Source organism: Corynebacterium kalinowskii (assembly GCF_009734385.1).
In the GTDB taxonomy this organism is placed as follows: Bacteria; Actinomycetota; Actinomycetes; order Mycobacteriales; family Mycobacteriaceae; genus Corynebacterium; species Corynebacterium kalinowskii.
The window spans coordinates 2007323-2234483 of record NZ_CP046452.1 but is presented as its reverse complement, the minus strand read 5'-3'; the positions used below and the strand labels follow the sequence as shown (position 1 = coordinate 2234483).

Below are 227161 nucleotides of genomic sequence, written 5' to 3'. Positions count from 1 at the left end.
CGGGGAGGGCGCAACGCTTATCGACGCCGATCCCACTTCCGGTGGCCTCGATCTGCTGCTCGGTGCCGAGCACGCTTTGGGGGCGCGGTGGAACGACCTACATCTGACTGCTGGCGAGATCGACCCCGGCGACCTACTTTCCGCATTGCCCCTGGACAACGGGCTTGCGTTTCTGACCGTGCCCCGGGACCAAGGAGCGCTACTTCAGCTCACAGCAGCTGATGTGCGTGCGGCGATAACCACACTGCAGCACAAACCGCTGGTGGTGGATTTATCGATGCGGTTGTCAGACTGGCAGGAGGTCGTCTCGGCATTGTCCGCCGTGGTCGTCATTGTTCCGGCGGAAATTCGGGCTGTTTCAGCGGCGCGACCGTTGGTGGACTACCTGGCAGTCCACATGCAAGGGGCAGATGTTCTTCCCGTTGTGCGCCATCGTGCCTGGTCCGGCCTCAGTAAGGCAGAAGTCGAGCGGCTGGCAAATTGTGAGATTATCGCGGAAATTCCGCAAGCGAATTCGCTGGTCAAACAGGCGGAAATGCATGGTTTTACTTCGTGTCCGCGTCCGCTGCGCAGATCCGTGCAGGCAGTGCTGGGAGCGGGGTAAAAGATGGACTTGATCGGTAGGGTGCAGCTGCAGCTGGCAACAAAGTTTGGGGATCCCGCCACAGTTCCCGCTGCGGATATCGCCGAAGTAGTGCGCGCAGAGGCTGGAGTCATCAGCGACCTGGAGTTGCTCGACATTATGCGGCGGCTGCGCCAGGAATCCAGCGGAGCAGGCCCACTGGATAGGTTGCTCGCGATCCCCGGGGTGACGGATGTGCTGGTTAACGGGCCGGAAGATGTGTGGTTCGATCGCGGCAGGGGCCTCGAACGAGCCGACCTTGCATTCGATTCCGATGCCGCGGTGCGTCAGCTAGCAGTGCGGCTCGCGGTGGCGTGTGGGCGCAGGCTTGACGACGCCCAGCCCTATGCCGACGGTCGCCTCATGCGAGCAGACGGCTCCAGTATTCGCATTCACGCGATAATTCCGCCACTCTCAGACGCGGGCACTTGCATTTCACTGCGGGTCCTCCGCCAGGCGGCGATGACGCTGGATAGCCTCGTAGCCAGTGGCTGTGTCTCGCAAGAGGGGCGTGAGGTTCTCAGCTCGATTGTGAGTGAGCGGCATTCCTTCCTGATTGCGGGTGGCACAGGTTCGGGGAAGACCACGATGCTCTCGGCCATGCTGGCGGAAGTTCCGGAAGACCAACGGATCATCTGCATTGAGGACACAGCTGAGCTTCGTCCGCCGCATCCCCATGTGGTCTCGCTGGTGGCGCGTGGCCGCAACGTGGAAGGCGCGGGCGCGGTGACGATGGCAGACCTATTGAAACAGGCGCTGCGCATGCGGCCCGACCGAATCATCCTGGGGGAGATTCGTGGAGCCGAAGTGGTCGACCTTTTGGCAGCGCTGAATACCGGTCACGAGGGCGGGGCGGGCACGGTGCATGCCAACTCGGTGCACGAGGTGCCCGCCCGGTTGGAAGCTCTAGGGCAATTGGGCGGACTTCCCGCGTCGGCATTGCGCTCGCAGCTGGCGGCCGCGGTGCGCTACGTGGTGATGATGGGACGCACCCCGTCCGGTAGACAAGTACGCGAGATTGCGGCACTGACAAAATCTCTGGAACTAAAGACGGTATGGGCTAACAGTAATGGAGTAGACCCATGCTCGGCATAATTCCATTAATTTTCGTGTGTGTTGTCTGCTCGACCTCCGGCCCCGCTTCCCGGCTCAACTCCAGTCGGCTCTCAATGTTGGTTCTTCTTCCCATACCCGTCCTGATCGTTACTTTTGTAGTCATTCGTGGTCCAGGCCTGGCAATTGCGTTGGCAATGATTCTTACGCTCAGTGGATGGAAAATCGTTCGCTCTCGCAAAAACCGCGCCGGCACCGCGGCCGCCGAAGCGACATCGAAAATGCTCGGCAGCATCGTCGGAGACGTGCGCGCCGGGGCTACCCCTCACGAGGCCATCGTCCACCTGACGCACGATGCGCCCGTGGCTCTGGCAGAGCTGTGCACCCTCGCAGCCCATCGCTGCGCCTCTGGCGTAACACCCGCCGCAGCATTCGTTGACGCTCCGGAGCCCTACCGCGATCTACGTGCCGCAGCGCGGCTGTGGTTGATAGCGGATCAGCGGGGTATCGCCCTAGCCGGACTTCTCGAGCACATGCAGCACCGGATTGAGGCGCGCTTGCGACATGCCCGAGCGACCTCGGCCGCCCTGCAGGGAGCGCAAGCAACCGCGCTGATTCTGTCGGCGCTTCCGCTAGCTGGTCTGGCGATGGGCACTGCCATGGGTGCTCGCCCCTGGCAATTCCTTACCGGATCTATGCTCGGCCAGTCGATGCTGGTCATTGGGGTGTTTCTCGCCTGTTCGGGAGTTGTGTGGGTGGACTGGATCGTCGCCGGTGCTGCCAGGGAACGAGGCGCCAAATGATCAGTCTGAGCATCGCATCGCTAGCTCTGTGGCTTCATCCAAGCCCGCAGATAACCGGGAGAATTGAGGACCTCACAGAGCCTCACGTGCGGGCCCGCGACGGTCCGCACAGCTCACTGGACTGCGCGGCTGACATCGAACTCTACGCTGCTTGCTTGGCTTCGGGCGTGACCCCGGCGCTGGCAGCTAGCACCGCTGCCGAAGTCAGCGTCGTCGCACCCACACAGTGGTCAAGTGTCGCAGCCATGCTCACGCTTGGGTCGCCCGCTGCCACGGCGTGGAGTCCAATGGTGGGCCTTCCACATCTGGAAGAGCTCGCACGCGTTGCTAAGTTCTCGCAGTACACCGGCAGTTCCCTGGTCAGATCGTGCGAAGACATCGCCACCGACCTGCGCGCTCGCAGCGCCGAGGAAGCGACAGCCGCCGCCGAGCGTGCCGGGGTGTTCATCGCACTGCCGCTTGCCTTGTGTTTCTTGCCCGCGTTTCTTGTCCTGGGCCTTTTGCCCATCGTCATCAATCTTGCAACCCAACACTTCACTTAAGGAGAGACATGTTTCACCAGTTCACCGCACGCCTTCGTAACGACGAAGGTATGTCCACAATCGAATACGCCATGGGAAGTTTGGGTGCCGCCGCCCTCGCCGGTGCCCTGTACTTGGTGGTCAAAAGCCAACAGGTTTCCCAAGCGCTCCAGGGCATCTTGAGCAGTGCGCTGTCCAGCGTCCCTGCGTAACCGGCTGGCCAGCGACGACGGTTCCGTGACCATTGAGGCCGCCTTTGGCTTGGCAGGAATTGTCGTGGTCGCCGGAACCCTGCTGTCCGCCATGGTCGCGCTCGCCCTGTACATCTCGGCGGTCGACATGGCGGGCGCAGCCGCCCGCGCGCACGCCCTCGGGGAAACCTTCACCCCTGCGCGAGGCACCGCGCAGCTGACCGACGACGGCACCTGGGCCACTGCAACCGTGACCATTCCTTCGCCACTGATGGAGCTCACGGCCACGGCCACCTATCCACTGGAGATTGTCCATGCGCCAGCACTGCCTTAGCGACGATTCCGGCAACGTTACAATCACCGCCGCCGGCACCATCGCCGCGCTCATTTCCTTAGTGCTCCTGGTCGCTGTGCTGGCCAAAGGCATGATCCATACGCATAGGGCTCAAGTCGCGGCCGAGCTGTCGGCTGTGGCCGCGGCGCATGCGCTGTATCGCGGGGAGGACCCCTGCGCGGTGGCTGACCAGGTGGCCCGGCGCAATGCTGGCGAACGCGCGAGTTGTGATGTCGTTGATGAGGACGTATTGGTGGCAGTGCGCGTCGGAGGGAAGGAGGTTATTGCTCGGGCAGGCCCGCTAGGCTGACCAACGCGCCGAGTAGCTTGATGGCGCCGGCCTTGTCTAGGGGTTGGTTGCCGTTTCCGCACTTCGGGGACTGGATGCACGATGGGCAGCCGCTCTCGCAGGAGCAGCTGCGCACGGTATCGAAGGTGGCGGTGATCCACTCTCCGAAGCGGTGGAAACCACTGTCGGCAAATCCCGCCCCACCGGGGTGTCCGTCGTAGACGAAGACGGTAGGCAGGCCCGTGTCGGGGTGCTGGGCTGTCGATACGCCACCGATGTCCCACCTGTCGCAGGTGGCAAGCAACGGCAGCATGCCGATCGCCGCGTGCTCCGCTGCGTGAAGCGTGCCAGGGACATCGGCATCCGTGATTCCCATGGCGCGCAGTGCCAGCGGGTCAACGGTGTAGGCGACGGCGCGGGTGACCAACGACTGCTTGGGCATGTCCAGGGCGACAGAGTCGAGGACAGTGCCGTCGGCAAGCTTGGTGATGTACGAGGTGACCTGGGTGGTAACTTCCACGTCCACCGCGGCGACCCACACGCCGCCGCCAAGGTCTCGCAGCTGCTCAGAGCCGGGATCGCCGACAATCCGGATATCCGTGGTCGAACGGGAGAACGTAGTCCACTCCGGGGTTTCTGGGCGTGCCAGCGCTAGGCGATCTTCCAGATCGAGCTCCTCGATCACATAGGTTTCGCCTTGATGCATGTACAGCGCGCCGGGATGCACTTGGGAGGGGGCGCGCTCTGAGTCGATTGTGCCTAACAGTCGTCCGGTGGTGGACTCGACGATTACGATCTCCCGCTCCGAAGAGCCGCGCAGCCCAACGGCCTGATGCGCCGTGTCCGGCGTAAGTTGGCCAGCCTCAGGCGGTTCCACAGCGAACCAACCTTGCGGGCGCCGGCGCAAGAGTCCTTCGGCTACTAGCTGTTCCACCACGCGCTCTGCATCCCATTGGGCAACATCGGCAGGAGAAAGCGCCTTCTCCACCGCGGCGCAGTACAAGTGACCGCGCAGTACGAAGGGGTTGGTCGGGTCAAAGACGATCCGCTCGATGGGCTTGCGGAGCAACGCATCCGGGTGGTGCAGCAGGTAGTTATCCATGGGCTCGTCGCGCGCCACGAACACCACGAGCGAGCCTTGGCCACGGCGTCCTGCGCGACCGGCTTGCTGCCAAAAAGAGGCAATCGTTCCGGGAAAACCAGCGGTCACCACGGCATCCAGGCCACCGACATCAATGCCCAACTCCAGCGCATTGGTGGTGGCCACGCCGAGCAAGGAGCCGTCGTCAAGCATGCGCTCGAGCCTGCGGCGATCCTCGGGCAGATATCCCGCGCGGTAGGAGGCAACGCGGCGCGCGAAGTCCGGGCGCCCCATGAGCGTAAGTTCCTCGGCGGTGCGCAGTGCGACCACCTCCGCGCTCCGCCGTGAGCGTACAAAGGTCAGTGCGCGGGCACCTTCGCTGATAGCGCAGGCCATGATGCCCGCGGCCTCGGTGGTGGCGGCGCGGCGCACCGGAGCGCCGTGTTCGCCTTCGGCGCCCTCGATGAACCCGGGCTCCCACAGCATGACGGTGCGCGCGCCGGTAGGTGCGCCATCCTCAGTTACCGCGACTACGGGAACGCCGGTCAGTCGTTCGGCATGTTCCGCAGGGTCGGTGGCTGTGGCTGAGGCGAGGATAAACACCGGGTCGCTGCCGTAGTGGGCCGCTAGTCGACGCAACCGGCGGATCACTAGGGCCACGTGGGCACCGAAGACCCCGCGATACGTATGGCATTCATCGATGACCACGTATTTCAGGTGGCGGAGGAATCGGCCCCACCGGATGTGGTGTGCGAGAAGTGAGGCGTGAACCATGTCCGGGTTGCTGAAAATGAACCGGGATTCGTCGCGGATACTGGCGCGGGCGTCGGAGGGAGTATCGCCATCGTAAGGGGCGGGGCCGATCGACCTCAGCGCCGGGACTTCGCGGGTGAGCCGCAATACCGAGGAGAGTTGATCGCTACCCAGGGCTTTTGTCGGAGTCAGATACAAGGCGCAGGCAGTAGGGTCTTTCTGCAAAGTGCTGAGGATCGGCAGCAGATAGCCCAGCGATTTACCACTCGAGGTGCCGGTGGATACCACCACATTGCGATCGTTGACGGCGTGATTAGCCACCTCCCCTTGGTGCGAATACAGCTGCTTGATGCCGCTGTCCTGAAGATGAGCGCGCAACGGTGGGTAAACCCACTCGGGCCACGGGGCATACGTCGCGGGTTTAGGCGGGATCGTCTCCAGGTGGGTGCACGTGGATTGCGGGTATCGCTTTTGTACAAACTCTGCGATCTCAGTGCCGATCGTGGAAAGCGAGGGACTCGGCAACTTTGTCATGCTTCGACCATACAATTACGCTTAAGAATAAAAAATCTTTTACGCCCTGACCTGCGCTTTTAAAATATTTTCAGTTAGGGACTATCGCTTCAGGAGAATTCGTGACACACTAGGACTCGGTCGCAGCTTTTCCCAGTGCAGTGTTACATAGCGCTCGCAGAGGATTTTGTTTGATTGCGAGCGCTCGAGTCTTTTTACAAAGGCCGAGAGTTCCAAACGGCCCCGTACCTCCAGAAAATATTGGAAGTACTGCATTCGTTTCAAAAGAAATAAGGTTTTATTATGGCACAGGGTACTGTGAAGTGGTTCAACGCTGAAAAGGGCTTTGGTTTCATTGCTCCAGCTGACGGATCCGCAGATGTTTTCGTTCACTACTCCGAGATTCAGGGCAACGGCTTCCGCACCCTCGAAGAGAACCAGCAGGTTGAATTCGAGATCGGCGAAGGCGCCAAGGGCCCACAGGCACAGAACGTTCACGCTCTGTAAGTCTTCCTTAAAAGCCCGGTCGCTCCCTTTTTAAAGGGGTGGCCGGGTTTTTGCTTTTTCTAAGGCTTGAAAGTCTGGCTGCGTTAAAAACTGAAAAATAGCCCCGTTTTCGCGCATTCTGCCAAGAAAAACCGACATTAGTTGCCCCGGTGCGTAGTAGAGCCATATATAACTGTGTACGGTAGTCAATTAAACGCAAACCAGACATGACAGAAAGTTGGCGTAAGTGGCAGATTCGAGTGCTGGCGTGAAGCGATTGGTGATCGTGGAGTCCGCGACGAAGGCGAAGAAGATCCAGCCTTACCTGGGCAAGGATTACATCGTCGAAGCGTCTGTTGGACATATTCGTGATCTCCCACGCGGCGCTGCGGATGTTCCGGCCAAGTACAAGAAGGAGCCATGGGCTCGTCTTGGCGTGGATACTGACCACGGCTTTGCCCCGCTGTATGTGGTGAGCGCTGACAAGAAAAAGAAGGTCGCAGACCTCAAGGCGAAGCTCAAAGATGTTGATGAGCTGCTGCTCGCAACAGACCCCGACCGCGAGGGCGAGGCTATCGCCTGGCACCTGCTCGAGGTGCTCAAGCCGAAGGTGCCGGTCAAGCGCATGGTGTTCAACGAGATCACCAAGCCAGCCATCATCGCCGCAGCAGAAAACACCCGTGAGCTGGACGATAACCTCGTCGATGCGCAGGAAACCCGACGCATCCTCGACCGTCTCTACGGTTACGAGGTTTCTCCAGTGCTGTGGAAAAAGGTCATGCCACGCCTGTCTGCGGGCCGCGTCCAGTCTGTGGCTACCCGTGTGATCGTTGAGCGTGAGCGCGAACGCATGGCGTTCAAGTCCGCCAGCTACTGGGATCTCACGGCCGAGCTGTTGACGAACAAGCAGTCCACCCCTGAGAACCCGAATGAGTTTGTCGCACGGCTGGTGACCGTCGATAAGCAGCGTGTTGCGCAGGGTCGCGACTTTAACGACCGCGGCGAGCTCAAGGGCAAGGACGTTGTCGTCCTCGATGAGGCGCGCGCCAAGCAGCTTGCCGACGCCCTGACTGGGCAGGCAATGGCCGTCACCAATGTGGAAGAAAAGCCGTACACCCGCCGCCCGTACCCGCCGTTTATGACGTCGACGCTGCAGCAGGAAGCCGGTCGCAAGCTCCACTACACCTCCGAGCGCACCATGCGCATCGCGCAGCGACTGTACGAGAATGGCCACATCACCTATATGCGTACCGACTCGACCACGCTGTCGGCATCCGGCATTGAGGCCGCGCGCCAGCAGGCCCGCGAGCTTTATGGCGCGCAATTCGTCGCTGATCAGCCTCGCCAGTACACCCGCAAGGTGAAGAACTCGCAGGAAGCTCACGAAGCAATCCGTCCTGCCGGCGAGACCTTTGCGACCCCTGGGCAGCTGCACGCTCAGCTGGACGCCGAGGAATTCAAGCTGTACGAACTCATCTGGCAGCGCACCGTCGCCTCACAGATGGCCGACGCGCGTGGCACCTCTATGAAGGTCACCATCGCCGGTGAAGCGAAGACTGGCGAGCACACAGAGTTCGCTGCCACCGGCCGCACCATCACCTTCCCGGGCTTCCTGAAGGCCTATGTGGAGACCTCCCAGATGGAGGACGGACGCAACGTGGCCGACAACGCTGAAAAGCGCCTGCCAGTGCTCGCTGCGGGCGACGCGCTCAGCGCCAAGGACATCACCGCTGAGGGCCACGCCACGAATCCTCCAGCGCGCTACACAGAGGCGTCGCTGGTGAAGAAGATGGAAGACCTCGGCATTGGTCGTCCTTCCACCTACGCGTCGATCATCAAGACCATCCAGGATCGCGGTTACGTCTTCTCCCGCGGCAACGCTCTGGTCCCTTCCTGGGTCGCATTCGCCGTGGTCGGATTGCTGGAACAAAACTTCGCCTCTCTCGTCGACTATGACTTCACCTCCTCCATGGAGGACGAACTCGATGAGATTGCTGCGGGCAACGAAGATCGCACCCAGTGGCTGAATGGCTTCTACTTCGGCAACGCCGAGGCTCGCGACAACATGGCTGATTCTGTGGCCCGCCTCGGTGGTCTGAAATCGCTGGTCGGCGACAACCTTGAGCACATTGACGCTCGCGAGGTCAACTCCCTCAAGTTGTTTGTCGATTCCGAGGGCCGCGACATCGTCGTCCGCGTCGGCCGCTACGGCCCCTACCTCGAGCGCATCGTGGGCACGCTTGCCGACGGCACTCCCGAGTACCAACGCGCGAACCTGCCCGAATCCACCACGCCGGACGAACTTTCCCTCGAGGCGGCAGAGAAGCTCTTCGCCATCCCACAGGGTGGTCGTGAACTGGGAGTCAACCCGGCCAATGGCCGCATGATTGTGGCCAAGGACGGTCGCTACGGCCCGTACATCACCGAAATGGTGACCGAGGACGAGAAGTCCGCTGTGCAGTCTAAGGCGGAAGAAATCGTGGCGCAGGAGCGCGCCGCTGAAGACGAGCAGCGCAAAGCCGAAGGCAAGCGGGCCAAGAACTGGGATACCAAGACTGCCGCTAGCCAGAAAGAAAAGCGGATCGCGCAGATCATCGAGGAAACCCTCAAGCCGGGCACTGCCTCGCTGTTTTCCACGATGGAGCCATCCACCGTCACTCTGGATGACGCGCTGCGCTTGCTGTCCCTGCCACGCGAAGTGGGCATCGATCCGTCCGACGGTGTGATGATCACTGCGCAGAACGGTCGCTATGGCCCGTATCTGCGTAAGGGCGAGGATTCTCGCACTCTGGCGAATGAAGAGCAGATCTTCACCGTGACCTTGGACGAGGCACGTCGAATCTACTCCGAACCAAAGCGTCGCGGCCGGGCCGCCACCCCTGCGGCACCACTGAAGGTTCTCGGTGACAACGACGTTTCCGGTAAGCCAATGCAGGTCAAGGACGGCCGTTTCGGCCCATACGTCACTGACGGCGTCACCAACGCCTCGCTGCGCAAGGGCGATAGTCCGGAGACCATGACGGACACTCGTGCTAACGAGCTGCTGTCCGAGCGTCGTGCCAAGGAAGCAGCTAATCCTGCTCCGGCGAAGAAGACCACGCGTAAGGCTGGCGCGAAGAAGGCAACGAAGAAGGCCGTGAAGCAGACCACCAAGCGTGTGGTGAAAGCCGGGAGCCGGGCTAAGTAGCCGATCATAATGGCCACAAATGAACAAGGACTTTTAAAGACTGTGAGAACTTCAAGTCCTTAAAAGTCCTTGTGGCTATTGCCGCTTTAGTCCCACGCGATGGGGCGGGCTGGAGATGCCGTTTCGTTGCGGAACCAGGTAGATAGCGGCATGAACGGTATACGGAAGAATGCGCTGATAGCTGGCATAAGACCGTATTCGAAGGAGAGATTCGCGAATGCGATCTGGTAGTCCTTCTTAATTTCAGAGGACATGTGGAGTGTGCCGTCCCATTGTTCCGCCGCAGATACCGCAGGAGCAGTAGAAAACAGAGTCGCCGCAGTGATGGCAGCAACGAGTGCCTTACGCATGTGATGAGAGCCTTACTGCGGAAATGTAGGTTACTGGGCGAGCATCCGGGCAATGGTTCCGGAAATCGCGGTGATCCAGTGGTAAATGGAAATATAGAACCCTTGGACGCTCATGGGCATGCTGGCGGTCAGCCAACCAATAGGAGAATGATCTGCCATACCGTTTTCTTGCATCCACTGGACGCGTTCCGGGATGGAGGCGAAGCTCTCGGATGAGAAGGCAGCTGCTTCCGAAGAGTTCTGGGCTGAGATTCCGGCAGAGGCAGTGGGAGCGAGGATGAGGGAAAGTGCGATGGTGATTGCGCTAGCGAACTTCTTCATGAAGGTGGTTCCAATCGCTGGTGGACGTGGTGTGCATTTGTATCATCGCAGCGCACTTCGAGCGACGTTACCCGCTAGAGAGAGTCGTTATCACCTAGTAACTTAAGAGCGATCCGCCAAGGTAGGGCGAATTGGGCGGGCAAGCTGGGTCAATTCGCCACGTCCGCGCAGCTCAACCGACTTGAGCACAGTCCAACGCGCTTGCTCGGCTTCGTTAGCACCACGCAGGGTAGACACCGAGGTCAGCACCCGGCCAGGAGCGTCCTTGGCCAGTTCTGTCAGGCGAGCAGCCTGGTTCACAGCGTCGCCAATCACGGTGTATTCAAAACGATCGTGTCCGCCAATGTGACCTGCAACGACGTGGCCGGAAGCCACTCCGATTCCGCAGGCCAGTGGCATATCTTTGAGCTCCGTGCGTAGTTCGCGTGCTGCGGCGAGCGCGAGGCCAGGGGCGTCGGCAAGCGGCAGGGGAGCGCCGAAGATCGCAAGCGCAGCGTCGCCCTGGAACTTGTTGATCACGCCCTTGTTGTTGTGCACCACCGTGACCACCTTTTCAAAGAACTGGTTCAGCGCGGCGACGACTTCTTCCGGGGTGTGGTTCACGGCAAAGGTGGTGGAACCGATGACGTCGACAAAAAGCACAGCTACCATGCGGTCTTCGCCACCAAGCTCCGGTCGCTCCTCCATGGCGCGCCGGGCGACTTCGGTGCCGACGTAGCGGCCGAAGAGATCACGGACGCGCTGGCGCTCGCGCAGCCCGCGCATCATCTCATTGAATCCTGCTTGCAGGACGCCGATTTCGGAGCCGTCGTAGATGTCCACGGCGACGTCAGTCTCCCCGCGACGGACGCGATTGATAGCGTGCTGCAGCTCGTGGATTGGGTCAACCACGCTCATAATCACCAGGGTCTGGGCGGCAAAGCCTGCTAGTAGAGCAGTGACACCAAGGGCGAGGATGGCAGGGAAAAGGTCCACAGCGCTGTCGGTGAAGTACCCGTAGTGATGCCCCAACACTAGGAGGCAAATACCTAGCAAAGGTACTGCTGAGGTCACCAGCCACGTGGCGCGAAGTCGCAGGGTAACCGGGGGTTCCAGGGTCGAATCTTCGAAGCGTTTTGCCAGCGCCTCGGCAGCGGTCGGGCGCACGATTCGCTCCGCCTCGAGGTAGGTAAGCAGCACGATCACAGAGCCACCGAGTAGCGATACCAACCCCAGAACTAGGGCGAGCCGGGAATCGTGTGAAGCGGCCATCGACGTCACGATCACAATGCCAATGAGCCACAGTGTGGCGCACAGCAACGCCTGATACACCGGGATGCGCATCACCAAGTTTCGCACCATATTGGGATCGTGATCCTCCGGGCGATGCTGCCACGCGAGCACCGGCCGGAACAGGACAAACGTGAGGATCGCGCCTACGATCGAACCGACCACCAGGTATCCGATGCCCACCACTGGAAGCGGACCGCTGAAGTCCATGAACGCGTCTTTAGCTGGCATCGGGATCAACCAGTTGAAGAACAACATGGTGGCGATCGCGCCGAGCACGTTCGAAAGGAAAATGGTGGCAGCGTACAGTGGCCACGACGTATGCCATAGCCACTTCACGATCTGCGCAAAACGAGTCATAGTCATTACTTTAACCGCACGCAATATAGGGTGGGTGGGGTGAGCGAAAATTCTGTGTTTGATCGGCTAGCCGGAGCCGGACAACTGCGACGCACGCTTATCGACGCCGCGACCGCCGCGCGCCATATCGCCGCTGGGGCGGGTGCAGAAACCGGGGCAGAGGCCGCGGCTATGACTCACTCCTGGCTTTTTACCGGCCCTCCCGGGTCAGGTCGATCCAATGCGGCCGTCGCCTTCGCCGCAGCGCTCATGTGTACGGCGGAGACCGTGGGGTGCGGTGAGTGTGAGAACTGTAAAGCTGTCCTCGCTGGATCACACCCGGATCTCGTTCATGTGGTGCCCACAGAATTGTCCATCGGTGTGGATCTCATGCGTGACAAGGTCGTAGGTCCCGCGCTCGCGCTTCCCACGCACTCCGAATGGCGGGTGATCATCATCGAAGATGCCGATCGCCTCTCCGATGGTGCGGCGAATGCGTTGCTGAAGACCGTGGAGGAACCCTCACCTCGAACTGTGATCATGTTGTGTGCCCCGTCGACTGATCGCCGGGACATTTCCATCACCCTGCGTTCTCGCTGCCGCCACGTGTATGTGCCCACTCCTACGCTGGAGGAGACGACTCGGATTTTGATGGCAGAAGGCGAGGTTTCTGAGGACGTCGCAAAGCTTGCTGCTGCCGCAACCTCTGGACACATTGGCCGGGCGCGGCACCTTGCGCGCTCCGAGGCCGCTCAGAAGCGGCGTGCACAGGTGCTGCATCTGGCGGAGCTGATCTACCACAAGGAGGCGGCATTTCAGGAGGTCGCTACGCTGGTGAAAACCGTGGAGGACGAGGTTAAAGCGGAGTTTGCGCCGATCGAAGAAGCGGAAATTGATAAGCTGCGCAACACCTTCGGAGCGGGTGTGAAGGGTAAAGGTGCGGCTCGCATGACCAAGGGAATGGAAACCGAGGTCAAGGCTCTGGAAGCTGTGCACAAGAAGCGGCAAACCCGTGCGAAGCGCGACAGCTATGATCTTGCGCTGATTGATCTCGCGGGTCTGTATCGGGATGCATTGATCAAAGCATCGGGGTCAAAGGTCCAAGTCACGCATCCGGATTTTGAGGGGCTGTCGGAGGATTTGGCAGCTAAGAACGATGCTGCCGGGCTCACCGACTGCCTGGAAGCAATCAACAAATGTCGCGAATCCCTGGGGCATAATGTTCGTCCAGTGGTCGCGCTTTCCGGGTTGGTTGGTCGGCTTCGCAAGGCCTGTAAAGTCCAATAACCTGCGATTTCATTTTTCTTTTGCGGGTGCGGTAAGCTTTCCTACCGATGCTCTTATGCGCATCGTGCCGCCTTAGCTCAGTCGGTAGAGCATTTCACTCGTAATGAAAAGGTCAAGAGTTCGATTCTCTTAGGCGGCTCAAACGAATACAGCCCCGTAATCAGATCCATTGGTTGCGGGGCTTTGTGTTTGTGACCGGTGGTTTTTGAGATTTGAGGTGGCTTTGAAAAGCTGGCCAAAAGCGGTAGTGGCCACGATTAACTTATGTGTTGAACAATCCACCCGCAATAATCTAAAGTATCCATTAAGGGACTATTTACCGAAGACTAAGTCTTATATAACGGTTCTCAATATATTATCTATTATTGTAAGACTCATGGAGACCGCAAACGTGGTGCATGCACGTCGCCTCAATGGCAGCCTTCTGGCACTGGCAATCGCCTTCGACTTGCTCTGCGCTGCGATCTTGTGGTTCCTGGGCTTGTACGACCACTCGAAGTTCATTTTCTTCTTCGCCACAGTAGTGCCACTCATTTTGGTCACCCAGTTGAAAGCCACCACGACTCTCTCCGATAGTTCGGTAACGATCGCCGTCAAGTTGATGAGCAGCGAGGAAATCAGTTACTCCCGGATCACTGATGTCCGCGTGGGACCAAGAACTGGGGCTGTGCAAGGCGCGGGAGTACACCTTATTGACGGTGCCTTTGCCTATCTTGTTGGAGGTCGGACCCTTGAGATCCAAACTTTGGCGGGAAGCTATCTGGTTTCGGTAAAGGACCCTGAACGAGTTGCCGTGACGTTGCTGGAGCGGGTGGCGGCTTATCAAAAAGATCATGCACATCGCGCCGCAGAAAAGCCAGTTACGGCGTATCGCAAATCAGGTTTCTAGTCCTTAACCACTAAGGTGGAACCTATGCGTGCATTAGTTACCGGCGGTTCCGGCTTCATTGGTTCACACCTGACCGACTTGCTCATTGAGAAAGGGCACGAGGTCGTTGTCGTGGACAACCTCTCCCGTGGGCGAGTAGCGAACCTGGAACAAGCCCTGGCCACAGGCAAGTGCACCTTTGTTGAAGCGGATATCCTTGAGCTCGACTTCGATGCTTTTCTCGCTGAACACCGCCCTGAGGTGATTTTCCACCTCGCGGCGCAGATCGATGTGCGTCATTCCGTGGAGGATCCGATCCACGACGCCACCACGAACATCATTTCCACTATCCGGATTGCTGAGGCAGCCCGCAAGAACAGTGTCCGCAAGATTGTGTTCACCTCTTCCGGTGGCTCCATTTACGGCACACCGGAGACTTTCCCGGTTGATGAGTCTTTCCCGATTGACCCGCATTCGCCTTATGCTGCGTCCAAGAGTGCGGGCGAGCTGTATCTCAATACTTTCCGTCACCTATATGGCCTGGATTGTTCTCACATCGCGCCGGCGAACGTCTATGGTCCGCGTCAGGATCCGCACGGCGAGGCCGGGGTGGTTGCGATCTTCTCTCAGCGGTTATTGGCAGGGGAGCCAACGCGCGTATTTGGCGATGGTGGAAACACCCGAGACTATGTGTTTGTCGGTGATGTTGTCCGCGCGTTTTACCTGGCTTCGGGATCTGTTGGGGGCGGGATGCGCTTTAATATCGGTACCTCTGTGGAGACCTCGGATCGCCAGTTGCATAAATTGGTAGCGCAGGCTGCTGGTGCCAAGGATGATCCTGAGTTTGCTCCGGCACGGCTGGGTGATGTGCCGCGTTCGGCGCTGGCCTACCAGCGTGCGAAGGACGTGCTTGGGTGGCAGCCCGAAGTCACCATTGAAGAAGGCGTACGCCGCACCGTGGACTACTTCCGCGGATAGTTTCGCCGGAGTCTACGTCCGGCAGCTTTCTTGGCTGCCGGTGAGTTGTTTTCCGCCATTCCAGCGTGGTCTGACCAGCGACAACCTCGCTGGTCTTTTGCATGTGGGGACCGGATCGGTCATCGCGGTTCATTCTGTGGTGTTTGCGACACATAAGGGCGAGGTTGTCCAGGGCGGTGATTTTGCATTGTGACCACGGGATGACGTGGTGGCCTTCGCACTGACCGGCGGATACATCGCAGCCCGGGTACTGGCACACTAACTGCTCGGCGAGCAAAGCGATGCGCTGCTCAAAGGAAGCACTGCGCTGGCCGGTGATCAACTTCTTTACTGTGCCGGAGCGGGAATGGACGACAATGTAGTCGGTGATGTTGTCTCCCCCAAGTGCTGCAATCTCGAACCAGCTGAGGTGGAAACGGGTAGTGGTGGGGAAGCGGGTGGTCGGATCAAAATCATCGATTTCGGTGATGGACACCGCCAGTGATGCGTGACCGGTGCTGTTCACACGATTACTGCTTGCCCATTGGATCACTTCGGCGAAGGCATCGTGTTGGCGTTGGGTGACGGTGCGGTAATCCCCGTCTTCATTAGTGGTGGTGCTGAAGGCTTGATTCATCAGCGCCTCGAGCAGCGCCCCAGTTTCTGGAGTGGTGTAGCCCGAGAACTTGGCGCCACCGTGCTCGTCAGGTGCGCCGAGCGTGAAGCGTCGTTGCACACGAGCCTGCAGCGGATCAGTGGCCAAGCGTTGGTTTTCTTGCACAACGAGCTCGCGAGCGTACTTCCAGGTCTGCTCAGGTGAGGTGGGCCGGTTGTAGCCGAGAACTTCGGTAGCTGCCTGTTGGTAGATCTCTTCGCGGCGTTCGGAGGCTGGGGAAAGTTGGGTCAGGGCGCGAAGAATCTCATCCTGATGGTCGGCGGTAATGTCTTCTTCCCACTGCGCGTCGGCGCGCCTGAGTAGCGCGCGAACATGGCGGGGATTGAGGCCCGCGCGAGTGAGCGCCTGTAGATCCATGTGGCTGGCAAACTCTGTTTCGAGTCGAGCGAGGGTCTCGCGAATAGCATTCAGCTCGCTCATGGCGGCTTCCAATTCGAATGGTTTTGTGGTGTCGATTGTGACGCCTGCATAGGAAAGCCGGCTATGTATTTCGCGGAGTAGTTGCATGGTTCACCCCCTTGAACTGCTTTAATGCTTTTCTTGGCTTCACCATAGCAACAAGGGTGGACCTGAAACCTGCAAAACAGAACACATGTTCGAATAATGGTTTAAAGAAAACCCCAGCAACTACGCCAGGGGTACAAGAAAGTAAAACTACTGAACGGTAGCTGCCAGCTGTTCCGCGATAGCTGCCTCAAAGGTTTCCCACGGTTGTGCGCCGGAGAGGAACTTCGTGCCGATCAGGAACGCCGGGGTGCCGGAGATACCGATGCCGCTGCCATATTGCTGGGCTTGGGCGATTGCTCCGTCGTACTTGGTCGACTGCGAATCAGCCTTGAATTTCTCCATATCGGGTACTCCCGCGGAAGCCGCAAAGCGCTCGAAATCTGCTTGAACAAAACCAGGATGGCCGTTCTTGGTGGCGGCTTCTGCGAACAATGCAGTCTTGAACTCGTGGAACTTGCCTTGCTCTGCGGCTGCGCGTCCGGCCTTGGCACCGGCCATCGCGTTGGCACCGTTGATAGGGAGGTCGTTCCATTCGATGCGGACCAAGCCCTTGTCCACGTATTCCTTCATGATGGACGGCTCAGTTTGGGTATTGTACCGGGCGCAGAATGGGCATTCGAAGTCGGAGAATTCCGAGATCACCAGGGGAGCGTCGACGGCGCCGATGGCGAACGGGTCCTCGGGATTTCGGCGGTGAATCTTCTCGATATCTTCCTGGGACTTCAGCTCGCCCCTGGGGCCCTGGATCAAGGAATCGTAGGTGCCGTCAGGGCGGGCAGTAGCGGCACGCGCACCGGTGCCCGGCTTCACCTTGGCCAAGTTGGCCTTGATTGCGGTAGCAGAGGATGGGTTGTCAGCGATGAACTGATCCTCCGCCTTATTAAAGCCGATCATGTAGCCCGAGAGGCCAGAAATGGCCACAAGCAGGACAGCAATAACGGCGATCAAACCAATGCGGGAACGCGACACTTAACTCAACTCTTCTTCTGGCTTAACAGCATTTTTCAGTGCGATGGCGCGAGCTAGGCGTGCGTAACGCAGTTCTTGCTCACGGAAACGCACGTAGGACGACAGCGTTGTGAACATGAACGCGACCACCAGGGCGTAAAGCAGCAGATCGGTGCCACGATTGACACCCATCCAGTTGGCGACAACGGTCAGGTCGTCGGGACGCAGCACCGCCCAAATGCAGGCGATAACGAACACCATGAAGCCGAGCTTGACGCCAGCTTTGGCGCGGGCCTTGCGACGGTTTCCCAGGAAGTACACGACGAGGAACGCCGTCGCGAGCAGCAGGATGATCTGGATAACTGTGGTCATGGAAGCTTCCTCGCGAGTAGGCCGTCGGCGAGGATGTTCACGCCGTTAATCAGGGACTGGCCCTTGGACATGGAGTATTCGGTGTAAAGAATATCCACGGACTGCTCGGCTACGCGCCAACCCTTTTCGTCCATGATGGAGACAAATTCGGAGGCGTGGCTCATGCCGTTCATGCGGAGGTTCAAATCCATGGCGGCCTTCTTGTTGAAGACGCGTAGACCGTTGTGGGCGTCGGTAAGCCCGAGGCGGCGGGTGCGTGGGGAGAGCATAACCACGGTCTTGAGCACGATGCGCTTGATCAATGGCACCTGGTCGTCCTCTTTGCGAGGGCGGCCGAAGCGGGTGCCCACGATGATGTCGACCGGCTCGGTGCGCAGGCGCTCGAGCATCGCCACGACGTCTTTGACCTGGTGCTGGCCGTCGGCATCGAAGGTGACGAAGTATTCGGCGCCGGGCTGCATGCGGGCATATTCGACGCCGGTTTGGATGGCAGCGCCTTGGCCAAGGTTGACCGGGTGGTTCACCAAATGAGCCCCGGCGGCGTGGATGCGCTCGGCGGAGTCGTCTGCAGATCCGTCGTTGACGGCCACGATGTTCGGAAAGGTTTTGCGCGCGTTTTCGATGACGTCCTGGATCACGGAGCCCTCGTTATAGCACGGAATAACCAGCCAAGTGTCATTGTTTTCCATGATGGCTAGTAGCCTAACGCATCGTGCTACTGACGGTGGAACAACGCTCCGTAGGCCCGCTTCAACGCGGCAGCTGGGAGCACACGGTACGCAGTGCGCGCCCCCAGATTAAATAGCGCGCGCGGCTTGGAAATGAGCCCGTAAGACACCAGATTCCGCTGCATCTGCTTTTCCGCAGCGAACATGCCTTTGCCTGTGCGTCGCTCGAAAACGTCATCGCTGGAGCGGAAATACGTGAGCGGCTCCGGCAGATTATGGAAGCGCGACCCACCCGCCAGCATTCGCGCGTACAGGTCGTAGTCCTCCATATGGTGGACATTTCGGTACCCACCCGCGTCCTTCACCGCAGAGGTGCGCATCATCACGCTCGGGTTGTTGATCGGCGAGTTGATGAGCGCGTATTTTGCCAGCTCGGCGTGGGTTTCAGGAAGCACGCGCTTGCCGACGACCGTCTCCGGCGTACCGTGAAACTCCGCCAGCGCGGTCCCCAGTACATCGATCCCAGGGTTGGCCTCGAAGTACGCCAGCTGCTTTTCAAAACGCTCCGGGAACGCAATGTCATCGGCATCGAGTCGGGCGATGAAATCGGAGTCGATGGCCGTCAAACCTGCTTGGGAGGCAGGGCCGGAACCCATGTTCCGGGCCAACACTATGGTGCGGGCCTCCGGGGTGGCGGCGACGAAGGCGTCGATAAGCGCGCGTAGTTCGTCTCCGATGGGGCCGTCTTCGACGATGACGATGTCGTCCGCACGGCGAGTCTGAGCGAGCAGCGAATCGAGGGTTTGCTGCAGCTCATCGGGCACGATGCGGTGGTAGACGGTGACAAGTACGGAAAGCGTCGGCATGATTCGTATCCTAGTCACGCACTAGGGCCAGCACATGGACAACACTACCGGCCAGCGGGCCGAAGAGCAACGCCGCGCACACGTTTGTGGCCAGAGTAAACGGCAGCAGCAGCATTCCGAACGCCACCGCAGACGCCACCACCCAGCCAAGGACATAGGCGCGGTGCTGCTCGATAGCTAGCGTCGCGGTACCCGTGATCATGAGTGCGCCAGTGCAGGCACTCGCGATGGTGAGCAGCGCCAAGACCAGGCCAGGCACCGCGTAGTCGGAGCCCCACAGCGATTCCATGATCCATGGGCCGAGCAGCCACGCCAGGGCCGCGCCTACAACGCCCAGGCCGAACACCGCTGCGACTGGCTTCATCAAGGTCCCCAGGATCGCATTGCGGTTGGTCACGAAATTGACGATCAGTGCTGACTGAAAACGCTGCAACGGCACCAGGATGGGGGCGCGGGTGAGTGTTACCGCATACATGACGGCGGCCATGGTCACGCCGCCGACCGGGGTGGGATCCTGCGTTGCCTTGATGAAGGTGGGAAAACCCGTGATGAGCAGCGCCGTCGCACCCGTAGCGAGCATCGCAGAAAAGGTGTTTCGCCGGAAGACGTCTTGGGCACAGTCAGTGGCTGCCCGCAGCACGTCCTTGGCCATGAAAAGCACAAGCGACCAGCTCAGCGCGCCAATGACGGTGACCACCAGGAACGCCGGCAAACCCCATCCTGCCCACCATGCAACCAACACCAGCACCAGGCGAATGCCCGAATCCAGCGTCAGTAGCAGGGCAAAGGCCGGCCACTTCTCGGAGCCACTGAGCAGCCCAGACAGCAGAGCCTGGAATACATAGGACACCAAGCCGATGGCTAGCAGAGCAACCGCCAGCGACATGTGCTGGGTAAGCAGCATCGTCCATAGTGGCGAGGAAACTAGCGCGAGGGCGCCCAGAATAATTGCCAACCCGGAAGCGGTACGCCAAGGGTTGGCAGACTGCTCACGAGTTGGCCGTTGCCTAGCGGCAGATACCGACCTGGTGGTTTCTTGCATTAGGCCGTCGATAAGGCCAGTCACTGCGAAGAACAGCCCCCAAAACGCCATGAATTCCTCTACCTCGCCACGCGGCATCGCGTGTGGGGCAATGAAAATGATGGCAAAGCCCGCGAGAGCCGCGAAAATGGTGGCCAGGGAGAGGGATTTCATGTTGAGTTACCTTAGGCGAGAGGGAAGCTGCTACCCAGGAAATGGGGGCAGCTCGCGGGAATCAAGCCAACTGGTCCACAGCTGGTCCACTGCGTGTGCGTCGGCGCAGACGCGAAGTACCTCGCCTCGCAGGTCGTGGGGCTCGACCACGCTATGCCTGCCGAATTCGACATAGTGGTGCACCATGCCGAAGAAGGCGTCATCGCCGAGCAAGGTGCGCAGCGCATGCACCATCAGCGCGCCCCGCTTGTAGACGCGATCGTCGAACATGTCCTTGGGGCCGGGGTCGGCCAGCAGCAAATCTTGCGGCTTGTCCGCCAGAATCTTGTAGTGCTCCGCTGCGGAGGAAGCAGCTGGCCGTCCGGTTGAGTGCTCGAACCAAAGCCATTCTGCGTAGCAGGCAAAACCTTCGTTCAGCCAGATGTCATTCCACTGTGCGAGCCCCATCGAGTTGCCAAACCACTGGTGGGACAACTCGTGCGCGATGAGGCGTTCCCAGCGTGCTTCGCGGGCGTGGTTCGCTCCGAAGATGGAAAGCCCGGCCGCTTCGAGCGGAATCTCCAGGTCATCGGCGGTGACGACGACGGTATAGGAAGAAAACGGGTACTCGCCAAAGAGCTGAACGTAGAGCTCAAGCATCTCAACCTGGTCGCGGAAGGCATTCTCGAACGATGCCTTCACATTCGCAGGCACGTAGCCGATCACTGGAATCGGCCCATCGGAGAGGGTGACCTGGGTGTACTCGCCGATCATGACGGTGGCCAAATAAGTGGCCACCGGGTGTCCGGCATGCCAGTGGAACGTGGTGCGTGAGCCAGAGCGAGAAGTGCCGCGCAGCTCGCCGTTACAGACGGCGGTGAAGGGGTTATCGACGGTGACGTGGAAGTCGTAGGTGGCCTTTTCGTCTGGTGTGTCGTCGCAAGGGAACCAGCTCGGTGCGCCGCAGGGTTGTGAGGCAACCAGGGAGCCAGAGGAAGTCTCCTCCCAACCGATCTCGCCCCACGTAGATTTCAGGGGCTTCGGCGAGCCCGCATACCTAATAACCAGCGTGAATTCCGTGTCGGCGGGGACCTCTTTGGCAAAGGTCAGCCGCAGTTTGTTGCCTGACTGCTTGAAGCGCGCAATGTTAAGTTCGGCGCAGTTCACCTTTGCCACACGCATCGAGTCCACAAGGTCGAGCGTCATCCCGGTCAGTGGCGTGTAATTTTCGACGGCAATGGTCGCGACGGCTGAAAGCCGGTTCGGGATCACGCGATAGTCGAGATCAAGGTCGTAGTGGCTGATGTGGAAGCCGAGATTGAAGTCAACACCCGTGTAGCTATCACGAGTGCCGGGAATTGGGGTTGAGCGAAGGCGATGCGTTGTCATTGTGTTTTTAGATTACTCCACAGCCAGTTGTAGATGAGAGCCTCCACGAAGGCGGTCTGTTCGTTGTCGGCGGCGCCAGCATGTCCGCCCTCGATGTTTTCGTAATAGTCCACCGGCTGTCCCGCGTCCTCCAGGGCGGCGGCGAACAACCGCGCGTGGGCGGGGTGGACGCGGTCGTCTCTGGTGGAGGTAGTCACGAGACAAGGTGGGTAGGGCACGCGCTTATCGACGCCCTCCAGTGGCGACCACTCTTTGATCGAAGAGTCTTCTTCCGGGTTGCCATACTCGGCCATCCACGAGGCTCCGGCACTCATCGTGTGGTAGTTCAGCATGTCGGTGAGCGGAACTTGACTGACCACCGCTCCGAGTAAATGAGGGTATTGCACTAACGCCCCGGCTGTCAGGAGTCCGCCGTTGGATCCGCCACGGATGGCCAGGGATTCCTTGGTGGCGTAGCCCCTTAATACAATGTCCTCAATAACGGCCCTGTGGTCTTCCCACACCTTGTGTCGATTCCCCTTCACCACCTGTGAATGCCACTGCGGGCCGAACTCGCCGCCACCACGTAAATTCGCCTCAACGAACAGGCCGCCCTGTTCCAGCCAGCCGATCCCGCGGAGAGCCGAATAGTAGGGGCGGAGTGAGACTTCGAAACCGCCATAGGCATGCACCAGGCACGGTGCCGGCTGATCCGTGAAGCGGCCAGTGATGAAATAGGGAATCCGGGTGCCGTCGGCTGAGGTGGCCCAGTGCTGGCGCGTTGCCATGTCATCGCTTCGGAACAATTCGGGTGAGTGTTTCACTTCGTGGAGTAACTCGCCGATGTGCCCATGGAGGAGTGTGGTCGGTTGATCGAAGCTAGTGGTGGTCAGCCAGATTTCGTTATCCCGAAGCGGGCTGGTGCCGGTGACCGCGATGGAGGCCAGACCGTCTAGTACGGTGCTGTGCTCGGACCAGCGACCGAGCGGTACGCTGACGATCCGGCTAGCCACGTTGTCCAACAAACTCAGCACTGCGAAGTCCTTGGTAAACGCCAGGCCCTGCAACGACGTTGAATCAGTAGGCAAAAACACCGGTGTGACCGTACGTGAACCGGCCAGGAACTCCTCAAACCCTATGACACCCAGGCCACCAGCCGGGATCCCTGCGAATTCGGTGCGCGGGGCAAGGAACATCCACTCACGGAATGAGGAAAAACCGCAGTCTTCGGGGATATCAATCAGCTGCAGCCCATCCCTATCCAGGTAGGTCTGCGAGCGGTAGAAATCCAGAGAGCGGGTCACAAATGTGCGTTCAAAGCCAGGCATCGAGTCGTGCCAGCCACCGACTGCCACATCGCTGCGCTCGCCCTGAAAATATAAGCTCGCTTCTGCCAGCGACTCGCCACGTCGCCACATGTACACCTGCGCCGGATACCCCGATTCTGTCAGCGAACCCTCGCCCATGTCCGTACCGATCAGCAACGTGTCCCGATCCAGCCAGCTCACATCTGTCTTCGCCTCAGGAATGCGGAATCCACCAGGCACAAACTCGCCAGTGACCAGGTCGAACTCACGGATCTCAGTGGCATCCGCCCCGCCACGAGACAGCTTGATCAACGCGCGATCGTAGAACGGGGAGCGCACATGAGCGCCCTTCCACACCCAATTTTCCTGCTCTGAGGCTGCCAGGGAATCGACGTCGATAAGCGTGCGCCATTTCGTTTCGCCCAAGTAGCTCTCGAGCGTGGTGGTGCGCCACACGCCACGCGGGTGTTCGGCGTCGCGCCAGAAGTTAAACAGCAGCTCGCCACGGCGACGCGGGAGGGGAATGCGATCGTCGGTGTTCAGCGCCGCCAGCATGCGTTCTTGCAATGGCTTATCGACGAACCTTGCAACGGTTACCTCCGAGCGTTTCCGCGCCCAGTCGAGGGCGGCAGGGGATTGGATGCTGCGGAGGTAGTCGTGGGTGGCCATCATGCGCCTAGTCTACCGAGGGCCTAGTTGGCGCTCGGCTCTGGGCAACAGGTCCTACATGCCAAAGGCAACGCGGAAGGTTTCCCACGAGCCGCGCAGGTCTTCCTGCCAGTAGGGCCAAGAGTGGGTGCCTACCGGGCGGAATGCCCAGTCTGCGCCGATGCCTTCGCTATCTAGCTTGGCCTTGAGGTCGTGGGTGCATTTGTTGGTAACAGCTTCGATGCCGCCACCCTCCACTACCAGGATGCCGACGTTGGCGGAGTTGCCCTGGACGCGCTCGCCGGACCACAGGTCATCTTCGCCTGCAAGGCCGGTGGCAGTAGAGATGTACATCGGCGTACCGCGTAGCTTGGAGGCATTTTCGAGGGCGTCGTTGTAGTGCCAGGTTGGGCCACCAAGTGGGCCCCACATGTTTTCCATGAGGATCCCGGCCCGTGCCATGGTGGCGAAAACGCCGACGAATCCGGCATCCTTGCTGGTCTGAGCACAGCCAGAAAAGGAACCTACGGCGTCGTAGAAGCCCGGCTGGTGTTGGGCGTAATTGAGCACGGTGGTCGCGGACATGGACATGCCGAAGATAGCGCGCTGACCATTGGCTCCGAGGTGGGATTCGATGCCCTGTGGCAGTTCCTTGGTCACGAAGGTTTCCCACATTTGCTTGCCACCGAGTCGAGGCTCCTCGGCAACCCAATCAGAGTAGTAGGAGAATGCTCCGGCCATCGGGATGACCAGGTTGACATCTTTTTCGGCGTAGAAATCGAGAATGTCGGTTTGCCCAACCCAGTGGAGCCTGCCCTCGCCGCCGTCGCCACCATTGAGCGCGTAGACAGTAGGGCGGTTCGGGTTTTGCGCTGGGAGTACAACCAGCGGGACCCAGCGATCCATTGACGGCGAGTATGCCCACATTTCTTTGGCGCGTGGGTGTGCGTCAACGGCGGCACGCCAGCGCGGGATTGCCTCGCCCATCGGACCTTCGTGGATCTGGGCTGGGGTAATGCCTGCGGCTACTTCGGCAACAGGGGTGCCGGCTACGGCTGCCGGGGTCAACATGCAGGCAGCTGCACTAATGGTCAATGCAGCAAATAATTTGCGATAAGTCATATTGACTTACGTTAAACGAAAAGCCGCCCGCTACCAACAGGTAGGGGCGACTGATTTTAGATCAGGTGTTACATACCAAAAGCAACGCGGAAGGTCTCCCAAGAGCCACGCAGGTCTTCCTGCCAGTAAGCCCAAGAGTGGGTGCCTACCGGGCGGAATGCCCAGTCTGCGCCGATGCCGTCGCGGTCAAGCTTGGCCTTCAGATCGTGGGTGCACTTGTTGGTAGCGGCTTCGATAACGCCACCTTCAACGACCAGGACGCCGACGTTGGCGGAGTTGCCCTGTACGCGCTCGCCGGACCAGAGGTCGTTCTCGCCAGCCAGGCCGGAAGCGTTAGAGATGTACATGGCCGTGCCACGCAGCTTGGACGCGTTGATCAGGGCATCGTTGTAGTGCCAGTTGCCAGTGCCCAATGGGCCCCACATCTGCTCCTTGGTGACGCCGCCGCGCTGCAGGGTGAGATCGATTGCGGTCAGGCCGACGCCACCGGAAGTCTGGGCACAGCCGGAGAAGGAGCCGATGGCATCGTAGAAGCCTGGCTGGTGCTGGGCGTAGAGCAGGGTGGTGGTGGCGGTCATGGACATGCCGAAGATAGCGCGCTGGGAGTTAGCGCCCAGGTGGGATTCGATGCCCTGTGGCAATTCCTTGGTCATGAAGGTTTCCCACATCTGCTTGCCGCCGAGAGCAGGGGCTTCCTGCTGCCAGTCGGTGTAGTAGGAGAACTTACCTGCCATTGGGATGACCAGGTTGACGTCCTTGTCGGCGTAGAAATCAAGGATGTCGGTCTGCATGACCCAGTTCGCACGACCTTCGCCGCCGTCGCCACCATTAAGCGCGTAGACGGTAGGGCGATTCGGGTTGGACGCAGGCTTGACGACGAGCGGTACCCAGCGATCCATGGACGGGGAGTATGCCCACATTTCCTTGACGTTGCCACCGGAGGCTTCGACCACGGAGCGCCACTTAGGAATGGTGTCCCCCATCGGACCTTCCTGGATCTGAGCAGGCGCAACACCGGCTGCTACGTTAGCGACTGGGGTGCCGGCGATGGCTGCCGGTGCACCTGCCAAGAGGGTTGCGGTTGCGGCCACACAGGCGGCGATTCGACGGAGATTCTTCATTTATCCAGCTTTCCTTGTGACGGTGGGCAAATAAGGCTTCACGAAGTTTGTCGGAGGAACCTGCCCATTCGTTAACAAACGACTATCTTTCCCTGGAAGTTATCGATTTTCAATAGAAATGGGACGATTCCAACTTCGACTTTGAAAATACCAGGAAATGTGTGGCGAATGTTACTGAAGTGAACTATTGTTATAAATGTTGTTTGCGTGATGGCTGTGACCACTGTGTAACGCCCTCGAGCTTTGGCACGCTTACATTAAGTGAAACTGACAAATCTACTTCCTAAGGAACACAATGCAGATTTTCGAACAGATCATCCTTGCCTTCAACTACGCCGTCGGCCCACTGCTCCACGCCACCTCTTCCGGTTCCAGCCAGCTGTCCCTGACTCTCGGCTGGATCTAGTCAGTACCGGCCTAAGACGTCGAAAAGCGAAATTGCACGCTTTTCGACGTCTTTTTTGTCCCAACCCACGACATAAAAACTACGGCTAGGTATCCTTGAGGGCGTGACTGAACATTATGACGTAGTAGTTCTCGGCGCTGGCCCTGGTGGCTATGTGTCCGCCATCCGAGCAGCCCAGCTTGGCCTGAAGGTTGCTGTTATTGAGAAGCAGTACTGGGGTGGTGTCTGCCTCAACGTTGGCTGCATCCCTTCCAAGGCGCTGCTGAAGAATGCGGAAGTTGCGCATATCTTCAACCACGAAGCCAAGACCTTCGGCATTTCCGGCGACGTTTCCTTCGACTTCGGCATCGCGCACGCGCGTTCCCGCAAGGTATCTGAGGGCATCGTCAAGGGTGTGCACTACCTGATGAAGAAGAACTCCATCACGGAGATCGACGGCTGGGGCACCTTCAAGGATGCCAAGACCATCGAGGTCGACGGCAAGACCATCACCTTCGACAACTGCATCATCGCTACCGGTTCCGTCGTGCGCTCCCTGCCTGGCGTAGAAATCGGTGGCAACATCGTCTCCTACGAGGAACAGATCCTCGATTCCAACAAGCCAAACTCCATGGTCATCGTTGGTGCCGGCGCTATCGGCATGGAATTTGCTTACGTGCTCTCCAACTACGGCGTGGACATCACGATCGTTGAGTTCATGGACCGCGTCCTGCCAAACGAAGATGCTGACGTTTCCAAGGTCATCACCAAGGAATACAAGAAGCTCGGCGTTAAGCTCCTGACCGGCCACAAGACCACTGCCATCCGCGACCTCGGCGAGGGCAAGGGTGTTGAGGTTGACGTTGAGTCCAAGGATGGCTCGAAGTCCGAGACCATCAAGGCTGACCGCGTCATGGTCTCCATCGGCTTCGCACCACGTACTGAAGGCTTCGGCCTGGAGAACACCGGCGTTAAGCTCACCGAGCGTGGCGCTATCGACATCGACGATCACATGCGTACCAACGTCGATGGCATCTACGCCATCGGCGACGTCACTGCTAAGTTGCAGCTGGCACACGTTGCGGAAGCTCAGGGCGTTGTCGCAGCTGAGGTCATTGCTGGCGCTGAGACCATGGAGCTCGGCGACTACATGATGATGCCACGCGCAACCTTCTGTAACCCACAGGTTGCATCCTTCGGCTACACCGAAGAGCAGGCCAAGCAGAAGTTCGAAGGCCGCGAGATCAAGACCGCCATGTTCCCATTCTCCGCAAACGGCAAGGCCCAGGGCCTGGCTGAGACCGCTGGCTTCGTCAAGCTCGTGGCTGACGCTGAGTTTGGTGAACTCCTCGGCGCCCACATGGTTGGCGCTGGTGTTTCCGAGATGCTCCCAGAGCTCACCCTCGCGCAGAAGTTCGACCTCACCGCAGAGGAAATCGGACGCAACGTCCACACCCACCCAACCCTGTCTGAGGCAATGAAGGAAGCCGCAGAAGGTTTGATGGGTCACATGATTAACCTGTAGTTTCCCGGGCACGGGATGTGGCCCCTTCTTCGGACGAAAGCAAAGCAGAAGTCTGAAGGAGGGGCTTTTTCGTCACTCCACAAAGGGTGTAAACTATAGACATGATTAAGGATCGGGTTCCGAAACATCACAACCCCAACCCCAAGTGCCCGATCCGCTTCGGTGAACCCTGTACAGCTTGTCAGCCAGGCACCTCCGGCCCGAATGACTGTCAGTTGGTGCAGCTTGTTCGCGAGGATCCGGACCTCAAAGAACTCATGGTTGAAATGATCAAAGCTAAGAAAGGCTCCTGAATCAGTACGGCGCGATAGTTGACTCGTGGGCGTCGATGTGAATATTGCGGTGTACCGGCGGGAACGCGCGTTGTGCGCAATTGTCACGCGTACAAACTCGGCAACCCGCTCCAATTGGGGTGGCAGCAGACATGTCCTCGAGGTCAAGGCCCTCGGCGTAGACAGTGCGGTCTGCGTGGCGAGCCTCGCAGCCAAGTCCGATAGCGAAGAGTTTTCCTGGTTCGCCGTAGCGTCCGCGGTGGTGTCGCACCGTTCGGGAGATCCATAAGTAGTTGCGACCGTCAGGCATCTGGGCGAGTTGTCGCATGATGGTGCCGGGACTGGTGAACGTGTCGTACACGTTCCACAGTGGGCAGGTGCCGCCCGAGTGGGTGAAGTGAAATCCGGTAGCGGATTGGCGTTTGCTCATGTTGCCAGCGCGGTCGACTCGGACGAAAGTGAAGGGGATTCCGCGCAGGTTCGGGCGCTGAAGTGTGGAAAGTCGGTGGCAGGTAGTTTCGTAGCCGACACCGTACAGCTGGCAGAGGTACTCGATATCGTATCGGGATTTTTCCGCATCACTATGAAAGCTGCGGTACGGCAGCATGAGGGCGGCGGCGAAGTATTGCGCAACGCCACGAAGTGCGAGTTCGTAGGATTCTGGTGATGTGAAGTGACCGTCATCAACGTAGGAGCGGATCATCTCGGCAGCTTCCAACTGGCCGAGTTCGGAGGCCATGCGGAAAGCCCGCTGGCCAGGATCGAGCCTGGTGGAGAGGGTAAGTGCCCGGGTTTCGGGATTAAAGCGGTGGAGCAGGCCCTCAAATTCACCTTCAGGCAGGATCTCAACACCGTGCATGCTGGTGAGTCGACGTGCGATCGCGTCCTCCGTGGCGCGGATGTTGTTAGGTCCGATGCCGAGGTCGCTAGCAATTCGTTCTGCCTGGGTATCCACGCCGTCGAGGTAGTTTTGGCGCGCATAGAAGAAGTCACGCACTTCCTCGTGTGGCATGGATAACGCGGCCTGGGCGCCCGACGTCGGCGCGTCCGGTGTGGGGGAGTGGCGCGTATCGACGGCCAGGTTCAGCTTATCGCGCACGTTTCGGTAGCGACGGTGCATGTCCACCATCGTGCGGGCAAGCGTCGGATGGTTGTATACCATTTCCGAGATCTCTTGAAGTTCGATCGAGGTTGGGCAGATTTCCTTATCTAGGACCACATCTTGGACCTCGGCCAGTAATCGGGAGTCATCATCGCGGGAAAAGAAAGTTGCGTCAACGCCGAAAGTTTCAGTGATGCGAAGAAGGACCGGCACTGTAAGGGGGCGCACGTCGTGTTCGATCTGATTGACGTAGCTCGCCGAAAGGCCGAGGGTGGCGGCGAGGGACGCCTGGCTGAGGTCGCGCTCGCGACGCAATTGGCGAAGTCGTGAACCCACATATGTCTTTCCCATAGCGCCACTCTATCGTGATGGGGGTCACGTTTGCAGGAAAACTTCGCAAAGTTTTACAAAGCTAATTTTGCAATTCGCTAACATAACAAAGCTCCTGCTAGAAAAGGGAATTAGCGAGTGAAAATGTTGCAAAAATCGCACCCGCAGAACTCATCCTTTCGGTTGAGTTAGTTTGGGGGGTGGTTAATGTCCGAAACTGATCACTGTGACGAAGCGCACACTTTGAAATGTGTGTAATCCCAAAACTCCAGCATGGTTGCTGTTGTTACAGGTGAGAAAAGGTAAAAGTAGGCGCACATTCTGCTGTGGGTGCGGCGGTGGCGTCGAAAAGCGTTGTGCCGGAACTCACATAGCAACCTAATGAGTGGTTGTTTCATCTCTGGAAGCCTTAAAGTAGTAACGACACTGGAGGTGCCATGACTGTTAAATTTGATGACCGTGACGCAGTAGCTCACGGCAAGATTACTGAAAAGCCGCTGCGTGAGCGGCCAACTTTCCCATCCTGGGCGCTCAAGCTGACCATGGCGGTCACGGGCGTTATCTTCGGTCTTTTCGTGCTGGTCCATATGATCGGTAACTTGAAGATCTACCTGCCAGACGTGGACGGCAAGAAGGATCTTGACGTTTACGCGGCATTCCTGCGCGAGCTGCTCGTGCCATTGCTTCCACATGGCTGGTTCCTGTGGATCTTCCGCATTGTGCTGCTTATCTGCTTGGTGCTGCACGTCTACGGCGCTTTCGCGCTGGTCGGCCGAGCTCACCAATCCCGAGGCAAGTTCAAGCGCAAGGGCATGGTGGGAAGCCTCAATACTTTCACCGCCCGCTCGATGATCGTCACCGGCATCGTGCTGCTGTGCTTCATCATCTTCCACATCCTCGACCTGACCGCAGGCGTTACCCCAGCTGCCCCTGACACCTTCGCGCACGGTGCGGCCTACGCCAACGTTGTGGCATCGTTTAGCCGACCAGGCGTGGCAATCTTCTACGTCATTGCCATGGTTGTCCTGTTCCTGCACCTGTCCCACGGCCTGTGGACCGCAGTGAGTGATCTGGGTATCACCGGCAAGCGCTGGCGCGCCATCCTGCTTTTCGTGGCTTACCTCGTCCCAGCATTGGTGATGATCGGTAACAGCACGATTCCGTTGGGTGTCATGTTCGGCTTGATCGGTTAAGGGAAGGAAACGAAACTAATGAGCACTAATTCTCAAACTGCTATCAAGCCAGAGTTCAACGCACCTGCATCCATCGTTGCTGGCGTTTCCATCGGCTCCGTTCTGGAGTCCGCACTGCCAGAAGGCGTTTCCTACAAGGACGCTTGGGAGTACCAGAAGGATCACTACAACCTGGTTTCCCCGCTGAACCGTCGTAAGTTCCGCATTCTTGTTGTCGGCACCGGCCTGTCCGGTGGTGGCGCAGCTGCAGCTCTCGGCGAGCTGGGCTACGACGTCAAGGCATTCACCTACCACGATGCACCACGTCGCGCGCACTCCATTGCTGCGCAGGGTGGCGTTAACTCCGCTCGAGGCAAGAAGGTCGACAACGATGGCGCATACCGCCACGTTAAGGACACCGTCAAGGGTGGCGACTACCGCTCCCGCGAAGCTGACTGTTGGCGTCTGGCTGTCGAATCCGTTCGCGTCATCGACCACATGAACGCTATCGGCGCTCCTTTCGCTCGCGAGTACGGTGGCGCTCTGGCTACCCGTTCCTTCGGTGGTGTACAGGTTTCCCGCACCTACTACACGCGTGGCCAAACCGGCCAGCAGCTGCAGCTGTCTTGTGCCGCAGCTCTGCAGCGTCAGATCCACAAGAAGACCGTGGAAATCTTCACCCACAACGAGATGGTCGACCTGATCATCAACGAAGTTAATGGCGAGAAGATCTGCCAGGGTGTCATCATGCGTAACCTGATCACTGGCGAGCTCACGGCCCACACTGGCCACGCTGTGATCCTGGCTACCGGTGGCTACGGCAACGTGTACTACATGTCCACGCTGGCTAAGAACTCCAACGCTTCCGCCATTATGCGTGCGTACGAGCGCGGTGCTTACCTCGCTTCGCCTTCCTTCATTCAGTTCCACCCAACCGGCCTGCCGGTGAACGCTGAATGGCAGTCGAAGACGATTCTGATGTCTGAGTCCCTGCGTAACGACGGCCGCATCTGGTCCCCACTCAAGCCAAAGGACGACCGTCCAGGCAACGACATCCCTGAGGAAGAGCGCGACTACTTCCTGGAGCGTCGTTACCCTGCATTCGGTAACCTCGTGCCTCGCGACGTTGCTTCCCGCGGTATTTCCCAGCAGATCAACGCCGGTCTCGGTGTTGGCCCACTGCACAACTCCGTGTACCTGGACTTCCGTGACGCTATCCAGCGCCTCGGTGAGGACGTCATCCGCGAGCGTTACTCCAACCTCTTCGAAATGTACGAAGATGCCATTGGTGAGAACCCATACAAGGAGCCAATGCGTATCGCTCCTACTTGCCACTTCACCATGGGTGGCCTGTGGACCGACTTCGACGAGATGACCTCCATCCCTGGCCTGTTCGCAGCCGGCGAGTGCTCTTGGACCTACCACGGCGCAAACCGTCTGGGTGCAAACTCCCTGCTGTCCGCATCTGTCGATGGCTGGTTCACCTTGCCATTCTCCGTGCCTAACTACTTGGCTAAGCACCTCAACGAGCCACGTCTCGCCGAGGACAGCCCAGCAGCAGTTAAGGCTCTGCAGGAGGCTCAGGCTCGCATCGACAAGCTGATGAGCATCAATGGTGAGCACGGCCCAGAGTTCTTCCACCGCCAGCTCGGCGATATCCTCTACTTCTCCTGTGGCGTTTCTCGTAACGTCGAGGACCTGAAGAAGGGCATCGAAGACATTCGCAAGCTGCGCAAGGAATTCTGGTCCAACCTGCGCATCACCGGTAACCCAGCGGAGATGAACCAGGTTCTGGAGTACGCTAACCGCGTTGCTGACTACATCGACCTCGGTGAGCTCATGTGCGTCGACGCTCTCGATCGCGACGAGTCTTGTGGCGCTCACTTCCGTGATGACCACCTTTCTGAAGAAGGCGAAGCAGAGCGCGATGACGCCAACTGGTGCTTCGTTTCCGCTTGGGAACCAGCCGGCGAAGACAAGTTCGTTCGCCACGCTGAGCCGCTCTACTTCGAAGCCGTCCCGCTGATGACAAGGAATTACAAGTAATGAAACTGACTCTTGAAATTTGGCGTCAGGCTGGACCAAACACCGAAGGTCACTTCGAGACTGTCCAGGTCCCTGACGCAGTCGAGCAGATGTCCATCCTCGAGCTTCTTGACCACGTCAACGAAGGCATGATCGAGGCTGGCAAGGAGCCATTCGCGTTCGCTTCTGACTGCCGCGAAGGCATCTGTGGTACCTGTGGCCTGAACGTAAACGGTCGTCCACACGGTGCAGACAAGAACAAGCCTGCCTGCCAGCAGCGCATGTACAACTACAAGGATGGCGAAACCCTCAAGATCGAGCCACTGCGCTCTGCCGCCTTCCCTGTGATCAAGGACATGATCGTTGACCGTTCCGCTCTGGACCGCGTTATGCAGCAGGGTGGCTACGTCTCCGTCGATGCTGGTACTGCTCCAGATGCAGACACCCTGCACATGAACCACCAGACTGCAGAGCTGGCTCTTGACCACGCTGCTTGCATTGGTTGTGGCGCATGTGTCGCTGCCTGCCCTAACGGTGCGGCTCACCTGTTCACCGGCGCCAAGCTGGTTCACCTCTCCCTCATGCCAATGGGCAAGGATGAGCGTGGCAAGCGTGCTCGCCAGATGGTCGACCAGGTTGAAACCACCTTCGGTCCATGTTCCCTCTACGGTGAATGTGCCGATGTCTGCCCTGCAGGTATCCCACTGACCGCAGTTGCTGCGATCAACAAGGAGAGGGCTCGTGCTTTCTTCTCCGCAAAGGACAACTAAGCTGTAAGTAATTGCAGCTTGTATGAAAGGCGACTAGCACTAATGAACGACAGCAAAGAACTCCAGGACTTCCCTGTTTACGAGGGCACCATTGAGTCCACCTACGTGGACGGCTACATCCCAGTGAGCTACGAGGCACCGCACTCGTCGCTGCTGAAGTCATCCACCTGGATTGGTATGGGTATGGTCCTGGCTTCCTTGGCAGGCTTCGGTATCCTCATCTTCGCAATGGGTGCGAAGTCGGTCGGCTCTCAGGAGAACTGGGACATGTACGCCATCATCGGTGGCGTCGTCGGCACCATTTTCCTGCTTGGCGGCTTCGGTGCTATCGCTGCGGGTCGTAAGGACCTCAAGGCTTGGCGGGCACGTACCGGTCGCAACGACTAGTAACGCCTGATTTTCTGTAGCCCTGCTGTATTTGTCACAGTGGGGCTACAGTTGTTCCTATGAACAGTAGAAACCTAATTATCCTGCTCATCACCTTGATTACGTTGCTGTCGGTGTATCAAGTGGTGACTACATACGGCGGGTAGCGCGCCTGTGGGCGTCGATAAGCGATAATGGCTGTTATGTCTATGCCTAGTCCTATCGATGAGCAGGAGCGCCGCGTCGCCCTCAAGCGACACAAGTTCTTCGCCACAGCGCTGCTCGGTGTTGCGGCGGTCATCTTTCTCACCTGCCGCTATGTGGAGTCCACGCTGGGGCTTGACGACGCCTGGATCGGCTACGTACGCGCGGCCGCTGAAGCCGGAATGATTGGTGGTCTGGCTGACTGGTTCGCGGTGACCGCCTTGTTCAAGCATCCGATGGGGCTCAAGATTCCGCACACGGCGATCGTGAAGCGGAAGAAGGACCAGGTCGGCGTGGCCATGAGCGAGTTCATTAGCGAGAACTTCCTCAATGCGGAACTGATCACGCAGAAGGTGCGGGAATTTGGCATCCCGGAAAAATTGGCCAATTGGCTGGTCGAGCCGGAGAATGCCACGAAGGTGTCCGCAGAGACTGGTCGGCTGACCGCCAATGTGGTGCGTGCGATGGATCCCGCAGACGCGGAGCAATTGATTCAGCGCGCCTTAATCGATAGGGCGGCAGAGCCGGAGTGGGGTCCGCCGATTGGGCGCCTCCTCGAGCAACTCATCGCTGATGGCAAGACCGAGCCTCTTGTGGAAGAAGTGGCTCAGTGGATGCATCGGAAGGCTTTGGGCGCAGAGGCACTCGTGGTCGAAGTGATCGACGAGCGCATGCCTACCTGGGCGCCTCGCTTTGTACAAGACTTGGTGGGGGACAAGGTATACCGCGAGTTGGTCTCCTGGACTGCGTCGGTCGCAGCAACCCCCGACCACGAGGCCCGCAAGGCGATTCGTCGCTTCATCAAACAACTCGCAGATGACCTCCAGTATGACAAGGTACTCAAGGGCCGAGTGGAGGAGTGGAAGCAGGACTTGCTGGGCTCCGAGCCACTTCAGGCGGCACCGGCGACACTGTGGGCCGCTACGTCTAAAGGCATCATCGCCGCTGCCGAAGACCCAGATTCGTTGCTGCGCACCAAGGTGGCAGACCTAGCTGTGACCTGGGGCGGCAACCTGCGTGACGACTCCGAACTGCGCGACTCCCTGGACCATCGCATCACTGGAGCCACCCGGTTCTTGGCTGACAACTATGCTCCTGCCGTGGCAGAAATCATTTCCGAGACCGTCGAGCGTTGGGATGCGGATGAAGCTTCAGACAAGATTGAGCTCATGGTGGGCAAGGACTTGCAGTACATCCGTCTGAACGGCACGATTGTGGGTGCGTTGGCAGGCCTCGTCATTTACACGGTCTCCCAGGTGCTCTTTGGCAGCTAGCTGCTACCATGAGCTGTCAATAGCGTTTCTACACCTACACAGAAGGACAGTTTAACGATGGTTGTTACTCCGGAACTCGTTCTTGGCATCATCCGGGCAACGATCTATGTTCTCATCGCCATCTGTGGACTTGTCGGCGCGGCCCAAGTGGCCACCACTCGCGAGGACGCTTTCGAGGCCGCGGGCCGACAGCAAAAGTGGATGTGGTGTGCGATCTTGGCAGGCTCCGCCGCCGCCATCATGTTCCGTTTCCCGCTGCTTGACTGGATCGGCATCGTTGCCATCGGCGTCTACTTCTTCGACGTGCGTCCCCAGATCAAGGACATTCTGGCGGGCAATTACCGCTGGTAGTTACCCAGCTGGTAACTACACCAACACCACGGTGTGATTGCCGTGGATAAGCACGCGGTCTTCCAGATGGAAGCGCAGTCCGCGGGCAAGAACCTGTTGTTCGGCGTCGCGACCCTTGCGCTGCATGTCCGCTGGCGTGTCTTTGTGCGAGATACGGATGACGTCCTGCTCGATGATCGGGCCGTCATCGAGATCAGAGGTGGCGTAGTGACAGGTTGCGCCGATCAGCTTCACACCGCGCTGGTACGCCTGGTGATATGGCCGGGCACCCATGAACGACGGCAGGAAGCTGTGGTGGATATTGATCGCGCGGCCAGCCCACATTTCACACAGATCGGCGGGCAGAATCTGCATGAAGCGCGCCAGGACAATCGCATCTGGCTCGTGCGCGTTCACGAGCTCGGCGACCTCATCAAAAGACTTGCGCTTGCCCACTGCATCCTTCGGGAACGGAACATAGTGGTACTCGATGCCGTGCGCTTCGGCAATCGGACGCAGGTTCTCGTGGTTGCCGATCACCGCGACCACATCCATCGGGTAGTCATTCTGTGCCACACGACCGAGGAGGTCGTGCAAGCAGTGGCCTTCTTTCGACACCAGGATTACAGCCTTCTTGCGCAGCGAATTGTCGTACAACCGCCACTGCACGTTCGCGGCGATGGAATCCGCCACCTCCTCAAAACGTGCCTTGAATTCCGCAAAGGACACGCTTATCGACGACGCTCGCACCGCCTGCCGAGTGAAGAACCAACCAGACTGCGCATCGGTGAAGTAGTCGGCCTCAACGATCCAGCCACCCATCTCCTCAATGAACGCGGAGATGCGAGCCACAATGCCAGTGGTGTCCTGGCAACTGAGGGTCAGGATGTATTGGTGTTCGTCAGATTCAGGGAGCGCTACTGGGGTCATAGCGGAACATTATAGTGAAGGCATGACCCAGGAGATAACGTCCCTATTGGAATACGCGGTGCTGGACCCGTTGGCGGTGGCTGCGGACGTCGTAAAGCGGGCGCAAGAAGCTGAAGAACAGGGCGTCCCCGCGGTGTGCGTGGCTCCGCACTTGCTGGCCGCGCTGCCGGAAACGCAGCTGCGAGTGGGCAGTGTGTGTGGTTTCCCGCATGGCACGCACCACCCGCTGATCAAGGCGACGGAGGCGCGCTTTGCGGTGCAAAACGGAGCGGTGGAGATTGCGCTGGTGCCCAATCTCGGTGCGATCGCGAGCGGCGACATGAATGCGCTGCTGGGGGAGATCGTGGCGGTGCGGGAGGCAATCACGGAGCACATCAAGCTCACGGTGATCCTGGAGACCGCTGCTTTTGCTACCGGGCAGATTCAGGCTGCTGCGGAGACCGCGGCCCGGGCCGGAGCGGATTTCCTGCAAACCTCCACCGGGTTCCATCCGGCCGGAGGAACGACGGCGCAGGCAGTGCAGCAGCTGAAAGGCGTGCTACCGGTGAAAGCCACCGGCTCTGCGGATCAGGCGGCAGAATGTCTCGCGGCGGGCGCGAGCCGAATCGTCGTGCTTTAGTTGCGCGGGCGCTGTGGCTCGCCGGTGCCTTGCAACTCATTGAGAGGCACATTATCGCCGACAAGGCGGAGCGAAATCTTGGTGTCCTCCACCTGCAGTTGATCGACCTTGAGCAGGCCGGATAATTCTGTCGCCTGCTTTTCCATGGCGGTGGTGAGGGTGTCGGTGACCTGGGACGGCAGGTTCATACCCAGCAGGCTGGCATCCTCGGCCTTGAACTTCAGCGCGCCATTTTCCAGCGTCGGGCGGAGGGTGAGGGTGGCAGCGCCATCCGTAAATTCCACCTTGACGGCCTGCTCTGCAGCGAGGGCATCGACCTTGGTGATCTTCACTAGACCCCTAATCAACTGGGAAGCGAAGTCGCCGCCCTGCTGCTTTGCGGTTTGCGCCGCCATCGATGCCTGCGCCTGCGCGAGCAGGAAGTCCTCGGGCAACTCGGTATTTACTTCCAGGTGCCCTGCGGTCGGGTTGGCATTGTCCTTGATGTTGAGGTTATCGATGGAAATTTTGGTGGCAGGAGCGCCATCGACGCGGGGAGCGCCGTCCGACCCTTCAGAAATCTGGACCGTGGAGGGCGTTTCCACATCAACCTGCGGGATCATGCCCGTGATCTGGGAGAGCAGAATCGGGGTCGGCCCGAAGGAGATGCTTGGCTCGGCCGAAGTCGTGGTGCCTTGAGCTGCGAAGTCCTTCTTCATTTGGTCACTGATCATCCAACGCAGACCGAACTCGGCTGCAATGACGAGCAGGACGGCGACAAGCGCGAGGCTGATGAAGACTTTCCAGATTTTAGTAGTCACGGTTAACCAGTGTGGCAAAAGTAGCCGGGCTTTGCCAAGGTTTGCCTACACCACATACTCCCAGGGCACCGTAATTACGTTGTCCCGGATTCGCCGACGAATCGGTTCCATGGGCATATCCAGTAGCGAGCGGGCTTCCCGCCATCTGACCCGTGGCCCGTAGGTCGCCCACCCGGCGGCGCGTTCCCACGCATCGTCGAGGGAGCGCAGAAAAGAGTAGACCGGGGTGCCCGGCACGTTCTGGTGGATCAGCTTCTTGGGCAGGCGTTCTGCCAAGTCGCTGGGCTTTTCCACGTCGAAAGGGTCCCACGCGAGGGTCAGTGACATCGGGCCCAAGGGGGAAAGCAACACCCAGCAGGAGCGCCTGCCCAGTTCGTCGCAGGTTCCCTCGACAAACAACCCATTCGGCGCCAGCCTGGAGCACACCTCGGCCCAGGCGTCCTCCACTTGGGAGACGTCGTATTGGCGCAGCACATTGAACGCGCGGACGAGATGAGGGGTATAGCCGCCGAGCTCGAAGCCGCCAAGTTCGAAGGTGACGCCATCACGGGGCGGCAGGACGCGCTCGGGATTGATCTCGAGGCCTTTGACCTGGACTGACGGGTTTACTTGTCGCAGCCAGCCCGCCCATTCGACGGTGGTGGTGTGCGAGGCGCCGTAGCCCACATCCAGGGCGAGTGGCTCTGGCCCAGACAGCGCCGACCCAACGAGCGGGGTGTATCGCAGCCACCTGTCGCAGCGGCGCAGCCTATTTACGTTCGTGGTGCCGCGGGTAATAACGCCGATAGGCCGACCACGCGACGCGCTAAAGCGCAGGTTATGTGCGTGATCGGCCATGGAAAAGAGTAAAGCTTAGAGGTTTTCGGAGATCCACTTTTCGGTCAGGGCTGCCTCGTTGTTGAAGAAATCGCCCAAGAACTCGGCGATCTTTGGCTCGATGGCTGGGCCCATGAACGGGATGTTGACGGTGACTTCGTTGGCATAAGCCAGGGTGGTGGTGTCCTCACCGGTGATGGTGATGTCGCCCTTGAAATCGACCGGGGTGCCCTTAACATCAGCGTTGTAAGAGCCGCCGGTGGAGGACAGGGTGATGGTGCGCTTGACCTTCAGAGCCTGGGTGATCATGGCGCGGGCTGCCTCTGGCATGAGTTCCTGCGGGAGGACTTCGTAAAGGACAACCTCAACGCCGTCATCAGTCTTGGTGAACTGGTTTACTTCGCCTGGTTCGGTGGAGAAGTTCGCCACGTTGTACGCCCAGTAGTCGGCGTTGGAGTAGGCCTCGAGGACCTTTGCCGGTGGAAAATTGATTACTGCGGTGTTCTCGCTACGCTTAGCCATGGATACAGACTACCGTTAGAAGTGTGCATGACCTACTGCTGACCCAGAAAATCGCTGAGATTCGTCCAGAAATCGACAAAATCGCGGAGCTCGAGCTCGCAGATGTCCCGCTCAGCCAGCTCACCACGCTGCGTCTTGGCGGCCAGCCACTGCTCACTGCTCGCTGTATGTCGCAGGCCGCAGCAATCAAGCTCGTCACGCTTCTCGACGCCCATTCCGTCCCCCTCCTCGTCGTAGGAGGCGGGTCGAATCTTGTTGTCGCTGACGGCGATCTAGATATTGTGGCGGTCGTCCTCGACTTCGATGCCATTTCCATCAATCCGGGTACTGGTCTGCTGCGCGCGGAAGCCGGTGCCGAGTGGGATGACGTTGTGGCGCTCTCGCTGGATGCCGGTTTGGGCGGTATCGAGTGCTTGTCTGGCATTCCTGGTTCTGCCGGCGCAGTGCCCGTACAAAACGTTGGCGCATACGGCGCGGAAATCTCGAGCGTGCTCACGCAAGTCCGCATCCTCGACCGCGCCACCGGTGACGTGTCGTGGCAGCCAGCTACTTCTTTGGAGTTGGCTTACCGATACTCCAATCTGAAGTTCACTGCCCGCGCTGTCGTGCTCGCCATTGAGCTGCAGCTCACGCTAGATGGGCTTTCTGCTCCGCTGCGCTTTGGTGAGCTCGCCCGCAGGCTCGGCGCCACCGAGCCCGGCGAGCGTCGGCCTGCGGGCGAGGTCCGTGAAAAAGTCTTGGAGCTGCGTCGTGGCAAGGGCATGGTCCTGGATCCGGAGGACCACGATACTTGGTCAGCGGGCTCTTTCTTCACCAACCCGACCGTCGATAATCGCGTGGCCGACTACGTGCGGCGCGTAACCGGCGAGGACAACATGCCGTGCTACCCGGTCGCGGGCACCGACCAATCTAAGCTCTCCGCGGCGTGGCTCATCGAGCGCGCCGGGTTCCCGAAGGGCTACCCGGGTAAGGGACGCGCGACCTTGTCCACCAAGCACACCCTGGCGCTCACTAACCGTGGCGAGGCCACCACGGATGACTTGGTGGCCTTAGCTCGCGACGTCGTGGCCGGCGTGGACGACAAGTTCGGCGTGCAGCTCGTGCCGGAACCGGTATGGGTCGGGGTCGAGCTTTAGCTAGCTACTTCACGTACCGCTCGATCAGCTGCTCGCGAACTTCGCGACGGCGGATCTTACCCATCTGGTCCTGCGGCAGCGCCTCGAAGTGGTAGAAGGTGCGCGGGACCTTGTATCGGGTGAGCTGCTCGCGGCAGTAGGACTTGAGGCCCTCCGGATCCATGGCGGCGCCTTCGACGAGAGTGACAGCGGCGCAGACGTTTTCAGAGCCGTCGGGCCGTGGCAAGCCGACTACAGCGCACGCAAGCACGTCAGGGTGGCCCTTGAGCACATCCTCTACCTCGACCGGGTAGACGTTGAAGCCGCCCGTGATGATGACTTCCTTGATGCGGGCAACCAACTTGATGAAGCCATCCGGTTCCATGAAACCGACATCTCCGGTGCGGTACCAGCCGTCGTGGAAGGATTCCGCGGTGGCTGCTGGCTGGTTGAGGTAGCCCTGGAACACCTGTGGGCCTTTGAGCAGGACTTCGCCTTCTTTGCCGTCCGGCAGGGTCTCGTCCAGGTTGTCCGGGTTAGCAATGCGCACGATGGTGTCAGGGAACGGCAGGCCAATGTATCCGGGGCGACGTCCACCGTCCATCGGGTTACCGACCACGATCGGGGAGCACTCGGTCAGGCCGTAGCCTTCCACGAGACGGCCACCGGTGAGATTCTCCCAGCGCTCGACAATCGCAGCTGGGAGGGCAGAAGCGCCTGAGAAGGAGTTGCGCACGCCCGTAATGTCCACGTTGGCATCTTCAGCTGCCTCAGCGATCTTTTCGTACAGGGTCGGCACACCAGGCAGGAAGGTAGGGGTGTCCTTGCGCATGATCTTCATGATCAGCTTCATGTCCGGCGCAGGCAGCAGCATCAGTTCGGCGCCACAGGATATGCCGATGAGCACGTTGGTGGTCAGGCCGTAGGCGTGGAACATTGGCAAACAAGCGAGGAATCGTTCCTTGGAATCGCCAAGACCCGGGACCCAAGCCATAGATTGGGCGACGTTCGCCATGAGGTTTCCGTGGGAAAGCTGAGCGCCCTTCGGAGTACCTGTCGTGCCCGAGGTGTACAGGATCAGGGCGATGGAATCCTTTGTGGTCTCCTGTGGAGCGTCCAGGGTTGCGCCGCTGCCGCCGATGGCGTCGCCGATGAGCAGCTCCCATGGCACCGCGTTCGGGGCATCGCCGGAGAGCTTGTCGCGCATCTTTCGCAGCTGCGGAACAGGTAGGCGCAGGGCAAAGCGTTGTGCACTTGGCATCGCCTCGATCATGTTCACCGACACGATCGTCTCCAGCGACGTGGAGTTACGCAGCTTCTCCAGGGTTGGAGCAGCCTTGTCCCAGCAGATTGCGATGCGGGCACCGTGGTCGTGGAATGGGTGCTCGAGTTCATGGGAGGTGTACAGCGGGTTGTGCTCCACCACGGTCGCGCCGAGCTTCAAGACGGCAAAGAATGCGGCAACGTGTTGCGGGCAGTTCGGCAGCAGGATCGCGACCCGATCGCCAGGTCGGACACCGAACGCCTTGAGACCTGCGGCGGCCCGGCGAACCGTGCGATCAAGCTCCGCGTAAGTCTGGGTTCGGCCAAAGAAGTTCGTGGCGACGCGATCCGCGTGTTCCTTGACGGTCGCGTCGTAGGCGTCGAGAAGCGTGCCCTCACCGTACTCGAGGGTGTGCGGGGTCCAATCCGCGTAAAGGTCCAGCCAGGCCTTGGTTTCGTAAGCAGACACGGTGAGTCACCTTTCCGTTGCAGTTTCCTGCTAGAAAGTATAGTCTCACGAGCGGTAACGGGCGATGAGCTGCTCTTGCACTTCTCGACGCCGGATCTTGCCCAACTGGTCCGCTGGCAGCTCCTCGAAGTGATAAAAGGCCCGGGGAACCTTGTACCTGGTGAGCTGCTGACGGCAGTATTCCTTGAGTCCTTCTGGGTCCATGGCAGCGCCTTCTGCCAGCGTGATGGCGGCGCAGACCGTTTCGGAACCGTCGTCGCGTGGCATTCCCACCACGGCGCACTGTTCCACATCTGGGTGCTCGAGGAGGACCTCTTCGACCTCGCCGGGGTACACGTTAAAGCCACCTGTGATGATGATCTCTTTAATGCGGGCGACGAGGCGGACGAAGCCGTCTTCTTCCATCACTCCGACGTCTCCGGTGCGGTACCAGCCGTCGTGGAAGGACTCGGCGGTGGCTTCAGGTTGGTTGAGGTAACCGTGGAACACCTGCGGGCCCTTGACTAGGACTTCACCTTCCGTGCCGTCAGGCATCGTATCGTCGAGGTTGTCCGGGTTCGCGATCCGCACCAGCGTGTCCGGGAACGGGACGCCGATGTAGCCGGGGCGCCGATTGGCGGTCATCGGGTTGCCGGTGACGATGGGCGAGCATTCGGTGAGGCCGTAGCCTTCTACCAGTCGGCCACCGGTGAGCGTTTCCCACTTTTCCACCGTGCTGACCGGCAGGGAGGAGGCACCGGAAAAGGCAGCGCGGACGCAGGAGATATCCACATTGTGCTCGAGTGCTGCCTCGATGATCTTTTCGTAGAGCGTTGGTACCCCAGGAATCCACGTCGGCTGGTACTTCTTCATCACCTTCATGATCAGCTTCATGTCCGGTGACGGCAGCATCACGATCTCCGCGCCTACATACACGCCCTCGAGTACCAGGAAGGTCATGCCATAGGCATGGAAGAACGGCAGCGCAGCCAGGAAGACTTCCTTTTGCTCGCCGAGGTTCGGAACCCAATACTTGCCTTGGATCACGTTCGCCATCAGGTTGCCGTGCGAGAGCTGCGCGCCCTTCGGGGCGCCCGTGGTTCCGGACGTATAAAGAATGAGCGCGATCGACTCCGTGGTGATGTCTGCAGGAGAGACGATGTCGTTGCCGTCGCCACCGATGGCCGAACCGACCAGGGCCTCCCACGGCACCGTGTTAGGTGCTTCCGCCGTGATTTTGTTACGGAGCTTCCGCAGCTTTGGCACGGGCAGCTTGAGCGCCGCGCGCTGCACAGCGGGCATCGCCTGCGTCATATCCACCGAAATGATTGTCTCCAGCGGGGTCGAGGAACGTAGCTGCTCCAGCATGCCCGCGGCCTTGTCCCAGCAGATCGCGATCCGCGCGCCGTGATCTTGGAACGGGTGCTCCAGCTCGTGCGCGGTGTAGAGCGGATTGTGTTCCACCACGATCGCTCCGAGCTTGACCACTGCGTAGAAGGCGATCAGGTGTTGCGGGCAGTTCGGCAGCAGGATAGCTACCCGATCGCCCGGGCGGACACCGAATGCCTTAAGACCTGCCGCCGCTCGGCGTACCTGTCGATCCACCTCGGCATAGGTCTGGGTGCGTCCGAAAAAGTTCGTGGCGGTCTTGTCTGGGTTCTTTGCCAGGTTGTTGTCGTAGCAATCCAGGATCGTGGTGTCTGCATAATCCAGGCGGTGCGGTACCCACTCCGGGAAATACTTGAGCCAAGTTTCGGATTGGAGGGCAGACATGACAAGACCTTTCATCGGTTCGTAGGTTGGAGCCAGTATAGGTCTTTCCTGTCAGCCGGTAGACACCCGTGGATAATTCAGGAGGGAATATCCAGGGGGCGAAAATCTGCCTACACTATTTCCTATGCGCATTGCGATGATCTCCATGCACACCTCTCCGCTCCAGCAGCCAGGGCAAGGTGATGCCGGCGGAATGAACGTCTACATCTTGAACTCGGCCCGCGAGCTGGCCAAGCAGGGGATTGACGTGGACGTCTATACCCGTGCGACTCGCCCGAGCCAGGGCGAAGTCGTGCAGGTGGCCGAGCACCTTCGAGTAATCAATATTGTCGCTGGCCCTTATGAGGGACTTTCGAAGGAGGAACTGCCGACCCAACTCGCAGCTTTCGCCGGCGGAATCCTGGTTTTCACGCGCTGCCACGATCTCACTTATGACCTTGTGCATTCGCACTATTGGCTTTCGGGTCAAGTGGGCTGGCTGCTTCGCGACGTCTGGCGCGTTCCCCTCGTCCACACCTCCCACACGCTCGCCGCGGTGAAGAACGCGCACCGCACCGCTCACGACACAGTGGAGTCCGAGGCGCGTCGCATTTGCGAACAACAGATCGCTGACAACGCCGACTGTCTGGTGGTGAACACTCCCGAGGAGTCGAAGGATCTGGCGATGCACTATGACACCGAGGAAGACAAGGTTGCTGTGGTCGCGCCGGGCGTGGACATTGAACTTTTCAACCCCGGCAATGATCGCGCCACCGAGCGTTCCCGCCGCTACCTGGGCATTCCGCTGCACACCAAGGTCATCGCCTTCGTCGGACGCCTACAGGTATTTAAGGGACCCGACGTCCTGATTCAGGCCGTGGCTGAGCTCGTGCGCCGCGACCCGAACCGCGACTTTTCAGTCGTCATCTGTGGTGGCCCTTCCGGCAATGCGACTCACTCGACCACCTACCAGGATCTCGCCGCCGCACTCGGTGTTTCCCGCTTCATTCGCTTCCTCCCGCCGCGCCCGCCGGAGGAACTGGTCAGTGTCTACCGCGCGGCCGATGTCATCGCCATGCCGAGTTATAACGAATCCTTCGGCCTCGTCGCCATGGAAGCTCAGGCTACTGGCACCCCGGTCGTCGCCGCCCGCGTCGGCGGCCTGCCGATGGCTGTCGCGGAAGGGGAAACGGGCGTGCTTGTCGACGGCCACGACCCCGCCGACTGGGCCGACGCGCTCGCAGCACTTCTCGATGACGATGACACCCGCATCCGCATGGCCGAAGAAGCTGTGGAACACGCCTCGCAGTTTTCCTGGACCACCACTGCCGAACGCCTGGCCTCGGTGTATAACGACGTCCTTACCGAATCTGTGGGTGGTTGTTTTGATCGGCAGCCGGAGGGTCTTAGATAAGACTCAATTGGCCAAAGTGCCCAGGAACCTCCGCGTTCGACAGAACTCGGGTTGCGCTGAATCCCCATAGCAGTTTGCCGGCTACTTCACCGAGATGGCTGGTGTGCGTGCCCAGTTCGGTGACCTGCTCGTCCTCGTGAGCCACGAGAATTCTTGAGGTTTTGAGGTACGCGGATTTTTGACATCGCCCGAGATAGGCGTTGTGTGTTGCGCAGTCCGTCAAATTTTGCGGTGGCGGCAACGCATCGAATTCCGGATAGATGATCCATCCGAATGCGCACAAAAGTGTGTATTCGGGGCCTTTGTCCGTGAATCCTAGAATTTCCCCAGTTCCAGATTCTCGGTGGAAAGGTGCTGGCGATTCTGGATTAACGGGCGAGTGAGCAAGGCTCACTTTTGGTGGAATGAGGCTGTTGTGGTGCGGATCCATGTGGTCTAGCCACCTGCATGGATAGGTGAGAGCGACATCAGTGGGGAGTGTGTCGTAGAACGAAGGTCGGAAGACTCGTGTCAGCATAGGGGTGCTATCTAGATAGTGCAGGGAAGACTAATTTCGGCCGACACCCCTGCAAGAAGCAAAGTCCTAAACAATTTTCACTCCAATTGATATGCGGGTTACTCGCCGTAAAGTGTAGTGGGTTATGGCAACCGGCAACGTGAGATCCAAGCTTTCCAAATCCTGCTTTTCTCAGGTTGTTCCCCGATAGGGGCAATCCCCGGCGCGCTCACCCAAACACTGGCAAAATAGAACGTATGACTACTGGAAAGCTGATTTTGCTGCGTCACGGCCAGTCTGAGTGGAATGCCTCCAATCAGTTCACTGGCTGGGTTGACGTAAACCTGACCGAAAAGGGCGAGGCCGAGGCTAAGCGCGGTGGCCAGATGCTCAAGGAGCAGGGCATTCTCCCTGACGTGCTCTACACCTCTTTGCTGCGTCGTGCGATCCGCACCGCGAACATCGCTCTCAACGAGGCTGACCGCCACTGGATCCCAGTCGTGCGCGACTGGCGTCTCAACGAGCGTCACTACGGCGCTCTGCAGGGCCTGAACAAGGCTGAGACCAAGGACAAGTACGGCGAAGAGCAGTTCATGGCGTGGCGTCGTTCTTATGACACCCCACCACCGGAGCTTGCTGAGGATTCCGAGTACTCTCAGGCTGGCGATGTTCGTTACGCAAACCTGGATAAGGTTCCAAACACTGAGTGCCTGCTGGACGTCGTGAAGCGCTTTGTGCCTTACTTCGAGGAAGAGATCCTGCCTCGCGCGCTCAAGGGCGAGAACGTCATGATCGCAGCGCACGGCAACTCCCTGCGTGCGCTGGTCAAGCACCTCGACGGAATTTCTGACGAAGATATCGCTGGTCTGAACATCCCAACCGGTATTCCACTCGTTTACGAGATTGATGAAAACGGCAAGGTCCTCAACCCAGGTGGCACGTACCTCGATCCTGAGGCTGCTGCTGCCGGTGCTGCTGCTGTTGCAGCCCAGGGTGGCAAGTAACCCACCCTAGATGTCGGCCCTTCTCGGATTTATAGCGGGCGTAGCTGTTGCTGCGCTCGCTTTTCCGGCTGCCGACTTTCTGAAGAAGCGCTACCGGCGCGCCAAGGTGGCCAGCACGTTGTCCACCAACCAGGTGACCACGGTGAGTCAGGTGCTGCACCTAGCAGTGCAGGGCGCGCCCACCGGCATCGTGGTGGTGGACCGCACCGGCGATGTGATCTTGTCTAATGGCAAGGCCCACGACATGGGTATCGTGCACGAGCGCACCGTCAATGAGCAGGTGTGGTCGGTGACCCAGGAGGTCTTCGACGATCAGGAAACGCGCACGCTGGACTTACAGATCCCGAAGCGTCGGACCGGCTCGCGTGTGACCGCGGTGCAGGCGCTCATTCAGCCTCTTACCCTGGTTGACCTGCGCTACAACGTGATTTACTCCACGGACGAATCCGAAAACGTGCGTATGGAAGCCGCGCGTCGCGACTTCGTGGCCAACGTCTCCCATGAGCTGAAAACCCCGGTCGGCGGCATGGCCTTGCTCGCTGAGGCGCTCCTCGAATCCAGCGACGACCCCGAATCCGTCGAGTACTTCGGCACCCGCCTGCACAAAGAAGCGCACCGCATGGCGGATATGATCAATGAGCTCATTTCCTTGTCCAAGCTCCAAGGTGCGGAGGCGTTGCCGGACATGGAGCCTGTGCTTGTCGACGACGTGGTCACCGATGCCATCTCCCGCACGCAGCTAGCAGCCGACAACGCGAACATTCGGATCTCCTCAGGCCGACCGTCCGGTGTCTTCGTCAACGGTGATCACAGTCTGCTGGTGACCGCGGTAGCAAACCTCATTAGCAATGCAATTAACTACTCGCCGCAGTCGACGCCAGTGACCGTGTCCCAGAAAGTCACTGGTGACGGCACGATTCTCATTCGCGTGACCGACCGTGGCATCGGCATCAGCGCGGAGGATCAGGTGCGAGTGTTTGAGCGTTTCTTCCGCGTCGATAAGGCGCGCTCCCGAAGCACCGGCGGAACTGGCCTCGGACTAGCTATTGTCAAACATGTGGCTCACAACCACGGTGGCACAATTAAATTGTGGTCGCGGCCCGGCACCGGGTCCACGTTCACTCTTGAATTACCAATTTACGATCCTGATTCAGAGGCTCAGCAGGCCCCAGAATTGGCTCCAGAAATTACTGCTGCTCGGCGTAGTCGCGTACTTCCGCGACGAAAGGACGAAAGCTTAAATGACTAGCATTCTGATCGTTGAAGACGAAGAGTCTTTGGCTGACCCACTTGCGTTCTTGCTGCGCAAGGAAGGTTTTGAAACAACGTGGGCCCCAGATGGGCAGGCGGCGCTAGTTGAGTTTGAGCGCGGTGAATTCGATATCGTGCTCCTGGACCTCATGCTGCCTGGTATGTCAGGTACCGACGTGTGCAAGCAGATCCGAAATGTTTCTTCCGTTCCGATCATCATGGTCACGGCCCGCGATTCGGAGATCGACAAGGTGGTCGGGCTTGAGCTCGGAGCCGACGACTACGTCACCAAGCCGTACTCCTCCCGCGAACTCATCGCCCGGATCCGTGCTGTCCTGCGCCGAGGCGGCGAACCGGAATACATGGAAGACGTCGACGACCAGATTCTGGAAGGCGGCCGAGTCCGCATGGATGTCGAACGCCACATCGTCACCGTCGCCGGCGAGCAAGTCCCGATGCCACTGAAAGAGTTTGACCTGCTGGAATACCTGCTGCGCAACGCAGGTCGCGTCCTCACCCGTGGCCAACTCATCGACCGCGTCTGGGGAGCCGATTACGTCGGAGACACCAAGACCCTCGATGTCCACGTCAAGCGCCTACGCTCCAAGATCGAGGAAGAGCCATCCCGTCCGCGCTACCTAGTGACCGTTCGTGGGTTGGGCTACAAGTTCGAGGCTTAGCGCGCCCGAGTTGCGTTAGCGGCCACGGTTGCCGGATGCGGTGCTGCCACCACGCCGGCTTCGGCCCGGCGGGCGCAGTGCTCGGCGAGCTTAGCGTAGGCCTCTGCGCCGATCAGGGCGGTTAGTTCTGCGGCGTGGGATTTCCAGATTGGTTCCGATGCCGTGTGGCACCCAGGTGCGGTGGTGCAATACCAGTCGAAATCTTCGCCACCATTGCCCCAGCCCCGACGGTTGTATTCGGTGATCGTCGTGCGGAGGATCTCCACCCCGTCTGGCCGATCTTCGTAGGCCTCGAGTCGGCGCAATGGCAGCTGCCAGCACACCTCTGGTTTCACCACGGTGAGGTCTTCGCCGGTGGCTACCGCCCACTGGTGGAGGGCACAGCCGGCTCCGGTTCCCCAGCCCGGACGATTGGCAAAGATACAAGCACCGTCGACGATGACCGTCTTGAGGGTGGGCTCGGGATTGCCGTCTTCGTCGTCGAGTTCGTCCCATTCCAGCCACGGCTCCAGGTCGCCTTCGTCAAGTGATGCAGGTTTGAGCTGCCAGAACTTGTCGGGCATGCGGTGGACTGCGTCGACGAGTTGGGCGCGGTCGGTGTCGTCGACAAGGAATGCGCCGTGACCGCAACAACCCACGGCGGGGTTCTGTGCGTCGATGCCTTTGCAGGCGGAGGTGCCGAAACCGCAGTGCCAGTGGGATTCGACCCACGTGAGGTCGATGTTGATCTGATGCAAAGGGTCGGCGGGATTGCTGAATTCAAACCATTCCCGGTCGAAATCTGGGGGGAGCTCATCGCCACGATTTATCGACGCGGCTGCATACGAGTCCGACGGAAAACCAAGAAAGACTGGGGCATTCACACTTTGACAGGGTAGACCGTCTAATCTGGAGGGGTGCGATTAGGTGTATTAGATGTGGGAAGTAACACGGTCCATTTGGTGGCAGTTGATGCCCGCTCTGGCGGACACCCGACCCCAATGTCGGACTGGAAGACGACGATGAAGCTGGTCGAGCATCTCGACGCTGAAGGAAACATCGACGAAAAGGGCGTTCGTAAGCTGATCCGAGCCGTCGGTGAGGCCGTTGAACTGGCGGATACTCTGGGTTGCTCCGAGATGATCCCATTCGCTACCTCCGCGGTTCGCTCAGCCACCAACGGCGAAGAACTGCTGGATCTGGTGGAGAAGGAAACCGGCGTTCGCCTGGAAGTACTTTCCGGTGCTGACGAAGCCCGCTTGACCTTCCTCGCGGTACGCCGCTGGTACGGCTGGTCCGCTGGCCGCATTATCAACCTCGACATCGGCGGCGGTTCACTGGAACTGTCCACAGGTACCGACGAAGAGCCAGACGTGGCATTTTCCCTGGACCTCGGTGCAGGCCGACTGACCCACAACTGGTTCGACACGGACCCACCTGAGCGCAAGAAGGTCAACATTTTGCGCGACTACATCGACGCCGAGTTGGCTGAGCCGGCCCGTATTCTCCGCGCATCCGGAAGCGCCGACCTGGCAGTGGCAACTTCGAAGACGTTCCGCACCCTCGCACGCCTCACCGGCGCGGCTCCGTCTTCCGCTGGCCCTCGCGTCACCCGCACTCTAACTGCGCCTGGTCTGCGTCAGCTGATCGCGTTTATTTCTCGCATGACCGCTGCCGACCGTGCGGAACTCGAAGGCATCAGCTCCGATCGTTCACATCAGATCGTTGCCGGTGCGTTGGTCGCAGAAGCGAGCATGCGTGCGTTAGGTTTGGAACAGCTCCAGATTTGCCCCTGGGCCCTGCGAGAAGGCGTGATTCTGCGCCGCATTGACAAAGGTTTGGAATAAGGATCATGTCTGAGAAACAGCTCACCGTTGCCGAATTGATGGCGCGCGCGGCCGCAGAAGGTCGCTCTGACGCCCCGAAGCGCCGTCGTCGCCGTAGCCTCGAAGACGGTGGCGTCTCTGTTGCGGAACTGACCGGAAACCTGCCAAAAGTTGAAGCCAAGCCGGAGGAGCCACGGCACACCAGCGAGCCAATCGACGCGCCGGAGGAAGCCCCAGTTCAGGCCCCAGCGCCCGTTAAGGCACCTGCCCCAGCTAAGGCTCCAGTTGCAGAGCCAGTCAAGCAGGAACCGGTCAAGGTAGAAGCGCCGAAGCCTGTAGCGCCAAAGCCTGAGGCTCCTGCCAAGCCTGAATCTCCCAAGTCTGTAGCTCCTGCAAAGCAGGTCCCACTCGTGAGCGTGGTCCACGACGAAGACCCAATCAAGCTCACTACTGACTCTTTCCCAGCTCAAGCAGCTGCGACGAAGACTGAAAAACCAGCTGCACCTGCTCCAAAGCCAAAAACGCAGGATGCCGAGGAAACCAACGTCATCCCAGTTGTTACCGAGACGCCGGAACCGAAGGCTCCGGAGCTCGAGTCCGCCGAGGACACGGGCGAGATGCCTTTGGTCGTCGATAAGCCTGCAGAGCTTGAGACGGTGGAGGAAGACGGCGAGGAGACGGGCCGCGTGTCCGTCGCGAGCGTCTTGCTCATGGTGGTGGCTGGCGTCGCTATTGGCGCGGCTATTTTCCTTGGTTTCAAGGAACTGTGGTCGAACCTGGGCAACGTGCTGGTCGGTGTGCTGGCGGTCGCAATGACCCTGGGTATCGTGGGTATTGTGCACGCGCTGCGCACCGAGCGCGATGGCATGTCCATGGTGTTGGCTGCCGTGACCGGCCTGGCCCTGACTTTCGGCCCGCTGCTGATCGTCGGTCTGTAATCGCCTTAGCGAACCATTGGCGTTACAGTGGTTCGCATGACAAAAATTGCGGTAATTGGCGGCGGAAAGATCGGCGAGGCCCTGATTTCGGGACTCGTCGCGGGCGGTCACAGCCCGAAGGACATCCACGTTGCTAATCGACGCCCAGAGCGCGGCAAAGAGCTGGTAGAAACCTACGCGATCACCGACTACACCGACGTCAATCAGTGCATCGAAGACGTCGATGTTGTGTTCATGTGCGTGAAGCCCAAGGACACTCTTTCGATTCTGGCATCCATGTCCGACACCCTGGACAACAACGCCGAGGACACCACGGTGATCTCCATGGCTGCTGGTGTGACCTTGAAGTCTCTGGAGGAAGTGGTATCGGCAGGCACCCCGATCGTGCGTGTGATGCCCAATACCCCGATGCTGGTGCGTCGAGGCACCTCTGTGATGAGCCCAGGGCGTTTCGTGGGTGAAGAGCAGCTCGAACAGATTAAGGGGCTGCTTGGGACAGTCGGCGACGTCTTTGTGGTGGATGAATCCCACATGGACGCAGTAGTGGCAATGTCCGGATCTTCCCCCGCCTACTTCTTCCTATTTGTAGAGGCCATGATCGACGCTGGCATCAACCTCGGTTTGCCACGGGCAGTAGCGAAAGAACTGGCGGTGAGCTCCCTCGTAGGCTCCGGACACCTCATGCAGGAATCGTGCGAAGAACCAGCCGTGCTGCGGGCAAACGTGAGTTCTCCAGGAGGTACCACGATCCGCGCGATTCGGGAGCTGGAGCAGTCCGGTCTGCGGGGCATGGTCTACCGTGCCACCGAGAAGTGCGCACAGCGATCTAACGAACTGGGAGCAGTCAAGGCCTCCGCTGTCGAAGACGAGGCTGAATAACTTTCTGGCTGTGGAACATGTGACAATTTTTATATCCTGCGCACTAGCTGGGCAAATGGGTTAAAACCATGCGTGTAATTCAGAATCGTTAGAAGATTTTTAACACTCATGTCGCAATAGTCACATGCTTCACGGTAAGCTGACACAAGCACGTGCGTGACCGTACTGCGGGAGGGGAAGCCTGCAGCGCGCGACGTGTGTGAAGGGTTAATAAAATTATGGCTAATGAAGACAATGGCACGTTCCTGACAGTCGCCGAGGTCGCGGAGATCATGCGCGTATCTAAGATGACCGTTTACCGCCTGGTTCACTCCGGTGAGCTTCCTGCCGTTCGCGTGGGTCGTTCCTTCCGTGTGCACCAGAGTGCTGTTAACGAATACCTCGACTCCTCCTTCTACAACGCTGGCTAAGAGTTCGAGGCGCTCCTTACGAAGATTTCCACCTGCTCGTGACGTAGGTGGGTGTTCGTAAGGAGCGTTTTCGTTTTGGTGTAGGTGATTTTTAAACTTGCAACCCTGCGCGGTAGGATGAAACGCATTCGTGTCAGCGAGCCGGTTCGGTGTGCTCATTTCTATTCTTTGGAATCGGGCATTTCGACGGGCGAAGTGCACTCGGTCGTCGGCAATTTTAGTGTTAGCCGAATTGCACGCTGGCAGGTTTTGTACGTACAACTTCTACAAAAGCGAGGTAAACCCTATGGGTTCCGTTATCAAGAAGCGCCGCAAGCGCATGTCCAAGAAGAAGCACCGCAAGATGCTGCGCCGTACCCGCGTTCAGCGTCGTAAACTCGGCAAGTAAGCCTTCTTTAGTTGCGCGCCCCAGGATCTCCGTAATGGAGGTGCTGGGGCGTTTGGCTTTTGGACCAGTGTGGAGATGGGTAAACCTGACTGGAGTAACGAGGTTTACCCATCATTTGAGGGTTCCCGCCGTCGGATCGGTGGGTAAACGTGTGCTGAGGTCCGAGGTTTACACACGGAGGCTGCTTGGGCCATTGGGATGATGGGTAAACCTGTCCGGGGCCACTAGGTTTACCCATCGTTTGGACGCGTGAGTCACCGGATCGGTGGGTAAACCTCTCCAAGCCCACCAGGTTTACCCACAGCTTAACTAGACTGCCTGCTTACCCTTCCACCAGCGGAATAGTCCGAAGGCAGCAGTTGCTAGCGCTGGCAGGCCAAAGGTGCGTACGGCTTTACGGACTGAACGGTAGTCGCGGATTTCCCAGCTCTGTAACCGAGCTACCCGCAACAGGTCTCTGTCTGGATTGATGGCGACAGCGGTGCCGACCATGGAGAGCATGGGAACGTCATTAATGGAGTCGGAGTAAGCCGTGCAGCGGGCCAAATCGAGCCCCTCCACTGAAGCCAAGGCGGCTACGGCGTGCTTCTTGCCCGGGCCGTGCAGGATGTCGCCCACGAGGCGTCCTGTGAACTTGCCGTCCACGACTTCGGCAACGGTTCCCAAGGCACCGGTAAATCCGAAGCGCTGGGCGAGGATCTGGGCCAGCTGCACTGGCGTTGCCGAGACGAGCCAGACTTGTTGGCCGGCGTTAATGTGCATCTGAGCCAGGGCCTGGGTGCCGGGCCAGATCTTCTCCAGCATGTTGGTATCGACGATGTCTTCGCAAAGCTCAACCAGCTCCGCAACGGTGCGACCCTTGATAAATTCCAGCGCCTGCTGGCGGCCTTCGGCGACATCGGTGGCATTTTCGGATCCCGTGACGCGGAATTTGATTTGTTTCCAGGCCACGGGGGCGATGTCGCGCAGGGTGAAGTACTTGCGGCGGTACAGTCCAATGGCGAACATGATGATGGAAGCGCCTTGGATCAGGGTGTTGTCTACGTCGAAGAAGGCGGCGGCTCCGGTGTCCTGAGGGATGTCCGGGTCGGGAACAGTCACGATCCTCCCGCCAGCAGCCTCAAAGGCACCACCGACAGAATCCACGCCGGCGGTGAAATCGGAGAGATCGATGTCGTAGACGGAGCGCACAGCGGAGGCGACGGCGGCCTCGCCGGCCACCTTCTGGCTGGCTTCGTTGACGGGGGGTAGTGCGCGGTCTTCGAGGAAGCGGCGCAGGTTGCCACGTGATGCGCTCCAGCTGGCGAGGAACTCCTCGGGTGTGAGCGCGAATCCATCCATCAGTGAACCTTTCGAACGTGGCGTAAGTACGATAGTCAATCGTAAGCACAATGGGAGATACATACAATGCTTGTAGAACTAATGGTCCGCGCTACCTGTGGCTCGTGCAGTCGAGTACGGGAGCAGATCGAGCCAATCGTCCGCCAAGCGGGCGCCACCTTCGATGTCATCGACGTCGATGAAACAGGTATGGCCGCAGAGTTTGGGGATAGGGTGCCCGTAGTTGTTGTCGACGGGGAAGAATTCGCATGTTGGGAGGTCGACAGCGACGAACTGGGGGAGAGACTTGGCCTGCCGCCGGCATTAGGGCTACTCTGAAAGATCGAATATTGAGCCGGTTGGGGTCAATCAAAGGTTTGATGAGAAAGCGGTGAGTGTCGAGCGTGAGCGTACTGGTTGTCGGTATGTCCCACCGGTCCGCACCTGTGAAGGTGTTGGAACAAGTAAGCATGGACGACGCTGTCCGCGATGAGACCGCGATGGCGCTCGTCGATCAGCCCTCACTTTCGGAGGCGATGATCGTCTCCACCTGCAACAGGGTGGAGGTGTACGCCGTTACGAATAGCTTCCACTCCGGGGTCAACGAAGTGGTGGAGGTGCTGCACAAGCGCTCCGGCGTCGATATCGACACCCTCCGCGATCATCTCTATGTGCGCTACGCCGACGCTGCTGCCGAACACATGCTCGCCGTCACCTCTGGTCTGGATTCGATGGTGGTGGGCGAGCAGCAGATCATCGGCCAGGTCCGCACTGCTTATCAGCGCGCCGGGGAGATCGGAACCGTGGGTCAGGCGCTCCACGCTCTCACCCAGGTTGCCCTGCATACCGGCAAGCGTGTCCACTCCGAGACTGATATTGATGATGCCGGTGCCTCCATGGTCAGCCTCGCGACGTCCCGCGCCCTCCAACTCATGGGCCTGCCGGAAACCGAGAAGCCGCTGGAAGGCAAGCGTGCTCTGGTGCTCGGCGCTGGCGTGATGTCCTCGCTCGCTGCTTCTCACCTTGGTCGCTTGGGTATCTCCGAGCTGGTCTTTGCTAACCGCACTCGGTCCCGCGCGGAGGTGCTGGCGGAGCGCTCGCGCGACCTCGGCATCGAGTCCCACGCCGTGGACTTTGCCGAGCGGGCCAGCGCGATCGAGCACGTGGATTTGGTGGTTTCCGCCACCGGCGCCGACGTGTTCACCATCGAGCCACACCACATTCCGCGCACCGGTATGCCGCTGATGCTCGTTGACCTGTCCATGCCACGCGACATCGAAGATGAGGTTGCCGCGATCCCGGGCGTCCAGCTGGTCAACATCGAGCGCCTCCATGAGGAGCGCGATACCAACCCCAATTCGGTGCAGAAAGAGGCGCGCGCCATTGTCGACGCCGAGCTGCAGGATTACATCTCGGAGCAGCGCGTGCGCAACGTAGTCCCCGCCGTCGCTGCTTTGCGACGCCATGCCAACGACATCGTGACGGTCGAGCTCGAACGCCTGTTGACCCGCACCCCGACGATGGGGGATGAGGAACGCGTGGAGGTTGAGCGTGCGGTGCGAAGGGTCGTCGATAAGCTCTTGCACCAACCTACGGTCCGGGTGAAGGCACTCGCGGTGACTTCTGGCAGCGTCTCCTACGAGACTGCGCTGCAGGAGCTGTTTGGCCTGGAGCCGACCAGGTCTGCGCACGTTGATGCCAAGGACCTGCCCAAGGACAACATTCCAAAGTCCGCTACCACTGTGAACGAAACGCAAGGGGAAAAGTGATGCTGAAGATCGGTACTCGAGGTTCGAAGCTGGCCACCACCCAGGCCGGGCACATGCGTGACGCGCTGATCGCCGCTGGTTATCCGGCTGAACTGACCATCATCACCACCCCCGGTGATGTCAACATGTCTCCGGTCGAGCGGATCGGTGTGGGCGTGTTTACCCAGGCGCTGCGCGATGCCATGGAAGCTGGCGAATGTGACATTGCGGTGCACTCCTTTAAGGACCTGCCGACCGCGCCTGATGAGCGTTTCCACCTGGTGGTGCCGAAGCGCGCGGTAGCTTTCGACTGCCTAATCTCCCGCGACGGCCTCACGCTGCAGGAGCTGCCCGAAGGCGCAAAGGTCGGTACCTCGGCGCCTCGCCGCGTATCGCAGTTGCGACTGCAGCGCCCGGACCTGGACATTCAGCCGCTGCGCGGAAACATCGATACCCGCATGGGCAAAGTGACTTCCGGCGAACTTGACGCGGTGATTCTCGCAGCTGCGGGCCTTGATCGCATTGGTGTGCTCGAGCGCGCCTCGCAGGTGTTTGATGCCGACGTGCTGCTTCCCGCCCCTGCCCAGGGTGCCTTGGCCGTGGAATGTCGCGCCGTCGATGCTGACATCGTCGCCGCCATCAACACGCTGGCGGATCCACAGGCTGCCGCTGAGGCTGCCGCGGAACGCCAGGTGCTGCGCACCCTCGAGGCTGGTTGCACTGCACCGGTTGCTGCACACGCGACCGTGACCGATGGCCAGCTAGAGCTCATCGCAGGAGTGTTTGCCGTTGACGGTTCCGCTCATCTGCGCGAAACCCTGACTGGTCCCATGGACCAGGGGCGCGCCCTTGGTGAGCAGCTTGCCCAACGCTTGCTGGAGCAGGGCGCCGCAGCCCTCATGAGCAAATAAGGGTTTTCCTAAAACTCGCCCCATGCTTTAGGGTTGACCTAGCATACGGCGACCTGGTGCTTACGCACCGGGTCCGCTTTTAACAGGTTCTTGTCCGGTTGATTTACGACGCCAAAAGTTTAGAAAAGACATTCATGAGCAAGGCCCCACAGGCTGAAAAGCACAAAGAACTCGGCACCGTCATTTTTGTCGGTGCCGGTCCTGGCAACCCCGACCTGCTGACTGTCCGCGCCCGAGAGGTGCTCGGCGGCGCAAGTCTTGCCGTTGTCGATGCCGCTGTTTTGAACGGGGTGCGCGCAATCGTCGGCGCCGACCTCCCGGTTCCGGAAGCCAAGCAGAAAGCCTTCGACGAAGAGTACGAGCGCATCTGCGCTGAGGCGAAGGCGAATGGTGCGCGTCGCCGTCCGCCGAAGCCGCCGGGGCCGTCAGCAGCTGACATCGTTGAGGTTTGTGAAGGCAGTGCGACGGACGTCGCAACGCAGCTCGCCGATCTCGTCGCAGACGGCACCAACGTTGTGCGACTGGTCACCGGCAACCCGCTGTCCAGCAACGCCGTGCTCGCCGAGGTTAACGCCGTGGCTGCCGCAGGCCTTGAATTCAACGTGGTTCCAGGAATGTCCCTGCCAGCAACCGTCCCGACGTTTGCCGGTATCGCGCTGGGCTCCACCTACACGGAAACCGATGTTTCCCAGGACGAAGTCGATTGGGATTCCTTGGCTGTTGCGCCGCAGCCACTCGTGCTGCAGGCCGAGGCTGGAGACCTGCCGACCATTTCCGCCGAGCTCATGGAACGGGGCTTGCTCGCGGACCTGCCTGCGACCGTGACCGTCAATGGTACGACCCGCCTGCAGCGCACCTATGACACGACTCTGGGCACGCTCGGCAAGATTGATGGCGAGCTGCCAGGCCGCATTGTGGTGACCCTGGGTAAGGGCGTGGACAACCGCTCTAAGTACTCCTGGTGGGAAAACCGCAGCCTGTACGGCTGGCGCGTCCTCGTGCCACGCTCCAAGGAACAGGCCGGACCAATGTCCACCCGCCTGGCTTCTCATGGCGCGATTCCGCAAGAGGTTCCGACCATTTCGGTGGAGCCGCCACGCAACCCCGCGCAGATGGAACGCGCGATCAAGGGAATCGTGGAGGGCCGCTACCAGTGGATTGCCCTGACTAGCGTCAACGCCGTCAATGCGCTCTGGGAGAAAGTCACTGAATTCGGGCTTGATTCCCGTTCCTTCGCGGGTGTCCACATCGCCTGCGTTGGCCACAAGACCGCCGAGGCCGTCAGTGCTCTGGGCATTACCCCGGAGCTGCTGCCGAAGCCGACCGCGCAGAACGCGCAAGGCTTGGTCGATGTCTTCCCTGAGTACGACGAAGAGCTTGATCCGGTGGGGCGCGTGTTGTTGCCGCGCGCGGACATTGCCACGGACGTGCTTGTCGACGGCCTGATCGAACTCGGCTGGGAAGTCGATGACATCGTCGCCTATCGCACGGTTCGTGCTGCTCCGCCGTCGGCGGAGATCCGCGACATGATCAAATCCGGTGGCTTCGATGCCGTCTGTTTCACTTCGTCCTCCACGGTGGCGAATTTGGTGGGTATTGCGGGTAAGCCGCATCAACGCACCATCATTGCGTGCATTGGGCCGATGGCCGCCGCCACTGCAAAGGAACTTGGCCTTAGAGTGGATGTAGTTCCGGAGGTCGCTGGCGTCAACGAACTCGTCGACGCACTGGCCGAGCACGTTGCTGGTCTGCGCGCCGCAGGGCAGCTGCCACCGCCCCGGAAGAAGCGACGCGCGCGTCGAAAAGCTGCAGAATAGGAGAGCACATCATGTCACAGAACATCTCACGCCGTCCCCGTCGGCTTCGGACCACCCCGGCGATGCGAGCGTTCGTGGCGGAGACCTCCCTGCGTCCGGCGGATCTGATTCTGCCGATGTTCATCGCCGATGGCATCACCGAGCCGAACCCGATCGTCTCGATGCCTGGCGTCGTCCAGCACACCATGGACTCCCTGCTGGAAGCAGTAGCGGAGGCTCAGGAAGTGGGCATCAAGTGCATCGACCTGTTCGGTGTACCATTGGATGCCAATAAGGATGCTGAGGGCAGCCAGGCATGGTCAGCTGATGGCGTTCTGAACCGCGCGATTAAGGCGGTTCGCGAGCGCTTCGGCGATGACATCCTGGTTATGGCCGACACTTGCCTCGACGAATTTACTTCCCATGGTCACTGTGGCGTGCTAGCCACCGATGCCCATGGCAATACTGTGGTCGATAATGACCAGACCGTCGAGCGCTACCAGAAGATGGCTGTGTCCCAGGCCAAGGCCGGCGCGCACATCGTATCTCCGTCCGGCATGATGGACGGCCAGATCGACGCGATCCGCGAGGCTCTGGACGAAGCCGGCTACCAGGACGTGGCCATCATGGCCTACTCCGCCAAGTATGCGTCCGCGTTCTATGGCCCATTCCGCGACGCCGTCGGCTCCTCCCTCGAGGGCGATCGCCGCACCTACCAGCAGGATCCCGCGAACGTGCGCGAATCCCTGCTTGAGGTGGAACTCGACATCGCCGAAGGCGCGGACTTCGTGATGGTCAAGCCAGGCCTGCCATACCTGGACGTGCTGCGCGCCGTGGCCGAGCTGTCCCCGGTTCCAGTTGCTGCCTACCAGGTCTCCGGCGAGTACGCGATGATCAAAGCAGCTGCCGCCAACGGCTGGCTCGATGGCGACGCATGCATGATGGAGGCCCTGATCTCCCTCAAGCGCGCCGGTGCGAACCAGATCCTGACCTACTTCGCTGTTGAGGCTGCGCGGATTCTCCGCGCCCAGTACTAACCGTTGGGAGCTTTGATGACGGACGTGCGCGAGCGCCCAGAGACCGTGAGCCTGACTCTCACGTTGTGGCTGTGGGTGGTGGCCGGTGAGATGCTGCACCAGGTCTTCAACATCATCGGCGGCCTGCTCAATACAGGAGAGCTGCGGTCGGTGGCGCGGGAAACCATGAGCGAAGAGCAGCTAAAAATGCTCTCCGAGCAGCAGCTGACCATCATTGCGGGCGCCTCCGTGGTGTTCGCCGGATTCATCGCAATGGCCGTGATGGGCATCGTGGCCTGGACTGCCCGTTCCTTTTGGAAGGGACAAAAAGGCGCCGAGAATTCCCGCCGCTTCCTGACTTTCTTCGCCGCCTTCTTTGCCATGCGCGGCCTGTTCGTCTTCGAGCTCGCCACCACCGGCTCCGTGCCGCTCGCCCTCGCGCTTGTCGACGGCATCACGCAGCTACTCGTCGCCGTACTCGCAGTGCTCGCCGCCCTGTTCGGTGGTAAGAAAGAATCCGTTGAGTGGGCACGCACGACGCCTTCCGAATCACCCTAAAGGACGCCAGCCATGCCAAATATGTTTCCCACGATGTACCGCGGAGAAGGGCAGCGCCAACCCATCGGCGACCCGACCGTTGAACCCCAGGCGCTGAAAGTGGGCTATTGGTGGCTGGTGATTTCCGCCGCGATCACCATCTTCTTCGGTTTAGTAGTGGCGACCACCGGCTACACCGGAGATCCGAATGTTACTCCCGATTTGATCGCTGCAGTTGAGCTGAATCAGCAGGTTGTCGGTATTTACAACATTGTGGCCGGCTTTCTCATCGCCGTCCTCATGACGCAAGTGCGACGCGCCGTGAAATACGCCCGTCGCTGGGTTGTCGGCATCGTCATGTTGACGGTGATCGTTGACCTTATTGCGTTCACCGTGAAGGCTGCCGGTGCCGGTATCGCCATTATCCCGCTGCTGCTCGCTACCGGAGCTCTCATCATTTACCGTCCGGCGGTGAACACCTACGTCGCCTATCGAAACGACGAACTCTACTATGACTAGCCCGCAGGACACCCCAGCGCACCTGCGCTCCTCAGAAAAACAGATGGACGTGGCCATCGCCGAGGCTAAGAAAGCCGCGGTAGAAGCCGGCGTCCCCGCTTCCGTGGGATCCGACGAATCCGCCCACGTACGCCTAGCGCGTCGCCAGGCTTCGGCCCACACCTCTTTCGCGCTAGAACTCGAAGGACTCGAGTCCGCTCTTCACGTGGCCGACATCGAGGAACGGCTTGATCAGCACCGTGGTATTCGGGCCACCATCGTCTACGAATCCGCAACCGCGTGGATCACCGCCCCCGACGACGTTGCACCAGATGAAATCATCGCCATCTTCGCCGACTTCGGTGTCAAAGCCTCCCTCACCAACGCCTCCCTGCGTCGCCGCGCGGAGCGCCTCACCCAGGTCTCCCGCCGACATGTGCCAATGCGGAGCCGAAAGGCGAGCCTTGCCGTGCGCGCCGGGAGGTTGCAGCGGAAGCGGCGTCGAGTAGCAGAGCAGCAGAGCGATCTGGCCGCGCGCCGGGCGGGCAGGCTTCGCGACGTCCACGTCGTCCGCCACCACGACCAAGAACCTACCGAGGTCCTGTTCACCGCCAAGGAGCTGCTGACGCGCAGTCGCCTGATTCTCAGTGCGCTGCTCAGCCTCCCGATTTTCATTCTGTCCTATGTCCCTGAGCTGCAGTTCGATTACTGGCAGTGGCTCTGCCTGGCGGCCGCGACCCCTGTGGTGTCCTATGGCGCGTGGCCCTTCCACCGGGCAACTGCCGCAGGTCTGCGCCGAGGCATGTCCGCCCTGGATGCTGCGAGTTCTGCTGCCGTCATCTCTGCTTACCTATGGTCAGTATTCCTGCTGGTGTTCACCACCGCGGGCAACCCGGATTGGCGCTTCCAGCCACAGTGGATGGCGCAGAACTTCAACCGCGTGGCCCAAGGTGAGTTCTTCCTCGACGTGGCCTGCGGCGTGACAGTGTTCATGCTGCTCGGTAGCTTGTTGACCCGCCGCTCCCGACCAGACCTGATGGACGAGTACAACGCGAACTTGCGCGGCGAGCTTAAACAGGTCACAGTCGTGCGCAAGGACGCGGCGACCTCGAAGTCCGTGCACGTGGAGATTCCGTTGCAGGAAATCCGCGTGGGCGATGACATCATTGTCCCCGGTGGCGCCACCATTCCGGTGGATGGGCGCGTCATCGGTGGCGCTGCCGAAGTCCAACCGGGGATGTTCTCTGATTACACCGGCATCACCGAAAAGGTGAAGGTCAACTCTACAGTTCACGCTGGCGGGTTCCTGCTCAGCGGGCCGTTGAAGATACGCGTGCACAAGACCGGTTCCCAGACCCGTATCGCTGCGATTCACCGATGGGTCAAGGAAGCCTCCTACCAGCAGAACCGCTCCGCGCAGCTAGCAACTAAGACCGCGTCGTTGCTGGTGCCATGGGCGCTTGGCATAGCAGCCCTCGACTTCTTCATGTGGTGGCTGATCGGCGGCAATATTAATGCGGCCGTAGCCTCCGCCTTGGCTATTTTGGCTGGCGTGGCACCGGTAGCACTCGCGTTATCTACCAACCTGGCCATCAAGCTGGGCATCGAGCAATCCGCCCGACATGGCATTCTCGTGCGCAACGCCGAGACTATTCGTGAGCTCGATGAAATCACTGCCGTCATCTTTAACCGGGTGGGCACCCTGACTGAGCGAGAGATGTTCGTGGAGACCATTTCCGTGGCCGACGGGGAGAATCCCGAGCTCGTGCTGCGCGTGGCTGGCGCCCTTGCCATGGAGAGCGAGCATCCTGCTTCTAAGGCGCTCGTTCGCGCTGCCCGTGAAGCCCGTGATGCTGGTACCGGCGGCGAAGACATTCCACACTGGATCGAAGTCAGCCACCCGCAGGTCTTGGACAACGGCGGGCTGACCGGTGGCATCGAAATCCCGATGAAGAACTCTGATGGAGTGGTAGAGCTGCGCCAGGTGGAAGCGACTTTGGTGCGCCCGCTCGACCTATCGGGGCTGTCCGCGCGACTGTCCAACAAGGCGGTTTCTGGCGGCATCCCAATTGTGGTCAGCTGGAAGGGCCAAGCCCGTGGCGTGATCACGTTGCGCCAGGACAACAAGCCGGATGCGTTCGATGCCGTCGCTTCCCTGGAAGACATGGGCATCGAGACCGTCATGATCACCCGCGACATGTACCCAGTTGCTCGCCGATTCGCAGACAACCTCGGTATGAGTCGCGTCTTGGCCGGTATTGCGCTGAAGAAGAAAGTCCTCGCAGTGCGCAGCTTGCACACTCAAGGCGACCAAGTGGCCATGGTTGGTGACCTGGGCGTGCGCGAGTGTCTGAACGTGGCCGATGTGGGCATCCTGATGCAGGATCAGGTCAGCTTGGACGTTCCGGAGGCAGACGTGGTGTTGCTGCGTTCTGACGTCGGTGTGGTTCCCGAAGCGATGGGGCTGGCTCGCCGGATCTCTGCCCTAGTAGACCGGAATATCCTGCTCGCCTGGGGTTATAACGCTGTGGTTATGCTTCTCGCTGTTGCAGGCCTACTGCACCCGATGGCGGCCACTTTGTTGACAATTGCCGTGACCTTGGTTATTGAGGCGCGGTCGAATAACGTGCGTCGGTTCTAGGGGTTTGCTGTTGTGCATATGTAAAACACAATATTGCGAGCTCTAAGTGAACTACCTGGACTGTTTGGAGCCTAGTAGCACTAGTGATACTCGCTGTATTGTGTTTTATGTATAGGGAATTGTGGCTGGTCTAGCTCTATTGTTGCCTCTTGTTATTGAGGCATTGTCGAGCGGCGAGGGTTTCGCTATTTGCACCGGGATTTCCAGCTATGTGGAACCAGCTATTCGGCGCTTCACTTATGCTATTTCCGTCTCGGTGCCCAAAGTAGCAGAACCTCTACCCCCAATAGCTGGTTTCACATAGCTGATTTCCGAAAGGCACCCCACCGGGTTCCAGGTTTCCTGTCCAGGTAGGGCACAATGGAGATCATGACTGCCAAGAACGCCCCGCTTCTCGACGCCATTGCCGGCAAGACCCCTTCCCGTACCCCTGTCTGGTTCATGCGCCAAGCAGGACGATCTTTGCCGGAGTATCGCCAGGTTCGCGAGGGGATCCCGATGCTGGATTCCTGCTTCATGCCTGAGCTGCTTGCAGAGATCACGCTGCAGCCGGTTCGTCGCCATGACGTAGACGCTGCCATTTTGTTCTCTGACATCGTGGTTCCGCTGAAAGCAGCGGGCCTGGATATTGACATCGTCCCAGGCAAGGGGCCAGTTCTGGCTGATCCGATCCGCACGGCTGCCGACGTGGCAAACTTGCCAATCCTGGATCACGAGGTCACAGAGGTCCAAGAGGGCATCAAGATCATCAATGAAGAGCTGACCGACCAGCAGACGCTGATTGGTTTTGCGGGCGCGCCGTTTACCCTGGCCAGCTACTTGATTGAGGGCGGCCCCTCCAAGAACCACGAGAAGACCAAAGCCATGATGCACGGCGAGCCAGAGCTCTGGCACGCTTTGATGCAGCGTCTGACCCCGACGATCATCCACTGGCTCCGCGGCCAGATCAATGCTGGTATCGAGGCGATGCAGCTGTTCGATTCTTGGGCTGGCTACCTTACTGAGAAGGATTACCGCGAGTTCGTGCTGCCGTACTCCACGGAGATCCTCGAGTCCGTGAAGGACATCCCTCGCATCCACTTCGGCGTGGGTACGGGCGAGATTCTGGCCGCAATGGGATCTGCTGGCTCTGAGGTTATGGGCGTCGATTGGCGCGTGCCTCTCGACGTTGCTGCTGAGCGTATCCGCCGCGAAAACGGCGCGAAGGTGCTGCAGGGCAACCTCGATCCCGCGATCCTTTTCGCTGGGACTAAGGCGCTGACGAAGGAAATTCAGCGTATCAAGGACGAAGCTAACCGCGCGATTGCGGTCGGCGACGCGACCGGCCACATCTTCAATCTGGGCCACGGCGTCATGCCGAACACCGCCCCGGACGCTATCACTGAAGCAGTATCCATCATTCACTCTTAGGAGAATTCCCCATGAAGTACGCAATCATCGGCGCCGGTCTGGCCGGCCTCACCGCGGCCTACGAGCTGCGCCAGCTGCAGCCGGACGCCGAGATTGATGTATTCGAAGCCGACGAGCGCATCGGTGGCAAGCTCTACACCGTGCCATTCGAGTCGGGCCGTACCGACATGGGTGCCGAGGGCTTCCTCGCCTTTCGCAAGGATGCGACCGATTTCTTCGAGACCCTTGGACTCAAAGACACCATCGTCGCACCCTCCGGCCTGAAATCCCTCTTCTATTGCGGCGGTAACCTGCACGCCATTCCGATGGGCGGGGCGATGGGAATTCCAGCATCATCTAAGGGGTTGGAAGGTCTCATCTCGGAAGAGACTGCGTCGCGAATTGAGGCGGAAAAAGACCAGCCGGGCATCGATTGGCAGCCAGGCAAGGACATGTCGGTGGGTAAGCTCGTGCGCGAGCGCTACGGCGACGATGTGGTCGATCACGTCGTGTCTTCGTTGCTGGGTGGCGTGTACTCCTCTTCTGCGGATGACCTTGGTATTCGGGCGACCATTCCGCAGCTTGCTGCCGTGTTCGACAAGATGGTGGCGGAAGGGGAGAAGGTGACGCTGGCTGGGGCCGTCGAAAAGCTTGACGCGGCGCGGGCGAAGATGCGTGAGGCTGCGGGGGACGCGAAGCCGAAGCCGGTGTTCGGGGCGTTCAAGGATGGCTACGCGCAGCTGTACGAGGAGCTCGCTGAGCAGTCCGGCGCGCAGATTCACCTGGACAGCTTCATTTCTGGCATCAAGCGCGGTCCGGGCGGTTTCCGCTTGGAGAAGGCCGAGGGCGTGTTTGATCGCGTTCTGGTGACTACCCCAGCGCCGACCGCGGCTGCTCAGTTGCGCACTGTTTCGCCAGAGGCATCCGCTGCGCTGAAGAACGTGAAGCTCGCGTCCTCCGTGGTCGTGGGTCTGAAATTCGATTCCGCGGAGGGGCTGCCGGACAACTCCGGAATCCTGGTCGCAGCGGACGAACCAGGCGTGCGTGCCAAGGCCTTCACCCTGGCCTCCAAGAAGTGGCCGCACCTGGCTGAACGAGGCGGCGCGTTGGTGCGTGCCTCCTTCGGGCGCTTCGGCGACGATTCCCTCGTGCGCGCCAACGAGGACGACCTGGTGGACTACGCTTTGGATGACTTGCAGAAGATCACCGGTTTCGACGGTCGCGCTGCGGGACTTTCCGAGATCTTCGTGCAGCGCTGGTTCGGTGGTCTGCCGTGCTACAACGACACTCACCTGGAAACCGTGGCCGCGGTACGAGCTGCACTTGAGTCAGTCCCAGGCATTGACGTCGCCGGCGCCTGGGCCGATGGTGTTGGCATTCCGAATGTGATCGCTGGGGCCCGGGCAGCGGCGGCGCGGTTGGTTAAGTAGGCCGGACTCGTATTCGAGTCCGAATTCTCGAACCGAGGAAGTACGCATGATGCTCGGCCGTCGACAAGCCCCCGCGCGTTTGCCCGCGTCTACAACTTTTGGATAGGGTAGGGCTCGTTACGCTGCGCGAACTTTGAAGGACGTCATGCCCTGGCTCATTCTGATTCTCTCCGGCTGCTTCGAGGCAGTGTGGGCTGTGGCGTTGTCGCGTTCCGAGGGGTTTACGCGGTTGCTTCCGAGCATCGTGTTTGTGCTGGCCTGCACCATTTCGATGGGTGGGTTGGCATGGTCGATGAAGTATCTTCCGGTCGGCACTTCTTATGCGGTGTGGGTCGGAATGGGTGCCACGCTCACCGTCGTCTACGCCTTCGTTACCGGCGAGGAGACGGTGTCCGCGCTCAAGGTATTGTTTATTGCAATGATTCTCGGTGGCGTCATCGGGCTGAAATTTTCACATTAAGGAATAGATATGTCTGTGCCTACCTCTGCAAATACCGCCCAATCGGCCGCGTGGTTTGACCGCGCGCGCCTGCTCACCCCGGGTGGCGTGAACTCGCCGGTGCGTGCGTTCGGCTCAGTGGGGGGCCAGGCCCGCTTCATCAAGGAAGCAAAGGGCAGCACGCTTATCGACGTCGATGGCAACGAATACGTGGACCTCTTCTGTTCTTGGGGCCCGATGCTCATGGGCAACGCGCACCCTGAGATCGTGAAGGCCGTGCAAGATGCCGCTACGCGCGGCTTGTCTTATGGCGCCCCGACTACCGCAGAAGTCGAACTTGCGGACATGGTCGTTGAGCGCACCAGCGTGGAGGCAGTGCGTTTCGTCAACTCCGGTACCGAGGCCACGATGTCCGCGGTACGCCTGGCCCGCGGTTTTACGGGTCGCCCGAAGATCATCAAGTTCGATGGCTGCTACCACGGACACGTCGACGCGCTGCTCGCTTCCGCTGGCTCCGGCGTCGCCACCTTCGGCCTGCCGGATTCCCCAGGTGTCACCGGCGCTGCCGCTGGCGACACCATCGTGGTGGAGTACAACAACCTGGACGCCGTCCGCGAAGCTTTCGCGCAGCACCCGGGCGAAATCGCTGCCGTAATCACCGAGGCCGCCGCGGGCAACATGGGTACCGTCGCGCCGCTTCCTGGCTTCAACCAGGGTCTGAAGGACATTGCGCACGAAAACGGCGCACTGCTCATCATGGATGAGGTTATGACCGGTTTCCGCACCTCTTACTCCGGTTGGTATGGCGTCGAGGGTGTGGCGGGCGACCTCACCACCTTCGGCAAGGTCATCTCCGGTGGTCTGCCAGCCGCTGCTTTCGGTGGCCGCAAGGACATCATGGAATACCTCGCACCGAATGGACCGGTCTACCAGGCAGGCACACTCTCCGGAAACCCGGTGGCGATGGCTTCTGGCATGAAGTCCCTGGAGCTGGCGACCCCTGAGGTCTACGACACTGTGAACAAGAACGCCGACCTTTTGGCGCGCCTGTTCACCGAGGCTCTCACCAAGGAAGGCGTGGCGCACCACATCCAGCGCGCCTCCAACATGCTGTCCATCCGCTTCGCAGAAGGGGAAGGGCACAACTTCGCCGACATGAAGGCTGCGGACACTTTCCGATTCCCAGGCTTCTTCCACGCCCTGCTGGACAACGGCGTGTTTGGTTCTCCAAGTGCTTTCGAGACGTGGTTTGTCTCCTCCGCGCTGACGGCAAATGACTTTGAAAAGATTGAAGCCGCCCTTATTCCAGCAGCTCAGGCCGCTGCCGCAGCAAAGAAAGAAGCTTAGTATATGAGCACCACTATCGTGCACTTGCTGCGCCACGGCGAAGTTCACAACCCGGACAAGATCCTGTACGGTCGCCTGCCGGGCTATCACCTGAGCAACCGCGGCTACGCCATGGCGGATAAGGTCGCAGAGGTTCTGAAGGACCACGACATTACTTATCTGGCGGCCTCCCCGCTGCAGCGTGCCCAGGAAACCGCGCTGCCACTGGCGAAGGAACTCGGCCTGGATGTGGACATCGATCAAGGTCTGCTCGAAGCCGGAAACCGCTACGAAGGCTTGCGAGTTAAGTCCTGGAACTCGCAGTTGTGGAACCCAGTCCGCTGGCCGCTGATGTCGAACCCGTCCTTGCCGAGCTGGGGCGAGCACTACGATGTCATCGCTGCCCGCATGATGGACGCTGTCGAACGCGGTCGTGTGGCGGCAGAGGGCCACGAAGCCGTCCTGGTCACGCACCAGTTGCCGATTGTTATGGTGCAGCGCACCGTTCAAGGCAAGCCGCTGGCGCACAACCCTTCGATGCGCCAGTGCGAGCTTGCCTCCCTGACCTCTCTGGTGTTCCAGGACGATCAGATCACTGACATGTACTACTCCGAGCCGGCCCAAGGAATCTAATGCGTCGAGCCATTATCGCTGCCTGCGCAGCCCTCACCCTGGCTGCCTGCTCTGCTGAAGACACCGCAGGCCAGGACGCCGTCGCAACTGGCGGTACCTGGACCTTCGTGGCACCTGGTGGACAAACGGACATCACTTACCCGGCCTCGGAGCGAAAGCCAATCCGGGAGTTTTCCGGCGAATCGCTCCAAGGCGGCACCATCAACTTGTCGGACTACAAAGACCAGGTCGTGGTGATCAACGCTTGGGGTCAGTGGTGTGGTCCGTGTCGATCCGAGTCGGACGACATGCAGGAAGTCCACGAAAAGCTCCAAGAAACCGGCCACGGCACAGTTTTGGGCGTCAACGTGAAGGACTACCAAGCGGAGATTGCTCGCGACTTCGTGAAAGACAACGGCCTGACCTACCCGTCGCTCTACGATCCACCATTCAAGACGGCCGCGGCGATGGGCGGCCTCCCAGCCTCCGTCATTCCGACCACCATTGTCCTCGATCGTCAGCATCGCCCAGCAGCGGTTTTCCTGCGAGAAGTGACTGCCAAGGACATCCTTGAGGTGGCCATGCCACTGACCAACGAGGCGTAAATGGGGCATCAGATCGCCGAGATGGCCGCTAGTGGCCCTCTTCTACTAGGCATGCTCGCGGCTGCGCTCGCGGGACTGGTGAGCTTTGCTAGCCCGTGCGTCGTCCCGCTCGTGCCTGGCTATATGTCCTATCTCGCAGGTGTGGTGGGCTCTGAGGTGGAGATGAAGAACGGCGAGGTCGTTGCCACCAAACGCTGGCGGGTCGCCGGTGCCGCGTTGCTTTTCATCGCAGGCTTCACGGTGATCTTCATGTTGGCCACCGCTACGGTATTCGGCGCGATCTCTACTCTCACGCTCAACCAAGAGCTGCTACAGAAAATCGGTGGCGTGGTCACGATCATCATGGGGCTGGTTTTCATGGGATTGGTTCCGGCGCTTGATCGGGACACCCGCCTGCAGCCTCGTCGGCTCAGCACCTGGATCGGCGCGCCACTGCTCGGCGGCGTGTTCGCCCTCGGCTGGACCCCGTGTCTAGGCCCCACCCTCGCCGCGATCATCTCCGTGTCTGCGGGCACCGAGGGCATGACGGCGCTGCGTGGTGTCATCCTCATCGTCGCGTATTGTATCGGCCTCGGGCTGCCGTTCCTGGTGGTTGCCCTCGGGTCTGCGAAGGCGATGCGCGGCGTCGGTTTCCTACGTCGCCACTCCCGCACGATTCAGATCATCGGTGGCGTAGCCCTGATCCTCGTGGGCCTAGCCCTGGTGACGGGACAGTGGGCCCTGTTTATTAATGTGGTCCGTCAATGGACCGTGAACTACGGAACCACCCTTATTTAGGAGAAGAGACATGTTGAAACTTGCTTGGCGCTGGCTGACCAGCATGCGCACTGCCCTCATGCTGCTCTTCCTGCTCGCCTTGGGTGCGATCCCGGGCGCGCTCCTGCCGCAGCGCTCGCTCAACGAGTCCAAAGTGGACGAGTACATCAAGAACAATGGCGAACTCGCGCAGTGGTACGACAAGCTCCAGCTTTTCGACGTCTTCTCCTCCCACTGGTTCACCGCCATCTACGTTCTCCTTTTCGTCTCCCTTATCGGCTGTATTCTGCCGCGCTCCTGGGAGCACTACAAAGCGTGGAAGGCCGACCCGGTGAAGGCACCAAAGAACTTGGAACGCCTGCCACATCACGGTTCTGGGAGCGTCGATAAGCCGCTTGAGCAGGTAGAAGAGGAGGTGCGGGAGGCCCTGAAGGGTTGGCGCGTTGCCTCTTACACAGCCGAGGAGGACCGCGACGGCAAGCGTTCCTTCGCTGCAGAGCGCGGCTACTCCCGCGAGCTGTTCAACTTGATCTTCCACATCGGCCTTGTCGGCATCTTGGCAACCGTTGGTGCGGGAAAAATGGTGTACTACGAAGGCCAAGTCATCGTGGTCGCGGGCGCGGAGAACTCCGAGTTCTGCAATACGGCCGTGGCCAACTTCGACAGCTTCCGCGCGGGCTCGCTTGTCGACGGCACCAAACTCACGCCTTTCTGCGTCAACGTCAAGGACTTCTCCGCCGAATATCTTCCGAACGGGCAGGCCAAGATGTTCACCTCGAACGTGGACTACGCCACTGGCGAGACGATGTTCCTGCCTCATGAGGCGTGGGATAAGTACCAACTGAAGGTCAATCATCCGCTGCGCATCGAGGGCGACCGCATTTACCTTCAGGGGCATGGCTTTGCGCCGAAGTTCACTGTGAAGTGGCCGAACGGCGAGACCCGCACCCAGATGGTGCAGTTCCGTCCCGATGATCCGACGTTTTTTCTTTCTTCTGGCGTGATGCGTTTTGATCCGCCGGCTGGCATGTACCCGGATTTGCAAGAACGTCGCACCAAGGGCCTGGCGATCCAGGGACTGTTTGCCCCGACCGCACAGTGGACCGGTGAAACTGGTGCTCTGTTGCAGTCGGCCTACCCGGCGATGAAGGATCCGGCAGTCGCCATCGACATCTACCGCGGTGACGCAGGCCTTGACTCCGGTCGCGGCCAGTCGATCTTCTCGCTCGACCCGTCCCTGATGCACACAGGCGCCCTGCAAAAACTGGAGCGCGTGAACCTCACGGTGGGCGAGTCGATCACGCTTGACGACGGCACAGTCGTGACCTTCGATGGCGCTAACGAATTCGCTAACCTGCAGATTTCCCACGACCCGACTCAGTTCTGGGTCCTGGTGACGACCCTGATTTCACTTGGTGGTTTGGTGGGCTCGCTGTTTGTAAAGCGTCGCCGCGTGTGGGTGCGCCTGTCTGAGGTTCCAGGCGGCACTTTGATTGAGACCGCCGGCCTCGCCCGCACCGACCGTGCCGGCTGGGGCGAGGAATACGATGCGATCCACCGCACGCTGCTGGGGCTGCCGGAGCCGGAGGAGGATTAAGGCTCCTCAGTTTCTGTTGGCCATATTGAATAGCCCCCGACGAACTATGTCGGAAGTGGCCGCAATCAAAAGACCCATACCTAGTATGATCCCGATTGCTTTTCCGAAATCTGGATCGCCTTTGGGTGCCAAGACGACCGACAGAGAAAAAATCGCTCCTAGACCAAGTGCGCACAGGCTTGGGACATAATTCTTGGCTCCAACGCATGCCAAGATCGGTGCGATCAAAACCGCGAGAGCGGATGCAGGAATCAAGAAGAAGACCCAGAAATTGATGTCGGGCCGTTGTGAAAGCCCGATCAGGGAGCTGCCGAAGAGAACGACGAGTTCTGGTAGTGGGATCTTCCACCAATGTGAATCTTTATTGACTGGCATTGTGGCTGCGTGGGGTTAGTCTTTCAGTGCAAAGGGATTTATTCGGCAATTGTGGCATGTTTTCTACTGCTTCGCTCATTGACCCTGAGCATGTGCGGGAAATGGTTTAGAAATGCGGAACTGTTCGCCCTTGAAGAGAGGGGTGGAATTCCAACTTGAATCCCCAGGCCATGCCCCGCTAAGGTATCCGTATCCATCGAAAGTTTGATTTCGTCTCCAGGAAGGCGCCATGCCGGTCAATCACACGCTCTCCAACTACTCTGACCTCAGCTTCAAGACAGCTTTCGTTATCTATGTCCTCGGTCTGATCTTGTCGATCGTCTACTACGTCAAGCAGTCGCAGGTTCTCGCTGAACCGGCAAAGGAACTGGTAGGGGCGGGCGGGCCTGCGGTCGTCGAAAAGCCTGAGGCTACGGATAACAGCGAGAAGTGGGCGGGCATGACCCAGTCCATGATCTGGCTGGCCATCATCTTCCACGGGGTGTCCGTCGTGCTGCGTGGTATGTCCGCGTCGCGCTTCCCGTTCGGCAACCTTTATGAGTACGTCGCGATGGTGACACTCGTGGCGATGGCGATCGCAGCGTGGGTGATTCAGCGCCGCGAGCTGCGCGCTATGTGGCCATGGGTGCTCACCCCAGTGATCGTCCTGCTGTTTTACGGTGGCATGAAGCTGTACGCCGCGTCCGCGCCTGTCGTGCCGGCGCTGCAGTCCTTCTGGTTCCCGATCCACGTCTCCACCGTCTCCATCGGTGCTGGTGTTGGCATGATTTCCGGTATGGCATCGCTGCTCTACGTACTGCGCATGAACCAGCCGAAGGGCTCTGAGCACGGCATCATGGGCGCTATCCTACGCCCACTGCCTTCCGCCAAAACCCTCGATGGCCTCGCCTACAAGGCAGCGGTCTGGGCGCTCCCGATCTTCGGTATTGGTGTTGCTTTGGGAGCTATCTGGGCGGAATCCGCTTGGGGTCGCTTCTGGGGCTGGGACCCGAAGGAAACCATTTCGCTGGTCACCTGGGTTCTCTACGCCGCCTACCTGCACGCCCGCGCCACCTCCGGCTGGAAGAACACCGCCGCTGCGTGGATCAACATTGTTGCCTTCGGCATGATGGTCTTCAATCTCTTCTTCATCAACATGGTCGTATCTGGCCTGCACTCCTACGCAGGGCTCAACTAGCTGAATCAGCTCACCACACTTACTTCCGGCCCTCGAAATATTCGTTTCGGGGGCTGTTTCCGTGTTCCATGCACATAGCTACACTTGAACCCATGAAAATCCTGGTCACCGGCGGCGCCGGCTTCATCGGTTCGAACTTCGTGCACCGCACGCTGGAAACGCACCCGCAACACAACATCACGGTGCTAGATAGCTTCACCTACGCAGCAAACGAAGCCAATCTGCCCGCCGGGATCGAAGTCGTCCGCCAGGACATTTGCCAGCCGCTCACCGGCAGCTTCGACCTCATCGTCCACTTCGCCGCCGAGAGCCACAACGACAACTCCCTCCGCGACCCGCTGCGCTTCATCAAGACCAATATCGAGGGCACCGCGCAGCTGCTCGAGTATGCACGCCTTAACGACGCCCGGTTCCACCACATCTCCACGGACGAAGTCTTCGGGGACCTCGCCCTCGATGACCCAGCTCGCTTCACCCCTTCGACTCCGTATAATCCGAGCAGCCCGTACTCCGCCTCCAAAGCGGCGAGTGATCACCTGGTGCGCGCCTACGTGCGTTCCTTCGGCGTGCAGGCCACCATTTCGAACTGTTCCAATAACTATGGTCCGCGCCAGCACCCGGAGAAGTTCATCCCGCGTCAGATCATCAACCTGCTGCACGATGAAAAACCACGTTTGTATGGCGATGGCCTCAACGTGCGCGACTGGATCCATGTGGACGACCACAACGATGCCGTGTGGACCATCATCGAGCAAGGCGAAGTAGGGGAGACCTACCTCATCGGCGCGAACGGGGAACGCTCGAACAAGCAGGTGGTCGAGGGCCTGAATGTAGCTTTCGACCGCGATCCCAAGGACTTCGTGCACGTGACTGACCGCCCGGGCCATGACCGTCGATACGCCATCGATCCGTCCTCGACCGAGGCGCTTGGGTGGCGCCCGCAGTACACCTTTGCACGGGGGCTGAAGGAAACGATCGAGTGGTATCGTGCGAACCCGCAGTGGTGGGCTGATTCTCGAGAGGTGGCGGAGGAGACCTATTTGCAGGTCGAGAAAGAGCTCGGGTAGTGCCCGGAGGCGATTCCAGCTATGTAAATCCAGCTATTGGGAGTAGTAAACCGGATACTAGGTCGATAAGGGTCCATGTAGCACAAGTGAAGCTCCGAATAGCTGGTTCCAAGTAGCTGGATTTCGAACCGGTCAGCTGTTGCTCACCCCAAACACCATTAGACTGGACGGCATGCTGAAGCCCGTCGATGAAGTAGCAGGCGTTTTCCTAGCCGAGCCGAAGATCATCCCCGACAACCGGGGCGCGTTTAATGAGTGGTTTAAGGCCACCGAGTTTGAAAAAGCGGTCGGCTACCCATTTGACCTGCAACAATCGAACGTGTCTCTTTCCAAGAAGGGCGTGCTGCGCGGACTGCATTTCGCCGATGTGCCACCGGGCCAGGCCAAGTTTGTCACCTGCATGTCGGGTGCGATTTGGGATGTCGTGTTCGACTGTCGCGTGGGATCGCCTACCTACGGAAAGTGGTTTGCCGTCGAACTCAACCAAGAGAATCGCAAGAGCCTGTACCTCCCGATCGGCGTTGCGCACGGCTTCCTGGCGCTGGAAGATTCCACTGTCGCCTACCTCGTGTCTTCAGAGTATGAGCCAGCCCTTGAGCATGGCATTGACCCGTTCTGCGCAGGAATCGACTGGCCGGAAGCCGACTACATCCTGTCTGAAAAGGACAAGGAAGCGCCGAAAATCGACGACGTGCAGCTGCCCCTCTACGAGGACTGCGCCGGATTTGAGAAGATGCTGCGCGAAGGCTGGGCCGAGTGAAAGGCATCATCCTCGCAGGTGGCACGGGTTCGCGCCTGCGCCCCATCACCCTCGGCGTCTCCAAGCAGCTGGTTCCGGTCTATGACAAGCCGATGATCTACTACCCGCTGAGCACCCTCATGCTCGCGGGCATCACCGACATCCTCATCATCACCACCCCGGAGGATCGCGGTCAGTTTGAGCGACTGCTTGGCGACGGCTCCCAGTTCGGAATCTCGCTCACCTTCAAAACCCAAGACGCCCCGCGCGGCCTGGCAGAGGCGTTCATTCTCGGCGCCGAGCACATCGGGGAGGATTCAGTGGCGTTGGTGCTCGGTGACAACATCTTCTATGGTCCAGGCTTGGGCACGCAGCTACGCCGCTTCGAAAACATTGACGGTGGCGCCATCTTTGCCTACTGGGTGGCCGAGCCGTCCGCGTACGGTGTCGTCTCTTTCGACGACGACGGCAAAGCCACGGGCCTCGAAGAAAAACCCGCCAACCCGAAGTCGAACTATGCAGTTCCGGGCCTGTACTTCTACGACAATGACGTTGTGTCCATCGCACGTGGGCTAGAACCCAGCGCACGAGGCGAACTTGAAATCACGGACATCAACAACGCCTACCTAGAGCGCGGAAAACTCCAGGTAGAGGTGCTGCCCCGTGGAACCGCGTGGCTGGATACCGGTACCATCGACACCCTCATGGCCGCCGGCGACTACGTCCGCACGATCGAGCAGCGTCAGGGTCTAAAGATCGGTTCCCCGGAAGAAGTCGCTTGGCGGATGGGGTACATCAGCGCCGACGATCTCGCGCAGCGCGCCGAAGAACTCAAAGCGTCCGGGTACGGGGAATATCTGTTGCAGGTGCTTCGGCGGGGCTAGGCCTGCCCCTACTTAATAATGTCGGACGCGAGCGTCTCGATGCAGGTAAACAGCCGCTCGTTGACGGAGTAGTAGGCCCACTTGCCACGCTGCTCGCGCTTGACCAGGTTCATCGCGATGAGCTTCTTCATGTGGTGCGTGACGGTTGGCGCAGAAACGCCCAGAGCTTCAGCGAGTTCGAGTCCGCAGACATCCTCGCAACCCTTTTGTGCCACGAGGTGGAGCAGGCGCAGGCGGGTTGGGTCAGCAAGTGCTTTGAACACGCCGACGATGTGGTCGAAGTCGGGGTTGTCTGACACTGGTCGCCAAGGGCCGGGGTTTTGGGCCACGTCGAGTGGACTAGTAGTAGGTGCCAGTGAAGTCATAATTCGATAATACGCCGTGCGTCAAGTGGCGACGCAATGCTGCTATTCCTGCTCTTTTCGACGCTCCTCTTCGCGCCGTTTCTTAAACCGTTCCTTTTCCAGTTGCCAAAGAAAGTCTTCGTCGTCGTCAGGCCCCTTGATCATCGGTGGCTGCTGGCGCTGAGGGCGCGGAGCTCCGCCAAGCGATTGTGGGGCGAATGCCTTCCACAGCAGGACGATCGCCGCGATGATCAGCAGAAGTAGTAACAGTCGTCCCATCGGATAACTCCCTCGTGTGCCTCTAGTATGGTCAAGGTTGTGAATCAAGAACCGATCCTCGATAAGTCCCTGCGAAACAGGGCGTGGCGAGACATCGCACTTTACGGGCTTGCGCGACTCGCTATCTTTGTCGTGCTCACCATTATTATTCAGTCTGCTGCAATCCTCATCGGAGCGCCAGTTCCCCTGCTCATTTCCTCGCTTCTGGCACTGTTGGTCGCGTTCCCGCTATCGATGTTCCTGTTCAAGGGACTGCGACTGAAGGTGAACGAAGAGCTGGCCGAATGGGATGCTCAGCGCAAGGCTCACAAGGAATGGGTAAAGAAGGAACTAGCCGAACGCTAGCGCGCCAGCAGTAAGCACCGCCCACGCCAGCATCGCCCGACCGGTAAGACCCAGGACGGGGATCAACGCAGGTCCGACAGCGCCCGAGGTGATTGGTCGGGAAGCGGGGAGCAGCAACACGACTGCCAACAATCCCAGCAACGCCCATGGCGTGCAGAAAAAGGCCAGCAAGACAGACACGACGAGCGGCACGCTCGTCAAAAGCAGCCACAACGTGCGGGTCCCAGAGTCGCCCAACCGCACTGCCAGTGTGATCTTCCCAGCCTCAGTATCTGAGGGAATGTCGCGGAGATTATTCGCCAAGTTGACGGCAGCGGAGACGGACCCGACAGCGACGGCCGTCGCAAAGCCCGCCCAGGAAAACCTGCCGGTTTGGGTCAGCTCCGTGCCGCACACCGCGACCAAGCCAAAGAAGGTGAAGACAGCGACTTCGCCGAGCCCACGGTAGCCATAGGGGTTTGATCCGCCGGTGTAGAACCAGGCGGCCAGGATGCAGACGATGCCGACCAGGATCAGCCACCAGTAAGAGGCCAAAGACAGGGCGATGCCGAATACTCCAGCAACCCCGAAGGCAATGAACGCCGCGCGCTTCACAGCCGCAGGTGCCGCGAGCCCGGAGCCAGTCAAACGCAGCGGGCCGGTACGATCGGCGTCGGTGCCTTTGACGCCGTCAGAGTAATCGTTGGCGTAGTTCACGCCGATGATCAGCGCCCATGCCACTCCGGCTGCCAGGAGAGCACGCCACCAACTGAAGCCCGAATGGAACGCGGCAACGCCGGAACCAGCAATAACGGGAGCGAAGGCATTTGCCCAGGTGTGGGGGCGGGCTGCTTCCCACCAATCAGCGACAGTAGCTTGAGACATAGCTACTATTGTGCACTCTGGCCTCACGCCTCGCTCACAGGGGCGGTAGTGTGTGTAGAAATCCCTAAAACCTATGGAAGCGAGAGTGAACGTTAGCGATGATGTGGATCGGGTATGTCCTCGGGCAGATCGCCAGCTTCTTTCTCACCTGCTTTCGCATTATTCCGCTGTGGATCGCCAACCGGGTCTCCCGCACGGGTATCCCCGCTGACGGCGATGTGATCATCTCGCTGACCACGCATGGCCGTCGCCTGACCAAGGTGTACCTGACCCTCGAGTCCATCGCGCGTGGCTACGTGAAGGCGCCGATCGTGCTGTGGCTCGACGAGCCCGACTTCAACTCCGAGTACCCGGACACCCTCAAACGCCTCATCAAGCGCGGCCTGCAAGTGCGCTGCTCCGATGGCCGCTACGGCCCGCACACGAAATACTGGGGTCAATTCCGCGAGCTCGCGGGCACCAGCAAGCGTGTCGCCACCATCGATGATGACATGATCTACCCCGAGTGGTTCCTCCAGAACCTGCTGTTTATCGGCGATCTGCGTAGCGATGTCGTCATCGCATACCGCGCGCACCGAATCGAGCTTCGCGACGGCAAAATGCTCTCCTACGCCAAATGGACCGCCGCCGACACCTGCCAAGCTTCCTATTTGCACTTCGCCACCGGTGTCTCGGGTGTGCTGTATCCACCCGGATTCATCGAGTACGTGGTCTCCCAAGGCGACATCTTTATGCAGCTCACCCCACGCGCCGATGACGTGTGGCTCCATGCCTGTGCGCTACGTTCCCAGCATCCGATTCGTCAGGTGTACTCGCAGCCGCGCCACTTCGCCGTCATCCCATCGACGCAGGTCGGCGCCCTCGTTGTGGGCAATACCCTGATGGGTGGCAACGACGAGCAGATCCGCAAGGTGTATACGGAAGAGGATCTGCAGCTGTTGCTCGAGTCCTCCCGAGTTGAGGACTAGCGGCGTCCGGAGCTACCGGGATTTCAAGCAAAACCCCAGATAGCAGTGGTGCTTTTGGTTGAAAAGTTTCCAGCAATGTAAAAAAGCTACCGAGGGAGCCCGCACCCCTCTACTGAAATAGCTTCGAGACCTTCACCCGGTCCACTTTCCCTGGTCCAGTGAGTGGCAGCGCCTCCACGTGCCGCAGTTCCTTCGGCAGTTGCCAACGCGCGAGGTCGTCGAGTCCTTCAACGACCTCGCCTGGTGAAACTGACCCCGTATATGCTGCGACGATGCGCTGCCCCAGGCGAGGATCGGAAACACCGACCACGCATGCGCCCGTCACACCGGAAACATTCAGCAGCGCTTGTTCGACCACTTCGGGCTGGATTTTAAGCCCGCCAGTGATGATCACGTTGTCGAGCCGACCCCTCACCTGCAAGACCCCATCGGTCAACGATCCCGCGTCGGAGGTGGCAAACCAACCAGGCTCGGCAAACGCCTCATGATCAGGCATATTGCGATATCCAGCTGCAATCATCGGCCCGCCGAGGTGGATCCGCTCGCCAACAACCCGCACGCGCGCGCCGGGGATCGCCCGACCGTTGTAGACGCAACCACCAGCGGTTTCGGAGGAACCATAAGTAGTGACTACGTTGATCCCAAGTTCACGCGCGGCCCGTAGGGTGTCTCGCGTCAGGGGCGCGCCACCGACGAGGATGGCGTCGAAAAGCCGCAGTGCTTCGATGCCTTGGAGGGTTTCCATCGCCTTGATCAGCTGGTTGGGCACCAGGGAGGTGTAGGTGCGGTCGCCGGTGGTGGCGAGCTCCGTGGCGGCAGTGGCGAAGTCGGCCACGGAAAATCCGCCGCTCACGTCCTGGAAGGTCGGGTCGATTCCCGCGAGGAGGCTGCGCACCAGCACCTGGATTCCGGCAATGTGGTGCGCGGGCAGCGCGAGGTGCCATTGGCCAGGCCCGCCGAGGAATTGGTGCGTGGCATCCGCGGAACTGACGAGGTTGACGGGAGTGAGGAGCGCGCCTTTGGGTGTACCGGTGCTGCCGGAGGTTGCCATGACCAGTGCGGCGTCGCACGGTTCACCCACGCTTTGCGACGCCCGAAGGGTGGCCGCCCGGGACTGATCCTTTTCAGGCAGCGGGAGTAGCGATCGGGTGCCAGAGATGGCTGCCTCGAGGTCGTCGAGAATGCTGACGGGGTCGCCGGAGGGTACGACGAGTGGTTCGAGAATCAGGTTGCTCACGGCTTACCAGTGTAGTGTGCCCCGAATTGTCGGTCACTATTTGATAACAGTTCCGAAATTAACCTATAAGTGCATACGGATCGCAGGTTTGCAGCCCATGGTATTCCTTTCTATGTCGTAGGAAAGCCCAGGTGCGCGACCAAATCGTTACAAAGCAAAACTTATGAATAGCTTAATCTGGACTTACTTACAAGCAAAGGATTCGTTGTGTTAAAAAAGTCCATAAATATTGCTATGGCATTTGTCGGCGTCGTGGTCGGCGCCGGTTTCGCTTCGGGCCAGGAGGCTCTGCAGTTCTTTGTCGCTTTTGGTCCGTGGGGAATCTTGGGCGCTGCTCTGACTGGCATTACCTTTGGTATTACCGGCATGATTGTGCTTCGATTCGGGTCGTACTTCCTGGCCAACGAGCACACCGCTGTGTTCAACAAGGTCTCTCATCCGATCGTTGCCCGGGTCATTGACTACGGCATCATGGCAACGTTGTTTGCCGTTGGTTTTGTCATGTTTGCGGGTGCTGGTGCCAACTTGGAGCAGCAGTTCGGCTTGCCGACATGGATCGGTGCGCTCATCATGCTGGTCCTCGTGATCGCCACGGGTTTCCTCGACATAGATAAGGTCAGCACAGTGATCGGCGCGGCCACCCCAGTGATTGCTGTGTTCCTCATCATGGCGATGGTCATCGCGGTTCGCCAGGCGCCCTCGGACCTTGGCAACCTTCAGCCATACGCTGAGCAAGTGCAGACCGGCCTGCCGAACTGGTGGATCTCCAGCCTGAACTACCTGGGATTCAATGTGATCGTTGCGGCATCGATGAGTATCGTGATCGGCGGTTCGCACCACGACACCCGCGCCGCCGGTTGGGGCGGACTGATCGGCGGCATCCTTTTCGGATTCCTACTGGTGGGCCTGGTCGTTTCTCTGTGGGTGGCACTGCCGGTAGTGGGAGAGCAAGACATGCCGACTCTTGCACTGGTGAATGAGGCTAATCCTGTGCTCGGAAACTTGATGGCAGTGGTCATTTTCATGATGATCTACAACACCGCGATCGGTATGTTCTACTCGATGTCGCGCCGAATGACCGTCGACAAGCCCGCGCGCTTCCGCACCGTGTACGTGGCGATGTGCCTGGTTGGATTCGTCCTCAGCTTCGTCGGATTCAAGGCACTGGTGTCTGTGCTGTATCCGCTGCTCGGCTATGTCGGGCTGATTCTGATCGTCGCATTGCTCAGCGCATACGCCCGCGGTCGTTCGCGCATCACCGCCGAAATCGAACGCCGCGAGACCATTCGCGAGCTGCTCGTGCGCAAGTTGCACCCTAGGGCCGTGTTCACCAAGCGTCACGAGCGCAAACTGCGGGCAGAGGTGGCGGCTTCCCCGGCATCGGACACTCAGCTTGAGGAGTCCATCGCCAGCGAGGTCACGCAGGAGCTTATCGACGACGGGCACCTCGAACTCGAGCAGATCGAGCCCGCCGACCAGATCCCGCGCGACCTGGTCGGGAAGGGCTAGTAGTAATACGGGAATTCGGACCAGTCTGGGTCGCGCTTTTCCAGGAAGCTGTTCTTGCCTTCTACGGCCTCATCGGTCATGTAAGCCAAGCGGGTGGCTTCACCTGCGAACACTTGCTGGCCCATGAGGCCGTCGTCGGTCAGGTTGAAGGCGAACTTGAGCATGCGCTGGGCGGTTGGGGACTTGCCGTTGATCTCGCGGCCAACCTGGATCGCTTCATCTTCTAGGTCTGCGTGGTCGGCGACGATGTTCACCGCGCCCATGCGCTGCATGGTCTCCGCGTCGTAGGTGCGACCGAGGAAAAAGATCTCGCGGGCAAACTTTTGGCCCACCATCTTCGCCAGGTAAGCGGAGCCATAGCCGGCGTCGAAGGATCCGACATCGGCATCAGTTTGCTTGAACTTGGCGTACTCGCGGGATGCGATGGTGAGGTCGCAGACCACGTGCAGTGAGTGTCCGCCGCCGGCAGCCCAACCGTTCACTACGGCGATGACGACCTTCGGCATGGTGCGGATGAGGCGCTGGACCTCCAGGATGTGCAGGCGTCCGCCTTCCACCTTTTCACGGGCAGTGTCGACGGTTTCTGCAGTCTCGCCGTCTGCATATCGGTAACCTGAACGGCCACGGATACGCTGGTCGCCGCCCGAGCAGAATGCCCAGCCGCCGTCTTTCTCGGATGGACCGTTGCCGGTGAGTAGCACAGTGCCCACGTCTGGGGTGCGGCGCGCGTGATCGAGTGTTCGATAGAGTTCGTCTACCGTATGCGGGCGGAACGCGTTGCGTACTTCAGGGCGATCGAAGGCGATGCGCACGATGCCATCGGCTCGGGTTTCCCCAATGAGGCGGTGGTAGGTGATGTCGGTGAGGTCTTCGAAGCCGGGGACCGGCTGCCACAATTCTGGTTTAAAAGGATTCATGTGTTCCACTCTAGGGCCCTCCCCGTCCCTCGCCGCGGAAGCCTCATCACCCCCTGGAGGCTTCCGCGGCCGTCTGTGCTCCTACCTGCAGGGACGCCCCCTAAGCTTCCCCGTAGCTCGCCCACCGCCGGTAGAGCTGGCAACCTTTTCTTTCGGTGGCATCTTCCTTCCCCCTAGGCGTTGCCGTGATGCCCATAACAATTATGACCGCGGGGTCACGCGCACATTGATGGAGAATAGGAAATTCCATAAGTGTCATTCCTCTTATGGTTTACTTACTGGAATTTAAGTTATTGATTCTGGCTATTGTTCAACGTTTGTCGCTTGGGGCTCCCAACTTTGGGGCGTAAAGGCGCACTTGAGGGTTTCACCCCTAAACTTGATGACATGACACAGCACCCTGCGGATACCCACGACATCATCAAAGTTCGTGGCGCGCGAGTAAACAACCTGAAAAACGTGGATCTTGACATCCCCAAACGGCGTCTCAACGTGTTTACAGGTGTGTCCGGATCCGGCAAATCGAGCTTGGTTTTCGGAACTGTCGCTGCGGAATCGCGCAGGTTGATCGACGAGACTTACTCCACCTTCATTCAAGGTTTCATGCCCACCCTTCCTCGTCCTGAGGTGGAATCTTTAGAAAACCTCAGTCCGGCGATCATTATTGATCAAGAGCGGATGGGGGCTAACTCCCGCTCCACCGTCGGCACGGCTACTGATGCCCATGCCATCTTGCGCTTGCTGTTCTCCCGACTGAGCGAGCCTCATGTGGGCACCTCCAGCGCCTTTTCATTCAATCTTCCCGACGGGTGGTGCCCAACTTGTGAAGGTTCCGGCCAGGCAGCCACGCTGAACGAGAAGAAGATCATCGATGAAACCAAGTCTCTGAATGACGGTGCGATCACTGCGCCGGGCCACAACGTGGGGGAGTGGTACTGGAAGACCTACGGTGAAACCGGTCTCTTCGACCTAGGCAAGCCCATCAAGGACTTTTCCAAGCAGGACCGCGACATGCTCATGTACGCGGAGCCCCAAAAGATCAAGGTGGACGGCAAGAACACCTCGTACGAAGGTTTGATCACTCGCGTGCGACGACTCTGGATCGACCGGGCGGAGCCGCCGAAGGCGAAGCAGATTGTGAATTTCGTTGCTGACATTGCCACCACCAGCACGTGTCCGGACTGTCAGGGTGCCCGTTTGAAAGAAGCTGCACGTACCGCAACCGTCAACGGCAAAACGATCGGCGAGCTAGCTTCCATGCAGGTGGGTGACTTGGTGGGGTTCGTCGAAAAGCTCGGGGCTGATGTGGGGCCCGCGCGGGACAATCTGCTCGGCATTCTGACCTCCATGGTGGATATCGGACTCGGGTATCTCTCCCTCGACCGCGAGGCAGGCACACTTTCTGGCGGCGAGGCGCAGCGCGTGAAGATGATCCGACACCTGGGCAGTCCGCTGTCCGACGTCACCTATGTCTTCGACGAGCCCACCATTGGTCTGCATCCCCACGACATCGCGCGGATGAATTCGCTGCTCCATGACATTCGCGACAAAGGCAACACCGTTCTGGTAGTCGAACACAAGCCAGAAGTCATTCTGGCTGCCGACAACATCATCGACATCGGGCCCGGTTCTGGCAGTGACGGTGGCGAGGTCGTATTCATGGGTACCCCGGAGGAATTGAAGGGCGAGGACTCACTGACCGCGAAGTATCTGCACACCAAGTTGGAGCTGCGTGAACCGCGCACCCCAACCGGCGAGCTCACCATCGAAGGCGTCAGCCGCAACAATGTTTGCGATGTCACTGTGACATTCCCGCTGGGCGTACTCACCACAGTGACAGGTGTAGCTGGATCGGGCAAGTCATCACTGGTGGCGGCGGCCCTGGAAGATCGTGATGATGTCCTCGTGGTTGACCAAACCGCGATCCGTGGTTCTCGCCGGTCCAATCCGGCCACCTACACGGGTATCCTGGATAAGATCCGCAGTAAGTTTGCCAAGGAAAACGGGGTGAAGCCTGCCCTGTTTTCTTCCAATTCCGACGGTGCGTGCCCGACGTGTAAGGGGCTCGGCGTTGTCTACGTGGACCTCAGTTTCACGGCGGGAGTGGCCACCACCTGTGAGGAGTGTGGTGGCAAGCGCTTCAAGGATGAGGTGCTGCAATACAAGGTGGAGGGCAAGGACATTTCCGAAGTGCTCGACATGTCCGTCGGTCAGGCGGTGAAGGTATTTAAGACCGGTGAGATCAACAAGGTCTTGAAGCGCCTCATAAATGTGGGTCTGCCCTACATTAAGCTCGGTCAACCATTGACAACCCTGTCTGGTGGAGAACGTCAACGACTCAAACTCGCAGCTCGGATGACGGAAAAGGCTCCAATCATCGTCTTGGACGAGCCCACCTCTGGCCTGCACCTCGCAGACACTCAAACGCTCATCAATATGATGCACGACTTGGTGGACGACGGCCGAACCGTCATCGCCATCGAGCACAACCTGGCCGTCATGGCAGCGGCAGACCACATCATTGATATTGGCCCGAGCGCTGGCCACGATGGTGGTCGCATCGTCTTCGAAGGCGCACCAAAGGATATGGTGAACACAGACACAACCACCGCGACATACCTAAAGAAGGCCACCTAAATGCTCCCCAGCCTGGACGAACTCATTGAGCGCTCTCATGTGGTGGCACTTCCCATGCGGGTGCCCTTCCGGGGCATCACCACCAGGGAAGCCCTGCTCATCGAGGGGCCTGCGGGCTGGGGCGAATTCAGCCCCTTCAAAGAATATGGCGCTGCTGAAGCCGCTAACTGGTTGGCCTGCGGCCTGGAAATGGCCTACCAAGGCCCGCCCGAGCTGCAGCGAGACAAAGTAGAGGTCAACGGAACCATTCCGGCCATTCGGCCGGAACGCGTGCCGGAGCTGCTGGAACGCTATCCAGGCTGCATGACAGTGAAGGTAAAGGTGGCCGAAAAAGGCCACACCCTGGCACAAGACCGTACACGAGTGGAAGCCGTTCGCGTGGCCCGCCCGGGCGTGAAGATCCGCATCGACGCCAACATGGGGTGGACGATCGACCAAGCAGAGGAAGCCGCCAAGACCTTCGGCCCGCTCGACTACCTAGAACAACCGTGCGCCACCCTCGAGGAACTGAAGGAACTCCGGACACGCCTGCAACGCCAGGGTATCTTCCAGCGCGTTGCCGCTGATGAGTCCATCCGGAAGGCGGAGGACCCGTATCGGGTGGTGGAGATGAGGGCCGCGGATGTGGGCGTCGTTAAGGCGGCGCCGCTAGGCGGTGTCCGTAGGCTGCTGGCCGTCGCCAAGCACCTGCGCTCCCATGGCATGGACGTGACGGTCTCGAGCGCGCTGGACACCGCGGTGGGTTTGAACGCCGGGATTGCCGCGGTCGCCGCGCTACCCACGCACGATGACGACGAGCTTCTCGACGTCCCTCCCGCCCCTGCGGGTCTCGGCACGGGCAGCTTGTTCCTGGCAGACGTCGCAGAGCCGCGAGCTCTCGTCGAGGGGTTCCTGTCGGCAGCTCCGGTTACTCCGGATCCGGCGCGACTTGCCGAACTGAAGGCAGATGCCGCCACGACGCAGTGGTGGATCGACCGGCTGCGAGCCACGCATGAGGAGCTTGCCCGCCGCACCCACTAAGCTGGGGTGCCATGACTGCTGTGGATGTTGCTTCCGCCATCGTTGCCGAACTCGTAGCTGCCGGCGTGACCGACGTTGTTGGGTGCCCGGGTTCGCGTAACGCCCCGCTCCTCATGGAGCTTGCTCGCTCTGACTTGCGCCTACACATGCGTATCGACGAGCGCAGCGCCGCTTTCTTAGCCCTGGGAATCGCGCGCGTGCAGCGCCGGCCGGTGCCCGTGGTGATGACCTCCGGGACCGCTGTGGCCAACACGCTCCCCGCCGTTATTGAGGCCCGGCTATCCGGTGTCCCCCTGATGATCCTGTCGGCGGACCGGCCACGTCACTTTGTGGGCACCGGGGCAAGCCAGACCATTGAGCAGTTTGGTTTGTTCGAGCCGTACGCCACCACCTTCGGCATCGATGTGGGAACCCGCCCAGATGTTGCAGCGTCCACTGTGCGCCGCGCCTTGGCGTACTCACAATCGCATGTCAACGTGGCGTTCCGGAATCCGCTGGTGGGCGAGTCCAGCGACGTGGACTCGCAACATCGTGACATCAAGCTGCAGCGCACCGACTGGGGCGTGGCCGACGTAGACCTGTCCAAGAACACCCTGGTCATCGCAGGCGATGGCGCCTGGGAAGTGCCTGGTTTGGAAGATGTTCCCACGATTGCCGAGCCCACCGCGCCCGCGCCACACCATCCGATCCACCCGCTGGCCGCAGCGGTATTTCGCAAAACCCAGGTCTCTGGTGAGGGATACGTCGTGGAGACAAAACCCGAACAGCTCGTTATTGTCGGCCACCCGACCCTGCACCGCGACGTCCTCGCCCTGGCCCAGGATGCGAGCATCGATATCACGGTCCTGACCCGGACTGCGGATTACCACGACCCAACCGGGGTCGCGCGCCGGGTTGCCTCGAGCGTGCGGGTGACTGGCGAGCCGACGGGGCAGTGGCTCAAAATCGCGTCCGCAGCCTCGGAGCTGGCGGCCGATGCTGTGCGAGAAGGCTTGGATAAGGCCCAGGAATTCACCGGCCTGCATGTCGCAGCTGCTGTTGCGGACACCTTGGGCACGGGAGATACCGTCGTCATCGGAGCTTCCAATCCGATCCGTGATCTCTCCTGGATCGGAATGCCATTCGACGGCGTCAGCGCCTACGCCCCGCGCGGTGCCGCTGGCATCGACGGAACGGTGAGCCAAGCGATCGGCGTCGCCCTGGCCATCCAATCCCAGCACCCCACCGAGATTCGCGCACCCCGCACTGTGGCGCTGCTGGGAGACGTCACCTTCCTCCATGACATTGGCGGCCTGCTCATCGGGCTTGACGAACCTCGCCCAGAAAACCTCACCATCGTCGTCGCCAACGACAACGGCTGCGGCATCTTCGAAACCCTCGAGCAGGGCGCTGAGGAATACCGTGATCGATTCGAGCGCGTCTTCGGCACCCCGCACGACGCGAACATCGAAGATCTCTGCGCCGGTTACGCAGTGTCTTACTCGCGCGCGGACAACCTCGCCGACCTCGTCACGCAGCTTGTCGACGCCATCGACGGCCCTCCCGAATTCCGCGTCATTGAGGCCGTGACTGACCGTTCTACCAGGCGTGATGTGCACGCTGCTATCCAGCAAGCCGTGGCCTGGTAGGCACCGATGCTGAGATTCCATCGTCGACTCACCCAGCTGGTGCTGACCCTCTATGTGTGTGCAGTCGTGGGCAGCGCTGCGATGGTGATCGGTCCCGTGCTCAATGATCGAGAGATTAACCAGCACCAGGGCAGAGCACTGGCACGGGTTACCTCGGTTTCTGCATCCCGCACGACGATTGATTATCAGGATGAAGCCGGGCTGTACCATTCCCCGCGCTCGGGTGTGCTGTACCCAGGCGGTCTTGGTGAAGATCAGCGGGTATGGGTGGAGTATTCGAAGCAAAACCCAGAGTTGGTGAAGGTGGAGGGGCGCACCTGGAAGTTGGCCCTGCTCCCTGCCGCCAGTGTGTTTCTCGTCTCTTCTGCCGTGTTAGCGCTGCTCCTGGTGCTGCTAGGGTGGTGGCATCGACGTATTGAGCGTGGGATGGAGCTTGTCGGCGCGGGTTAAGGGCTAGGATTGCTCACCGAAAAGAGTCCAGAAGGTTTTCCCAAATGTTGCCTGGACTTAACCTGCCGACAAGGTGTTGGTGGTTTTCAAAGGAGAGTATGACTTCCATGCGTGTTGCCATTGTTGCTGAGTCATTCCTGCCGAATGTCAATGGAGTGACCAACTCCGTTCTGAGAGTCCTCGAGCACCTCCACGCGCAAGGGCATGAGGCCCTCGTGATTGCCCCGGGTGCCCGCGACTTCGAGGAAGAGATCCCCGACTACCTCGGGTTTGAAATCTTCCGAGTTCCGACCATCATGGTCCCACTCATTAACTCTCTGCCAGTTGGCGTGCCTATTCCTGCCGTCACCCAAGCGCTGCGCAACTTTAATCCGGACATTATTCACCTGGCTTCGCCTTATGTTCTCGGCGGTGCTGGCGCTCTGGCGGCGCGACAGCTGCGCATTCCGGCGATCGCGATCTACCAAACTGACGTTGCCGGTTTTGCCACGAAGTACAAGCTCACCCTGCTCGCGGCTGCTTCCTGGGAGTGGACCCGCACCTTGCACAACATGTGCCAGCGCACCCTTGCCCCATCATCGGTGACCATCGCCGAACTCGAGGCCCATGGCATCAACGAGATCTACCACTGGGGTCGCGGCGTAGACACCGTCCGATTCCACCCGTCAAAGCGCTCCGAGGAGCTGCGCACTGTCTGGGACCCGACCCGCTCCAAGCGCATCGTTGGTTTTGTGGGTCGTCTGGCTGCGGAGAAGGGCGTCGATAGGCTTGTTTCCCTCGCGCATCGCAATGACCTGCAGCTAGTTATTGTCGGCGATGGCCCGGAGCGCCAGCGCCTCGAGCGTCTGCTGCCCACCGCCGTGTTCATGGGCGCGCTCGGGGGCGAAGAGCTCTCCCGCGCATACGCCAGCTTGGATTTGTTCGTCCACACCGGCGAGTTCGAGACCTTCTGCCAGGCGATTCAGGAAGCACACGCGTCGGGCGTTCCGACCATCGGCCCGCGCGCCGGTGGCCCTATCGACCTCATTACCCCGGGCGTCGATGGTGACCTGCTTGACGTAGAGACGTTCTCCGAAGAACTGCCACACGCAGTGGATCAGATCCTCGATCCGCGCCGCTACGACCGCTACGCCGCAGCCTCCCGGAACACCGTGCGCACCAAGACGTGGCAAAGCCTGTGCGAGCAACTTCTCAAGCACTACGACGCCGTGATCGCCGAATCCAAGCGTGTGCCACTGACGATCTTTGGTCCACTTCCGGAATTGCCACTGTGGGCAGCCAAGGCACTCGGCGCGCGCGTGGACTAGTACGCTTAGGGCGTGGCTAACAAAGGTATTAAGGCAACGCTGGACAAGCAGCCCATCGACGTCGCTCGGATGTTTGACCAGGTAGGCAAGAAGTACGACATCACCAATACGGTGCTCACGCTCGGAATCGATGCCCACTGGCGTCGACGCACCCGCGAACGGTTGGCGCTAAAGCCCGGTGAATTAGTGCTTGACCTCGCCGCTGGCACCGCTGTCTCCACCACCGAGCTGGCCAAATCCGGCGCCACCTGCATCGCCTGCGATTTCTCGCTTGGCATGCTTGCCGCCGGAAAGCACAGAGACGTGCCCAAGGTCGCCGGCGATGGCATGCAACTGCCGTTCCCAGACAACACCTTTGACGCCGTGACGATCTCCTACGGACTGCGCAACATCCACGACCATGAATCCGCCATCCGCGAGCTCGCTCGCGTGACCAAGCCAGGCGGACGCCTCTGCATCGCAGAATTCTCCACACCAATCGTGCCGATCTTCGCGCAGGCCTATTCTTTGGTGTTGCGAGCGCTGCCCGCTATTGCCCGGGCCGTGAGCTCCAATCCTACTGCTTACGAGTACCTCGCCGATTCCATTCGTGCCTGGCCGGACCAGGAAGAACTAGCCCGACGCATCAATAGAAATGGCTGGGAGGGCGCCGGCTGGCAGAACCTCACCTTCGGTATCGTCGCTTTGCACTCGGCTGTTAAACCGTCCTAACGGCAGGACGCTAGGACCACAGTGGCGACTCGGACCTGGCTCCCACCATGAGCCGTCCGGCAGATTGCCACACGCGAGAGACCATATCGCGGTCCTCTTCGGTGACCAGGTTTCCCATCAGTCGCGCCGCGGAACGCATCAGGATGGGCACTCGCAAGCCAACTGGTCCGAACACCGGCAGGAACTGCGGATAGGTCAGAGCCCGGGCCAGAGTGCGGGCGAGCATGAATGCCTCGCCGTAGTGCTCCCGCAGGACAAAAGGCCAGACCAAGGTAAAGTCTTTGGACGCGGTGCACAGGTCAATGGCCAGCTCAGCTGTTTCCAGCGCGTAGTCAATTCCTTCACCGTTCAGTGGGTTGACGCAAGCAGCGGCGTCGCCGATGAGCATCCAATTTGGCCCCGCCACACCTGTGACAGCGCCACCCATCGGGAGCAAAGCCGAAGCTACCTCGGAAGGGGCTCCGAAGGACCACTCGACAGCCAACGAATCAGCGTAGTGGTGCAGCAGCTTCTTCGTGTTCACCCGCGCAGGTCGCTTGTCGGTGGACAGTGCGCCGCAGCCGACGTTGGCGAAGCCATTGCCGAGCGGAAAGATCCAGCCGTATCCGGGTTGGGCCACGCCATCCGGTGAGCGGAGCTCCAAGTGGGAATGGATCCAGGGTTCGTCGGAAAGCGGGGTGGCGCAATAGGACCGTGCGGCGATGCCGTACACCTCGCCGCGGTGCCACTCGCGCCCCAGCTGCTTGCCAAACGTGGATCGCACCCCATCTGCCACAATCACGTGCCGTGGCCGCACCTGCTTATCGACGCCCTCGTGCGTCACCACCACCTCCGCAACGCGGCCACCCTGCAAAGTCGGGGAGTGGACGGTAGCGCCGAGCCACGTCGTGACCTCAGGCTGCGCGCTGGCGTGCTGGACCAGCAGGTGGTCAAATTCGGTGCGCCTGCAGGCGGAGCCGACTTCTCCGAATGGGGAGTCGGGCCAAGGGGCAGTGACGGATCCGCCGAAGCCGTGGAGTTTGAGCCCGTTTGAGCGATAAGTGGCGGTGAGCTGCCCGGCCAGACCCATCTTTTCCAACATGCGCATGGCTCGCGGCGTGAGTCCGTCGCCGCACGTTTTGTCGCGCGGGAACTGCTCGGCGTCGACAAGCAAGGCGGAAAGACCCTGCTTGGAGGCGAAAAATGCGGCGGCGGCACCAGCTGGTCCCGCACCGACGATGAGAACATCAAAGTGGAAGGTTTGGCTCACACCTTCCATTGTGGCAAGGATTCGCGCGAAACACTTACCCGGGGTGTGTATGGAGGAATTGTTTAGGCTACCGTAGATACCTAACCAGTACATCCGTTTGACCCCTTGACATGCGAGGGGTTGCAGCAAAGATCGAGGGCAACGACGAATGAGCAACGGCCAGGCCGGTTTGCCGACCACTGGCGAGCAGCCAGCAGAGCTTGTCACCCAGGTGACCGCAGCAGAAGGAAACGCTCCGCAGTTTACTCTCGGCGACCCAGACCTCACCGACTCGATCAACAAGGGGTTAGCGCAGGTAGAAGAATACTTGCTCTCTGAGCTCTCCCGCGGTGAAAGCTTTGTTACGGACAAAGTGCTTCATCTGGCTCAGGCCGGTGGAAAGCGTTTCCGTCCGATGTTCGCGCTGATCGCTTCCCAGTATGGCTCCAAGCCGGGCTGCCAAGAAGTTATCGCTGCGGCCACCGTGGTGGAGATGACGCACCTGGCCACGCTGTACCACGACGATGTCATGGACGAGGCTGAAAAGCGTCGTGGCGTCGATTCTGCTAACGCTCGCTGGAACAACTCAGTGGCAATTCTTGCTGGCGACATCTTGCTTGCCAATGTGTCCCGAATTATGGCGGACCTCGGCGTCGAAACGGTTGCGCACTTTGCGGAGACTTTCCATGACCTGGTGACCGGGCAGATGCGGGAAACCGTGGGCGCTGAGGGGCGCGACGAGATCGCGCACTACATGGATGTGATCAAGGAGAAGACCGGCGTCCTCATTGCCTCTGCCGGCTACCTCGGCGCACTGCATTCGGGAGCCTCTCCTGAGGCCAGGGGAGCCTTGCGCAATTTCGGCTATGACATCGGCATGGTGTTCCAGATCGTGGATGACATCATCGACATCTTCTCTGACTACTCCCAGTCCGGAAAGAATCCGGGCACCGATCTGCGCGAAGGCGTCTTCACCCTCCCGGTGCTCTATGCTCTCGCCGAGGACACCCCTGTGGGCGCCCAGCTGCGCGACAAGCTCACTGGCCCTGTGGGGGATGACGACGCCCTCCTCGCCGAAGTTCTGGACCTCCTCGGGCGCTCCACCGGCCGTGAGCGCGCGCTTGCCGACGTCCATTCCCTCCTTGCCCAAGCCGAAGCTGAACTCGCCAAGCTGCCGTCCGGTCCAGCCACTGATGCGTTGATCACTTTGGCTCGACTGACGGTCTCCCGAGTAGGCTAATTTTGCCACTTGACCTGGCGATTTGCTTCGCCGTGGGTGGTTCGTAGTAGAGTGTTTAACGCACCTAGGTGCACGCCAGATTGCCCGAGCGGCCAAAGGGAGCGGATTGTAAATCCGTCGGCATTGCCTACGTTGGTTCGAATCCATCATCTGGCACAGCGCAGCCCGTCTTACTTCTTTAATGGAAGTGAGGCGGGTTTTTGTTTTGGTTGGGTTTGGTGTGGGTAAACCTGGTTGAAGTTCGCAGGTTTACCCAGAAATCGGTCATGAGTGATGTCGGATTGGTGTGTAAACCTTGCCGGATGAGACAGATTTACCTACGCCGTAGCCTTGAACCGCCCCAGGTGGTGCTGGTGTTGTTAGAAACCCGGCATAAACCTCGGTTTTGAGACCCTGGCCCGGGGCGCGGCAGATTGCTGACACGCTTTTGTTGCTTAAACCAGATACCGTGGCAGCGTCCCAGCTCGGCTACACCGCTAGCTTGTTCAAAACACTGCTTAAAAACGCGTCCTGACCACCTGATTTGTAAACATGTGCAAAGTACGGTTATTCTACTCAAGGCTTCAACAGAGCGGGCAGGTCTAACTTGCCAGGCGCACAAGAAGCTGTGCCCCCTTAGCTCAGTCGGCAGAGCGTTTCCATGGTAAGGAAAAGGTCGACAGTTCGATTCTGTCAGGGGGCTCTGTTCTTTTTCCGGTGTAAAAATCGGCAAAATGAACGTGGCGGTGTAGCTCAGTGGTAGAGCAAACGACTCATAATCGTTGTGTCGCGAGTTCAATTCTCGCCATCGCTACTGAAGCTAGCAAGATTGTCCCTGGTGCCTTAAGGCTTGGGGACTCTTTTTGCACAAGCTTCAAGCCAAAGTCACCTTGGTTGCTGTGCGTGTTTGTTTGAAATGCGGACGGTTTGTGGCTAAAGTGGTTCCGTACTGCTCAATTCTGGGTGGTTCATGAAGGGGCGTAGCTCAATTGGCAGAGCAACGGTCTCCAAAACCGTAGGTTGCAGGTTCGATTCCTGTCGCCCCTGCAAGGTAACCTTCATCAGTTGTAATCAAGGAGCTTTAGGTGTCTGAAGATCGTCAACCAGAAAACGCGGCGGCTGCTGCTCGCCCTGCTGGTAAGCGTCAGCTCACTGGAGCTTCTACCACTTCTGCTGCCCAACTTGAGGCAAAGAAGCAGGTCGCTCGTAACGCTGGTGAAGAGAAAGTCGGCGGCGGAGTCGCCGCGTTCCTGCCAGAAGTTGGCTCTGAGCTCAAGAAGGTTATTTGGCCAACGGCCAAGCAGATGGTTACGTACACCATCGTTGTGTTCATCTTCTTGATTCTGTTGACTGCCCTGGTGTCCGGTGTGGACTTCCTCGCAGGACTCGGAGTTGAAAAGATCTTCGTTCAATAACTAGTATTAAGCGCAAACATCCCGCCGAATGCCCCCAGGGTACGGCGGGATAATTTATTGCCCTGTTCCCCAAGGGTAGACTTAAGAACAAACCGGCTTCGAAAAGAAAGTACACAATGAGCGACGAATTCACGCCTGAAACTGATCTGGATACTGATCTGACTGACGCTGCCCAGGCAGCGGAGGCAAAGGAGCAGGCTAACGACGCTGAACTCGCGGAGGCTGCGGAAGCTCTCGGCGATACGGAGCTCAGCGCTGAGGATGCCGCTCTGGCAGAGTACAAGACGCGTCTGCGCGGCTACATTCGTGAGCTCAAGAAGCTCCCTGGTCAGTGGTACATCATCCAGTGCTACTCCGGCTACGAAAACAAGGTGAAGACCAACCTGGATATGCGTGCCCAGACCCTCGAGGTTGAGGACTCCATCTACGATGTTGTCGTTCCCATCGAGGAAGTAACCGAGATTCGCGATGGCAAGCGCAAGCTGGTCAAGCGTAAGCTGCTTCCGGGTTACGTCCTCGTCCGCATGGATGTCAATGATCGTTCTTGGTCTGTTGTGCGCGACACCCCAGGCGTGACGTCCTTCGTTGGTAACGAGGGCAACGCCACCCCGGTCAAGCACCGCGACGTTGCAAAGTTCCTGATGCCGCAGACCGCTCCAGCTGAGGGTGAGGCTGACTCCACCAACGCCGAGGGCGAGAAGCTGATTGCTCAGCCAATGACTGAGTCAAAGAAGGCTCCAAAGGTCGACTTCGAGGTCGGAGAGGCTGTCACCATCCTTACCGGTGCGTTGGCATCCGTGTCCGCCACGATTTCCGAGATCGATGTCGAGTCCGGAAAGCTCCAGGCGCTCGTATCCATCTTTGGTCGCGAAACCCCAGTCGAGCTCACGTTTGACCAGGTAGAGAAGATCTCCTAAATCAGTAAGCACAGCGCCCGTCGTCGAGAAGCCAGCGATTTGGTTCGACGGCGGGCGCTGGCGTAGGGTAGTACCTCGCGTGTCCATTCGGCGCGCTCATAATCATCCCCGGTGGCTCACTTGAACATGGGCATCCGGTCGTGCTTGCTGACAGTCATCGAAGGTCAGTGGGTGCGGTACCACGGAAAGTAGGTAAGTTCGATGGCTCCTAAGAAGAAGATCACCGGTCTCATCAAGCTCCAGATCCAGGCAGGCGCTGCTAACCCAGCTCCTCCAGTTGGCCCAGCACTCGGTGCTCACGGCGTCAACATCATGGAGTTCTGCAAGGCTTACAACGCTGCGACTGAATCCCAGCGCGGCAACGTTGTGCCAGTAGAAATCACCGTCTACGAAGACCGCTCCTTCACCTTCAAGCTGAAGACCCCTCCTGCTGCCAAGCTGCTGCTCAAGGCTGCTGGCCTGCAAAAGGGTTCTGGCGTTCCTCACACCCAGAAGGTCGGCAAGGTCACCATGGACCAGTGCCGTGAGATCGCTACCACCAAGAAGGAAGACCTCAACGCTAACGACGTCGAGGCAGGCGCAAAGATCATCGCCGGCACCGCTCGCTCCATGGGCATCACCGTCGAGGGCAACTAAGCTTTTCGACGCCCCTAGGGCATCAATCTGTACGTGGAAGGGCCGGCTCGGCCCGACACACCACAATTTTCGTAAAGGAAACCCCAAATGAGCAAGACTTCTAAGGCATTCCGCGCAGCCGCTGAACTGGTTGACGCTGGCCGCATCTACACTCCAATCGAGGCTGCAAAGCTCGTCAAGGAGACCTCCTCCAAGAACTACGACGCTTCCGTCGACGTTGCTATCCGCCTGGGCGTTGACCCACGTAAGGCTGACCAGCTCGTTCGCGGCACCGTTAACCTGCCACACGGCACCGGTAAGACCGTCCGCGTTGCAGTGTTCGCTGAAGGCGAGAAGGCTACCGAGGCTCAGGCTGCAGGCGCTGACGTCGTTGGCACCACTGAGCTGATCGAGCAGATCACCGCTGGCACCATCGACTTCGACGTTGCAATCGCTACCCCTGACCAGATGGCCAAGGTTGGCCGCGTTGCCCGCGTCCTCGGCCCACGTGGTCTCATGCCTAACCCTAAGACCGGTACCGTAACCAACGACGTTGCTAAGGCAATCGAAGAGGTTAAGGGCGGCAAGATCTCCTTCCGCGTGGACAAGGCTTCCAACCTGCACGCTCTGATCGGTAAGGCATCCTTCGATGCTGAGAAGCTGGCCGAGAACTACGGTGCGCTCATCGACGAGCTCATGCGTCTCAAGCCATCTTCCGCAAAGGGCATCTACCTGAAGAAGATCACCATGTCTTCCACCACGGGCCCAGGCCTGCCAGTAGATCCTTCCGTTCTGAAGAACTACGCTGGTTAATCTTTAGCTTTTCGAGATCCCGTTCACTTCGTGTGAGCGGGATTTTTCGTTATTCAACCTTGTTCTCTGCAAACCTGGATAGCGATCAGTTATGCGGAGTGGTCGCTTCCAGCCCAACTTAGACATTTGGGAACAAAAGTCGTTCCACTGGACTCCTATTACCGAAAGGAGCCCAATCATGTACCAACAGCCTCGCTACTTGCCCCCACAGCCTCAGTCCTGGCTGATCCCCAACATCCTGCTCACTATCTTTTGCTGCAATATTTTAGGTGTCTTCGGAATTATCTTCAGTGCGTTTTCCCGCAGTTCGTGGACGAGGGGAGACGTGCACGGCGCGCGCAACTGGGCGCGAGTGGCCGCACTCACCTTTTGGCTATGTCTGATAGCGACTGTCATCTTCATTGCAGCGACGATTGAATTCGAAGACGGCACGGTCAGTTGGGGATTTAACGTTGGTCAAACCGAGGAGGTCAGGCTCAAATAGTAGCTATCTAATTGATTTCAATTCCAAATTCTGCCGCTTTTCGCACTGCCCAATGCCCGGAAGATTGTTACGGTTGGGTGGTCTAATTATCGGAACAATACCTAAATAAGAGAGGTTAACCTTTTAATGACTACTCCTAGTAACCCATATGGCAACGACGGCCAGAATAACAACGACAACTTTGGACAAGGCAATAACGACAACTTTGGCCAGGGAAGCGCGTATCCATATGGTGGTGCCTCCGATAACACCGGCTTTGACGCGACGGCTGGTTCCAACGCTGGTGGTTACCCAGGCGGTGGCTACCCGGGTGGTATGAATGCCGGCATGCCAATGGGCGGCGAGCAGCCTAACAATCTGATGCCGTGGTCCATCATCAACACGATCTTGTCCATTTGCGCGTGCTGCCTCCCGATCGGCTTGATCGGTGTTTACTTCTCCTCCCAGGTAAAGAAGAAGTGGGAAATGGGCGATCAGGCAGGTGCTCTTCAGACTGCCAAGACCACTCGCACCACCAACATCGTCATTTCCTGCATTGTCGTCGCAATGTTCTTGCTCAGCATTCTTGGCCAAGTGATGGGTTGGGCCCCAGACTACGAGCAGCTCATGAATGAGTACCAGTAAAATTTCGCACCTGGTGGAGCATCCCGCTCTGCCGCTGATAGCAGGGGCAACCGCTTTGTGCGGTTGCTTTGCTGTTGCAGCGGCTGATCCCACGACGCCGGGTGGCATGATTCCCGAATGTCCTACCAAAGCAATCCTCGGTATTAACTGTCCCGGTTGTGGCACGGCCCGCATGATCTACTCAGTCATGAACCTCCACTTTCTCGATGCGATTCGCTATAACGTGGTAGCTCTGGTCCTCTTCGCCCTCGTAGGCTGGAGTTGGTTTGCGTGGCTGGCGCGAACGTTTGGCAAGCACGTCCCAGATTGGATGAACTGGCGCTATGCGGGAGAGTGGGTAGTGGGAGTTTTCATCGCCTGGTTCATTATTAGGCTCCTGCCGTTCGAACCGTTTGTTTCCCTGCAGGTGTAGGGCAGGGAAGTGGCGTCGATAAGCGTGCTGCCAGGCGATTTGGTTAATCGCCCGTATAAAGGTTAGGGTTAACCCCGAAGTTTGAAGCGTCGTTAAGACGCAACTCAAGTTTCACCGAAGACCGTCGGTCACTCCGTTTAAGGAGTTGAAAGAGTTCCACATCAGGAACCGGCCCACGCAGGAGTAACGCGAGTCCATCCTCACGGTATGTGAGTTTGTACCCCTGTGCTCTTGCACGGGGTTTTTTGTTTGCACAAAAGGCCTCGGCGGACAACGTACATATACATGAGGAAGGAGGCGAAGTAATGGCAAACGCAAAGAACACCGCTGCTCTGGCAGAGCTGAAGGAGAAGTTCGAGGCTGCTAACTCGATCGTATTGACCGAGTACCGCGGTCTGACCGTGGCGCAGACCACCGAACTGCGTCGTGCTCTGGGCTCTGAGGTCCAGTACTCCGTCGCCAAGAACACCATGATCAAGCTGGCAGCTAAGGATGCCGGCATTGAAGGTCTTGATGATCTCCTTACCGGTCCTACCGCTGTTGCCTTCATTCAGGGCGAAGCTGTAGATGCTGCTAAGGCACTGAAGAAGTTCAGTGGCGACAACAAGGCATTCGTGGTCAAGGGTGGCTACATGGATGGCAACGCCCTGAGCGCAGCTCAGGTTGATGCTATTGCCGAGCTGGACAACCGCGAGACCACTCTCGCAAAGCTGGCTGGTGCCATGAAGGGCAACTTGGCAAAGGCTGCAGGCCTGTTCAACGCTCCTGCTTCCCAGGTCGCACGCCTCGGCGCTGCACTCCAGGAAAAGAAGCAAGGCGAATAATTTCCCATCGCCGGGAAAACACACCATTTACTTCCCTGACTCGATTGAGTCAAACAAACGAAAGGACTTGCCATCATGGCTAAGCTCACCAAGGACGAGCTCATTGAAGCTTTCAAGGAAATGACCCTCATCGAGCTCTCTGAGTTCGTTAAGGAATTCGAAGAGGTCTTCGAAGTTACCGCTGCTGCTCCAGTTGCAGTTGCTGCTGCTGGCGGCGCTGCTGCAGGTGCTCCTGCTGAAGAAGAGAAGACTGAATTCGACGTCGTTCTCGAGGACGCAGGCGCTAAGAAGATCGGCGTTATTAAGGCTGTTCGCGAGATCGTTTCCGGTCTCGGCCTGAAGGAAGCTAAGGAGCTCGTTGAGTCCGCTCCTAAGGCTATCCTCGAGGGTGCTAACAAGGACGACGCTGAGGCTGCTAAGGCTAAGCTCGAAGAGGCTGGCGCAAAGGTTACCCTCAAGTAATCTCGCTTACTCTTGTAAACCCCGTGTGCTTCTTGCACGCGGGGTTTTCCTGTTGGTGGGACATTTGAGCTAGCAAGCCCCCTCGTTGCTGACCTTTTCGGCCACAACTTTGCCGAAGCCTCCGCCAAGGAGTGACACCGACTACAGGTAAAGTAAGTGCCATGCTTCCAAAGTCCCGCATCTTTTCTGCACTGATCATTGGCCTAGGCATCATGCTGTTGGCCTGGGGACTGCTCTCTCCCTATTTCCTGCACTTTGACGGCCGCATGCCGCTTGATCTGCGCAACACTACGTTCACGTTGACAGATGACAAGGCCAAGGCACGGATTCCGCAGCAGGACAAGGTGGTGACGGTTCCAGTTTCGCGCCAGTACCACGCGCAATTCATGGACCCTGTAGACACGAATTCAGTGACAGCCCGCATTGGCGTCACCACCATGCGCGTGAGCAACCAAGATGAACTTGATCGCCTTATCGATGCCACGGTCTGGAGCTACCGTCTGGATCGCTTCACAGGGCAGGCGCTGACTGAAGCGACGATGACTGACCAGCCGGCCAGTTCAGCGAAGCAAGTACCCATCGATGCGCTCTGGGTGAAGTTTCCGGTAAACGCGGCTCAGTCCACCTATCAGGTCTTTGATGTGACCCTGCGTAAGGCCGTTCCTGCGACGTTCCAGGAAGAGCTGGAGATTAATGGCCGGAAGGTCTATCGCTACCGTCAGGACATTGAACCGACGAACGTGGCGATGAGCTACGCGGGCCCATTCAATACGAAGAAGCTGGAGGGGGAGGAGACTGGCTACCTCTTCCATTCTGGAACGCGCGACTACTACGTTGATCAGAAATCGGGCCTCGTAGTCGACATTCACGAGCAAATCGATGACTTCTACGGCACCAAAACCGGCGAGAAGAAAGAACAGGCTTTGCTTTTCGACGGCCAATTGTCCGAAGAATCACGCTCTGACATGCTTACCCAAGCCGCCCAGATCGATGACGGTTCGCTGATACGTCAGCTCAATTGGGTTGCGATTGGACTCGGATCGCTGCTCACGATTGCCGGCCTGGCAGGTGTATTCGGGCTCTTCGCCCGCAAGCCCTAAGGCGTGTCGGCGGTGAGTCTGCTCATCCTGTGTTACAGTGCCCGCAAAGACAAAGACTGAAGTTCTTTACTTTGAGCAGAATTTGATATAGGCTGTTTCGTTGCACTGGAATCTGTACCCAGTTTTTTGAAAGACCTTGGCAGTTGGTTTGAAAAAACCGATTTGACAAGGTCATTCCGTGCTATTCGGACTAAGGTCCGAGTGGTGCAAGTGGGACAGATCCTAAAGCAGACCGAATGCTCAAAGTAAGTGAATGGCACCCTTTACCCACTTTTAGGGGTGTCAATCACGTGAGGTGCTGGAAGGACGCATCTTGGCAGTCTCCCGCCAGACCAAGTCTATGGCCGAAATCCCTGGAGCTCCGAAGCGATACTCGTTCGCTAAAGTTACGGAGCCAATCGAGGTCCCTGGTCTTTTGGACCTTCAGCTCGAATCTTTTGCTTGGCTGATCGGCACGCCTGAATGGCGTGAGCGTATGCAAGCAGAGGTCGGTGAAGGTCAACGTGTGACCAGCGGTCTCGAGGACATTCTGGATGAATTGTCCCCAATTCAGGACTACTCCGGAAATATGTCCCTGTCCCTGTCTGAGCCTCGCTTCGAAGAAGTGAAGCACACTATTGACGAGTCCAAAGACAAGGACATCAACTATTCTGCGCCGCTGTACGTCACCGCGGAATTCGTAAACAATGAGACCGGCGAAATCAAGTCGCAGACGGTCTTCATTGGCGATTTCCCAATGATGACGAACAAGGGCACGTTCATTGTCAACGGCACCGAGCGTGTCGTTGTCTCCCAGCTCGTGCGCTCCCCAGGTGTGTACTTCGATCAGTCGATCGATAAGTCCACCGAGCGTCCACTGCATGCCGTGAAGGTGATTCCTTCACGCGGTGCATGGCTGGAATTTGACGTCGATAAGCGCGACACCGTTGGTGTCCGCATCGACCGCAAGCGTCGCCAGCCGGTGACCGTCCTGCTGAAGGCTTTCGGCTGGACCACCGAGCAGATCAAGGAGCGCTTCGGCTTCTCCGAGATCATGATGTCCACCCTCGAGTCCGACGGTGTTGCAAACACTGACGAAGCACTCTTGGAGATCTACCGCAAGCAGCGTCCAGGCGAGCAGCCTACCCGCGACCTTGCTCAGTCTCTGCTGGACAATTCCTTCTTCAAGGCCAAGCGCTACGATCTGGCTAAGGTCGGCCGTTACAAGGTCAACCGCAAGCTGGGTCTTGGTGGCGATCACGAGGGTCTGATGACCCTGACCGAAGAAGACATCGCAACCACCATTGAGTACCTCGTTCGTCTGCACGCAGGTGAGACGTCGATGACCTCTCCTACCGGCGAGATCATCCCGGTTGGCGTTGACGATATCGACCACTTCGGTAACCGTCGTCTGCGTACTGTTGGCGAATTGATCCAGAACCAGGTTCGTGTTGGCCTGTCCCGTATGGAGCGCGTCGTTCGCGAGCGCATGACCACGCAGGACGCTGAGTCCATCACGCCTACCTCCCTGATCAACGTCCGTCCAGTTTCCGCTGCGATCCGCGAGTTCTTCGGTACCTCTCAGCTGTCCCAGTTCATGGACCAGAACAACTCCCTGTCCGGCCTGACGCACAAGCGTCGTCTGTCCGCACTGGGCCCAGGTGGTCTGTCCCGTGAACGCGCTGGCATCGAAGTCCGAGACGTGCACCCATCTCACTACGGCCGTATGTGCCCAATTGAGACTCCGGAAGGCCCGAACATTGGTCTGATCGGTTCCCTGTCTTCTTATGCCAAGGTCAACCCATTCGGCTTCATTGAGACCCCGTACCGCAAGGTAGAAAACGGTGTCATCACTGACCGCATCGAGTACCTGACCGCAGACGAAGAAGATCGTTTCGTCATCGCACAGGCTTCTATCGAACTTGATGAAAACGGCAAGATCGTTGAAGATCGCGTAGTGGTACGTCTGAAGAACGGCGACATCGAGGTCGTCGATTCCAAGAACATCGACTACATGGACGTTTCCCCTCGTCAGATGGTGTCCGTTGCAACCGCAATGATTCCATTCCTCGAGCACGACGATGCAAACCGTGCCCTCATGGGTGCGAACATGCAGCGTCAGGCCGTGCCTCTCGTACGTGCAGAAGCACCATACGTGGGCACCGGTATGGAAAAGCGCGCCGCTTACGACGCAGGTGACCTTGTCATCTCGAAGAAGGCCGGCATCGTAGAGAACATGGACGCCAACTTCATCACCATCATGGGTGATGATGGCATCCGCGACACCTACATGCTGCGCAAGTTCCAGCGCACCAACCAGGGCACCTCGTACAACCAGAAGCCGCTCGTTGACATGGGTCAGCGGGTGGAAGCTGGCCAGGTGCTTGCCGACGGTCCTGGTACCTCCAACGGAGAAATGGCTCTTGGACGTAACCTGCTCGTGGCATTCATGCCATGGGAAGGCCACAACTACGAGGACGCCATCATCCTGAACCAGCGCCTGGTTGAGGATGACATCCTGACCTCGATCCACATCGAGGAGCACGAAATCGATGCTCGCGACACCAAGCTTGGTGCTGAAGAGATCACTCGTGAAATCCCGAACGTTTCTGAAGATGTCCTCAAGGACCTCGACGAGCGCGGTATTGTCCGCATCGGTGCAGACGTTCGTGACGGCGACATCCTGGTCGGTAAGGTCACCCCTAAGGGCGAGACCGAGCTGACTCCGGAAGAGCGTCTCCTGCGCGCCATCTTCGGTGAAAAGGCTCGCGAAGTTCGCGACACCTCTATGAAGGTTCCGCACGGCGAGACCGGTAAGGTCATCGGCGTTCGTCGCTTCTCCCGCGAAGACGATGACGATCTGGCTCCTGGCGTTAACGAAATGATCCGCGTTTACGTGGCTCAGAAGCGCAAGATCCAGGACGGCGACAAGCTCGCCGGCCGCCACGGCAACAAGGGTGTTGTGGGCAAGATCCTGCCTCAGGAAGATATGCCATTCATGCCAGACGGCACCCCAGTGGACATCATCCTGAACACCCACGGTGTGCCTCGTCGTATGAACATCGGCCAGGTGCTCGAAGTTCACCTCGGCTGGCTTGCTGCCGCCGGTTGGCACGTTGACCCAGAAGACATCAAGAATGCCAAGCTGCTGGAGACCCTCCCTGAGGAGCTCTACGACGTTCCTGCTGGCTCGCTGACCGCCACCCCGGTATTCGACGGTGCTTCCAACGATGAACTCGCTGGTCTGCTGGCTAACTCTCTGCCAAACCGTGACGGAGACATCATGGTCAATGAGAACGGCAAGGCAACCTTGTTCGATGGTCGTTCCGGTGAACCATTCCCATTCCCAGTTGCAGTCGGCTACATGTACATCCTGAAGCTGCACCACCTGGTTGATGAGAAGATTCACGCTCGTTCCACCGGCCCTTACTCCATGATTACCCAGCAGCCACTCGGTGGTAAGGCCCAGTTCGGTGGCCAGCGCTTTGGTGAAATGGAAGTGTGGGCAATGCAGGCATACGGCGCTGCATACACCCTGCAGGAGCTCCTGACCATCAAGTCTGACGACGTGGTTGGTCGTGTGAAGGTCTACGAAGCCATCGTGAAGGGCGAAAACATCCCTGATCCTGGCATCCCAGAATCCTTCAAGGTTTTGCTCAAGGAACTGCAGTCCCTGTGCCTGAACGTGGAAGTTCTCTCCGCAGACGGCACCCCAATGGAACTGGGCACTACTGACGATGATGAGTTTGATCAGGCCGGTGCCTCCCTCGGCATCAACCTGTCCCGCGACGAACGCACCGACGACATCGCGTAGCTCACGGTCTTAGCCACTTATCGACGGCCATAAGTTTGGATACCTATGGCCGTCGACAAGGCGCAAGGCAGATACGAACAAGTTCTTTTAAAACCCAAGACATATAGGGAAAGGGAGTTACGTGCTCGACGTCAACTTCTTCGACGAGCTCCGCATTGGACTCGCAACCGCTGACGACATTCGTCGTTGGTCAAAGGGCGAGGTCAAAAAGCCTGAGACCATCAACTACCGTACTTTGAAGCCTGAGAAGGACGGCCTCTTCTGCGAGCGCATCTTCGGTCCAACTCGTGACTGGGAATGCCAGTGTGGCAAGTACAAGCGCGTCCGTTACAAGGGCATCATCTGTGAGCGCTGTGGCGTTGAGGTCACCAAGTCCAAGGTTCGCCGTGAGCGCATGGGTCACATTGAGCTGGCCGCGCCGGTAACCCACATTTGGTACTTCAAGGGCGTGCCATCTCGCCTGGGCTACCTGCTGGACCTGGCTCCAAAGGACCTGGAGCGCATCATTTACTTTGCTGCCAACATCATCACCACCGTTGATGACGAGGCACGCCACAATGACCTGACCACTCTGGAAGCAGAAATGCTGCTGGAGAAGAAGGACGTTGAGGCGGACATGGAATCTGAGATCGCTGATCGCGCTCAGAAGCTGGAAGAGGACCTTGCTGAACTCGAGGCTGCTGGCGCTAAGGCCGACGCCCAGAAGAAGGTTCGTTCCGCTGCCGAAAAGGAAATGCAGCACATCCGCGAACGCGCTGAGCGCGAGATCGACCGCTTGGAAGAGATCTGGCAGACCTTTGTCAAGCTCGCTCCAAAGCAGATGATCATCGACGAGACCATCTACACCGAGCTCGTTGACCGCTACGAGGATTACTTCACCGGCGGCATGGGTGCTGAAGCGATCCAAAGCCTCATTCGTGGTTTCGACCTCGACGCAGAGGCTGAGATTCTGCGCGACATCATCAACAACGGCAAGGGCCAGAAGAAGATGCGTGCCCTGAAGCGCCTGAAGGTCGTCGCGGCCTTCCAGCGCTCCGGCAACGATCCTGCTGGCATGGTTCTAGATTGCATTCCAGTGATCCCACCAGAGCTGCGCCCAATGGTGCAGCTCGACGGCGGTCGCTTTGCAACCTCCGACCTCAACGACCTCTACCGTCGTGTGATCAACCGCAACAACCGTTTGAAGCGCATGATCGACCTGGGTGCACCAGAGATCATCGTGAACAACGAAAAGCGCATGCTGCAGGAATCTGTGGACGCACTCTTCGATAACGGTCGTCGTGGCCGCCCGGTCACCGGACCAGGCAACCGCCCACTGAAGTCCCTGTCTGACTTGCTCAAGGGCAAGCAGGGTCGTTTCCGTCAGAACCTGCTCGGTAAGCGCGTGGACTACTCCGGTCGTTCCGTTATTATCGTTGGTCCTCAGCTGCGCCTGCACGAGTGTGGCCTGCCGAAGCTGATGGCTCTGGAGCTGTTCAAGCCATTCGTCATGAAGCGTCTGGTGGAAAACGACTACGCGCAGAACATTAAGTCCGCTAAGCGCATGGTTGAACGCCAGCGCCCAGAGGTGTGGGACGTTCTGGAAGAAGCCATTTCCGAGCACCCAGTGATGCTGAACCGTGCACCAACGCTGCACCGTCTCGGCATCCAGGCCTTCGAGCCTGTGCTGGTTGAAGGTAAGGCTATTCAGCTGCACCCACTGGCTTGTGAAGCATTCAACGCCGACTTCGACGGTGACCAGATGGCAGTTCACCTGCCACTGTCTGCCGAAGCGCAGGCAGAAGCACGCGTGCTGATGCTTGCTTCCAACAACATCCTGTCCCCAGCATCCGGTAAGCCACTGGCTATGCCACGTCTGGACATGGTGACCGGTCTGTACTTCCTGACCCTGGATAAGAAGGAAGACGAGTTCGGCGGTCAGGGCTGCTACAAGCCAGCCGACGATAATGGTCCGGCTCAGGGTGTCTACGCTTCGATGGCTGAAGCCATCATGGCGTACGACCGCGGCGTTCTTGGCCTCCAGGCCAAGATCAAGGTGCGTATCTCGCACCTGCGTCCACCTGCAGACCTCGAAGCAGAGCTGTTCCCAGAGGGCTGGAACAAGGGCGACACCTGGTTGGCTGACACCACCCTTGGTCGGATCATGTTCAATGAACTGCTGCCTTGGAACTACTCCTACCTCGAGGGCGTCATGGTCCGTAAGGGTGGCGGCAGCGACAAGATCATGCTCGGCGACGTCATTACTGACCTGTCCGCGCGCTACCCAATTATCACCGTCGCGCAGACCATGGACAAGATGAAGGATGCTGGTTTCTACTGGGCAACCCGCTCTGGCGTAACCATCACCATGTCTGACGTGCTAGTTCTGCCTAACAAGGACGAAATGCTTGATCGTTACGAAGCTGAGGCTCGTACGATCGAGACTAAGTTCCTGTTCGGTAAGCTCACCGCCCGCGAACGCTACGATCGCCTGGTCGAGCTGTGGAAGGACGCAACCGACGAGGTTGGTAAGGCTGTCGAGGATCTCTACCCAGATGACAACCCGATTCCAATGATCGTGAAGTCTGGTGCTGCAGGTAACATGCGTCAGATCTGGACCCTGGCCGGCATGAAGGGCATGGTTGTGAACTCGAAGGGTGACTACATCACCCGACCAATTAAGACTTCCTTCCGTGAAGGCCTAACGGTTCTCGAGTACTTCAACAACTCCCACGGTTCCCGTAAGGGTCTGGCCGATACCGCACTGCGTACCGCAGACTCTGGCTACCTGACCCGTCGTCTCGTCGACGTCGCACAGGATGTCATTGTTCGCGAAGAAGACTGTGGCACCCGCCAGGGTGTCCGTGTCCCAGTGACCGAGGCTTCCGGCGACAAGTTCGTCCGCCACTCCCTGGTCGAGACTTCCGTCTCCGGCCGCGTGTTGGCTGCCGATGCCGTCGATAAGGCAAGCAACGTTGTGCTCCCTGCGGGCACCGACCTGGGCGAGCTGGAGATCGACGCGCTCGTTAACGCTGGCGTCGAGCAGATCAAGGTTCGCTCCGTGCTGACCTGTCAGACCCCAACCGGCGTGTGCGCAAAGTGCTACGGCAAGTCCATGGCATCCGGCCACCAGGTTGATATCGGTGAGGCAGTCGGCATCGTTGCTGCACAGTCCATTGGTGAGCCTGGTACCCAGCTGACCATGCGTACTTTCCACCAGGGTGGTGTCGGTGGCGACATTACCGGTGGTCTGCCACGTGTTCAGGAGCTGTTCGAAGCCCGCGTTCCTAAGAACCGCGCTCCGATTGCTTCTGTCGCCGGCAAGGTGCACCTGGATGATGAGGGTAACTTCTACACCCTGACGATCGAGCCAGAAGACGGCTCGGACAACGTGGTGTACGAGAAGCTCTCGAAGCGTCAGGGCCTGGCAATGATCAAGGTTCCGATGGAATCCAACCCAGATGCCATGATTGAGCGCACGCTGCGTGAAGGCGACCGCGTTGAGGTGGGCGACCGCCTCCTGCGTGGACCAGCCGACCCACACGACGTGCTCGAGGTTTTGGGCCGACGTGGTGTTGAGCAGCACCTGATTGATGAAGTGCAGGCCGTGTACCGCGCCCAGGGTGTGGCAATTCACGACAAGCACATCGAAATCATCATTCGCCAGATGCTGCGCCGCGGTACCGTCATCGAATCCGGCACCACCGAATTCCTGCCGGGCACCCTGGTTGACCTGTCCGAAGCAAAGCGCGCCAACGCACAGGCAATTGCCGACGCGGGCCAGCCTGCAGAGCTTCGTTCCGAAATCATGGGTATCACCAAGGCTTCCCTGGCTACTGAATCCTGGCTCTCCGCGGCCTCCTTCCAGGAGACCACGCGTGTGCTTACCGACGCCGCCATCAACAAGCGCTCGGATAAGCTCATCGGCCTCAAGGAGAACGTGATCATCGGTAAGCTGATCCCAGCTGGTACGGGTATTTCGCGCTACCGCAACATCTCGGTCAAGCCAACCGAAGCAGCACGCAACGCCGCGTACTCGATCCCAACCTACGGTGATTCGATTTACGGCGACGACGGCTACGGTGAATTCACCGGCGCCTCCGTGCCTCTCGACGAGACCTTCTAGGTTTCATCTCGGTACTGCTTTAGATAGCTAAACCCCGCACTTGCGCCAACAACCTCCCAGTGGGTGGGAGGGGCGCATGGGCGGGGTTTTGCCATGCCAGGCTTGCGGCCTACCTACGGACGCGCTTGACGGTCACGCCACCCATCAGAACAAGCCCGGTCACACGGAGGGTAGGGGAGTTCTCCGGAAGATCATTGAGTACAATCGTTACTTCGCGATCGTCCTTAATCTCGAATGCGCCCATGACTGCGACGCCATCGCATTTAATGCGAATATCTTCGGGTACGAGAATGTCAATCCCGCCCATGAAAGCCCATGCGTTAATGGTCACGTCACGACCGGCAAAGGTGGCCTTGGTCAGATCGATAATGTTGCCACCCATGACTGTGATCGAGGTGTGGGCAGGGGCAATAGTCCACGCGCCCTTCTTCTCGGTGCCGCCCATCAGCGAAAAAGAAAACTCGTCACCGTGGGAGGAAGAAGAGATAGTTTGTGCGGATGTTGCAAGCTCTGAGTCTGGGCGGCGAACGATGTCAGTGCTAATGACTTTGTTGGGATCAGGGACTAGATCCCGCAATGGCACGAGCAAATCCTCTCGGTACTTTGCCTGCGTGACGGCCTGAGTTCTTTCATCAAACTCGGCAAAATCGAGCTGCCCATTGCTCATTGCTTGGCTTAGTACTGCCAGGACTTGGTTGCGTTCGTCATCAGTAGCACGGATCTGTGGCTGGTTCATAACTTCAACAGTACTGAGGGATTTGGGAAAGTGAAGGGTAGTGCGGTAGTATTCCTAGCAGTCCCACATTTGTATGGTGGGAGCCTTGTGAACGTCCAGCTCAACACAGAGTTCGGTGCGTCGCAATGGAAATGCACGGTAGCGGCCCCGGAAAAGAGCCCCTTTTTTCGTTTGTCTACCTACTTTTGCACGTCCAAGGCTAAAGCTAAAGCTCATCACAATAGAAAGAACTTCTATGCCAACTATTCAGCAGCTGGTCCGTAAGGGCCGCCATGATAAGAGCACGAAGGTCGCTACCGCCGCGCTGAAGGGTTCCCCTCAGCGTCGTGGCGTGTGCACCCGTGTTTACACCACCACTCCTAAGAAGCCTAACTCTGCACTGCGTAAGGTTGCCCGTGTGCGCCTGACCTCCGGTATCGAGGTTTCCGCTTACATTCCAGGTGAGGGCCACAACCTCCAGGAGCACTCCATGGTGCTCGTTCGTGGTGGTCGTGTGAAGGACCTCCCAGGTGTTCGCTACAAGATCGTGCGTGGCGCACTTGACACCCAGGGTGTCAAGGACCGCAAGCAGGCACGTTCCCGCTACGGCGCAAAGAAGGGATAATAGGAATGCGTAAGGGAAAAGCCCCAGTACGCCCGGTCGTTAAGGACCCGGTATACGGTTCTGAAGTTGTTACCCAGCTCGTAAACAAGGTTCTGCTGGACGGTAAGAAGTCCACCGCAGAGCGCATCGTTTACAGCGCACTCGAGGCTTGCCGTGAGAAGACCGGCACCGATCCAGTGCTCACCCTCGAGAAGGCTCTGGGCAACATCAAGCCAGACCTCGAAGTTCGTTCCCGCCGCGTTGGTGGCGCAACCTACCAGGTTCCTGTTGAGGTTCGCCCAAACCGTGCAAACACCCTCGCTCTGCGTTGGCTCGTGACTTTCACCCGCCAGCGTCGTGAGAACACCATGGTTGATCGTCTCGCTAATGAGATCCTCGATGCAGCCAACGGTCTTGGTGCTTCCGTGAAGCGCCGCGAAGACACCCACAAGATGGCAGAGGCCAACCGCGCCTTCGCTCACTACCGCTGGTAGTAACTGCGACAATATAAGGCCCCGTCGCCGACACACCCGATGCTTGGAAAGCACCGCGGCGACCTCGGTGCGGGGCTTTTTGCGTCCCAAAGTCCATTGTGTCCCGACAATCCTGAATCTAGGGCTGTAAAACGGGGCAATCAATGGCAGAATTGATCGAGTACCATATTCATCGGCGAAATGCGCCGTCGACGCGTGGGGAAACCATGGTCGTCGATAAGCGCAGTTTGCCCACAACGAACGAGTTGGGGAACCACTGTGGCACAAGAAGTGCTTAAGGACCTGAACAAGGTTCGCAATATCGGCATCATGGCACACATTGATGCTGGTAAGACGACGACCACTGAACGAATCCTTTTCTACACCGGCATCAACCGTAAGGTTGGCGAGACCCACGACGGTGGCGCTACGACTGACTGGATGGAGCAGGAAAAGGAACGCGGCATCACCATTACCTCCGCTGCTGTGACCTGTTTCTGGAACGAAAACCAGATCAACATCATTGACACCCCAGGTCACGTTGACTTCACCGTTGAGGTTGAGCGCTCCCTGCGCGTTCTCGACGGCGCTGTCGCAGTGTTCGACGGTAAGGAAGGCGTTGAGCCTCAGTCCGAGCAGGTGTGGCGTCAGGCTGCTAAGTACGACGTGCCACGTATCTGCTTCGTTAACAAGATGGATAAGCTCGGTGCAGACTTCTTCTTCACCGTTGGCACCATCATTGATCGTCTTGGCGCAAAGCCATTGGTTCTGCAGATCCCAATCGGTGCAGAAGATGACTTCGACGGCGTTGTTGACCTCGTCAACATGCAGGCGCTGACCTGGCGCGGCAAGGTCGAGGTCGGTACCGCAGCTACCGTGGAAGAGATCCCAGCTGACCTCGTTGACAAGGCTAACGAGTGGCGCGAAAAGCTCCTCGAGACCATTGCTGAGACTGACGAAGAGCTCATGGAGAAGTACTTCGGTGGCGAGGAACTGTCCGTCGAGGAAATCAAGGCTGCCATCCGCAAGCTGACGGTTAACTCCGAGATCTACCCAGTGCTTTGTGGTACCGCATACCGCAACAAGGGCGTCCAGCCACTGCTCGACGCTGTCATCGACTACCTCCCAACTCCGCTGGACATCGGTGAAGTTCACGGTCACAAGGTTGGCGACGAGACTGTTGACCTTATCCGTAAGCCTTCTGACGAAGAGCCATTCTCTGCTCTCGCATTCAAGATTGCTGCGCACCCATTCTTCGGCAAGCTGACCTTCGTCCGCGTGTACTCCGGCATGGTTGAGCCAGGTGCTCAGGTCATGAACTCCACCAAGGGCAAGAAGGAGCGCGTCGGCAAGCTGTTCCAGATGCACGCTAACAAGGAAAACCCTGTTGAAGCTGCACATGCTGGTAACATCTACGCGTTCATCGGCCTAAAGGACACCACGACCGGTGACACCCTGTGTGACGCCAACGACCAGATCATCCTGGAGTCCATGGACTTCCCGGATCCGGTTATCGAGGTTGCCATCGAGCCTAAGACCAAGGCTGACCAGGAGAAGCTGGGTACCGCTATCCAGAAGCTCGCTGAAGAAGACCCAACCTTCACCGTGAAGCTGGACGAAGAGACCGGCCAGACCGTCATCGGCGGCATGGGCGAGCTCCACCTCGACGTTCTGGTTGACCGCATGAAGCGCGAGTTCAAGGTTGAGGCAAACGTTGGTGCACCTCAGGTTGCCTACCGCGAGACCATTCGCAAGGCAGTCGAGAACCTCGACTACACCCACAAGAAGCAGACCGGTGGTTCTGGCCAGTTCGCAAAGGTCATTGTCTCCATCGAGCCTTACTCTCCATCCCCAGAAGAACTTGAAGAGGGCGAGTCCCCAATCTACAAGTTCGAGAACGCTGTCACCGGTGGTCGTGTTCCTCGTGAATACATCCCATCCGTTGACGCTGGTATCCAGGACGCCATGCAGTACGGCTTCCTCGCTGGCTACCCACTGGTCAACATCAAGGCAACCCTCATCGACGGTGCATACCACGATGTTGACTCCTCTGAAATGGCCTTCAAGATCGCTGGCGCACAGGTACTCAAGGCCGCCGTTGAGAAGGCAAAGCCAGTTCTCCTCGAGCCAATGATGGCTGTTGAAGTTATCACCCCTGAGGAGTACATGGGCGACGTCATCGGCGACATCAACTCTCGTCGTGGCCAGGTCAACGCCATGGAAGACCGTGCCGGTGCCAAGATCGTCAAGGCAAAGGTTCCACTTTCCCAGATGTTCGGTTACATCGGTGACCTGCGTTCCCGCACCGCCGGCCGTGCAAACTTCTCCATGATCTTCGACTCCTACGCAGAGGTTCCTGCGAACGTGGCAGCCGATATCATCGCTGAGCGCACGGGTAACAAGTAATACCTGCGTAAGTGTTCGTGGAGGGCTAGTTTTGTCAGTTGGACTAGCCCTCCTATAATGCGAATAAGCCAACCGGGTAGTGGCCTGCTGAGCGTCCTCAAAATAGGGGTGTTGAGCTGGCCATTACTCACGGCAACGCTAGGAATAGCTTGTGGTTTGTTTTCGAGCCCAAGTAACCCTAGTATCATGTAACTGGCAGAAATAATGCTGCGTCATCTTCCGTGCTCTTGGAGCAGGAAGCGGACGCGGGTACAAACCACCAATGTGGCTGCGAAGGTCGTAGCCACCATGAAGTCCAGGAGGACATACAGTGGCAAAGGCGAAATTCGAGCGTACGAAGCCTCACGTAAACATCGGCACCATCGGTCACGTTGACCACGGTAAGACCACCACCACCGCGGCTATCACCAAGGTTCTGGCTGACGCTTTCCCAGAGCTCAACCAGGCTTTCGCTTTCGACGCCATCGACAAGGCTCCGGAAGAGAAGGAGCGTGGCATCACGATCAACATCTCTCACGTTGAGTACCAGACCGAGAAGCGCCACTACGCACACGTTGACGCTCCAGGCCACGCCGACTACATCAAGAACATGATCACCGGTGCTGCTCAGATGGACGGCGCAATCCTCGTTGTTGCTGCTACCGACGGTCCAATGCCACAGACCCGTGAGCACGTTCTCCTCGCCCGCCAGGTTGGCGTTCCTTACATCCTCGTTGCTCTGAACAAGTGCGACATGGTTGACGATGAGGAAATCATCGAGCTCGTTGAGATGGAAGTTCGCGAGCTTCTCGCTGAGCAGGACTACGACGAAGATGCTCCAATCGTTCACATCTCCGCACTGGGCGCACTGAACGGTGAGCAGAAGTGGGTTGACTCCGTCCTCGAGCTCATGCAGGCTTGTGACGACAACATCCCTGACCCAGTTCGTGAGACCGAGAAGCCATTCCTCATGCCTGTCGAGGATATCTTCACCATTACCGGTCGTGGCACCGTTGTTACCGGCCGTGTTGAGCGTGGCTCCCTGAAGGTGAACGAAGAAGTCGAGATCATCGGCATCAAGGAGAAGGCAACCACCACCACGGTTACCGGTATCGAGATGTTCCGCAAGCTGCTCGACTACACCGAAGCTGGCGACAACTGTGGTCTGCTCCTCCGTGGTATCAAGCGCGAAGACGTAGAGCGCGGCCAGGTTATCGTTAAGCCAGGCGCTTACACCCCTCACACCGAGTTCGAGGGCTCTGTCTACGTTCTGTCCAAGGATGAAGGCGGCCGCCACACCCCATTCTTCGACAACTACCGCCCACAGTTCTACTTCCGCACCACCGACGTTACCGGTGTTGTGAAGCTTCCTGAGGGCACCGAGATGGTTATGCCTGGCGACAACGTCGACATGTCCGTCACCCTGATCCAGCCAGTTGCTATGGACGAGGGCCTGCGCTTCGCTATCCGCGAAGGTGGCCGCACCGTTGGCGCTGGTCGTGTTACCAAGATCATCAAGTAACCACTTGCTGATTTAGCACAAAAGAAAAGAGCTCAGCCGTTTGGCTGGGCTCTTTTTTCTATGCCTCTCAAGAGTGGGACAAGACCTTGCTAGTTGGCCAGCCTCTCGACTGGGGCCATGTGGAACTTAAACACGATGTCAATTTCGGCACCACTAATAGCGTCGTGAATGTCTTGTTCGACAACTCGGGCGTGATCAGTAAGTTGAGACAGTGCAACTGAAGCCTCGGAGTCAACCGAAATCGTCATCACCCGACGACCCCGATCAACCTGGACCACGGCACGAGAGCGAATCACCTTTGGCAGTTCAGTGAACGTTTGCGCTGCTGCTTGCGCAACCTCGTTGATGTCGAAGTCAATGGAGCCCAGTGGCGTGCTGGCATTCGAACTCAGGCGCCACACTCTGTGTCTGCGCAGATTCGCTACCAGGCCGAGAATGCCAAGAATAAGGGCAAGTACTCCTAATGCGCCCACGCTAAACAGGAACCACGGCGAGTAGGGGATGGTGTCCCATTCTCGCGGACGCAAAGAATCCACGAGTCGCTGAGCGAAAGCAACGTCAAAGTACAGCCCGACGCTTAGCGCCCCGGCGGCGAGCAGGCTCAGCCCAACCAAGAGAATGAAGGCACGGTTCAAGAAATCCGTCAGCTTAGTCATTATTCGCCCCCAAACTTGTTGTGGAACTTGACGCTGATTTTCCGTGGAGATTCCAGTTGTTCGACGATGGGGAGTATTGCTGCCTCTACTCGCTGGGCCAGATCATGGTGCTGGTCGCTCCCGGTGATGCTTACGATCACGTGCTTCGGCGAAGCGTAGGTAGAAGCACCAGCAACGCTTGGAACGCGCTCGGCTGTCGCAGTGCAGAGCCGGGCGATGTCTACATTGCGTACCCAGAAATTCGGCGACGCGGCCAGCTGTACATGAGTCATCGGTCGGGGCTTGAGCGCAACTGCTACCAGGTATATTCCCAAAATGACCACTGCAACCCCTAGGGGAAGCATCCATGGTTCGTACTTCGCCCTTGCGATCAAATCGAAGACGGGCTTGAGCCAACTCTTGAGTTCGGTCCCTGTGCGTTTCGTCCAAAGCTCTCGGGCAGCCGCAATCGCGAGACCGCATGACCCAATACTCAGCAGGACAGCTACCGCTCGAGAAGCAGGCTGGCCCTTTGGAATGTAACCTTTCATCGGCTCCTCCCAACGGTGATCGGAACGAGCTTCAGTGGCGGTGGCACCACCACGGGAGTGGGGGAGACCGGCGCGAGCTCTAGGTCCGCGGACGATACACGCTTTTTAGCTGGAACTACGGGGCCCACTACAACATTGCAGGTCAGCACCTCGATCCCGCAGAGGGTCTGGACGTGTTCCACAATTGTGCGACGCACTGTCTCGGCGATCTCAATGAGCGGTGCGGGCCATGTCACGGCGATGAAAGCTTCGACCGTGGCGGTGTCAGCATCGTGGTCGAGCTGCACGTCGAAGCGAGGATAGCCACGCCCGGTAAGTCTGCCTACGCCCGTCGAGAAGCCGGTGGTGCCCGGTACCGTTGCGGTGGCGGCGGCGACAATCTTAGTCACGGCGCGTTCAGAAATGATCACTGTCATTGCTACCCTCGCCGACCGCGGCCAACCGCGTCCCAAATTTGCCGAATGTCGATCAGCCCATCGAAGTGTGCCCCGATAAGTCCTCCGAGACCGCCGAGGAGAAGAGCAAGTACGAGACCCCACCAGCCGCCGAAGATGATAGCGAAGGCGAGGACGAGACCGAGTAGTACTCCGGTGCGTAGGTGCGGTGTCATGGGTATTCCTTATTCGATGTCGCCGATATACACGTCAACAGGCGCGTCGGTGTGGGACGAGGCTTGGGTGCGGATGGCGTCGGCAAGCTTGTGTAAGTCGCCGGCAGTGCGCTTTGCGACGACATGTACCTCCACCCCTTCATTGCTGCAGCGAATTCCCGGTACGCGCGAACCCGGAAACAGCAGTGCGATCTCGCCGAACTGTCCACGATGCATGCTTGCGACGCCATTGATGGCGAGGATGTCATTGACGAGCGACATGGCTTGCAATTGAGTAAATGACGTTGACATTTACTTCACGCGGGGTGGGGATACCGGCTCGTCCACAATGTCATCTTCCACTCCGAGGTGAATGTCGTGGACGGTGATGTTGACTTCAGTCACCTCCAGGCCGGTCATGCGCTCGATTGCCGCAATGACATTTCGGCGGATGGCCTCGGCGAGCTCGTGAATGGCTACGCCGTACTCCGCAACGATTGACACATCAACTGCAGCTTGAGTTTCCCCCACTTCCACCGATACGCCTTGGTGCATATTGGTGCGCGATCCTGGAATCGTTTCGCGCAAGGCTCCGACCATACGTGCGGTGCCGCCACCCAGCGCGTGGACACCGGAAACTTCACGGGCAGCCATGCCGGCAATTTTGGATACGACGGTGTCCTCGATATGGGTGTGGCCGCGTTCGATACCGGCGCTTGGGCTTTGAATCTCGCTCATGAAAACCACTTCCTGGGGCCTGAAAACTATCCTCTTGTCCTCGATTCTAGGTGTAATCGAGCGCACGAGTCGGACAGATTGTGGAGTCTCCAACAATCTCGGAAAAGGAGGCTTGTGTTTTAGGTGTCTACGTGGTTTACTAGTCGGGTTGCTTTAACAACTGGTGAACATTCAGCCGGATGGTGAAGCAAACATGAACTTCCTTCTAGGAGGTTGTCTGTGGCTCCTTAATAAGAGTCGCAGAGGACCGGTGCTTTAAGAAGGGGCATGGCAAATAAACAGCGGCAGTCGGCAAGGAACACGCTTATCGCGAGATAGGTTCCCTTCCACTTGACTTTAAAGCCACAAGCATGGCGTGCGTAACACGGTGCTTGGAGCTTTTCGATCAGGGTCTGACAGTGTTGGTGATTTAGGCGCCTGCGTCTTCCCAAGAATCGGATCCACATTTGATTGACAGTCAAGCAACTGGCGTTGTACGCCAAGCCCCATTCAATGGGCTCGGACAACGTTATAGAGCAAAATCTCCCACCGCTCAAGAATTGATGTGGGACAGTGAAGGAAGAGGATAAGCGTGGCGGGACAAAAGATCCGCATTAGGCTCAAGGCCTATGACCACGAGGCAATCGACGCTTCCGCTAAGAAGATCGTCGAGACGGTCACCCGTACCGGTGCCCGTGTTGTTGGCCCAGTGCCACTGCCTACTGAAAAGAACGTATACGCCGTTATTCGTTCTCCACACAAGTACAAGGACTCTCGTGAGCACTTCGAAATGCGTACTCACAAGCGTCTGATCGACATCCTCGACCCAACGCCAAAGACCGTTGACGCACTCATGCGCATCGATCTTCCGGCCAGCGTCGATGTGAATATTCAGTAATCGACCAGCAGATACTTGGCGGAGAATAAATAATGAGTGAAAACGAAGTAAAGGGCATTCTGGGCACCAAGCTCGGCATGACCCAGATCTTCGACGAGGAGAACCGCGTAATTCCGGTCACCGTCGTTGAAGCTGGTCCATGTGTCGTAACCCAGATTCGCACCGTTGAAAACGATGGCTACAACGCCATCCAGATCGCTTTCGGCGAAATCGATCCACGCAAGGCTAACAAGCCAGCAGCCGGCCAGTTCGCAAAGGCAGGCGTTACCCCACGTCGTCACGTAACCGAAATCCGTATGGATGATGTTTCCGGTTACGAGCTCGGCCAGGACGTCACCGTTGACATTTTCGAAGGCATCACCTTCGTTGACGTCACCGGCACCTCCAAGGGTAAGGGCTTCGCCGGCGCCATGAAGCGTCACGGCTTCGCAGGCCAGGGCGCATCCCACGGTAACCAGGCAGCACACCGCCGCGTCGGTGGTATTGGTGCTTGTGCTACCCCAGGTCGTGTCTTCAAGGGCACCCGCATGGCTGGTCGCATGGGTAATGACCGCGTCACCACCCAGAACCTCAAGGTTCAGAAGATTGACGCCGAGGCAAACCTGCTGATCATCAAGGGTGCAATCCCTGGTGTTCGCGGCGGCCTCGTAACCGTTAAGACCGCAGTGAAGGGCGGTGCACACGCATGACCAATCTAAAGCTTGACGTCCACACCGCTGATGGTAAGACGAACGGCACGGTCGAGCTGCCTGCAGAGATTTTCGACCGCGAAGCATCAGTTGCACTGATGCACCAGGTCGTTAACGCACAGCTTGCAGCTGCTCGCCAGGGCACCCACGCTACGAAGACTCGTGCGATGGTCTCCGGCGGCGGCAAGAAGCCATTCCGTCAGAAGGGAACCGGCCGCGCTCGTCAGGGCTCGATCCGTGCTCCTCACTTCGCCGGCGGCGGCGTCGCACACGGCCCACAGCCTCGTAACTACGAGCAGCGCACCCCTAAGAAGATGATCAAGGCTGCACTCTACGGTTCTCTTTCCGACCGTGCACGCAACGATCGTATTCACGTGGTGACTGAGCTTGTTGCGGGCCAGACCCCATCCACGAAGTCTGCACGCGCTTTCATCGAGCGTCTGACCGAGCGCCGCAATGTGCTCGTCGTCCTCGGCCGTGAAGACATCACCGCATGGAAGAGTGTTAACAACCTCCCAGGCGTTCACACCCTGGCAGCTGACCAGCTGAACACCTACGACGTCCTCAAGTCTGACGACGTTGTGTTCTCTGTTGAGGCTCTTAACACCTTCATCGACCGCGCAACTGGCGCGGCCAAGGAGGAGGCTAAGTAATGGCTACTATCGCAGATCCACGCGACATCATCCTCGCACCGGTCGTATCCGAGAAGTCCTACGGCCTTATGGAGCAGGGACAGTACACCTTCCTGGTAGCTCCTTCCTCCAACAAGACTGAGATCAAGATTGCTATCGAGCAGATCTTTGGCGTCAAGGTCGCTTCCGTTAACACCTTGAACCGTGAGGGCAAGCGCAAGCGCACCCGTTCCGGTTTTGGTCAGCGTAAGGCAACCAAGCGTGCCATTGTCACCCTGCGCGAGGGCAGCGATCCAATCGACATCTTCGGCGGTTCCGCCTCCTAGGCGGCGGAAAGTTAAGGACCAGAAAAACTATGGCTATTCGCAAGTACAAGCCGACAACCCCGGGTCGCCGCCAGAGCTCCGTTTCGATGTTCGAGGAGATCACTCGCTCGACTCCGGAGAAGACTCTGCTGCGCCCACTGTCCAAGTCGGGCGGCCGTAACGTTCACGGCCACATCACCACTCGTCACAAGGGTGGCGGACACAAGCGCCAGTACCGTGTCATCGACTTCCGTCGTGCTGACAAGGACGGCATCACCGCTAAGGTCGCTCACATCGAGTACGACCCGAACCGTACCGCTAACATTGCTCTCCTTCACTTCCGTGATGGCGAGAAGCGTTACATCATTGCTCCTAAGGGCCTGAAGCAGGGCGCTATCCTCGAGTCCGGCGCAAACGCCGACATCAAGGTTGGCAACAACCTGCCACTGCGTAACATCCCTGCCGGTGCCACCGTGCACTGTGTTGAGCTCAAGCCAGGTGGCGGCGCCAAGATGGCTCGCTCCGCTGGTGCTTCCATCCAGCTGCTGGGTAAGGAAGGCAAGTACGCAATCCTGCGTATGCCATCTTCCGAAATCCGCCGCGTGGACATTCGCTGCCGCGCAACCATCGGTGAGGTCGGCAACGCTGACCAGATCAACATCCGTTGGGGCAAGGCCGGCCGTATGCGCTGGAAGGGCGTTCGCCCAACCGTCCGTGGTGTCGTTATGAACCCGGTCGACCACCCACACGGTGGTGGTGAAGGTAAGACTTCCGGTGGTCGCCACCCAGTGTCCCCATGGGGCCAGAAGGAAGGCCGAACCCGCAAGCCAAACCGTCCGTCCGATCGTCTGATCGTTCGTCGCCGTCGCTCCAACAAGAACAAGAAGCGCTAAGAGGAGGTAGAAAATGCCACGCAGCCTTAAGAAGGGCCCGTTTGTCGATGAGCACCTCCTCAACAAGGTCGACGCTCAGAACGAAAAGGGCACCAAGCAGGTCATCAAGACCTGGTCTCGCCGCTCCACCATTCTCCCTGATTTCATCGGTCACACCTTTGCCGTCCACGACGGTCGCAAGCACGTGCCGGTTTTCATTGATGATTCCATGGTTGGCCACAAGCTCGGCGAGTTCGCACCAACCAAGACCTTTAAGGGTCACATCAAGGATGACAAGAAGGGACGTCGATAAGCGATGAGTGACCAAATCACCACCGCCCGCGCGACTGCGCGCTTCGTCCGGGTCACCCCGATGAAGGCACGCCGCGTCATCGATCTCGTTCGCGGCAAGACCGTGTCCGAGGCAATGGCGATCCTGAAGTACGCTCCGCAGGATGCTGCTGAGCCAGTAGCCAAGGTTGTTGCTTCTGCAGCAGCTAACGCTGAGAACAACTTCGGCATGGATCCACGCACCCTGGTTATCTCCGAGGCTTACGCCGACGAGGGACCAACCATGCGTCGTTTCCAGCCACGCGCACAGGGTCGCGCATTCATTATCCGTAAGCGCACCAGCCACATCACTGTGGTTGTCGAAAGCCAGAAGGAAGGGGCCAAGTAGTGGGCCAGAAAATCCATCCACACGGCCTACGCTTGGGCATCACTTCCGACTGGAAGTCCCACTGGTTCGCCGATAAGTCTTACTCCGACTACGTCGCAGAAGACATTCAGATCCGCCAGTTCCTCGCAAAGGGCCTTGACCGCGCCGGCGTTGCCGACGTTGTCATCGAGCGCACCCGCGACCGCGTCCGCGTCGACATTCACACCGCCCGTCCGGGCATCGTGATCGGTCGTCGTGGCTCCGAGGCTGACCGCATCCGCGGCCAGCTGGAGAAGCTGACCGGCAAGCAGGTTGCTCTCAACATCCTCGAGGTTAAGAACATCGACGCTAACGCTCAGCTGGTGGCTCAGTCCATCGCCGAGCAGCTCACCAACCGTGTGGCATTCCGTCGCGCAATGCGCAAGGCAATCCAGGGCGCAATGCGCCAGCCACAGGTCAAGGGCATCAAGGTTGTATGTTCCGGTCGTCTCGGCGGCGCCGAGATGTCTCGCACCGAGCGCTACCACGAGGGTCGCGTTCCGCTGCACACCCTTCGCGCCGAGATCGACTACGGCACCTGGGAGGCTCACACCACGTTCGGCCGCATTGGCGTCAAGGTGTGGATCTACAAGGGTGACGTCGTTGGTGGCCGTCGCGAGTCCGAACTCAACGCACCAGCTGAGCGTCGCGGTCGCGGTGGCGATCGTCGCGAGCGTCCACGTCGCGGTGGACAGCGTCGTCAGCGTGCTGAGCAGAAGCAGGAGGGCTAAGAATGCTTATCCCTAAGCGCGTCAAGTACCGTCGCCAGCACCGCCCACACCGCACCGGTGTGTCCAAGGGCGGCAACCGCGTCACTTTCGGTGATTACGGCATCCAGGCTCTCGAGCCTGCCTACATCACCAACCGTCAGATCGAGTCCGCTCGTATCGCCATCAACCGCCACGTCAAGCGTGGTGGCAAGGTGTGGATCAACATCTTCCCAGACCGTCCGCTGACCCAGAAGGCACTCGGTGTGCGTATGGGTTCCGGTAAGGGTGGCGTGGAGAAGTGGGTCGCCAACGTAAAGCCTGGCCGTATCCTCTTCGAAATGTCTTACCCAAGTGAGGAAGTTGCTTTTGAAGCTCTGCGTCGTGCAGGCCAGAAGCTGCCATGTAAGGTCCGCATCGTTCGTAAGGAGGACCAGTTCTAATGGCATCTGGTAACGCTGCACACGAGCTCCGCGAGCTCAGCGCTGAAGAGCTGACCACCCGTCTGAAGGAGGCCAAGGAAGAGCTGTTCAACCTGCGCTTCCAGATGGCTACCGGCCAGCTGACCAACAACCGCCGTCTGCGCGTGGTCAAGCAGGACATCGCCCGCATCTACACGGTCATCCGTGAGCGCGAGCTGGGCCTGTCCGTTGTCCCGGGAGCTGAGGCTTAATCATGAGTGAGGCAACTGTGAACAACACTGAAAAGAAGGAAAAGGGCGCCCGCAAGGTTCGTACCGGCTACGTCGTTTCCGACAAGATGAACAAGACCATTGTCGTCGAGTTGGAAGACCGTAAGCAGCACGCACTGTACGGCAAGACCATTCGTACCAACTCGAAGGTCAAGGCTCACGATGAGAACGAGATCGCTGGCATCGGCGACCTCGTGAAGATCGAGGAGACCCGCCCACTGTCTAAGGACAAGCACTACCGTCTCGTCGAGATCGTCGAGAAGGCTAAGTAAGCCCTAGCTAGACAGCGTAAAAGCCCCAGTCACTTTGGCTGGGGCTTTTTGCATGCTTATCGACGCGCCGAAGGCGGGTTTGTCATTGGTACATTCAGATGAAATTTGGCTGCCGAGTGCAAATTTCATTCCCAGTAGTTAGCTGAAGTCACGAAAAGTGACTGGTGGGAATGAAATCTTGCGATAGGGGTGAAATTTCATTCGGCAGGCATTAACCCGCCGAAGTCAGATCTACCAAAGACCGGAAGACAGTGCTGGCAGGCTGAACTGCGGTGCGTTGGGGGGGGCAGGAGCCGGCTGAATCTGTCCATCGGTAACCACTTTTTCGCCATCCCAGCGGTAAGTGACCTGGCCCGCGAACTGCTCAGGCCAGCCTGGAGCTTTCCAGTGGTAGTAGTTCACGGTCACGCTGGTGTCAGTTGCGCCGACGACTTCAGTGAATGCGTGGGCTTCCGGAGTGGCTGTTCCGAAGTACGCACCCTTGTGGAAGAACATGATGTGGCGCGGCGTGTTCGGATCTTTGGTGATAGCCTCGGCAACCACGTAGCTCAACGTGCGGCATGGATTGAAGTTGTGCTGAGCAGTAGCGCGCCAGCCGTGGAAGCTGCCGGGAATCTGGTCGGTGAACTGCTTAAAGTTATCTTCATAGCCAACACCGCATGCTGGGTTTTGGGAATAGTCGGTCTCGTTGAATGCGGCGAATGCTGGCTGAATGGATAGCGGAAGAGTGAGGGCTAGAGTGACAGCTCCGGCTGCAAAGCGGAAAGACATGAGTACTCCTGGTGTTGGCGAAGGGTTTCACTTTGGCTATCGAGCCGTCAGCAGTAGCGTTTCTTTGATCGACATCAAATCGAGGACATTTCGCTGGCGGCACGTGGGGTTATATGAAGTGAATTTAAGGTCGATAACGGGCCCGTAATACACTGAAGCTGCTATGAAGGATCCCACCAGAATTCCCCAACTCTTAGACGCACTCCAGGATCTCTGGGAGGCTTCGCCCGATCTTGAGCTTGCTGACATCTTGAGGCTGTTAGACAGTGAGGGGTTCGCCAATGTTGATGATGCAATGGCCGTCGACAAGCTGCGGGCGCTGGGCAAACGCTTTCCGCGCACGCTCGGTGAGGGTGTGCGGGTAGCTGCAGCGGGCGAGTGGTTCATCACCGCAGATGAGCACAGGCTGGCGGTCTGGGGGAGGGACCATCCGCCTGCGACATGGGAGTATGACCGGTTGGTGAGCGCGCAAGTGGGGTATCCGCTGCACGTGATCGATAAGCAGGGGGAGCATCGCAGGTTTGGGGTGATCGAGCGGATTTCTCCAGTACCAGCGCAAATGATGTCCCAACAGGAATTGCCGAACCTGCGACGCAGTACTATCGGAGATATGGTCTACCTCGTCATTTGCGAAGACGGCGGGAAATTCGTTATCGGGCGCAGCCTGCAGTGTTTCGAGGTTGGCCGACGCGAAACGACGCAGCAGGCGTGGAAATGGGTGTCAGTTTCGAGCGCACGGGTAGGTCAAGACTTTCACGCTGAACTCGCCGCGGGAGCAGGAGAGATCTCGAAAACGAACATCACTGCCATTTACCGGTTGCGCTAGACATGGTGAAACTATGCACCTTTATAGCGTGATCTCACTGACGGCACAGATGTGGCTGCTTCCGGCTCTCGTCTGTTTTGGACTGTTGTATCTCCTGGAACCACGAGTATGGGGCCGTCGCCAGCCACGTAGGTGGTGGTTTTACGTAGTGGCGCTACTCATTGGCGCCGCATTCACCGCGACGCTCCCATCACTGATCGAACGTCTCCATCTGGACGCACTCGGGGTCTGGCCGATGTTGACGGTCCCCGTTGCCGCACTCTGGCAGGTATTTTACAGCGCCAAGCGAAGCGTCGACCCCTTCTACTGCACGTTATGCGTGGTTTCCGGCTCATGTCTCTTCGTTGCTATCGATTCGCTTATGACTGGCCCCGGCGATGGCTCAGACACGTGGAGCGTTGGGCTCTTTTTCAGCTGGTGGTTCCTTGGGGTGCCCCTGGCGATCATTGCCTTTTTGCAAACGCTGGTCTGGGTTTTAGGGAAAATTCCTGGGTCGTGGACCAAGTAAAATAGCGCACTATGAACGTCTTCACCGACAACGTCGTCTGCTACGCCGCGCTCATTTACTGGTGGATCCCCTCTGCAGTGTTCGGGGCGTTGCCGTTGATCTTGGAGTTGTGCCGCCGGAAGAAGTTGCCACCGAACCGGATCAAGCCTGTGTGGTTCTACCTAGGTGTGATCGCTCTGGTGCCAGTGACCACATTGCCCACAATCGCGATCGCATTCCTGATCGATGGCGGTTGGCTTGTGCCCGTAATTCTCGGGCTGGTTATTGTAGTTCTCGCTGCGTGGATCATTCGCTACAGTCGCCCCCGCAGCTTCGATCCATTTCTCGGGGTCTGGGTGGCATGTAACACGATCTGCGTCATGATCTTCGCATTTAACGTGGCCAATCCACCCACTGACACGAGCTTCTTCGGGCTCGAGTATGTGTTGGTGTGGGCGTGGATCGGCCTTCCCCTCGTTGTGGTCGCCCTGATCTACGTAGTTACTTCGCGCCGGTGGCACTCTGAAGCTGCTCACGAAACTCCAGATAGCGTCCACGCACATCCAGCAGCGGAGCAGTAATTTCTGCCTGCGACATTTCGGCAACATCCCGGCGTAGTGCCCGCCTCATGCGGGAGCAGGACAGATCTCGAAAACGAACATCACTGCCATTTACCGGTTGCGCTAGCTAAAATTGGGCATACTAGAAAGGACAACCGATGATCGAGTTTGTCACGGTAGCGCTCAAGTATTGGCTCATTCCGGCTATCGCCATTGGCGCACTGCCCGCAGTGCTGCAAGCGACGAAACATAAGGGTCACGGGGCGTTTTACGTTGGGGCTACCTTGATCCCCGTTCTGGTCGCCCTCGCGGGCTACCTTCTGGCAATCGCTGATGTTATTTCGATCGTTGTGCTGATTTGCGCAGTGGTCCTCGTGGCGGCTGCTTGGATTATTGTTCGTAGTCGTCCCAGGACTTTCGACCCGTTTCTAGGCGTCTTGTGCACGGTGAATGGACTATGTGCACTATTGCTTGGGACCACGCTGTGGCAGCGACCCAGCCCAGACGAATACCAGTTTGCAGGAATCGAATACCTCATGGTGTGGAGCTGGGTCGGGCTACCGCTGGGTGTCATCGTGCTGCTATCTGTGCTCTTTAGCGGCCGGTGGCACTCTGAAGCTGCTCACGAAACTCCAGATAGCGCCCACGCACGTCCAGCAGCGGAGCAGTAATTTCCGCCTGCGACATTTCGGCAACTTCCCGGCGTAGTGCTCGCCTCGTGCGGGAGCGCACACCGGAGCTGATGAAACCACCGAAGACCGCGGTGAGCAGGCCAAGCAGAATACCGAGGAGCACTCCGCCCAGAATCAGCAAGGTCGGAATCGGCCAGCCCTCCACATCCGGAGTGAGGTCCTCGCCAAGCAGCGGAACTAGCGCGCCAGGGAGGAACGCCACCAGCAGGTACCAGATCACGCCGACCAGTGCTGCGAGCAGCGCGAGCCACTGGATAAAAGTGAACAGGCCCCAGGCCTTACTTGGCTGGGCAGGAAGGCGAGTGCCGGCGGCAGCGCGGTCCAGCTGCTCAGGCAGCTTCTCGACGACAGCTTCCGTCTCATCATGCAGCGCATCCGCCCACCGTGCTGGCAGGCCAGCTTCCAGCACAGCTGCGTAGTCACGCACGCCGCGATTGGCTACTGCCCGCCTGGAAGCGTCGAGTGCTGGCATGGAGGTGCGGTGCACTCCGACTTCGTCGGCGTCCTCGCGCAGTCCCAGGCGACGGAGCGGATCGGGGCGCAGGCGCAGCATCCAGGAAGTGAGGAGCCAGCCGGTGGCCTGGCCGAGGCGCTTGCGGTAGGCGGCTGCGGTGGCGCGGGAGATGTGGTCGGCGCCGGCGGCTTCGGCCAGGGCGTTATCAAGGTTCTTCTTTGCTGAATCCGGCACCTTGGATAGCTTTTCGGAGCCAAGCAGTGGGCCGGTGGCGGCCGCGATGTCGGCCTCTAGGCGCGCGCTCTGAGCCTTGTGATCGGAAGCGACCTTCGCGATGGCCGCGCGGATATCATCCACACCCGCACCTGTCTTGGCGCTGGTGGCAATGACCTTGATCTTCTTTAGACCATCTTCAACCAATAATTGTTCTAACGAATTCTTGACTGGACCCAGGTCTTCAGGGCGTAGCTTGTCGGACTTATTGAGTACCGCCAGTGTGACGGCGCTGTGCTCTGCGTGTGGCCGGATGAAGTGGTCGTGGATGATAGTGTCGGCGTACTTTTCCGGGTCGGTCACCCACACCAGAACATCCACCTGTCCAGCCAAACGGGTGGCGATCTCCCGGTGGATTGGTTCGACGGAGTCGAAGTCAGGCAGGTCCAGCAGGATCAACGGCCCAGCGTTCTTGGCAAAGTCCCCGGGCCGGTTGCGCCGGTCTTCCACTTCGAGCCAATCCAAGAGTTCCTCGGAACCTTCCGGGTGCCACACGGCGGCCAAAGGAGAGGATGTAGTAGGTCGGCGGGCAGCTGTCTTGCCCAGATCCTCGCCCACAACCGCATTGAACAGCGACGTCTTGCCGGAGCCAGTGGCACCGAAAAAACCCACCACAGTGTGTTCGGCAGACAGCGCGCGGCGCTCCGCAGCGCTGGCGATTACCTTGTCCAGGCGTTCCAGCTCCTCGGGAGTGTAGATGCCCTCAGCGAGTTCCGTGGCCCTCTCCAGAGCTTCGAGACGCTGAGTGAGAGTTGGCTTCGACTTAAACACGTTAGGCACCTGCCTTTACAGCTGCGCGCAGCTCATCGGCATCGGTTCCGGCATCGAGCACATCGGTGATCTCGCGATAGCGGTCGCGCTCGGTGAGGAAGAGATCCTCAATTCTTTCGTCCAGATCCTGACGAGCCTGTTTTGCCATCTTGCGGACGGCTTCCTCGCCGAAAATGGTCTCCAGCATCTTTTGCCCGAGCACCGCGGAACCACCAGCAATCGCGACCTCACCGCCGGTAAGTCCAGCGGTGGAAGCAAACACCACCAGCATCAATGCGACGGTTACCACGTTCAGTCCGAAGGACATCAGGCGCGCCTTCATGCGCTTGTCGCCGGCGCTGTCCTGAATCGAGTTCATCAAGCTGGCCTGCCAATCACGCACGAGCTGTGCAGTCTCGTCAGAGATGTTCGTGCTTGCATGTGCCAAAACGGGGCTTGCCGACGCCCGCAGCTCCGGAGCCACTGAGCCCAAGTGAGACCACGATCGAGCGGCTGCGGTTTCGGCGGCATCGACGATCACGGCATGCAAACCAGCCTCAATCTCCGTTTCCACTTCCCGAACCGGGGCAGGCTTGCCGGTGAAGAAGCTGCCGATGCGGTCCACAGCTACGGAATACCAGCGCTCGACGGTACGGAAAGCATCGGAGGTGCCCACGAAGTCTTGCCAGCGTTGCATCACTTCCTTGCGCAGCAGGTTGCCGTCCTGGGTTGCGGCGATGACTTCATCACGTCCGCGAAGGTAAACACCGTCGATGGCATCGTCCAACTGATCAGCAAAGTCCTCTTCTCGCTCCTTCGTAGCAGCAAGCTTCTCCACTTTGCCCGCAATCTGTGCCAGCACGCCGTCGACGGTCTTGAGCGCCATGTCGCGACGGGCAGCGGCATCGCCAGCCAGCACTTCGAGGTGCTGGGATAGCTCGGAAACGAGCTCAGGGGCGAGCAGGCCAGAGAGGTGCTCGATGTAAGGAACCGTGATGAGCTTGGCGCCACCGAGACCCGCATCGGACATCATGCGCTTGAGGTCTTCGGGAACCGTCTTCATGGCTTCTTCGTCCACGCGGTTGAGGACGACGATCACCTCGATGTCGCGGCTCGCGGCGTCGTGCAGGAAGTTCCACACCAGCTGGTCGGCGTAGCGCGCCGGGGTGGTGACGAATATCCACAAGTCCGCGGCGGCGAGAAGTTGGGAGGCCAGGGCGCGATTGCCATCGTCGATCGAATCGAAGTCAGGGGCGTCGAGAAGCGCCAGGCCCGGTTGGATGTGGTCGGTGGTGACGGTCCGCAGTGTCGTGGCGGTGGGATTCGCAGCGGCCTCGCCACGCTCGCGGGCAAGCCCAGGGAGGACCTCGCTGGAAGCGAACCACGCTTCATCCTGTGGATTGGTGACGAGCACCGGCTGACGCGTGGTTGGTCGGATCGCACCAGACAGGCTGACCTGCTGGCCGACGACCGCGTTAACCAGCGTGGACTTTCCACTGCCCGTGGAACCGCCGATCACTGCCAGGAGTGGGGCATCGACGTTGGCGAGGCGGGGCAGGACGTAGTCGTCGATTTGCCGTGCCAGGGCATCTGCAGTGTGCTGAGCTTCGGGATCCAGCGTGAATGAAGAATCATTCAGCAAGTCCCGAAGCTCGGTCACTGTGGCAATGGAGTGCTCGATCATTCCTCCATTGTTTCAGAACTTTCTTATTCCACGTTGGTGGAAGCCCCAGATTGCTGCAATTCTGTGATGGTGGCGGCGACTGATAGACCAATTGACAACCAGGCTGCCATTGAGCTGAACATCAAGGAGCCGATTACCAATACGATTCCCGAGGCGATCGACATCGGGCGAGCGATGGACTCGGTTTGGGCGCGCACGGCAAGCGCGATCTGAGCTACACCAATAGCGAATGGCAAGGTGATTGTGGCGAAGAACCAGCCGTCGCTGTATTCGTCGGATCCGAAGACATAATGCAGGTATGTCGCTGCCTGGAACGCTGCAATGATCAGCGCAAACACCCACGCCCACGTGTAGTGAGACTTCGATCTAGCCCACTTGGCCGGCATAAATCCGACAACCACGGCGCCAAATGTCAGCGCGTAGCCGACAATACACAGCAGGCCGGTGATGTTGATGACCGGGTCGCCCTGCTCGGATGTTAGGGCGACAAGGAGCCAGCTGGCCCAACCCACAGCGCCGGCAGCACTTCCCAGAAACGCGAACGTGCGGAACGCTGGTCGCTGTTTGGCGGTGACCGCTGCAACCACCACGAACCCGATGCCGAGTAATGAAGCAAGGCTCAGCGCGATCCAGCCGGCTTGCCAGCTCAGTGGAGTGTCGATTTTGATGCTTGCAAGGGCTAATGCCTGGATGGCAACGCCTACAGCCAGCAGCGTCCGGGTCATTACGCTTGTTTCTCCACCAGCGCAGTGACCTTAGCGATCTGTTCGCGAATCTCTGCAGCAGATGCCCCGGAACCGACAGAAAGCCCTACCAGGAAGGCAGACAGGGGAGCCGCCGGACGAATTGCATTATGCGCAATGTCGCGGGTGAGGTCCAGCAAGTCATCGCGCACCTCCCCAATCAGTGCTGGGTCGGTGCCAAGCTCCTCGGACACCTGCGCCAAAAACTCATCAAGCTTCATCGGTCTCAACCTCTCCGGAATAGACGTTCATTCTGTTTTCTCTAGTAAACCCGGTCAGTAGCAGCCCGGACTCCTTTGCCAGGTCCACTGCAAGCGAGGTCGCGGCGGATACCGCCACCAAGCCCGAGAAACCAGCCAGAATGGCTTTCTGTACTAGCTCAAACGAGGCTCGTGAACTCATCACCAGAAGTAGCTCACGCGCCGGGAGCTTATCTTCTTGCAGCAGAGCGCCGATCACCTTGTCCGCGGCGTTATGGCGGCCGACATCTTCTCGCACGACGAGAGGTTCACCGGTGAGGGTGAACGCGCCAGCCGCATGGATGCCTCCGGTGCGTCGAAAAGCGTGCTGATCTTGCTGCAACACGGCTGGCAGCGACATGAGCAAGCTTGCCGACGGCCGGACCGGCGAGATCTCGTAGCGCTGTCGCTTCATCAGCTGCTCGATCGAAGCCGTCCCGCAAATGCCGCACGCTGAGGTGGTGGTGACATTGCGGATGAACTCGATCGGCATGTGGCCCGCGCGGGTGGTCACGTCGATGACGTTGTAGGTGTTCTCGCCGTAGGGGCCGACCGATCCCGCGCAGTAGCGCATGGTCAGGATGTCGGACGCTTCAGCGATGAGGCCTTCGGCGTGCAAAAGCCCGGTGACTAGCTCGAAGTCGTGACCTGGGGTGCGCATCGTGGTGGTCAGTGATTGACCGTCGACGCGAATCTCCAGGGGTTCTTCCACGGCGAGAGCATCGGCGCGGGTATCAGGGGCAAGGCGCCCGTCGTCACGGACAATCCGAGTGACGCGGGCGCTGCGAGTAATTCTTCCCATTTAGACGTTGACGTCGACCTTCTCCACGTCTTCCGCGCGCTTGCCCAGAGGCTCGAGGCGAACAACGACAGACTTGGACACTGGGGTACGAGACTCATCGGCGAAGGAATCCACCGGTACGAGCACGTTGGCCTCCGGGAAGTATGCGGTCACGCAGTCCTTAGCGATGGAGTACTCAACCACGCGGAAGTTAGGGGCGCGACGCTCCTCGTTCTTCCACACGGACACGATGTCGACCAGGTCGCCATCCTTCAGGCCACGCTCGCGGCAGTCCTCAGGGTTGACGAAGACCACGCGGCGACCGCCCTTGATGCCACGGTAACGATCATGAAGACCGTAAATGGTGGAGTTGTACTGATCATGGGAACGCACCGTGTTGAGGAGCAGTTGACCCTCTTCCAGTACCAGTGGCTCCAGCTTGTTCACGGACAGGTGAGCCTTGCCATCAGGGAGATTGAAGACGCGCTCGCGTGGACCGTTCGGCAGCATGAATCCGCCAGGAATCTTGATACGGCGGTTGTAATCGGTAAAGCCTGGGATGGTTGCCTCGATGTGATCACGAATCACGTCGTAGTTGTCCTGCATTGGCTGCCAGAAGTCATCACCGAAGATGCGCTTGCCCAGCTCGGTAGTGATCCAGATTTCGGACTTGAGGCCCAGGTCAGCGTTTGCCTTGCGCTCACCGATGGAGGCATGCACGGAGGATGCGGAGTCTTCCACGGTCACGCACTGAGGGCCGGAGGCCTGCATATCGACGTCTGTCCTGGCCAATACCGGGAGGATCAGGGACTTCTTGCCTGGCCACAGGTGAGAGTTGTTGAGCTTGGTGTTCAGGTGGACGGTCATGTTGTGCTTTTCCATGCCGGCCTCTGCACGGGAAGTGTCGCTTACCACGCGGACGTAGTTGCCGCCCATGGACATGAAGAACTTGGAGCGGCCCTCCCACATGGCCAAGGTGGCGTCGACCGTGGAGTAGCCATGTTCACGCGGAACCTGGATACCGAAGCGGCTCTCGAGTGCTGCGGAGAACTTCTCTGCAGGTGCTTCGGTGATGCCCATGGTGCGGTCGCCCTGGACGTTGGAGTGGCCACGCAGTGGTGCAGTACCTGCGCCCGGCTTGCCAATGTTGCCGGTAAGCAGCAGGAAGTTGGTCATCTCGCGGATCGTTGCCACCGCGTTCTTGTGCTGGGTGACACCCAGGGTCCAAGAAACGATCGCAGTAGCGGATTCTTCCACCATGTCTGCGACCTTTAGGATCTCGGCCATAGTGAGACCACAAGACATCAGGGCGGCTTCTTCATCCACGTTCTTCAGATGCTCGATGGTCTCATCAACGTTGGAGCAGAACTTCTCCAGGAATACGTGGTCGATGGCATCGCGGCGAATGAGCTCGCGGTTGAGCAGCTGCATAAAAGCCATATCGCCGTTGAGTCGGATCTGCAGGTAGACGTCGGCAAGCTTTGCTGCCTTGCCCAGCAGGCCCTGTGGGGTCTGTGGGTCCTTGAAGCCCATCAATCCAGCCTCTGGCATTGGGTTCACGGCGATGATCTTGCCGCCGTTCTTCTTGCAGTTCTCCAGCGCCTTCAACATGCGAGGGTGGTTGGTGCCCGGGTTAGAACCCATCGAGATGATGAGGTCAGTGTTGTAGAAGTCTTCAATAACAACCGAACCCTTGCCCAGGCCGAGCGTGGTGCCCAGGGCCTTACCGGTGGAGTCGTGGCACATATTTGCGCAGTCCGGCAGGTTGTTGGTGCCCAGGCGGCGGGCGAGGAGCTGGTAAACGTAGGCAGACTCGTTGGAGGTGCGTCCGGAGGTGTAGAAGATGGCGTCGTCCGGATTCTCCAGCGTCTTCAGCTCTTCGGCGATGAGATCGAGAGCCTCATCCCAGGAGATCGGGCGGTAATGAGTATCGCCCTGTTCGCAATACATTGGGGTAGTAAGGCGACCCTGGCGACCCAGCCAGTAGTCGGTCTTATCGCGCAGTTCCATGATGGAGTGCTCTGCGAAAAACTCCGGAGTAACGCGACGGCCGGTGGTTTCTTCGGCAATTGCCTTGGCGCCGTTTTCGCAAAACTCGACCACGCCGTGATCTTGCTGTGCAGGGTCAGGCCAAGCACAACCCGGGCAGTCAACGCCACCAGGACGGTTCATCTTCAATAGGGGAGCAAGACCATGTTCTTGTACACCATAGGAAAGGCCCCACAGGGCGCCGGGTAGACCTACAGCGGAAGTCTCACGCTTACCCACCTTTGGGTGGTCAAAGCGATTGGCTTTCTCATTGACGGAGGAAACTTGGACGAAGGAGGAAGTCATGGCCCCTAGTCTATTGACTTCTATGAAAAAGAGAAGCTTGAGTGCAAAAGAGATGGAATTTTGTTGCCTTCAGCCTGCGTGTTAGGCTGTTGCAGTTGCAAAACCCGTGAGTTACATAACCCCAGCTCATTGCTGAGGAATGTGCCCGGTTCTTTTTCATGCTTTTACCTTTGCAACACCGACCGCGTGCGTTCGGGACGGAAATCCGGCGCACATCAAGATTCAACCAGGTCAGGAGACCCTAGTGATTCAGCAAGAATCGCGTCTGAAGGTTGCCGACAACACTGGTGCACGTGAAATCCTGTGCATCCGCGTTCTCGGTGGCTCTACTCGACGCTTTGCTGGCATTGGCGACGTCATCGTCGCTACTGTCAAGGAAGCCACCCCAGGCGGCAACGTCAAGTCTGGCGAAATCGTCAAGGCCGTAATCGTTCGTGCGAAGAAGGAAACCCGTCGTGCAGACGGCTCCTACATCCGTTTCGACGAAAACGCCGCCGTCATCATCAAGAACGACAACGAGCCGCGTGGTACCCGTATTTTCGGCCCAGTTGCTCGTGAGCTTCGTGACAAGAAGTTCATGAAGATCGTTTCTCTCGCACCGGAGGTGATCTAACTTATGAAGATCCATAAGGGCGACAACGTACTCGTCATCTCCGGCCCAGACAAGGGCGCTAAGGGCAAGGTCATTGAGGCTTTCCCTAAGACCAACAAGGTCATTGTCGAGGGCGTTAATCGCATCAAGAAGCACGTTGCCAACTCCGCACCTGAGCGTGGCGCTGAGTCCGGCGGCATCGTAACCCAGGAAGCTCCAATCAACGTTTCTAACGTGATGGTTCTGGACTCCGAGGGCAACCCAACTCGCGTTGGTTACCGTGTAGACGAGAACGGCAAGCGCGTCCGTATTTCTCGTAAGAACGGGAAGGACATCTAAAATGAGCGAAAACTACACCCCTCGCCTCAAGACCCGTTACCGCGAAGAGATCCGCACGAAGCTGAACGAAGAGTTCTCTTTCGACAACGTCATGCAGATCCCTGGCGTCGTCAAGGTTGTTGTCAACATGGGCGTCGGCGACGCTGCTCGTGACTCCAAGCTGATCAACGGCGCACTCGAGGACCTCACCGCAATCACCGGTCAGAAGCCAGAGCTTCGCCGTGCGAAGAAGTCCATCGCAAACTTCAAGCTCCGTGAAGGCATGCCAATCGGTGCCCGCGTTACCCTGCGTGGCGACCGTATGTGGGAATTCCTTGACCGTCTCCTGACTGTCGCTCTCCCACGTATTCGTGACTTCCGCGGCTTGTCCGACCAGCAGTTCGACGGCCACGGCAACTACACCTTCGGTCTGAACGAGCAGACCATGTTCTACGAAATCGACGTTGACAAGGTCGACCGCCCACGCGGTATGGACATCACCGTCGTTACCACGGCTACCAACAATGACGAAGGCCGTGCGCTCCTCCGCGAGCTCGGCTTCCCATTCAAGAAGCCTGGCCAGTCTGAGCACTAGTTTTTACTGGTAAAATTTAGCCCCTACTTAGGACGTTTCATTTGAGAATCGTCCCTGGTAGGGGCTATTTTTGTTGCGCAACTTGCTAAGGATGAGGGACTAGATACAAACCCTGATCAGGCGCAATCTCATATGTGATCGGAAGATGGCGGAACAAGTCGCCATCCGCATACACCGGCATATGCTTGATATCGATTCGAATCTTCTTGGCTCGGTATTGCGCGATTCCCGACTTCTCGGTCAGGCTCCCTGAATACAGCATCTTCATTTTGGTAAGCAACGACCGACGGGGCATGTATGGCACAACCGTGAGGTCGATGACACCGTCGTTATGCTGCGCCCGTGGGCAGATCTTCATGCCGCCACCGTAGGATTTGGTGTTTCCCACCGCGCACAGCACGACTGGATCAGTGAGGGTTTTGCTGTCATCCAGTGTGATTGTGCAGGGGATTGGCCGAAGATTCAGCAGTTCGATTCCAATGCTAAGTAGGTATCGAGCCGGACCTTTAGGCCATCGGATGGTATTGGTGCGTCTAGTTACTAGGGAATCAAAACCTTGTGTGGCAATTGTTCCAAAGTACCTTTCGTAGCCATCGTCAGTTGTCATTTTTATCAGGTCAGTGGTGGTGCAGAAGCCTTCAGCAATAACATCTGCCGCACGCTCTGGGTCGAGTGGGATGTGATACTCCCGGGCGTGGTCGTTTCCGGTGCCCGCCGGGATGATACCCAATGGCGTGCGGGAATTGGCTTGGGCCTGGAGCGCCAGATTGATCAGTCCATCCCCACCGCACACGACCAAGGCATCGACGCCTGGATTCTTCAAAGCCTCCCGAGCTAACGCTGCAGATGCCTCGGGTGAGCTGCCTTCGAGGCTGACAACATTAATGCCAAGATCGATGAATCGTTTGCGGGCGGCGATGCTTGCTTCTGCGGCGCGCCCTTTTCCTGCTTTCGGATTGGTGAGCACGGCTACATAGGAGATATCCCGCGACTCAACTTTCGGTTCAATATGCATGGGCGTTAGGCCTGCGAACTCACAAGCTTGCCAGGGTTCAAAATGCCTGCAGGATCGAGAGTGCTCTTTATCGCCTGCATGAGCTGAATACCGACCGCACCAATCTCATGTGGCATGGCGGACACATGATCTGTTCCGATGGCATGGTGGTGCGTGATCGTGCCGCCATTGTCCACGATTGCCTTCATTACGCGGACCTTGGCAATTTCCCACTGCTTACGAGGTTGATCGTTTTGGGTGGCAACGACTGTGAAGTACAGTGAGCAACCGTTGGCATAAACATGGGAAACATGACACAAAACCAGGCACATCGTGCCCGACTTCGTCAGCTCATCAGTCAGCGCAGCAGTGACCTGCTTCTTTAGCCGAGCAACGTTAGACCAGTCAGTAGCCGTCTCAAAGGTCTCGCACAGTGCGCCAACGTCCAAGAGCGAGTCGCGCAGGACTGGGGAGCCAAAACGGCCCTTTTCCCATTTGCGTACGGGGGCTTCGCCGATTGATTGGCCACCAAGAGAGAGCAGCAATTCACGAGTCTCCTTATGGCGCGACTCAACGTGATCCGGTGAGCCTTCGTACATAGTCAGGCAGAGGCAACCCTTGGGAGCCGCGCCCTCTTTGGTGCCGATGGAGTCCGTGGACGTCAAATTGGTGGCGGACTCAACTTCGTCGGAAAGCCGAATTACAGTAGGGCCAGTGCCGGTCTGTTCGACCATGCGTACGGCGTTGACACCGGCGTCGAAATTCGGGAAGACGAAGGCTTCGTAAGCTTTAGTCTCCGGGATTGGGTGAACGTTGCAACGAACTCGAGTGATGATGCCGAAGGTGCCTTCGGATCCTAGGAAAATCTCGCGCATGTCAGGTCCAGCGGCGGAGGAAGGAGCGGCGTGACCTGGCTCGATGATTCCTTGTGGGGTCACCACGGTCATGCTGCGAACCATCTCATCAAAGCGACCGTATCCTGCGGAGTTTTGACCGGAAGAACGGGTGGCCGCAAACCCGCCAATGGTGGCGTATGGGAAAGATTGCGGAAAATGCCCGAGCTGCAGGCCGTGCTTGGCCAGTTCAATTTCTGCATGCGGGCCGGACATTCCAGCGCCCAGAGTGGCCTCACCTGAGATCGGATCAACATCCTCTACAGCATCAAACCGGGCAAGATCCAGGCTGATGACCGCTCTCAAGCCACCGTCAAGTGGCGTGACGCCACCGACCACACTAGTTCCGCCACCGAATGGCACCACGGCAACCTTTTCCGCAGTGCACCATTGTAGGACCTTGAGCACTTCGTCCTCGGTGGCTGGAGTAACCACGGCGTCGGGGCAGGAAATGACATCAGCGAGACGAGTGTCCAAAAGGTCAAAGTAGGATTTGCCGAGCGCACGTGGGACGCGCTGCTCTCGGTCTGTGGACACATGTTGGGAACCGACAAGCTTCTTGAGGGCGTCGAGGTCGGTGTCGCTTAGGCGGACTTCGCTGAGCTTAAGATCTTCAAGCGCAGGAATTGGGCGCGGCTGCGCACTACCGAGGATTGAATTCAACATATTCTTGATGCTGTCCGAGAGAGGTTTGCGCTCTTCCATCGTTCCCCACAGGCCAAAAGCCATGGGCGGGGTAGGCATCGACATAGATGGTGTGTTCATGATCCTGACACTACCGCTGGCTTATCGACGTTCCTATAGGTTCCGCTTTACAGATTTGGAGAATCTGTCCAACTAACGGCGATCTTCCTGCACCAACGGTGTTTACAGTTTGTTGGCAAGTGTAATTGAGGGAACTGGTGGGGTTCTGGGTGTAAAGCGCCGGAACACCTTCTTGACCTGCTGGGATGTCGATTGTTTTCTGTAGTGACGAGCGAAGTGTAACTTGACACCCATTGCGCATCTGTAAAGAACGGTTTGATAATAGGGACGTGAGTGCAACGCGGGTACGTTCAAAGACGGACATTGATGCTGCCATTTTGGCGGCGGCTAAGGAAAGTGTGCTTACACACGGGATTTCCAAAACCACGATGTCCGGGATTGCCCGTTTAGCAGGAATTTCTCGCCCCTCACTTTATGCCAGGTATCGCAATGTCGACGGAATCATCACCAAGGTAGTAACTCGAGAACTGTTGCAACTCTTGAGGCAACCACGAGCGATCCCAACGACAGGCCTAGATCTGGTGACGTTCATTGTCGACTGTACGAAGGCAGCCAGTGAAAATCAGCTGCTGAAGATCTTCATCGAGCATGATCCCGGACTGATTCACACGTATCTTTTTCAGCGCTTTGGCGAATCTCAGATCCGAATCATCGGGATCGTTGAGAGATCGATCGAATACATCCAAAGCATTGATCCCACTATGACAAAACGCGGTCCCCGCGAGCTGGCGGTCACAGTTTTGCTCACAGCTCAGCAATTTGCACTGGCATCTCACATAGTGCAACCCATCTACGGAGAAGCTCACCCATGGGAAGCTGAGCTTTCCGCACTACTGAAAGGTTATTTGCTCTCATGACTACCCAACGATCCGAATTCGGTACTGCACTCAACGCTAGGCGACGAGCACAGGACATCGAATACCTACAGTCCGATCCTGAAGACATCGACATGATTGTCATTGGCGGTGGCATCACCGGCGTAGGAGTTGCGTTGGATGCTGTAACTCGAGGTTTGAATGTGGTGCTGCTAGAAAAGCACGATCTCGGTTTTGGTACCTCACGCTTTTCCTCCAAGCTGGCGCACGGCGGTTTGAGGTACCTTGCGAAATTGGAGGTAGGGATTGCCTACCACTCCGCCTGTGAGCGAGGCATCTTGATGGAAGTCAATGCGCCCCATCTAATCCACAAACTGCCACAGGTAACCATCCTCGGAGCAGACACGAACATCGTGCAAAAGGCACTCATTCGCATGGGGTACCTAGCGGGCGACATGCTGCGAATTGCTGCGAGGACTTCGAGTAAAACACTGCCGCGCTCTCGTTTCGCCAATAAACAACGCACTCTCGAGCTGGTCCCCACGGCATCTCGTGAGAAGCTGGTCGGATCTTGGGTCAACTTCGATGGGCAAATGGTGGACGATGCTCGAATTGTCACGGCAGTCGCGCGTACTGCCGCTGGTGAGGGCGCTCGAATACTGACCTACACGGCAGTGGACTCCGCCACTGGCGAGGTTGTCACCTTGACCGACACTCTCAGTGGTAAGAGCATGACGGTCAAGGCAAAGTGCGTGGTGAACGCAACCGGTGTGTGGGCGGGCGGTTTGGATAAGGATATTAAGATCCGGCCGTCGAGAGGCACGCATATTATTCTTGATTCCGAGCTGTTCGGTAACCCCACTGGCGCGCTGACCGTACCACTACCTGGCTCTTTCTCGCGGTACCTGTTCATTTTGCCAGAGCAATTGGGCCGTGTGTTTATCGGTTTGACTGATGAGGAAACCCCCGGTGAGATCCCGGATGTTCCACCGACGCCTGAAGAGGACATTCAGTTCATCATTGAGAATATTAATCGTGCCTTGGATAAGAAGATCAGCCGTAAGGATGTCATTGGTGCATTCACTGGTCTGCGTCCACTCATCGACCAAGGCGGGAATGCTGGGACCGCAGATGTGTCTCGCCGACACTCGACTATTGAAGCAGACAACGGCCTGATCTCCATCGTCGGCGGTAAATACACAGAGTTCCGATTGATGGCGGAAGAGATTGTGGATGAGGTGCTTTCTCGCCGAAATCTGCCGGCATCAGGATGTGTCACTAGAAACTTCCCTTATGTAGGAGCTCGTGCGCACCGTGAATTCCGGGACGTGCGGCCAGAACAGCTGCATGGGTTGCCACAGTCCCTGGTTGAACGTTATGGCTATGAAGCTCCGACCGTGGTTGAAGCGGCAACACTTTCGCAGCCGTTGGCAAAGGTTGCGGGTTTGGACATTACGCGCGCAGAGTTCGAGTATGCAGTAACTCATGAGGGGGCACTGACCGAAGGCGATATCCTAGACCGACGTACCCGCGTTGGGTTGGTAGAGAAAGACCGTGTGGCCGCGGCTCCTGTGGCCCGTGAAGTTCTGCAGTTACACAATCTGGGATAGGAAGCGCTGATGATTTTTCGAAGTGTAGTTAATCGGGCTGTCGCAAAGTTGCAGGTAGCGAGCCCAGTTCTCACTGGCCGGTTGATTCAAGCCGCAACATCTCGAGGTGGGGGCAAGTCTAAAGCCCCAACGTCGGGTGGGCGAGTGAGTGGTCTTGCTGCAGCAGCTGTTGCAGCAAGAATCGAACCAGATTGGAAACCGGAACGCACTGACGGTATTGCGACCGCGTCGAAGATTGCCGCAATTACTCCGGAAGGTGCTCGGGAACTAGCGGGCTCATAGAAGCAGTGCGGGGAGTTTCCAAAATGGAAACTCCCCGCACTGGCATTGTGAAGAATTAGTGGAACTGCTCTTCCTCGGTGGAGCCCTTCAGGGCTGCGGTGGAGGTGTTAGGGTCCACGGTGGTTGCGATCTGGTCGAAGTAGCCTGCGCCAACTTCACGCTGGTGCTTGACGGCGGTGAAGCCGCGCTCTTCGGCAGCCTTGAACTCGCGGTTCTGCAGGTCAACGAAGGAAGTCATGCCGTTGCGTGCGTAGCCGTGAGCCAGGTCGAACATGCCGTAGTTGAGGGCGTGGAAGCCGGCCAGGGTGATGAACTGGAACTTGAAGCCCATGGCGCCGAGTTCGCGCTGGAACTTAGCGATGGTGGCATCGTCGAGGTGCTTGGACCAGTTGAAGGATGGGGAGCAGTTGTAAGACAGGAGCTGGTCTGGGTACTCGGACTTGACGGCCTCAGCGAACTTCTTAGCTAGCTCGAGGTCTGGGGTACCGGTTTCCATCCAGATCATGTCTGCGTATGGTGCGTACGACTTCGCACGTGCGATACATGGCTCGATGCCGTTCTGAATCTTGTAGAAGCCTTCTGCGGTGCGCTCGCCGGTGATGAATGGGCGGTCGCGCTCGTCGACGTCAGAGGTGATGAGGGTAGCCGCCTCAGCGTCGGTGCGGGCGATGACGACGGTAGGGGTGTTAGCGACGTCAGCTGCCAGGCGCGCAGCGTTCAGGGTACGGATGTGCTGCTGGGTCGGGATCAGAACCTTGCCGCCGAGGTGGCCACACTTCTTTTCGGAAGCGAGCTGGTCTTCCCAGTGGGTGCCGGCGGCGCCAGCAGCGATCATTGCCTTCTGAAGTTCGTAGACGTTCAGCGCGCCGCCGAAGCCGGCCTCGCCGTCTGCAACGATTGGAACGAGCCAGTCTTCAACGGTGGTGTCGCCCTCAGCGCGGGCGATCTCGTCGGCACGCAGCAGTGCATTGTTGATGCGGCGAACAACGTTAGGGACGGAGTTGGCTGGGTACAGGGACTGGTCCGGGTAGGTGTGACCGGAGAGGTTGGCGTCACCTGCAACCTGCCAACCGGAGAGGTACACAGCCTGCAGACCAGCGCGAACCTGCTGGACAGCCTGGTTACCGGTCAGTGCGCCGAGTGCGTTGATGTAGGAGTCATCCTTGCGGCTAACCTTTTCCCACAGGATCTCTGCGCCGCGGCGTGCGAGGGTGTGCTCTTCGACGACGTTGCCCTGGAGTTCAGCGACCTGCTCGGCGGTGTAGTCGCGGGTGATGCCTTCCCAGCGTGGGTTGGTGTCCCAATCCTGCTGGATCTCGGCGGCGGTACGTGGCTTGCCAACGTTGCTCATTGTGGTGCTCCTTAGAGTGCGAATAATGGCGGTGAACGTTTGTCGCTTGGAGTAGCTGTGTTCTGCGACATGACTCACAGCATGTGTGATTTAGCTCTCGCCGTCAACGAGTTTGAGGGGTTAACCTTTGCTTGGGGGTGATGGCCCCTTTTGTTAATTTTGCAAATCTCTGTATTGACAAAGTTGATGTGATCCATGTCTCAGAAGTTCCGCTACCTGGATGGATTGAACACTGTTGAACAAACGGGCGGAAGGGGAAAACTGGTGAACTGGGACACATTTGCAGCTTTTGAGAGAATGTAGGCGGGGGTATTTTTCCTCAAGGCCTTAACTTTGTGATCGCCGTCACCTAGATTGGGCACTACCTCACTGAGACACTCTGCAACGCCCTGTGAAGCGGTTCGCAAAGTTTGTGATGAGCCAAACCGACCCGGAGGAGAGCCATGAGCGCACCACTGAACATCCAGTTCCAAGAACCACACACCGAGCGCGTCGAAGTCGGTGGCATGAATGTCGCCCGCGTGCTCTACGACTTTGTCAATGCTGAAATCCTGCCTTTCGTTGGCAAGGATGCCGACCACTTCTGGAGCGGCTTCGGCCGCATCGTGCGCGATTTCACTCCACGGAATAAGGAACTGCTTGCCCGTCGCGACGAGCTGCAGTCCAAGATGGACCAGTTCTACCGCGAGAACCCAGGCCAGCCTGATCCGAAGGCACACGAGCAGTTCCTCCGCGAAATCGGTTACTTGGTCGATCGTCCAGCGCCAATGCCTATCCGCACCGCGAATGTCGACGAAGAAATCGCTTCCATTGCAGGCCCGCAGCTCGTGGTTCCAGTCCTCAATGCTCGCTTTGCTATTAACGCTGCTAACGCGCGCTGGGGCTCGCTTTACGACGCTCTTTACGGCACCAACGCCATCTCTGACGAAGGGGGCGCAGAGAAGACTGCCGGCTACAACAAGGTTCGTGGCGACAAGGTAATCGCTTGGGGCCGTGATTTCCTGGACCGCGCGATTCCGCTTGAGGGCATTTCCCACAAGGATGTTGAGAAGTACAAGATCATGAGCGGCGAGTTCGTCGCAAAGGCTAACGGCGACGAATACCGCTTGCAGGATCCGAAGGCTTACCGCGGCTTCCGTGGCACACTCGATCACCCGGAAGAGATCCTGCTGCGCAATAACGGCCTGCACATCATCTTGGCGCTGGATCCAATGTCTCCGATTGGTTCCACTGACAAGGTGGGACTGAAGGATATCATCCTCGAGTCTGCTGTCACCACCATCATGGACTTCGAAGACTCCGTTGCTGCCGTTGATGCAGAAGATAAGGTTCAGGGCTACCGCAACTGGCTCGGTCTAAACACTGGTGAGCTTTCTGAAGAGGTCACCAAGGGTTCTGAGACCTTCCTGCGCACGATGCACAAAGACCGCATCTTCACTGGTCGCAATGGGGTGGAGATCCGCCTGCACGGTCGTTCCCTGAATCTGGTGCGCAACGTCGGCCACCTGATGACCAATCCAGCGATCCTCATCGATGGGGAAGAGATCTTCGAAGGCATCATGGATGCCATCATCACCTCCGCCGCTGCGATCCCTGGCATGGAAAAGCGCAATCAGTTCCGTAATTCCCGTACTGGTTCCATCTACATCGTGAAGCCAAAGCAGCACGGTCCAGACGAAGTTGCCTTCACCAATGAGCTCTTCGGTGCTGTTGAGCGCCTGCTTGACCTGCCAGAGTTCACGCTGAAGGTTGGCGTTATGGACGAAGAGCGTCGCACCTCCGTCAACCTCGACGCCTGTATTCAGGAAGTTGCGGACCGCCTCGTGTTCATCAACACTGGCTTCCTGGACCGCACCGGCGACGAGATTCACACCTCCATGCAGGCCGGAGCCATGGTTCGCAAGGCTGACCTGCAAAAGGCTGCTTGGAAGATGGCCTACGAAGACAACAATGTCGATGCCGGTATCGCCAACTCTCTGCCGGGTAAGGCCCAGATCGGCAAGGGTATGTGGGCAATGACCGAGCTCATGGCCGAGATGCTGGCGACCAAGGGTGGTCAGCCACGCGAGGGTGCCAACACCGCATGGGTCCCATCCCCAACCGGCGCCACCCTCCACGCCACCCACTACCACGAGGTTTTCGTCACTGACGTTCAGGAGCAGCTGGGTCGCGGCGGACGTCGCGAGAACTTCTCCGAGCTGCTGACTGTCCCAGTCGCCCCAGACACCAATTGGAGTGACGCGGAAAAGAAGGAAGAACTGGATAACAACTGCCAGTCCATCCTCGGCTACGTAGTTCGCTGGGTTGAGCAGGGTGTTGGTTGCTCCAAGGTGCCAGATATCCACGACATCGACCTCATGGAGGACCGCGCTACCCTGCGTATTTCCTCCCAGCTGCTCTGCAACTGGCTCGTTCACGGAATCGTGACTGAGGATCAGATCGTTGATTCCTTGCAACGCATGGCAGTGGTCGTCGATAAGCAAAATGCTGGCGATGTCACCTACCTGCCGATGGCTGCCGACTATGACGCGTCCATCGCGTTCCAGGCAGCTAAGGATCTGATCCTGTTGGGTGCGAAGAGCCCATCCGGCTACACCGAGCCGATCCTGCACCTGCGTCGCCGTCAGTTCAAGGCAAAGAACGCCTAAAGCTTCTCGACGCTCATCGACCACCTCTCCTTTATGGGGGCGGTGGTCCTTTTTTATGGCTCAGTTTGGGAAAACCTCATTAACCGCCCCTTAGGGGTAAACGATGTTCCCCATCACAGTTTCGCTTCCCTTGTGACTTGCATCTCCATATAGTGTGTTGCAAGACACATTCCCAGGTTAGGAGAACACCATGACGTACACCATTCCGCACTTCATCGGCGGCAAGAAGGTCGAAGGCTCCTCAGAGCGCACCGCAGACGTAATGAACCCATCCACCGGCCAGGTCCAGGGCTCCGTGCCACTGGCCACCACTGAAGAAGTCAATGATGTTATCGCCAATGCGGCGGAGGCTCAGAAGGGTTGGGCGAAGACCAACCCGCAGAAGCGCATTCGCATCATCATGAAGTGGATCGCGCTGATTAACGAGAACATCGACGAGATCGCTCGCACCCTTTCCCTCGAACACGGCAAGACTCACGAGGATGCCAAGGGTGACATCATGCGTGGCACCGACGTGCTCGAGTTCTCCCTGGGGGCGCCGCACCTGCTTAAGGGTGAGTACACCACCGCTGCCGGTACCGGCATCGATGTTTACTCCATGCGCCAGCCACTCGGTGTGGTCGCTGGCATCACCCCATTCAACTTCCCAGCGATGATCCCACTGTGGAAGGCTGGCCCAGCCCTGGCTTGTGGCAACGCCTTCGTGCTCAAGCCATCCGAGCGTGACCCATCTGTTCCAGTTCGCCTCGCAGAACTGTTCATCGAGGCCGGCGGTCCAGCTGGCGTCTTCAACGTGGTTCACGGCGACAAGACTGCCGTGGACGCCATCCTGGACTCCGACGTGATCCGCGCAGTCGGCTTCGTGGGATCCACCCCGATCGCGAAGTACATCTACGAGCGCTGCGCCGCAACCGGCAAGCGTGCGCAGTGCTTCGGTGGCGCTAAGAACCACGCACTGATTCTCCCAGATGCAGACATGGACCAAGTCGTGGACGCCCTCATCGGTGCCGCTTATGGCTCTGCTGGCGAGCGTTGCATGGCCATCTCCGTTGCTGTTCCAGTGGGCGAGGAGACCGCCAACGAGCTGCGCAAGAAGCTCGAAGAGCGCATCCCAGAGCTCAAGGTCGGACACTCACTTGACCCGAAGGCCTCCTATGGCCCAGTGGTAGCCCAGTCCGCTCTGGACCGCATCAACACGCTCATCGGCGAGGGCGCAGAATCCGGCGCTGAACTGGTCATCGACGGTCGCGGCAAGGGCGCTACCGACGCTGAATTCGACGGCGAGTCCCTTGAGGGTGGCTACTTCATCCAGCCAACCCTGTTCGACCACGTCACCCCGGAGATGTCCATCTACACCGAGGAAATCTTCGGCCCAGTGCTCACCATCGTCCGCGCCGAAACCTTCGAAGACGCCATCAAGCTGCCTAATGAGCACGTCTACGGCAATGGTGTCGCGATCTTCACCCGCAACGGCGCCGCAGCCCGCGAGTTCGCTGAGCGCGTTCAGGTCGGCATGGTCGGCATCAACGTCCCGATCCCAGTGCCAATCGCGTACCACACCTTTGGTGGCTGGAAGGCCTCTGGCTTCGGTGACCTGAACCAGCACGGACCAGATTCCTTCCGCTTCTACACCAAGACCAAGACCGTAACCTCCCGCTGGCCGTCCGGCGCTGCCACCGGCGCTGACTTCTCCATGCCACAGATGGACTAGGAAGGATTCAACATGACCACCATCGCATTTATCGGCCTCGGCAATATGGGTGGCCCAATGGCCGCCAACCTCGTCAAGGCTGGCCACACCGTCCGTGGCTTTGACGTTGTCCCGCAGGCGCAGGAAAAGGCGCGAGCGAACGGCATTGAGGTTCTCGAATCCGCAGCTCAAGCCGTAGCAGGCGCACAAGTTGTCATCACGATGCTCCCGAACGGCAAGCTCGTCGACGCCGTGTTGACCGAGGTCCTGCCGTCGGCAAGCAAGGGCACGCTCTTCATTGACAGCTCCACCATCGCAGTCGCCGACGCCCGCGCTGCCGCCGAGAAAGTACAGGCTGAGGGGCACCGCTTCCTCGACGCGCCGGTCTCTGGTGGTATCACCGGTGCCGATGCCGGCACTCTGGCCTTCATGGTCGGCGGCGACGAAGAAGTTTTCGGCGAGGCTCGCCCGCTTTTCGACGTCATGGGCCGCGTAGCTACCCGCTGTGGCGATGTCGGTGCAGGTCAGGCGGTAAAGATCTGTAACAACATGATCCTGGGTGTGCACCAGATCGCGATTGCAGAGGCCATGGTGCTCGGCGAGCGTCTCGGCCTCGATCCACAGGCATTCTTCGACGTAGTGTCCAACTCCACCGGCGCGAGCTGGGCACTCACCACGAACTGCCCAGTTCCGGGGCCGGTTCCGACCTCGCCTGCAAACAACGATTTCAAGCCAGGCTTTGCCTCAGCACTCATGAACAAAGACCTGAATCTGGCCAAGGCAGCTCTGGAAGAAACCGGCACCTCCGCGGTGCTCGGCCAGGCAGCCTGCGCGTTCTACCAGGAGACGGTGGATGCCGGCTTCGGGGACAAAGACTGCTCCTATGTTATTGAGCAGGTGCGTGACCGTTAAGAATCTGCTGGACTAGCTCGGCGTAGTAGTCCGCGAGTGCGTCGGGTGGGAACTCCTGAAAATCGGTGTCTCCCACCCGGCGCATGAGCGATAGTCCAGTGAGCAAAGCCATCGCAGCTTGTGCTCGCAGCTGTGGTTCGGGATCTGGAAACGGAGCTTCCTCCTGGATGCGCTGCTCAAGCACCGACAAAATGTCGCGCTTGACGGCCTCTCCGATCGCGCTCAGGGACGTATCTGACCCGTCGGTCACCGTCATCGTTCGGATGATCGAGTAGTGCGCGGTGGTCGGGGCGGACAGGGTTTCAGTAATCGATGTGCGCCCCAGCTCCTCAAATGGCCCTTTGAAAAGGGCAGCAGCGCTGGTGGAGAAATCCACGGTCTGCTTAAACAAATTCTCTTTGCTTTGGAAGTGCTTGATGATCAGCGGCGCGCTCACGCCAGCCGCTTCCGCGATCTCTTTCAAGGACACCTGGGCAAAAGTGCGCTCGCTGAATAGCTTGCGCGAGCACTCCAAAATTCGTGTCTTTGTCTCCGACGGCGGGTTCGCTGCCTGTCGACGCTCATTCGAAGTCACATTTCGCTGTTCGTTCATAACCACCCCTCATTCGTGGAATCGGAGCTTTTCATGGTTATCCCTATGATTGGCATCTTCTTGTCGCTCATCGTACTCATTGTCTTGGCATATCGGGGCCATTCTGTGGTGATCGCTGCACCCATCGCGGCGTTGTTGGCTACCGCTATGTCCGGTGCGCCACTGTTAGCTACGTACACGCAGATCTTTATGCCTGCGTTGGGCAAATTCATAACTAATTACTTCCCGCTGTTCTTGACCGGCGCGATCTTTGGCCGACTCATGACGGTTTCCGGCTTGGCCCATGACCTCGCGCAGGGAATCTCTAAGGCATTTGGGCCCAAGCGCGCGATGGCCTCCACTGTGCTGGCCACCGCTCTCCTTACTTATGGTGGTGTGAGTGCGTGGGTAGTGGCGTTCACCATCGTTCCTATTGCGACGGCGCTGTTCCAGGAAGCAGGCATTCCCAAGCGTCTCATGCCTGCGGCCATCGCCTTCGGCACCATTACCTTCGCCATCGCAGCGCTGCCCGGTAGCCCGCAGGTGCACAATGTGATTCCGACCAAGTACTTCGGCACTACTTCTTATGCTGCGCCGGTGCTGGGCTTGACCGGAGCCGCCATCATGCTCGTCTTGGGAATGCTGTGGCTGGAGTACCGAGTGAAGTCGCTGCATCGCGCCGGGGAATTCTATGATCCGTCCGGTGGTTCGGTTGATGCCGCTGCTGCACTGAAGGAGCTGGAAGACGCCGAAGGTGGCCATTCTGAGGTGCCAGTTCACCGCGGTCCGGGCAACGTGGCGGTGCGCGGTCTGTTGGGCTTCATCCCGATCGCAGTGGTGGTGGTTATGAACTACGCCTTTATCTACTTCATCTCCAAGCAACTCGATTTCTCTTACCTTGCAGACAAGAAATTCGGTGCGGTCAAGCTCGACTCAGTGCTAGGCACGTGGTCGGTGACGGTCGCGCTGGCCACTGCGATCCTCGTGATCTTCCTCATGCGCCCTGGACTGTTCGGCGTCTTCATTGAGGGACTCGGCGACGGCGCTAAGTCCGCCATCTTGCCAGTATTCACCACAGCCAGCGAGGTGGGTTACGGTGCGGTGATCGGCTCGCTGGCTGCGTTCGCAGTGCTTCGCGACGGCGTATTCTCCGTAGCGGACAACGCCCTCATCGTGGGCGTTGTCTCGACCGGCGTCATCGCTGGTATCACTGGATCTTCAGCTGGCGGCCTGTCCATGACACTGGAAACCTTTGGTGCGGATTTGGCGCGAATGGCAACCGAACAGGGCATCTCGATGGAATCGATGCACCGCATCATGGCAATGGCTTCGGTCAGCTTCGACTCTCTTCCACACAACGGAGCGGTGCTCACCATGCTTCTCGTCTGCGGTATGACCCACAAGCAGTCCTACAAGGACGTTGCCGTGGTGACCGTGGTGATTCCGATTATCACGGTGACGGCGCTGTTGGTCGGTGTGACAGCGATGGGCTAACTGCAAGCGTAAAGCCGGTGCTTGTGGGCGTCGACAAGCGCGTGTCTCACCCCGATAAGGGGATTTGGGAAACGTCCGTGCTATGCGGTAGTGTTGCGCGTTGGACTTAAATCGTTGCTCTTTGGCATGCCAAAACTAGACGATCTTCAAGTACCACAAGTACATTTCCCCTACTTTGTTGTAGGCCCCCCGCCCAATGCGTCCAACAAATTTCAAGGCAGCGAGCTCCCTAACTATTGAGCTAGGTGAGCGGCAGTGGCCGACTAGTTAGTTGATAACGCCGGGTGGGTAAGGGAACCGCAACGAGAAAGGTTCTAGGTCACCTATGACCATGACTGACCCTATTGCGGACATGCTGTCGCGCGTGCGCAACGCTAACCATGCGTACCACGACTCCGTGTCCATGCCGTCTTCCAAGCTGAAGGCAAACATTGCCGAGATCCTCAAGCAGGAAGGCTACATCTCCGATTACGCCGTTTCTGATGAGAAGGTCGGCAAGACCCTCAAGCTCGACCTCAAGTACGGTCCTGCCCGTGAGCGTTCCATCGCTGGCGTTCGTCGCGTGTCCAAGCCGGGCCTGCGCGTTTACGCCAAGGCCGACAACCTGCCCGAGGTTTTGGGTGGTCTGGGCGTGGCTATTATTTCCACGTCCCAGGGCCTCCTGACCGATCGTCAGGCTACCGAGAAGGGTGTAGGCGGAGAAGTTCTCGCCTACGTCTGGTAAGGGAGGATTGACACATGTCGCGTATTGGTAAGAACCCTATCGCCATCCCATCCGGCGTTGAGACCAAGATCGATGGTCAGCACGTTGAGGTCAAGGGCCCTAAGGGCACCCTGGCTCTCGATGTTCCAGCACCGATCACCGTTGCAGTTGAGGACGGCCAGATCGTCGTATCCCGTCCTGATGACAACCGCAAGAACCGCGCTCTGCACGGTCTGTCCCGCTCCCTGGTGAACAACCTGGTTGAAGGCGTGACCAAGGGCTACACCATCAAGATGGAAATCTTCGGTGTTGGCTACCGTGTACAGCTTAAGGGCAAGAACCTCGAGTTCGCCCTGGGCTACTCCCACCCAGTTCTGATCGAAGCTCCTGAAGGCATCAAGTTCGCTGTTGATGGCAACACGAAGCTTTCGATCGAGGGTATTGACAAGCAGAAGGTTGGACAGATCGCTGCTATTATCCGTCGTTTGCGTAAGGATGACCCATACAAGGGTAAGGGCATTCGCTACGAGGGTGAGCAGGTCCGCCGCAAGGTCGGAAAGACGGGTAAGTAATGAGCAACGAAACTACTGCAAACAAGCGCCTGCCAGTTGGCAAGGACATCTCTACTCGTCGTCGTCAGGCTCGCGCTCGTCGTCACTTCCGCATCCGCAAGAACCTGCGTGGCACCGCCGAGACTCCACGTCTCGTCGTGCACCGCACTTCTCGCCACATGCACGTTCAGATCATCGACGACCTCGCTGGTCGTACGCTGGCTGCTGCTTCCACCATGGAAGACGCAATCCGCGCATTCGAGGGTGACAAGAAGGCTCGTGGCGCCGAGGTTGGCAAGCTCATCGCTGAGCGCGCCAAGGCTGCTGGTATCGAAGCTGTGGTCTTTGACCGCGGTGGCTACCAGTACCACGGTCGCGTCGCCGCTCTGGCTGACGCTGCACGTGAAGGTGGTCTGAAGTTCTAATGATCACTGCAACCATGAACATCAACGGAAGGATCGCGTAATGCCGGGACGTGAACGGCGTAACGGCGGACGCTCCGCCGACGAGAACAACAGCAACAACAACAGCAACGAGCGCAACGAGCGCCGCGGTCGCGGCCGTGATCGTGATGATCGCCGCAACCAGCAGCAGGACGAGCGTTCCCAGTACATCGAGCGCGTTGTAACCATCAACCGCGTGTCCAAGGTCGTTAAGGGTGGTCGTCGCTTCAGCTTCACCGCTCTCGTCATCGTTGGCGACGGCCAGGGCATGGTCGGCGTTGGCTACGGCAAGGCCAAGGAAGTTCCAGCAGCAATCCAGAAGGGTGCAGAAGAGGCTCGTAAGAACTTCTTCCGCGTTCCAATGGTTGCCGGCACCATCACCCACCCTGTACAGGGTGAAGCTGCAGCAGGCGTAGTTATGCTCCGCCCAGCAGCTCCTGGTACCGGTGTCATCGCTGGTGGCGCAGCACGTCCAGTTCTGGAATGTGCAGGCGTTCAGGACGTTCTGTCCAAGTCCCTCGGCTCTGACAACGCCATCAACGTTGTGCACGCAACCGTTGATGCGCTGAAGCAGCTGGTTCGCCCTGAAGAGGTCGCAGCCCGCCGTGGCAAGACCGTCGAAGAGGTCACCCCAGCACGTATCCTGCGCGCTCGCGCAGCAGCAGCACAGGAGGCTTAAACAATGGCCCTCAAGATTACTCAGGTTAAGGGCATCGTTGGTGCCAAGCAGAACCAGAAGGACTCGCTGCAGACTCTCGGCCTTCGTAAGATCCACCAGTCCGTCGTACGTCCTGACAACGCTCAGGTACGCGGTCTGATCAACGTGGTTCGTCACATGGTCGTCGTTGAAGAAGTAGCGGGGGAGTAGGTAAACAATGAGCGAACCAATTAAGCTCCACGACTTGCGCCCGGCTCCGGGCTCAAACAAGGCTAAGACCCGCGTTGGTCGCGGTGAAGCATCCAAGGGTAAGACTGCAGGTCGCGGTACCAAGGGTACCAAGGCTCGCAAGCAGGTTTCTGCTGCATTCGAAGGTGGCCAGATGCCACTGCAGATGCGTCTGCCAAAGCTGAAGGGCTTCAAGAACCCTAACCGCGTCGTTTTCCAGGTGGTAAACGTTTCGGATCTGGAGAAGTCCTTCCCACAGGGTGGCGACGTCACCATCGCTGACATCGTCGCAGCTGGCCTGGCTCGCAAGAACCAGCCAGTCAAGATCCTGGGCAACGGCGACCTGGGCGTTAAGCTCAACGTCACCGCAACCAAGTTCTCCGGCTCTGCCAAGGAAAAGATCGAAGCCGCTGGCGGCTCCGTCACCGAGGCCTAAGAGCTAGAATTGCAAGCAGCCCGTCCCATCTTTTGGGGCGGGCTTTTTGCATGCCTGGATAAAAGTTGTCCACAGTATCCAGAAGATGGGTAGTTATCCACAGGCTGCACGGCAGGGGCGTCGACAAGCAGCAGGTTGGTGCGATACATCTAACTGGCACCGACAACAAGGGGGAGAAATGGAGAAGATCAAAGAACGAATTCGCAAACTGCTGGCACAGGCGGAAGATCAACAGGGCACACCTGAGGGGGACGTGTTCTACGACAAGGCCTTTGCGCTCATTGCACAGTACGGGATCGACCGGAGCGAGCTAGATCACGACGATGAAAGCGTCACGATGCGAACCTTTGCAATCGACGGCAGCTATTCCGGTATGCAAGCGTCGCTGCTCATCAGCCTGGGGGAGGTGCTGCACTGTGTCGGTTTCAATACTGGGCCCCGCCCCTCACGGATCTACTCAGTGACGCTGTTTGGGCTGCCAAAGCACCTCGACCGCGTGGAGATGCTGTATTCGATGCTTCGCTTGTCGATGCTCAGTGGCGCGCGTCGCATCACCGACGAGTGGAGCACTGTGAAAGCACGTCGTTCCTTCATGTCGGGATTTATCTGTCGCATCAGCCAGCGGCTCGTCGATGCCGAAGAGACGGCTGTCAGTGCTGTTCCAGGACAAGGACTGGCGCTTATCGACGACGCCCACCTGGCCTACCTGGCCCAAGTCGCTTACCTTTCGCAGAACAACCTGCATCTACACGAGATTAGGTCCCGGGGAGGACTTCGACCGGATGCTTTTGATGCTGGGCTTCGCGCCGGAAATGGGGCAGATATTGGTCAGCAGCGAGTCTCCGGATCTCGAGCCATCGGTGCCCCCTTTTAGATCATCACTTTTGCTGTGAGTTGCGCTCACCTGTCTGGGGGTAGTGTTGTTTCCGATTTGATGTGATTCTACGGTTGACACAGTGGGGAAACGGGATGTCCTGGGGATTTGCGAATGTTGAGAGTCTGGAGAAAGTTCCAAGTCCCACATCGTTCCCAGGAACATGGCAGATATGGCTCTGACGTGCATAAATAGCGATGTGAATCACTTTTACATTTGTAAAAGTGAGGGGATAATGGAGGTGTATCAAGAAATAGGAAACCATCAAGGAAAGGGGCAGAAATGTCTGTTCATGGTGTAGCAAAAGCGCTCGTTGGCGGGGTTATCGTCGCTACGCTGAGCGTAACTGGAGCGACTGCCGCGTCAGCGCAGGTGTCGGATGTGGTGGTGAGCATCCCTGCGGATTCTCAAGATGTGGCTAACTTGAGGATGATGTTCGAAGAGGAACGCATGGCTCAGGATTTGTATGTCGCGCTGGGCGAGAAGTGGGGTAGCCGCAAATTCTCCAATATCTCCAAGGCGGAGACTAAGCACAATGGACTGGTTGCAGCGCAACTTGACCGATTGGGAGTAGCGCGCCCGGATGCTTCCGTCGCTGGCAAGTACGAGAACGCTGATATCCAAAAGCTCTACGATGACTGGCTCGCACGTGGGCTCGAATCTCAGGACGCAGCATTCAAGGTTGGTGCTGAATTGGAGCGCCGTGACATCGCTGACTTGGAGAAGGTAATGGCCGAGACTGAGGATCAGGTGTTGAAGGACGTATACGGCCGACTGCTTGCCGGATCCAAGAACCACCTTGCGGCCTTTGAGGCTGGGGCAGGCCAAAAGTCTGGCCAGGGTAAGCAAGGTCGTCAAGGCCGCCATTACGATGGCGGCGGAAACGGTTGGCGTGGCGGTCGCGGGTAGCGGTTTCCAGCTAGCGGTAGGGTGTCCCACTTTCGATAAGTAACATCCGATCGTCGGAGTAGCACACGGATTATCCGGCTTCAATCGAAGTGGATATCGCGGGTGCTACTCCGTCTTTCTAGTATTTGGTTAATTTAGAAGCCAATCACTTGTGGCAGCCCGGCAGTTTGGTGTCCCCAGTGGGCCCTAAGTGCACGCCAAGAGTTCCTATCATCGGATGATCCTGGTAAAGTTGCCGTGTTGTATCTCTGTCGCGCCCTTTTGTGCGTGGCGTAACTGAACTCAATTACACCCTCTCCTTTCCCTGACAGTGGAGAAGGAGGGCCAGGAGGATAAGTGTCCGCCCTTATTTCAGCATTTAAGGATGTGGATCTTCGAAAGAAGATTTTGTTCACCATCGCGATGATCATCTTGTATCGCGTCGGTGCACAGATTCCATCGCCAGGTGTCGACTACGCCTCCATTGCGGGCCGTCTGCGCCAACTCACAGAAGACCAAGGCAGCGTTTACTCGCTGATTAACTTGTTCTCCGGTGGTGCGCTGCTGCAGCTGTCGATCTTTGCCATCGGCATCATGCCGTACATTACGGCGTCGATTATTGTGCAGCTGCTCACCGTGGTTATTCCGCACTTTGAGGAGCTGAAAAAAGAGGGGCAGTCCGGCCAGACGAAGATGACGCAGTACACGCGTTATCTCACGGTAGCTCTTGCTCTCTTGCAATCCTCTGGCATTGTCGCGCTGGCTGATCGCCAGCAGCTGTTGGGGCAAGGAATTGAGGTCCTTAAGTCGGACCGAAACATCTTTGACCTCATCATCCTGGTGGTTACCATGACTGCGGGCGCGGTCTTGGTGATGTGGATTGGCGAGCTGATGACCGATCGGGGTATCGGTAATGGCATGTCGCTGCTGATCTTCGCAGGTATCGCTACTCGTCTTCCTTCCGATGGCATGAATATTTACCGTTCCTCCGGCACGATGACATTCTCCCTCGTGCTGGTGGCGGTGTTCATTCTTGTTGTCGGTGTTATCTTCATTGAGCAAGGTCAGCGTCGCATTCCGGTTCAGTACGCCAAGCGTATGGTGGGACGTCGCCAGTACGGTGGTACCTCTACGTACCTGCCACTGAAGGTGAACCAGGCTGGCGTGATCCCAGTGATCTTCGCTTCCTCCCTGATGTACGTCCCGGTCCTCATCACCCAAATCATCAACTCCAGTTCCACTACGGTTCCGGATAACTGGTGGCAGCGCAACGTGATCCAGTACCTGCAGACACCATCTTCGTGGCAGTACATCCTGGGCTACTTTGCCCTCATCATCTTCTTCTCTTACTTCTACGTCTCTGTTCAGTACGATCCGAACGAACAAGCGGACAACATGAAGAAATATGGTGGTTTTATTCCGGGTATTCGCCCGGGCCGACCTACCGCAGAGTACCTTGGATATGTGATGAACCGACTGCTGTTCGTGGGTGCCCTTTACCTGGGCATCATCGCGGTTCTTCCAAACATCATGATGGATCTTGGTGTGAGCTCGGGCGCGGCAAGTTCAACGCCTTTCGGTGGCACGGCCATCTTGATTCTCGTCTCTGTCGCACTGACCACAGTCAAGCAGATCGAGAGCCAGCTCCTCCAAAGCAACTACGAAGGATTCCTTAAATGAGACTCGTACTCCTTGGCCCTCCGGGCGCAGGCAAGGGCACCCAGGCCGCAATTCTCTCCGAGAAGCTGGGCATTCCCCACATCTCCACTGGCGATCTGTTCCGCGCAAACATCGGCGAAGGCACCCCACTCGGTGTCGAGGCAAAGTCTTACATCGACGCTGGCAAGCTCGTCCCAACCGATGTGACTGCCCGTATGGTTGAGTCTCGCCTGGCCGAAGATGATGCCAAGGATGGCTTCCTGCTGGACGGCTTCCCACGCACGGTCGAGCAGGCTGACATCCTCGAAGAGCTCCTGGCTAAGGCCGGCGAAAAGCTCGACGGTGTCGTCAACTTCCAGGTGTCCGAAGACGTCGTCGTAGAGCGCATGCTCGCTCGCGGCCGTGCAGATGATAACGAGGAAACCATCCGCACCCGTCTTGGCGTCTACCGCGATGAGACTGCGCCACTGATTGATCACTACGGTGACCAGATCATTGCCATCGCAGCAGAGGGCAGCGTTGAGGACATTAACGCTCGCACGATGGAAGCTCTCGGAAAGTAAAACTTCCACACTAGAAGCCGACTGCGCATTACTGCAGTCGGCTTTTCACATTGAGTAGGAAACTATGGGATTTCGCAAAAAGAACAAGACGATCGCAGCAAAAACTCCGGGCGAGTTGGATGCCATGCAAGCCGCCGGTGAGATCGTCGGCCGCACTTTGCAAGCCGTGAAAGCGGCGGCAAAGCCAGGGGTGAGCACATTGGAGCTCGACCAGGTAGCTGAGGAAACCATTCGGGCAGCCGGGGCCATCCCGACGTTCCTCGGATACCACGGTTTCCCAGGTTCAATCTGCGCGTCCGTAAACGAAGTGATCGTCCACGGTATCCCAAATAACGAAACAGTTCTCCAAAGCGGTGACCTCGTCTCCATCGATTGTGGTGCCACATTTGACGGGTGGGTAGGGGACTCGGCTTGGTCGTTCGGCATCGGTGAGCTTGACGAGGACGTCGATAAGCTCAACCGCGCCACCGAATGGGTGCTGATGGAGGGACTCAAGGCCATGCGCCCGGGCAACCGCCTCACGGACGTCTCCCACGCACTCGAGGTTGCCACGCGTAAGGCCGAGCAGCTTTTCGACGTGCACCTGGGCATCGTCGATGGCTACGGTGGACATGGAATCGGTCGGACAATGCATGAAGACCCGTACCTTGCCAATGAGGGCAAGCCAGGGCGCGGTCCGATGATCCAGGAAGGATCAGTGCTAGCCATTGAACCGATGCTGACTTTGGGCACGGAAGATTCCGCAGTATTGGAGGACGATTGGACAGTCGTTACCCTCGACGGTTCATTCGCTGCCCACTGGGAACACACGGTCGCTGCGACCGCTGGTGGGCCACGCATTTTGACTCCTCGCCAGGAATAGTGCTCTTGCTGCTTGTCGGTTAGGATTCACAGTCGTGAAGCTAATGTCGAAGATGAGGGATGGAAATCCGACCGCAGTTGTTGTGGCCGGATACTTCACCACTATTGCCGTCCTCGGCACGAGCGTGGCTGGATTGGGCCAGCAAGACGAGCCAGTGGTTGTCGAGAATATCGTCGCCGAAGCTGAGATCTCCGATGTCATCGTATCCACCCCTACGCCTACCCCAGTTGCGACAATCGAACCCAACTACCAAAAATGCCCACCCACCGCGCGAGCCTGTGTAGATCTGACCGCGCGAAAGTCATGGTTGCAACGTGGTGGCAACGTCGAATACGGTCCCGTAAGCCTCAATTCTGGGCGTCCAGGCTGGGAAACACCGCACGGACAGTTTCATGTAATGCGCCACGTCAAGGACGAGGTGTCTTACGAATTTGATCTCGAACCCATGCCGTGGTCGACCTACTTCAGTCCGCTTGGCATTGCGTTCCATCAAGGTGATCTTGAACAGATGTCACACGGTTGCATCCATCTCACGGAACATGATGCCAGGCATTATTTTCATCAGCTGAAGGTGACTGACGAAGTAGTTATTTTTTGATCTTTGCGCATAATTGACGATTTCAATTTGAGTAAACCTACCGAAAATGGCATATACTCCGTAGTCATGAGTAAGCACCGTAAGCCTTCTGCATTCAAGCGCCGCGCGGCGATCGCGGCCTCCACTGTGGTAGCCGCGTCCGCGGTTTTGAGTCAGCCGGCTATGGCTGCTGACCTTCCTGCAAACATTCAGAATGGGTCCTCCGACTTCCAGGCAGGCTCGTCTGACTTTGCTGCCGAGGCGGCTTGGAACGCGCGCAACGCCGTGTACAACTCCACCGCCGGCCTGCCAGCAGCGCAGCGCGACGCACTTCGCAAGGCTGCCGATGATAATCTTCGTTTCCACTTCCCAGGCCTGCTGGAATCCAAGATGCCGGCACCAGCCCCTGCGCCCGCTCCGGCCCCTGCTCCAGCGCCAGTTGTTGAAGAGCCAGCCCCTGCACCCGCTCCAGCACCGCAGATCGATCGTGGCTCTTGCCCACCGCAGGCACGTGCCTGCCTGGACAAGGCCGGTAACCGTGCCTGGCTTCAGCGAGGTGGCGAAATCTCCTACGGGCCAGTGCCTGTTTCGCATGGCGCCGCAGGTTGGGAAACCCCAAGTGGCACTTTCTACGTCACCCGCAAGGTGAAGGACGAAATTTCCTACGAGTTCAATAACGCGCCGATGCCAAACTCGGTGTATTTCACCCACAATGGCATTGCCTTCCATGCAGGTCGCATTGATTGGCTGTCTCACGGCTGTGTCCACCTGCTCTACGAAGACTCCGCAGCATTCTTCAACGACCTTCAGGTCGGCGAGATGGTGTACGTCTACTAAGGCATCACGCGTCATACCTGCAAGCGACCGCATCCTGTGCTAGGGTGCGGTCTTGCTTTTTGTCAGCCCTTACCTGTAACCTTATCCGTTGGTGTATGTACTAGTGCATGCGCCCACCGATGTATCGCACACAACGGTGACATCTACCAGGTATTTAGCTTGTGAATACCGGGGAAGCGGAGGATATGGCTAAAGAAGGCGCAATTGAGGTTGAGGGCAAGATTATCGAGCCTTTGCCGAATGCAATGTTCCGTGTCGAGCTCGATAACGGACACAAAGTACTTGCTCACATCTCGGGCAAGATGCGTCAGCACTACATCCGCATTCTTCCTGAGGATCGCGTCGTCGTGGAGCTGTCTCCGTACGACCTGACCCGCGGTCGCATTGTCTACCGCTACAAGTAAATAAATCATTCGCCTTCACATTCCAGGTGCTTTGAACTGCAGCGGCGTCGAAAAGCGTCGCTAACAGGCACTACTTCTACCTCTAGCTACGGTGGCTGGAGCCCTGTGTTTGCGTAGCCCACTATCCGGCCTATCCGTCCGGGTGAAGCGCTATGAGACGGGGATGAATGTGGAGAAAACCACCGCAACAACCGGAAAGGCACGTACCAATATGGCACGTCTAGCTGGTGTTGACCTCCCACGCAACAAGCGTATGGAGGTAGCACTTACCTACATCTACGGCATCGGCCCAGCCCGTGCTGCCAAGCTGCTGGAAGAGACTGGCATCTCTCCTGATCTGCGCACCGACAACCTCACCGATGAGCAAATTGCTGCTCTGCGTGACGTTATCGAAGCCACCTGGAAGGTCGAGGGTGACCTCCGCCGCCAGGTAGCAGCCGACATCCGTCGCAAGATTGAGATCGGCTCCTACCAGGGTCTGCGCCACCGTCGTGGCCTCCCAGTTCGTGGTCAGCGCACCAAGACCAACGCTCGCACGCGTAAGGGTCCTAAGAAGACGATCGCCGGAAAGAAGAAGTAAAAATGCCTCCTAAAGCACGCTCTGGCGCGCGCCGCACTGGCCGTCGCGTCGTAAAGAAGAATGTGGCGCAGGGCGCCGCATACATCAAGTCCACCTTCAACAACACCATCGTGTCCATCACGGACCCATCCGGTGCTGTTATTTCTTGGGCATCCTCCGGCCACGTCGGCTTCAAGGGTTCCCGCAAGTCCACCCCATTCGCTGCACAGATGGCTGCTGAGTCTGCCGCACGTAAGGCAATGGAGCACGGCATGAAGAAGGTTGACGTCTACGTTAAGGGCCCAGGCTCTGGTCGCGAGACCGCAATCCGTTCCCTGTCCACCGCGGGTCTTGAGGTCGGTTCCATCACCGACGTCACCCCACAGCCACACAATGGCTGCCGTCCGCCTAAGCGCCGTCGCGTTTAATCAGGGAAAGGAAGAGTAACAAACTATGGCTCGTTATACCGGCCCTGTAACCCGTAAGTCCCGTCGCCTCCGTGTCGACCTCGTCGGCGGAGATATGGCATTCGAGCGTCGCCCTTATCCTCCGGGACAAGCTGGCCGCGCTCGCATCAAGGAGTCTGAGTACCTCCTCCAGCTGCAGGAGAAGCAGAAGGCTCGCTTCACCTACGGCGTCATGGAGAAGCAGTTCCGTCGCTACTACGCTGAAGCTAACCGTCGCCCAGGCAAGACCGGTGACAATCTGGTCATCATGCTTGAGGCTCGCCTTGACAACGTGGTTTACCGTGCAGGTCTTGCGCGTACCCGTCGCCAGGCACGTCAGCTCGTCTCTCACGGTCACTTCACCGTGAACGGCAAGAAGATCAACGTACCTTCTTTCCAGGTTTCTCAGTACGACATCATCGATGTTCGCGAGAAGTCTCGTAAGATGATCTGGTTCGAAGAGGCTCAGGATAACCTCGTCGACGCAATCGTGCCAGCATGGTTGCAGGTCGTTCCATCTACCCTGCGCATTCTCGTGCACCAGCTGCCAGAGCGCGCTCAGATCGACGTTCCAATCAACGAACAGCTGATCGTCGAGTTCTACTCGAAGTAATCTTCCTAACCGCACCTACAATGGTGCGGTAGGGAATCAAGTCAAATACTGCCTATTGGCGTCAAATAGCGGGCGTCACACAAGGAGAAGTTCATGCTCATTTCACAGCGTCCTACCCTCACCGAGGAATTCGTCGACGAAGCTCGTTCCCGGTTCATCATTGAGCCACTGGAGCCAGGTTTCGGCTACACCCTTGGTAACTCGCTGCGTCGTACCCTGCTGTCCTCTATCCCAGGTGCAGCAGTGACCAGCGTCAAGATCGATGGTGTGCTCCACGAGTTCACCACCATCAACGGTGTGAAGGAAGATGTCTCCGACATCATCCTGAACATCAAGGGCATTGTGCTGTCCTCTGACTCTGACGAGCCAGTGGTCATGTACCTGAGCAAGACTGGCGAAGGCGAGGTCACCGCTGGTGACATTCAGCCTCCAGCTGGTGTGGAGATCCACAACCCGGATCTGCACATCGCTACCCTCAATGAGCAGGGTCGCCTGGACATCGAGCTGATTGTCGAGCGTGGCCGTGGCTACGTTCCGGCAACCCTGAACGCTGGCGGAGCCGAGATCGGTCGCATTCCTGTTGACCAGATCTACTCCCCAGTACTCAAGGTGAGCTACAAGGTCGAAGCTACTCGTGTTGAGCAGCGCACCGACTTTGACAAGCTGATCATCGATGTTGAGACTAAGAACTCCATCTCCGCACGTGACGCACTCGCATCTGCAGGCAAGACTCTGGTTGAGCTGTTCGGCCTCGCTCGCGAGCTGAACACCGCAGCTGAAGGCATCGAAATCGGCCCATCTCCACAGGAGACTGAGCACATCGCTGCTTACAGCATGGCAATTGAGGACCTGAACTTCTCTGTTCGCTCCTACAACTGCCTGAAGCGCCAGGAAATCCACACCGTTGGTGAGCTCGCAGAGTGCACCGAATCGGATCTGCTGGATATCCGCAACTTCGGTCAGAAGTCCATCAACGAGGTCAAGATCAAGCTTGCGGGCCTGGGCTTGACCCTGAAGGATGCACCTGAAGACTTCGATCCAACCCAGATCGAAGGCTACGACGCTGAGACCGGCGAGTTCATTGACTTTGACCCGGAAGATTCTGAGTAAAACGCCCTAGGGCTCTTGATTTCAAGAGCCTGCGCTCACATACCTGTACACGAGGAGTACATCAATGCCTACCCCTAAGAAGGGCGCCCGTCTCGGCGGTTCGGCTACTAACCAGAAGAAGATTCTTTCTAACCTGGCTTCCCAGCTGATCGAGCACGGCGCAATCAAGACCACCGATGCCAAGGCAAAGGTACTGCGTCCATACGTAGAAAAGATCATCACCAAGGCTAAGGGCGGCACCGTTGCGGATCGTCGTAACGTTGCCAAGCTCATCACCAACAAGGAAGTTGTTGCTTACTTGTTCAACGAGCTGGCTCCAAAGTTTGAGAACCGCGAAGGTGGCTACACCCGCATCATCAAGCTGGAGAACCGTCGCGGCGACAACGCTCCAATGTCCCAGATCTCCCTCGTTCTCGAGGAGACCGTTTCTGCTGAGGCTTCCCGCGCTACCCGCGCAGCTGCTTCCAAGAAGACCGAAGAAGAAGCTCCTGTAGTTGCAGACGCTCCTGAGGTTGAAGCAGAAGAGGCTACCGACGCAGCTGCTGAGGCAGAGGCAAAGGAAGCTGAAGCTGAGGAGAAGGCTGAAGAAGCTACCGAAGCTAAGGCTGAAGAGAAGTAATCTCACCGCTTTTTAGCAGGCCCGCTACCCATCGTGGTAGCGGGCTTTTTGCATTGCTAGCGCGCTTGCCGACGCGCCGGAGGCGGGGTTCGCGAGTGCATAAGTCGCGCAAAGCTCCACCGACCAGTGGAGCTGCCTCGCCTATTCACTACACTAAAAGCCACTATGTCAATGAAAAGACTGCGCATCGATGTCGCCTATGATGGCACCGACTTTCACGGATGGGCCAGGCAGGGGCCCAAGGAAGGTGATCCAGAGCTGCGCACGGTACAGCAGGTACTTGAGGACGCGCTGTCCATGGTGCTTCGCCAACCGATCCAGCTGACGGTCGCTGGCCGTACCGATGCCGGCGTACATGCGCGTGGCCAGGTCGCACATTTTGATGTCGAGGATTCGGCGTTAGAGCAGCGCACCATCGATGGGGATCCGATGCGCCTCGTTCGCCGACTCGCTCGTCTGCTCCCCGACGATATTCGGGTCAGTACCTGTATGTTTGCCCCGCCAGACTTCGACGCGCGGTTTTCCGCGCTGCGTCGCCACTACATCTATCGCATCAGCGCCGACCCAGCAGGCGTCTTGCCCACCCGGGTCTTGGATACCGCGCACTGGCCCAAGCAGGTCGATCTTGACAAGATGCAGGCAGCAGCCGACATGTTGGTGGGTCTCCATGACTTCGCCGCGCTGTGCAAGTACAAGCCGAATGCCACCACAGTGCGCGACCTAGAGAAATTCACTTGGGTGGATGCCTCGACACCGGAGGAGCCGAATCTCTTTGAAGCCCATGTCACAGCGGACGCGTTCTGTTGGTCGATGGTTCGTTCGCTGGTCGGTACTTGTCTCGCCGTGGGGGAGGGGCGTCGACCGCCGGAGTTCGCTGAGTCCTTGCTGAGCATGTCGGAGCGGTGTCCCGAGGTTCAGGTGGCGCCGGCAAAGGGTCTGTCATTGGTGGGGGTTGACTACCCCGCGGACGAGCACCTCCACGCCCGCGCCGCAGCCACCCGCGCTATGCGCACGCTCCCGCCCGAAAGCTAAGCGTGCCTTGCAGGTAATGATGTCCACTATGGCCTAAGCTAATTGAGGTTAATTGGGCTCTATTTTAAGGTGGTCAACGCATGGGTATGGTCAGTGCAGCAGCGATAGCAGTTGCAGTGTTTACCGTCCCCGGGCTAATCGTTGCGTGGCTCTCCGGAGCCCGTGGTCAGTGGGCCGTCGCGGCGTCACTGCCTGCCACTTTTGGAATCTATGGGCTCGCCAGCTGGTTGTTTGGGCTTACCGACATCAAGTTTGGCGTCACCTCCGCCGCCTTGTTCACCGCTGGAATCGCGGTGCTCGCTGCGCTGTGGCACGGGGCATTTTTTGCTTATCGACGCCGCACCCGCCGCAATCAGGAGCTGGAGGATTCCGCGGCTGAGGGCGTCGATAAGCGTGCTGGAACCCTCCTTGACCCGACGTGGCTAATTCCGGGTGCGGGCATGCTCGGTGGCATCTTGTTGATCCTGAGTCGGTCGCTGGATTTGCTGGGGCGCGCCACCCAAGGGATGAACAACATCTACCAGGGCTGGGACGTGCACTGGCACGCGAGCGTGGTCCGCTATGCGGTGGAAACCGGTGTGGTGTCCTCGACACGCATGGGTGAGCTACAAAACACCGAGACGCTGGCGAAGATGTACTACCCAACGGCGTGGCACGCAGGGGCAGCGCTGCTGGCAGACCTAGCGAACATCTCGCCGATCGCTGCCACGAACCTCACAGGACTGATCATTCCGGCAGTCGGTTTCCCGATTTCCGTGGGGCTGCTTGCGTGGCGTTTCATTGGTCGACGCGGACTAACCGCACAGCTGGCGGCAGGCCTAGCACCAGTGATCGTCGGCGGGCTGCCCGTGCTGTACTGGATCGGCCACTACGTAGGCGCATGGCCGTACGTGGCAGCGGTAGCACTCAGCGGGATCGTCCTCGCATTGTTTATGTCCTTGCCGTACTCGCCCGTCCGCTCTTTCGTGGGCGCCCTTGCTTTCATCGGCATGGTCCAGCTGCACCCATCAGCCGCAACGATCGTGGTGCTGGGACTGGCGCTGTGGTGGCTGTTGCACTTGCTTTGGGCTCCGGCACGCAAGCCGGGCAGCGTCAAGGGGCACATTGGTTGGCGCCTCCGGGATATCGGAATTCTCGCTGCCACTGGTGTGGTCGGTGCACTTGCGCTGCTTCCTCAAATTCTCATCGGCGCCGAGCAAAGCGAAGAAGTGAAGGCCTTCACCGCTACCGAGGATCTCACGCTCAACGAGTCACTTCAGAACGCCATGTTCATGCGGACCCGCCACTTCGATTCCTTTTACCTCAACGTGGAAACCTGGGTGTGGATCGCCGCGGCCGGGGCGGTGCTCGTACTCCTGTGGCGTCGCAATCTGTGGGCACCGTTGTTCTGGATTTTCAGCATCTACAGCACCGCGAACGCACTGCGCCCGATGGCAGATCCGTGGGGTGAGTGGTTCAGCTTGGTGGGCTCCCTGCACTACAACACAGCGCACCGCTTAGTAATGCCGGCTGCGATGTTCGTCGTAGCCGGTGCAGCAGTGGGACTTGCCATCATCATCCGCCTCATCACAGGCGGTCCGTTGAAGAAGTTCACGGCGGTCACCTCCACCCTCGCCATCCTGGTCACCGCCGGAACGGCCTGGGTTATTCAAGACACCGTCCGGACGGGAATCGAGCGTGGCTCGGCCTGGGCAATCAACTCTGCCCGCGACGGCAGGTTGGTGAACGATCGCGACATCAAGGCCTTCGATTGGCTCGCCAAACAGCCACACGCCTACGAGGGCAAGATCTTCTCCAACCCCGACGAAGGCTCCGGCTGGATGTACGCCTACAACGGTCTTCCGGCGTTCTACAAGCACTACCTGTGGCCCAACACCACCCTGGAATCCCACACCAACAGCCTCTACTGGCATCCCATGCGCCTGGGCCAAGGCAACTTTGAGCAGTTCGATGAGGCCAACCGCGTGGACGATGCCGCCCACGGCCTTGGTGTGAACTTCATCTACATCTCCCCGCCGAACTTCTGGGGATTCCAGGCGCCACGCCCAGACTTCGAGACTGGCCTCCTGAACACTCCAGGTGTGACTCCGGTATATCGGGATCATCAGGTGACCATTTACGCTGTGAACGCCGAGTTCACTGACACAGAGATCATGGCTATGCGCGCACCGGGTAACTCCCCAGAGCAATTGCCACCGCTGCGCACCAAGGGCGAAGTTGTCGCAACGATGAACCCTGAGATGAAGTCCGCTTTGATGGACCAGTACCTGGACGGCAGCCTCACCATGGATGAAGCCGAGCAGCCGTACATCCACCGGCCAACCATCCCGAACCGTGGCCGCGATTCCCACTTTGAGTGGCTGGCGGAGCAAGACCAACTCAAGGTCATGACCACCGACGGTGTGAAAACCGGCGATTCCGTCGCCGCGGAGCAGCAGGACGCGAAGCCTTAACGAGCTTGAACCTGCACAAGTTGTTCGGCACCGGTAATCTGTGACCGACGTGCTTGGTCCACAAGAGCAATTGGGGGATTGCTCGGCCAGGCAATGCGAGGGGGACTCGTCATGAATTCTGTGCTGGCTTCCACCACCAAGGCCCAAGTCAGTGGCCACCAATTCCTCACGAGACGAGTGGAGCACGGCGTCGTGCTCGGCGATGTTCGGATGATTTCCGACCCATTGGGTAGTCGTCGCCGAGCTGTGCTTTTCGGACTCATCGGCACGGCGATCATCGCCGCGGGCTCCGGGGCCCTCGCGATCTTCGCACCAGCCGTGGATCCCGGCGATGCCAGCATCATTCGCACCGAAAGCGGTGCATTGTACGTCCGGGCTAATGACGCTTTGCACCCCGTTGCGAATGAAGCATCAGCACGCCTCGTGGTGGGCGCTCCGGAAGCCGCGACAAAGGCGTCGGCAAGCGTGCTGGGTGGGCAACAACGGGGCACCCCGATCGGTATCGTGGGCGCGCCCGGGATCATCGCTCCGCACCCGCAACCCGAGTTGCAGTGGAGCGCGGTGCACGACGGCGACACCGTCACGGTAGTGGCAGGTACCGCGCCCGCCCCGCTTCTCGACGACCAAGGCCTGCTCGCTCGTGTTGATTCGAGGATGTGGGTCGTTACCAGTGCGGGTAGGGCGGAACTGCCGCCGGAGGACACTCCGCTGGGACGTAGCATGAGGCGGCGACTGAACATCTCGGTGGATACGCCAGTGTGGGAACCTCCGGGGCAATTGCTGTCGGCAGTCAAAGAGCTACCGCCGTATCGCGAAGTGGGCGGCACACTCCTGGAAACAGGCGGCGAGTACTGGTTGCAGCAAGATAGCGGGCTCCTGCCGCTCAGCGAGCTGCAGTTCGACATCGCGCGTGATCTCGGACTTCCTGTGCGATCGGCGGATCCCACGGAACTGCTGCGCTTTCCCGACGCGGTGCGACACGTGGCCGAGCTGCCTCTCGCGCCGGTGGTGTGGCAAGAACCTGCGCGTGTGTGGGTGCTTGGCGATGGCAAGGTAGCGCTCGGCGGCGAGACCCCACCTGGAGTTGCATTGGCCGGTATGGCCACCGCAAGCGCTTTCGCGGGGCCGAGCATTGGAGCGGTGGGCGTAGACACTGGCCATGGTGTGGTCCTCGTGACCGATTATGGGACAACCCACCGGGTGTCAACTCCCATCGATGCTGTGGCGCTCGGAATCGTAGAGCCGAAACCCGCTCCGTGGCCGATCTTGGCACTGCTACCGGAAGGTGCAGAGCTTTCGCGATCGGCAGCGTTGCGGACCCAGGGCTAGCTGAACCGAAGCGTGCGAACGGCTGCCACAAGCAGGGTCAGCGCAGTCGCGCACCCGAGAAAGATGAGGAGCACCTTCATCGACCGTAGTTCCGTGCGAGTGGAGGCCGCTTTCGGGGCCTTCACGGACACCTGTTGCATGACAGGGGCGGAATCCAATTGCATGAGCGCGCTGCCTGGTGCAATCTCGCCCGTCCCTGGGCTAGCAGCAGCCAGCAGTTTGGCTCGAATCTGGGCGGCGGTGTCAGCAGGGTAGCGTTGCTTGAGCTGCGCCGCCATCCCTGAAACCACAGGCGCAGCAAAACTAGTTCCGGTGAAAGGACGCGGTCCTTGCTGCGAGTTCATTGCGGAGGCGAAGCCAACATCGGTAGGACTCAAGCCGGTCAAGACTGAGCCGGGGGCTGAGAGCGGGCGGTTCCTCGTGGGGAGGGAATACTCGGCAAGCGTGTGGGAGTCTGCCGAGGCAGACACAGCGAGCACCGTGGGGGAAGCGGCAGGGTATGACACCGATCCTTCCGGACATGCGGGACCAATATTGCCAGCAGCTGCGACCACCACGACGTTCGCGGCCTCAGCCTTATGCAGCGCCGCGTCCAGCACCGAGGTGTCGGCAGTGCCTGCTAGATGTTCAGGAATACAGGACGCGAGGGAGACATTTATGACGTCGGCACCCCGGTCAACGGCCAGGCTGATCGCCTCCGCAAGCGATCCGATGGTGCCCGCGGTTTCTGAAGAATTTCCCCGGGAACGCAGCACAGAACTCGACTGACGAATCGCGATGATTTCGGCATCTGGTGCAACCCCGATCAGTGAATCACCAAAGTCAGGAGCAGGCCGAGCTGCGATGACACCGGCGACGATCGTTCCGTGCCCATCACAATCGTGCAGTGCGCCAGTGGCACCGCCACCACCAATCAAATCACCACCCGGAATCACTGTGCCAAGACGCGGGTGCTCCGCGACACCCGTATCGATCACAGCAACCTGAACTCCCACACCAGTGGCAAAGCGATGACTCCGCAACAGTTCGGGATCGGGAACTCCCGACGGAGCCGGGGCCAACACCGGAGTGGGGCATTCCTCCGAAACTCCTTGGGCAAAGGCAGGGGCGGGACAGCAAGAAAGCAGACTTAGGCACAAGAACAAGCGGGCGCGCATTAGCCGAGGCCTCGAATGGCGTCGAAAAGCCCGGCGATGTGCGCGGCAAGAGGGAACACCGCGGCGAGAGCGAGGGCCTCCAATCGTTCTAACCAGTGGAACAGCGTGGGAGAGAAGGCGCGCACGCGGTGGGCCCACAGTGGGGCAGAAAGAGCTAGGAGGCCAGATAACAGTGCAACCATGACTCCCCACGTGCCGGCACTCATGGCTACCAGAGCGCCGGAGAAGAGACCCGTCATGGTCCACAGCCACAGTCCCCACATTGCAGGTGCGCTGCGGTGGCGGGCAGCATGCAGGGCGCACGCTGCGCTAGCAGCAAGACAAAACGCAGTGGTGAATCCGGGGCGATCACCGATGGTCGCCAGCGTCATGAGTGCTGCTGCCGCGGATATGCCCGTACCGATGCAGATACCGTCGAGGAGCTCAGTGGCTCGGTGGGCTCGTTCATCGGGACGGTCGATCGTGTGGTCAGAAACTTTGAGATCCTGGCCCGCAGCTGGAAGGGGAGGCACGCTCAGACCAGCGAGCGTCGTGGACAACCGTGGAGCGAACAGCAACACGATAAATGCGGCGATCACCACGACTGCTGCGCCTTCGGATATCGTGCGCACCGCCAGCAAGGAGCACGCCCCGACGGCGATGAGGGAAATACAGCTGGTGGCAGCCGCGAGAACTCTGGTGTGCAGCGCTGCAATCCAGGAAAGGGCAGCCAGGATTCCTGCGCCACCGCTCAAAGCAGCAAGCACAACCCACCCACGTTGAGAGATATCGGAGGGCAATTCAAGACCCACGATCAGCGTCCACACTGTAGCCGTACCGAGCGCGCAACTGCACAGGGCAAGCACGTTTCTGGCGATCACCTCGTTGGGTGCGATCGCGCGCAGCCACACGGTGGTTGCAATCACGGTGGTCAGGAGCAGCAGGAATAGCGCAGCTGGCGGAACGGTCGGCAGCGAAGACCGGGCCGAGAGCAGGGTGAGGCATCCCACGCCGACAGCGCCGGCGACGGCCGCTAGCCCCCGTGCATCGAAGTCAATCGGAAGATCGCTGAGAGCCTCGGCAGCGTCTTTACGCAAGGAGACATCTGACTCTTCCAAGGGGGTACACACGATCACGTCGCCGTGCGAGATACCGGTGTGGAGTAGCGGCAACGCTGGGTCGATCGGTTGTCCCGCTGCGGTCCGGGCTTGCCACGGCACCGAAAGAATCGGCGCTTCTGCTAGTTCGAGGATTTCTGGCATGGCCTCGCCAAAGGAACTACTGGCGGGAATACACACATCCACCGATGTTCGAGCATCTTCAGATCCAGAGACATCAAAGCGCACACTCACTCGAATGGAATGTGAAAGTTGCGTCAAAGTAGCGGTCAACGGTCTACCCCCTGTAAACGTCGAGAAACTTGAGTGCCTCACGCGCCAACCCCCTTGGCACCTGTGAGGCAGCGCAGCCACCGATGGAAAACTGTGACTGCGGACACCGACAGCATGGCCTAAACTTGCACGCGTGTCCACTCAACGCTTCGGGGGAAGCGGGTGGATGAGCTCATGAACAGGGGGAACCATGACTACGGTGTCGCCATCTTTAGACACGCTTAATAACACCGAGGCTGGGGAGATTGTTGTCCAGCCGCTCACGATAGCCGAACGAGAGCCGGCCCCGCCTGCGCCGTCGGGTAGCTTGGCCACGGAGAAAGTGCCGCCGGCGATGAAGCCACAACCGTTGCCGCTGATCCGCATCCTCATGCCGGTGATCATGCTGGTCATGATTGGTGGCATGGTCGCGCTGATGATCACTCGGGGAGGCGCGGCGCATCCCATGCTTCTGATGTTTCCCGTCATGATGCTCCTCAGCATGGCGACTATGTTCGGCAATGCGCCGAGCGAGGACATCGATGACACCCGGCGCGCCTTCGTTCGGCACCTCGGCGCAATTCGCGATACCGCGCTTGCCAATGCCTCGCAGCAGCGAGCTGCGGAGGTGCACAAGCATCCCGACCCGCTGCACCTCGGCAGCTTCGTAGGAAGTCGGCGCATGTGGGAACGGGCTGCCGCTGACCCCGATGCGTTAGAGATTCGGATCGGCCTCGGTGCAACCGCGCTGTGCACGCCGGTGTCCGTAGCGGATTCCGGCGCCCCTGAGGACCTGGACCCCGTGTGTGCGGTGGCGCTGCGACACACAGTTCGGTCAGTGGGCTCGGTTCCTGACATGCCGATCGCGGTACAGCTGCAAGCTTTCCGATACGTCAGTGTAGGTGGCGCCTTTGCAGAAGAGCTGGTGCGAGCCATGATCATGCAACTGGCGTTTCACCACGGCCCGGAATGTGTGGGGTTGAAAGTGCGCGGTGTGGGTTTCGACTGGCTCAAGTGGCTGCCTCACACCCGAGAGATGTCACATTCGCACTTCCGGATCCTCATCGTTGCAGGCGATGGGGTTGAAGATGCCGATCTGTTCGACCCGCAGTGGACGTGCATCATTGGTGTCGGAGTTCATGAACACAGTGAGCTTGGCGCTCTCGCCATCAGCGAAGGTCTCGCCCTCACCGTCAGCGCCGACGAATCGCGAACCCTCACCGTCCACACCGAAGGCGGGCTCGAGGATATTGGCTCTGCCGATTTAGTCACCGAGGCAGTCGCGCTCCAGTGCGCGCGTCCGATGACCGCTTATCGACGCCCCCAGGAAGGCAAACGCCAGACTCTCGATTTCTTGGGGCTACACGGATACGCGGATGTGGCGTCGATAAGCGCGCCGGGGTTGTGGAGGAGCGAACGGTCCCTCAAACAGCAGCTTGTGGTGCCGATTGGCGTGAGTGAGACTGGATCGCCGGTACAGCTGGACATCAAGGAATCGGCGCATGGTGGCGTGGGCCCGCACGGGTTGTGCGTGGGAGCCACGGGATCCGGTAAGTCAGAACTGCTCAAAAGTTTTGTGCTCTCGTTGGCGCTGACGCACTCCCCGGAGGAGCTGAATTTTGTGCTGGTGGACTTCAAGGGTGGCGCGACTTTCCTTGGCCTAGAGGAACTACCGCACACATCGGCGGTGATTACCAACTTGGCGGAGGAAGCGAGCCTGGTCGAGCGCATGCACGATGCGATCAGTGGTGAGCTTAACCGCAGGCAGGAGGTGCTCCGCGCAGCCGGAAGCTTTGCCAATGTGCATGACTATCGCAAGGCTCGGGCGACGACCATGCCTCACCTGCCACCGCTGCCAGCGTTGGTGATTGTGCTCGATGAGTTTTCGGAGCTGCTCGGACAGCACCCTGATTTCGCCGATCTATTTGTGGCGGTGGGCCGCCTTGGTCGTTCCCTGCAAATGCATTTGTTGCTTGCCAGTCAGCGGCTTGAGGAAGGGCGACTCCGCGGCTTGGACTCGCACTTGTCCTATCGCATCGGACTGAAAACCTTTTCGGCCTCAGAATCCAGGCAAGTGCTCGGGGTGGTAGACGCCTACCATCTGCCTGCCCAGCCCGGCGCGGGCTTTCTGAAGTCCGATGCCGCCGATGTCACCCGCTTCCAAGCGAGCTATGTGTCGGGGCCGGTGCCCGTACAAGTCTCCGGCACAGGCACGACTCCGACGGCGGTGCGCTTGTTTACCGGATGGGAGTCAGACGACGAAGACTCTGCAGCCTACGAACTAGACAGTTCGCGCACTGTGTTGGGTGCCGTGAGCGAACTGATTGTGGAAGCTGGCAATCTGGGTAGGCACCGCGCGCACCAGCTGTGGCTGCCGCCGCTGCCAGAGGTCTTGCCACTGGCTGGTGTGGCCGATCAGGTCGGCGAGAATCTGGCGGCAATCGGCGTGGTGGATCGCCCTTACCTGCAGCGACAAGATCCTTTCATCGCCGATCTCAGCGGCGGAGATGGCCATGTGGCCGTTTGTGGCGGTCCGCGTTCTGGAAAAACGACGGCGCTGCGCACGCTTGTCCTCTCGCTCGCCGCCACGCATTCCACGGATAACGTGCGTTTCTACGTTCTCGACCTCAGCGGTACCGAACTTGCCGCGCTAGCCTCGGTGCCACATGTGGCGGGCGTGGCGAACAAGTCACAGCCAGAAAAGGTCCGCCGAATCGTGGACGAGGTGATGGGTCTGGTGGAGCGGCCAGAACACCGCCACACCTACCTGGTGGTTGATGGATGGCACGGGCTCACTGCAGACTTCGATGATGTCTACGACTCGCTCGTTACTATCGCCGCTGATGGCCTCGCTTCCCGCGTCCACCTCGTGCTCAGCACCCCGCGCTGGACCCAAGTGCGCCCTGCCATTCGCGATCTCATGGGTACCCGCATCGAACTGCGACTCGGTGAGCCCATGGACTCGGTCATCAACCGCAAAGCCCAACAAAAGCTCCCCAACAAGCCTGGTCGAGGGCTGAACGCTGACGGAGAATCGATCCTCATCGCTCACTCTTCCAATCAAGACATCGGTCATGTCATCTTGGCCTCTCGAAGCAGCGGCATGGAACCGGTGCCACGTCTTAAAGAGTTGCCAGCCACCTTGTCGCTGGCGAGCGTTGGACCTGGTGAGGGCATCATCTTCGGCATCGGCGGACGGGATTTGGGTCCCCTCGGCTGGGATCCAGACCACTCTCCGCACGTGCTGTGCATCGGCGGCCAAGGGTCAGGTAAGTCGACGTTCCTGCGGACTATTGGTCAGGGCGTCGCAAAGCTCGGGCGCGACCGGGCGCGTCTCGTCATCCTCGACCCGCGCCGCAGCCATCTCGATGTTTTCCCGGAGGAGATGGTCGCAGCCTATGGCGGCACTGCGGATTCGATCGCCACCGCGGTTGTCAACACTGCTACCACGCTCCGAAGTCGATTGCCCGGCCCCGAAGTCACAGCGGCAGAGCTCAAGGCGCGGTCCTGGTGGCAGGGCCCGGAGATCTACGTGCTTATCGACGACACCGACCTCATTACGGATACTGCCCTCCATCCGCTCATCGAGCTCATTCCACACTCCCGCGATATCGGCCTACACATCGTGATTGCCCGCAAGTCCGGTGGCATCGGCCGCGCCCTGTACACACAATTCTTCGCAGCGGTGAAGGACAACTCGCCAAGCGTGCTACTGCTCGATGCTGATGCTGACGAGGGGCGCATCTTCGGGGTGAAGCCGACGCGCCAAATCCCGGGCAGGGGAGTGTGGCAGGTCGCTGGAACGACGATCGGAGCTTGCCATGTAGCGACCTATTACCAGGGGGAGAAGTGAAAGTCATCAAGGTAGAGGTGCTCGATGGCGCCACCATTTTCGACGCAGGCGAACAGATCCACCGGTTTGATCTGCCCTGTTCCGGAATCCTCGCGGGATGGGCGGTAGCGGCGGTTGTCGATCAGATCAAGGTGATGGCCGATGGACAGTGGCCCGAAATCGAAGTGGCTGTTCGCGGTCCAGATCGAGCTGTAGAGGTACTGACAAGGACGCTGCTCAACAAAGGAATCGCGGCATACGATGCCGTGGAAGTTGCGGAGCCGGTGGCGCCAGTGCTGAAACGGCCGACCAAGGGGCGTCGCAAAGCAGCTCTTCCTTCATTGAGCTTGTTTCATGTCGCCATCGCGGCAGTCATCTTTACAGTGCTTGGTTTTAGCTGGTGGGGGATCGAATCCCCGACGGCGCAGGAGCCCGTCGCAGAGCCGGAGGTAGAAACGACGGCTGCGCCAGAACCTGCGACTTTGGTGGTCGTGGAGCATGACCGGGTGCGAATGCAGGTTCCGGCCGGATTCACAATGGCGCCGCGCGAAGAGGGACTGCTGGTAGCCACAGGACGAGACCCGGCGCTGCGCATCGTGGTCGCAGTGGACCCAATTTTTGGGGTGGATGCGGCAGCAATCCGCACGGAAATCGCAGCGATGGTGACCGATGATCCCTTGCTGTCTGATCAACCCAACCGGAATCTTCGGCCTGGGGAACCCACTGTGGAATACCTCGAGGAACCCGGCGACGGCTCCGAAGTGCACTGGGTGGCGTGGGTAGCCAAGGATCACCAGTTCAGTGTGGGGTGCCACACCAAATCCGGGGCATCCCTGTCCCATCGCGCGGCCTGCCGAAAAGCCGTGGAAACGCTCGATTTCAAATAATTCTCGGCAGCAAGTGGAACCTTTTAGGTCACTTTCGGAGTCTAAACATAATGAGGGCACAAATTACTTGGCCCGCACTACACAACACTCATTTTCGGGGAGGGCGACAATGACTCAAATTTTTAGGACTGAAGCCGATGTCATGGTGGCGGCAGCAGGCCGCGTCGACAGCACCAACGCAGAGGTACAGGGCGAACTGACCCGCCTACGCGGTACCGTCGACGGACTGCGTGGCAGCTGGGCTGGTAACGCACAGGTCAGCTTTGATGGACTGATGAACCGCTGGAACACGTCCGCGCGCGACTTGCAGGAGGCGCTGCAGGACATCTCGGACAATATCCGTTCCAACGCCAAGAACTTTGAGGGCATGGAAGCCGAAAACGCTTCCTCCTTCAGCACCATCGAATCTCAGGGCCTCAAGCTCTAAAACATAAGGGGGAAACATGGAATCTGTAATCAAGTACCAATTCGGCGAAATTGAGGCTGCTGCCTCTGATATCAACTCCACTTCCGGTCGCATCAACGCGCTTCTCGACGACTTGAAGGCTCAGCTCCAGCCGATGGTTTCCACCTGGGAAGGTGAAGCTGCTGCGGCTTACGGTGAGGCACAGACCAAGTGGGACAAGGCCGCCGCGGAACTCAACACTATTTTGGCGACGATTTCCAAGACCGTGCGTGAGGGCAACGACCGCATGGGTGACATCAACCGCATGGCCGCAGCAAGCTGGGGCTAAAGAACTACATTTGTAAACAACTCGGGGTCTGTTAATCGCGCAAGTTTCCCTCCAAGGATGCTCGTTGTGGAAGGCGAGCAGGAGGTGAAACCTGCGCGATTTTTATTTTTAGGGGGCGGTGCCTTAGGCTTGGATCTCTGTGTGTGTCGCCCATTATTGGGCAATGCTGATTCGGGTCTCCACCGGCCGCCGAACTTTTGAGTGTTTGGCACACGCGATTTGGCTGGCAGTTCTAGACAGACTTATAAGGAGTCATTTTGTCTACTTTTCACCCTAAGAGCGGTGACATTACCCGTAAGTGGTACGTCATCGATGCCACTGACGTGGTTCTGGGTCGCTTGGCAGTAACCGCTGCTGACCTGCTCCGCGGCAAGGGCAAGCCAACCTTTGCCCCAAACGTTGACTGTGGCGACCACGTAATCGTGATCAACGCTGACAAGGTTCACATCTCTGCTAACAAGCGCAACACCGAGTTCCGCTACCGTCACTCTGGGTACCCAGGTGGCCTTACGACTCTTTCCCTGGGTCGCTCCATGGAACTGCACCCAGAGCGCGTTGTCTTCGAGGCAATCGAGGGCATGATGCCGCACAACAAGCTGACTCGCGCATCCGTGAAGAAGCTGCACGTGTTCCCTGGCGCTGAGCACCCATACGCTGCTCAGAAGCCTGAGACCTTCGAGATCAAGCAGGTGGCACAGTAATGACTGAACAGAACGTAACCGAGAACCAGGATCTTCAGGCTGACGCTGCAGACATCGCTGCTGCAACCGCTGCTACCGAAGAGTTCACCAACACCATTGGCGACATCGTTGCTCCTGAGGCAACCGAAGAGGCTGCTGAAGTTGCTCCGATCGTCATGGATGGCCCAATCCAGACCGTTGGTCGTCGTAAGCGCGCCATCGTTCGCGTTCGCATGGTGCCAGGCACCGGCGAGTTCAAGTGCAACGGCCGTTCCCTGGAAGATTACTTCCCGAACAAGCTGCACCAGCAGCTGATCAAGGCTCCTTTGGTCCTGATCGACCGCGAAGGTCAGTTCGACATCGTCGCTAACCTCACCGGTGGCGGCCCAACCGGCCAGGCAGGCGCAATGCGTCTGGCTATCGCCCGTGCGCTCAACGCGTACAACCCTGCTGACCGCGCAGCCCTGAAGAAGGCTGGCTTCCTTACCCGTGACGCTCGTGCTGTCGAACGTAAGAAGGCTGGTCTGCACAAGGCACGTCGTGCACCTCAGTACTCCAAGCGTTAATCTTCGCTTGTTTGGCCTTGGCCGCTTCTGCTTCTGGCAGGGGCGGCTTTCGCCGTTTCTGAGGTGTTTGTGAATGTAATTCACTATTGAAAATAGAAATTCATATCGGCTTTCCCAAGAACTCTAAAACCCACCCGAATTGATAGCAACAAACAAATTAAAGGTGTCACATCGGGGTTCTTCCAGTATTTTCTAAACAACGCCGTGTCATAATGAAATTTATGACTCGACTATTTGGCACTGATGGCGTGCGCGGACTCGCCAATGAAACTCTGACCGTGAACCTGGCGCTACGCCTGGGGCAAGCTGCAGCGGAAGTTCTGACGCGAGAGAACCGGACCTCCAAGCGACGCCCAACTGCAGTGGTCGGACGTGACCCACGAGTCTCTGGTGAGATGCTCGCCGCTGCGCTGGCTGCTGGCATGGCGTCCCGTGGCGTCGACGTGCTGCGTGTCGGCGTGCTGCCAACCCCGGCTGTTGCATACCTGACTGATGATTATGGTGCTGACATGGGCGTCATGATCTCTGCCAGCCACAACCCAATGCCGGACAACGGCATCAAGTTCTTCGCTGCCGGTGGGCACAAGCTCGCCGATGAGGTGGAGGACGAAATCGAGAGCTACATGAACTCGATGGTCGATCAGGGTCCAACTGGCCATGGTGTTGGTCGCGTGATCGAAGAAGCTCCAGATGCGCAGGAACGCTACCTAGGCCACCTCGGTCAGGCCGTCAAGGCGGACCTGTCGGGTATCAAGGTTGTCGTGGACTGTGCCAACGGCGCTGCCTCCGAAGTTGCGCCACTGGCTTATGCTGCAGCTGGTGCTGAAGTCGTGGCTATTCACAACGAGCCAAATGCCTATAACATCAACGAGGATTGTGGCTCCACCCACATCGAGCAGATCCAGAAGGCCGTCGTGAAGCATGGTGCTGACATCGGCCTTTCCCACGATGGCGACGCCGACCGCTGTCTGGCTGTCGATGCCGAGGGCAACGTGGTTGATGGAGATCAGATCATGGCCATCCTTGCGATCGCGATGAAGGACAACAATTCCTTGCGCAAGAACACGCTGGTTGCCACTGTCATGTCCAATCTCGGACTGATGCTGGCGATGAAGGAGGCTGGCATCGAGGTCAAGACCACCAAGGTGGGCGACCGTTATGTTCTTGAAGAGCTGCGCAACTCTGACCTCGCGCTCGGCGGCGAACAGTCCGGTCACATCGTCATCCCTGATTACGGGACGACCGGAGACGGAACGCTGACCGGCTTGGCACTGATGGCTCGCATGGCAGAGACGAAGCTGTCGCTGAAGATCCTCGCTGAGGCGATGAAGGTGCTGCCTCAGAAGCTCATCAACGTGCCTGTGACGGACAAAACCATCATCATGGGGGATCCGCGCGTACTTGCAGCAATCGAAGCTGCAGAAGACGAGCTAGGCGAGACCGGTCGCGTTCTGCTGCGGGCCTCCGGAACCGAGGAAATCTTCCGCGTTATGGTCGAGGCAGCTGATGCCGACACCGCCGTGAGAATCGCAGGTCAGCTCGCTGCCGTTGTAGCCGCTGTGTAAATTTTCGACCAAAAGGGAACCTTTTGCCCCCTTTGGACAGTCAAAACTAGTGAAGGGGTTTTCACTTTTTGACTATCCAAGGGGGAATTTTTGTGTTCAATTTAGCTATTGACACCGCGCTGAGCAGGGGGCTGTTGCGCGAGCTTGTCGACGACACTGAAGCCGAAATCGACAAGCACCAGCAGGCCATACCGGGTTATACGGCGACCGCCGCAGGTCGGGACTTCGGCGATCATGGCGTCGCACTCGACCGCATCTTCACCGCGTTGCATGCCCGAAATTTGGAACTAATGCGACGCACCGCGGCCGTCGGAACCGCAGCTCACACCGAGGTGACGACCGTAGCAGATGCAGACGGCACGTCCTCGCGTGAGCTTGGCTCGGTTTCTGGATTGATTGCGGGGCGCTAGCGATGGGCAAAATGAAAGGTGGAAAGGGCAAAGGCAAAGGTAAGGGTGGCAAGGGGACTGAGTCGGCCAAGAACCTGTACGACGAGGCCGTTGAGGCGCTGAGGAATGCCGCGGGAGGCGATTGGAACGGCCCAGCGCACCCTCCCGAGCGGATCCACGATGCACTCGACAGCACCAAGGGCATCGACACCGACGCTTTGCGTGATAAGACCCGCGACATTGCCAACGGTGGGCGTCCCGAGGGCATGAAGTCAAAGGATATTCTGCGTAAAATTTCCCTCGCACTCGCTGGATTGGTGGGCGGTCTTGTTGCCGAAACGGTGCTTGAAAAGGCCTACGAGTGGTGGCGTAGCGACCGTGATTCCCAGGAGTTCGGCTCCGAGGTTACTGAGGGCGCCGACAAAATCGATGAAGCAGAAGATTCCACCTGTGCGATCGCAGAGAACCTGTGCTCTTCAACAAACTCCCAGGTCAAGCAGCTGTGTTTGTTGCTTGGGCTCATTGACAAAAGCGAAAACCCTGACCAGTACCGTGACGTCCTCTGTGCGGCAGATTCCCTGGTCAATGAGTGTGGCAACGCCGTGATCGGACTGGCGCAGGATCGCGATCGCTGCCTCTCGGACATCTACAACGCAATCATCCAGCGGGGTGCCGAGATCTGCGGCGAAAAGGTTTCCGACATTCCGGCAGCCTGCGATGCCCCAACCGCCCCGGCTGGCGTATCGACGCCACCAGCAGCCTCACCTGCCACGCCACCGGCGACACCTTGTGCCTCTGAGCCCGCTTCAGCGGCTCCAGTTGTTCCTGCTTCCGCTCCTCCGGCGCCTATCAAGTCCGTGCTCGAGCCTGCTTCAGCATGCGACAAACCTGAACCGGTGAAAACAGTTCCTGCTGCTGCGACGCCACCCGAGGCAAAACAACCAGACCTGAAACTACCCGGAGTTAAACAACCGGAGGTTGAGCTACCCGAGCGCCAAGCGCCATGTCCAGAGCCAGAACACAAATGCGAGACATCAGCTCAAGATGTGGAACCGACAAAGGTTGAACCCGCGGAGTCTGAGTGCGTGGAAGAAGCTCCCAAACCAGAGTGCCCGGAATCTGGTGGTAGCTCTATCGCAAGCGTTCTCGGGATCGGCATCGCGATTGCGGTCATCGGAGCATTAGTGATGGCCGCTGAGGAGTTCCTGTCGGCACCGCCAGAACCACCAGTTCCGGAACCTGCGCCAAATCCTGTGCCTGAACCGGAACCCGCGGCAGCAGAACCGCCTCCGCCGCCGAAACAGAACGTGCCTGAACCGCCTCCGCCGCCGAAACAGAACGTGCCTGAACCGCCTCCGCCGCCGAAACAGAACGTGCCTGAACCGCCTCCGCCACCAAAGCAGAACGTGCCTGAGCCACCTCCGGCTCCAGCCCCAGAACCAGCCCCAATTCCGGAGCCAGCACATCCAGAAAAGGAGCTGGTAGGAAGTGGGATCGCTAGGAAAGCGGGTGCCTGGTGAAGCCTGACTTTGACACGGTGATGGAACGCTTCAGGCAGCGAGCTCAGCAGCGCGTTGAAGCGTTTGAGGCTGAGCTTGCGCAGTCCCGCGTGGTGGCGGAGAAAGCGCAAGAATGGGCGTCGAAAAGCAAAGCACCGCAGCGACCAAACGTGCGTAGACGCAGGTCGACGGCGGTGCAGGGGGTGCTGAGAAGTCCGCGCAGTTAGAGTGCGGTGTGCTCGACGTCGCCGAGGCGAAGACGAACGCCGGTGGCATCGAAACTGGTGACCTTTCTTGCGGTTGCAGTTGAATCGGAGAAGGCTTCGTACTTGTTCTGGCCGTCGACACGGTGCAGGAGGAAACCGGTGAGCAGACCACGGGTGAGCTCTTGGATCGCGGTTTGTGGGCGGCCCATGCCCATGGCGACTCGGGAAAGGGAGAGCTCGGCGAAACCGGCTTGGGTGGCACCGTCGATCTCTCGGTATGCGCAGGCCCCGGCCCAGTTCGCAGCGACCTTCACCGGGTTACCGGTGTTGACAAAGTCGCGCTCAGATTCGCCCAAGACGAAGCCAGGGGTGGTGACAGCCTGGGCAGCAGTCTCGCAAGACGGGGAAGTGAGAGCGGGGTACAGGGCAGCGACAGCTTTCAGGTGTTCACGACCTGCGGCTGCGAGCACTGCGCACCCGGCGCCCATGCCATGTCCTACCAGGCCTATTTTTCCTGGGGCGACAGTCACGCTGCCGGTGCCTAGCTTTACTCCCGTGAGGATTTGAATCGCAGTTTCCAGATCTGCGGCAAAACCGCGGTGATTAGGCAGGAAACCGGTTTCCGTATTAGGTGCAGCGACAACGATGCCCCAGGAGGCCAGGTGGCGCACGGTCGCGTGGTAGCGCTTGATGTCGGTCATCCAGTCGTGCCCGAAGGCTACGGCTGGGAGGCCATTGCCCTCAGCAGGGGTGTAAATCTTGCCTGGCAGACCTGCGTATTCGAGGTCACCGACGAGGACGCGGTGCGGGCCGCGCTTGGACAATTTACTCAGATGCTTATTTAGATTCTCAGCCACAGTTCACCAGGATAGTGGAAAGCAGACTGCCAGAAGGGGTTCGGTGAGCCAAGTGAATCACCTTCAAGAAAAAGTTGGAGTTCCGATAGCGAATATCAAGGCTTTTGCAATTAGAATGTTCGCCATGTGTGGAATCGTTGGATATGTAGGTAAGCAGCAAGGCCTGAACGTTGCTGTCGAGGCACTTCGTCGCATGGAATACCGAGGATACGATTCCTCCGGTGTTGCTGTTGCGAATGGTGAAGGTGCCATCAACGTCGTCAAGCGCGCGGGCAAACTTGCGAACTTGGAAGACCGCATCGTCGAAGTTGGCACGGATTCGCTAGTCGGAACCACCGCCATCGGGCACACCCGCTGGGCCACCCACGGCCGTCCAACGGATCAAAACGCGCACCCGCACGTTTCTTTCGACGGCAAGGTCGCGATCGTTCACAATGGCATCATCGAGAACTTCGCTCCACTACGCGCTGAACTGGAAAAGCAGGGCATCGAGCTCAAGTCCGAAACTGACTCTGAGGTTGCCACCCACCTGCTCGCGCTCGCGTACAACGAGGGCGACACCGCTGGCGACTTCAAAGCTTCGGCAATGAAGGTGCTCAATCGCCTGGAAGGGGCCTTCACGCTCCTGTTCACCCACGCCGATCACGCAGACACCGTCATTGCTGCTCGTCGCTCCACCCCGCTGATCGTGGGCGTGGGCGAGGGGGAGATGTTCCTCGGTTCCGACGTTGCCGCGTTCATCGAGCACACCAAGGAAGCCATCGAGCTGGGGCAGGACAGCGTTGTAATCATCACCGCTGACTCCCACGAAATCATGAATTTCGACGGCACCCCGGCCGAAGGCAAGCAGTTCACCATTGACTGGGATCTCGCAGCTGCGGAAAAGGGTGGCTACGACTCCTTCATGATGAAGGAAATCTTCGAGCAGCCAGACGCAGTTCGCGACACCCTGGTCGGCCACTTCGTTGACGGCAAGATCGTCCTGGATGAGGACAACATCTCTGAGCAGGAACTCAAGTCCATCAACAAGGTGTTCGTCGTCGCCTGTGGCTCCGCTTACCACTCCGGCCTGCTGGCCAAGTACGCCATCGAACACTGGGTACGCATCCCGGTTGAAATCGAGGTCGCTTCCGAATTCCGCTACCGCGACCCAGTGCTGGATTCCAACACCCTCGTCGTAGCCGTCTCCCAGTCCGGCGAAACCGCCGACACCCTGGAGGCCGTCCGCCACGCCAAGACCCAGGGCGCTAAGGTCCTGGCAGTGTGTAACACCAACGGCTCCCAGATTCCACGCGAGTCTGACGCTGTGCTGTACACGCATGCCGGCCCAGAAATCGGCGTTGCCTCCACCAAGGCGTTCCTGGCACAGGTGGCCGCGAACTACATCGTTGGTCTTGCCTTGGCTCAGGCTAAGGGCACCAAGTACCCGGATGAGATCAAGGAGATCTGGGAGAACCTTGAGGCTATCCCGGCCAAGATCTCCGAGGTTCTGCAGTGCGAAGACCAGGTTATGGAAATTGCCCGTGTGCTTGGCGCCATCAAGACCATGCTGTTCCTCGGGCGCGGTGTCGGCTTCCCGGTGGCGCTCGAAGGCGCACTGAAGCTGAAGGAATTGGCCTACATCCACGCTGAGGGCTTCGCTGCCGGCGAGCTCAAGCACGGTCCAATCGCCCTCATCGAGGACGATTTGCCAGTGGTGGTCGTTGTTCCTTCCCCACGTGGCGTGAAGGTTTTGCACTCCAAGATTGTCTCCAACATCCAGGAGATCCGTGCGCGTGGTGCCAAGACCATCGTTATCGCTGAAGAAGGCGACGATGCAGTTGAGCCATTCGCAAACTGGCTGATCCGCATCCCGCAGTCTTCCACGATCATGCAGCCACTGCTGGCCACCGTGCCACTGCAGTTCCTGGCAGCTGAGATTGCTCGCCAGTGCGGCAACGAGGACATCGACAAGCCACGTAACCTGGCAAAGTCCGTCACCGTGGAATAAGGCGCTTAACGACGCCACTCGTGACCCGCAGCAACCACCCGACAAGCATGCTTGGCGGGTGGTTTTGGCATGAGAACCATGAGGTAAGAATGCGCTCCAAAATGATTAGCCACCTGGCAAAGCGGACATCGGAGTGGTGTAGATGAATGGCAAGGTCTGGATTTACGTCCTCACCGGCTTATAAGCGACTAAATTTGGTCGTATGAGACACACCCCGCTGTTTACCCCAGAGCAGATCCGCGAAGCAGAGGCTCCGCTACTGGCGGAACTCGGCGAAGGTCTCATGCGACGGGCTGCGTTTGCAGTGGCCGTAGAGACGGCCAAGATTCTAAATGGGCGAAAGGTTCTGGTTCTCGCGGGCTCCGGCAACAACGGCGGCGACGCACTCTATGCTGCCGCTGAGCTGGAAAAGCGCGGCGCAACAATCGAAGTGTGGCAGCTCGCAGACCGCATTCCTCCCGCGATCAATGCCATCAAATACCCGCGGATGGTCACGAGCGTTGGCAATCCGGACGTGATCATCGATGGGATCGTCGGCATCGGCGCGCGCGGCCCGCTCCGAGGGGCCGCGGAAGATGCTGCTAACCAGTCGGACGGTTTTCCCGTCGTGGCCGTCGACATACCAAGCGGTGTGGATCCGATGACAGGTGTGGCGGAAGGGGCGTCGATAAGCGCCCAGGTCACGGTCACTTTCGGTGGTCTCAAGCCCGCGCACATCCTGGGGTGGGAGCATTGCGGTCGTGTCGTGCTCAAGGATATCGGCATCACGATGGGGGAGCCGTGGGGATACTCGGCGGGCATCGAAAAATGGCCGATTCCAGGGCCTCGCGATCACAAGTACACCCTTGGAGTGCTTGGCATTCACGCAGGTAGCGAGCAGTATCCGGGCGCCGCAGTGCTCTGCGCGCAGGCGGCAGTGCGAGCCAGTTCCTCGATGGTTCGCTACGTCGGGCCATGCGGGGCGCAGGTGCTCGCGACTCAGCCGGAGGTTGTGGTTGGGGGCGAGCTTGCCGACGCCACAGCCTGGCTCACCGGTCCAGGTGTCGGTACCCAGGACCCCATGTTGGCAGAGCTCATCAACTGCAATAAACCGCTGGTCATTGATGCCGACGCGCTTACCCAGTTAGCGGCAAGCCCGGATGTGCAGAAGCAGCTATCCGGCAGGGCTGCCTTCACCGTCCTCACCCCGCACGACGGGGAATTCGCGCGTCTGTACGGAAAGAAGCCGGAAGATCGGGTCACAGACGCCCAGAAACTGGCGCGCAAGCACAATGCCGTAGTTGTGCTGAAGGGCCGGGTCACCGTGATCACAGATGGCGAGGAGATCTACCTCGTCGAGGCAGGTTCCTCGTGGGCGGCCACTCCGGGGTCGGGGGATGTGCTCGCTGGAATCATTGGGAAGGCGGTGGCTTGGGAGGCGTCGATAAGTATGGTGGCCTCGGCGGTGCGCCTGCACGCCCTCGCAGCTGGCTCGACGGGCGGGCCGATGCTCGCGGGTGACATAGCGAGAGCGATCCCAGGGGTAGTGACTACGATGGTGAACCATGGATTTGCTCACCACACGCATCGACCTTGACGCCATCGCACACAACATACGACTAATCAAGCAAAAGGTGGCGCCCGCGCAGGTCATGGCGGTGGTGAAGGCCGATGCCTACAACCACGGAGCGGTGGAAGTAGCCCGCGTGTTGGCCGACAACGGCGCAGATCAGTTCGGTGTGGCCACGCTTGCTGAGGCGCTCGAATTAAGGCAGGGTGGCATCACTCAGCCGATTCTTACGTGGATCTGGTCCCCGGAGCAAGATATCGCTGCTGTGGTCAAGCAGGGCATTTCCCTCGGCGTGCCGAGCATGGAGCACGCGCGCGCTGTCGCAGAACTAGATTGTGAAGTGACCATCAAAGTGGACACCGGCCTCAACCGCTCCGGTGTGCCGGAGTCGCAGTGGCGTGAAGTATTCGAGCTGCTACGCGATGCCCGTGCAACCGTGACCGGCCTGTTCAGCCACTTAGCGAGTGCAGACGAGCCTGAATCGCCGATGACCGACCTTCAAGCCAAGACCTTCGAACGGGCCATCGAGCTGGCACGCGAATGTGGCCTCGAGATCCCTGTCAACCACCTTGCCAATTCCCCAGCCACACTGAACCGGCCGGACCTGGTGCACCAGATGGTTCGACCTGGTCTCATCCTCTATGGCTGTGAGCCGATCCCTGGCTTGGACCACGGGTTGGCGCCCGCCATGACCTGGGCCGGCCGCGTGACCGTTAGTAAAACCATCAAACAGGGCGAAGGCACCTCCTACAACCACACCTGGCACGCGCCTCAGGACGGCAACTACTGTGTGGTCCCCGTTGGCTATGCGGATGGCCTGCCGCGTATTGCCCAAGGCCACCTGGAAGTCAGCATCGGCGGCAAACGCTATCCGCAGGTCGGACGCGTATGCATGGATCAAATCGTCATCTGGTTAGGTGACGACACCGTCGCGCCGGGCAGCGAGGCCATCATCTTCGGCGACGGCGGCATGTCTGCCACCGAGCTTGCCGACGCCATCGGCACCATCAACTACGAGGTTATCTGCATGCCTAAGGGCCGCACTGTCCGCCAGTACGTGGGAGGTCGCAATGAAGCCTAGTTTCCCTTCCACCGGGTCGGAGCGCTTTGAGACCCCGGCCGAGACCCAAGCGTGGGGCGAGCAGCTCGGCCAGGCACTAGAACCCGGCGACGTCGTGATCCTGGACGGCCCGCTCGGCGCTGGCAAAACCACACTCACCCAGGGCATCGCCCGGGGCATGCAGGTCAAGGGACGAGTGACCTCCCCGACGTTCGTCATTGCGCGGGAACATCGCTCGCTGATTGGCGGTCCGGAATTAGTACACGTGGATGCTTATCGCCTGCTCGATTCCGGTGTTGATCCGTCCGGCGCATTGGACTCCCTCGACCTGGATACCGACCTGCTGGATGCCGTTGTGATCGCCGAATGGGGTGGGGGACTGGTCGAGCAGATCGCTGATGAGTACTTGTTCATCTCCCTCGATCGGACCACTGCTTTCGAAGCCGATCCAGAGTCGGAAGCACGGATTGTGAGCTGGGAGCGAAGGGCTGGGGTTTCAACCCAGTAGGTTGCCGGGGCTACGATGGAGCCCGTGCTAGTGCTTGCAATTGATACCTCTACCGCCACCGTCGTGTCCGGCGTGGTCGCTGACGGCCGAACGATCGGCGAAACAATCCTGCCCGACTGCCGCGATCATAACGAGCAACTTGTCGTTGCCACCCAACGCGCCCTTGAGCAGGCTGGCAAGACTTTCCAAGATGTGGACGCTGTTGTCGTGGGAGCGGGACCTGGTCCGTTCACCGGCCTGCGCGTAGGAATGGCTACCGGCGCTGCGTTTGCTGATGCTCTGGGAATTCCGGTGTACGGCGTGTGCTCGCTGGATGCCATAGCTGCGCAAATTCCGGGCACCGCGCTCGTGACGAGTGACGCGCGCAGACGCGAGGTCTATTGGGCCACCTACCAGGACGGCGTGCGCACCAGCGAACCCGAGGTCAACGCCTACGCAGATGTGAATACTGAGGGCTTTGATGCAGTGAATGTCCCGCAGAACCTGCAGGACAAGATTGCGGGCACTCATGATCTCTACCCAACCCCGGCAGCGCTCGTCTCGTTGGTGGATTTTGCAGTGGAACCGACGAAGCTTACCCCGCTCTATCTGCGCCGCCCTGATGCCAAAGAGCCAGCTGCGCGGCCAAAGAGCCCTGCGATCCCGGACGTTGCTCTGTGATCAGACGTTTGGAGCCGAAGGATGCTGCCCGCTGCGCAGAACTGGAGCAGCTGCTATTTCCTGGTGATGACCCGTGGCCGGAAACTGCCTTCCATCATGAGTTCGCTCAACCGAATAACCACTACATCGGATTCGAGCGGGACGGTATTTTGGTGGCCTATGCTGGCCTGTCGTTGCTCGGGCCCCTTGCCGACCCAGAATTTGAGATCCACACAATTGGCGTGGATCCGGCGCACCAGGGCGGCGGCATCGCCTCTCAGCTCATGGATCAACTGACGGCCATAGCGGATGACTACAAGGGCCCCATCTTTCTCGAAGTCCGCACTGATAACACCCCGGCGATCAAGATGTATGAAAAGTATGGTTTTGAGCAGATGGGGATCCGCAAGAACTACTACCAACCCTCAGGCGCTGATGCCTATACCATGCGACGGGAGCCACAGCAATGATCATCCTCGGTATTGAATCCTCCTGCGATGAGACCGGCGTCGGCATCATCAAGCTGGAAAACGGCAAGATGGAAATCCTCGCTGACCAGGTCGCATCCTCGATGGAACAGCACGCGCGCTTCGGTGGCGTGGTCCCCGAAATTGCCTCCCGAGCTCACCTCGAAGCAATGCAGCCGGTGATGCGCGCCGCGCTCGCAGAGGCGGGCGTCGAGAAGCCAGATGCGGTCGCCGCCACAGTGGGCCCTGGCCTGGCAGGTGCGCTGCTGGTCGGTGCCAGTGCAGCGAAGGCTTATGCGGCGGCATGGGGCGTGCCCTTTTACGGTGTCAATCACCTTGGTGGGCACGTGGCCGTGGCGAACCTGGAGGGCGAACCGCTGCCGCACGCCATCGCGTTGCTCGTCTCCGGCGGGCACACCCAAATTTTGGAGGTCACCAGCGTCGGCGCCCCGATGAAGGAGCTGGGGGCAACGCTTGACGACGCCGTCGGTGAAGCCTACGACAAGGTGGCGCGCCTGCTCGGCTTGGGATATCCGGGCGGTCCGGTGATCGATAAGTTGGCAGCTCGCGGTGAGGCCAACATCAAGTTTCCGCGCGCGATCCCGAATTCGCTGGACTTTTCCTTTTCGGGTGTCAAGACTGCGGTTGCTCGCTATGTCGAGGCGGCTGAGAAGGCGGGGGAGCAGATCGTGGTGGAGGACGTGTGTGCGTCTTTCCAGGAGGCCGGTTGTGATTCCTTGACTAAGAAGGCAGTGCAGGCCTGCAAAGACACCGGCGCAACAGTACTGCTGCTCGGAGGTGGCGTGGCAGCCAATTCCCGGCTGCGGTCGCTGGCAGAGCGGCGGTGTGCATCGGCAGGCATTGAGCTGCGTGTGCCACGGTTCAAGTTGTGTACAGACAACGGTGTCATGATTGCTGCATTAGCGGCACAGCGGATTTACGAGGGGGCAGCGCCCTCCTCGCTGTTGGTGGGTTGTGATCCATCGTTGGAAGTGGAAATCCCGCAAGTATAAATGAATATTTGCTTAACCGAAGGAAAACATTGAATTAACCCATGTATGATGGGAACCAGTAATTATCCTTCCCCTAGCTATTGGGAGCATCTTCATGACCCTCGGTTACCTGGTAAATCCTGACCTGACGAGCCGCAAGATCGAATTCGAACTCGAGCACGCCGCTCAATTCCTAGGCCGCATTGACAGTGACCGTGTCTCTGTCGCCTTCCAAGAAGACGGCACCACCCTTGCAGCCCTGTACTCCCCTGATGCCCGCGCAGAGGGTGCAGAGCCAAACCCTGTTGCATCCATGGCAAAGAACGAAGCTGCCACTGGCAACGCTGCTTTCTACACCGACCCAACCTCCGCCATCTGTGGCCCAGTGATCTTCGTTGGAGCCGATGGTGCAGACATCACCGACGCTGAAATCGAGCGCATTCACGACGGTATCCGTGCCGCCCGCCATTACCGCGATGACGAGCCAGAAGACTTCCAGCTCTGGCGCGGCGCAGTGATCAACCTGCACAAGTAGGTTTAGGCGCTTCAGATCTGGCCCCGTTTTGGGATTTTCACCTTGGGTGAATGTCCTGCAACGGGGCCTTTTTTGCATAGGTTTGGCCTTGTGGTTGAGGGCTGGCACTCGTAAGGGTAGAGTGCCAGTAGGTTGTTTAGAACACAGTTGTTCACCCGCGACGACGGCTGTGCAGGCATCGCAACCGGCACATCACAACTCATAAGGAGCTTTAATCGTGGCAAACATCAAGCCTTTGGAAGACAAGATCCTCGTCCAGATCAACGAGGCTGAGACCACCACCGCATCTGGCCTGGTCATTCCAGACTCCGCTAAGGAGAAGCCACAGGAGGCAACTGTAATCGCCGTGGGCGCTGGCCGCTTCGACGAAGATGGCGACCGCATCCCAATGGACGTCAAGGAGGGTGACGTTGTCATCTTCTCCAAGTACGGCGGAACCGAGATCAAGTACCAGGGCCAGGAGTACCTCATCCTGTCTCAGCGTGACGTACTCGCTGTCATTGAAAAGTAGGCCTTAGATGCCAAAACTTATCGCTTTTGACGAGGACGCACGTAAGGGCATTCAGGCCGGCGTTGACGCTCTCGCCGACGCTGTCAAGGTCACCCTCGGCCCACGCGGCCGCAACGTAGTCCTAGACAAGCCATTCGGTGGCCCAACCGTCACCAACGACGGTGTCACCATTGCTCGTGAGATCGATCTGGACGAGCCGTTCCAGAACCTGGGTGCGCAGCTGGTCAAGTCCGTAGCAGTCAAGACCAACGACATTGCTGGCGATGGCACCACCACCGCTACCTTGCTGGCACAGGCCATGATTCAGGAAGGCCTGCGCAACGTAGCTGCCGGTGCCAACCCGGTCGAGCTCAACCGCGGCATCGCCGCTGGTACCGAGAAGGTTCTAGAGCTGCTGCAGGCTCGCGCTACCGAGATCTCCTCGTCGGCCGAGATCGCCAATGTCGCTACCGTTTCCTCCCGAGACCAGGAGATCGGCGATATGGTCGCCGGCGCTATGGACAAGGTGGGCAAGGACGGTGTTGTGACGGTGGAAGAGTCCCAGTCGCTTGAGACCGTGTTGGACGTGACTGAGGGTGTTTCCTTTGAAAAGGGCTTCCTGTCGCCGTACTTCATCACCGACATCGATGCTCAGCAGGCAATTCTGGACAACGCTCTTGTCCTGCTCGTGCGCAACAAGATTTCCTCCCTGCCGGACTTCGTCCCAGTGCTGGAAAAGATTGTGGAGTCGGGCAAGCAGGTACTCATCATTGCCGAGGATATCGAGGGCGAGCCACTGCAAATGCTGGTGGTGAACTCCATCCGCAAGACCCTCAAGGTCGTGGCAGTGAAGTCCCCGTACTTCGGTGATCGCCGCAAGGCATTCATGGATGACCTGGCTGTCGTCACTGCTGCCACTGTGGTTGACCCAGAGGTCGGCATCAACCTCAATGAGGCTGATCTGTCCATGTTCGGTGCTGCTCGACGCATCACCGTTACCAAGGACGAGACCATCATCGTCGACGGTGCCGGAACCGCAGAAGCTGTGGAAGCTCGCCGCGAGCAGATCCGCCGCGAGATCGAGACCACTGATTCCACCTGGGACAAGGAAAAGGCTGAAGAACGCCTAGCCAAGCTCTCCGGTGGCATCGCAGTGATCAAGGTCGGCGCTGCCACCGAGACCGAGGTCAACGAACGCAAGCTCCGCGTCGAAGATGCCATCAACGCTGCCCGCGCGGCCGCACAGGAAGGCATCATCGCTGGCGGTGGCTCTGCACTCGTTCAGATCGCGCAGGAGCTCAAGACCTACGCTGAAGAGTTTGAGGGCGACGCCAAGATCGGTATCCTCGCGCTCTCTCGCGCACTGGTCAAGCCAGCTTTCTGGATCGCCACCAACGCCGGTGTCGATGGCTCCGTGGTCGTAGCCAAGACCGCTGAGTTGCCAAACGGTGAAGGCTTCAACGCTGCTACCTTGGAGTATGGCAACCTGCTGGAAATGGGCATCATCGATCCTGTGAAGGTCACCCACTCTGCCGTGGTCAACGCCACGTCGGTTGCTCGCATGGTACTGACGACGGAAGCTTCCGTCGTCGAAAAGCCTGCGGAAGAGCAAGCTGAGGCTGGTCACCACCACCATCACTAAGCAGTGAGAAAAAGCCGCTTTCCTAGTGTGGGGAAGCGGCTTTTTGCGTGTTGCGTGAAGTGAAGCAGAATTCTGTTAGACAACCATGCGGCGGTTGTTGCGACGAGGGCGCAGGAGAAGATCGCGCTCAGATTCAGAGAGCCCGCCCCAGATGCCGTATGGCTCAGCTACCTCAAGAGCATGGCGGCGGCACTGCGTGAGGACGGGGCACTCGCGGCAGATGGCCTTGGCGCGGTTTTCGCGCTGGGTGCGAGCACGACCGCGTTCTCCGTCAGGGTGGAAGAAAACTGCAGAGTCTTCGCCTCGGCAAGCGCCGTGAAGCTGCCAATCCCAAAAGTCTGCGTTCGGGCCTGGAAGCTGGCTAGGCTGCGGCATGCTAGTTCCTCCTGTAAGTGGATTTTTAACTACGCCAGTGATCTTTAAGCCTTTTGGTAAACAATTGGTGTCGGAGTAAATGAATTCGAGTTGACCTAGCGGTCTTTCAGTTGAATAAATAAGCCTTTAGCTGCATGAATGGCCCCAGGTTAACTGTTGGTGAATTTTTAGGAGGGGGTGCGTTCAGTTACAATTTGATGTAGAAATGCATGGATGGTCACTAATTTGTGATCTAGTGAGTCAAAATGATTAGTTGGGCCTATTGAGCAAACGTGGAAGGTAGCCCTAGTGAATGACTTTGAGCAAGAGCTGGCGGAGCTGGTGCCGCTAGCTGCCGACGGTGACCGTCGGGCGCTCCAACGAGTCATTTCATTGATACACCCGCCGATTGTCCGCTACACCCGTGCCCGCATCGGAGGTGGCAAGCATCCCACGGCAGATGATGTCACGCAGGAAATTCTCCTCGCTGTGGCCACTTCGATTGGCAAGTATGTCGACCGCGGTCGTCCCTTCATGGCCTTCGTCTACGGCATTGCTTCGAATAAAGTAGCCGATGCTCACCGCAGCTTTGCCAAGGATCTTTCCAATCCGACTGATGATGTGCCTGATTCCGCTTTGGATCACGATACTCCTGAAGAATATGCGCTGGTCATTGATGGTAGTAACAGAGTGCACCAACTTCTCGATTCACTTAATGAGAAGGCACGCGAAATTATCACTCTCCGAGTGTTCGTGGGTCTGTCGGCGGAAGAAACTGCCGACATCGTAGGCAGCACTCCTGGTGCGGTGCGGGTCGCTCAACATAGGGCGCTGGCATCACTTCGGAAGCAATTGGATGGACAGGATTTTTAAATGACCGATCGTGGTGAAAAGAAGGGCGCGTCCGAGCAGTTCGATGAACTGTTTGGCACCGACGCTTTTCTTGATGAACTTTCGCGCGGCGTCGATCCGTCTGGCGGCGCCGACCCGCTAGCGGAACTGATGCTTTCGCTGCATCACCAGGTCAATGCGCCCATCCCGGCCGCGCCAGATCTGGATGATCTGCTCCCTGAGGAAGCCTCACCTGTGGTCTCTCTCGACGAACGTCGCCGTCGCCGCAGCGTCAGCCCATTGATGTCTGGCCTTGTCGGCGCTGCTGCCGCCACCATGCTCATTGCCGGTGCCGGGGGAGCGATATACAACGCACAGCCGGATTCCCCACTGTGGGGAGCGAAGACCTCCATGTTCGGCGAGCATGCAGCTGTAGTTGACCTCGCCAGCGCACTGGAGGAAGTGGACAAGCGCCACGCCGAAGGCGATGTCGAAGGCGCAATGCAGGTGCTCGAGCAGGCGCGCATCCTCGCCAACGCTGTGAATTCTCAAGATCGTGCATCCACACAGCGTGCCATTCAGGAACTGGAAGCACGCATCATTGAGGTTCCGACCACCGTAACTCAAGCCGTGCCGACCACTGCTACCTCCGTGGAGACCTCAGTATCCATCACTACGTCACGCGAACCAGCAGAAGTCTTGCCTCCGATCGTGATCACTGAAACTGAGACCGTCACAGAAACTGTGGTGCGCTCGACCACCGTTTCCGTGAGTGTCACGCCTTCAGTAGTGTCCCCGACGCCAACGGCGTCGACAAGCCTGGAGCCCACGGCCACCGTGACCCCGCAGCCTTAACCGGCCATAAACCCAACAACACCCCGCTTCCATGAGGAATGCGGGGTGTTTTGTACTTCTAGGACTTGTGGGCGTCGAGTCCGTCCAAATAACCGAGGCAGTAGTCCCACGGCACGTAAGCGTTGATGTCGGGCTGCGCAGATGGCTCATGCACCGGGCTTTGCTGCCCGCCGAGGAGGGAACGCATGTTGTCCTTCATGATTTCCCAGTTGTAATAGTGAGGCTCATCGCAGTCCTCACAGTAGAAGAAAATGCCCAGGATGCCACGGGGTTCAAGCGCCACCTGGAATTTTTCTAACAAGGTGAGGTCTTCGAGGATATGAGCACGCTCGTCGATGGACAGCGGCGGGAACTCTTCGTCGGGCTCAAGAAAGGACGCAGGATCATTGGGATCATCTGCGAAAGGGTCAAGAGGCATGCCTTCAAAATTCACAGTCCATACCCTACCTTGAATTACCTCAAATGCTGGGAAAGCACTACTCTAGGAATCAATTGAATGCCTGAAGGAGGACTTGATGACTGACAATCACGTAGCAACCGGTGGGGATGACCCGAATAAGGTCGCCTTGGTGGGCCTGACCTTTGACGATGTCCTGTTGATCCCAGACGAGTCGAACGTTATCCCATCCGATGTTGATACCTCCAGCCAGCTGACCCGTGAGATCCGGCTGAAGACCCCGATCGTGTCCGCTGCTATGGATACCGTCACCGAGGCACGCATGGCCATCGCCATGGCCCGCCAGGGTGGCATGGGTGTGCTGCACCGAAACCTCTCCACCGAGGACCAGGCTGAGCAGGTCGAGATTGTCAAGCGTTCTGAGTCCGGCATGGTGACCAACCCGATCACCTGCACCCCAGACATGACCATCGGCGAAGTTGATGCGCTTTGTGCCCGCTTCCGCATTTCCGGACTGCCAGTAGTTGACGCTGATGGCAAGCTCGTCGGCATTTGTACCAACCGTGACATGCGTTTCGAGAACGACATGACTCGTCGTACCGCCGAGGTCATGACCCCGATGCCACTCGTCGTCGCAGAGGAAGGCGTCTCTAAGGAAGAAGCTCTCTCGCTGCTGTCCTCCAACAAGGTGGAGAAGCTTCCGATCGTCGATAAGGCAGGCAAGCTCGTCGGCCTGATCACCGTCAAGGATTTCGTCAAGACGGAAATGTACCCAGACTCTTCCAAGGACGGCTCCGGTCGCCTGCTGGTTGGCGCAGGTATCGGAACCGGTGAAGACAGCTGGGCTCGTGCGGGCGCGCTTGTCGACGCCGGGGTAGACGTCCTCATCGTGGACACCGCCCACGCCCACAACCGCGGCGTGTTGGACATGGTGTCCCGCGTGAAGAAGGGCTTTGGCGACAAGGTCCAGATCATTGGTGGCAACCTCGCTACCCGCGGCGCAGCCCAGGCCATGATCGACGCTGGCGCAGATGCCATCAAGGTCGGTATCGGCCCAGGTTCCATCTGCACCACCCGTGTTGTTGCTGGTGTCGGTGCGCCACAGATCACCGCCATCATGGAAGCTGCCGCAGCTGCCAAGAAGGCCGGTGTGCCGATCATCGCTGATGGTGGCATGCAGTTCTCTGGTGACATCGCCAAGGCCCTGGCTGCTGGCGCGTCTACCGTGATGCTCGGCTCCATGCTGGCTGGCACCGCCGAGTCCCCAGGTGAGATCGCCGTGGTTAACGGCAAGCAGTACAAGATGTACCGCGGCATGGGTTCGCTCGGAGCTATGCAGGGCCGCGGCCTCACCGGCGAGAAGCGCTCCTACTCCAAGGACCGCTACTTCCAGGCAGACGTTAAGAGCGAAGAGAAGCTCGTTCCAGAAGGCATCGAAGGTCGCGTGCCATTCCGTGGCAGCATCGACACCATCATTCACCAGCTCGTGGGTGGCCTGCGTGCCGCCATGGGCTACACCGGTTCTGCGACCGTCGAAGAGCTGCAGAACGCACGTTTTGTGCAGATTACTGCCGCTGGCCTGCGTGAATCTCATCCGCACGACATTCAGATGACTGTCGAAGCTCCGAACTACTACATGCGTTAGGGAAGTTGAAATGCGAGAAATCGTAGAAATCGGCATGGGGCGCGAGGCTCGCCGCTCCTACAGCCTGAACGACATTTCTATCGTCCCTTCACGCCGTACCCGGTCGTCCAAAGACGTGGACACTACCTGGAACATCGATGCGTACACCTTCGATATTCCAGTCATGTCGCACCCAACGGATGCCTTGGCGACGCCAGAGTTTGTCATCGAAATGGACAAGCAAGGCGGCTTGGGAGTTATCAACGCAGAGGGACTGTGGGGTCGCCACGCTGACCTGGATGGTGCGATCTCTCGAGTCATCCAGATCGCTCGCGAGGAGCTGCTGTCCACGGACATCCTCAGCTCCAAGGCGATCGCTGCTCTCCAGGAACTGCATGCTGCGCCGCTCGACACCGAGCTGCTCTCCGAGCGCATCGCCGAGGTTCGTGCCTCCGGTGCGACCGTGGCAGTACGCGTGTCACCACAGCGTGCCCGCGAACTGGCGCCTGTTGTTATCAAGGCTGGGGCTGAACTGCTCATCATTCAGGGCACGCTCATTTCTGCTGAGCACGTCCAGGCCGATGGTGAACCACTGAACCTCAAGGAGTTCATTGGCAACCTCGACGTTCCTGTGATCGCAGGTGGCGTAGGCGACTACACCACCGCGATGCACCTCATGCGTGCTGGCGCTGCCGGCATCATCGTTGGTGGCGGCGAAAACACCAACGAATTCGCGCTCGGCATTGAGACTCCGATGGCCACTGCCATTGCTGATGCTGCCGCTGCCCGCCGTGAATACCTCGATGAAACCGGTGGACGCTACGTGCACATCATCGCAGACGGTGAGATCGAGAACTCTGGCGACGCAATCAAGGCAATCGCCTGTGGCGCGGATGCCGTAGTCCTGGGCGCTCCGCTGGCACAAGCTGCCGAGGCTGCAGGCAAGGGCTTCTATTGGCCAGCAGTGGCCGCACACCCACGCTTCCCACGTGGCTTTGTCACCGCCGAGAATCTTGAAGACCTCGATAACCAGCCACTTCCTTCTCTGGAAGTCGTGCTGCACGGACCATCCACCGATGCCTTCGGCCACCTCAACTTCGTCGGTGGTTTGCGCCGCGCGTTGGCAAAGTGTGGCTACACCGACCTGAAGAGCTTCCAAAAGGTCGCTCTGAACATTCGCTAGGTCGCAGTAATTTGGAAGGCAGTCCCGCACTGGGGCTGCCTTTTCCCATTAGTGAAACGTGGGATAGACTTTGGGGCGTGAATCCGCAATCTCATCGCCCAGTACTCGTCGTCGATTTCGGCGCCCAATACGCCCAGCTCATCGCACGTCGTGTGCGTGAGGCCCGGATCTATTCCGAGGTCATCCCACACACGGCAACCATTGAGGAAATCAAGGCCAAGAATCCTGCCGCCTTGATCCTCTCCGGTGGCCCATCCTCCGTGTACGAGGAAGGTGCGCCGAAGATCGATGAGGCTGTTTTCGAGCTCGGACTGCCAGTATTCGGCATTTGTTACGGCTTCCAGACCATGACGCACGCCATGGGCGGCACCGTGGCCAACACCGGCAACCGCGAGTACGGCCGTACCGACATGACTGTCACCGGTGGCATTCTCCACGCAGGTTTTGAAGATACCCACAAAGTATGGATGTCTCATGGCGATGCCGTGCACGAGGCTCCGGAAGGCTTCACTGTTACCGCACAGTCCGCTGGTGCACCGGTGGCTGCGTTCGAGTGCGTCGACAAGCGCATGGCCGGTGTGCAGTACCACCCTGAGGTTTTGCACAGCCCACACGGCCAGGAAGTGCTCGTGCGCTTCCTCACTGAGATCGCAGGTCTGGAGCAGAACTGGACCGCCGAGAATATCGCGGAAGAGCTCATCGAGAAGATCAAGGAGCAGGTCGGTCCGGAAGGCCGCGCGATTTGCGGTCTGTCCGGTGGCGTTGACTCCGCTGTTGCCGCAGCTCTGGTGCAGCGCGCCATCGGTGATCGCCTGACCTGTATCCTCGTCGATCACGGCTTGCTACGTGCCGGTGAGCGCGAGCAGGTGGAGAAGGACTTCGTCGCTTCCACTGGTGCCAAGCTGGTTGTGGCTGACGAGCGTGCTGCATTCCTGGACAAGCTGGCCGGCGTGACGGAGCCAGAAGCCAAGCGTAAGGCCATTGGTGCCGAGTTCATCCGCTCTTTCGAACGTTCAGTCGCTGAGGTTCTGGAAGGCGAGGATGTCGGCTTCCTCGTCCAGGGCACCCTGTACCCAGATGTGGTCGAGTCCGGTGGCGGATCCGGTACTGCAACCATTAAGTCCCACCACAACGTGGGCGGCCTTCCTGACGACGTCGAATTCGACCTCGTTGAGCCACTGCGCTCCCTGTTCAAGGACGAAGTCCGCGCCGTGGGTCGCGAGCTTGGTCTGCCGGAAGAGATCGTGAACCGCCAGCCGTTCCCAGGCCCAGGCCTCGGCATTCGCATCATCGGCGAAGTTACCGAAGAGCGCTTGGAGACGCTGCGCGCTGCAGACCTCATCGCCCGTACCGAGCTCACCGCTGCTGGCCTCGACGGCGAGATCTGGCAGTGCCCAGTCGTGTTGCTTGCCGACGTCCGCTCCGTCGGCGTCCAGGGCGACGGCCGCACCTACGGCCACCCAATCGTGCTGCGCCCAGTGTCCTCCGAAGACGCCATGACTGCCGACTGGACCCGCCTGCCTTACGACGTCCTAGAGAAGATCTCCACCCGCATCACCAACGAAGTGCCAGATGTTAACCGCGTGGTGCTGGACTGCACGTCCAAGCCACCGGGAACCATCGAGTGGGAGTAATCCCCACCGTGAATTAAGGCCCCGGCTTCGGATTCTCTCCTAGAGAAAAATCCGAAGCCGGGGCCTTTTTCGCGCGTATTCTTTAGGAATACCATGAAACAAAATCGTGAAAGATGGCAAGCATGAAGATTGTGATCACCGGCGCCTCCAGCGGCATCGGGTTTGAAGCGGCACAGGCCCTGGCAAAGAGAGGCCACGAGGTGTGGGCAGTGGCCCGCTCGGCAGATAAGCTGCGGGAACTCGAGCCGTTCGGCGTGAAGACGCAGGCCATGGACATCACGGACGAGGAGCAGCGTGCGGCCGTCGCTGCGAATGTTGGCACCGTGGACGTGCTGATCAACAATGCAGGATTCGGCTTCTATGGCCCTATGGAAGGGGTCAGCGAGGCCGATGCCAAGTACCAGTTCGACGTCAACGTCTTTGGCCTCAGCGAAATGACAAAGCTCGTGATACCGGGCATGCGTGCACAGGGGAGCGGGCGCATTATCAACATCTCGTCCATGGGCGGGCGCATGGTCATGCCGTTTGGCGGCTGGTACCACGCCTCCAAGTACGCGGTGGAAGCGCTTTCCGACGCGATGCGCATGGAGCTCAAGCCCTTCGGCATCGATGTCATCGTGGTCGAACCGGGCGGAATCAAGACCAATTGGGGTCTGATCACTGCGGATAATCTCGAAAAATCCAGCAAGGACTCTGTCTATCAAGACCAAGCCCAGAAATTGGCGCGGACGTTGCGAAAGGGATATTCCGGTCCGTGGTTGTCGCGGCCATGCCGTCGTCGTTAAGGCGCTGCTCAAAGCAGTGGAAGCAGAAAAGCCCCGCACCCGCTACACGGTGGGTAGGGGTGCGAAGCTGTTGGTAGTGCTGAAGGCGGTGCTGCCGGATCGGGTGTTTGATCGGGTGATATCGCTGGGGTGAAAAGTCCAGCTGCTTAATACTTGATGTTTACACTGCCGATGCCGTTGTCCACCTTGATGGTGAGCACGTGTCCCTCGCCTGCGTTGTGTAGTCCGGGCTGGCAGTTGGTGTCGCCGATGCCGTTGTTGCATTCGACTCGAACCGGCACTTCGTTGGGTAGCTCGATCTGCACGTTGCCGATGCCGTTGTCCACCTTGACGGTGCGGTCCTCGCTGAGTGGTTGTAGGTCGCGCATATTGACGGTGAGGTTGCCGATGCCGTTTTCGTAGACGCGCTGCAGGTCAGCTTCAGTGCGGACGACAGTGGTGACATCGCCTAGGCCTTCTGGAGGTTCGGCGTTGTGATATGCCAGGTTGGCAATTCCGCCGAGACCAGCGAGGACTACGGCAGCTGCCACCCACACCCAGCCGTAGGACTTCTTCTTGGGTGGCTCTGGCGCCATGGTTCCCGGCTCCGGAAGGTGCCACAGCTCAGGCACGGTGCCGAGCGGATCCCACGACGGCGGGGTGGGCATTTGGAAGCCCGGTGCGGGGGCAATAATGCTGTTATCCACCTTCGGCGGCTCCGGTTGCCTGGTGTGGAGGAAGTACCAGAACCCAAAGGCGAGGGCGAGGGAGATCATCGTGCTGCCACTAACAAAGTCTCCGGAGCCGCTTGTGGCGCTGAAGCCGAAGACGAGCAGTGCGACGATGAGCCACCAGCCGGTTTCCTTTTCCTTCTGGTACTGGTCGCTAAGGTTCTTGAGCACCGCCTCAATTGGGGAGTACTGCATGGAGTAACGCGGCATGATCAGCCATGCCACGAGGTAGACGCCTAAGCCACCTCCCACAAGTCCCGCGGCGACGAAGAGGATGCGGATAAGGGTGGGATCGACTTGGTATCGGACACCGATGCCTTCGCAGACACCGGCGATCTTGGCGTTGCCGCCCTGGGAGGCAGGGATGCGGGCGGGGCGGGTGGCCCACATCGTGTTTACCGTGTTCGTGTTCATACTTTTATGTTCGCGCACTCTGACAGCAAAAACATCAGGGTTTACACCGATTTCAAAAGTTCAGGGTCATGCCAAGATATAAGACATGATGTACCCGAAGTTTTATCGGCCGCGTAAGCGTGTGGTGGGAGGCGTGGCCTCCGGACTAGCCGTTCATTTAAAGATGGACGTGCTGACGATTCGCCTCGTGCTGCTCGTCTCTTGCTTGTTCGGCGGTCTTGGCCTGGTGTTTTATATGGGTACCTGGATGATGACGAAGCCGGCGACCGCGGAGCAAGAGGCCTCGTGCGTGATTCCGGAGGGGACCGAGACCCCGAAGGGGCTCAACCTGATCTTCGTTATCGGTGGTATCGCCGCTGCTGTCTTGAGTTTTTCCGCCTTCACGGGTTTCCAGGGATCGACGCTGGTTCCGGCTGTCATTGTGGGCGTGGGCGCACTGGTGGCGTGGCAGGCCTATGACCAAGGCGTGGAAGCGTTGCTGCGACCCCGGAACACCCTGACCATCATGGTGGGCGTGATTTTGGTCTTCGCGGGTATCTTCTTTGTTTCGATCAACTGGGCGGATCCCGCGGTGTTCGGCGCGACGTTTACAGCGGTGCTGTTTACGCTGGTCGGTGCGGCGGTTCTCGCTGTTCCATTGCTGCTGCAGATGTGGCGGCGCCTCACTGAGGAGCGCGATGAGAAAGCAAAGGCCGAAGAGCGCGCCGAGATCGCTTCCCGCATTCACGATTCGGTGTTGCAGACCCTGGCGCTCATCCAGAAGCGTTCGGAGGAACCGATGGAGGTCGCTCGCCTCGCCCGCGGTCAGGAGCGTGAACTGCGCCAGTGGCTTTTCGACGGCAAAACCGCCTCCTCTACCACCGTTTCCCAAGCCTTGGAACTGGCCGCCGGGGAGGTCGAGGATCTCTACGGTATTCGGATTGCCCCGGTCACGGTAGGGGATACCCCGATGACGGATGAGACACAGGCCGCGGTCTTTGCCGCCCGCGAGGCCATGGTGAACGCTGCGAAACATGCGCATGTCAGCTCCGTCGACGTGTATTCCGAGGTCTTCGGGGACCTGGAGATTTTCGTCCGCGATCGTGGGGTGGGCTTCAACATGTCGGACATCGACCCTGATCGCCACGGGGTGAAGGATTCGATTCTGGGTCGTGTGGAGCGGGTCGGCGGCGTGGCCACGGTGAAGTCCACGCCGGGGGAAGGTACCGAGGTGCACATTAAGTTGCCAGTAGACTCAAAGGCATGATTCGTGTCTTCCTCGTTGATGATCATTCCGTGTTCCGTTCCGGCGTGCGTGCCGAGATTTCGGAGCACGTAGAGATCGTCGGTGAGGCAGGCGGCGTAGCTGACGCCATTAAGGGGATCACCGACACCCACCCCGATGTCGTCCTGCTGGACGTGCACATGCCGGATGGCGGTGGCCAGGCTGTGATCGCGGGCGCGCATTTCCCGCGCTATCTGGCGCTGTCGGTCTCCGACGCTGCGGAGGATGTCATTTCGGTGATCCGCGCGGGTGCCCGCGGATATGTCACCAAGTCGATTTCGGGCCCGGAGCTTGTCGACGCCATCCGCCGTGTTCACGAAGGCGACGCCGTCTTCTCGCCGCGCCTGGCAGGGTTCGTGCTGGATGCGTTTGCTGCGCCGGACGCGCACGCTGGTGTGGGTGTGGTTGATGAGCAGCCGGAGCAGCCGGAGTTGGTGGATGCGCTGACGCGCCGGGAGCTTGAGGTACTGCGCCTGCTGGCCCGTGGTTACACCTACAAGGAAATCGCCGCTGAGCTGTTTATTTCGATCAAGACGGTGGAGACGCACTCGTCGAATATTCTGCGTAAGACGCAGCAGTCGAATCGTTATGCGCTGACGCGCTGGGCGCAGCGCTACGACTTGGCCTAGACATCACCTAGGCACTTGAACTGAGCGGGTTATTCCGCCATACTATTCCTTGTGTCGGGAACAAGTGTTCGAAAGGATGTGGGGGCGGATCTGTCTGGGTTAAGCCGGGCTGATCGCGTCGCTGTCCTTCGCGCGCGCATGGATGCTGTGGGGGCAATTCCCGCTCCAGAAGTCCTGCCTGAAGAGGGCATTCCTGGTCCGGTGGGCTTGGGAGTGAACTTTCCGCGCAGGGTGGTGCTGCAGTGCAGCGATACGCCCGCATTTGTCATTGAGATCGTTCGAACAGCAGTGCAAGATGGCAACTTTGTAGCCGTGGTGGGCTGGCCGGACTTGCTACTGACAGAGATTGGCCAGGGGCTGGAGAAAGTGGTGGCGGTCCCGGATCCGGGCGTGGAACCGCTGAACACGGTAGCTGTGCTGTGCGAAGGCATGGACTTAGTTGTCTACCGCTCTGAGGTTCAGCTGAGTCTTTCGCCGGTGCGGGCTAGGCCGCTGCTAGGCAAGCTTCGCAAGGGGAACGCGGCGTTGTTGCTGGTAGGCCTTACTGCCCCGTCCCCGCATGTGGTGATGGATGCCAAGGTGCGCGGCTTCCATGGCATTGGCCCCGGTACCGGTAGGATCCGCGGGTTTCAGATCCAGGTGCAGCTTCGCGCCAAGACAGGCGTGAGCACACGTGTGGTGCAGGTCGGCGAGCCGGGGCATAAAAAGACGCGGCTGCGGGTGGTCTAATGCGGGTCATGGCAGTGTGGTTCCCGGATTGGCCCACGCATGCCGCGGGGGTCATGGCGGTATCGCAGCAGCACCGGGTACGGGCGTGCAGTTCTTTCGCCCGCGCCAAAGGAATCAGGCGTGACATGCGGGTGCGTGAAGCACAAGCGCTCTATCCGGCGCTCACGCTGGCGGAGTGGGATGCGGATCGGGATGCCCGCGAGTTTGAGCCGGTGGTGCGGGAACTCGAAGAGATCGCCCCCAGCGTGGAGGTGCTGCGACCTGGCCTGGTTGTGATCGATGCCGGTGCCGCCGGCAGGTTTTACGGTAGTGAAGACAAAGCCGTGCAGCTCCTCGCCGATGCCGCCTCTCTCAAGGGCGTGGACTGCATGATCGGCATCGCAGACACCATCACCACCGCGATCATCGCCGCGCGGCAAGGCGCAGCGGTGCCACCGGGGGAGTCTCTGGCGTTCCTGAAGGATCAACCCCTAGGGGTACTGAAATTCGAAGAAGCACTCGGCTGCGAGGCGGAAACGCTCGATGCGCTAGGCATGCTGGGGATTCGGACGCTCGGCGAACTGGCGCAACTGCCACCTTCGGCCGTCGTTACGCGCTTTGGGCGGGCGGGGCTCACCTGCCAGCGCATTGCCCTGGGGCGGGAGGAACGGAAGGTCGCGCCGGAGCTGCCCACTACGGACCTGCGGGTATCGCTCACCCCGGAGGAGGCAATCACCCGCGTTGATGAAGCGGCGTTCCTTGCGCGCACCCTGGCAGCCCAACTGCACGAGAAGCTGCAGCGCGCAGGGGTGGTATGCCAACGTCTGAAGGTGATTGCGGAAGCGGATGTGGCTATTGAGCGGGTGTGGCGCACCCGTGAGCCGCTCACGGAGTCTGCGACGGCGGATCGGGTGCGTTGGCAGCTCGATGGATGGCTGAGCGCGCGGCAGATCCCGGGGATCGTGACGCTAGCTCTCGAGCCGCTGGAAGTGAGCTCGCCTGGGGCGGGCGCCGGGCTGTGGGGTGCGGTGGATGAGCGTGCTGAGCAGGTTCGGCGCGTGGTGGCGCGGGTGCAGTCCCTCTTAGGGACGGATGCGGTGCTGCAGCCACGTCTTGCCGGTGGTCGGGGGCCGGCCGAACGCACGGAGCTGATCCCCTACGGGGAGGAGGTCACGCCGCGTCGCGCTCCGGGGACGTGGCTGGGGGTGCTGCCGTCGCCGTTGCCCGCGCGTGCAGCTAGCCATCCCGCCACCAAACTGCAGCTTCTCGACGCCACTGGCACGGCTATCCACGTCACTGCGGACGCGATCCTCAGCGCTACACCTGCGTGGCTTGTGCGAGGACACCATCGTTGGGAGGTGACAGCGTGGGCCGGGCCGTGGCCGGTAGATGACCGGTGGTGGGATCCAGACGTGGCGCAAAAGTACGCGCGGATGCAGGTCGTGGTGGTGCAAGAGGATACCCCGCGGGCCTTCTTGATTGTGTGGCTCGCGGGGCAGTGGCGCGTGGAGGCGACGTACGACTAGTTCTCGGTGAAGTCGATGACTAGGCGCTTGGGGTCTTCGAGGTAGGAGACGGAGTAGGGGCGGGGGCTGCCTTTCAGTCCGATGACGAACTGGGAGCGGCCCTCGAACGTGCCACCGGAGATGACTTCAGCCACGGCAGGGCCGGAGCCAACTGTAGCTGGGAGGTCGGTGGCTTCGACACCGATCTCGAAAGGGTAGGTGGTGCCGTCGATGTTGACGTTGAGGAAGGTATCGCCGGAAACTTTGAGCTCTTGGCCGCTAGCTTGCTGCTGTGGGAGTGGAACGTAGTCGATGTGCCACCCAGGTTTACCTTCGCCGGTGAGCTCGATGACCACGCGGTCAAACCCCTGGTGGGTGCCGGTACGCATGGCAACAGGGACCAGCTTCGCTGGGACTTCGACAGGCTGGGTCTTCATGGTGGAGTTAGCCTGGCCTAGCGGGGCAATGTTCGACGTGCTGGACTGTTGGGAGTCACTGGTGAGGGACTGCTTTTGGATCTGAGTTGGTCCGCCGGACGATGTTTCGTCGGAGTCGCACGCAGCGATACCGACGGCGCTCAGGCCAATCGCAGCCACGAGGGCAGCGGTACGGATAGGGAGAGAAACAGCAGTCATGGCTTCACCGTAGCTAGTTGTGAGTCAAAATTGGGACAGTCGCAGGAAATGTTGTGAAACGGTAATAACAACTTTCACTTTAGCAACAGTTAGGGTTGCCTTTCCTGTCTGCTGGGCAACCGGCTAACCTGGGAGTATGACTCCCGAAGTTCTCTGCTCAGACCAGCGCGTAGAGCCCCTGCCCGGCACGGCAAAAACCGGGACAGTTTTCATTGCCTTTGAACACGCCCTCGGCTGGGGCCACGACATCATGGATGGCGATGCGTTCGGCCCCGAACTCACAGCTCGTGTGGCAGAGTTTCTCCACCGCACCGGGGCTAGCTTGCAATTGATCCGCAAGCCTGGCCGCGAAGGGCAGCAGCGCAGCATTCGCAGTGTTTTCATCGCTTTTGTGGAACAAGGCTACGTGGAAAAACTCTCTCTTCGCTCGATCGAAGAGTTGCTCGACTTGGATATCAGTGCCCCCGGCACTTCCGGTGGCGAACCAGTGAACCATCCGGTCGTTCTCGTCTGCACCCACGGCAAACGCGACCGCTGCTGCGCCCTCAAGGGTCGGCCACTGGCTGCTTACCTGGACCAGACCTTCCCGGGAGAGAACATTTGGGAATCCTCCCACACCAAGGGGCACCGCTTCGCGCCGTCGATAATAGCGCTGCCCTGGGGGTACTCCTTCGGGCACTTAGCCGAGCGCCCTGCCACCGACATGGTTCGCTACCTGCAGCGGGGTGAGCTCTTCCTCGCCGGCAATCGCGGCCGCAGCTGCTACGCTGCGCCTGATCAGGTCGCTGAGCTGGCTGTGGCCACGCACCTGGTCGAATCAGGTGAGCGCGTGCTGCTCGGCTCGCTGAGCGCGACTGGCGGGCTCGTCACACATGCCGACGGTCGCCGTTGGGAAGTCGAGCTAGGACAACGGCCCGTTGAGGGGATCATTTCCTCGTGCGGGGATCTACCCAAAAATGGGAAAACTATCGTTGCCGAGGGAATAAAACAGGTACTTTAAGGGGCATGAAGCAGCTCTTTACCCTCGATACGTCCAAAATCGGCAAACCAGCAGGAAATGAAAGAGAATTCCCGGACCGAGTCCCGGAAGAGCTGGCAGCGGGTACTCCGGAGCAGCTTAAAAGCGCTCTTATTGAGCTCCTCGGTGAAGAACAAGTTCACTCACGCGCTTTGGACCTCGTGCGTTATGCCTCCGACGCCGGACACTACCGGCTCATTCCGCAGGTGGTGGTCTCCCCACGCGATATCAAAGACATGCAGCAGTTGCTTGCCTACTGCCGCGATCACGGTCGCCACCTCACCTTCCGCTCCGGTGGATCCTCACTCAATGGGCAGGCACAGGGCGACGACATCCTGGTGGACGTGCGATCGAACTTTCGTGGCATCGAGGTCCTCGGCGAAAATGTGTATGTCCGCCCGGGTGAGACCCTGACTGCGCTGAATGCGGTGCTGGCACGCTCGGGGCGTCGCTTTGCTCCCGACCCAGCTTCGGCCGTCGTCGCCACGATCGGCGGCATCCTCTCCAATAACTCCGGCGGTATGCGCTGCACGGTAGATCAGGATTCGTACCACTCGATCCGCGAAGCGACCATCGTGCTGCCGTCGGGAACGGTCGTCGATACGCGCGCTGCCAACGCCGACGAAGCACTCGCCACCGCTGAACCAGAGCTGGTGGCGGGCCTGATGGACATCCGCGCGCGGTTGCTTGCCGACGACGCCCTGGTCGCCCGACTACGCCGCAAATTCTCCATCCGCAACACCAACGGCATCCGCCTCGATGCATTCCTGGATGCAGATACACCGGTCGGTATTCTCCTCAAGCTGATGGTGGGGGCCGAAGGCACGCTGGGATTCATCGCCGACGCAGAGCTGGCCACCTTGCCACTGCCGACGGCAAAGACCGTGACCTGGGTGATGCTGCCGACGCTGGCCTCGGCGGCGGAATACGTGCCCAAGCTCATGGCTGCGGGAGCTGCTGCCTGCGAAATCTTGGTCAGCCCGGTGCTGCGCGAATCGGTCGGCAACTTCAAGGGCGCCGACCCGCAGTGGCAGGAACTCGACGATGATGCCTCCGCGCTGCTGCTCGAAATCGCTGGCCTGGATGAGGCAGATTTGCAAGCCAAGATTGACGCCGCTCGCGCTGTGCTTGCCGACGCCCCACTAACCGAGCCACTCGATTTCATGCGCGACCAACGCGACATCGACCTCGCCTGGCAGATCCGTGGTGGCCTGTACCCGCTGTTCGGCAAGCAGCGTCGGGAAGGCACCGCGCTGATCACTGAGGACGTGTGTTTCCCGCCTGCTGAGGTAGGCGAGGCCGCCAAAGACCTCATGGCGCTACTGCGCGAGCATGGCTATCCAGAGATGGTCATGGGGCACGCTGCCTTCGGCAACCTGCACTTCTTTATGACCCCCGCCTTTGACGACGCAGAAGAAGTCGCCTCCTACGAAACCTTCATGGATGCCCTGGTAGAGCTGGTTCTCGACCGCTACGACGGCTCCCTGAAAGCAGAGCACGGCACAGGTTTTGCCATGGCGCCATACCTGGAACGCGAATGGGGAACCACGCTATTCGGGCTGATGTGGGAGGTTAAAGAACTACTCGATCCCCACGGCATTCTCGCCCCGAACGTCAAGCTCACCCGCGACCAAGACGTGCACATGAAGAACTTCAAGTCTTTCCCGCGCGTCGAAGAAGAAGTCACTCACTGCGTGGAATGCGGCTTCTGCGAACCGGTGTGCCCGTCCCGCAACGCGACCGTCACCCCACGCCAGCGCATCGTGCTTCGCCGCGAAATGGCACGCCAGCCAGTGGGATCTGCACTGCTTAAGGCGCTTTACGACGACTATGGCTACGATGCCATCGACATGTGCGCCGCCGATGGCACCTGCGCCATCTCGTGCCCGATCTCTATTGATACCGGCGCATTGATGAAGAATTTCCGTGTGGCGCAGCAATCGGACGGGGCGAACCAGATTGCCCTCAAGCTGGCCAAGAATTGGGCAGCGGTGGAAAAGGCCGCACGTGGCGGACTCTCTGCCGCAGGAGCTGTGGAAAAGGTGCTGGGGCCTACTTTAGGGTCTACCGTCCTTGGCGCGCTAACTGGCGTAGTGCGCTCTGTCGTTTCCGACGATCTCATGCCTTCCGCGAAAGACGGCTTGCCGCCAGCAGCGTCTTCACTTCCTGCGACTTCTCGTGTCGGCGCCGCTGCGATCTACTTCCCAGCCTGCATCAACCGCATGTTTGGGCGCTCCGGAGATGGCCCGTCACTGCCTGAAACCCTCGTTGCCGTCTCCGCGCGCGCCGGTAAACCGCTGCACATCCCAGGAGACGTCGCTGGGACCTGTTGCGGCACGCCGTTTAGCTCTAAGGGCTTCCGCGATGCCAAGCACTATATGTCAGTGAAACTACTCGAAGACCTGTGGGTGTGGTCCGAATCCGGTTCCTTGCCGATCGTGGTGGATGCCGCTTCTTGTACCCACGGCATGCTCGAAAATGTGCCAGGTGAGCTCACCGCTGAGCAACTGTCGCGGTGGGAGAAGATCCACGTGATGGATGCGGTTGAATGGGCTGCTACGTTGTTGCCTACGCTCGCGACCAGCCACCCAGTCGGCCGCGTGGCGGTGCACCCGAACTGCTCACTGCAGCACATGGACCTGGTGGGTCAGTTGATGGAGGTGGCGTCCTTTGCCTCGGACGACGCTTTCATCCCGCTCGGCGCCACTTGCTGCGGCACTGCCGGCGACCGTGGTTTGCTCCACCCAGAACTGTTGGAATCTGCCACCGAGGATGAGCGAACCGGCTTGGCATTGGCGTTGGAAGATGGGCCTATCGACGCCTTCGTCTCCGCCAACCGCACCTGTGAAATGGGCATGGAACAAAAGACCGGCTACGACTACGAACACGTCATCTACCTGCTGGACCAGGCGACGCGTTAGGTTTGGGAAATCTCAGTAAAAAGGTGTTGCAACACCTTCGCTATCGCACTATCATTTAAACCAGAGTTGAACCTCAGTAAGCGCCAGCACGTTTCTGGCGTTGAATGCTCCGCCGGCGTAAGCCGGCTTTTTTAATACCTAAGGTGGCTTTCGTGGAACGCATAAACTATGCAGTAGGCATTGATGTCGGAACTCACTCAGTTGGATTTGCTGCCATTGCTTTGGATGACAATGGCGCACCAACCGAGATCTTGAATCTCGTTTCACACATCCATGATTCGGGTATTGATCCCGACAGTAACAAGAAGGCCGACACAAGACTCGCAGTGTCTGGCATCGCTCGACGAACTCGGAGAATGTTCCGACGCAAGAAGAAGCGACTCCAAAAGCTTGACAAGTATCTTGAGGGCCTTGGTTGGCCTGTGAAGGCGTTCGAAGTGTATTCGGATCCTTTTCTACCGTGGAAGGTGCGCGCAGAGCTCGCCCAAGGACGAATCGCTGACGCTTCTGAAATGCAGGAGAAACTCTCCATTGCTTTGCGACACATTGCACGTCACCGAGGATGGCGTAATCCATACTCGAAGGTCGAGTCCTTAATGGCACGAACAGAGCCTAGCGCACAGCTGATTGAGATTCGGACAAATATCAGCAAGGCAATTGGTTATCCAATCCCTGAGGATGCAACTGTCGGGCAAATTGTTGCTGCAAGTGCGCTGGGCAACGCAAGGCTCCGAGGTGAGGGTGGTCTGCTTTCTGCAAGACTCATGCAGTCTGACCACGCAAATGAGCTGTGGACGATCTTCGACGCCCAGGGAGTTGACCACGAAATCGCTCGAAAGCTCGTTTCCCTTGTTTTTTCTGCCGAGTCCCCCAAGGGCTCTGCTTCAGGACGTGTGGGCAAAGATCCCCTCCAACCGCATTTGCCACGAGCATTGAAGGCATCGGATGCGTTTCAGCGATACCGCATAGCTGCCCTGATCGGCAATCTCCGGATTAGGGAGGGAAGCGCAAAAGCACCCCTTTCGATCGAACAACGCCGAGTTGTGTTCGACTACCTGGTCAACCTTGCTCCGAAGATGGAACCGGAATGGATCAACGTAGCTGAAATCCTCGGGATCGATCGGGGCAGCTTGCTCGGTACCGCCACGATCACTGACGATGGAGAGCGGGCTGGTGCGCGTCCTCCAGTTCATGACACAAATCGGAGCATTCTCTCATCCAAGCTCAAGCCACTGTCAAGCTGGTGGAAGACCGCTTCCGATGAGGATCACAGAGCAATGCTAAAAGCTTTGTCGAACAGCGAATCTTTTGACTTTGACACCGAGTCGGGCAGTTCCGTCCAAGCTTTTTTCGAGAGTTTGGAAGATTCCGATCATGAGAAGCTAGATTCGCTACGTCTACCGCTTGGGCGCGCAGCTTACTCAGAATCCACCCTGGAACGCCTGACTGATCGCATGCTGAATGATGGAATCGACCTGTACGAAGCACGCAAACTTGAGTTTGATGTTCCAAACGACTGGGCTCCGCCTGCACCTGATATCGCTGAGCCTGTAGGAAATCCCGCAGTAGACCGAGTGCTCAAAGCGGTTGCGCGTTGGCTCAATGCCGCGGAATCCGAGTGGGGTGCTCCTTCTGTAATCAATATTGAAAACGTCCGTAGCGGTTTCCTCAGTGAAGCGATGTCTCGTCAGCTAGATCGAGAAATGGAGAAACGCGGCAAAAGAAATCTAGAGATCGTTTCGGAAATGCAGGCAAGGCTTGGAATCGAGGGGCGCCCACGGAGCGCTGATCTATGGCGATTCCAGTCAATCCAGCGTCAAAATGGACAGTGTGCATACTGTGGTCAGCCGATTGATTTCAAAACCTGCGAGATGGACCACATCGTTCCTCGAGCAGGCATGGGTTCCACAAATACGCGTGAGAACTTGTTGGCCGTATGTAAGAGATGCAATCACTCTAAATCCAACACGCCGTTTGTATTGTGGGCGGAGAAAAGTGCAATTCCTGGAGTTAGTGTTGCTGAAGCACTGGAACGGCTCAATCATTGGTTAGTTGATCCAGGATTGACGACTCGGGATTTCGCGCAGTTTAAGTCGCGAGTTGCGCAACGTCTCAAGCAACGGACATTCGACGAAGAGTTTGATGCTCGCTCCATTGAGCCGGTTGCTTGGATGGCCAATGAGCTACGTGCTCGAGTTCAACAGAAGTTTGGTGGAAGCTCGGCGAATTCTGCAGATACTACTGTAAACGTGTACAAAGGCAGCCTAACTGCAGAGGCTCGTAGGGCATCTGGGATCTCCGGAAACCTTCGTTTCGCGGATGGCGTAGGAAAATCTCGTCTTGACCGCCGTCACCATGCCATTGATGCAGCGGTGATTGCGATGATGAGTCGGACAGTTGCTGAAGTGTTGGCGTTGCGAGTCAACCTAAAAGAGGCACAGCGACACAGGCGAGAGGCAGAGCAGTGGAAAGAATTCACTGGTACGAGCACTAACCACCAGATTCGCTACAACAAGTGGCTTAGTTCGATGAAGCGCCTGGGAGCAATGCTCCAAGTTTACCTGGAAGAAGATAGGATTCCAGTCACGCACAACCTGCGACTGCGACTTGGCAACGGTGCTGTCCATGAAGACACGGTAGGCAAGCTCACGAAGAAGCTAGTTGGTGATGCGATGAGTATTGCGGACATCGACAAAGCTGCTAGCGAAGCCTTGTGGTGCGCATTGACTCGATGCCCAGACTTTGACAAGAAGGACGGACTTCCAGCCAACCCAGAACGAACAATTCGGGTTGGGAACCGGTACTTGAACGCCGACGATGAAATCGAATTCTTCCCGGTTTCTGCCGGAGCGATTGCAGTTCGAGGCGGATACGTTGAACTCGGAAGATCAATGCACCATGCACGTGTCTACCGAGTTCCTTCAGGGAAGAAAACTGCTTTTGCAATGATGCGTGTCTACACCGCAGATTTGGCAAGATTCCGTAATGACGATTTGTTCTCCGTGGAAATTCCACTACAAACAATGAGTGTGCGCCAATCGGAGCCTAAGCTGCGTAAGGCCTTGGAAGATGGGACTGCAGAGTACCTAGGATGGTTGGTCGTTGATGATGAAATTCAAGTGGATATGGCGACCTTCAATACTGGACAGATTGGAGCAGCTCAGGAACAGCTCGGAGAGATCACGAGCTGGAACTTGGATGGATTCTTTAGCAATTCCCGACTTCGCCTGCGACCACGTCTTTTTAGTGCAGAAGGGCTGAAAGATGATGCCGTTAGCGATGTCAGGAAAGTTCTCGATACTACTGGTTGGCTTCCCGCAATCAACAAAGTCTTCGGTGACGGAAAAGCGGTAGTCATCAGACGCGATTCGCTTGGCCGCGTTCGTTTGGAATCCGCTGCGCACCTTCCAGTGAGTTGGAAAGCCTAGGCAGATGAATCCCGGCTGGCAAGTCATCGATCTTTCAGGGTTCGAAGGATCAATCCGATATGTGCGCGGTCATATCAAATTGGTTAAGGAATCTGAAGTGATTAGTGACTTGCCATTGGCACAGTTGGCCGTAGTTCTGGTCGGTATTCAGACAAGTGTTAGTGGGGCAGTACTGGCCAAACTGGCCGAATATGATGTCGTATTGCTCGTATGTGATTGGAGAGGTATACCGATAGCGGGAACGATGCCTTGGGCCGAACACACGAGAGTCGGAGCAAGGCACCGAGCACAGGCAGGTTTAAGCCTGCCTCGAAAGAAATCAGCTTGGCAGCAGACCGTTCGAGCAAAGATTTTGGGGCAGGCGAATACTCTTGAAAGACTTCATTGCGAAAACTCTCAGGAGTTGAATCGAATAGCCAATGAAGTGAGATCCGGCGATACCACCAATCGAGAAGCCGTCGCTGCAAAGCTTTATTGGGCATCTATCAACTTAGAGGAAGGATTTCGGCGAGAACCAGGTGCTGGTGATCAAGGGCTCAATTCTTGCTTGGATTATGCCTACACCGTTCTTCGAGGACATGCGGTTCGTGCGGTAATTTCGGGTGGTCTGAGCGGTCCACTTGGAATTTTTCACCGAGGTCGATCGAACCCTTTTGCTCTAGCAGATGACCTGATCGAGCCTTTCCGACCTGCAGTGGATCATTTCGTACTTTCAAATGTACGGCAGTTCGACCCGGCAGTGAGGGAAACGAAAGCTCTACTAGTCGATGCGGTAAATCAACAGTTTAAGAAAACGGGAGAGTCAATCCCAACAAGTTTGATCGAGCTAGCACAGGAATTCGGGCTATACGTCGAAGGAAATCGGCAGAGATTTGAAGTAACTCACTGGAGTATCTAATGGGTAAGCGAACGGATGAGGATCAGCCAATGTGGTGTCTTGTGATGTTTGATTTGCCAGTAAAGACGAATCCCCAGCGGAAAGCGGCAACAGTATTTCGGAATGCATTGCTAGATCAAGGATTTTCAATGGCGCAGTTTAGTGTCTATGTGCAATATCTTCCCATGGCGTCAAGACTCTCAAGTGTCGTTAAGACCGTGAAATCTTGCTTGCCTGAAGGCGGAGACATTCGCATTGTTACTTTGACAGACAATCAATGGGCGAAAGCGATTCGATTTTCTAATGCGGCACCGACCGAGCAGGAGGAAATGCCTGCACAGTTGATGATTTTCTAGCGTGAGAAAGTAGAGAAATGCCAGCTTGCATGCCCGTTTTGGGGCATGCTGAAGTCTATCAGGGGTTTTGAGAGTTGAACCCCAGCGGCTCGTAGGTTTCGTGCTTGTCGGTCGGAAGTCTATCAGGGGTTTTGAGAGTTGAACCCCAGCCTTTCGACAAGATGAAGTCATCCGTTGTGAAGTCTATCAGGGGTTTTGAGAGTTGAACCCCAGCAACTTCCGTTCACGGATCGCCCCGCTCAGAAGTCTATCAGGGGTTTTGAGAGTTGAACCCCAGCTTACGCGATGCCTTATCGCGCCAACTAGGAAGTCTATCAGGGGTTTTGAGAGTTGAACCCCAGCGTCGCGGTCATGCGTACGGGCTCGAGTTGAAGTCTATCAGGGGTTTTGAGAGTTGAACCCCAGCTGATCAACTCGGGGTGTCTGGACTTGTTGGAAGTCTATCAGGGGTTTTGAGAGTTGAACCCCAGCTGAAAGACGACGCCCGCATCACCACCTGGAAGTCTATCAGGGGTTTTGAGAGTTGAACCCCAGCGTCACGGATGATTTCATTCGGGATCGGAGAAGTCTATCAGGGGTTTTGAGAGTTGAACCCCAGCTGAGTTGTGGTGGCCTGGTGACCCGCAAGAAGTCTATCAGGGGTTTTGAGAGTTGAACCCCAGCATAAGGCCGAGTGGGTAGTTAATGCTGTGAAGTCTATCAGGGGTTTTGAGAGTTGAACCCCAGCGTCAGCAACTGATCGCGGATTATGTGGTGAAGTCTATCAGGGGTTTTGAGAGTTGAACCCCAGCAAGCCAGCTCATGGGTACGCGTGCCATCGAAGTCTATCAGGGGTTTTGAGAGTTGAACCCCAGCTCTCGCTCGTCGGTGACAGGTCGGACAAGAAGTCTATCAGGGGTTTTGAGAGTTGAACCCCAGCTAGTACTCCATCTCGGTAGGCTTTTCGCGAAGTCTATCAGGGGTTTTGAGAGTTGAACCCCAGCCATGGAACATAGGGGGCATATGGCAGCAGAAGTCTATCAGGGGTTTTGAGAGTTGAACCCCAGCAGAGCGCCAACAACGCATCCAAGACACAGAAGTCTATCAGGGGTTTTGAGAGTTGAACCCCAGCTAAATTCGCGTGGCCATAAGGTGCCCCCGAAGTCTATCAGGGGTTTTGAGAGTTGAACCCCAGCCAAGCAATGGGAGCGCCACAACAAGACCGAAGTCTATCAGGGGTTTTGAGAGTTGAACCCCAGCCCTTGACGGTGCTGACCCTTATGTTCCTGAAGTCTATCAGGGGTTTTGAGAGTTGAACCCCAGCCTGGACTGACAACTATTCCAACCCGTCCAGAAGTCTATCAGGGGTTTTGAGAGTTGAACCCCAGCAGCCCGGTTATGCCTGTCACTCTCCCACGAAGTCTATCAGGGGTTTTGAGAGTTGAACCCCAGCATTTATTTTCCACTGTCCTTTCGGGTGCGAAGTCTATCAGGGGTTTTGAGAGTTGAACCCCAGCTCCGACGCGCGTACTAAGCGGAACAAGAGAAGTCTATCAGGGGTTTTGAGAGTTGAACCCCAGCTTGGCAGCGAGTGACCCCCAGACGTATTGAAGTCTATCAGGGGTTTTGAGAGTTGAACCCCAGCCCCACACGCCACAACCGCCCCGTCGACAGAAGTCTATCAGGGGTTTTGAGAGTTGAACCCCAGCCCTGTGGCCGTGGGGTGTGGGTGCAGCAGAAGTCTATCAGGGGTTTTGAGAGTTGAACCCCAGCATCTTCAGCGGGTCGATGTTGCGGTACTGAAGTCTATCAGGGGTTTTGAGAGTTGAACCCCAGCTTCTCCGAGAGGTTGACCGGTTCCATGAGAAGTCTATCAGGGGTTTTGAGAGTTGAACCCCAGCTCATGGTGGGTTCCTTCCCTGGTTCCTGGAAGTCTATCAGGGGTTTTGAGAGTTGAACCCCAGCCAGCGTGAACTAGTCCGTTTAGGGTTCGGAAGTCTATCAGGGGTTTTGAGAGTTGAACCCCAGCTCGCAGCGTCAACGAGCAGGCCGAAGAGGAAGTCTATCAGGGGTTTTGAGAGTTGAACCCCAGCTGGTCAGCCAAGTCAAAGCCCCACCCCGCGAAGTCTATCAGGGGTTTTGAGAGTTGAACCCCAGCTCTGCCTTTGTGTCGTTGTCGAAGCCTGGAAGTCTATCAGGGGTTTTGAGAGTTGAACCCCAGCCGCTCACGACGCTTCATGCCTCGGCGTGGAAGTCTATCAGGGGTTTTGAGAGTTGAACCCCAGCAACAGGTCGCGGGGATTGAATACGTCGGGAAGTCTATCAGGGGTTTTGAGAGTTGAACCCCAGCTGAGCGTGATGATGGTTTTGCCCATGCCGAAGTCTATCAGGGGTTTTGAGAGTTGAACCCCAGCTTTCCGCGTCGTCACGCCCGGCTTCCGCGAAGTCTATCAGGGGTTTTGAGAGTTGAACCCCAGCGTGGGCATGGTGACCGCACGATTTCGGAGAAGTCTATCAGGGGTTTTGAGAGTTGAACCCCAGCTTCGAAGTCGATGATGTATTCCCCGACGGAAGTCTATCAGGGGGTTTGAGAGTTGAACCCCAGCTGGAAATCAAGCCGAGTGGTGGGCGGGAGAAGTCTATCAGGGGTTTTGAGAGTTGAACCCCAGCTAACAAACGCTTGCAGGAACAGCGCGCCGAAGTCTATCAGGGGTTTTGAGAGTTGAACCCCAGCAACACGTTAACCGCCTCTGGCCTGCGTCGAAGTCTATCAGGGGTTTTGAGAGTTGAACCCCAGCATATTGTCGGCAAGCAACGCGGGAACGAGAAGTCTATCAGTGGTTTTGAGAGTTGAACCCCAGCATGAAGGTCTTCTGTAGTGCATCGATCTGAAGTCTATCAGGGGTTTTGAGAGTTGAACCCCAGCGCCGAGGAGGAATGGCGCTGGCTTCAAAGAAGTCTATCAGGGGTTTTGAGAGTTGAACCCCAGCGGTACGTCGCAGACCCTTTGCCGGAGCAGAAGTCTATCAGGGGTTTTGAGAGTTGAACCCCAGGCTGGACCAGGTGACGCGTTAATTGCTCAGCGGTGCCAGGTGGCGAGTTTGTCCATCAGCACCCGCTCCGAGTCTTGTTTGGCTGCGCGGTTGCCTTCCACAGTCCCGCCGAACATCTTCTCCCAGCTTCGTCCGAATTCGGTGATGTCCTCGGAGAACATGTGGCCAGCGTCGGGGTAGACGTGAGCTTCTAGTCGTGGGTTACGCTCGGCGAGCCCACGCGCTGCCACCTCGCCCTGCCACATGGCGTCCTGATCGCCTGCGAAGACCAGCCCGTTGCCTTGGAAGTTCTCAATCGGGATGCGGGCCTCGGCAGTGTTGTCGGCGCGTGCGGGGATGGTGGAGTATGTTTCGCGGTAACGGATCGGCAAGCCCAGCATCATATCCAGGAACATCTTCATCGATGCTCCTGGCTCTGAGTTCCTAAAAGACAGGTATGGGATCGGCTGCCCGTCCTTGGCGAACGAGGACATCTCCTTTTTGCCATAGGCGAGGCCCTGGTAGGTGTACTCCGTCGGGGTGTACAGCACGATGTGATCGATCTTGGCGCCCCGTGCCGCCAGATTCGCCACCAGCTCGGCACCTTTGGACGTGCCGATCACAGTGACCGGACCTTCTGGGATGAGGGCAGTGACCTCGTCAAAGAACTCCAGTGGAACCTCGGCAAGGGATTCTTTCTGATTCGGCTGACCGAAGAAGAACAGGGCGTAGACTTCGTAGCCTTCCTCCCACAGTTGCTTCGCCCGGCCGTAATCAGGGGAGCCTTCGGAGCCTCCGAAAGTAACCACAACGCCTTTGTGTCGCTTGTCTGTAGGGGTGAAGTGGAAACCGTTCAGATACTCGCCCTGAACTGGTTGGATCTGGTCGGATGTTTGATATTCGCCGAGGGGTGGCACAGCGTATTTGTGCCGGTTGTAGGCATTAACACCAAACAGAATCGCTACCAGCAAAATCAGGATTCCCAGCAGCGCTCCGAGTACCTTCAGAAACTTCTTCATCGTGATCACTCCTCCCCTTCATACTACTCGCAAAAGTGCAGGTCATCCCCACTCAAACCGAAACTCCGGGAACGGCAAATTGATGGTCTCCAGGTGGTAGAACGCGTTCTTGCCGTGCTTGGAGTAGTGGTACTCCCGCGCTCGCAGGGTGGTCACCGAGATCAAATTCCCAAAGTCCGGCAGGAAACTTGCAGCGTGCAGTCGCAAGAACGGCGTGAGGTCGAGGATCCAGGCGTCGCTAAGCTCCTGCAATTGCGCGGGGTACGCATCGAACGTGGCCACGTGGCTCATCTTGGTGCGCTGCTCGTCGCCGTACACCACCGGCGAATCGGAGAGCAGCTGCACTTTGATGGCGTTGCCAAGGTCGCCGCCGTTTAGCGCCCAATAGCGCTTATCGACGGCCACATGCACGCTATCCTCTGGCGACAACGTCACCTGTGTCATCCGCCCATACAGGTGGGAAGAGTAGAGGTCCGTGGCCTGCCCGTTCACGATGAGCTTGATCGCGCCGGGCCGGAACATCTCCTGCAGGACGTCGTCACGCTGGATGAGGGCGGGGAGAGAATTGGCTGGGTCGAGGAGCTCGGGGTTGAAGTTCATCAGGCGGGGGACGGTGAGGTCGTCGTAGATGTGTGGCTGATTTTGCCGGATGAAGGCATCCACTTGGCGGCGGCTGAATTCAGGTTTCGGCGGGAAGCGGTCGGGCTGCGCTTTATAGAGTTCCTTCTGGAGCGCGCACGTGTAGGACTTGTTGCCACGGGTGTTGTTGCGCTCGATGGGGCAGCCGGCGTAACACAGGTAGAACCAGGGGCATTCGCGGCATTCCTTGGAGAGTGGTTCGTTGGCTGCCTCGTACTTCTGGATGGTTTTTTCTCCGGAAGCGACCAGCTCCGGCATGCCCAGCTGGATGATGTTCCCGAATTTCAGATCTGGCTCGGCCTGACCGCGGTGGCACGGGTACACATCGCCGTCTTTTTGAGCGAGGAAATTGTTGGTGCCACAGTTGATCTGATTGGTGCAGTAGTCATGGGTAAATTCCTTGAACCACTCGTAGTAGATGGCGCGCTCGAATTTGGTGCCCGTGAAGTGCTCTCGCAGCCTGTTAAGGAATTCAACCATCTCTTCCTGCGTGAGCTGTGACTTGTAGTTCGCATTAGCACTGTCATAGGCGAACATGATGTAGAAATCGGTGCACATGTCAAAGCCCTGGGCGTCGAGCCATTCGATGTTCTCGATGAATTCGTCAATGCGCAGTAGATGTGGCTTGCCGACGACGCAACTAATGCCTTTCGGGTACGGGTAGTCCTTGAGCAACAGAACATTGTCCAGTGTCCTTTGCAAAGTGGACTTGCCCTGTTTAGTGGTCCGCAGTTCCTCATGCAGCGAAAAAGGGAGGTCAAAGCTACCGGAAATGGAGACCTGAAACTCTTCGTACAGTGGGCGAAGGACGTGGAAGTTGTACAGGTTCGTCTTGATGTGGATCGGGCTGTTGGTGCGCTTGCCGAGGGCCTTGAACTCGGACTTATACCGAGCGCGGTAGTCCGTATAAGCCTGGAAGAGCTCCCGGAGGACCGGCTGGGGGAGAAGGGAGATTTCGGCGCCGTGGAGGAGGAGCGCGTCGATGAGAATGCCCTGGTGCTCTAGATGCCGGGCGATAGCGTGAAACTGGGAGACCACGTCGTCGTAGGTATCTCGGTTCTCGGTGAGATCGCCGAGGTAGCAGTAGCTACATCCCAAGTTGCAATACTGGTTCGGGACGAAGGTCAGCTTGATCGCTTGGTGAAATAACTGCAGGTCAGCCATTATTGTTGTTGTTATTATTGTTATTATTATTGTTGTTCGAGCCGCCGTAGAAACCGCCGCCGCCACCACTGCCGTCGCCAGTCCAACCGCGGGTGCGCAGCTCATTGCCGACGATGTCGGTCCAGCCGTCGTTGAATCCGATGGTTTCCTGGAAAACGGTGCCCTGCGCTAGCGCCTGATCTAGCCTGTTCTGGGCGAGCCAACTCTCGAAACTGTTCATCGTTTTTCCTCCCTTATACTTGGCACCCTAACCCACCTTTGGAGCTTTGGGAATACGGACGGCAACCTTTTCAAGGGCTTCCGGTAGGTACTTAACTTCCAGGTAACGCGCCTGGTGAAGGACATCCTTTTGGTATGCATCTACTAGCACCGTTGCAGTGGAAGGGAACTGGTGCCCGTCCGGGGTGAACACGCTGAGATCTAAGTGCAAACGTTCCTTTCCAGGGAAAACGAGGCCGTCACTCATTTCTTGGGCTATCACTGCGCGACCCGGCAGACCGTAATAGCCCGCATTGAGAGTCAATTGGTCCACTCTGCCGGTGCGGAGGCAGTAGAAGTCATAAAACAGCTGAGCGCGTTCTTTCAATGGGCCATGGGGAACGTACAGCTGCTTAGGCTTTTTGGCTCGGTAGACCACTGGCAGGATCTGCCCCTGGTGTAGCGCCGGGAGCCGCCTCTTGCCAACTGGAACACTGAGAATGCCATCAAACACTGCGCCGTCTTCTCCCTCCACCTGCATAGCGATGCGGTAGTTACGCACCCCATTTTTCAGTCCTCGGTGTTCGTATGTTTGTACTTCTCCTACACCGACCTTGCCGTCTTTCCAATACTTGGCGAGGTTTGTCGGGTACAACGAGCCGAGGAAAGAAAGAGCAAAAATGAGGGCAAAGAAGCTGATACCAAAAGCTATGCCCAAACTGTTCTCGGTAAAGAATCCCCCTGCGCTGGTGTCAACCGCAAAGACATAAACCGACCAGCGAATGAAGGCTGCAACCACCATGAGCTGCAGAAATGCTATTAGAAACCGGCGCATAGTGAAAAACTACTGGAAGTTATCCAGGTCGGCTACTGGGGTGGAATTCGGACGGCAACTTCGCTGGTGTCGTGCGGTGCGTACTTCGCTTCCAAGTAGCGCGCGGTCCGAATGAGTTCGTACTGGGCTTCCGTGGCAAGCACTCGCGCTGAGCTATGAAATTGCTGGCCGTCTGGAGTGAACACCTGCAGATCCAGGATCCACTGGATCATCGCGCCTTCCCGATAACCGCTCTGGTGGATTCCTTGCACAGTAGCTCGGCAGGGCAGTCCACGGTACTTGGCTTCCAGCGCAGTCGGGCTGATAAGACCGTCGCGCTGTCGGACGTATTCATAGAACAGCTGCGCCCGGCCGATCAATGGCCCATGGGGCACGTGGAGCCGCTGTGGGAATGCAGCTTGGTAGCAGACTGGCATTCGGACTCCCGGAGCGAGGTTTCGCAGGTTGCGGCGTCCGACTTGTGGGTTCATGGTGCCGGTGAACACCTGGCCATCCTCGCCCTCCACCAGCATGCTGATGGCGTAGGTACGGATGTTTCCGTATCGGCCAGTGTGCCTAAAACTTTGGACCGTACCCACACCGACTCTGCCGTCGGTCCATTTTTCGGCCTCATTCTTGCGCCGTGACAGGTACGCGATTCCACCGATGAAGGCGACTGGAAAGGCCATAAAACTCACCAGCAGCAGACCGCCGAGGAATGTGGTGAGCGCTTCCGTGTATCCAAACAGTGCCAACAGGATTGCGACGAGGAAAGCGGCGGCGACCACTGCAGCAACCCAGCCGAGAACCTTCTTCATACCTCGACCTTAAGATAATTCCTATACTGGGGCAGCATGAAACCCGAGTTCCCCATCGCCGAGGCCTTGCCCGAGCTTGCTTACCCGGCTCGCGGCGAGGATACCCCCAGCCCCGAGCTGCTCATTCTCAACGAACCTCTCGCCCGTGATCTCGGACTCGATCCTTCCTGGCTGCGCTCCGCCGAGGGCGTGAAATACCTCCTCGGGCAGGCGGGCGGGTTCGCGCTCGCCTACGCCGGCCACCAGTTCGGCCAGTACAACCCGCTGCTTGGCGACGGCCGTGCCCTCCTTCTCGGCACCTTCCAGGGCTACGAGGTCCAAGCAAAGGGGACGGGTCGCACCCCGTTTTCCCGTGGCGGCGACGGCCGCGGGCCGCTGGACGCGATGCTCCGGGAGTACCTGATCTCTGAGTACATGCACGCCGTCGGCATTCCGACGACCCGCGCGCTGGCGGTGCTCACCACGGGCCGAAAAATCCAGCGTCGCATGGTCGTGCCGGCCGGGGTAGTGGTGCGCGTGGCGCGTTCGCACCTGCGGGTCGGAACCTTCGAATTGGTGCGAAACAACGGTACGCCCGACATGCAGGCCCGGTTGGAAGAATATGCCTGGTCGCTGTTCCCGGGCGGCGTCAACGCGGTAGCGGAGCGGCAGTGCCGCACGGTGGCGGAATGGATGGGCATCGGCTTCGTTCACGGCGTGATGAACACCGACAACACGTCGATTTCTGGTGAAACCCTCGACTATGGTCCGTGCGCGTTCCTAGATATGCACGATCCCGCTGCAAGCTTTAGCTCCATCGACACGCAGAGTCGCTACACCTATGGCCGCCAACCTGCGATTTTGCAGTGGAATCTCGCGCAATTGGGCTTTAGTGGCGACTTTGTCAGTCTCTTTTCCGATGCCTTGCAACAGGTGTTTGCCCGCAAGCTAGGAACTCCGGATCCGGCGAAGATCAACGAGTGGTTCGCGTCCCTGGCAGGCAAGGACCACACCCTGGCGCATGCTTCCTTGGAAGGGGAGAACCCGCAGGTCATCCCGCGTAACTTCGTGGTTCAGCGCGCCCTGGACGCAGCGAACGAAGGTGATCTGCGGCCATTCGAAGAGCTGCACGCTGTCTTGCTACGGCCATACGAAAAGCCGCCTGCTGAATATCAACAGACGGCTGAGGTATACACCACGTATTGCGGCACTTAGCGGAGCCTAATGGCAATCATTTTTCGGGCAAGGGTGAGCAAACCCGAGAGTACGAAAGCCTTGAGAGCGAACATCACGAAGGCCAAAAAGAATATTGGTCCATTAAATTGATCGCCAAAGAAAAACAGCCCGGTTGTACCAATCACAATGAGGAGCAGTTCAGCAAGATAGTTTGAAATTGGTGTGAATCCTAGGATCAATGAAACCAATACGGCGATTGGAAACGTGAATCCGTTTGAAGAGATCAAAAGGTTCCAGGTCGGCTCGTCGATTGGATAATCATTCTGCATGTTCCAAATCCCAATGGCTGCGAGAATGATTTCGGGGAGAGGGGCTCCCAGCAGAAAGCCCTTTTCAAACAAAATTGCCGATTCATGATTGGTCATCCGTAATTCCAATTGACATTTCCTAATTTGTTTACAGTCAGTGGTTGCAGGATTGGGTCGATCCACCAATGCATGAAAACCAACGTCTTTGTTGGTTCAATGACTGCACCGGAGTTGAACTTCGATAAACAGAAATCACATTGATATCGAATTGCTGTTAATTATAAGTTCTGGCCAGAAAATTTTCGGGTTTCAACAGAAATGTCCATTGGGATCGCTTTTCAGTCGATCTCAATGGACAAAATCTGTTCAAACGGAACCACAAATCCAACGCTTACTATCGGCGCATGATCTTCTTCGACAGTGTGTTACCCAGCAGCTGCGCGATCTGCACGATCACGATGATTACGGCGGTTGCTGCCAAGGTGACTTCGGTGTCGAAGGAACGGTAGCCGTATTGGATGGCGAAGTCACCCAGTCCGCCGCCGCCGATGTAGCCGGCCATCGCAGACATATCGACCACGGCGATGAAGATGAAGGTGAAGCCGAGGATCAGTGGTCCGAGAGCCTCAGGGATGATCACGGTGCGGATGATACGCCATGGGGAGGCGCCCATCGCGCGGGCGGCTTCGATAACCCCTGGATCAATAGCGACCAAGTTCTGCTCGACGATGCGAGCGACACCAAAGGTAGCGGCGACCGACATCACGAAGGTCGCGGCATCGATACCGATGGTGGAGCCGATGGCCAGTTTGGTCAGCGGGCCGATGAACGCGATCAGGATGATGAACGGGATCGGGCGGACGAAGTTCACCAGGACGTTGAGCAGCCAATACACCGGCTTGCTTTGCAGGATGCCGCCAGAGCGAGTGGTGTAGAGCAAGATGCCCAGGATCAGGCCAAAGATGCCGCCAGCGACCATGGTGATGGACACCATGTAAAGGGTGTCAATGATCGCTGTGACGAAAGAATCGCCGATTCGATCCCAGTTAGCTGCGAGGATAGTCTCGTTCATCGCTTGATCTCCTGAACCTCAGCATTGGCAGATACCGACTGGTAGAACTTCTCGATGGCGTCGTCAGGCCCGGTGAGCTGCACCGTCACCTTGCCAAAGGAGTGGTGCTGCAGCGTGGTGACGCCGCCGTGGACGATGTTGATGTTCACTCCCGCCGGGGCGGCTTCGGCGGCGGCCGCGAAGAAGCCGGTTTCCTCGGTGAGATTGATGGTGAAGATGCGCCCTGGTCGGCGCAGCAGCTCGTCAGACTCCACCATGTCCGGAGTGTTGCGCAGGGAGGTTGCCACGAAGCGCTGGGCGACGGCCGTCTGAGGGTCGGAGAACACGTTGTAGACGCTGCCATATTCGACCACCTTGCCGGCCTCCATCACAGCGACCTTGTCGGCGATGGAACGCACTACGTCCATCTCGTGGGTGATCACGACGATAGTGATGCCGAATTCCTCATTCACGCGGCGCAGCAGTTCCAGCACGTCATGCGTGGTTTCTGGGTCGAGTGCCGAGGTGGCCTCGTCCGCGAGCAGCAAGCGTGGCTGGGTGGCGAGAGCGCGAGCAATGCCGACGCGCTGCTTCTGGCCGCCCGACAGCTGCTCAGGGTAGTGGCCTGCTTTGTCTCCGAGTCCGACGAAGTCAAGCAGCTCCTTGACCCGAGCCTCACGCTCCTTCTTCGGCATCCCGGCCAGCTCCAGCGGATACGCCACGTTTCCAGCCGCGGTGCGGGAGGAGAACAGATTGAATTGCTGGAAGATCATGCCGATGTCGCGGCGGAGGGAGCGGAGTTTCTTCTCCGACATGCCGACGACATCGATGTCGTCGAGAAGCAGCTGCCCAGACGTGGCAGTCTCGAGGCCATTAATCAGGCGCACGAGCGTGGACTTGCCTGCGCCCGAGTAGCCGATGATGCCGATGACCTCGCCCGGTTCGACGGTCAGGGTGATGCCGTCGAGCGCGTTGAGGGTCTTCTTTCCGGTGCGGAAGACTTTGGTGATGTCCCGGAACTCGATGCGAGTGCCGGGACGGGATGCGTCGGTCACGGGTGTCCTTTTACTTCTTTGCGTCAGCTTCGAGTCGCTCGACGATCTTCTTCAGGTCTTCCTTGTCGCGCTTGACCTCGACAGATGTGCCCTTGGAATCCTCGGCGAGCGCCTTTTGGACGGCTTCGGTGTGGTAAACATCGACAAGCTTAGCGAGCTTTTCGTCATTTACCTTATCCTCGCGAACCACGATGGCATTGATGTACGGCTCGGCCTCGGTGGAGTTCGGGTCATCCTTGAACACGGCCAGGCCTGGATCGATGCTGGCGCGCTCCAGGAAGGTGTTGTTGATGACGGCAGGCTTGCCCTCGTTGTAGACCGCTGGGGTCTGTGCGGAATCTACAGCGACGATCTTGACCTTGGAAGCAGCCTCATCGATGTCAGCTGGGGTAGGAGTAACCAGACCTGGGGTCTTGAGGGTGATCAGCCCAGCCTGCACGAGCACGTTGATGGCGCGGCCCTGGTTGGAAGGGTCGTTAGGGACGGCGACGTCCTGGCCCTCGATGCCGTCGATAGAGTTGTGGCCCTTCCAGTACAGCGCCAGCGGCACGATCTGAGTGGAGCCGATAGGCAGCAGGTTGTCGCCGGAAGCGGCATTGTGCTCGGAGAGGAACTTGAGGTGCTGGAAGAGGTTAGCGTCAATTTCACCCTCGGCGAGCGCGCGGTTCGGGGTGTTGTAATCTGCAAACTGCTTGGTCTCGATCTTGAGGCCAGCCTTGTCAGCCTCGTCGATGAATACCGACCAGTAGCCCATGTCGGCTTCGGTGGTGCCGAGCTTAATTGCATCCGTGTCGGAGGCACCTCGACCGCAAGCGGTGAGTGAGGTGGCGGCGAGGATGGTGGCCAGCCCGAGGGCGGCGGTACGGCGGAGGTTCATTTTCTTTTACCTTTCTAGACTAAGCGTTCTGTTTATTGATGAAAACCCTAGCAACTCATCCGGTTAATGTACAGCTTGGTCTAGAAAGCTTGGTCTGTTTTTGGGCGGATTGTGGATCGGGTGGGCTGGTGAGCGGGAACTTTGCTTACATTTGTGACTCTAGTCACATTGTGGTTGTGGCGGAAAATAGCCCGTTCGGCCGTGTTCCTTTCCAGCTAAAAGGGGTGCGAACGCACGATAAATTTTGCCACATCAACTTTGGAACACCTGTTCTAATCTGGCTATTATGGGGGCATGGAATGGAATGGGGGACCCGTCGGCTTTAATGGTCGGCCACTGAGCTGGTCAAAGCTCGAAAAGATCCTCAGTGGTCGGCAGGTGGAGACGCCCGTATCGGTGCTGCATGCCGGTTCCCCCGTGGATGATGTTCGCCCTACCGTGCGAGGGGACTTTGTCGAACTCCACGCCCGCAGTTCCTACAATTTCCTCGTCGGTGCGTCGGATCCAGAGGATCTGGTGGCCCGCGCGGTGGAACTCGGCATGCCCGCCCTTGGGATCATTGACCGCGACGGTTTCTTCGGCGCGGTCAAGTTCGCGGAAGCCGCCACTCAGGCGGGTATCAAGACGGTGTTTGGTGCGGAACTTTCGCTTATCGACGCCCCCCTCACCATCCTCGCCAGGTCTCCCGAAGGCTACCGGCGCCTCTCACACGTCATCTCTGCGGCTCGTATGGCTGGGGGAGCGAAGGATACGTGTAGCTACCCGCCGCTTGAAGAGCTCGGGGTGCACGCCCAGCACTGGGTTGTTCTAGCTGATCACCGGTGGTTTCCGGCAGTAGATGCTTTGGTGTCTGTCTTTGGCGTGGGCAACGTGGTGCTGGAGCACCAGGCGCTCATGCTGCCCAGTGATGCCGATCGCTTGGCTGAACTGCGTCAATTGCAGGATAAATATGGGCTGCAGGGGATCATGTCGGGAATGCCCACTGCTGCCACCCGGGCGGACGCGCGCCTAGCTGCAGCGAAGGCAGCGCTCAAACTACGCCTTGATGTGGGGCGCGCCGAGCCTGAGCTGCACCCCGTGGGTGGGGCGTGGCTGCGCTCGGAGGCAGTGCTGCGGCAGGCGGTACCGGACGCCAGTGACCTCATCGACTACACCGTGACACTCGCGGAGACGTGCGCCTTCACACTGGATCTGGTGGCGCCGAATCTCCCACACTGGGATGTGCCGGAGGGACACACGGAGATGAGCTGGTTGGCGCATCTAACCTGGCAGCGCTTCGATGGTCGGTACGCCACCCGCACCGAAGAGGTGCAAGAACAGGCGAAGAAGCAAATCGCCTATGAGCTGTCAGTGATCGAGAACTTGGGTTTTCCGGGCTATTTCCTCATTGTTATGGACCTGGTGGATTTTTGCCGGTCGTCAAACATTTTGTGCCAGGGGCGCGGCTCGGCAGCGAACTCCGCGGTGTGCTTCGCGCTGGGTATCACCGCGGTGGAGCCGATCCAGGCTGGCCTGCTCTTCGAGCGCTTCCTTTCTCCGGACCGCGACGGTCCGCCGGACATTGACATTGACATCGAATCGGGGCGTCGCGAGGAAGTGATTCAGTATGTCTACGGCAAGTACGGGCGCGAGAATGCGGCGCAGGTGGCGAACGTGATCACCTATCGCCGCAAGGGGGCAATCCGCGATGCTGGGCGCGCGCTCGGTTATCCGCAAGGCAGCTGCGATGCTTGGTCGCGTGGTGTCGCAGAGCCTCCCCAGCGCGTGCTGGAGCTCGCGGCGCAGTTCCAGGGACAGCCGCGCCACCTGGGCATTCACTCTGGTGGCATGGTGATCTGCGACCGTCCCATCGCCGATGTGGTGCCCGTGGAGTGGGCTCGCATGGAAAACCGCTCCGTGGTGCAGTGGGACAAGGATGACTGCGCCTCCGCGGGGCTGGTCAAGTTTGACCTGCTGGGCCTGGGCATGCTGGAAGCGCTGCACCACATGGTGGACCTGGTGCTAGCCCACCAGGGAGTCACAGTGAACCTGTGGGACCTCGACCTTGCCGACCCCGCCGTCTACGCCATGCTGTCGAAAGCCGATTCCGTGGGCGTCTTCCAGGTCGAATCCCGCGCCCAAATGTCCACGCTGCCACGCCTGAAGCCCCGCACGTTCTTCGACCTGGTGGTGGAAGTTGCCCTCATCCGTCCCGGTCCCATCCAGGGCGGTTCGGTGCACCCCTATATCCGGCGTCGCAACGGCGAGGAACCAGTCACCTTCGATCACCCGTGCCTCAAGCGCGCGCTTGAGAAGACCTTAGGCATCCCGCTGTTTCAGGAGCAGCTCATGCAGATGGCCCGCGATGCCGCTGGGTTTTCCGGTGCGGAAGCGGACGCTTTACGACGCGCCATGGGCTCCAAACGATCGCCCGCAAAGATGGCGGCCCTAAAGGAGCGCTTCTATACGGGGCTGAAGGAGACCAACGGGATCGACGGGTCCGTTGCCGACAATCTGTGGAATAAGATGGTGGCCTTTGCCGCCTACGGTTTCCCGGAATCCCACTCCCAGTCCTTCGCTAGCCTGGTGTATTTTTCCGCTTGGTTTAAGTGTCATTACCCGGCGGAATTTTGTGTCGGGCTGCTGCGCGCGCAACCGATGGGCTTCTACTCGCCGCAGTCGTTGATTCAGGATGCGCGCAGGCATGGGGTGAAGATTCGGCCCATTTCGGTGAACGATTCCGGTGTGGAGGCTGACTGCCCGAATGGGGAGATCCGGCTGGGGTTGAACCTTGTCCATGGGTTGGGCGATGACGCGGCCGCCCGAGTGGAAGCCGCCGCGCCATTTGCCGGGGTCGCTGACTTGGCGCGCCGGGCATCGCTATCCGTGGCGCAAACGGAAGCGTTAGCCCGGGCCGGTGCACTGGATTGCTTTGGGCTCAGTCGTCGGCAAGCCCTGTGGGAGGCCGGAGTGGCTGCCACCGAAAACGAGGGAATGCTGCCGGGCCTCTCGGCCATTTCCGCGCCGTCATTGCCTGGCATGAATGCATTTGCA

At 58.7% G+C, this 227161-nt stretch carries 224 protein-coding genes, 5 tRNA genes, 1 pseudogene and 1 CRISPR repeat array (2 of these 231 cut by a window edge); of the genes and pseudogenes, 165 read left to right on the top strand and 65 right to left on the bottom strand.

What is annotated here, in order from left to right:
• The 7 genes from ssd to CKALI_RS10675 form a co-directional block, all read left to right on the top strand.
• Positions 1-604: the 3' portion of a septum site-determining protein Ssd gene (ssd, locus tag CKALI_RS10705; protein WP_156193338.1), read on the top strand. 419 nt of this gene lie to the left of the window's left edge; only the last 604 of its 1023 coding nucleotides appear in the window; the start codon falls outside the window, past its left edge; the stop codon is at positions 602-604.
• Between the two features lie 3 nt (positions 605-607).
• On the top strand, positions 608-1717 hold the full coding sequence (locus CKALI_RS10700) for a TadA family conjugal transfer-associated ATPase (protein WP_156193337.1): 1110 nt from the start codon (positions 608-610) through the stop codon (positions 1715-1717).
• A 74-nt stretch (positions 1718-1791) separates the two neighbouring features.
• Positions 1792-2478 (top strand): type II secretion system F family protein, encoded by a 687-nt coding sequence (locus CKALI_RS10695; RefSeq protein ID WP_197079692.1) that lies wholly within the window; start codon positions 1792-1794, stop codon positions 2476-2478.
• Positions 2475-3020 (top strand): type II secretion system F family protein, encoded by a 546-nt coding sequence (locus CKALI_RS10690; RefSeq protein WP_156193335.1) that lies wholly within the window; start codon positions 2475-2477, stop codon positions 3018-3020. The genes CKALI_RS10695 and CKALI_RS10690 overlap by 4 nt, the downstream gene beginning before the upstream one ends.
• 8 nt (positions 3021-3028) lie before the next feature.
• Positions 3029-3211: a DUF4244 domain-containing protein gene (locus CKALI_RS10685; protein ID WP_156193334.1), complete on the top strand. Its 183-nt coding sequence runs from the start codon at positions 3029-3031 to the stop codon at positions 3209-3211.
• Positions 3186-3524, top strand: a complete 339-nt coding sequence (locus CKALI_RS10680) for a hypothetical protein (RefSeq protein WP_231580462.1) — start codon at positions 3186-3188, stop codon at positions 3522-3524. Before CKALI_RS10685 ends, CKALI_RS10680 begins: the two co-directional genes overlap by 26 nt.
• Positions 3505-3834, top strand: coding sequence for an Rv3654c family TadE-like protein (locus CKALI_RS10675; protein ID WP_156193333.1), 330 nt, complete (start codon positions 3505-3507; stop codon positions 3832-3834). The genes CKALI_RS10680 and CKALI_RS10675 overlap by 20 nt, the downstream gene beginning before the upstream one ends.
• On the opposite strand, the gene CKALI_RS10670 is transcribed toward CKALI_RS10675, so the two are convergent.
• Positions 3806-6181, bottom strand: a complete 2376-nt coding sequence (locus tag CKALI_RS10670) for a DEAD/DEAH box helicase (RefSeq protein WP_156193332.1) — start codon at positions 6179-6181, stop codon at positions 3806-3808. The genes CKALI_RS10675 and CKALI_RS10670 overlap by 29 nt on opposite strands.
• Before the next feature lie 282 nt (positions 6182-6463).
• Between CKALI_RS10670 and CKALI_RS10665 the strand changes: the two genes are divergently transcribed.
• Positions 6464-6667: a cold-shock protein gene (locus tag CKALI_RS10665; protein ID WP_156193331.1), complete on the top strand. Its 204-nt coding sequence runs from the start codon at positions 6464-6466 to the stop codon at positions 6665-6667.
• A 226-nt stretch (positions 6668-6893) separates the two neighbouring features.
• Complete coding sequence (gene topA, locus CKALI_RS10660; protein WP_156193330.1) at positions 6894-9833, top strand: type I DNA topoisomerase; 2940 nt, start codon at positions 6894-6896, stop codon at positions 9831-9833.
• Positions 9834-9919: 86 nt separating this feature from the next.
• Here topA and CKALI_RS10655 read toward each other — a convergent pair whose 3' ends face one another.
• The 3 genes from CKALI_RS10655 to CKALI_RS10645 all read right to left on the bottom strand — a co-directional run bounded on the left by CKALI_RS10655 (position 9920) and on the right by CKALI_RS10645 (position 12133).
• Positions 9920-10183, bottom strand: coding sequence for a hypothetical protein (locus tag CKALI_RS10655; RefSeq protein WP_156193329.1), 264 nt, complete (start codon positions 10181-10183; stop codon positions 9920-9922).
• A 30-nt stretch (positions 10184-10213) separates the two neighbouring features.
• Positions 10214-10504 carry a hypothetical protein gene (locus CKALI_RS10650; RefSeq protein WP_156193328.1) on the bottom strand — a complete coding sequence of 97 codons (291 nt, stop codon included), beginning with the start codon at positions 10502-10504 and terminating at the stop codon, positions 10214-10216.
• Between the two features lie 102 nt (positions 10505-10606).
• Positions 10607-12133, bottom strand: coding sequence for an adenylate/guanylate cyclase domain-containing protein (locus tag CKALI_RS10645; RefSeq protein ID WP_156193327.1), 1527 nt, complete (start codon positions 12131-12133; stop codon positions 10607-10609).
• A gap of 39 nt (positions 12134-12172) precedes the next feature.
• Here CKALI_RS10645 and CKALI_RS10640 point away from each other — a divergent pair, with 39 nt between their 5' ends.
• The 4 genes from CKALI_RS10640 (at position 12173) to CKALI_RS10625 (ending at position 15245) form a co-directional block, all read left to right on the top strand.
• On the top strand, positions 12173-13399 hold the full coding sequence (locus CKALI_RS10640; RefSeq protein ID WP_156193326.1) for a DNA polymerase III subunit delta': 1227 nt from the start codon (positions 12173-12175) through the stop codon (positions 13397-13399).
• Positions 13400-13465: 66 nt separating this feature from the next.
• Positions 13466-13538, top strand: a tRNA-Thr gene (locus CKALI_RS10635).
• Between the two features lie 237 nt (positions 13539-13775).
• On the top strand, positions 13776-14288 hold the full coding sequence (locus CKALI_RS10630) for a hypothetical protein (protein WP_156193325.1): 513 nt from the start codon (positions 13776-13778) through the stop codon (positions 14286-14288).
• A gap of 24 nt (positions 14289-14312) precedes the next feature.
• The gene (locus tag CKALI_RS10625) at positions 14313-15245 is read left to right on the top strand and encodes a GDP-mannose 4,6-dehydratase (protein ID WP_156193324.1); all 933 of its coding nucleotides are present in this window, start codon (positions 14313-14315) and stop codon (positions 15243-15245) included.
• Here the strand turns inward: CKALI_RS10625 and CKALI_RS10620 are convergent.
• From CKALI_RS10620 to CKALI_RS10575, 10 genes are all read right to left on the bottom strand, one after another.
• On the bottom strand, positions 15196-16320 hold the full coding sequence (locus CKALI_RS10620; RefSeq protein WP_197079691.1) for an HNH endonuclease signature motif containing protein: 1125 nt from the start codon (positions 16318-16320) through the stop codon (positions 15196-15198). The genes CKALI_RS10625 and CKALI_RS10620 overlap by 50 nt on opposite strands.
• Before the next feature lie 234 nt (positions 16321-16554).
• Positions 16555-17301, bottom strand: a complete 747-nt coding sequence (locus CKALI_RS10615; protein ID WP_156193779.1) for a DsbA family protein — start codon at positions 17299-17301, stop codon at positions 16555-16557.
• A 75-nt stretch (positions 17302-17376) separates the two neighbouring features.
• Positions 17377-17727, bottom strand: a complete 351-nt coding sequence (locus tag CKALI_RS10610) for a DUF2304 domain-containing protein (RefSeq protein WP_156193322.1) — start codon at positions 17725-17727, stop codon at positions 17377-17379.
• Entirely contained in the window at positions 17724-18416 is a 693-nt protein-coding gene (locus CKALI_RS10605; protein ID WP_156193321.1) for a glycosyltransferase family 2 protein, read from the bottom strand. Before CKALI_RS10605 ends, CKALI_RS10610 begins: the two co-directional genes overlap by 4 nt.
• A 26-nt stretch (positions 18417-18442) precedes the next feature.
• Positions 18443-19261: a glycosyltransferase gene (locus CKALI_RS10600; RefSeq protein WP_156193320.1), complete on the bottom strand. Its 819-nt coding sequence runs from the start codon at positions 19259-19261 to the stop codon at positions 18443-18445.
• Between the two features lie 10 nt (positions 19262-19271).
• Positions 19272-20456: a lipopolysaccharide biosynthesis protein gene (locus CKALI_RS10595; protein WP_156193319.1), complete on the bottom strand. Its 1185-nt coding sequence runs from the start codon at positions 20454-20456 to the stop codon at positions 19272-19274.
• Positions 20457-20486: 30 nt separating this feature from the next.
• Entirely contained in the window at positions 20487-21824 is a 1338-nt protein-coding gene (locus tag CKALI_RS10590) for a M1 family metallopeptidase (RefSeq protein ID WP_156193318.1), read from the bottom strand.
• Positions 21821-23779, bottom strand: a complete 1959-nt coding sequence (locus CKALI_RS10585; RefSeq protein ID WP_156193778.1) for a prolyl oligopeptidase family serine peptidase — start codon at positions 23777-23779, stop codon at positions 21821-21823. Before CKALI_RS10585 ends, CKALI_RS10590 begins: the two co-directional genes overlap by 4 nt.
• Positions 23780-23833: 54 nt before the next feature.
• Complete coding sequence (locus CKALI_RS10580) at positions 23834-24880, bottom strand: alpha/beta hydrolase (protein WP_156193317.1); 1047 nt, start codon at positions 24878-24880, stop codon at positions 23834-23836.
• Between the two features lie 68 nt (positions 24881-24948).
• The gene (locus CKALI_RS10575) at positions 24949-26001 is read right to left on the bottom strand and encodes an alpha/beta hydrolase (protein WP_156193316.1); all 1053 of its coding nucleotides are present in this window, start codon (positions 25999-26001) and stop codon (positions 24949-24951) included.
• Positions 26002-26510: 509 nt separating this feature from the next.
• Between CKALI_RS10575 and lpdA the strand changes: the two genes are divergently transcribed.
• Together lpdA and CKALI_RS10565 are read left to right on the top strand one after the other, a co-directional pair.
• Entirely contained in the window at positions 26511-27911 is a 1401-nt protein-coding gene (gene lpdA, locus CKALI_RS10570; RefSeq protein ID WP_156193315.1) for a dihydrolipoyl dehydrogenase, read from the top strand.
• A 101-nt stretch (positions 27912-28012) separates the two neighbouring features.
• On the top strand, positions 28013-28204 hold the full coding sequence (locus CKALI_RS10565) for a DUF6767 domain-containing protein (protein ID WP_156193314.1): 192 nt from the start codon (positions 28013-28015) through the stop codon (positions 28202-28204).
• A 1-nt stretch (position 28205) separates the two neighbouring features.
• Here CKALI_RS10565 and ramB read toward each other — a convergent pair whose 3' ends face one another.
• Positions 28206-29636 (bottom strand): acetate metabolism transcriptional regulator RamB, encoded by a 1431-nt coding sequence (gene ramB / locus CKALI_RS10560; protein WP_197079690.1) that lies wholly within the window; start codon positions 29634-29636, stop codon positions 28206-28208.
• A 416-nt stretch (positions 29637-30052) separates the two neighbouring features.
• Between ramB and CKALI_RS10555 the strand changes: the two genes are divergently transcribed.
• The 6 genes from CKALI_RS10555 to CKALI_RS10530 all read left to right on the top strand — a co-directional run bounded on the left by CKALI_RS10555 (position 30053) and on the right by CKALI_RS10530 (position 35777).
• A complete protein-coding gene (locus CKALI_RS10555; protein WP_156193313.1) occupies positions 30053-30808 on the top strand; it encodes a succinate dehydrogenase cytochrome b subunit in 756 nt (251 codons plus the stop codon).
• Between the two features lie 18 nt (positions 30809-30826).
• Complete coding sequence (locus CKALI_RS10550) at positions 30827-32833, top strand: fumarate reductase/succinate dehydrogenase flavoprotein subunit (RefSeq protein ID WP_156193312.1); 2007 nt, start codon at positions 30827-30829, stop codon at positions 32831-32833.
• Positions 32833-33582, top strand: coding sequence for a succinate dehydrogenase/fumarate reductase iron-sulfur subunit (locus CKALI_RS10545; RefSeq protein ID WP_156193311.1), 750 nt, complete (start codon positions 32833-32835; stop codon positions 33580-33582). The genes CKALI_RS10550 and CKALI_RS10545 overlap by 1 nt, the downstream gene beginning before the upstream one ends.
• 42 nt (positions 33583-33624) lie before the next feature.
• A complete protein-coding gene (locus CKALI_RS10540) occupies positions 33625-33969 on the top strand; it encodes a hypothetical protein (RefSeq protein ID WP_156193310.1) in 345 nt (114 codons plus the stop codon).
• Positions 33970-34151: 182 nt separating this feature from the next.
• The gene (locus CKALI_RS10535) at positions 34152-35426 is read left to right on the top strand and encodes a DUF445 domain-containing protein (RefSeq protein ID WP_231580460.1); all 1275 of its coding nucleotides are present in this window, start codon (positions 34152-34154) and stop codon (positions 35424-35426) included.
• Positions 35427-35483: 57 nt separating this feature from the next.
• Positions 35484-35777, top strand: a complete 294-nt coding sequence (locus CKALI_RS10530) for a DUF2516 family protein (RefSeq protein WP_156193308.1) — start codon at positions 35484-35486, stop codon at positions 35775-35777.
• Positions 35778-35792: 15 nt separating this feature from the next.
• Here the strand turns inward: CKALI_RS10530 and purU are convergent, their stop codons facing one another.
• Positions 35793-36686: a formyltetrahydrofolate deformylase gene (purU, locus tag CKALI_RS10525; RefSeq protein ID WP_156193307.1), complete on the bottom strand. Its 894-nt coding sequence runs from the start codon at positions 36684-36686 to the stop codon at positions 35793-35795.
• 22 nt (positions 36687-36708) lie between these two features.
• Between purU and CKALI_RS10520 the strand changes: the two genes are divergently transcribed.
• Positions 36709-37305 (top strand): 2-deoxyribose-5-phosphate aldolase, encoded by a 597-nt coding sequence (locus tag CKALI_RS10520; RefSeq protein WP_197079689.1) that lies wholly within the window; start codon positions 36709-36711, stop codon positions 37303-37305.
• Here the strand turns inward: CKALI_RS10520 and CKALI_RS10515 are convergent.
• The 3 genes from CKALI_RS10515 to CKALI_RS10505 are packed head-to-tail and all read right to left on the bottom strand — an operon-like array spanning position 37302 to position 39443.
• On the bottom strand, positions 37302-38105 hold the full coding sequence (locus tag CKALI_RS10515) for an LmeA family phospholipid-binding protein (RefSeq protein ID WP_156193305.1): 804 nt from the start codon (positions 38103-38105) through the stop codon (positions 37302-37304). The genes CKALI_RS10520 and CKALI_RS10515 overlap by 4 nt on opposite strands.
• A gap of 45 nt (positions 38106-38150) precedes the next feature.
• Complete coding sequence (locus tag CKALI_RS10510; protein WP_156193304.1) at positions 38151-38942, bottom strand: class I SAM-dependent methyltransferase; 792 nt, start codon at positions 38940-38942, stop codon at positions 38151-38153.
• Between the two features lie 15 nt (positions 38943-38957).
• Positions 38958-39443 (bottom strand): DUF2505 domain-containing protein, encoded by a 486-nt coding sequence (locus CKALI_RS10505; RefSeq protein WP_156193303.1) that lies wholly within the window; start codon positions 39441-39443, stop codon positions 38958-38960.
• Between the two features lie 23 nt (positions 39444-39466).
• Between CKALI_RS10505 and CKALI_RS10500 the strand changes: the two genes are divergently transcribed.
• The gene (locus CKALI_RS10500; protein WP_156193302.1) at positions 39467-40579 is read left to right on the top strand and encodes a UDP-N-acetylmuramate dehydrogenase; all 1113 of its coding nucleotides are present in this window, start codon (positions 39467-39469) and stop codon (positions 40577-40579) included.
• Positions 40580-40583: 4 nt separating this feature from the next.
• Here CKALI_RS10500 and CKALI_RS10495 read toward each other — a convergent pair whose 3' ends face one another.
• Complete coding sequence (locus CKALI_RS10495; RefSeq protein ID WP_156193301.1) at positions 40584-42290, bottom strand: long-chain-fatty-acid--CoA ligase; 1707 nt, start codon at positions 42288-42290, stop codon at positions 40584-40586.
• A 45-nt stretch (positions 42291-42335) separates the two neighbouring features.
• Positions 42336-44042, bottom strand: coding sequence for a long-chain-fatty-acid--CoA ligase (locus CKALI_RS10490; protein WP_156193300.1), 1707 nt, complete (start codon positions 44040-44042; stop codon positions 42336-42338).
• A gap of 124 nt (positions 44043-44166) precedes the next feature.
• On the opposite strand from CKALI_RS10490, the gene mshA reads away from it, so the two are divergent.
• Positions 44167-45435: a D-inositol-3-phosphate glycosyltransferase gene (mshA, locus tag CKALI_RS10485; RefSeq protein ID WP_156193299.1), complete on the top strand. Its 1269-nt coding sequence runs from the start codon at positions 44167-44169 to the stop codon at positions 45433-45435.
• Here the strand turns inward: mshA and CKALI_RS10480 are convergent.
• Positions 45428-45865 carry a hypothetical protein gene (locus CKALI_RS10480; protein ID WP_156193298.1) on the bottom strand — a complete coding sequence of 146 codons (438 nt, stop codon included), beginning with the start codon at positions 45863-45865 and terminating at the stop codon, positions 45428-45430. The two genes, mshA and CKALI_RS10480, sit on opposite strands and share 8 nt — an antisense overlap.
• 323 nt (positions 45866-46188) lie before the next feature.
• On the opposite strand from CKALI_RS10480, the gene CKALI_RS10475 reads away from it, so the two are divergent.
• The 3 genes from CKALI_RS10475 to CKALI_RS10465 are packed head-to-tail and all read left to right on the top strand — an operon-like array spanning position 46189 to position 48866.
• Positions 46189-46935, top strand: a complete 747-nt coding sequence (locus tag CKALI_RS10475) for a phosphoglyceromutase (RefSeq protein ID WP_156193297.1) — start codon at positions 46189-46191, stop codon at positions 46933-46935.
• Positions 46936-46945: 10 nt separating this feature from the next.
• Positions 46946-48184, top strand: a complete 1239-nt coding sequence (locus tag CKALI_RS10470; protein WP_156193296.1) for a sensor histidine kinase — start codon at positions 46946-46948, stop codon at positions 48182-48184.
• The gene (locus CKALI_RS10465; protein ID WP_156193295.1) at positions 48177-48866 is read left to right on the top strand and encodes a response regulator transcription factor; all 690 of its coding nucleotides are present in this window, start codon (positions 48177-48179) and stop codon (positions 48864-48866) included. Before CKALI_RS10470 ends, CKALI_RS10465 begins: the two co-directional genes overlap by 8 nt.
• Here the strand turns inward: CKALI_RS10465 and CKALI_RS10460 are convergent.
• Entirely contained in the window at positions 48863-49729 is an 867-nt protein-coding gene (locus CKALI_RS10460) for a hypothetical protein (protein WP_156193294.1), read from the bottom strand. The genes CKALI_RS10465 and CKALI_RS10460 overlap by 4 nt on opposite strands.
• Before the next feature lie 33 nt (positions 49730-49762).
• On the opposite strand from CKALI_RS10460, the gene CKALI_RS10455 reads away from it, so the two are divergent.
• The 5 genes from CKALI_RS10455 (at position 49763) to CKALI_RS10435 (ending at position 53286) form a co-directional block, all read left to right on the top strand.
• The gene (locus CKALI_RS10455; protein ID WP_156193293.1) at positions 49763-50692 is read left to right on the top strand and encodes a Ppx/GppA phosphatase family protein; all 930 of its coding nucleotides are present in this window, start codon (positions 49763-49765) and stop codon (positions 50690-50692) included.
• Between the two features lie 5 nt (positions 50693-50697).
• Positions 50698-51609, top strand: coding sequence for a hypothetical protein (locus CKALI_RS10450; protein WP_156193292.1), 912 nt, complete (start codon positions 50698-50700; stop codon positions 51607-51609).
• Positions 51610-51645: 36 nt separating this feature from the next.
• Positions 51646-52488, top strand: a complete 843-nt coding sequence (gene proC / locus CKALI_RS10445) for a pyrroline-5-carboxylate reductase (protein WP_156193291.1) — start codon at positions 51646-51648, stop codon at positions 52486-52488.
• A 218-nt stretch (positions 52489-52706) separates the two neighbouring features.
• Positions 52707-52898, top strand: a complete 192-nt coding sequence (locus tag CKALI_RS10440) for a helix-turn-helix domain-containing protein (protein WP_156193290.1) — start codon at positions 52707-52709, stop codon at positions 52896-52898.
• 286 nt (positions 52899-53184) lie between these two features.
• Positions 53185-53286, top strand: a complete 102-nt coding sequence (locus CKALI_RS10435; RefSeq protein WP_003855542.1) for a 30S ribosomal protein bS22 — start codon at positions 53185-53187, stop codon at positions 53284-53286.
• A 309-nt stretch (positions 53287-53595) separates the two neighbouring features.
• On the opposite strand, the gene CKALI_RS10430 is transcribed toward CKALI_RS10435, so the two are convergent.
• Positions 53596-54627: an HAD family hydrolase gene (locus CKALI_RS10430; RefSeq protein WP_156193289.1), complete on the bottom strand. Its 1032-nt coding sequence runs from the start codon at positions 54625-54627 to the stop codon at positions 53596-53598.
• Between the two features lie 66 nt (positions 54628-54693).
• Between CKALI_RS10430 and CKALI_RS10425 the strand changes: the two genes are divergently transcribed.
• The 16 genes from CKALI_RS10425 to CKALI_RS10350 all read left to right on the top strand — a co-directional run bounded on the left by CKALI_RS10425 (position 54694) and on the right by CKALI_RS10350 (position 71907).
• Positions 54694-54945 (top strand): glutaredoxin family protein, encoded by a 252-nt coding sequence (locus CKALI_RS10425; protein WP_156193288.1) that lies wholly within the window; start codon positions 54694-54696, stop codon positions 54943-54945.
• A 65-nt stretch (positions 54946-55010) separates the two neighbouring features.
• Positions 55011-56375: a glutamyl-tRNA reductase gene (locus CKALI_RS10420; protein ID WP_156193774.1), complete on the top strand. Its 1365-nt coding sequence runs from the start codon at positions 55011-55013 to the stop codon at positions 56373-56375.
• A complete protein-coding gene (gene hemC, locus CKALI_RS10415) occupies positions 56372-57265 on the top strand; it encodes a hydroxymethylbilane synthase (RefSeq protein ID WP_156193287.1) in 894 nt (297 codons plus the stop codon). The genes CKALI_RS10420 and hemC overlap by 4 nt, the downstream gene beginning before the upstream one ends.
• A 134-nt stretch (positions 57266-57399) precedes the next feature.
• Positions 57400-59082, top strand: a complete 1683-nt coding sequence (locus CKALI_RS10410) for a bifunctional uroporphyrinogen-III C-methyltransferase/uroporphyrinogen-III synthase (protein ID WP_156193286.1) — start codon at positions 57400-57402, stop codon at positions 59080-59082.
• An 11-nt stretch (positions 59083-59093) separates the two neighbouring features.
• Positions 59094-60098, top strand: coding sequence for a porphobilinogen synthase (hemB, locus tag CKALI_RS10405; RefSeq protein WP_156193285.1), 1005 nt, complete (start codon positions 59094-59096; stop codon positions 60096-60098).
• Positions 60099-60113: 15 nt separating this feature from the next.
• Complete coding sequence (locus CKALI_RS10400; RefSeq protein WP_156193284.1) at positions 60114-60635, top strand: hypothetical protein; 522 nt, start codon at positions 60114-60116, stop codon at positions 60633-60635.
• Positions 60636-60647: 12 nt separating this feature from the next.
• Positions 60648-61133 (top strand): hypothetical protein, encoded by a 486-nt coding sequence (locus tag CKALI_RS10395; protein ID WP_156193283.1) that lies wholly within the window; start codon positions 60648-60650, stop codon positions 61131-61133.
• A complete protein-coding gene (locus CKALI_RS10390) occupies positions 61126-63753 on the top strand; it encodes a heavy metal translocating P-type ATPase (protein ID WP_156193282.1) in 2628 nt (875 codons plus the stop codon). The genes CKALI_RS10395 and CKALI_RS10390 overlap by 8 nt, the downstream gene beginning before the upstream one ends.
• A gap of 369 nt (positions 63754-64122) precedes the next feature.
• On the top strand, positions 64123-65163 hold the full coding sequence (gene hemE, locus CKALI_RS10385) for a uroporphyrinogen decarboxylase (protein WP_231580459.1): 1041 nt from the start codon (positions 64123-64125) through the stop codon (positions 65161-65163).
• An 11-nt stretch (positions 65164-65174) separates the two neighbouring features.
• Entirely contained in the window at positions 65175-66572 is a 1398-nt protein-coding gene (locus CKALI_RS10380) for a protoporphyrinogen oxidase (RefSeq protein WP_156193280.1), read from the top strand.
• 145 nt (positions 66573-66717) lie between these two features.
• Positions 66718-67032, top strand: a complete 315-nt coding sequence (locus CKALI_RS10375) for a DMT family transporter (protein ID WP_156193279.1) — start codon at positions 66718-66720, stop codon at positions 67030-67032.
• A 9-nt stretch (positions 67033-67041) separates the two neighbouring features.
• Entirely contained in the window at positions 67042-68358 is a 1317-nt protein-coding gene (hemL, locus tag CKALI_RS10370) for a glutamate-1-semialdehyde 2,1-aminomutase (RefSeq protein WP_156193278.1), read from the top strand.
• Between the two features lie 3 nt (positions 68359-68361).
• The gene (locus CKALI_RS10365; RefSeq protein ID WP_156193277.1) at positions 68362-68970 is read left to right on the top strand and encodes a histidine phosphatase family protein; all 609 of its coding nucleotides are present in this window, start codon (positions 68362-68364) and stop codon (positions 68968-68970) included.
• Positions 68970-69554: a TlpA disulfide reductase family protein gene (locus CKALI_RS10360; protein WP_156193276.1), complete on the top strand. Its 585-nt coding sequence runs from the start codon at positions 68970-68972 to the stop codon at positions 69552-69554. Before CKALI_RS10365 ends, CKALI_RS10360 begins: the two co-directional genes overlap by 1 nt.
• Positions 69555-70331, top strand: coding sequence for a cytochrome c biogenesis CcdA family protein (locus CKALI_RS10355; protein ID WP_156193275.1), 777 nt, complete (start codon positions 69555-69557; stop codon positions 70329-70331).
• A gap of 10 nt (positions 70332-70341) precedes the next feature.
• On the top strand, positions 70342-71907 hold the full coding sequence (locus CKALI_RS10350) for a cytochrome c biogenesis protein ResB (RefSeq protein WP_197079688.1): 1566 nt from the start codon (positions 70342-70344) through the stop codon (positions 71905-71907).
• 6 nt (positions 71908-71913) lie between these two features.
• On the opposite strand, the gene CKALI_RS10345 is transcribed toward CKALI_RS10350, so the two are convergent.
• On the bottom strand, positions 71914-72282 hold the full coding sequence (locus CKALI_RS10345) for a hypothetical protein (RefSeq protein WP_156193274.1): 369 nt from the start codon (positions 72280-72282) through the stop codon (positions 71914-71916).
• 229 nt (positions 72283-72511) lie between these two features.
• Between CKALI_RS10345 and ccsB the strand changes: the two genes are divergently transcribed.
• The 4 genes from ccsB to rfbA all read left to right on the top strand — a co-directional run bounded on the left by ccsB (position 72512) and on the right by rfbA (position 76149).
• On the top strand, positions 72512-73459 hold the full coding sequence (gene ccsB, locus CKALI_RS10340) for a c-type cytochrome biogenesis protein CcsB (RefSeq protein WP_156193273.1): 948 nt from the start codon (positions 72512-72514) through the stop codon (positions 73457-73459).
• A 92-nt stretch (positions 73460-73551) separates the two neighbouring features.
• Positions 73552-74526 (top strand): dTDP-glucose 4,6-dehydratase, encoded by a 975-nt coding sequence (gene rfbB, locus CKALI_RS10335; RefSeq protein WP_156193272.1) that lies wholly within the window; start codon positions 73552-73554, stop codon positions 74524-74526.
• 172 nt (positions 74527-74698) lie between these two features.
• Positions 74699-75286, top strand: coding sequence for a dTDP-4-dehydrorhamnose 3,5-epimerase (gene rfbC / locus CKALI_RS10330; RefSeq protein WP_156193271.1), 588 nt, complete (start codon positions 74699-74701; stop codon positions 75284-75286).
• Positions 75283-76149, top strand: a complete 867-nt coding sequence (gene rfbA, locus CKALI_RS10325; protein WP_156193270.1) for a glucose-1-phosphate thymidylyltransferase RfbA — start codon at positions 75283-75285, stop codon at positions 76147-76149. Before rfbC ends, rfbA begins: the two co-directional genes overlap by 4 nt.
• Before the next feature lie 8 nt (positions 76150-76157).
• Here the strand turns inward: rfbA and CKALI_RS10320 are convergent, their stop codons facing one another.
• Entirely contained in the window at positions 76158-76514 is a 357-nt protein-coding gene (locus CKALI_RS10320) for an ArsR/SmtB family transcription factor (RefSeq protein WP_156193269.1), read from the bottom strand.
• 45 nt (positions 76515-76559) lie between these two features.
• Positions 76560-76772 (bottom strand): annotated as a pseudogene (locus CKALI_RS10315) (hypothetical protein); the annotation flags it as partial.
• 39 nt (positions 76773-76811) lie between these two features.
• Here CKALI_RS10315 and CKALI_RS10310 point away from each other — a divergent pair.
• Positions 76812-77117, top strand: coding sequence for a DUF4229 domain-containing protein (locus CKALI_RS10310; RefSeq protein ID WP_407643751.1), 306 nt, complete (start codon positions 76812-76814; stop codon positions 77115-77117).
• Here CKALI_RS10310 and CKALI_RS10305 read toward each other — a convergent pair.
• Positions 77103-77981, bottom strand: coding sequence for a 1,4-dihydroxy-2-naphthoate polyprenyltransferase (locus CKALI_RS10305; protein ID WP_156193266.1), 879 nt, complete (start codon positions 77979-77981; stop codon positions 77103-77105). The two genes, CKALI_RS10310 and CKALI_RS10305, sit on opposite strands and share 15 nt — an antisense overlap.
• Before the next feature lie 101 nt (positions 77982-78082).
• Between CKALI_RS10305 and CKALI_RS10300 the strand changes: the two genes are divergently transcribed.
• Entirely contained in the window at positions 78083-78949 is an 867-nt protein-coding gene (locus tag CKALI_RS10300) for a glycosyltransferase (RefSeq protein ID WP_156193771.1), read from the top strand.
• A 109-nt stretch (positions 78950-79058) separates the two neighbouring features.
• Here CKALI_RS10300 and menE read toward each other — a convergent pair whose 3' ends face one another.
• Positions 79059-80177, bottom strand: a complete 1119-nt coding sequence (gene menE / locus CKALI_RS10295; RefSeq protein WP_197079805.1) for an o-succinylbenzoate--CoA ligase — start codon at positions 80175-80177, stop codon at positions 79059-79061.
• Positions 80178-80393: 216 nt separating this feature from the next.
• On the opposite strand from menE, the gene CKALI_RS10290 reads away from it, so the two are divergent.
• Positions 80394-81695, top strand: a complete 1302-nt coding sequence (locus CKALI_RS10290) for a YkvI family membrane protein (RefSeq protein ID WP_156193264.1) — start codon at positions 80394-80396, stop codon at positions 81693-81695.
• Here the strand turns inward: CKALI_RS10290 and CKALI_RS10285 are convergent.
• On the bottom strand, positions 81692-82612 hold the full coding sequence (locus tag CKALI_RS10285; RefSeq protein WP_156193263.1) for a 1,4-dihydroxy-2-naphthoyl-CoA synthase: 921 nt from the start codon (positions 82610-82612) through the stop codon (positions 81692-81694). The genes CKALI_RS10290 and CKALI_RS10285 overlap by 4 nt on opposite strands.
• A 387-nt stretch (positions 82613-82999) precedes the next feature.
• Between CKALI_RS10285 and CKALI_RS10280 the strand changes: the two genes are divergently transcribed.
• The 6 genes from CKALI_RS10280 to CKALI_RS10255 all read left to right on the top strand — a co-directional run bounded on the left by CKALI_RS10280 (position 83000) and on the right by CKALI_RS10255 (position 90365).
• Entirely contained in the window at positions 83000-85249 is a 2250-nt protein-coding gene (locus CKALI_RS10280; protein WP_156193262.1) for an ATP-binding cassette domain-containing protein, read from the top strand.
• Positions 85250-86269, top strand: a complete 1020-nt coding sequence (locus CKALI_RS10275; RefSeq protein ID WP_156193261.1) for an o-succinylbenzoate synthase — start codon at positions 85250-85252, stop codon at positions 86267-86269.
• An 11-nt stretch (positions 86270-86280) separates the two neighbouring features.
• Positions 86281-87897 carry a 2-succinyl-5-enolpyruvyl-6-hydroxy-3-cyclohexene-1-carboxylic-acid synthase gene (gene menD, locus CKALI_RS10270; RefSeq protein ID WP_156193260.1) on the top strand — a complete coding sequence of 539 codons (1617 nt, stop codon included), beginning with the start codon at positions 86281-86283 and terminating at the stop codon, positions 87895-87897.
• 6 nt (positions 87898-87903) lie between these two features.
• The gene (locus CKALI_RS10265) at positions 87904-88347 is read left to right on the top strand and encodes a DUF3592 domain-containing protein (RefSeq protein ID WP_156193259.1); all 444 of its coding nucleotides are present in this window, start codon (positions 87904-87906) and stop codon (positions 88345-88347) included.
• A gap of 107 nt (positions 88348-88454) precedes the next feature.
• Positions 88455-89654: a glycosyltransferase family 4 protein gene (locus tag CKALI_RS10260; protein WP_156193769.1), complete on the top strand. Its 1200-nt coding sequence runs from the start codon at positions 88455-88457 to the stop codon at positions 89652-89654.
• Between the two features lie 27 nt (positions 89655-89681).
• Positions 89682-90365: a demethylmenaquinone methyltransferase gene (locus CKALI_RS10255; protein WP_269076365.1), complete on the top strand. Its 684-nt coding sequence runs from the start codon at positions 89682-89684 to the stop codon at positions 90363-90365.
• Between the two features lie 10 nt (positions 90366-90375).
• On the opposite strand, the gene CKALI_RS10250 is transcribed toward CKALI_RS10255, so the two are convergent.
• The gene (locus CKALI_RS10250) at positions 90376-91623 is read right to left on the bottom strand and encodes a geranylgeranyl reductase family protein (protein WP_156193258.1); all 1248 of its coding nucleotides are present in this window, start codon (positions 91621-91623) and stop codon (positions 90376-90378) included.
• A gap of 139 nt (positions 91624-91762) precedes the next feature.
• On the opposite strand from CKALI_RS10250, the gene CKALI_RS10245 reads away from it, so the two are divergent.
• The 17 genes from CKALI_RS10245 to CKALI_RS10165 all read left to right on the top strand — a co-directional run bounded on the left by CKALI_RS10245 (position 91763) and on the right by CKALI_RS10165 (position 108376).
• The gene (locus tag CKALI_RS10245) at positions 91763-92833 is read left to right on the top strand and encodes a polyprenyl synthetase family protein (RefSeq protein ID WP_156193257.1); all 1071 of its coding nucleotides are present in this window, start codon (positions 91763-91765) and stop codon (positions 92831-92833) included.
• Between the two features lie 74 nt (positions 92834-92907).
• A tRNA-Tyr gene (locus CKALI_RS10240) sits at positions 92908-92989 on the top strand.
• 453 nt (positions 92990-93442) lie between these two features.
• Positions 93443-93515 (top strand) — tRNA-Thr (locus tag CKALI_RS10235).
• A 39-nt stretch (positions 93516-93554) separates the two neighbouring features.
• A tRNA-Met gene (locus tag CKALI_RS10230) sits at positions 93555-93626 on the top strand.
• 160 nt (positions 93627-93786) lie between these two features.
• Positions 93787-93859 (top strand) — tRNA-Trp (locus tag CKALI_RS10225).
• Between the two features lie 38 nt (positions 93860-93897).
• Positions 93898-94227, top strand: a complete 330-nt coding sequence (secE, locus tag CKALI_RS10220) for a preprotein translocase subunit SecE (protein ID WP_156193256.1) — start codon at positions 93898-93900, stop codon at positions 94225-94227.
• Between the two features lie 116 nt (positions 94228-94343).
• The gene (gene nusG / locus CKALI_RS10215) at positions 94344-95144 is read left to right on the top strand and encodes a transcription termination/antitermination protein NusG (protein WP_156193255.1); all 801 of its coding nucleotides are present in this window, start codon (positions 94344-94346) and stop codon (positions 95142-95144) included.
• A 201-nt stretch (positions 95145-95345) separates the two neighbouring features.
• The gene (gene rplK / locus CKALI_RS10210) at positions 95346-95780 is read left to right on the top strand and encodes a 50S ribosomal protein L11 (RefSeq protein ID WP_156193254.1); all 435 of its coding nucleotides are present in this window, start codon (positions 95346-95348) and stop codon (positions 95778-95780) included.
• A gap of 87 nt (positions 95781-95867) precedes the next feature.
• Entirely contained in the window at positions 95868-96572 is a 705-nt protein-coding gene (gene rplA, locus CKALI_RS10205) for a 50S ribosomal protein L1 (protein WP_156193253.1), read from the top strand.
• Positions 96573-96750: 178 nt separating this feature from the next.
• Positions 96751-97056 carry a CD225/dispanin family protein gene (locus CKALI_RS10200; protein WP_197079687.1) on the top strand — a complete coding sequence of 102 codons (306 nt, stop codon included), beginning with the start codon at positions 96751-96753 and terminating at the stop codon, positions 97054-97056.
• Positions 97057-97182: 126 nt separating this feature from the next.
• Positions 97183-97680, top strand: a complete 498-nt coding sequence (locus CKALI_RS10195) for a CD225/dispanin family protein (protein WP_156193251.1) — start codon at positions 97183-97185, stop codon at positions 97678-97680.
• Positions 97667-98092, top strand: a complete 426-nt coding sequence (locus CKALI_RS10190; RefSeq protein WP_156193250.1) for a DUF2752 domain-containing protein — start codon at positions 97667-97669, stop codon at positions 98090-98092. The genes CKALI_RS10195 and CKALI_RS10190 overlap by 14 nt, the downstream gene beginning before the upstream one ends.
• A 305-nt stretch (positions 98093-98397) precedes the next feature.
• Positions 98398-98916: a 50S ribosomal protein L10 gene (gene rplJ, locus CKALI_RS10185; protein ID WP_156193249.1), complete on the top strand. Its 519-nt coding sequence runs from the start codon at positions 98398-98400 to the stop codon at positions 98914-98916.
• Positions 98917-98991: 75 nt separating this feature from the next.
• Positions 98992-99378, top strand: coding sequence for a 50S ribosomal protein L7/L12 (gene rplL, locus CKALI_RS10180; RefSeq protein ID WP_156193248.1), 387 nt, complete (start codon positions 98992-98994; stop codon positions 99376-99378).
• Between the two features lie 161 nt (positions 99379-99539).
• Positions 99540-100478, top strand: coding sequence for a DUF3068 domain-containing protein (locus CKALI_RS10175; protein WP_156193247.1), 939 nt, complete (start codon positions 99540-99542; stop codon positions 100476-100478).
• A gap of 295 nt (positions 100479-100773) precedes the next feature.
• Positions 100774-104271: a DNA-directed RNA polymerase subunit beta gene (gene rpoB, locus CKALI_RS10170; protein WP_197079686.1), complete on the top strand. Its 3498-nt coding sequence runs from the start codon at positions 100774-100776 to the stop codon at positions 104269-104271.
• 121 nt (positions 104272-104392) lie between these two features.
• Entirely contained in the window at positions 104393-108376 is a 3984-nt protein-coding gene (locus CKALI_RS10165; RefSeq protein ID WP_156193245.1) for a DNA-directed RNA polymerase subunit beta', read from the top strand.
• 109 nt (positions 108377-108485) lie between these two features.
• Here CKALI_RS10165 and CKALI_RS10160 read toward each other — a convergent pair whose 3' ends face one another.
• On the bottom strand, positions 108486-109112 hold the full coding sequence (locus CKALI_RS10160; protein WP_156193244.1) for a DUF1707 SHOCT-like domain-containing protein: 627 nt from the start codon (positions 109110-109112) through the stop codon (positions 108486-108488).
• A gap of 235 nt (positions 109113-109347) precedes the next feature.
• Between CKALI_RS10160 and rpsL the strand changes: the two genes are divergently transcribed.
• From rpsL to tuf, 4 genes are all read left to right on the top strand, one after another.
• On the top strand, positions 109348-109716 hold the full coding sequence (rpsL, locus tag CKALI_RS10155; protein WP_047239507.1) for a 30S ribosomal protein S12: 369 nt from the start codon (positions 109348-109350) through the stop codon (positions 109714-109716).
• A 5-nt stretch (positions 109717-109721) separates the two neighbouring features.
• Complete coding sequence (rpsG, locus tag CKALI_RS10150) at positions 109722-110189, top strand: 30S ribosomal protein S7 (protein WP_156193243.1); 468 nt, start codon at positions 109722-109724, stop codon at positions 110187-110189.
• Between the two features lie 258 nt (positions 110190-110447).
• On the top strand, positions 110448-112574 hold the full coding sequence (gene fusA, locus CKALI_RS10145; protein WP_156193242.1) for an elongation factor G: 2127 nt from the start codon (positions 110448-110450) through the stop codon (positions 112572-112574).
• 310 nt (positions 112575-112884) lie between these two features.
• On the top strand, positions 112885-114075 hold the full coding sequence (tuf, locus tag CKALI_RS10140; RefSeq protein ID WP_156193241.1) for an elongation factor Tu: 1191 nt from the start codon (positions 112885-112887) through the stop codon (positions 114073-114075).
• Between the two features lie 89 nt (positions 114076-114164).
• On the opposite strand, the gene CKALI_RS10135 is transcribed toward tuf, so the two are convergent.
• From CKALI_RS10135 to CKALI_RS10110, 6 genes are read right to left on the bottom strand one after another with little or no spacing between them, the layout of a single operon-like run.
• Positions 114165-114731, bottom strand: a complete 567-nt coding sequence (locus tag CKALI_RS10135; RefSeq protein WP_156193240.1) for a hypothetical protein — start codon at positions 114729-114731, stop codon at positions 114165-114167.
• Positions 114731-115261: a DUF6286 domain-containing protein gene (locus CKALI_RS10130; protein ID WP_156193239.1), complete on the bottom strand. Its 531-nt coding sequence runs from the start codon at positions 115259-115261 to the stop codon at positions 114731-114733. Before CKALI_RS10130 ends, CKALI_RS10135 begins: the two co-directional genes overlap by 1 nt.
• Positions 115258-115677 (bottom strand): Asp23/Gls24 family envelope stress response protein, encoded by a 420-nt coding sequence (locus CKALI_RS10125; protein ID WP_156193238.1) that lies wholly within the window; start codon positions 115675-115677, stop codon positions 115258-115260. The genes CKALI_RS10130 and CKALI_RS10125 overlap by 4 nt, the downstream gene beginning before the upstream one ends.
• A 2-nt stretch (positions 115678-115679) precedes the next feature.
• Complete coding sequence (locus tag CKALI_RS10120; protein WP_156193237.1) at positions 115680-115871, bottom strand: hypothetical protein; 192 nt, start codon at positions 115869-115871, stop codon at positions 115680-115682.
• Between the two features lie 9 nt (positions 115872-115880).
• Positions 115881-116132: an Asp23/Gls24 family envelope stress response protein gene (locus CKALI_RS10115; protein WP_156193236.1), complete on the bottom strand. Its 252-nt coding sequence runs from the start codon at positions 116130-116132 to the stop codon at positions 115881-115883.
• A gap of 30 nt (positions 116133-116162) precedes the next feature.
• On the bottom strand, positions 116163-116588 hold the full coding sequence (locus CKALI_RS10110; protein WP_156193235.1) for an Asp23/Gls24 family envelope stress response protein: 426 nt from the start codon (positions 116586-116588) through the stop codon (positions 116163-116165).
• Positions 116589-117159: 571 nt separating this feature from the next.
• Between CKALI_RS10110 and rpsJ the strand changes: the two genes are divergently transcribed.
• Genes rpsJ through rpsQ form a run of 11 tightly spaced genes read left to right on the top strand, consistent with a single transcriptional unit; the run spans position 117160 to position 122330 of the window.
• Positions 117160-117465: a 30S ribosomal protein S10 gene (gene rpsJ / locus CKALI_RS10105; RefSeq protein ID WP_003848085.1), complete on the top strand. Its 306-nt coding sequence runs from the start codon at positions 117160-117162 to the stop codon at positions 117463-117465.
• Positions 117466-117497: 32 nt separating this feature from the next.
• Positions 117498-118154, top strand: coding sequence for a 50S ribosomal protein L3 (gene rplC / locus CKALI_RS10100; RefSeq protein WP_156193234.1), 657 nt, complete (start codon positions 117498-117500; stop codon positions 118152-118154).
• A complete protein-coding gene (gene rplD / locus CKALI_RS10095) occupies positions 118151-118807 on the top strand; it encodes a 50S ribosomal protein L4 (RefSeq protein WP_156193233.1) in 657 nt (218 codons plus the stop codon). Before rplC ends, rplD begins: the two co-directional genes overlap by 4 nt.
• Positions 118807-119112: a 50S ribosomal protein L23 gene (rplW, locus tag CKALI_RS10090; RefSeq protein ID WP_156193232.1), complete on the top strand. Its 306-nt coding sequence runs from the start codon at positions 118807-118809 to the stop codon at positions 119110-119112. Before rplD ends, rplW begins: the two co-directional genes overlap by 1 nt.
• Positions 119113-119141: 29 nt before the next feature.
• Positions 119142-119984 (top strand): 50S ribosomal protein L2, encoded by an 843-nt coding sequence (gene rplB / locus CKALI_RS10085; RefSeq protein WP_156193231.1) that lies wholly within the window; start codon positions 119142-119144, stop codon positions 119982-119984.
• Between the two features lie 13 nt (positions 119985-119997).
• Entirely contained in the window at positions 119998-120276 is a 279-nt protein-coding gene (gene rpsS, locus CKALI_RS10080; RefSeq protein ID WP_156193230.1) for a 30S ribosomal protein S19, read from the top strand.
• Positions 120277-120279: 3 nt separating this feature from the next.
• Positions 120280-120642, top strand: a complete 363-nt coding sequence (rplV, locus tag CKALI_RS10075; protein WP_156193229.1) for a 50S ribosomal protein L22 — start codon at positions 120280-120282, stop codon at positions 120640-120642.
• Entirely contained in the window at positions 120642-121391 is a 750-nt protein-coding gene (rpsC, locus tag CKALI_RS10070; RefSeq protein ID WP_156193228.1) for a 30S ribosomal protein S3, read from the top strand. The genes rplV and rpsC overlap by 1 nt, the downstream gene beginning before the upstream one ends.
• 2 nt (positions 121392-121393) lie before the next feature.
• Positions 121394-121810 (top strand): 50S ribosomal protein L16, encoded by a 417-nt coding sequence (gene rplP / locus CKALI_RS10065; RefSeq protein WP_156193227.1) that lies wholly within the window; start codon positions 121394-121396, stop codon positions 121808-121810.
• The gene (gene rpmC / locus CKALI_RS10060) at positions 121810-122040 is read left to right on the top strand and encodes a 50S ribosomal protein L29 (RefSeq protein ID WP_156193226.1); all 231 of its coding nucleotides are present in this window, start codon (positions 121810-121812) and stop codon (positions 122038-122040) included. Before rplP ends, rpmC begins: the two co-directional genes overlap by 1 nt.
• A gap of 2 nt (positions 122041-122042) precedes the next feature.
• Positions 122043-122330 (top strand): 30S ribosomal protein S17, encoded by a 288-nt coding sequence (gene rpsQ, locus CKALI_RS10055; protein WP_156193225.1) that lies wholly within the window; start codon positions 122043-122045, stop codon positions 122328-122330.
• 231 nt (positions 122331-122561) lie between these two features.
• Here rpsQ and CKALI_RS10050 read toward each other — a convergent pair whose 3' ends face one another.
• Complete coding sequence (locus CKALI_RS10050; RefSeq protein WP_156193224.1) at positions 122562-123101, bottom strand: LppP/LprE family lipoprotein; 540 nt, start codon at positions 123099-123101, stop codon at positions 122562-122564.
• A 163-nt stretch (positions 123102-123264) separates the two neighbouring features.
• On the opposite strand from CKALI_RS10050, the gene CKALI_RS10045 reads away from it, so the two are divergent.
• From CKALI_RS10045 to CKALI_RS10030, 4 genes are all read left to right on the top strand, one after another.
• Positions 123265-123927 carry a hypothetical protein gene (locus CKALI_RS10045; protein ID WP_156193223.1) on the top strand — a complete coding sequence of 221 codons (663 nt, stop codon included), beginning with the start codon at positions 123265-123267 and terminating at the stop codon, positions 123925-123927.
• 13 nt (positions 123928-123940) lie between these two features.
• The gene (locus CKALI_RS10040) at positions 123941-124435 is read left to right on the top strand and encodes a hypothetical protein (protein ID WP_156193222.1); all 495 of its coding nucleotides are present in this window, start codon (positions 123941-123943) and stop codon (positions 124433-124435) included.
• Positions 124436-124446: 11 nt separating this feature from the next.
• Entirely contained in the window at positions 124447-124995 is a 549-nt protein-coding gene (locus CKALI_RS10035; RefSeq protein ID WP_156193221.1) for a hypothetical protein, read from the top strand.
• Between the two features lie 137 nt (positions 124996-125132).
• Positions 125133-125645, top strand: a complete 513-nt coding sequence (locus tag CKALI_RS10030; protein WP_156193220.1) for a hypothetical protein — start codon at positions 125133-125135, stop codon at positions 125643-125645.
• Here the strand turns inward: CKALI_RS10030 and CKALI_RS10025 are convergent.
• The 6 genes from CKALI_RS10025 to CKALI_RS10000 are packed head-to-tail and all read right to left on the bottom strand — an operon-like array spanning position 125569 to position 132924.
• On the bottom strand, positions 125569-127164 hold the full coding sequence (locus CKALI_RS10025; protein WP_156193219.1) for a GTPase family protein: 1596 nt from the start codon (positions 127162-127164) through the stop codon (positions 125569-125571). The two genes, CKALI_RS10030 and CKALI_RS10025, sit on opposite strands and share 77 nt — an antisense overlap.
• 1 nt (position 127165) lies before the next feature.
• On the bottom strand, positions 127166-128827 hold the full coding sequence (locus CKALI_RS10020) for a dynamin family protein (protein WP_156193218.1): 1662 nt from the start codon (positions 128825-128827) through the stop codon (positions 127166-127168).
• A 23-nt stretch (positions 128828-128850) separates the two neighbouring features.
• Positions 128851-129552: a hypothetical protein gene (locus CKALI_RS10015; RefSeq protein WP_156193217.1), complete on the bottom strand. Its 702-nt coding sequence runs from the start codon at positions 129550-129552 to the stop codon at positions 128851-128853.
• Positions 129552-129791: a DUF6457 domain-containing protein gene (locus CKALI_RS10010; RefSeq protein ID WP_156193216.1), complete on the bottom strand. Its 240-nt coding sequence runs from the start codon at positions 129789-129791 to the stop codon at positions 129552-129554. Before CKALI_RS10010 ends, CKALI_RS10015 begins: the two co-directional genes overlap by 1 nt.
• Positions 129781-130611 carry a formate dehydrogenase accessory sulfurtransferase FdhD gene (gene fdhD, locus CKALI_RS10005; RefSeq protein WP_156193215.1) on the bottom strand — a complete coding sequence of 277 codons (831 nt, stop codon included), beginning with the start codon at positions 130609-130611 and terminating at the stop codon, positions 129781-129783. The genes CKALI_RS10010 and fdhD overlap by 11 nt, the downstream gene beginning before the upstream one ends.
• A complete protein-coding gene (locus CKALI_RS10000) occupies positions 130612-132924 on the bottom strand; it encodes an FdhF/YdeP family oxidoreductase (protein WP_156193214.1) in 2313 nt (770 codons plus the stop codon). It lies immediately after the preceding gene.
• A 244-nt stretch (positions 132925-133168) separates the two neighbouring features.
• On the opposite strand from CKALI_RS10000, the gene rplN reads away from it, so the two are divergent.
• From rplN to rplE, 3 genes are read left to right on the top strand one after another with little or no spacing between them, the layout of a single operon-like run.
• Positions 133169-133537, top strand: coding sequence for a 50S ribosomal protein L14 (gene rplN / locus CKALI_RS09995; protein ID WP_156193213.1), 369 nt, complete (start codon positions 133169-133171; stop codon positions 133535-133537).
• A 3-nt stretch (positions 133538-133540) separates the two neighbouring features.
• The gene (gene rplX / locus CKALI_RS09990; RefSeq protein WP_156193212.1) at positions 133541-133855 is read left to right on the top strand and encodes a 50S ribosomal protein L24; all 315 of its coding nucleotides are present in this window, start codon (positions 133541-133543) and stop codon (positions 133853-133855) included.
• A 1-nt stretch (position 133856) separates the two neighbouring features.
• A complete protein-coding gene (gene rplE / locus CKALI_RS09985; protein ID WP_156193211.1) occupies positions 133857-134429 on the top strand; it encodes a 50S ribosomal protein L5 in 573 nt (190 codons plus the stop codon).
• Between the two features lie 85 nt (positions 134430-134514).
• Here the strand turns inward: rplE and CKALI_RS09980 are convergent, their stop codons facing one another.
• Entirely contained in the window at positions 134515-135444 is a 930-nt protein-coding gene (locus CKALI_RS09980) for a diacylglycerol kinase (protein WP_156193210.1), read from the bottom strand.
• Between the two features lie 5 nt (positions 135445-135449).
• Positions 135450-137081 carry an FAD-binding oxidoreductase gene (locus CKALI_RS09975; protein ID WP_231580458.1) on the bottom strand — a complete coding sequence of 544 codons (1632 nt, stop codon included), beginning with the start codon at positions 137079-137081 and terminating at the stop codon, positions 135450-135452.
• Between the two features lie 269 nt (positions 137082-137350).
• Between CKALI_RS09975 and CKALI_RS09970 the strand changes: the two genes are divergently transcribed.
• Positions 137351-137938, top strand: coding sequence for a TetR/AcrR family transcriptional regulator (locus CKALI_RS09970; RefSeq protein WP_197079685.1), 588 nt, complete (start codon positions 137351-137353; stop codon positions 137936-137938).
• Positions 137935-139506, top strand: a complete 1572-nt coding sequence (locus tag CKALI_RS09965) for a glycerol-3-phosphate dehydrogenase/oxidase (RefSeq protein ID WP_156193208.1) — start codon at positions 137935-137937, stop codon at positions 139504-139506. The genes CKALI_RS09970 and CKALI_RS09965 overlap by 4 nt, the downstream gene beginning before the upstream one ends.
• Before the next feature lie 337 nt (positions 139507-139843).
• Here the strand turns inward: CKALI_RS09965 and aceA are convergent, their stop codons facing one another.
• A complete protein-coding gene (gene aceA, locus CKALI_RS09960; protein ID WP_156193207.1) occupies positions 139844-141139 on the bottom strand; it encodes an isocitrate lyase in 1296 nt (431 codons plus the stop codon).
• Positions 141140-141582: 443 nt separating this feature from the next.
• Between aceA and glcB the strand changes: the two genes are divergently transcribed.
• The 3 genes from glcB to mmsB all read left to right on the top strand — a co-directional run bounded on the left by glcB (position 141583) and on the right by mmsB (position 146389).
• Positions 141583-143787, top strand: a complete 2205-nt coding sequence (gene glcB / locus CKALI_RS09955) for a malate synthase G (RefSeq protein ID WP_156193206.1) — start codon at positions 141583-141585, stop codon at positions 143785-143787.
• Positions 143788-143977: 190 nt separating this feature from the next.
• Positions 143978-145498, top strand: a complete 1521-nt coding sequence (locus CKALI_RS09950; RefSeq protein ID WP_156193205.1) for a CoA-acylating methylmalonate-semialdehyde dehydrogenase — start codon at positions 143978-143980, stop codon at positions 145496-145498.
• Between the two features lie 12 nt (positions 145499-145510).
• A complete protein-coding gene (mmsB, locus tag CKALI_RS09945; RefSeq protein ID WP_156193204.1) occupies positions 145511-146389 on the top strand; it encodes a 3-hydroxyisobutyrate dehydrogenase in 879 nt (292 codons plus the stop codon).
• Here the strand turns inward: mmsB and CKALI_RS09940 are convergent.
• Positions 146364-146981: a TetR/AcrR family transcriptional regulator gene (locus tag CKALI_RS09940; protein ID WP_156193203.1), complete on the bottom strand. Its 618-nt coding sequence runs from the start codon at positions 146979-146981 to the stop codon at positions 146364-146366. The two genes, mmsB and CKALI_RS09940, sit on opposite strands and share 26 nt — an antisense overlap.
• A 33-nt stretch (positions 146982-147014) precedes the next feature.
• On the opposite strand from CKALI_RS09940, the gene CKALI_RS09935 reads away from it, so the two are divergent.
• From CKALI_RS09935 to eccB, 23 genes are all read left to right on the top strand, one after another.
• Positions 147015-148454: a GntP family permease gene (locus CKALI_RS09935; RefSeq protein ID WP_156193202.1), complete on the top strand. Its 1440-nt coding sequence runs from the start codon at positions 147015-147017 to the stop codon at positions 148452-148454.
• Positions 148455-148779: 325 nt separating this feature from the next.
• On the top strand, positions 148780-149178 hold the full coding sequence (gene rpsH / locus CKALI_RS09930; protein WP_156193201.1) for a 30S ribosomal protein S8: 399 nt from the start codon (positions 148780-148782) through the stop codon (positions 149176-149178).
• Positions 149179-149192: 14 nt separating this feature from the next.
• The gene (gene rplF, locus CKALI_RS09925) at positions 149193-149729 is read left to right on the top strand and encodes a 50S ribosomal protein L6 (RefSeq protein ID WP_156193200.1); all 537 of its coding nucleotides are present in this window, start codon (positions 149193-149195) and stop codon (positions 149727-149729) included.
• Complete coding sequence (rplR, locus tag CKALI_RS09920) at positions 149729-150133, top strand: 50S ribosomal protein L18 (protein ID WP_156193199.1); 405 nt, start codon at positions 149729-149731, stop codon at positions 150131-150133. The genes rplF and rplR overlap by 1 nt, the downstream gene beginning before the upstream one ends.
• Before the next feature lie 40 nt (positions 150134-150173).
• Positions 150174-150830 carry a 30S ribosomal protein S5 gene (gene rpsE, locus CKALI_RS09915; protein ID WP_156193198.1) on the top strand — a complete coding sequence of 219 codons (657 nt, stop codon included), beginning with the start codon at positions 150174-150176 and terminating at the stop codon, positions 150828-150830.
• 3 nt (positions 150831-150833) lie between these two features.
• Positions 150834-151019 (top strand): 50S ribosomal protein L30, encoded by a 186-nt coding sequence (rpmD, locus tag CKALI_RS09910; protein ID WP_156193197.1) that lies wholly within the window; start codon positions 150834-150836, stop codon positions 151017-151019.
• Positions 151020-151026: 7 nt separating this feature from the next.
• Positions 151027-151473 carry a 50S ribosomal protein L15 gene (rplO, locus tag CKALI_RS09905; RefSeq protein ID WP_156193196.1) on the top strand — a complete coding sequence of 149 codons (447 nt, stop codon included), beginning with the start codon at positions 151027-151029 and terminating at the stop codon, positions 151471-151473.
• 178 nt (positions 151474-151651) lie between these two features.
• A complete protein-coding gene (locus CKALI_RS09900; RefSeq protein WP_197079684.1) occupies positions 151652-152347 on the top strand; it encodes a DUF2786 domain-containing protein in 696 nt (231 codons plus the stop codon).
• Between the two features lie 282 nt (positions 152348-152629).
• The gene (locus CKALI_RS09895; protein WP_156193194.1) at positions 152630-153256 is read left to right on the top strand and encodes a ferritin-like domain-containing protein; all 627 of its coding nucleotides are present in this window, start codon (positions 152630-152632) and stop codon (positions 153254-153256) included.
• Positions 153257-153592: 336 nt separating this feature from the next.
• Entirely contained in the window at positions 153593-154915 is a 1323-nt protein-coding gene (secY, locus tag CKALI_RS09890; RefSeq protein WP_156193193.1) for a preprotein translocase subunit SecY, read from the top strand.
• Positions 154912-155457 carry an adenylate kinase gene (locus CKALI_RS09885; RefSeq protein ID WP_156193192.1) on the top strand — a complete coding sequence of 182 codons (546 nt, stop codon included), beginning with the start codon at positions 154912-154914 and terminating at the stop codon, positions 155455-155457. The genes secY and CKALI_RS09885 overlap by 4 nt, the downstream gene beginning before the upstream one ends.
• A gap of 64 nt (positions 155458-155521) precedes the next feature.
• Entirely contained in the window at positions 155522-156319 is a 798-nt protein-coding gene (map, locus tag CKALI_RS09880; RefSeq protein ID WP_156193191.1) for a type I methionyl aminopeptidase, read from the top strand.
• 43 nt (positions 156320-156362) lie between these two features.
• Positions 156363-156917: a L,D-transpeptidase gene (locus CKALI_RS09875; RefSeq protein ID WP_156193190.1), complete on the top strand. Its 555-nt coding sequence runs from the start codon at positions 156363-156365 to the stop codon at positions 156915-156917.
• Positions 156918-156983: 66 nt separating this feature from the next.
• A complete protein-coding gene (locus CKALI_RS09870) occupies positions 156984-157733 on the top strand; it encodes a L,D-transpeptidase (protein WP_156193189.1) in 750 nt (249 codons plus the stop codon).
• Positions 157734-157918: 185 nt separating this feature from the next.
• On the top strand, positions 157919-158137 hold the full coding sequence (infA, locus tag CKALI_RS09865; RefSeq protein WP_025251938.1) for a translation initiation factor IF-1: 219 nt from the start codon (positions 157919-157921) through the stop codon (positions 158135-158137).
• 211 nt (positions 158138-158348) lie between these two features.
• Complete coding sequence (rpsM, locus tag CKALI_RS09860; RefSeq protein ID WP_156193765.1) at positions 158349-158717, top strand: 30S ribosomal protein S13; 369 nt, start codon at positions 158349-158351, stop codon at positions 158715-158717.
• Positions 158718-158719: 2 nt separating this feature from the next.
• Positions 158720-159124, top strand: coding sequence for a 30S ribosomal protein S11 (gene rpsK / locus CKALI_RS09855; protein ID WP_156193188.1), 405 nt, complete (start codon positions 158720-158722; stop codon positions 159122-159124).
• Positions 159125-159149: 25 nt separating this feature from the next.
• Complete coding sequence (gene rpsD / locus CKALI_RS09850; RefSeq protein WP_156193187.1) at positions 159150-159755, top strand: 30S ribosomal protein S4; 606 nt, start codon at positions 159150-159152, stop codon at positions 159753-159755.
• A gap of 93 nt (positions 159756-159848) precedes the next feature.
• On the top strand, positions 159849-160865 hold the full coding sequence (locus CKALI_RS09845; RefSeq protein ID WP_156193186.1) for a DNA-directed RNA polymerase subunit alpha: 1017 nt from the start codon (positions 159849-159851) through the stop codon (positions 160863-160865).
• A 64-nt stretch (positions 160866-160929) separates the two neighbouring features.
• Positions 160930-161484, top strand: a complete 555-nt coding sequence (gene rplQ / locus CKALI_RS09840; protein ID WP_156193185.1) for a 50S ribosomal protein L17 — start codon at positions 160930-160932, stop codon at positions 161482-161484.
• A 165-nt stretch (positions 161485-161649) separates the two neighbouring features.
• Positions 161650-162516, top strand: a complete 867-nt coding sequence (gene truA, locus CKALI_RS09835) for a tRNA pseudouridine(38-40) synthase TruA (protein ID WP_156193184.1) — start codon at positions 161650-161652, stop codon at positions 162514-162516.
• Between the two features lie 80 nt (positions 162517-162596).
• Positions 162597-164969 (top strand): DUF6541 family protein, encoded by a 2373-nt coding sequence (locus tag CKALI_RS09830; RefSeq protein ID WP_156193183.1) that lies wholly within the window; start codon positions 162597-162599, stop codon positions 164967-164969.
• A 111-nt stretch (positions 164970-165080) separates the two neighbouring features.
• Positions 165081-166298, top strand: coding sequence for a type VII secretion protein EccB (gene eccB / locus CKALI_RS09825; RefSeq protein ID WP_197079683.1), 1218 nt, complete (start codon positions 165081-165083; stop codon positions 166296-166298).
• On the opposite strand, the gene mycP is transcribed toward eccB, so the two are convergent.
• Both mycP and eccD read right to left on the bottom strand, forming a co-directional pair.
• Positions 166295-167362: a type VII secretion-associated serine protease mycosin gene (mycP, locus tag CKALI_RS09820; RefSeq protein WP_231580457.1), complete on the bottom strand. Its 1068-nt coding sequence runs from the start codon at positions 167360-167362 to the stop codon at positions 166295-166297. The two genes, eccB and mycP, sit on opposite strands and share 4 nt — an antisense overlap.
• A 92-nt stretch (positions 167363-167454) precedes the next feature.
• Positions 167455-168786: a type VII secretion integral membrane protein EccD gene (gene eccD / locus CKALI_RS09815; RefSeq protein WP_197079682.1), complete on the bottom strand. Its 1332-nt coding sequence runs from the start codon at positions 168784-168786 to the stop codon at positions 167455-167457.
• Positions 168787-169015: 229 nt separating this feature from the next.
• Between eccD and eccCa the strand changes: the two genes are divergently transcribed.
• The 10 genes from eccCa to CKALI_RS09765 all read left to right on the top strand — a co-directional run bounded on the left by eccCa (position 169016) and on the right by CKALI_RS09765 (position 179183).
• The gene (gene eccCa, locus CKALI_RS09810) at positions 169016-172657 is read left to right on the top strand and encodes a type VII secretion protein EccCa (RefSeq protein ID WP_156193179.1); all 3642 of its coding nucleotides are present in this window, start codon (positions 169016-169018) and stop codon (positions 172655-172657) included.
• Entirely contained in the window at positions 172654-173523 is an 870-nt protein-coding gene (locus tag CKALI_RS09805) for a type VII secretion-associated protein (RefSeq protein WP_156193178.1), read from the top strand. Before eccCa ends, CKALI_RS09805 begins: the two co-directional genes overlap by 4 nt.
• Positions 173524-173632: 109 nt before the next feature.
• On the top strand, positions 173633-173950 hold the full coding sequence (locus CKALI_RS09800; RefSeq protein ID WP_156193177.1) for a WXG100 family type VII secretion target: 318 nt from the start codon (positions 173633-173635) through the stop codon (positions 173948-173950).
• Between the two features lie 16 nt (positions 173951-173966).
• Complete coding sequence (locus tag CKALI_RS09795) at positions 173967-174257, top strand: WXG100 family type VII secretion target (RefSeq protein WP_156193176.1); 291 nt, start codon at positions 173967-173969, stop codon at positions 174255-174257.
• Between the two features lie 257 nt (positions 174258-174514).
• The gene (gene rplM / locus CKALI_RS09790) at positions 174515-174958 is read left to right on the top strand and encodes a 50S ribosomal protein L13 (RefSeq protein ID WP_156193175.1); all 444 of its coding nucleotides are present in this window, start codon (positions 174515-174517) and stop codon (positions 174956-174958) included.
• Entirely contained in the window at positions 174958-175503 is a 546-nt protein-coding gene (gene rpsI, locus CKALI_RS09785; RefSeq protein ID WP_156193174.1) for a 30S ribosomal protein S9, read from the top strand. The genes rplM and rpsI overlap by 1 nt, the downstream gene beginning before the upstream one ends.
• A gap of 221 nt (positions 175504-175724) precedes the next feature.
• Positions 175725-177068, top strand: a complete 1344-nt coding sequence (gene glmM, locus CKALI_RS09780) for a phosphoglucosamine mutase (protein WP_156193173.1) — start codon at positions 175725-175727, stop codon at positions 177066-177068.
• Between the two features lie 92 nt (positions 177069-177160).
• A complete protein-coding gene (locus CKALI_RS09775) occupies positions 177161-177478 on the top strand; it encodes a hypothetical protein (protein WP_156193172.1) in 318 nt (105 codons plus the stop codon).
• Between the two features lie 11 nt (positions 177479-177489).
• Positions 177490-178977 carry a hypothetical protein gene (locus tag CKALI_RS09770; protein ID WP_156193171.1) on the top strand — a complete coding sequence of 496 codons (1488 nt, stop codon included), beginning with the start codon at positions 177490-177492 and terminating at the stop codon, positions 178975-178977.
• Positions 178974-179183 carry a hypothetical protein gene (locus CKALI_RS09765; RefSeq protein WP_156193170.1) on the top strand — a complete coding sequence of 70 codons (210 nt, stop codon included), beginning with the start codon at positions 178974-178976 and terminating at the stop codon, positions 179181-179183. The genes CKALI_RS09770 and CKALI_RS09765 overlap by 4 nt, the downstream gene beginning before the upstream one ends.
• On the opposite strand, the gene CKALI_RS09760 is transcribed toward CKALI_RS09765, so the two are convergent.
• Positions 179180-180019: a dienelactone hydrolase family protein gene (locus tag CKALI_RS09760; protein ID WP_156193169.1), complete on the bottom strand. Its 840-nt coding sequence runs from the start codon at positions 180017-180019 to the stop codon at positions 179180-179182. The two genes, CKALI_RS09765 and CKALI_RS09760, sit on opposite strands and share 4 nt — an antisense overlap.
• Before the next feature lie 124 nt (positions 180020-180143).
• Here CKALI_RS09760 and glmS point away from each other — a divergent pair, with 124 nt between their 5' ends.
• The 10 genes from glmS to groL all read left to right on the top strand — a co-directional run bounded on the left by glmS (position 180144) and on the right by groL (position 189891).
• Positions 180144-182009 carry a glutamine--fructose-6-phosphate transaminase (isomerizing) gene (glmS, locus tag CKALI_RS09755; protein WP_156193168.1) on the top strand — a complete coding sequence of 622 codons (1866 nt, stop codon included), beginning with the start codon at positions 180144-180146 and terminating at the stop codon, positions 182007-182009.
• A 202-nt stretch (positions 182010-182211) separates the two neighbouring features.
• A complete protein-coding gene (locus CKALI_RS09750; RefSeq protein ID WP_156193167.1) occupies positions 182212-183585 on the top strand; it encodes an NAD(P)H-hydrate epimerase in 1374 nt (457 codons plus the stop codon).
• On the top strand, positions 183554-184639 hold the full coding sequence (alr, locus tag CKALI_RS09745; protein ID WP_156193166.1) for an alanine racemase: 1086 nt from the start codon (positions 183554-183556) through the stop codon (positions 184637-184639). Before CKALI_RS09750 ends, alr begins: the two co-directional genes overlap by 32 nt.
• A complete protein-coding gene (gene tsaE, locus CKALI_RS09740) occupies positions 184629-185126 on the top strand; it encodes a tRNA (adenosine(37)-N6)-threonylcarbamoyltransferase complex ATPase subunit type 1 TsaE (protein ID WP_156193165.1) in 498 nt (165 codons plus the stop codon). Before alr ends, tsaE begins: the two co-directional genes overlap by 11 nt.
• A gap of 24 nt (positions 185127-185150) precedes the next feature.
• The gene (gene tsaB / locus CKALI_RS09735; protein WP_156193164.1) at positions 185151-185786 is read left to right on the top strand and encodes a tRNA (adenosine(37)-N6)-threonylcarbamoyltransferase complex dimerization subunit type 1 TsaB; all 636 of its coding nucleotides are present in this window, start codon (positions 185151-185153) and stop codon (positions 185784-185786) included.
• Positions 185783-186235, top strand: coding sequence for a ribosomal protein S18-alanine N-acetyltransferase (rimI, locus tag CKALI_RS09730; protein ID WP_156193163.1), 453 nt, complete (start codon positions 185783-185785; stop codon positions 186233-186235). The genes tsaB and rimI overlap by 4 nt, the downstream gene beginning before the upstream one ends.
• Positions 186232-187245, top strand: coding sequence for a tRNA (adenosine(37)-N6)-threonylcarbamoyltransferase complex transferase subunit TsaD (gene tsaD / locus CKALI_RS09725; protein WP_156193162.1), 1014 nt, complete (start codon positions 186232-186234; stop codon positions 187243-187245). Before rimI ends, tsaD begins: the two co-directional genes overlap by 4 nt.
• 94 nt (positions 187246-187339) lie before the next feature.
• Positions 187340-187759 carry a hypothetical protein gene (locus CKALI_RS09720; protein ID WP_156193161.1) on the top strand — a complete coding sequence of 140 codons (420 nt, stop codon included), beginning with the start codon at positions 187340-187342 and terminating at the stop codon, positions 187757-187759.
• Between the two features lie 217 nt (positions 187760-187976).
• Positions 187977-188270: a co-chaperone GroES gene (gene groES / locus CKALI_RS09715; protein ID WP_156193160.1), complete on the top strand. Its 294-nt coding sequence runs from the start codon at positions 187977-187979 to the stop codon at positions 188268-188270.
• Between the two features lie 7 nt (positions 188271-188277).
• Entirely contained in the window at positions 188278-189891 is a 1614-nt protein-coding gene (groL, locus tag CKALI_RS09710; RefSeq protein ID WP_156193159.1) for a chaperonin GroEL, read from the top strand.
• A gap of 75 nt (positions 189892-189966) precedes the next feature.
• On the opposite strand, the gene CKALI_RS09705 is transcribed toward groL, so the two are convergent.
• Complete coding sequence (locus tag CKALI_RS09705; protein ID WP_156193158.1) at positions 189967-190266, bottom strand: WhiB family transcriptional regulator; 300 nt, start codon at positions 190264-190266, stop codon at positions 189967-189969.
• Positions 190267-190554: 288 nt separating this feature from the next.
• Here CKALI_RS09705 and CKALI_RS09700 point away from each other — a divergent pair, with 288 nt between their 5' ends.
• Both CKALI_RS09700 and CKALI_RS09695 read left to right on the top strand, forming a co-directional pair.
• Positions 190555-191118, top strand: a complete 564-nt coding sequence (locus CKALI_RS09700; RefSeq protein WP_156193157.1) for a sigma-70 family RNA polymerase sigma factor — start codon at positions 190555-190557, stop codon at positions 191116-191118.
• Positions 191119-191931 (top strand): hypothetical protein, encoded by an 813-nt coding sequence (locus CKALI_RS09695; protein ID WP_156193156.1) that lies wholly within the window; start codon positions 191119-191121, stop codon positions 191929-191931.
• 58 nt (positions 191932-191989) lie between these two features.
• On the opposite strand, the gene CKALI_RS09690 is transcribed toward CKALI_RS09695, so the two are convergent.
• Positions 191990-192364, bottom strand: a complete 375-nt coding sequence (locus CKALI_RS09690; RefSeq protein WP_156193155.1) for a DUF5319 domain-containing protein — start codon at positions 192362-192364, stop codon at positions 191990-191992.
• Positions 192365-192446: 82 nt separating this feature from the next.
• On the opposite strand from CKALI_RS09690, the gene guaB reads away from it, so the two are divergent.
• The 4 genes from guaB to CKALI_RS09670 all read left to right on the top strand — a co-directional run bounded on the left by guaB (position 192447) and on the right by CKALI_RS09670 (position 197554).
• Entirely contained in the window at positions 192447-193973 is a 1527-nt protein-coding gene (guaB, locus tag CKALI_RS09685; RefSeq protein ID WP_231580456.1) for an IMP dehydrogenase, read from the top strand.
• Between the two features lie 10 nt (positions 193974-193983).
• Complete coding sequence (locus CKALI_RS09680; RefSeq protein WP_156193153.1) at positions 193984-195135, top strand: GuaB3 family IMP dehydrogenase-related protein; 1152 nt, start codon at positions 193984-193986, stop codon at positions 195133-195135.
• 77 nt (positions 195136-195212) lie between these two features.
• A complete protein-coding gene (gene guaA / locus CKALI_RS09675) occupies positions 195213-196769 on the top strand; it encodes a glutamine-hydrolyzing GMP synthase (RefSeq protein ID WP_156193152.1) in 1557 nt (518 codons plus the stop codon).
• Positions 196770-196882: 113 nt separating this feature from the next.
• Entirely contained in the window at positions 196883-197554 is a 672-nt protein-coding gene (locus CKALI_RS09670) for an SDR family NAD(P)-dependent oxidoreductase (RefSeq protein ID WP_197079681.1), read from the top strand.
• Positions 197555-197700: 146 nt separating this feature from the next.
• Here CKALI_RS09670 and CKALI_RS09665 read toward each other — a convergent pair whose 3' ends face one another.
• Complete coding sequence (locus CKALI_RS09665; RefSeq protein ID WP_156193151.1) at positions 197701-198678, bottom strand: PspC domain-containing protein; 978 nt, start codon at positions 198676-198678, stop codon at positions 197701-197703.
• 85 nt (positions 198679-198763) lie between these two features.
• Here CKALI_RS09665 and CKALI_RS09660 point away from each other — a divergent pair, with 85 nt between their 5' ends.
• Genes CKALI_RS09660 through CKALI_RS09645 form a run of 4 tightly spaced genes read left to right on the top strand, consistent with a single transcriptional unit; the run spans position 198764 to position 202805 of the window.
• Positions 198764-199924: an ATP-binding protein gene (locus CKALI_RS09660; protein WP_156193150.1), complete on the top strand. Its 1161-nt coding sequence runs from the start codon at positions 198764-198766 to the stop codon at positions 199922-199924.
• Positions 199924-200571, top strand: a complete 648-nt coding sequence (locus CKALI_RS09655; RefSeq protein ID WP_197079803.1) for a LuxR C-terminal-related transcriptional regulator — start codon at positions 199924-199926, stop codon at positions 200569-200571. The genes CKALI_RS09660 and CKALI_RS09655 overlap by 1 nt, the downstream gene beginning before the upstream one ends.
• A 51-nt stretch (positions 200572-200622) precedes the next feature.
• Entirely contained in the window at positions 200623-201300 is a 678-nt protein-coding gene (locus tag CKALI_RS09650) for a hypothetical protein (protein ID WP_197079680.1), read from the top strand.
• 8 nt (positions 201301-201308) lie between these two features.
• Positions 201309-202805 carry a DNA polymerase Y family protein gene (locus CKALI_RS09645; RefSeq protein ID WP_197079679.1) on the top strand — a complete coding sequence of 499 codons (1497 nt, stop codon included), beginning with the start codon at positions 201309-201311 and terminating at the stop codon, positions 202803-202805.
• On the opposite strand, the gene CKALI_RS09640 is transcribed toward CKALI_RS09645, so the two are convergent.
• On the bottom strand, positions 202802-203419 hold the full coding sequence (locus CKALI_RS09640) for an AMIN-like domain-containing (lipo)protein (protein ID WP_197079678.1): 618 nt from the start codon (positions 203417-203419) through the stop codon (positions 202802-202804). The two genes, CKALI_RS09645 and CKALI_RS09640, sit on opposite strands and share 4 nt — an antisense overlap.
• Before the next feature lie 136 nt (positions 203420-203555).
• Between CKALI_RS09640 and CKALI_RS09635 the strand changes: the two genes are divergently transcribed.
• The 5 genes from CKALI_RS09635 (at position 203556) to cas2 (ending at position 212019) form a co-directional block, all read left to right on the top strand.
• On the top strand, positions 203556-204419 hold the full coding sequence (locus CKALI_RS09635) for a sucrase ferredoxin (RefSeq protein WP_156193147.1): 864 nt from the start codon (positions 203556-203558) through the stop codon (positions 204417-204419).
• A gap of 5 nt (positions 204420-204424) precedes the next feature.
• Entirely contained in the window at positions 204425-207358 is a 2934-nt protein-coding gene (locus CKALI_RS09630) for an FAD-binding and (Fe-S)-binding domain-containing protein (RefSeq protein ID WP_156193146.1), read from the top strand.
• A 161-nt stretch (positions 207359-207519) separates the two neighbouring features.
• Positions 207520-210786, top strand: a complete 3267-nt coding sequence (gene cas9, locus CKALI_RS09625) for a type II CRISPR RNA-guided endonuclease Cas9 (RefSeq protein WP_156193761.1) — start codon at positions 207520-207522, stop codon at positions 210784-210786.
• A 4-nt stretch (positions 210787-210790) separates the two neighbouring features.
• Positions 210791-211684 carry a type II CRISPR-associated endonuclease Cas1 gene (gene cas1, locus CKALI_RS09620; RefSeq protein ID WP_156193145.1) on the top strand — a complete coding sequence of 298 codons (894 nt, stop codon included), beginning with the start codon at positions 210791-210793 and terminating at the stop codon, positions 211682-211684.
• Complete coding sequence (gene cas2, locus CKALI_RS09615; RefSeq protein WP_156193144.1) at positions 211684-212019, top strand: CRISPR-associated endonuclease Cas2; 336 nt, start codon at positions 211684-211686, stop codon at positions 212017-212019. The genes cas1 and cas2 overlap by 1 nt, the downstream gene beginning before the upstream one ends.
• A 50-nt stretch (positions 212020-212069) precedes the next feature.
• Positions 212070-215052: direct repeats of the CRISPR family, unit length 36 nt; unit sequence GAAGTCTATCAGGGGTTTTGAGAGTTGAACCCCAGC.
• Between the two features lie 25 nt (positions 215053-215077).
• On the opposite strand, the gene CKALI_RS09610 is transcribed toward cas2, so the two are convergent.
• The 5 genes from CKALI_RS09610 to CKALI_RS09590 are packed head-to-tail and all read right to left on the bottom strand — an operon-like array spanning position 215078 to position 219682.
• The gene (locus CKALI_RS09610; protein WP_156193143.1) at positions 215078-216049 is read right to left on the bottom strand and encodes an alpha/beta hydrolase; all 972 of its coding nucleotides are present in this window, start codon (positions 216047-216049) and stop codon (positions 215078-215080) included.
• 42 nt (positions 216050-216091) lie between these two features.
• On the bottom strand, positions 216092-217852 hold the full coding sequence (locus CKALI_RS09605; RefSeq protein WP_231580455.1) for a radical SAM protein: 1761 nt from the start codon (positions 217850-217852) through the stop codon (positions 216092-216094).
• The gene (locus CKALI_RS09600; RefSeq protein WP_156193141.1) at positions 217845-218072 is read right to left on the bottom strand and encodes a hypothetical protein; all 228 of its coding nucleotides are present in this window, start codon (positions 218070-218072) and stop codon (positions 217845-217847) included. Before CKALI_RS09600 ends, CKALI_RS09605 begins: the two co-directional genes overlap by 8 nt.
• 27 nt (positions 218073-218099) lie before the next feature.
• Complete coding sequence (locus CKALI_RS09595) at positions 218100-218885, bottom strand: hypothetical protein (RefSeq protein ID WP_156193140.1); 786 nt, start codon at positions 218883-218885, stop codon at positions 218100-218102.
• A 32-nt stretch (positions 218886-218917) separates the two neighbouring features.
• Entirely contained in the window at positions 218918-219682 is a 765-nt protein-coding gene (locus CKALI_RS09590; RefSeq protein ID WP_156193139.1) for a hypothetical protein, read from the bottom strand.
• A gap of 36 nt (positions 219683-219718) precedes the next feature.
• Here CKALI_RS09590 and CKALI_RS09585 point away from each other — a divergent pair, with 36 nt between their 5' ends.
• On the top strand, positions 219719-220876 hold the full coding sequence (locus CKALI_RS09585) for a protein adenylyltransferase SelO family protein (protein ID WP_156193138.1): 1158 nt from the start codon (positions 219719-219721) through the stop codon (positions 220874-220876).
• Here CKALI_RS09585 and CKALI_RS09580 read toward each other — a convergent pair.
• The 4 genes from CKALI_RS09580 to CKALI_RS09565 all read right to left on the bottom strand — a co-directional run bounded on the left by CKALI_RS09580 (position 220873) and on the right by CKALI_RS09565 (position 224128).
• Complete coding sequence (locus CKALI_RS09580; RefSeq protein ID WP_156193137.1) at positions 220873-221262, bottom strand: hypothetical protein; 390 nt, start codon at positions 221260-221262, stop codon at positions 220873-220875. The two genes, CKALI_RS09585 and CKALI_RS09580, sit on opposite strands and share 4 nt — an antisense overlap.
• Before the next feature lie 277 nt (positions 221263-221539).
• Entirely contained in the window at positions 221540-222217 is a 678-nt protein-coding gene (locus tag CKALI_RS09575) for a methionine ABC transporter permease (RefSeq protein WP_156193136.1), read from the bottom strand.
• Positions 222214-223251, bottom strand: coding sequence for a methionine ABC transporter ATP-binding protein (locus tag CKALI_RS09570; protein ID WP_156193135.1), 1038 nt, complete (start codon positions 223249-223251; stop codon positions 222214-222216). The genes CKALI_RS09575 and CKALI_RS09570 overlap by 4 nt, the downstream gene beginning before the upstream one ends.
• A gap of 10 nt (positions 223252-223261) precedes the next feature.
• Positions 223262-224128 (bottom strand): MetQ/NlpA family ABC transporter substrate-binding protein, encoded by an 867-nt coding sequence (locus tag CKALI_RS09565; protein ID WP_156193134.1) that lies wholly within the window; start codon positions 224126-224128, stop codon positions 223262-223264.
• 294 nt (positions 224129-224422) lie between these two features.
• Between CKALI_RS09565 and CKALI_RS09560 the strand changes: the two genes are divergently transcribed.
• Positions 224423-227161 carry the 5' portion of an error-prone DNA polymerase gene (locus CKALI_RS09560; protein ID WP_156193133.1) on the top strand. Its footprint extends 405 nt past the window's final position, so 2739 of the gene's 3144 nt are visible here — the first part of the coding sequence; the start codon lies at positions 224423-224425; its stop codon lies off the right edge, out of view.

Bases quoted from the DNA above. Each gene is read 5' to 3' on its own strand.
- CKALI_RS10190 (WP_156193250.1), top strand. From the start codon at position 97,667: ATGAGTACCAGTAAAATTTCGCACCTGGTGGAGCATCCCGCTCTGCCG.
- CKALI_RS10175 (WP_156193247.1), top strand. From the start codon at position 99,540: ATGCTTCCAAAGTCCCGCATCTTTTCTGCACTGATCATTGGCCTAGGC.
- CKALI_RS10400 (WP_156193284.1), top strand. From the start codon at position 60,114: ATGACGGACGTGCGCGAGCGCCCAGAGACCGTGAGCCTGACTCTCACG.
- mmsB (WP_156193204.1), top strand. From the start codon at position 145,511: ATGACCACCATCGCATTTATCGGCCTCGGCAATATGGGTGGCCCAATG.
- CKALI_RS10320 (WP_156193269.1), bottom strand. From the start codon at position 76,514: ATGACTTCACTGGCACCTACTACTAGTCCACTCGACGTGGCCCAAAAC.
- CKALI_RS10115 (WP_156193236.1), bottom strand. From the start codon at position 116,132: ATGTCGCTCGTCAATGACATCCTCGCCATCAATGGCGTCGCAAGCATG.
- rpsK (WP_156193188.1), top strand. From the start codon at position 158,720: ATGCCTCCTAAAGCACGCTCTGGCGCGCGCCGCACTGGCCGTCGCGTC.
- CKALI_RS10510 (WP_156193304.1), bottom strand. From the start codon at position 38,942: ATGGCCGATCACGCACATAACCTGCGCTTTAGCGCGTCGCGTGGTCGG.
- map (WP_156193191.1), top strand. From the start codon at position 155,522: ATGGGATTTCGCAAAAAGAACAAGACGATCGCAGCAAAAACTCCGGGC.
- CKALI_RS10475 (WP_156193297.1), top strand. From the start codon at position 46,189: ATGACTACTGGAAAGCTGATTTTGCTGCGTCACGGCCAGTCTGAGTGG.
- rplJ (WP_156193249.1), top strand. From the start codon at position 98,398: ATGGCAAACGCAAAGAACACCGCTGCTCTGGCAGAGCTGAAGGAGAAG.
- hemE (WP_231580459.1), top strand. From the start codon at position 64,123: ATGACTGCCAAGAACGCCCCGCTTCTCGACGCCATTGCCGGCAAGACC.
- CKALI_RS10565 (WP_156193314.1), top strand. From the start codon at position 28,013: ATGATTAAGGATCGGGTTCCGAAACATCACAACCCCAACCCCAAGTGC.
- tsaD (WP_156193162.1), top strand. From the start codon at position 186,232: ATGATCATCCTCGGTATTGAATCCTCCTGCGATGAGACCGGCGTCGGC.
- CKALI_RS10670 (WP_156193332.1), bottom strand. From the start codon at position 6,181: ATGACAAAGTTGCCGAGTCCCTCGCTTTCCACGATCGGCACTGAGATC.
- CKALI_RS09565 (WP_156193134.1), bottom strand. From the start codon at position 224,128: ATGAACCTCCGCCGTACCGCCGCCCTCGGGCTGGCCACCATCCTCGCC.
- menD (WP_156193260.1), top strand. From the start codon at position 86,281: ATGACTGCTGTGGATGTTGCTTCCGCCATCGTTGCCGAACTCGTAGCT.
- groL (WP_156193159.1), top strand. From the start codon at position 188,278: ATGCCAAAACTTATCGCTTTTGACGAGGACGCACGTAAGGGCATTCAG.
- rplQ (WP_156193185.1), top strand. From the start codon at position 160,930: ATGCCTACCCCTAAGAAGGGCGCCCGTCTCGGCGGTTCGGCTACTAAC.
- rpsQ (WP_156193225.1), top strand. From the start codon at position 122,043: ATGAGTGAGGCAACTGTGAACAACACTGAAAAGAAGGAAAAGGGCGCC.
- rplC (WP_156193234.1), top strand. From the start codon at position 117,498: ATGAGTGAAAACGAAGTAAAGGGCATTCTGGGCACCAAGCTCGGCATG.
- CKALI_RS10580 (WP_156193317.1), bottom strand. From the start codon at position 24,880: ATGACTTATCGCAAATTATTTGCTGCATTGACCATTAGTGCAGCTGCC.
- CKALI_RS10390 (WP_156193282.1), top strand. From the start codon at position 61,126: ATGACTAGCCCGCAGGACACCCCAGCGCACCTGCGCTCCTCAGAAAAA.
- rpsH (WP_156193201.1), top strand. From the start codon at position 148,780: ATGACCATGACTGACCCTATTGCGGACATGCTGTCGCGCGTGCGCAAC.
- CKALI_RS09590 (WP_156193139.1), bottom strand. From the start codon at position 219,682: ATGAAGAAGGTTCTCGGCTGGGTTGCTGCAGTGGTCGCCGCCGCTTTC.
- CKALI_RS10250 (WP_156193258.1), bottom strand. From the start codon at position 91,623: ATGGAAGGTGTGAGCCAAACCTTCCACTTTGATGTTCTCATCGTCGGT.
- rplX (WP_156193212.1), top strand. From the start codon at position 133,541: ATGAAGATCCATAAGGGCGACAACGTACTCGTCATCTCCGGCCCAGAC.
- rpsI (WP_156193174.1), top strand. From the start codon at position 174,958: ATGACTGAACAGAACGTAACCGAGAACCAGGATCTTCAGGCTGACGCT.
- CKALI_RS10550 (WP_156193312.1), top strand. From the start codon at position 30,827: ATGAGCACTAATTCTCAAACTGCTATCAAGCCAGAGTTCAACGCACCT.
- CKALI_RS10425 (WP_156193288.1), top strand. From the start codon at position 54,694: ATGCTTGTAGAACTAATGGTCCGCGCTACCTGTGGCTCGTGCAGTCGA.
- ramB (WP_197079690.1), bottom strand. From the start codon at position 29,636: ATGGGAAAGACATATGTGGGTTCACGACTTCGCCAATTGCGTCGCGAG.
- CKALI_RS10040 (WP_156193222.1), top strand. From the start codon at position 123,941: ATGCACCTTTATAGCGTGATCTCACTGACGGCACAGATGTGGCTGCTT.
- CKALI_RS09605 (WP_231580455.1), bottom strand. From the start codon at position 217,852: ATGGCTGACCTGCAGTTATTTCACCAAGCGATCAAGCTGACCTTCGTC.
- CKALI_RS09770 (WP_156193171.1), top strand. From the start codon at position 177,490: ATGAAAGGTGGAAAGGGCAAAGGCAAAGGTAAGGGTGGCAAGGGGACT.
- CKALI_RS10395 (WP_156193283.1), top strand. From the start codon at position 60,648: ATGCCAAATATGTTTCCCACGATGTACCGCGGAGAAGGGCAGCGCCAA.
- CKALI_RS10160 (WP_156193244.1), bottom strand. From the start codon at position 109,112: ATGAACCAGCCACAGATCCGTGCTACTGATGACGAACGCAACCAAGTC.
- hemL (WP_156193278.1), top strand. From the start codon at position 67,042: ATGTCTGTGCCTACCTCTGCAAATACCGCCCAATCGGCCGCGTGGTTT.
- rfbB (WP_156193272.1), top strand. From the start codon at position 73,552: ATGAAAATCCTGGTCACCGGCGGCGCCGGCTTCATCGGTTCGAACTTC.
- CKALI_RS10035 (WP_156193221.1), top strand. From the start codon at position 124,447: ATGAACGTCTTCACCGACAACGTCGTCTGCTACGCCGCGCTCATTTAC.
- CKALI_RS10605 (WP_156193321.1), bottom strand. From the start codon at position 18,416: ATGGAAAACAATGACACTTGGCTGGTTATTCCGTGCTATAACGAGGGC.
- CKALI_RS10380 (WP_156193280.1), top strand. From the start codon at position 65,175: ATGAAGTACGCAATCATCGGCGCCGGTCTGGCCGGCCTCACCGCGGCC.
- CKALI_RS09580 (WP_156193137.1), bottom strand. From the start codon at position 221,262: ATGACCAATCATGAATCGGCAATTTTGTTTGAAAAGGGCTTTCTGCTG.
- CKALI_RS10245 (WP_156193257.1), top strand. From the start codon at position 91,763: ATGAGCAACGGCCAGGCCGGTTTGCCGACCACTGGCGAGCAGCCAGCA.
- CKALI_RS10545 (WP_156193311.1), top strand. From the start codon at position 32,833: ATGAAACTGACTCTTGAAATTTGGCGTCAGGCTGGACCAAACACCGAA.
- proC (WP_156193291.1), top strand. From the start codon at position 51,646: ATGACAAAAATTGCGGTAATTGGCGGCGGAAAGATCGGCGAGGCCCTG.
- CKALI_RS09980 (WP_156193210.1), bottom strand. From the start codon at position 135,444: ATGCATATTGAACCGAAAGTTGAGTCGCGGGATATCTCCTATGTAGCC.
- CKALI_RS09645 (WP_197079679.1), top strand. From the start codon at position 201,309: ATGGCAGTGTGGTTCCCGGATTGGCCCACGCATGCCGCGGGGGTCATG.
- rplO (WP_156193196.1), top strand. From the start codon at position 151,027: ATGAGCGAACCAATTAAGCTCCACGACTTGCGCCCGGCTCCGGGCTCA.
- CKALI_RS10360 (WP_156193276.1), top strand. From the start codon at position 68,970: ATGCGTCGAGCCATTATCGCTGCCTGCGCAGCCCTCACCCTGGCTGCC.
- CKALI_RS10125 (WP_156193238.1), bottom strand. From the start codon at position 115,677: ATGACAGTGATCATTTCTGAACGCGCCGTGACTAAGATTGTCGCCGCC.
- CKALI_RS10130 (WP_156193239.1), bottom strand. From the start codon at position 115,261: ATGAAAGGTTACATTCCAAAGGGCCAGCCTGCTTCTCGAGCGGTAGCT.
- CKALI_RS09950 (WP_156193205.1), top strand. From the start codon at position 143,978: ATGACGTACACCATTCCGCACTTCATCGGCGGCAAGAAGGTCGAAGGC.
- CKALI_RS09640 (WP_197079678.1), bottom strand. From the start codon at position 203,419: ATGACTGCTGTTTCTCTCCCTATCCGTACCGCTGCCCTCGTGGCTGCG.
- CKALI_RS10555 (WP_156193313.1), top strand. From the start codon at position 30,053: ATGACTGTTAAATTTGATGACCGTGACGCAGTAGCTCACGGCAAGATT.
- CKALI_RS09870 (WP_156193189.1), top strand. From the start codon at position 156,984: ATGAGTAAGCACCGTAAGCCTTCTGCATTCAAGCGCCGCGCGGCGATC.
- rplE (WP_156193211.1), top strand. From the start codon at position 133,857: ATGAGCGAAAACTACACCCCTCGCCTCAAGACCCGTTACCGCGAAGAG.
- CKALI_RS09750 (WP_156193167.1), top strand. From the start codon at position 182,212: ATGAGACACACCCCGCTGTTTACCCCAGAGCAGATCCGCGAAGCAGAG.
- CKALI_RS09935 (WP_156193202.1), top strand. From the start codon at position 147,015: ATGGTTATCCCTATGATTGGCATCTTCTTGTCGCTCATCGTACTCATT.
- CKALI_RS10685 (WP_156193334.1), top strand. From the start codon at position 3,029: ATGTTTCACCAGTTCACCGCACGCCTTCGTAACGACGAAGGTATGTCC.
- CKALI_RS10615 (WP_156193779.1), bottom strand. From the start codon at position 17,301: ATGATCGGCTTTAATAAGGCGGAGGATCAGTTCATCGCTGACAACCCA.
- CKALI_RS10365 (WP_156193277.1), top strand. From the start codon at position 68,362: ATGAGCACCACTATCGTGCACTTGCTGCGCCACGGCGAAGTTCACAAC.
- CKALI_RS10300 (WP_156193771.1), top strand. From the start codon at position 78,083: ATGTGGATCGGGTATGTCCTCGGGCAGATCGCCAGCTTCTTTCTCACC.
- CKALI_RS10275 (WP_156193261.1), top strand. From the start codon at position 85,250: ATGCTCCCCAGCCTGGACGAACTCATTGAGCGCTCTCATGTGGTGGCA.
- CKALI_RS09665 (WP_156193151.1), bottom strand. From the start codon at position 198,678: ATGAACACGAACACGGTAAACACGATGTGGGCCACCCGCCCCGCCCGC.
- CKALI_RS10695 (WP_197079692.1), top strand. From the start codon at position 1,792: ATGTTGGTTCTTCTTCCCATACCCGTCCTGATCGTTACTTTTGTAGTC.
- rpmD (WP_156193197.1), top strand. From the start codon at position 150,834: ATGGCCCTCAAGATTACTCAGGTTAAGGGCATCGTTGGTGCCAAGCAG.
- CKALI_RS09630 (WP_156193146.1), top strand. From the start codon at position 204,425: ATGAAGCAGCTCTTTACCCTCGATACGTCCAAAATCGGCAAACCAGCA.
- rfbC (WP_156193271.1), top strand. From the start codon at position 74,699: ATGCTGAAGCCCGTCGATGAAGTAGCAGGCGTTTTCCTAGCCGAGCCG.
- CKALI_RS10465 (WP_156193295.1), top strand. From the start codon at position 48,177: ATGACTAGCATTCTGATCGTTGAAGACGAAGAGTCTTTGGCTGACCCA.
- CKALI_RS09885 (WP_156193192.1), top strand. From the start codon at position 154,912: ATGAGACTCGTACTCCTTGGCCCTCCGGGCGCAGGCAAGGGCACCCAG.
- CKALI_RS10135 (WP_156193240.1), bottom strand. From the start codon at position 114,731: ATGACTAAGCTGACGGATTTCTTGAACCGTGCCTTCATTCTCTTGGTT.
- rplD (WP_156193233.1), top strand. From the start codon at position 118,151: ATGACCAATCTAAAGCTTGACGTCCACACCGCTGATGGTAAGACGAAC.
- CKALI_RS09695 (WP_156193156.1), top strand. From the start codon at position 191,119: ATGACCGATCGTGGTGAAAAGAAGGGCGCGTCCGAGCAGTTCGATGAA.
- CKALI_RS10050 (WP_156193224.1), bottom strand. From the start codon at position 123,101: ATGTCTTTCCGCTTTGCAGCCGGAGCTGTCACTCTAGCCCTCACTCTT.
- rplB (WP_156193231.1), top strand. From the start codon at position 119,142: ATGGCTATTCGCAAGTACAAGCCGACAACCCCGGGTCGCCGCCAGAGC.
- rpsE (WP_156193198.1), top strand. From the start codon at position 150,174: ATGCCGGGACGTGAACGGCGTAACGGCGGACGCTCCGCCGACGAGAAC.
- CKALI_RS10045 (WP_156193223.1), top strand. From the start codon at position 123,265: ATGAAGGATCCCACCAGAATTCCCCAACTCTTAGACGCACTCCAGGAT.
- rpsD (WP_156193187.1), top strand. From the start codon at position 159,150: ATGGCTCGTTATACCGGCCCTGTAACCCGTAAGTCCCGTCGCCTCCGT.
- CKALI_RS09585 (WP_156193138.1), top strand. From the start codon at position 219,719: ATGAAACCCGAGTTCCCCATCGCCGAGGCCTTGCCCGAGCTTGCTTAC.
- CKALI_RS10600 (WP_156193320.1), bottom strand. From the start codon at position 19,261: ATGCCGACGCTTTCCGTACTTGTCACCGTCTACCACCGCATCGTGCCC.
- CKALI_RS09875 (WP_156193190.1), top strand. From the start codon at position 156,363: ATGTCGAAGATGAGGGATGGAAATCCGACCGCAGTTGTTGTGGCCGGA.
- glmM (WP_156193173.1), top strand. From the start codon at position 175,725: ATGACTCGACTATTTGGCACTGATGGCGTGCGCGGACTCGCCAATGAA.
- CKALI_RS09940 (WP_156193203.1), bottom strand. From the start codon at position 146,981: ATGAACGAACAGCGAAATGTGACTTCGAATGAGCGTCGACAGGCAGCG.
- CKALI_RS09795 (WP_156193176.1), top strand. From the start codon at position 173,967: ATGGAATCTGTAATCAAGTACCAATTCGGCGAAATTGAGGCTGCTGCC.
- mshA (WP_156193299.1), top strand. From the start codon at position 44,167: ATGCGCATTGCGATGATCTCCATGCACACCTCTCCGCTCCAGCAGCCA.
- CKALI_RS09830 (WP_156193183.1), top strand. From the start codon at position 162,597: ATGGGTATGGTCAGTGCAGCAGCGATAGCAGTTGCAGTGTTTACCGTC.
- CKALI_RS09845 (WP_156193186.1), top strand. From the start codon at position 159,849: ATGCTCATTTCACAGCGTCCTACCCTCACCGAGGAATTCGTCGACGAA.
- alr (WP_156193166.1), top strand. From the start codon at position 183,554: ATGGATTTGCTCACCACACGCATCGACCTTGACGCCATCGCACACAAC.
- CKALI_RS10540 (WP_156193310.1), top strand. From the start codon at position 33,625: ATGAACGACAGCAAAGAACTCCAGGACTTCCCTGTTTACGAGGGCACC.
- purU (WP_156193307.1), bottom strand. From the start codon at position 36,686: ATGACCCCAGTAGCGCTCCCTGAATCTGACGAACACCAATACATCCTG.
- CKALI_RS09720 (WP_156193161.1), top strand. From the start codon at position 187,340: ATGACCCTCGGTTACCTGGTAAATCCTGACCTGACGAGCCGCAAGATC.
- CKALI_RS10280 (WP_156193262.1), top strand. From the start codon at position 83,000: ATGACACAGCACCCTGCGGATACCCACGACATCATCAAAGTTCGTGGC.
- CKALI_RS10490 (WP_156193300.1), bottom strand. From the start codon at position 44,042: ATGTCTGCCCTCCAATCCGAAACTTGGCTCAAGTATTTCCCGGAGTGG.
- CKALI_RS10020 (WP_156193218.1), bottom strand. From the start codon at position 128,827: ATGATCGAGCACTCCATTGCCACAGTGACCGAGCTTCGGGACTTGCTG.
- CKALI_RS10625 (WP_156193324.1), top strand. From the start codon at position 14,313: ATGCGTGCATTAGTTACCGGCGGTTCCGGCTTCATTGGTTCACACCTG.
- tsaE (WP_156193165.1), top strand. From the start codon at position 184,629: ATGAAGCCTAGTTTCCCTTCCACCGGGTCGGAGCGCTTTGAGACCCCG.
- rplL (WP_156193248.1), top strand. From the start codon at position 98,992: ATGGCTAAGCTCACCAAGGACGAGCTCATTGAAGCTTTCAAGGAAATG.
- CKALI_RS09660 (WP_156193150.1), top strand. From the start codon at position 198,764: ATGATGTACCCGAAGTTTTATCGGCCGCGTAAGCGTGTGGTGGGAGGC.
- CKALI_RS10575 (WP_156193316.1), bottom strand. From the start codon at position 26,001: ATGAAGAATCTCCGTCGAATCGCCGCCTGTGTGGCCGCAACCGCAACC.
- CKALI_RS10265 (WP_156193259.1), top strand. From the start codon at position 87,904: ATGCTGAGATTCCATCGTCGACTCACCCAGCTGGTGCTGACCCTCTAT.
- CKALI_RS10430 (WP_156193289.1), bottom strand. From the start codon at position 54,627: ATGGATGGATTCGCGCTCACACCCGAGGAGTTCCTCGCCAGCTGGAGC.
- CKALI_RS10520 (WP_197079689.1), top strand. From the start codon at position 36,709: ATGACCCAGGAGATAACGTCCCTATTGGAATACGCGGTGCTGGACCCG.
- CKALI_RS10440 (WP_156193290.1), top strand. From the start codon at position 52,707: ATGGCTAATGAAGACAATGGCACGTTCCTGACAGTCGCCGAGGTCGCG.
- CKALI_RS10610 (WP_156193322.1), bottom strand. From the start codon at position 17,727: ATGACCACAGTTATCCAGATCATCCTGCTGCTCGCGACGGCGTTCCTC.
- CKALI_RS10195 (WP_156193251.1), top strand. From the start codon at position 97,183: ATGACTACTCCTAGTAACCCATATGGCAACGACGGCCAGAATAACAAC.
- CKALI_RS10620 (WP_197079691.1), bottom strand. From the start codon at position 16,320: ATGAGCGAGCTGAATGCTATTCGCGAGACCCTCGCTCGACTCGAAACA.
- CKALI_RS09575 (WP_156193136.1), bottom strand. From the start codon at position 222,217: ATGAACGAGACTATCCTCGCAGCTAACTGGGATCGAATCGGCGATTCT.
- CKALI_RS10120 (WP_156193237.1), bottom strand. From the start codon at position 115,871: ATGACACCGCACCTACGCACCGGAGTACTACTCGGTCTCGTCCTCGCC.
- CKALI_RS10260 (WP_156193769.1), top strand. From the start codon at position 88,455: ATGCGTGTTGCCATTGTTGCTGAGTCATTCCTGCCGAATGTCAATGGA.
- CKALI_RS10015 (WP_156193217.1), bottom strand. From the start codon at position 129,552: ATGACCCGGACGCTGCTGGCTGTAGGCGTTGCCATCCAGGCATTAGCC.
- CKALI_RS09595 (WP_156193140.1), bottom strand. From the start codon at position 218,885: ATGCGCCGGTTTCTAATAGCATTTCTGCAGCTCATGGTGGTTGCAGCC.
- CKALI_RS09610 (WP_156193143.1), bottom strand. From the start codon at position 216,049: ATGAAGAAGTTTCTGAAGGTACTCGGAGCGCTGCTGGGAATCCTGATT.
- CKALI_RS10350 (WP_197079688.1), top strand. From the start codon at position 70,342: ATGTTGAAACTTGCTTGGCGCTGGCTGACCAGCATGCGCACTGCCCTC.
- CKALI_RS10480 (WP_156193298.1), bottom strand. From the start codon at position 45,865: ATGGATCCGCACCACAACAGCCTCATTCCACCAAAAGTGAGCCTTGCT.
- CKALI_RS10505 (WP_156193303.1), bottom strand. From the start codon at position 39,443: ATGGCTAAGCGTAGCGAGAACACCGCAGTAATCAATTTTCCACCGGCA.
- CKALI_RS10590 (WP_156193318.1), bottom strand. From the start codon at position 21,824: ATGACAACGCATCGCCTTCGCTCAACCCCAATTCCCGGCACTCGTGAT.
- CKALI_RS10655 (WP_156193329.1), bottom strand. From the start codon at position 10,183: ATGCGTAAGGCACTCGTTGCTGCCATCACTGCGGCGACTCTGTTTTCT.
- CKALI_RS10450 (WP_156193292.1), top strand. From the start codon at position 50,698: ATGTCTGAGAAACAGCTCACCGTTGCCGAATTGATGGCGCGCGCGGCC.
- rplK (WP_156193254.1), top strand. From the start codon at position 95,346: ATGGCTCCTAAGAAGAAGATCACCGGTCTCATCAAGCTCCAGATCCAG.
- eccB (WP_197079683.1), top strand. From the start codon at position 165,081: ATGAATTCTGTGCTGGCTTCCACCACCAAGGCCCAAGTCAGTGGCCAC.
- CKALI_RS10690 (WP_156193335.1), top strand. From the start codon at position 2,475: ATGATCAGTCTGAGCATCGCATCGCTAGCTCTGTGGCTTCATCCAAGC.
- rpmC (WP_156193226.1), top strand. From the start codon at position 121,810: ATGGCATCTGGTAACGCTGCACACGAGCTCCGCGAGCTCAGCGCTGAA.
- rpsL (WP_047239507.1), top strand. From the start codon at position 109,348: ATGCCAACTATTCAGCAGCTGGTCCGTAAGGGCCGCCATGATAAGAGC.
- CKALI_RS10530 (WP_156193308.1), top strand. From the start codon at position 35,484: ATGGTTGTTACTCCGGAACTCGTTCTTGGCATCATCCGGGCAACGATC.
- rpsM (WP_156193765.1), top strand. From the start codon at position 158,349: ATGGCACGTCTAGCTGGTGTTGACCTCCCACGCAACAAGCGTATGGAG.
- rplP (WP_156193227.1), top strand. From the start codon at position 121,394: ATGCTTATCCCTAAGCGCGTCAAGTACCGTCGCCAGCACCGCCCACAC.
- CKALI_RS10645 (WP_156193327.1), bottom strand. From the start codon at position 12,133: ATGACTCGTTTTGCGCAGATCGTGAAGTGGCTATGGCATACGTCGTGG.
- CKALI_RS09800 (WP_156193177.1), top strand. From the start codon at position 173,633: ATGACTCAAATTTTTAGGACTGAAGCCGATGTCATGGTGGCGGCAGCA.
- CKALI_RS10470 (WP_156193296.1), top strand. From the start codon at position 46,946: ATGTCGGCCCTTCTCGGATTTATAGCGGGCGTAGCTGTTGCTGCGCTC.
- CKALI_RS10285 (WP_156193263.1), bottom strand. From the start codon at position 82,612: ATGAATCCTTTTAAACCAGAATTGTGGCAGCCGGTCCCCGGCTTCGAA.
- rpsG (WP_156193243.1), top strand. From the start codon at position 109,722: ATGCGTAAGGGAAAAGCCCCAGTACGCCCGGTCGTTAAGGACCCGGTA.
- CKALI_RS10030 (WP_156193220.1), top strand. From the start codon at position 125,133: ATGATCGAGTTTGTCACGGTAGCGCTCAAGTATTGGCTCATTCCGGCT.
- CKALI_RS09965 (WP_156193208.1), top strand. From the start codon at position 137,935: ATGACTACCCAACGATCCGAATTCGGTACTGCACTCAACGCTAGGCGA.
- glcB (WP_156193206.1), top strand. From the start codon at position 141,583: ATGAGCGCACCACTGAACATCCAGTTCCAAGAACCACACACCGAGCGC.
- rplR (WP_156193199.1), top strand. From the start codon at position 149,729: ATGAGCAACGAAACTACTGCAAACAAGCGCCTGCCAGTTGGCAAGGAC.
- CKALI_RS10345 (WP_156193274.1), bottom strand. From the start codon at position 72,282: ATGCCAGTCAATAAAGATTCACATTGGTGGAAGATCCCACTACCAGAA.
- CKALI_RS10700 (WP_156193337.1), top strand. From the start codon at position 608: ATGGACTTGATCGGTAGGGTGCAGCTGCAGCTGGCAACAAAGTTTGGG.
- CKALI_RS09670 (WP_197079681.1), top strand. From the start codon at position 196,883: ATGGCAAGCATGAAGATTGTGATCACCGGCGCCTCCAGCGGCATCGGG.
- rplF (WP_156193200.1), top strand. From the start codon at position 149,193: ATGTCGCGTATTGGTAAGAACCCTATCGCCATCCCATCCGGCGTTGAG.
- cas1 (WP_156193145.1), top strand. From the start codon at position 210,791: ATGAATCCCGGCTGGCAAGTCATCGATCTTTCAGGGTTCGAAGGATCA.
- CKALI_RS10200 (WP_197079687.1), top strand. From the start codon at position 96,751: ATGTACCAACAGCCTCGCTACTTGCCCCCACAGCCTCAGTCCTGGCTG.
- rplV (WP_156193229.1), top strand. From the start codon at position 120,280: ATGAGTGACCAAATCACCACCGCCCGCGCGACTGCGCGCTTCGTCCGG.
- CKALI_RS10000 (WP_156193214.1), bottom strand. From the start codon at position 132,924: ATGACTTCCTCCTTCGTCCAAGTTTCCTCCGTCAATGAGAAAGCCAAT.
- hemB (WP_156193285.1), top strand. From the start codon at position 59,094: ATGTCACAGAACATCTCACGCCGTCCCCGTCGGCTTCGGACCACCCCG.
- CKALI_RS10585 (WP_156193778.1), bottom strand. From the start codon at position 23,779: ATGGCCACCCACGACTACCTCCGCAGCATCCAATCCCCTGCCGCCCTC.
- CKALI_RS09975 (WP_231580458.1), bottom strand. From the start codon at position 137,081: ATGAACACACCATCTATGTCGATGCCTACCCCGCCCATGGCTTTTGGC.
- CKALI_RS09680 (WP_156193153.1), top strand. From the start codon at position 193,984: ATGCGAGAAATCGTAGAAATCGGCATGGGGCGCGAGGCTCGCCGCTCC.
- CKALI_RS10010 (WP_156193216.1), bottom strand. From the start codon at position 129,791: ATGAAGCTTGATGAGTTTTTGGCGCAGGTGTCCGAGGAGCTTGGCACC.
- cas2 (WP_156193144.1), top strand. From the start codon at position 211,684: ATGGGTAAGCGAACGGATGAGGATCAGCCAATGTGGTGTCTTGTGATG.
- nusG (WP_156193255.1), top strand. From the start codon at position 94,344: ATGAGCGACGAATTCACGCCTGAAACTGATCTGGATACTGATCTGACT.
- truA (WP_156193184.1), top strand. From the start codon at position 161,650: ATGTCAATGAAAAGACTGCGCATCGATGTCGCCTATGATGGCACCGAC.
- CKALI_RS09895 (WP_156193194.1), top strand. From the start codon at position 152,630: ATGTCTGTTCATGGTGTAGCAAAAGCGCTCGTTGGCGGGGTTATCGTC.
- CKALI_RS10535 (WP_231580460.1), top strand. From the start codon at position 34,152: ATGTCTATGCCTAGTCCTATCGATGAGCAGGAGCGCCGCGTCGCCCTC.
- CKALI_RS10595 (WP_156193319.1), bottom strand. From the start codon at position 20,456: ATGAAATCCCTCTCCCTGGCCACCATTTTCGCGGCTCTCGCGGGCTTT.
- rplW (WP_156193232.1), top strand. From the start codon at position 118,807: ATGGCTACTATCGCAGATCCACGCGACATCATCCTCGCACCGGTCGTA.
- CKALI_RS10665 (WP_156193331.1), top strand. From the start codon at position 6,464: ATGGCACAGGGTACTGTGAAGTGGTTCAACGCTGAAAAGGGCTTTGGT.
- ccsB (WP_156193273.1), top strand. From the start codon at position 72,512: ATGCCGGTCAATCACACGCTCTCCAACTACTCTGACCTCAGCTTCAAG.
- CKALI_RS09705 (WP_156193158.1), bottom strand. From the start codon at position 190,266: ATGCCGCAGCCTAGCCAGCTTCCAGGCCCGAACGCAGACTTTTGGGAT.
- CKALI_RS10355 (WP_156193275.1), top strand. From the start codon at position 69,555: ATGGGGCATCAGATCGCCGAGATGGCCGCTAGTGGCCCTCTTCTACTA.
- infA (WP_025251938.1), top strand. From the start codon at position 157,919: ATGGCTAAAGAAGGCGCAATTGAGGTTGAGGGCAAGATTATCGAGCCT.
- CKALI_RS09900 (WP_197079684.1), top strand. From the start codon at position 151,652: ATGGAGAAGATCAAAGAACGAATTCGCAAACTGCTGGCACAGGCGGAA.
- CKALI_RS10375 (WP_156193279.1), top strand. From the start codon at position 66,718: ATGCCCTGGCTCATTCTGATTCTCTCCGGCTGCTTCGAGGCAGTGTGG.
- CKALI_RS10410 (WP_156193286.1), top strand. From the start codon at position 57,400: ATGAGCAAGGCCCCACAGGCTGAAAAGCACAAAGAACTCGGCACCGTC.
- CKALI_RS10305 (WP_156193266.1), bottom strand. From the start codon at position 77,981: ATGTCTCAAGCTACTGTCGCTGATTGGTGGGAAGCAGCCCGCCCCCAC.
- CKALI_RS10650 (WP_156193328.1), bottom strand. From the start codon at position 10,504: ATGAAGAAGTTCGCTAGCGCAATCACCATCGCACTTTCCCTCATCCTC.
- CKALI_RS10435 (WP_003855542.1), top strand. From the start codon at position 53,185: ATGGGTTCCGTTATCAAGAAGCGCCGCAAGCGCATGTCCAAGAAGAAG.
- CKALI_RS10110 (WP_156193235.1), bottom strand. From the start codon at position 116,588: ATGAGCGAGATTCAAAGCCCAAGCGCCGGTATCGAACGCGGCCACACC.
- CKALI_RS09600 (WP_156193141.1), bottom strand. From the start codon at position 218,072: ATGAACAGTTTCGAGAGTTGGCTCGCCCAGAACAGGCTAGATCAGGCG.
- CKALI_RS09635 (WP_156193147.1), top strand. From the start codon at position 203,556: ATGACTCCCGAAGTTCTCTGCTCAGACCAGCGCGTAGAGCCCCTGCCC.
- aceA (WP_156193207.1), bottom strand. From the start codon at position 141,139: ATGAGCAACGTTGGCAAGCCACGTACCGCCGCCGAGATCCAGCAGGAT.
- guaB (WP_231580456.1), top strand. From the start codon at position 192,447: ATGACTGACAATCACGTAGCAACCGGTGGGGATGACCCGAATAAGGTC.
- CKALI_RS10630 (WP_156193325.1), top strand. From the start codon at position 13,776: ATGGAGACCGCAAACGTGGTGCATGCACGTCGCCTCAATGGCAGCCTT.
- fdhD (WP_156193215.1), bottom strand. From the start codon at position 130,611: ATGGGAAGAATTACTCGCAGCGCCCGCGTCACTCGGATTGTCCGTGAC.
- CKALI_RS10675 (WP_156193333.1), top strand. From the start codon at position 3,505: ATGCGCCAGCACTGCCTTAGCGACGATTCCGGCAACGTTACAATCACC.
- glmS (WP_156193168.1), top strand. From the start codon at position 180,144: ATGTGTGGAATCGTTGGATATGTAGGTAAGCAGCAAGGCCTGAACGTT.
- rplA (WP_156193253.1), top strand. From the start codon at position 95,868: ATGAGCAAGACTTCTAAGGCATTCCGCGCAGCCGCTGAACTGGTTGAC.
- eccCa (WP_156193179.1), top strand. From the start codon at position 169,016: ATGACTACGGTGTCGCCATCTTTAGACACGCTTAATAACACCGAGGCT.
- rpsS (WP_156193230.1), top strand. From the start codon at position 119,998: ATGCCACGCAGCCTTAAGAAGGGCCCGTTTGTCGATGAGCACCTCCTC.